Source organism: Chitinophaga sp. 22620 (assembly GCF_052044405.1).
Classification (GTDB): Bacteria; Bacteroidota; Bacteroidia; order Chitinophagales; family Chitinophagaceae; genus Chitinophaga.
Genome location: NZ_JBQEMV010000003.1, coordinates 811,461 through 1,026,517, shown reverse-complemented (window position 1 = coordinate 1,026,517; position 215,057 = coordinate 811,461). Strand labels below are relative to the sequence as shown.

General features: G+C 54.1%; 166 protein-coding genes and 1 tRNA gene (1 of these 167 only partly in view). 92 read left to right on the top strand and 75 right to left on the bottom strand.

The features are described from left to right. Both ACTJIK_RS19545 and ACTJIK_RS19540 read left to right on the top strand, forming a co-directional pair. Positions 1-4,104 (top strand): polymorphic toxin-type HINT domain-containing protein (locus tag ACTJIK_RS19545; RefSeq protein ID WP_440649213.1); only part of this gene is annotated, 4,104 nt, incomplete at its 5' end. Further along, positions 4,097-4,441, top strand: coding sequence for a DUF1493 family protein (locus ACTJIK_RS19540; protein WP_440649212.1), 345 nt, complete (start codon positions 4,097-4,099; stop codon positions 4,439-4,441). The genes ACTJIK_RS19545 and ACTJIK_RS19540, both read left to right, overlap by 8 nt. 384 nt (positions 4,442-4,825) lie before the next feature. On the opposite strand, the gene ACTJIK_RS19535 is transcribed toward ACTJIK_RS19540, so the two are convergent. Further along, entirely contained in the window at positions 4,826-5,392 is a 567-nt protein-coding gene (locus ACTJIK_RS19535; RefSeq protein ID WP_440649211.1) for a pentapeptide repeat-containing protein, read from the bottom strand. A gap of 136 nt (positions 5,393-5,528) precedes the next feature. On the opposite strand from ACTJIK_RS19535, the gene ACTJIK_RS19530 reads away from it, so the two are divergent. Then, positions 5,529-5,849, top strand: a complete 321-nt coding sequence (locus tag ACTJIK_RS19530; RefSeq protein WP_440649210.1) for a hypothetical protein — start codon at positions 5,529-5,531, stop codon at positions 5,847-5,849. Between the two features lie 202 nt (positions 5,850-6,051). Here the strand turns inward: ACTJIK_RS19530 and ACTJIK_RS19525 are convergent, their stop codons facing one another. The 3 genes from ACTJIK_RS19525 to ACTJIK_RS19515 form a co-directional block, all read right to left on the bottom strand. Next, entirely contained in the window at positions 6,052-6,867 is an 816-nt protein-coding gene (locus ACTJIK_RS19525) for a CHRD domain-containing protein (RefSeq protein WP_440649209.1), read from the bottom strand. Positions 6,868-6,967: 100 nt separating this feature from the next. Then, positions 6,968-7,702: a LytR/AlgR family response regulator transcription factor gene (locus tag ACTJIK_RS19520; protein WP_440649208.1), complete on the bottom strand. Its 735-nt coding sequence runs from the start codon at positions 7,700-7,702 to the stop codon at positions 6,968-6,970. Between the two features lie 30 nt (positions 7,703-7,732). Beyond that, entirely contained in the window at positions 7,733-8,854 is a 1,122-nt protein-coding gene (locus tag ACTJIK_RS19515; protein ID WP_440649207.1) for a sensor histidine kinase, read from the bottom strand. Between the two features lie 229 nt (positions 8,855-9,083). Here ACTJIK_RS19515 and ACTJIK_RS19510 point away from each other — a divergent pair, with 229 nt between their 5' ends. Further along, positions 9,084-11,543: a TonB-dependent receptor domain-containing protein gene (locus ACTJIK_RS19510; protein ID WP_440649206.1), complete on the top strand. Its 2,460-nt coding sequence runs from the start codon at positions 9,084-9,086 to the stop codon at positions 11,541-11,543. Here ACTJIK_RS19510 and ACTJIK_RS19505 read toward each other — a convergent pair. Together ACTJIK_RS19505 and ACTJIK_RS19500 are read right to left on the bottom strand one after the other, a co-directional pair. Beyond that, complete coding sequence (locus ACTJIK_RS19505) at positions 11,540-15,271, bottom strand: glycosyltransferase (RefSeq protein WP_440649205.1); 3,732 nt, start codon at positions 15,269-15,271, stop codon at positions 11,540-11,542. The two genes, ACTJIK_RS19510 and ACTJIK_RS19505, sit on opposite strands and share 4 nt — an antisense overlap. After that, complete coding sequence (locus ACTJIK_RS19500; protein WP_440649204.1) at positions 15,268-16,602, bottom strand: glycoside hydrolase family 2 TIM barrel-domain containing protein; 1,335 nt, start codon at positions 16,600-16,602, stop codon at positions 15,268-15,270. Before ACTJIK_RS19500 ends, ACTJIK_RS19505 begins: the two co-directional genes overlap by 4 nt. Positions 16,603-16,778: 176 nt before the next feature. Between ACTJIK_RS19500 and ACTJIK_RS19495 the strand changes: the two genes are divergently transcribed. The 5 genes from ACTJIK_RS19495 to ACTJIK_RS19475 all read left to right on the top strand — a co-directional run bounded on the left by ACTJIK_RS19495 (position 16,779) and on the right by ACTJIK_RS19475 (position 20,323). Further along, positions 16,779-17,768 (top strand): GlxA family transcriptional regulator, encoded by a 990-nt coding sequence (locus ACTJIK_RS19495; RefSeq protein WP_440649203.1) that lies wholly within the window; start codon positions 16,779-16,781, stop codon positions 17,766-17,768. Between the two features lie 54 nt (positions 17,769-17,822). Next, the gene (locus ACTJIK_RS19490) at positions 17,823-19,094 is read left to right on the top strand and encodes a hypothetical protein (RefSeq protein WP_440649202.1); all 1,272 of its coding nucleotides are present in this window, start codon (positions 17,823-17,825) and stop codon (positions 19,092-19,094) included. Between the two features lie 60 nt (positions 19,095-19,154). Continuing rightward, entirely contained in the window at positions 19,155-19,529 is a 375-nt protein-coding gene (locus tag ACTJIK_RS19485) for a nuclear transport factor 2 family protein (protein WP_440649200.1), read from the top strand. A gap of 69 nt (positions 19,530-19,598) precedes the next feature. Next, on the top strand, positions 19,599-20,057 hold the full coding sequence (locus ACTJIK_RS19480) for a DUF1569 domain-containing protein (protein ID WP_440649198.1): 459 nt from the start codon (positions 19,599-19,601) through the stop codon (positions 20,055-20,057). Between the two features lie 59 nt (positions 20,058-20,116). Then, positions 20,117-20,323, top strand: coding sequence for a DUF72 domain-containing protein (locus ACTJIK_RS19475; protein ID WP_440649196.1), 207 nt, complete (start codon positions 20,117-20,119; stop codon positions 20,321-20,323). 5 nt (positions 20,324-20,328) lie between these two features. On the opposite strand, the gene eutC is transcribed toward ACTJIK_RS19475, so the two are convergent. The 4 genes from eutC to ACTJIK_RS19455 all read right to left on the bottom strand — a co-directional run bounded on the left by eutC (position 20,329) and on the right by ACTJIK_RS19455 (position 24,536). Continuing rightward, entirely contained in the window at positions 20,329-21,066 is a 738-nt protein-coding gene (eutC, locus tag ACTJIK_RS19470; RefSeq protein WP_440649194.1) for an ethanolamine ammonia-lyase subunit EutC, read from the bottom strand. Beyond that, positions 21,063-22,436, bottom strand: coding sequence for an ethanolamine ammonia-lyase subunit EutB (locus tag ACTJIK_RS19465; RefSeq protein ID WP_440649192.1), 1,374 nt, complete (start codon positions 22,434-22,436; stop codon positions 21,063-21,065). The genes eutC and ACTJIK_RS19465 overlap by 4 nt, the downstream gene beginning before the upstream one ends. 12 nt (positions 22,437-22,448) lie before the next feature. Then, on the bottom strand, positions 22,449-23,756 hold the full coding sequence (gene eat / locus ACTJIK_RS19460) for an ethanolamine permease (protein ID WP_440649190.1): 1,308 nt from the start codon (positions 23,754-23,756) through the stop codon (positions 22,449-22,451). A gap of 144 nt (positions 23,757-23,900) precedes the next feature. Beyond that, complete coding sequence (locus ACTJIK_RS19455; RefSeq protein WP_440649188.1) at positions 23,901-24,536, bottom strand: hypothetical protein; 636 nt, start codon at positions 24,534-24,536, stop codon at positions 23,901-23,903. A gap of 157 nt (positions 24,537-24,693) precedes the next feature. Between ACTJIK_RS19455 and ACTJIK_RS19450 the strand changes: the two genes are divergently transcribed. Together ACTJIK_RS19450 and ACTJIK_RS19445 are read left to right on the top strand one after the other, a co-directional pair. Next, positions 24,694-25,128, top strand: coding sequence for a serine hydrolase domain-containing protein (locus ACTJIK_RS19450; protein ID WP_440649186.1), 435 nt, complete (start codon positions 24,694-24,696; stop codon positions 25,126-25,128). A 1-nt stretch (position 25,129) separates the two neighbouring features. Continuing rightward, positions 25,130-25,366 (top strand): hypothetical protein, encoded by a 237-nt coding sequence (locus ACTJIK_RS19445; RefSeq protein ID WP_440649184.1) that lies wholly within the window; start codon positions 25,130-25,132, stop codon positions 25,364-25,366. A gap of 22 nt (positions 25,367-25,388) precedes the next feature. Here the strand turns inward: ACTJIK_RS19445 and ACTJIK_RS19440 are convergent, their stop codons facing one another. After that, a complete protein-coding gene (locus ACTJIK_RS19440) occupies positions 25,389-26,771 on the bottom strand; it encodes a serine hydrolase (protein WP_440649182.1) in 1,383 nt (460 codons plus the stop codon). A gap of 751 nt (positions 26,772-27,522) precedes the next feature. Here ACTJIK_RS19440 and ACTJIK_RS19435 point away from each other — a divergent pair. Further along, positions 27,523-30,492 (top strand): sensor histidine kinase, encoded by a 2,970-nt coding sequence (locus ACTJIK_RS19435; protein WP_440649180.1) that lies wholly within the window; start codon positions 27,523-27,525, stop codon positions 30,490-30,492. A 7-nt stretch (positions 30,493-30,499) separates the two neighbouring features. Here ACTJIK_RS19435 and ACTJIK_RS19430 read toward each other — a convergent pair whose 3' ends face one another. The 3 genes from ACTJIK_RS19430 to ACTJIK_RS19420 form a co-directional block, all read right to left on the bottom strand. Next, entirely contained in the window at positions 30,500-31,138 is a 639-nt protein-coding gene (locus ACTJIK_RS19430; RefSeq protein WP_440649178.1) for a response regulator, read from the bottom strand. Between the two features lie 544 nt (positions 31,139-31,682). Beyond that, positions 31,683-32,441, bottom strand: coding sequence for a response regulator transcription factor (locus ACTJIK_RS19425; protein ID WP_440649176.1), 759 nt, complete (start codon positions 32,439-32,441; stop codon positions 31,683-31,685). A gap of 8 nt (positions 32,442-32,449) precedes the next feature. Further along, a complete protein-coding gene (locus ACTJIK_RS19420; protein WP_440649174.1) occupies positions 32,450-35,563 on the bottom strand; it encodes a ligand-binding sensor domain-containing protein in 3,114 nt (1,037 codons plus the stop codon). Positions 35,564-35,953: 390 nt separating this feature from the next. Between ACTJIK_RS19420 and ACTJIK_RS19415 the strand changes: the two genes are divergently transcribed. The 9 genes from ACTJIK_RS19415 (at position 35,954) to ACTJIK_RS19375 (ending at position 50,549) form a co-directional block, all read left to right on the top strand. Beyond that, positions 35,954-39,136, top strand: coding sequence for a SusC/RagA family TonB-linked outer membrane protein (locus tag ACTJIK_RS19415; RefSeq protein ID WP_440649172.1), 3,183 nt, complete (start codon positions 35,954-35,956; stop codon positions 39,134-39,136). A 19-nt stretch (positions 39,137-39,155) separates the two neighbouring features. Continuing rightward, complete coding sequence (locus ACTJIK_RS19410) at positions 39,156-41,057, top strand: RagB/SusD family nutrient uptake outer membrane protein (RefSeq protein WP_440649170.1); 1,902 nt, start codon at positions 39,156-39,158, stop codon at positions 41,055-41,057. A 15-nt stretch (positions 41,058-41,072) separates the two neighbouring features. Beyond that, positions 41,073-41,783 carry a DUF3823 domain-containing protein gene (locus tag ACTJIK_RS19405; RefSeq protein ID WP_440649168.1) on the top strand — a complete coding sequence of 237 codons (711 nt, stop codon included), beginning with the start codon at positions 41,073-41,075 and terminating at the stop codon, positions 41,781-41,783. 72 nt (positions 41,784-41,855) lie between these two features. After that, positions 41,856-42,929, top strand: coding sequence for a 1,4-beta-xylanase (locus ACTJIK_RS19400; protein ID WP_440649166.1), 1,074 nt, complete (start codon positions 41,856-41,858; stop codon positions 42,927-42,929). A gap of 21 nt (positions 42,930-42,950) precedes the next feature. Continuing rightward, on the top strand, positions 42,951-44,516 hold the full coding sequence (locus ACTJIK_RS19395) for an MFS transporter (RefSeq protein WP_440649164.1): 1,566 nt from the start codon (positions 42,951-42,953) through the stop codon (positions 44,514-44,516). Positions 44,517-44,575: 59 nt separating this feature from the next. Next, on the top strand, positions 44,576-47,830 hold the full coding sequence (locus tag ACTJIK_RS19390) for a PVC-type heme-binding CxxCH protein (RefSeq protein WP_440649162.1): 3,255 nt from the start codon (positions 44,576-44,578) through the stop codon (positions 47,828-47,830). A gap of 5 nt (positions 47,831-47,835) precedes the next feature. Next, positions 47,836-48,552 (top strand): ThuA domain-containing protein, encoded by a 717-nt coding sequence (locus tag ACTJIK_RS19385; protein ID WP_440649160.1) that lies wholly within the window; start codon positions 47,836-47,838, stop codon positions 48,550-48,552. A 28-nt stretch (positions 48,553-48,580) separates the two neighbouring features. After that, positions 48,581-49,693: a Gfo/Idh/MocA family protein gene (locus ACTJIK_RS19380; RefSeq protein ID WP_440649158.1), complete on the top strand. Its 1,113-nt coding sequence runs from the start codon at positions 48,581-48,583 to the stop codon at positions 49,691-49,693. A gap of 4 nt (positions 49,694-49,697) precedes the next feature. Then, a complete protein-coding gene (locus tag ACTJIK_RS19375; RefSeq protein WP_440649156.1) occupies positions 49,698-50,549 on the top strand; it encodes a sugar phosphate isomerase/epimerase family protein in 852 nt (283 codons plus the stop codon). A 216-nt stretch (positions 50,550-50,765) separates the two neighbouring features. Here the strand turns inward: ACTJIK_RS19375 and ACTJIK_RS19370 are convergent, their stop codons facing one another. Further along, positions 50,766-51,701, bottom strand: coding sequence for a DUF6607 family protein (locus ACTJIK_RS19370; RefSeq protein WP_440649154.1), 936 nt, complete (start codon positions 51,699-51,701; stop codon positions 50,766-50,768). 184 nt (positions 51,702-51,885) lie between these two features. On the opposite strand from ACTJIK_RS19370, the gene ACTJIK_RS19365 reads away from it, so the two are divergent. After that, complete coding sequence (locus ACTJIK_RS19365; RefSeq protein WP_440649152.1) at positions 51,886-52,248, top strand: VOC family protein; 363 nt, start codon at positions 51,886-51,888, stop codon at positions 52,246-52,248. Here the strand turns inward: ACTJIK_RS19365 and ACTJIK_RS19360 are convergent, their stop codons facing one another. The 4 genes from ACTJIK_RS19360 to ACTJIK_RS19345 all read right to left on the bottom strand — a co-directional run bounded on the left by ACTJIK_RS19360 (position 52,249) and on the right by ACTJIK_RS19345 (position 54,702). Further along, positions 52,249-52,668 carry a hypothetical protein gene (locus tag ACTJIK_RS19360; RefSeq protein ID WP_440649150.1) on the bottom strand — a complete coding sequence of 140 codons (420 nt, stop codon included), beginning with the start codon at positions 52,666-52,668 and terminating at the stop codon, positions 52,249-52,251. It abuts the gene before it with no gap. Between the two features lie 119 nt (positions 52,669-52,787). Further along, positions 52,788-53,279 (bottom strand): DinB family protein, encoded by a 492-nt coding sequence (locus tag ACTJIK_RS19355; protein ID WP_440649148.1) that lies wholly within the window; start codon positions 53,277-53,279, stop codon positions 52,788-52,790. 192 nt (positions 53,280-53,471) lie between these two features. Next, entirely contained in the window at positions 53,472-53,849 is a 378-nt protein-coding gene (locus ACTJIK_RS19350; RefSeq protein ID WP_440649146.1) for a VOC family protein, read from the bottom strand. A gap of 67 nt (positions 53,850-53,916) precedes the next feature. Further along, entirely contained in the window at positions 53,917-54,702 is a 786-nt protein-coding gene (locus ACTJIK_RS19345; RefSeq protein ID WP_440649144.1) for an AraC family transcriptional regulator, read from the bottom strand. A gap of 125 nt (positions 54,703-54,827) precedes the next feature. On the opposite strand from ACTJIK_RS19345, the gene ACTJIK_RS19340 reads away from it, so the two are divergent. The 7 genes from ACTJIK_RS19340 to ACTJIK_RS19310 all read left to right on the top strand — a co-directional run bounded on the left by ACTJIK_RS19340 (position 54,828) and on the right by ACTJIK_RS19310 (position 69,397). Next, the gene (locus ACTJIK_RS19340) at positions 54,828-57,206 is read left to right on the top strand and encodes a TonB-dependent siderophore receptor (protein WP_440649142.1); all 2,379 of its coding nucleotides are present in this window, start codon (positions 54,828-54,830) and stop codon (positions 57,204-57,206) included. 347 nt (positions 57,207-57,553) lie between these two features. Beyond that, positions 57,554-58,114, top strand: a complete 561-nt coding sequence (locus tag ACTJIK_RS19335; protein WP_440649140.1) for an RNA polymerase sigma factor — start codon at positions 57,554-57,556, stop codon at positions 58,112-58,114. 217 nt (positions 58,115-58,331) lie between these two features. After that, positions 58,332-59,363 (top strand): FecR family protein, encoded by a 1,032-nt coding sequence (locus tag ACTJIK_RS19330; protein WP_440649138.1) that lies wholly within the window; start codon positions 58,332-58,334, stop codon positions 59,361-59,363. A gap of 190 nt (positions 59,364-59,553) precedes the next feature. After that, positions 59,554-62,712 carry a SusC/RagA family TonB-linked outer membrane protein gene (locus tag ACTJIK_RS19325; RefSeq protein ID WP_440649136.1) on the top strand — a complete coding sequence of 1,053 codons (3,159 nt, stop codon included), beginning with the start codon at positions 59,554-59,556 and terminating at the stop codon, positions 62,710-62,712. A gap of 34 nt (positions 62,713-62,746) precedes the next feature. Next, positions 62,747-64,423: a RagB/SusD family nutrient uptake outer membrane protein gene (locus tag ACTJIK_RS19320; protein ID WP_440649134.1), complete on the top strand. Its 1,677-nt coding sequence runs from the start codon at positions 62,747-62,749 to the stop codon at positions 64,421-64,423. Positions 64,424-64,696: 273 nt separating this feature from the next. After that, on the top strand, positions 64,697-67,894 hold the full coding sequence (locus ACTJIK_RS19315) for a SusC/RagA family TonB-linked outer membrane protein (protein ID WP_440649132.1): 3,198 nt from the start codon (positions 64,697-64,699) through the stop codon (positions 67,892-67,894). Further along, positions 67,895-69,397, top strand: a complete 1,503-nt coding sequence (locus ACTJIK_RS19310) for a SusD/RagB family nutrient-binding outer membrane lipoprotein (RefSeq protein ID WP_440649130.1) — start codon at positions 67,895-67,897, stop codon at positions 69,395-69,397. A gap of 3 nt (positions 69,398-69,400) precedes the next feature. Here ACTJIK_RS19310 and ACTJIK_RS19305 read toward each other — a convergent pair whose 3' ends face one another. Beyond that, on the bottom strand, positions 69,401-70,231 hold the full coding sequence (locus ACTJIK_RS19305) for a glycoside hydrolase family 16 protein (protein WP_440649128.1): 831 nt from the start codon (positions 70,229-70,231) through the stop codon (positions 69,401-69,403). 83 nt (positions 70,232-70,314) lie between these two features. Between ACTJIK_RS19305 and ACTJIK_RS19300 the strand changes: the two genes are divergently transcribed. Next, entirely contained in the window at positions 70,315-70,980 is a 666-nt protein-coding gene (locus ACTJIK_RS19300; protein ID WP_440649126.1) for a flavin reductase family protein, read from the top strand. Between the two features lie 61 nt (positions 70,981-71,041). Here ACTJIK_RS19300 and ACTJIK_RS19295 read toward each other — a convergent pair whose 3' ends face one another. Genes ACTJIK_RS19295 through ACTJIK_RS19265 form a run of 7 tightly spaced genes read right to left on the bottom strand, consistent with a single transcriptional unit; the run spans position 71,042 to position 85,507 of the window. Then, complete coding sequence (locus tag ACTJIK_RS19295) at positions 71,042-73,753, bottom strand: glycoside hydrolase family 2 protein (RefSeq protein ID WP_440649124.1); 2,712 nt, start codon at positions 73,751-73,753, stop codon at positions 71,042-71,044. A 4-nt stretch (positions 73,754-73,757) separates the two neighbouring features. Then, a complete protein-coding gene (locus ACTJIK_RS19290) occupies positions 73,758-77,108 on the bottom strand; it encodes a DUF5107 domain-containing protein (protein ID WP_440649122.1) in 3,351 nt (1,116 codons plus the stop codon). An 11-nt stretch (positions 77,109-77,119) separates the two neighbouring features. Next, a complete protein-coding gene (locus ACTJIK_RS19285) occupies positions 77,120-78,457 on the bottom strand; it encodes a sugar porter family MFS transporter (protein ID WP_440649120.1) in 1,338 nt (445 codons plus the stop codon). A gap of 10 nt (positions 78,458-78,467) precedes the next feature. Beyond that, entirely contained in the window at positions 78,468-79,154 is a 687-nt protein-coding gene (locus tag ACTJIK_RS19280; protein WP_440649118.1) for an SGNH/GDSL hydrolase family protein, read from the bottom strand. A gap of 9 nt (positions 79,155-79,163) precedes the next feature. Then, positions 79,164-80,780 (bottom strand): glycoside hydrolase, encoded by a 1,617-nt coding sequence (locus ACTJIK_RS19275; protein WP_440649116.1) that lies wholly within the window; start codon positions 80,778-80,780, stop codon positions 79,164-79,166. Positions 80,781-80,790: 10 nt separating this feature from the next. Then, on the bottom strand, positions 80,791-82,368 hold the full coding sequence (locus tag ACTJIK_RS19270; protein ID WP_440649114.1) for a RagB/SusD family nutrient uptake outer membrane protein: 1,578 nt from the start codon (positions 82,366-82,368) through the stop codon (positions 80,791-80,793). A gap of 19 nt (positions 82,369-82,387) precedes the next feature. Continuing rightward, the gene (locus ACTJIK_RS19265; RefSeq protein ID WP_440649112.1) at positions 82,388-85,507 is read right to left on the bottom strand and encodes a SusC/RagA family TonB-linked outer membrane protein; all 3,120 of its coding nucleotides are present in this window, start codon (positions 85,505-85,507) and stop codon (positions 82,388-82,390) included. Positions 85,508-85,689: 182 nt separating this feature from the next. Here ACTJIK_RS19265 and ACTJIK_RS19260 point away from each other — a divergent pair, with 182 nt between their 5' ends. Together ACTJIK_RS19260 and ACTJIK_RS19255 are read left to right on the top strand one after the other, a co-directional pair. Next, on the top strand, positions 85,690-86,574 hold the full coding sequence (locus ACTJIK_RS19260; RefSeq protein WP_440649110.1) for an AraC family transcriptional regulator: 885 nt from the start codon (positions 85,690-85,692) through the stop codon (positions 86,572-86,574). A gap of 81 nt (positions 86,575-86,655) precedes the next feature. Next, positions 86,656-87,111 (top strand): YhcH/YjgK/YiaL family protein, encoded by a 456-nt coding sequence (locus ACTJIK_RS19255; RefSeq protein ID WP_440649108.1) that lies wholly within the window; start codon positions 86,656-86,658, stop codon positions 87,109-87,111. A gap of 503 nt (positions 87,112-87,614) precedes the next feature. Here the strand turns inward: ACTJIK_RS19255 and ACTJIK_RS19250 are convergent. The 3 genes from ACTJIK_RS19250 to ACTJIK_RS19240 form a co-directional block, all read right to left on the bottom strand. Further along, a complete protein-coding gene (locus tag ACTJIK_RS19250; RefSeq protein ID WP_440649106.1) occupies positions 87,615-88,145 on the bottom strand; it encodes a hypothetical protein in 531 nt (176 codons plus the stop codon). Continuing rightward, positions 88,133-88,609: an RNA polymerase sigma factor gene (locus tag ACTJIK_RS19245; protein ID WP_440649104.1), complete on the bottom strand. Its 477-nt coding sequence runs from the start codon at positions 88,607-88,609 to the stop codon at positions 88,133-88,135. Before ACTJIK_RS19245 ends, ACTJIK_RS19250 begins: the two co-directional genes overlap by 13 nt. A gap of 88 nt (positions 88,610-88,697) precedes the next feature. After that, the gene (locus ACTJIK_RS19240; protein ID WP_440649102.1) at positions 88,698-89,384 is read right to left on the bottom strand and encodes a 3-keto-disaccharide hydrolase; all 687 of its coding nucleotides are present in this window, start codon (positions 89,382-89,384) and stop codon (positions 88,698-88,700) included. Between the two features lie 94 nt (positions 89,385-89,478). Between ACTJIK_RS19240 and ACTJIK_RS19235 the strand changes: the two genes are divergently transcribed. The 9 genes from ACTJIK_RS19235 to ACTJIK_RS19195 all read left to right on the top strand — a co-directional run bounded on the left by ACTJIK_RS19235 (position 89,479) and on the right by ACTJIK_RS19195 (position 106,694). After that, on the top strand, positions 89,479-91,311 hold the full coding sequence (locus tag ACTJIK_RS19235) for a glycoside hydrolase family 2 protein (protein WP_440649100.1): 1,833 nt from the start codon (positions 89,479-89,481) through the stop codon (positions 91,309-91,311). 398 nt (positions 91,312-91,709) lie between these two features. Next, positions 91,710-92,246 (top strand): RNA polymerase sigma-70 factor, encoded by a 537-nt coding sequence (locus ACTJIK_RS19230; RefSeq protein ID WP_440649098.1) that lies wholly within the window; start codon positions 91,710-91,712, stop codon positions 92,244-92,246. 145 nt (positions 92,247-92,391) lie between these two features. Then, on the top strand, positions 92,392-93,435 hold the full coding sequence (locus ACTJIK_RS19225; protein ID WP_440649096.1) for a FecR family protein: 1,044 nt from the start codon (positions 92,392-92,394) through the stop codon (positions 93,433-93,435). Positions 93,436-93,610: 175 nt separating this feature from the next. Then, the gene (locus ACTJIK_RS19220; protein ID WP_440649094.1) at positions 93,611-96,991 is read left to right on the top strand and encodes a TonB-dependent receptor domain-containing protein; all 3,381 of its coding nucleotides are present in this window, start codon (positions 93,611-93,613) and stop codon (positions 96,989-96,991) included. A gap of 17 nt (positions 96,992-97,008) precedes the next feature. Next, a complete protein-coding gene (locus ACTJIK_RS19215) occupies positions 97,009-98,568 on the top strand; it encodes a hypothetical protein (protein WP_440649092.1) in 1,560 nt (519 codons plus the stop codon). A gap of 4 nt (positions 98,569-98,572) precedes the next feature. Continuing rightward, complete coding sequence (locus ACTJIK_RS19210) at positions 98,573-99,511, top strand: DUF4397 domain-containing protein (RefSeq protein WP_440649090.1); 939 nt, start codon at positions 98,573-98,575, stop codon at positions 99,509-99,511. Positions 99,512-99,593: 82 nt separating this feature from the next. Next, positions 99,594-102,545, top strand: coding sequence for an MBG domain-containing protein (locus ACTJIK_RS19205; protein ID WP_440649088.1), 2,952 nt, complete (start codon positions 99,594-99,596; stop codon positions 102,543-102,545). A 70-nt stretch (positions 102,546-102,615) separates the two neighbouring features. Next, positions 102,616-103,713 carry a type IX secretion system outer membrane channel protein PorV gene (gene porV, locus ACTJIK_RS19200; protein ID WP_440649086.1) on the top strand — a complete coding sequence of 366 codons (1,098 nt, stop codon included), beginning with the start codon at positions 102,616-102,618 and terminating at the stop codon, positions 103,711-103,713. Between the two features lie 137 nt (positions 103,714-103,850). Beyond that, on the top strand, positions 103,851-106,694 hold the full coding sequence (locus ACTJIK_RS19195; RefSeq protein WP_440649084.1) for a M16 family metallopeptidase: 2,844 nt from the start codon (positions 103,851-103,853) through the stop codon (positions 106,692-106,694). 99 nt (positions 106,695-106,793) lie between these two features. On the opposite strand, the gene ACTJIK_RS19190 is transcribed toward ACTJIK_RS19195, so the two are convergent. The 4 genes from ACTJIK_RS19190 to ACTJIK_RS19175 form a co-directional block, all read right to left on the bottom strand. Continuing rightward, positions 106,794-107,819, bottom strand: a complete 1,026-nt coding sequence (locus tag ACTJIK_RS19190; protein WP_440649082.1) for an SO2930 family diheme c-type cytochrome — start codon at positions 107,817-107,819, stop codon at positions 106,794-106,796. Between the two features lie 12 nt (positions 107,820-107,831). After that, positions 107,832-109,070, bottom strand: coding sequence for a parallel beta-helix domain-containing protein (locus tag ACTJIK_RS19185; RefSeq protein ID WP_440649080.1), 1,239 nt, complete (start codon positions 109,068-109,070; stop codon positions 107,832-107,834). Positions 109,071-109,082: 12 nt separating this feature from the next. Then, on the bottom strand, positions 109,083-111,833 hold the full coding sequence (locus ACTJIK_RS19180) for a TonB-dependent receptor (protein WP_440649078.1): 2,751 nt from the start codon (positions 111,831-111,833) through the stop codon (positions 109,083-109,085). A 392-nt stretch (positions 111,834-112,225) separates the two neighbouring features. Further along, positions 112,226-113,119, bottom strand: a complete 894-nt coding sequence (locus ACTJIK_RS19175; protein WP_440649076.1) for a LytR/AlgR family response regulator transcription factor — start codon at positions 113,117-113,119, stop codon at positions 112,226-112,228. 145 nt (positions 113,120-113,264) lie between these two features. On the opposite strand from ACTJIK_RS19175, the gene ACTJIK_RS19170 reads away from it, so the two are divergent. Beyond that, the gene (locus tag ACTJIK_RS19170) at positions 113,265-114,011 is read left to right on the top strand and encodes a DUF4846 domain-containing protein (protein ID WP_440649074.1); all 747 of its coding nucleotides are present in this window, start codon (positions 113,265-113,267) and stop codon (positions 114,009-114,011) included. Positions 114,012-114,223: 212 nt separating this feature from the next. Here ACTJIK_RS19170 and ACTJIK_RS19165 read toward each other — a convergent pair whose 3' ends face one another. Then, complete coding sequence (locus tag ACTJIK_RS19165; protein ID WP_346317912.1) at positions 114,224-114,427, bottom strand: cold-shock protein; 204 nt, start codon at positions 114,425-114,427, stop codon at positions 114,224-114,226. 189 nt (positions 114,428-114,616) lie between these two features. Here ACTJIK_RS19165 and ACTJIK_RS19160 point away from each other — a divergent pair, with 189 nt between their 5' ends. Genes ACTJIK_RS19160 through ACTJIK_RS19140 form a run of 5 tightly spaced genes read left to right on the top strand, consistent with a single transcriptional unit; the run spans position 114,617 to position 119,396 of the window. Further along, a complete protein-coding gene (locus ACTJIK_RS19160; protein ID WP_440649071.1) occupies positions 114,617-115,456 on the top strand; it encodes a CvfB family protein in 840 nt (279 codons plus the stop codon). 12 nt (positions 115,457-115,468) lie between these two features. Then, the gene (locus tag ACTJIK_RS19155) at positions 115,469-115,849 is read left to right on the top strand and encodes an SRPBCC domain-containing protein (RefSeq protein WP_440649069.1); all 381 of its coding nucleotides are present in this window, start codon (positions 115,469-115,471) and stop codon (positions 115,847-115,849) included. A 14-nt stretch (positions 115,850-115,863) separates the two neighbouring features. Further along, positions 115,864-116,343: a hypothetical protein gene (locus ACTJIK_RS19150; protein ID WP_440649067.1), complete on the top strand. Its 480-nt coding sequence runs from the start codon at positions 115,864-115,866 to the stop codon at positions 116,341-116,343. A 13-nt stretch (positions 116,344-116,356) separates the two neighbouring features. Then, the gene (locus tag ACTJIK_RS19145) at positions 116,357-117,214 is read left to right on the top strand and encodes a metallophosphoesterase family protein (RefSeq protein ID WP_440649065.1); all 858 of its coding nucleotides are present in this window, start codon (positions 116,357-116,359) and stop codon (positions 117,212-117,214) included. A gap of 28 nt (positions 117,215-117,242) precedes the next feature. Further along, positions 117,243-119,396: a TIM-barrel domain-containing protein gene (locus ACTJIK_RS19140; RefSeq protein WP_440649063.1), complete on the top strand. Its 2,154-nt coding sequence runs from the start codon at positions 117,243-117,245 to the stop codon at positions 119,394-119,396. Positions 119,397-119,576: 180 nt separating this feature from the next. On the opposite strand, the gene ACTJIK_RS19135 is transcribed toward ACTJIK_RS19140, so the two are convergent. After that, complete coding sequence (locus ACTJIK_RS19135) at positions 119,577-119,924, bottom strand: hypothetical protein (RefSeq protein ID WP_440649061.1); 348 nt, start codon at positions 119,922-119,924, stop codon at positions 119,577-119,579. Positions 119,925-120,111: 187 nt separating this feature from the next. Between ACTJIK_RS19135 and ACTJIK_RS19130 the strand changes: the two genes are divergently transcribed. Further along, a complete protein-coding gene (locus tag ACTJIK_RS19130) occupies positions 120,112-121,629 on the top strand; it encodes a S10 family peptidase (protein ID WP_440649059.1) in 1,518 nt (505 codons plus the stop codon). Positions 121,630-121,700: 71 nt separating this feature from the next. Here the strand turns inward: ACTJIK_RS19130 and dinB are convergent, their stop codons facing one another. Then, positions 121,701-122,777 carry a DNA polymerase IV gene (gene dinB, locus ACTJIK_RS19125; RefSeq protein ID WP_440649057.1) on the bottom strand — a complete coding sequence of 359 codons (1,077 nt, stop codon included), beginning with the start codon at positions 122,775-122,777 and terminating at the stop codon, positions 121,701-121,703. Positions 122,778-122,822: 45 nt separating this feature from the next. After that, positions 122,823-123,137, bottom strand: coding sequence for a hypothetical protein (locus tag ACTJIK_RS19120; protein WP_440649055.1), 315 nt, complete (start codon positions 123,135-123,137; stop codon positions 122,823-122,825). 164 nt (positions 123,138-123,301) lie between these two features. Between ACTJIK_RS19120 and ACTJIK_RS19115 the strand changes: the two genes are divergently transcribed. Together ACTJIK_RS19115 and kstD are read left to right on the top strand one after the other, a co-directional pair. After that, entirely contained in the window at positions 123,302-123,805 is a 504-nt protein-coding gene (locus tag ACTJIK_RS19115) for a DUF4251 domain-containing protein (RefSeq protein ID WP_440649053.1), read from the top strand. 53 nt (positions 123,806-123,858) lie between these two features. Then, positions 123,859-125,514 carry a 3-oxosteroid 1-dehydrogenase gene (kstD, locus tag ACTJIK_RS19110; RefSeq protein ID WP_440649051.1) on the top strand — a complete coding sequence of 552 codons (1,656 nt, stop codon included), beginning with the start codon at positions 123,859-123,861 and terminating at the stop codon, positions 125,512-125,514. Between the two features lie 8 nt (positions 125,515-125,522). Here the strand turns inward: kstD and ACTJIK_RS19105 are convergent, their stop codons facing one another. Genes ACTJIK_RS19105 through ACTJIK_RS19095 form a run of 3 tightly spaced genes read right to left on the bottom strand, consistent with a single transcriptional unit; the run spans position 125,523 to position 128,513 of the window. Then, the gene (locus ACTJIK_RS19105; protein ID WP_440649049.1) at positions 125,523-126,683 is read right to left on the bottom strand and encodes a DUF2341 domain-containing protein; all 1,161 of its coding nucleotides are present in this window, start codon (positions 126,681-126,683) and stop codon (positions 125,523-125,525) included. Between the two features lie 35 nt (positions 126,684-126,718). Continuing rightward, a complete protein-coding gene (locus ACTJIK_RS19100) occupies positions 126,719-127,405 on the bottom strand; it encodes a LytR/AlgR family response regulator transcription factor (protein WP_440649047.1) in 687 nt (228 codons plus the stop codon). A 7-nt stretch (positions 127,406-127,412) separates the two neighbouring features. Beyond that, a complete protein-coding gene (locus tag ACTJIK_RS19095; protein WP_440649045.1) occupies positions 127,413-128,513 on the bottom strand; it encodes a sensor histidine kinase in 1,101 nt (366 codons plus the stop codon). 170 nt (positions 128,514-128,683) lie between these two features. Here ACTJIK_RS19095 and ACTJIK_RS19090 point away from each other — a divergent pair, with 170 nt between their 5' ends. Together ACTJIK_RS19090 and ACTJIK_RS19085 are read left to right on the top strand one after the other, a co-directional pair. Continuing rightward, a complete protein-coding gene (locus tag ACTJIK_RS19090) occupies positions 128,684-130,822 on the top strand; it encodes an outer membrane beta-barrel protein (RefSeq protein WP_440649043.1) in 2,139 nt (712 codons plus the stop codon). 88 nt (positions 130,823-130,910) lie between these two features. Next, a complete protein-coding gene (locus ACTJIK_RS19085) occupies positions 130,911-131,405 on the top strand; it encodes an outer membrane beta-barrel protein (RefSeq protein WP_440649041.1) in 495 nt (164 codons plus the stop codon). Between the two features lie 83 nt (positions 131,406-131,488). Here the strand turns inward: ACTJIK_RS19085 and ACTJIK_RS19080 are convergent, their stop codons facing one another. Both ACTJIK_RS19080 and ACTJIK_RS19075 read right to left on the bottom strand, forming a co-directional pair. Beyond that, a complete protein-coding gene (locus ACTJIK_RS19080; RefSeq protein ID WP_440649039.1) occupies positions 131,489-132,181 on the bottom strand; it encodes a DsbA family oxidoreductase in 693 nt (230 codons plus the stop codon). A 162-nt stretch (positions 132,182-132,343) separates the two neighbouring features. Then, a complete protein-coding gene (locus tag ACTJIK_RS19075) occupies positions 132,344-133,609 on the bottom strand; it encodes an NAD(P)/FAD-dependent oxidoreductase (RefSeq protein ID WP_440649037.1) in 1,266 nt (421 codons plus the stop codon). A 169-nt stretch (positions 133,610-133,778) separates the two neighbouring features. On the opposite strand from ACTJIK_RS19075, the gene ACTJIK_RS19070 reads away from it, so the two are divergent. From ACTJIK_RS19070 to ACTJIK_RS19030, 9 genes are all read left to right on the top strand, one after another. Beyond that, positions 133,779-136,163, top strand: a complete 2,385-nt coding sequence (locus ACTJIK_RS19070) for an ABC transporter permease (RefSeq protein WP_440649035.1) — start codon at positions 133,779-133,781, stop codon at positions 136,161-136,163. A gap of 25 nt (positions 136,164-136,188) precedes the next feature. Continuing rightward, the gene (locus tag ACTJIK_RS19065) at positions 136,189-136,770 is read left to right on the top strand and encodes a hypothetical protein (protein WP_440649033.1); all 582 of its coding nucleotides are present in this window, start codon (positions 136,189-136,191) and stop codon (positions 136,768-136,770) included. 80 nt (positions 136,771-136,850) lie between these two features. Beyond that, on the top strand, positions 136,851-138,812 hold the full coding sequence (locus ACTJIK_RS19060) for a M1 family metallopeptidase (protein WP_440649031.1): 1,962 nt from the start codon (positions 136,851-136,853) through the stop codon (positions 138,810-138,812). 243 nt (positions 138,813-139,055) lie between these two features. Then, positions 139,056-143,105 carry a hybrid sensor histidine kinase/response regulator transcription factor gene (locus ACTJIK_RS19055; protein WP_440649029.1) on the top strand — a complete coding sequence of 1,350 codons (4,050 nt, stop codon included), beginning with the start codon at positions 139,056-139,058 and terminating at the stop codon, positions 143,103-143,105. A 351-nt stretch (positions 143,106-143,456) separates the two neighbouring features. Further along, complete coding sequence (locus ACTJIK_RS19050; RefSeq protein WP_440649026.1) at positions 143,457-146,666, top strand: SusC/RagA family TonB-linked outer membrane protein; 3,210 nt, start codon at positions 143,457-143,459, stop codon at positions 146,664-146,666. Between the two features lie 18 nt (positions 146,667-146,684). Then, positions 146,685-148,328 carry a RagB/SusD family nutrient uptake outer membrane protein gene (locus ACTJIK_RS19045; RefSeq protein WP_440649024.1) on the top strand — a complete coding sequence of 548 codons (1,644 nt, stop codon included), beginning with the start codon at positions 146,685-146,687 and terminating at the stop codon, positions 148,326-148,328. A gap of 17 nt (positions 148,329-148,345) precedes the next feature. Next, positions 148,346-149,569 carry a glycan-binding surface protein gene (locus tag ACTJIK_RS19040; RefSeq protein WP_440649022.1) on the top strand — a complete coding sequence of 408 codons (1,224 nt, stop codon included), beginning with the start codon at positions 148,346-148,348 and terminating at the stop codon, positions 149,567-149,569. A gap of 2 nt (positions 149,570-149,571) precedes the next feature. Further along, positions 149,572-151,317: an alpha-L-arabinofuranosidase gene (locus tag ACTJIK_RS19035; RefSeq protein ID WP_440649020.1), complete on the top strand. Its 1,746-nt coding sequence runs from the start codon at positions 149,572-149,574 to the stop codon at positions 151,315-151,317. Positions 151,318-151,487: 170 nt separating this feature from the next. After that, on the top strand, positions 151,488-152,537 hold the full coding sequence (locus tag ACTJIK_RS19030; protein ID WP_440649018.1) for an adenylate/guanylate cyclase domain-containing protein: 1,050 nt from the start codon (positions 151,488-151,490) through the stop codon (positions 152,535-152,537). A 12-nt stretch (positions 152,538-152,549) separates the two neighbouring features. Here the strand turns inward: ACTJIK_RS19030 and ACTJIK_RS19025 are convergent, their stop codons facing one another. Beyond that, complete coding sequence (locus ACTJIK_RS19025; protein ID WP_440649016.1) at positions 152,550-153,368, bottom strand: class I SAM-dependent methyltransferase; 819 nt, start codon at positions 153,366-153,368, stop codon at positions 152,550-152,552. A gap of 221 nt (positions 153,369-153,589) precedes the next feature. Then, positions 153,590-154,720, bottom strand: a complete 1,131-nt coding sequence (locus ACTJIK_RS19020; protein ID WP_440649014.1) for a hypothetical protein — start codon at positions 154,718-154,720, stop codon at positions 153,590-153,592. A 134-nt stretch (positions 154,721-154,854) separates the two neighbouring features. Between ACTJIK_RS19020 and ACTJIK_RS19015 the strand changes: the two genes are divergently transcribed. Together ACTJIK_RS19015 and ACTJIK_RS19010 are read left to right on the top strand one after the other, a co-directional pair. Continuing rightward, positions 154,855-156,192: a hypothetical protein gene (locus ACTJIK_RS19015; RefSeq protein WP_440649012.1), complete on the top strand. Its 1,338-nt coding sequence runs from the start codon at positions 154,855-154,857 to the stop codon at positions 156,190-156,192. A gap of 29 nt (positions 156,193-156,221) precedes the next feature. Beyond that, positions 156,222-157,451 carry a multiheme c-type cytochrome gene (locus tag ACTJIK_RS19010; protein WP_440649010.1) on the top strand — a complete coding sequence of 410 codons (1,230 nt, stop codon included), beginning with the start codon at positions 156,222-156,224 and terminating at the stop codon, positions 157,449-157,451. A gap of 73 nt (positions 157,452-157,524) precedes the next feature. On the opposite strand, the gene ACTJIK_RS19005 is transcribed toward ACTJIK_RS19010, so the two are convergent. Further along, a complete protein-coding gene (locus ACTJIK_RS19005) occupies positions 157,525-158,313 on the bottom strand; it encodes an alpha/beta hydrolase (RefSeq protein WP_440649008.1) in 789 nt (262 codons plus the stop codon). A gap of 127 nt (positions 158,314-158,440) precedes the next feature. Between ACTJIK_RS19005 and ACTJIK_RS19000 the strand changes: the two genes are divergently transcribed. After that, entirely contained in the window at positions 158,441-158,758 is a 318-nt protein-coding gene (locus ACTJIK_RS19000) for a hypothetical protein (protein ID WP_440649006.1), read from the top strand. A 54-nt stretch (positions 158,759-158,812) separates the two neighbouring features. Here the strand turns inward: ACTJIK_RS19000 and ACTJIK_RS18995 are convergent, their stop codons facing one another. Both ACTJIK_RS18995 and ACTJIK_RS18990 read right to left on the bottom strand, forming a co-directional pair. After that, entirely contained in the window at positions 158,813-159,451 is a 639-nt protein-coding gene (locus tag ACTJIK_RS18995; RefSeq protein WP_440649004.1) for a response regulator, read from the bottom strand. Next, a complete protein-coding gene (locus ACTJIK_RS18990; protein ID WP_440649002.1) occupies positions 159,441-161,402 on the bottom strand; it encodes a tetratricopeptide repeat-containing sensor histidine kinase in 1,962 nt (653 codons plus the stop codon). Before ACTJIK_RS18990 ends, ACTJIK_RS18995 begins: the two co-directional genes overlap by 11 nt. A 191-nt stretch (positions 161,403-161,593) precedes the next feature. On the opposite strand from ACTJIK_RS18990, the gene ACTJIK_RS18985 reads away from it, so the two are divergent. The 3 genes from ACTJIK_RS18985 (at position 161,594) to ACTJIK_RS18975 (ending at position 163,681) form a co-directional block, all read left to right on the top strand. Next, on the top strand, positions 161,594-162,004 hold the full coding sequence (locus ACTJIK_RS18985) for a hypothetical protein (RefSeq protein WP_440649000.1): 411 nt from the start codon (positions 161,594-161,596) through the stop codon (positions 162,002-162,004). Positions 162,005-162,349: 345 nt separating this feature from the next. After that, entirely contained in the window at positions 162,350-162,781 is a 432-nt protein-coding gene (locus ACTJIK_RS18980; protein WP_440648998.1) for an SWIB/MDM2 domain-containing protein, read from the top strand. Between the two features lie 135 nt (positions 162,782-162,916). Further along, positions 162,917-163,681, top strand: coding sequence for a nuclear transport factor 2 family protein (locus ACTJIK_RS18975; RefSeq protein ID WP_440648996.1), 765 nt, complete (start codon positions 162,917-162,919; stop codon positions 163,679-163,681). Between the two features lie 71 nt (positions 163,682-163,752). On the opposite strand, the gene ACTJIK_RS18970 is transcribed toward ACTJIK_RS18975, so the two are convergent. From ACTJIK_RS18970 to ACTJIK_RS18945, 6 genes are all read right to left on the bottom strand, one after another. Further along, positions 163,753-164,646, bottom strand: a complete 894-nt coding sequence (locus ACTJIK_RS18970; protein WP_440648994.1) for an NmrA family NAD(P)-binding protein — start codon at positions 164,644-164,646, stop codon at positions 163,753-163,755. A gap of 193 nt (positions 164,647-164,839) precedes the next feature. Beyond that, entirely contained in the window at positions 164,840-165,571 is a 732-nt protein-coding gene (locus tag ACTJIK_RS18965; protein ID WP_440648992.1) for a helix-turn-helix domain-containing protein, read from the bottom strand. A gap of 36 nt (positions 165,572-165,607) precedes the next feature. Further along, on the bottom strand, positions 165,608-166,741 hold the full coding sequence (locus tag ACTJIK_RS18960) for an MBL fold metallo-hydrolase (protein WP_440648990.1): 1,134 nt from the start codon (positions 166,739-166,741) through the stop codon (positions 165,608-165,610). A gap of 106 nt (positions 166,742-166,847) precedes the next feature. Beyond that, the gene (locus ACTJIK_RS18955; RefSeq protein ID WP_440648988.1) at positions 166,848-167,378 is read right to left on the bottom strand and encodes a hypothetical protein; all 531 of its coding nucleotides are present in this window, start codon (positions 167,376-167,378) and stop codon (positions 166,848-166,850) included. A gap of 213 nt (positions 167,379-167,591) precedes the next feature. Further along, entirely contained in the window at positions 167,592-168,329 is a 738-nt protein-coding gene (locus ACTJIK_RS18950) for a glucose 1-dehydrogenase (protein ID WP_440648986.1), read from the bottom strand. A gap of 43 nt (positions 168,330-168,372) precedes the next feature. Continuing rightward, entirely contained in the window at positions 168,373-169,125 is a 753-nt protein-coding gene (locus ACTJIK_RS18945; protein WP_440648984.1) for an SDR family oxidoreductase, read from the bottom strand. 143 nt (positions 169,126-169,268) lie between these two features. On the opposite strand from ACTJIK_RS18945, the gene ACTJIK_RS18940 reads away from it, so the two are divergent. Continuing rightward, complete coding sequence (locus ACTJIK_RS18940) at positions 169,269-170,189, top strand: helix-turn-helix domain-containing protein (protein WP_440648982.1); 921 nt, start codon at positions 169,269-169,271, stop codon at positions 170,187-170,189. Between the two features lie 55 nt (positions 170,190-170,244). On the opposite strand, the gene ACTJIK_RS18935 is transcribed toward ACTJIK_RS18940, so the two are convergent. Beyond that, the gene (locus tag ACTJIK_RS18935; protein WP_440648980.1) at positions 170,245-170,982 is read right to left on the bottom strand and encodes an SDR family oxidoreductase; all 738 of its coding nucleotides are present in this window, start codon (positions 170,980-170,982) and stop codon (positions 170,245-170,247) included. Positions 170,983-171,064: 82 nt separating this feature from the next. Between ACTJIK_RS18935 and ACTJIK_RS18930 the strand changes: the two genes are divergently transcribed. Next, entirely contained in the window at positions 171,065-171,427 is a 363-nt protein-coding gene (locus ACTJIK_RS18930; RefSeq protein WP_440648978.1) for a winged helix-turn-helix transcriptional regulator, read from the top strand. A 47-nt stretch (positions 171,428-171,474) separates the two neighbouring features. Here ACTJIK_RS18930 and ACTJIK_RS18925 read toward each other — a convergent pair whose 3' ends face one another. Continuing rightward, a complete protein-coding gene (locus ACTJIK_RS18925) occupies positions 171,475-172,467 on the bottom strand; it encodes a phytanoyl-CoA dioxygenase family protein (RefSeq protein WP_440648976.1) in 993 nt (330 codons plus the stop codon). 248 nt (positions 172,468-172,715) lie between these two features. Here ACTJIK_RS18925 and ACTJIK_RS18920 point away from each other — a divergent pair, with 248 nt between their 5' ends. The 3 genes from ACTJIK_RS18920 to ACTJIK_RS18910 all read left to right on the top strand — a co-directional run bounded on the left by ACTJIK_RS18920 (position 172,716) and on the right by ACTJIK_RS18910 (position 175,156). Next, positions 172,716-173,969, top strand: coding sequence for a PQQ-dependent sugar dehydrogenase (locus tag ACTJIK_RS18920; protein WP_440648974.1), 1,254 nt, complete (start codon positions 172,716-172,718; stop codon positions 173,967-173,969). Positions 173,970-174,122: 153 nt separating this feature from the next. Then, on the top strand, positions 174,123-174,614 hold the full coding sequence (locus tag ACTJIK_RS18915) for a hypothetical protein (RefSeq protein ID WP_440648972.1): 492 nt from the start codon (positions 174,123-174,125) through the stop codon (positions 174,612-174,614). Beyond that, positions 174,611-175,156, top strand: a complete 546-nt coding sequence (locus ACTJIK_RS18910; RefSeq protein WP_440648970.1) for a hypothetical protein — start codon at positions 174,611-174,613, stop codon at positions 175,154-175,156. Before ACTJIK_RS18915 ends, ACTJIK_RS18910 begins: the two co-directional genes overlap by 4 nt. A gap of 47 nt (positions 175,157-175,203) precedes the next feature. On the opposite strand, the gene ACTJIK_RS18905 is transcribed toward ACTJIK_RS18910, so the two are convergent. Further along, a complete protein-coding gene (locus ACTJIK_RS18905) occupies positions 175,204-176,619 on the bottom strand; it encodes a S41 family peptidase (protein WP_440648968.1) in 1,416 nt (471 codons plus the stop codon). Between the two features lie 204 nt (positions 176,620-176,823). Here ACTJIK_RS18905 and ACTJIK_RS18900 point away from each other — a divergent pair, with 204 nt between their 5' ends. The 3 genes from ACTJIK_RS18900 to ACTJIK_RS18890 all read left to right on the top strand — a co-directional run bounded on the left by ACTJIK_RS18900 (position 176,824) and on the right by ACTJIK_RS18890 (position 178,665). Next, positions 176,824-177,381, top strand: coding sequence for a hypothetical protein (locus ACTJIK_RS18900; RefSeq protein WP_440648966.1), 558 nt, complete (start codon positions 176,824-176,826; stop codon positions 177,379-177,381). 109 nt (positions 177,382-177,490) lie between these two features. After that, positions 177,491-178,183 (top strand): helix-turn-helix transcriptional regulator, encoded by a 693-nt coding sequence (locus ACTJIK_RS18895; RefSeq protein WP_440648964.1) that lies wholly within the window; start codon positions 177,491-177,493, stop codon positions 178,181-178,183. A gap of 68 nt (positions 178,184-178,251) precedes the next feature. After that, positions 178,252-178,665, top strand: coding sequence for a DUF1761 domain-containing protein (locus tag ACTJIK_RS18890; RefSeq protein ID WP_440648962.1), 414 nt, complete (start codon positions 178,252-178,254; stop codon positions 178,663-178,665). Positions 178,666-178,778: 113 nt separating this feature from the next. Here ACTJIK_RS18890 and ACTJIK_RS18885 read toward each other — a convergent pair whose 3' ends face one another. Both ACTJIK_RS18885 and ACTJIK_RS18880 read right to left on the bottom strand, forming a co-directional pair. Beyond that, on the bottom strand, positions 178,779-179,174 hold the full coding sequence (locus tag ACTJIK_RS18885) for a VOC family protein (protein ID WP_440648960.1): 396 nt from the start codon (positions 179,172-179,174) through the stop codon (positions 178,779-178,781). A gap of 86 nt (positions 179,175-179,260) precedes the next feature. Continuing rightward, on the bottom strand, positions 179,261-180,256 hold the full coding sequence (locus ACTJIK_RS18880) for a GlxA family transcriptional regulator (protein ID WP_440648958.1): 996 nt from the start codon (positions 180,254-180,256) through the stop codon (positions 179,261-179,263). Positions 180,257-180,390: 134 nt separating this feature from the next. Between ACTJIK_RS18880 and ACTJIK_RS18875 the strand changes: the two genes are divergently transcribed. Then, positions 180,391-181,596: an MFS transporter gene (locus tag ACTJIK_RS18875; protein ID WP_440648956.1), complete on the top strand. Its 1,206-nt coding sequence runs from the start codon at positions 180,391-180,393 to the stop codon at positions 181,594-181,596. A gap of 47 nt (positions 181,597-181,643) precedes the next feature. Further along, the gene (locus tag ACTJIK_RS18870; RefSeq protein WP_440648954.1) at positions 181,644-182,072 is read left to right on the top strand and encodes an SRPBCC family protein; all 429 of its coding nucleotides are present in this window, start codon (positions 181,644-181,646) and stop codon (positions 182,070-182,072) included. 7 nt (positions 182,073-182,079) lie between these two features. Here the strand turns inward: ACTJIK_RS18870 and ACTJIK_RS18865 are convergent, their stop codons facing one another. Next, the gene (locus ACTJIK_RS18865; RefSeq protein ID WP_440648952.1) at positions 182,080-182,280 is read right to left on the bottom strand and encodes a hypothetical protein; all 201 of its coding nucleotides are present in this window, start codon (positions 182,278-182,280) and stop codon (positions 182,080-182,082) included. A 9-nt stretch (positions 182,281-182,289) separates the two neighbouring features. Next, a complete protein-coding gene (locus ACTJIK_RS18860; protein WP_440648950.1) occupies positions 182,290-183,189 on the bottom strand; it encodes a helix-turn-helix domain-containing protein in 900 nt (299 codons plus the stop codon). Between the two features lie 107 nt (positions 183,190-183,296). Between ACTJIK_RS18860 and ACTJIK_RS18855 the strand changes: the two genes are divergently transcribed. Further along, complete coding sequence (locus ACTJIK_RS18855) at positions 183,297-184,424, top strand: alpha/beta fold hydrolase (protein ID WP_440648948.1); 1,128 nt, start codon at positions 183,297-183,299, stop codon at positions 184,422-184,424. Positions 184,425-184,437: 13 nt separating this feature from the next. On the opposite strand, the gene ACTJIK_RS18850 is transcribed toward ACTJIK_RS18855, so the two are convergent. From ACTJIK_RS18850 to ACTJIK_RS18820, 7 genes are all read right to left on the bottom strand, one after another. Further along, positions 184,438-185,076: a class I SAM-dependent methyltransferase gene (locus tag ACTJIK_RS18850; RefSeq protein ID WP_440648946.1), complete on the bottom strand. Its 639-nt coding sequence runs from the start codon at positions 185,074-185,076 to the stop codon at positions 184,438-184,440. A 101-nt stretch (positions 185,077-185,177) separates the two neighbouring features. Then, positions 185,178-185,978 carry an alpha/beta fold hydrolase gene (locus ACTJIK_RS18845; RefSeq protein WP_440648944.1) on the bottom strand — a complete coding sequence of 267 codons (801 nt, stop codon included), beginning with the start codon at positions 185,976-185,978 and terminating at the stop codon, positions 185,178-185,180. Between the two features lie 35 nt (positions 185,979-186,013). Then, positions 186,014-186,919 carry a helix-turn-helix domain-containing protein gene (locus ACTJIK_RS18840; RefSeq protein WP_440648942.1) on the bottom strand — a complete coding sequence of 302 codons (906 nt, stop codon included), beginning with the start codon at positions 186,917-186,919 and terminating at the stop codon, positions 186,014-186,016. A gap of 96 nt (positions 186,920-187,015) precedes the next feature. Further along, complete coding sequence (locus ACTJIK_RS18835) at positions 187,016-187,768, bottom strand: SDR family oxidoreductase (protein ID WP_440648940.1); 753 nt, start codon at positions 187,766-187,768, stop codon at positions 187,016-187,018. 60 nt (positions 187,769-187,828) lie between these two features. Further along, on the bottom strand, positions 187,829-188,590 hold the full coding sequence (locus tag ACTJIK_RS18830) for an SDR family NAD(P)-dependent oxidoreductase (RefSeq protein ID WP_440648938.1): 762 nt from the start codon (positions 188,588-188,590) through the stop codon (positions 187,829-187,831). 468 nt (positions 188,591-189,058) lie between these two features. Further along, a tRNA-Lys gene (locus tag ACTJIK_RS18825) sits at positions 189,059-189,132 on the bottom strand. A 58-nt stretch (positions 189,133-189,190) separates the two neighbouring features. Then, on the bottom strand, positions 189,191-189,760 hold the full coding sequence (locus ACTJIK_RS18820) for a helix-turn-helix transcriptional regulator (protein ID WP_440648936.1): 570 nt from the start codon (positions 189,758-189,760) through the stop codon (positions 189,191-189,193). Positions 189,761-190,043: 283 nt separating this feature from the next. Here ACTJIK_RS18820 and sufB point away from each other — a divergent pair, with 283 nt between their 5' ends. The 9 genes from sufB (at position 190,044) to ACTJIK_RS18775 (ending at position 197,444) form a co-directional block, all read left to right on the top strand. Next, positions 190,044-191,489 (top strand): Fe-S cluster assembly protein SufB, encoded by a 1,446-nt coding sequence (gene sufB / locus ACTJIK_RS18815; protein WP_440648934.1) that lies wholly within the window; start codon positions 190,044-190,046, stop codon positions 191,487-191,489. Between the two features lie 17 nt (positions 191,490-191,506). Then, a complete protein-coding gene (sufC, locus tag ACTJIK_RS18810) occupies positions 191,507-192,274 on the top strand; it encodes a Fe-S cluster assembly ATPase SufC (RefSeq protein WP_440648932.1) in 768 nt (255 codons plus the stop codon). A 3-nt stretch (positions 192,275-192,277) separates the two neighbouring features. Continuing rightward, entirely contained in the window at positions 192,278-193,594 is a 1,317-nt protein-coding gene (gene sufD / locus ACTJIK_RS18805; protein ID WP_440648930.1) for a Fe-S cluster assembly protein SufD, read from the top strand. A gap of 11 nt (positions 193,595-193,605) precedes the next feature. Continuing rightward, entirely contained in the window at positions 193,606-194,850 is a 1,245-nt protein-coding gene (locus ACTJIK_RS18800) for an aminotransferase class V-fold PLP-dependent enzyme (protein ID WP_440648928.1), read from the top strand. A gap of 13 nt (positions 194,851-194,863) precedes the next feature. Beyond that, the gene (locus tag ACTJIK_RS18795) at positions 194,864-195,295 is read left to right on the top strand and encodes a SufE family protein (protein WP_440648926.1); all 432 of its coding nucleotides are present in this window, start codon (positions 194,864-194,866) and stop codon (positions 195,293-195,295) included. 6 nt (positions 195,296-195,301) lie between these two features. Continuing rightward, positions 195,302-195,610, top strand: coding sequence for an SUF system Fe-S cluster assembly protein (locus tag ACTJIK_RS18790; protein ID WP_440648924.1), 309 nt, complete (start codon positions 195,302-195,304; stop codon positions 195,608-195,610). 47 nt (positions 195,611-195,657) lie between these two features. Beyond that, positions 195,658-196,128, top strand: coding sequence for a GAF domain-containing protein (locus tag ACTJIK_RS18785; RefSeq protein ID WP_440648922.1), 471 nt, complete (start codon positions 195,658-195,660; stop codon positions 196,126-196,128). A gap of 44 nt (positions 196,129-196,172) precedes the next feature. Next, positions 196,173-196,625: a YciI family protein gene (locus ACTJIK_RS18780; RefSeq protein ID WP_440648920.1), complete on the top strand. Its 453-nt coding sequence runs from the start codon at positions 196,173-196,175 to the stop codon at positions 196,623-196,625. Positions 196,626-196,721: 96 nt separating this feature from the next. Beyond that, positions 196,722-197,444, top strand: a complete 723-nt coding sequence (locus tag ACTJIK_RS18775) for an HNH endonuclease (protein WP_440648918.1) — start codon at positions 196,722-196,724, stop codon at positions 197,442-197,444. Here the strand turns inward: ACTJIK_RS18775 and ACTJIK_RS18770 are convergent. From ACTJIK_RS18770 to ACTJIK_RS18760, 3 genes are all read right to left on the bottom strand, one after another. After that, a complete protein-coding gene (locus ACTJIK_RS18770) occupies positions 197,404-198,006 on the bottom strand; it encodes a hypothetical protein (protein ID WP_440648916.1) in 603 nt (200 codons plus the stop codon). The genes ACTJIK_RS18775 and ACTJIK_RS18770 overlap by 41 nt on opposite strands. Positions 198,007-198,081: 75 nt before the next feature. Continuing rightward, positions 198,082-199,497, bottom strand: coding sequence for a baeRF7 domain-containing protein (locus tag ACTJIK_RS18765; RefSeq protein WP_440648914.1), 1,416 nt, complete (start codon positions 199,495-199,497; stop codon positions 198,082-198,084). Between the two features lie 86 nt (positions 199,498-199,583). Then, the gene (locus tag ACTJIK_RS18760; protein ID WP_440648912.1) at positions 199,584-199,952 is read right to left on the bottom strand and encodes a winged helix-turn-helix transcriptional regulator; all 369 of its coding nucleotides are present in this window, start codon (positions 199,950-199,952) and stop codon (positions 199,584-199,586) included. A 140-nt stretch (positions 199,953-200,092) separates the two neighbouring features. On the opposite strand from ACTJIK_RS18760, the gene ACTJIK_RS18755 reads away from it, so the two are divergent. The 3 genes from ACTJIK_RS18755 (at position 200,093) to ACTJIK_RS18745 (ending at position 202,957) form a co-directional block, all read left to right on the top strand. Further along, on the top strand, positions 200,093-200,971 hold the full coding sequence (locus ACTJIK_RS18755) for an NAD(P)-dependent oxidoreductase (protein ID WP_440648910.1): 879 nt from the start codon (positions 200,093-200,095) through the stop codon (positions 200,969-200,971). 209 nt (positions 200,972-201,180) lie between these two features. Then, complete coding sequence (locus ACTJIK_RS18750) at positions 201,181-201,918, top strand: hypothetical protein (protein ID WP_440648908.1); 738 nt, start codon at positions 201,181-201,183, stop codon at positions 201,916-201,918. Between the two features lie 106 nt (positions 201,919-202,024). Beyond that, positions 202,025-202,957, top strand: a complete 933-nt coding sequence (locus ACTJIK_RS18745) for a sugar phosphate isomerase/epimerase family protein (RefSeq protein ID WP_440648906.1) — start codon at positions 202,025-202,027, stop codon at positions 202,955-202,957. A 60-nt stretch (positions 202,958-203,017) separates the two neighbouring features. On the opposite strand, the gene ACTJIK_RS18740 is transcribed toward ACTJIK_RS18745, so the two are convergent. From ACTJIK_RS18740 to ACTJIK_RS18725, 4 genes are all read right to left on the bottom strand, one after another. Further along, positions 203,018-203,824 (bottom strand): helix-turn-helix domain-containing protein, encoded by an 807-nt coding sequence (locus ACTJIK_RS18740; RefSeq protein ID WP_440648904.1) that lies wholly within the window; start codon positions 203,822-203,824, stop codon positions 203,018-203,020. Positions 203,825-203,851: 27 nt separating this feature from the next. Further along, positions 203,852-206,044, bottom strand: coding sequence for a TonB-dependent receptor (locus ACTJIK_RS18735; protein WP_440648902.1), 2,193 nt, complete (start codon positions 206,042-206,044; stop codon positions 203,852-203,854). 62 nt (positions 206,045-206,106) lie between these two features. Next, complete coding sequence (locus tag ACTJIK_RS18730; RefSeq protein WP_440648900.1) at positions 206,107-210,030, bottom strand: discoidin domain-containing protein; 3,924 nt, start codon at positions 210,028-210,030, stop codon at positions 206,107-206,109. Between the two features lie 346 nt (positions 210,031-210,376). Then, positions 210,377-211,258 (bottom strand): AraC family transcriptional regulator, encoded by an 882-nt coding sequence (locus tag ACTJIK_RS18725; protein WP_440648898.1) that lies wholly within the window; start codon positions 211,256-211,258, stop codon positions 210,377-210,379. 132 nt (positions 211,259-211,390) lie between these two features. Here ACTJIK_RS18725 and ACTJIK_RS18720 point away from each other — a divergent pair, with 132 nt between their 5' ends. Both ACTJIK_RS18720 and ACTJIK_RS18715 read left to right on the top strand, forming a co-directional pair. Further along, positions 211,391-214,834 (top strand): PVC-type heme-binding CxxCH protein, encoded by a 3,444-nt coding sequence (locus ACTJIK_RS18720; RefSeq protein WP_440648895.1) that lies wholly within the window; start codon positions 211,391-211,393, stop codon positions 214,832-214,834. Positions 214,835-214,849: 15 nt separating this feature from the next. Continuing rightward, positions 214,850-215,057, top strand: partial view of a sugar phosphate isomerase/epimerase family protein gene (locus ACTJIK_RS18715; protein WP_440648893.1) — the start only. The gene runs 650 nt beyond the window's last position; the window shows 208 of its 858 coding nt (coding positions 1-208); it begins with the start codon at positions 214,850-214,852; the stop codon falls past the right edge of the window.

Here is a 215,057-nt window from a genome sequence, read left to right as displayed (position 1 = left end):
CAGCTGGCCGCCACACCCGGCACGGGCCATGTGGGCTGGCTGAGCACCTATTATGTGTACGACGACCTGGGCAACCTGCGCTATGTGTTACCGCCTAAAGCCGTGGAGATATTACTAAGCAACGGCTGGAGCCTGGCTGATGCCACCCTGCGCAAAGAGCTCTGCTTCCGTTATGAATACGACGCGCGCCAGCGCATGATCCTCAAACAGATGCCGGGCACCGAACCGGTGCTGATGGTCTATGATGTGCGGGACCGGCTGGTGTTTGCCCAGGACGGGCAGCTGCGACTGACCAACCAATGGCTGACCACGCTCTACGACGGGCTGAACCGCCCGACGATGACGGCGCTGTACCAGACCACGCTGCCGGTGGCTACGCTGCGCAGCCAGCTGGCCACCGCCACTACAGCCCAAACCATCACCCAAACCATCCCGGGCGACAACGACCTGGTGGTCAATACCCACGATGGCCGCAGCGCCTACAAAGGCCGGGCCTCGGTGACCGCCCTGCCGGGCTTCGAGGTGCTGACCGGGGAAGTGACCCTGGAGATCGACCCCACTGTACAGCTGCGCACCGAAACGGTGATCGCCAACAACCCGCTGCCCAACCTGGACCCTACCAAACTCTACGCCCTCACCTATACCCACTACGACGATTACAGCTATGCGGGCAAAAAAGACCCCCAAGCTACCTATTACACGGCCACCGAACTGCCCGACCCGCTGCCTACTCAAACAGGGGAACGCCCGACGGCGCATTCGGGTCTCACCAGAGGCATGGTAACCGGCATGAAGGTACGCGTGCTGGACACCGACCAGTGGCTGGTAACCACCACCTATTACAACGACAAAGGCCGGGTGCAACAGGTGCTCGGCGATAATATTGGCGGCGGCACCGATGTGGTGACGAACCTATACGATTTTACCGGGCAGCTGCTGGTCAGCGCCCATCACCATACCAACCAGTACAGCAGCGTGACACCGGCCACCCGGCTCATTACCCGGATGCTATACGATCATGCGGGTCGTGTACTGGAAACCCGCAAACAGCTGGGGACGGGCACCGAACATATCATTGCCCAAAACAGCTACGACGCATTGGGACAACTGGCGAGCAAAGCGCTGAAAAACAGCGCAGGGGCTAACCTGGAAACCCTCGATTATAAATACAACATCCGCGGCTGGCTCAGCGCCATCAACAAGGACTATGTGACCAGCGGCAGCGGCGGCCACTTCTTCGGCCAGGAGCTGAGCTATGATTATGGTTTTACCAACACGCAGAAAAACGGCAACATCGCCGGCATCAAATGGCGGGGCTTCAACGACCCGGTGGCCCGGGCCTATGGTTTTGGCTACGACAAAGCCAACCGCCTGCTCAAAGCCGATTTTAACCAGCAGGTAGGTACCTCCACCACCTGGGACCGGTCGGCCAATTATGACTTCAGTGTCACCATGGGCGACGGGGTCAATCCAGCCTCCGCCTATGATGCCAATGGCAACATCCGCAAAATGGTGCAGAATGGCCGCAAAGGCACTACGAGCCCGGTGATCGATAACCTGACCTACAGCTACGAAGCCAGCCAGCTCTCCAACAAACTCCAGTCGGTGAGTGATGGGGCCAACGACCCGGCTACGACCCTGGGGGATTTTAAGGAAGTGGCTACTAACGGCACTATCGATTACCTGTATGACTATAATGGCAACCTGCGCAAAGACTTCAACAAACAGATCGATTCCATCCGCTATAACCACCTGAACCTGCCGGAACATATCCACATCCTGGGCAAAGGCAATATTGCTTATCTCTACGATGCGGTCGGCATCAAACAGCGCAAGGTGGTGACGGACAGCACCGTGACCCCGGCAAAGGTGACGACTACCGATTACATCGGCGGCATGGTGTATGAACAGGACAGCCTGCGGTTCGCCTCTCATGAGGAAGGCCGCATCCGGGCGGTGTATGCCACAGGCCAGCCGGTGGAATACAGCTACGATTACTTCCTCAAAGATCACCTGGGCAACATCCGTACGGTGCTGACCACCGGGGAGCAGGAAACGGCCACCTACCTGGCCAGCATGGAGACGGAGACAGCGGCCAAAGAAACGGCCCTGTTCTCCAACATCGACGCCACCCGAACTTCCACCCCCACCGGTTATCCGCAGGACGCCACCACGCAGCAGAACAGCTTTGTGGCCAAACTCAACGGGGAAAACCCGGATAAAAAGATCGGTCCCAGCCTGGTGCTCAAAGTGATGGCGGGCGATACGATCCAGATCGGGGCCAAGGCGTTTTATAAATCCGGGCCTACGCCACAAAACAAAAAGATGGCTCCACCGGAGGATATGCTGAATGCCCTGATCAGCGCCTTCACGGGCGGTCAGACTCCCGGGCAGCAGGGCCATGGTGCTGGAATAAATGCAGCCGTGAACAACACGCCCTTCAACAACGACTTTAACAACAGCTACCAGCGGCTCAGGGATAAAGACAACGATGCGGCCAACCCGCAACGGCCCAGGGCTTATTTGAATTTTGTGCTGTTCGATGAACAGTTTAACTTGGTGGAAGGCAACAGCGGGGTCAAACAAGTGCAGGCTACGCCGGATGAGCTGCAGACGTTGGCGCAGGGCAAGATGGTGATGGAGAAGAGCGGCTTCCTGTATGTATACACCAGCAATGAAAGCCCGCAGGATGTGTTCTTTGATAATGTGGTGGTGATGAACGCACCCGGACCGGTGCTGGAGGAGACACATTATTATCCCAACGGGCTCACCATGGCGGGGATATCGACTAAAGCACCAAGTCGCCTTGAAAACAAATACCAATACAATGGAAAGGAGCTACAGAACAAGGAGTTTGCCGGGAATGGGGGAAGTGGTTTGGAGTGGTATGGTTATGGAGCGAGGATGTATGATCCGCAGATTGGAAGATGGCATGTTCCAGATCCTTTACAGGAAGATGAGTATGATTACGGGCTTGGGAAAATTCTCAATGAAGGCTATAGTAGTTTAGAGTCTGATGAGATAGAAGACTTGCAGTCATATTCAGTAATGTTTTCTCCCAAAGTATTGACGGCAGACAATTCTCCCATTCATTACAGCGCCAGCCCATATGCGTATGTGCTGAATAATCCATTGAAATATATAGACCGGTTTGGGCTTGATACAACAAAAGTGATTCAACTTGCACCTGTAACTATTACCGGTTCGGCTCCTGCTTCGCAAGTGAATATTCCGTGGAAAGCACCTGTAGGGCTTGCTTTAATATATCTGGGTTGGCCCCAATCGTCTTTGAAACCCAAAGGCTTCTTAGGTTCGACGCCCGGTTCTTCCCCGGCCTCATCTTGGCTTGCAAAGAAGTTACCATACAATATTGCTCCTGTCAAAAAAGCAACCCGAGCAGCATTACGAAAAGTAGGGATGAAAAAAGCTGCTGGTAAAGTAGGTACAGCGGTTGCTGGACGGCTCTTGGGACGGCTTGTTCCATACGTAGGGTGGGGATTGCTAGCCAAGGATGTTTATGATTACAGAGGAGAGATTCAAAGTACAATTTCTGCAGGCGCTGCAGACTTTTATGAACAGCAGGAAAGAGCGCGGAACGGAGAAACTTACAGTGATGGCTGGCCTATACCGATTGTTTGTTTTGTGAAGGGAACACAGGTGTACAGCGCTACAGGGCTTAAAGGGATAGAAGAAATACAGGTTGGAGATAGTGTTTATTCTTATAATGTAGAGAAAGACTTCATTGAATTAAGCCGGGTTGTCAATACATTTAACAGACATACCGGAGAGATATATGAGATAGTAATAAACGATGAAGTTGTTTATGTGACGTCCGAGCATCCTTTTTATGTGATTGGTAAAGAATGGGTAAAGGCCAAAGATTTACAGTCTGGTGATATATTGAAGTCCAGGGAGAATGCGTTTTCTGTAAAAGTTGTGAATGTCAAAGTGGCAACTCGAGATGTCCTTGTTTATAACTTGGAAGTGTCGGGGAATCATAATTACTTTGTAACGGGTAAGTTTGTTCTTGTTCATAACAAGAATATTAAGCTCCGTGGCGATAATTTAGAATCAATTAATCAATCAATTTTATCAAATGACTGATGAAATTTTATTTAATAGAATAAAGGATTTTGTCGTAAGACAGTCTGGTATTGATGATAAAGAGGATATCAGTAGGTCTACGCAGATAGAAGATGATTTGGGTGTGACAGGGGATGACGCGGTAGATTTTTTACTTGCATACAGTAATACTTTTAATGTCGATGTAAGCCATTTTATGGCTGCTGATTACTTTGGGGCAGAAAGAAACGTTTTTTTGTCAGAAATTTTTAAATGGCTGACAGGAGATAGAAAGCGGAGAAAAAAGACATTGACAGTCGGGCATCTGGAGAAAGCCGCATTAATAGGTCGGTTGGATGAAACCGTTATAAATAGTTAACAAACAGCCCGCGTGATCTACGCGGGCTGTTGTTTTATCTGGAGCATGCTTCTTTAGTTTTGTTGTAAGTGATGGCCATGTCCATAAAGTAATTAACTTTTTCCTAAGCTTCATAAATACTACATTTTTATGCGGCTATAATATGGTTGCGCGCATGCCGTGGATGAGTTGGTCGAATGTGGCGTTGCCTCAGCCGCCGACACGGAAGTTAATTTCCTCCGGGAACAGGTATTTTCGCATACTTCTCGCATTGATACTTTTGATTGTGTTAGCCATGGGCCGACGGGAGCGGAAAGGAACATCGAGCACTATAATTCAAAAGGATAATATACCATTCCCAATCCTGGGGGAAGCCCATAGCTAACATACTTCCATACCAACCAATCACTCCACCTCAATATCATACTTCCCCAGCAACCCCGGCAAACTCATCAGCGAAAACTTCGCCTTCCTGATCCGGTTATTCTCCGGGTCCAGCGAAATATTGAGGGACGTGCGCAGGTCCGCTTTTTCGAGCGTGGTGTTGTCGAACGTGGCATGGAGGAGATCGCAGCGTTCGAACAGGGTGGAAGTGAGGTCGCAGCCGGAAAAGTCGGCTTCGTGGAAGGTGGTGTTTTTGAAAGTGGTCTTGGCCAGCTTCGTATTGTAGAAGGATGCGTTGTTGCAGTTGCAATTCTCCGCTGTTACCTGGAAGAGGAACTTATTGCACTCGTCGAAGCGGAGGCCCAGCATTTTGCAGTCTTTGAACTGCACATCCCTGAAGGCCGCATTGCTGAGCTTTGCCAGGCTCAGGTTGCATCCATCGAAAGTGCATTCCAGGAAGATGCAGCCGGAAAGCGATGCCCCGGAAAAATTGCAGTTCTCAAAGATGCAGTTTTCGTATTCGCCCTGTGGTAAAGGGTTTTGCGTGTAGTCTTTTTTGCTGAATGTTTCGCCGTAAAGCTCTTCCATGCCGGGAAGTTAAAGAAAACTCCCAAAAGTAATTTGCGGTTAGGGATATCGGCCTTTTAAAACTTAACATTGCCTGCATTATTTTATCGTTAATTTTGTGTTACCAATAATATTAAAAGATAAAATAACATGATTCATGGCAGGAACAACTAAAGAGCAGGCAAATGGCCAGCTTTCCTCTAAAGACGCACGTAAAAACATAATTCAGCAGCTGGAAACACTGCTTGCCGACTGGAAAGAGCAATTGGGTGAAAAAAAATTCAAGAGCAGGATCGAAAAAGCCGCCAAGGTGTTCAGCAAAGGATTACCGGTAGTAGCAAAGAAAGCAGCCCTGGCTCCTAAGAAAAAAGCGGCAAAACCCGCCGGCGTTAAGAAAGCGAAAGTAAAAACGACCGCTAAAAAAGCCGCCACCGCCAAAGCAGCTACCAAAGCTCCCCGGGGTACAAATAAGAAGTAGGGTTCACTACATTCGCCAGGCAGTTGCGTATATCCCATTAGCAGCAACGTATAAGCTTTGCCCTGTGCCGGTATTTAAATACAGGCCAGGCGCCTGGCGCAACAAAACAGCTAACCACCCGCACAAGGCGTCAGGATAAAAGTAAGAGGCCGCCTCTTACTTTCGAGACGGCCTGTTTACCTAAAAACTTTATGCAAAGCCCTTAACGGATCTGCCCGCGTACTACGCCGTTGGGCCAGGTGGTGGAATGTGCATTCACATACAAAGCCTCCGTGCGCAGGGCGCTGGCGGTGGGCTCGTCCAGCTGGGTCATTTTGGATATCCCGAAATCCGCCGCAGTGGCGCAAAGCAGTACCAGCACGCCTCCGTTCACACCTGCTGCTCCGCGGTGGACGTGCGCCATGGTCAATGCATCGCCGCCGGGAAGGTTGCTGACGGTCACTTTAGAATACAGCTTCCTGTCTACCGTAAGCCGCAGCAGGGCCACGCCGGTGGCAGTGGTCACTACCGGGGGCACTTCGTTCACGCCGGATAAATTCACTGTTTCCGCCAGCAGCAGGTCGCTGTTCACAGTACCGCGCACCAGGCCGCCGGGGAACTGGGTGGAGTGCACGTTGAAATAGATGTCGTTGCTCCGGTTCTTCAGGCTGTCTGCCAGCGATTTCCGCAACGTGAGCGTACCGTTGCTGCTGTTGCCCGTCCAGGCAGGAAAAGGAAGGATAACGGGACCGTTGGTCACGGGGTCGCCCGTATGAAAATGCGCCATGGTAAGCGCATCGCCGCCAGACAGGTTATCTACCCGGAAAGAATAACGAAGGGTGTTGTCCGCATACAGCTGCATGGTCAGCAAACCGGTTTCCGATCTGCCGGGAGGGGCCGGGTTCTCCAGCTTGGTACTGAGCGGGATCTCGAATATCAGTACGGGGTCGTTATCACCATCGTCGTTGTTACAGGAGGAAAAAGAGATACAGCCAGCCAGTGCAAGCGCAGTTGCGGCAAATACATGTTTGTTTTTCATAACGAAATGGTTTGGTCACTCCTAATCATACAATGATCAGTCCAAAATAGTTGCCTTGGATTGAAAAAACTCTGCATTGAAACAACAGTAGCGGGCGTTTTTAACGGGGTTTGTCCCACAATTTGCTCATCACCACCTGCTGGAGCACCTGCTCCCGGTAATGGCGGCTGATGGGCACCCGGTGCGGGCCGATGAATATCTCGTTGCCGTGAATGCTGTCAATTTTGTTGACGGATACGATATAGGATTTATGCACGCGTATGAAAGAATGCCCTTCGAGATGCTGCTCCAGGTTCTTGAGGTAAAGCAGGGTTACGTATTTGCCTTTGGTGGTGTAGATGTTGATGTAGTTCTGCATGCCTTCCACGTAGAGGATGTCCTCAAAATGGATCTTCTCGTATTTGCCGCCGCATTTGATGAAACAATAATCGGTCGTTTTTTCGGCAGCCGGCAACGGCCCCGCGGCGTTCCTGTTCAGCAGCTCGTGGTAGTCCCTCGCTTTGGCGGCGGAACGGAAAAAACGGTCGAAGGTGACGGGCTTCACAAGGTAATCCAGCACATTCAGCTGAAAACCTTCCAGGGCGTAGGAGGGGTACGCGGTGGTGATGATCACCATGGGTGGGTTACGCGCCATCTTCAGGAAATCGATGCCGTTGATCTTGGGCATCTGTATGTCCAGGAAGAGCAGGTCTACAGGATTTTTTTCATGCAGTTTCATGTATTCCACGGGATTCTCGCAGGTGCCGGCGAGGCGGAGGAAGTCCACTTCCTGCACATAATCCGCAATGCCTTCCCTGGCCAGCGGTTCGTCGTCTATTATTACGCATTTGATCATGTCCGGCGTGTTTTAATCATTCATGCCCCGTCATCCTACCCGTAATGACGGTAGCAGCGCCGGTTGCGGCAGCGCGGCCAGTTCCAGCCGCAGGCTTACTTCGTAAGCGGAAGCGGTGGCGTTGATGTTCAGGCTGTGCCTGCCGGCATAGATCAGGTCCAGCCGGCGCTGCACGTTCCTGAGCCCTATGCCTCCATGCGCGGCCACCTGCCGAATGGCGCCGTGGTCGGTGCTGTTGGTCACGGCAAAATCGAGGTGCTGCCCATGCAAGTGCAGGCGGATATTGATCCAGTTGGGCTGGTCCGCGTGCCGCGACACATGCTTGAAGGCATTCTCCACGAAGGTCATCAGGATGAAGGGCGCAATGCTCACCTGTTCTGTGAATGGCGGGTCTATGGAAAGGTTGACCTTCACATTATCGGGAAAGCGCAGCTTCTCCAGTTCAATACAATTCTCCAGGTGCCCGATCTCCCGGCTGAGGGGGATCTGTTTGTCGTTGCACTCGTACAGCTGGTACCGCAGCAGTTCGGAGAACTTGGCCAGCGAAGCGGAGGCCCTGTCCGGGTTTTTATGGATCAGGAAAAAGATGGAGTTGATGGTATTAAAAAGGAAGTGCGGGTTGATCTGGTTCTTAAGGAAGTTCAGCTCCGTTTCCAGGTTTTCTTTTTCCAGCATCTGCTGCCGGCGGCTGGTCTGTATCCAGTTCCTGGTGAGCTTGATGCTCATGGCGAGCGTCATGCTGGCGAGGGTGGAGGGCAGGGCGTTGCTGAAGAAAAAGAAAAGGCAATTGTGCCCGGCGCCCCATATTTCATCCATCGTTTTGTTCGCCACGAAAGGGCCCAGGTAATAGCCGGTTACGATCAGCGCGGAAGTACACAAGATGGTGAGCAGCAGCAGGCCGATGTAGGCGGTGAACCGGCTTTTTTCGAGGTACTTCGGGATGAGATAATAAAGGTTTACATACACGGCGATGGCCTGGAAAATAACGTAAAAAACAAATTTAACGGCGCTGTGCGGCTCCAGGATGGAAGTGGCGGCTTTGAGCGGGTTGCCCATGGCAATGGACCACCATGTGAAATGGTACGCACACCAGAAGGGGATGTGGTAGAGTTTGTATCGCAGCAGCCAGTGAATGCCGGTCCGGGTTTGCACGGTATAAAGTATATGTTACTAAAGATACTGTGTATTTGCCCATTTCCGCCCCATTGCTATACGATCTGCATCAAATAAGTGATCACCTGCCGGGCGGGGTATACGAGCGGTAATTTGCCCGGTTCCGGCGTTTTACAGGCATTTGGTCAATTAGCCGCGGCGGCTGGTCAACCTGGTTTCGGGCGGCGGCAAGGGAAGTTTTTCTTTGCGTTGAATAAAACTTCCCGCCATGAAAACCTTCATTTTGCACCTCTGCCTTATGCTGCTGGTGGCTGCAACCGCGAGCGGGCGGCAAACCCCGCTCAGCGGCAGGCTCCATTCACCGGCAGGCGCGCCGGTGGCCTTCGCCAATGTGTACCTGTTGCAGGCGGCCGATTCTGCGTTCGTAAAAGGCGCGTTGACGGACGAAGCGGGCATTTACCGCTTTACGGACCTCCAGCCGGGCAGGTACGTCCTCCGTTTTTCCCGCCTCGGGTTCCAGACCGCCGCCTCTCCATCGTTCGAGCTCTTGCCGGCCGGGCGTGACATGGGCGCGTTCACTTTGCAGGCAGCAGCGCAGCAGCTGGAAGAAGTGACCGTCCGCGCCGGGAAACCCCTGTTCCAGCAGCAGCCCTACGGCACCATTGTGAACGTGGAGAACAGCGTGCTCACCAAAGGAAGCTCCGCGCTGGAGGTTCTGGAGCGGAGCCCGGGCGTGTATATTGACCGGCGCAGCAACAGCATAGCGCTGAACGGGAAAAACGGGGTGATGGTGATGCTGAACGGCAAGCTTATCCGCATGAGCCCTGAGCAGCTGGTGAACATGCTGCACGGCATGAGTGCGAACGATATTGAAAAGATCGAGCTGCTGAACACGCCGCCTGCCAAATACGATGCGGAAGGCAGCGGCGGCGTGATCAATATCCAGCTGAAAAAGAACCGCGACCAGGCTAATATTTCCCTCACAGGCGGCTACGGCTGGGGCGGGAAGGCGGCTGCCAGCGCAGGGTTTGCACGCAGCCTCCGGCAAACGAACGTTTACGGCTCCTGGTCTTACAACTACGACAATATGAACATGAACTGGTTCTCCACCTCCGATCATATTGTGCCTGTTTTCGGCGGCCGCTCGCAAACGGGTTTCCTCAGCACGATAAAACCCACACAGCAAAGCCATAACGCCAATGCCGGTTTCGATATGAAGCTGAAGGCAGGGCTGAGCGCGGGCGGCAGCGTTACTTACAGCCACAGCCATGTGGCGCAGCGTATCTACAACGATGCCACGTACCGTGTGGACAATGGCAGGATCGTTTCGCTGGATGCGGATGTGAACGGCCATAACCGGTGGAACAACGTGATCGTTTCCTTGTATGCAGACCAAAAGCTCAATGAAAAGGAGCAGCTGCATATAGACGCGGATTACCTGCGCTACGCGAACCGCTTTCCCGTAAATGCATACAACTCCGTGCTGGACCAGTACGGCAACCAGCCGGGCCCCAACGACACCATCTTTTCTCCCTGGCAGCGCGGGGAATCGCGCTCCGGTATACAGGTAGGCGTGGCCAAAGTGGATTACAGCAGGCAGCTGGGCCCGAAGCTGAAGCTGGAAGCAGGCTTCAAAGGTACCTATACGCGAACGGAAAGCAATTCCGGCATAGAAAGCCTGGTAAACGGCGAATGGACCAGCAGAACAGCGGCGGTGAATAATATCGTGATGAAGGAAGGTATTGGCGCGGCTTACGTTTCCCTCAATGCAACGCTCAGCCCGAAGCTTAGCCTGAACGCAGGCGGGCGCTACGAATACGCGCGTACGAAAATGAATGATCCGGGAAAAGGTACTGCTGTGGCGGACCGCAGGCTGGGGAAATTTTTTCCCGCCCTGTTCTTCACCTGGAAATTAAAAGAAACATCGGAGCTGCAATTGTCCTACACGGAACGCATCAGCCGCCCGGCCTACAACGACCTCGCGTCGTTTGTCGTGTACATAGACCCAACCGGCGTTGAAACCGGCAACCCGCTGCTGATGCCCACCATCGCGCATAACTTCAAGCTGGGATATAACTATAAAGAATACACGTTTTCGATGGTGTACAGCCACGACGATCATCCCATCATCCGCTACCAGCTTTCTCCCAGTCTTCACAACGAGTACCTGGTGCTCTCGCCACACAATATGCGTTACTTCAAAAGCCTTTCCTTCCAGGCCAATCTTCCTGTGAACGTCACGAAATGGTGGAGCATGAATTACAATGTAACCGGCGGCTGGCGGGAGCTTCGGCTGAGCCATACAAAATTCCCGGCAGTAAAATCCTACTGGAGCTATACGGCCAATTTCTCCGAAACATTCCGCATACCGGCAGGTTTCTCCATCGAGCTGTCCGGCTGGTACAACGGGCCGGGCTTCGACGGTTCCAAAAAAGCGGATGGCTTCGGCATGGTGAGCGGCGGCGTAAAAAAGGAATTTTCAAAGAACCGGGGAAGCCTTCAGCTGTCGGTGGCGGATATCTTCAAAACTTTCCGTATCACCAGTTATTTCGGCAGTGTTACGGAGGAAGCGTTCGACCTGACCAGCAAAGTGACTTTCAGCACGGAGTCCGGCATTGCCCGTATCGTAAAGCTGACCTACTCCCGCAGCTTCGGCAATACGGGTTCAAAGAGCAGGCGTGCGGAAGGAAACGGCTCCAGGGAAGAGCGGGAACGGGTGAGGAACTAGTAGAACGGCGTATGCAGCGTGTTCATGGAAGTGGATACGCTGCTGTCTTTCACGGCTTCCAGGTACAGGCGGTATTGCAATGCGTTCCCGGGTACATCGAGCGTAATGGAAGGGCCTTCGCCCGCTTTTTCTATAAAGATGGGATAGCCGTACCGGTCCGTTTTTACGAGATACCATTCGTAACGCAGGCCGGTGTGCATATTGTTGGCAAATGCCCATCCGCTGCCCTCTTTCACCAGCGCATGGTAGGTGAGCCTGCTGCCGGGCAGCGTGGTGCGCGAAGGCCTCAGTATTTTCACGCGCGGCAATGCCGGGGGAACCGCCTGGCCCCATACGCCGGCCAGCTGGTACCAGTCGGGTTTGTAACGGCCAAGGTGGTCGGTAATTCCGTTGAAGGTCACGAAATCGCGTGTCTCAAGGTCCTGCCAGGTGGTCACGAACGCAGGCTGGCGCATGGCGGGGGGAAGCGCTGCATAAGTTTTTACGGGCATCCTGCTGATAAAACAGGGGATGCCCGAGGCAAGCAATTCTGCAAGCCCGCTGGTATCGGCGCCAGCTTCAATGCCGAAAGCATCCACGGCCGGAAGCTGCGGCCGCAGCCATTGCAGGGATGCGGTAATGCCAGGCTTCAGGTGCATGTCCAGCGTCAGGGGCCTGGACGAATCGATGGCTTTGATGGCCGCGGTAAGATCCGCCAGCCAGCTGATGTATTCTTTTTGCTGGTACAGCAGGCCCGGTTTGTAATGATGACGGGCAAGCTGCTGCCAGGCGTTGTTGCCGATGCTCCACGCGGTAATAACGGAATCGCCGCGGTGCTTGCGGACGGTGCGGAGGATGTTCCTCTCCAGCTCTGAAAGCGTTTCCGCATCTTTATCCATGCCGGTGATGGCCGGTATCCAGAAACCGTAATGGATGTTCAGGCCGTTGAGTTGCGCTTCCGCCAGGATGTTCCTGTCGTACACGCCCGGGCCGTAACGCCGGATGGTATTGACGCCCAGCTGCTTCATACTTTGCATGTTCCTGGCAGCTTCGCGCCTGGTAACGGCATGCAGGTTCCGGAACCAGCTTTCTCCTTTCTGGTAGCTCAGCCCGCGGATGGAATCAGGCAATGCGCGGTGCGGGAAGGTGTTGGCCGGCAGCGCATCGTTCAGCGCGCCGGAGTATGCAGCGGTATGTTGACGGAGCCGGGGGAAACTATCCAGTGATGCCAGCAGCTGCTGCCGGTTTTGTATGCTCCAGTCCAGCGAGGGCACGGAAATGCCGGGCGGTACATTTTTGTCGTGGCTGGTGTTGAAGAACACGAGCGCATGTATCTCCGGGAAGCTGTCATTCACTGCTTTCAGCGCATTGTGCAGCCATTGGTCCTGCCCGCCCGCAGCACTGAGGGAGCCTGTTTCGGCTATCATCACGGGAAGGCCTGAACGAAGAAGGGGCAGGCGGCGGAAAGGCGCATACAGTGTTTCAAAGGAATAAGACTGGCCGTCCTGCTGGTAGGGGCCGTAGTTGAGGATGGTCAGGCCTATCCAGTCCACGGTTCCTTTTCCCGGGAAATACGCTTCAGCCGCTTCCGCTTTCCAGGGGTTCCATACCCATATAGCATTGAAAGCGCCGCGGCGCTGGAAAACATCATGCACGTACCGCCAGGCCGCCTTGAATTCTTCCGGTGTGTTGCCGCCGCGGGCAGACCAGGGGTATGCAGGATTGTCCGGCTCGTGCGCAAAACGCAGGAACACCGGCCGGTTGAGGGCCTTTACCTGGTCTGCAAACTGCGCGAGGTAATGATCGAACATGCCGGCGGTGATATGCGCGAATATCTTTTGTTCTTTTTCAAGTTCTTCCGTAGTATTCTTGAACAGGTTGGCCCAGGGTTCCCAGGTGATCATCGGGATGGCGCCCTGCCTGTAAATCTCCGCCGCCAGCGAATCGGGCAGCAGGCTTTGCGGCCCGTCGCCCCAGGGAATATACAATGAAACGATGCCAGGGTTAGCGATGCCCTGACGCTGTTCCGGGTCATAAATGCCGGTATAGAATGGCTGCTCCTGCCCGCGTTTCGCATGGGAGGGCGTTCCAGGCTCGCTGCCGCCGCGGGTGAAATGCCAGCTCAGGAATATGACCGCCAGCAACAGGGGCAGGCCCAGCTTCCGCACGCCGGCATAGAGGTGCAGGTGCCTGAAAAGCCAGAATTGCCTTTTCAGCAGCAGCGGTACGATCAGCATGGTGTTCACCCAGCTGTAACGCGCGGGTATATTGTGCAGCCGCAGGCTGGCCAGGATGTTGAACATCATGATCAGGCAGTTCAGCCCCGCAATGCCCGCCATAAAAAGGGAATACGGATTCCAGTCGTAATGCAGCCCGTAAACGATCGCTGCCACGGAAACCACGATCACGGCAATGTTCGGCAGGTTCAGCCGCCAGTCGTCGGGCCCTGAATCGTCTTTCGGCGTAGGGATGTAAGGCACTTTTTTCCGCGCCAGCGTGTATACGAGACCGAGAATATAGATCCACCAGGTACCGATGAACAGCAGGCCGCCCACCACGTGGAAGCCGCGTTCGGTTTCTTCCATCACCCACCGCTGCACGAAATGCCTGATCAGCAAAATGGAAGCAATGGCGGGAAAGGCCAGCATCGCCAGGTTAAGCACATCCGCCCGGAAAGGGATCAACCCGGTCACCAGCGACAGCACGGGTATCAGGAAATTGATGAGGATAATAATGCCGGAGAAATAATGGAACGGAATGGTGCCATAGTGCAATCGCTGCGCCCAGGTGAATTTGCGGAAGAGCCTGGGATAGCTGGTCACCAGCAGCTCGAAAGTGCCGCGCGCCCATTTGAGCTGCTGCGCGTAGTAGGCGGAGAGCGTATTGGGCACCAGCCCGCGCGTGAGCACGATGGGCACGTATACCGATTTCCAGCCCCGGGCATGCAGGTGCATGGCCGTATGCATATCTTCCGCCAGCCCGCTGGCATGCCCGCCGATAGAATCCAGCGCGGCCCTGCGGAAGGTGCAGTTCGCGCCGATGGCCTGCACGGTGCCGTAGCGGTTCATGGTGGACATAATAGGACCATAGAACTGGAAGGTTTGCTGCGCCGCGCCTTTGGCCACAAGGCTGTCTCCCAGGTTGCTGTAGGCCTGCACGATCTGCACGAATCCTATAGCCGGGTCGTTGAAGTAGGCCACCACCGCGTCCAGGAAGCCGGGAGCGGGCACATGGTCGGGGTCCAGCACCACGCACAATTCGCCGGTGGCGTACCGCAGCGCGTTGTTGATATTGCCGGCCTTCGCATCCCTGCGGTCGCTGCGGGTCACATGGCGCACGCCGAGCCGCTCGCATACTTCTTTCAGGTAGAGATCATCGCCTTCGTCGCAGAGGTATGCGGTATGCGGGTAAGGCATAGCCTGGATGGCGGTGAGCGTGTTCACGATCATATCGTACGGCTCGCCGGGAAAGTAGGTGGTAAGCACGTCTACCGTAAAAGGGTATTGCTGCGGGGGAGCGGGAGGGATGGTGATGGAAAAGTAATGGTACCATTCATGCAGGATGGCGAGGCAGTTGAAGGCGATGCCGGCCATGAGCACCCAGTAGAAGGGCTCATAGCCCACCTGTGTGCTGCGCAGGAGGCTGTAGAGCAGCACGCCCATGCTGAGCACGCCCAGCACGATCATCAGCCTGAGGGTGAATAATTCCAGCCGCGACGGCGGGGATACCGGCTCTAGTGGTTCCATCATGGTGCTACTACATAAAAAGGTGTATTGGCGGTGGCGAAGTTACCATACCTGTCGCATACGGTGGCGAATATCCTGTAAGGCCCTTCTTTGGCGGGTGTGCGGAAGCCGGTTTTGTTTCCCTGGGGGGAAAGCAGCAGGCTGTTCAGCACAACAGGCTTCCGGGCATTCACGTCGCTACGGTAACGGATATACCAGTCTTCGGGCATTATCTCCCAGGTAATACGCAGCGAATCGCTAATGGCTTCATCGAATAATATTTCCGCCGCGTGCATGGCGCCCGGCTGCAGCAGGATATTGTCCCGCGCGCCTTTCCCTTCCACCAGCATGTATTTCAGCGAAGGGGCCCTGTGAGTGGGTTGCTGCCCGGTCCATATCAGCTGCATGGCCTGAACAACAGCGGAAGCGGCCCCGTTTTCAGCAAAAAGGCTGAACCAGGTATGCGTCACTTCCTGCTTCTGCCCCCAGTAAAATACGCAGGCGCCGAGGAACCGCGGATTGTTCACGGGCATATGATCGGTATAACGCTGAAGGTATTGCTCCGCTTTTTTATTGCTGGTGTTTTCGATGGGAGCGCCCCAGGCGGTGGCTTCCGTTTCCCATGGCCCGTTGATGCCCCATTCCGATATGAGGAACGGGCCGTCCCAGAACCAGGAGAAATTTTTCAGCTCACGTTCAAGGTTATGCAGCTCCCCGAAAATATTCATTGAAATAAGATCGAGGCCTTTCACCTTCCAGCGGATGTTGTAAAGGCAGCGCCTGTCGAAATTGATCAGCGCCGTGGTAACGGGATGATCCGGGTCCTGCTCGTGGATCATTTGCAGCAGTCGGTTGTATGTTTTATAGAAAGGGCGGAAGCGCGGTTTATAAGGGAAATCAACCTCGTTGCCGAGGCACCACATCAATAACGCCGGGTGGTGCTTGTAACGGTTTACCAGCGCATGATAGCTTTTATATAACGCGGCTACGCCCGCAGTGTCCTTATAAAATTCCAGCGAACGGCTCAGCGGAACGCTAAGCCCGGCGATCACCGCAATACCGGCGGCCTGCGCACTGTCCAGCAGGTTTCCCAGCCCGGCTGTATCCCAGGTGCGGATGGTGTTGCCGCCCGCGGCATGCAATGCTTCGAGATGATCGTAACCGGCGGCGCCTTTTACAATGAAAGGTCTTTTATCGCGGAACAATATATACCGGCCATCCTGCCGGCCGATATAAACTTTTCGTTCTTTAAGCGGTACAGGGGGAGCCGAACAGCCCGCCAGCAACAGGATCAGCACAGCTGCGGCGAGCACAGGCAGCCGTTGTGCCTGTATGTAAGGTGTAATTCGGTGCATACTTAATCTCAGAGCTGGTTAAATATAACGGATTTCTTCCGGCTCCGGGGAAATTTACAGGGAAAGGTGGAACCAGGACCGCCAACTGCTGACTTATCCGCAGAGGGGTAAAACAGACATCGTCGGGGGCTGTTTTGGACATTTTTTCAGTGTATCTTTAACTGAAATACCATTGTATGAAAACACTCACCATCCTCGTTTCCGAAGGGCAGAACAATCTCAGCAGCGTGGTCGGCCCTTACAAGTTCTTCACGAAGGCCAATGCCTGGTACCGGAACCAGGGAAAAGAAGAAGTGTTCCGCGTGCAGGTGGCGGGCGTTTCGGGCTCCACGGACCTGTACGGCGGGCTGTTCTCCATCAACCCGCATACCTATATCCGGTCCGTCCGGCAAACGGACCTGGTGATCATTCCCGCTCTCGCGCATGAGAACCTGGGCGAAGTGGTGGCGGCAAACAAGGAGGCGGTGGACTGGATACGGCGGCAATACAACAACGGGGCGGAAGTGGCCAGCATCTGCACGGGCGCCTTCCTGCTGGCGGCTACAGGTTTGCTGGAAGGGAAATGCTGTTCCACGCACTGGAACGCAGCGGCGAAATTCAGTGAAATGTATCCCGGCGTAAACCTGCAAACGGACCGGCTGATCACCGACGAACAGGGCATTTATACGAACGGCGGCGCTTATTCTTTCCTGAACCTGATGCTGTACCTGGTGGAGAAGTACTACGACAGGGCCACGGCGATATTCTGCGCGAAAGTGTTCCAGGTGGATATAGACCGCAACAGCCAGAGCCCCTTCACGATATTCAACGGGCAGAAAGACCATGACGACGAGATCGTGCTGCAGGCGCAAACCTATCTGGAAAACCACCTGGACGCGAGGATCAATATGGACGAGCTGGCCGGCAGCCTGGCCGTAAGCCGCCGCAACTTCGACAGGCGGTTCATTAAAGCCACGGGCAATACGCCGGTGGAATACCAGCAGCGCGTAAAAGTGGAAATGGCCAAAAAAGCCCTGGAAACGGGCCGCAAAACAGTGAACGAAGTGATGTACGATACCGGCTACACGGATGTGAAAGCCTTCCGCGATCTCTTCCGCAGGATCACCGGCCTCTCGCCGCAGGAGTACCGCAACAAATACAATAAGAACGCGGTCAGCCTCTATTGACAGTCCGGCCGCTTCTCCGTACCTTGATCCCTGTCATTACAGAAAACCACGTCTATGCAACTATCCTTTCCTTGCCTGCGTATGCACGCCCTGTTGTGCATATGCCTCACTGTTACGTTCGTTGCCTCCGGGCAGTCGCCTGCTCTTCCAAAAAACATCTCACACTTCGATGAAAATGGCATCTCCCGGCAAACGCTGGAATACTACCTCAACCGCTCGGTGACCATGGCGGAATTCCTTGCGGTGGACCCTTACGGCAATGATGGCGAATATCCTTTCAAGGCAGACGATGTGCGCATGATCCGCAACATCGGCGCGAAGTTCATCGGCAGGGCGATCTACCGCTGGGGCAAAGAGGCCACGCTGAACAACCCGGCGTTCTGGTCGGAAGCGCGCAAGCTGATCGGTGAAGTGCATGCCTTCGATCCGGAAGTGATCTTCCAGGCAGCCGTGTTTGAAGCAGTGGGAGAGCAGGCCAGCCAGGTGCCCATCCCGGAGTGGACCTTCAAAGCGCTGGACCTGCCGGTGGAACATCGCAATTTCAGGTACGACAGCATGCTGAACCTGAACGGCAAACTGGTGGACCATTGGGGCAAAGGCCGCAGCGTGCCGGACATCACGCGTACCGAAGCGCAGCTTTGGCTGATGTTCCTCTCCGGCTCGTATATGAACCTTGGCTGCGAAGCCCTGCACATGGGCCAGATAGCGCTGATCGGCATGGAAGACAAAGGCCTGCGCCACTGGGCGCGGTTCCTGGCCAGGGTGAGGGCTTACGCCAAAGCGCATACACGCCGCCACTGGGTGCTGCTGGACGCGCATACACCTTCCGGCGGGATGGTAGTGGATGGCAAAAGCCTGCTGGACTTCAACTCTTTTCCCCTTCGTATAAAACCGGTGGTGGAAAAACCGCAGGAGGCCGTTTTACAGGCAGGTTACCTGGACGCATTCTTTAACAGGAGCAAAGGCGGCATTACGCCCAGTGGCTGGGCCTGCGAATCGCTGCCGTACCTGGTGGAGTTCGATAACTTCGGCGTAAGCCGCAGCCCCGGCGTGGCGGACACTACTTCGCATTTCATCTGGGGATACGACGAGATCACCTGGTTCTACCTTCAGCCGGAACAGTACCGTAACGGCTGGCTTCGCTATGCGCACCGCTGGCTGGCGGAAACCGACCCGAACGGGTTCCTGCAAATGCCCATTTCCCGCATCGTTTCATTGGGCAGAGGCCGGCCCATGATCCGCAACCGTGGTAATACACAATCGCCCGCATGCCCCATGGGCATCAACGTGGAAGAAACGGTAAAGGCCATCTGGAACGGGCGGTGAATGTCGTTTTTTTCCAAGTTTACAGCAGGGCATGGATGTAGCTTGCATAAAAAACATACCATGAACGAAGAACAAACACTGATCGATTTTGCGCATGCCTGGGATGATGCCATACTGACGAACAGCACCGCGGAGTTTGAAAAATTCGTGTCGGAAGACTGGGTGATCGTTGGCACGGAAGGCGGCATCTCGCCAAAAACGGATTACCTGCAGCGGGTAGGCTCCGGCAAGCTGGTGCATACACGCATGGATTCCGGATCTTTCAGGGTGAAAATATACGGCGACTCCGCCGTGATCACCAGCAGGGGCACCAGCGCGGGCACATGGCTGGGAGAGGCTTTCAGCTTGTATGAATGGTCTACCAGCGTATGCCGGCGGGTAAACGGCCAATGGGTGTGCGTGCTCACCATGCTCACGCCCGCGAAAGAAGATTAAAGAATTGGGGTAATGCTTTATTTTTACGGAACATCAACATCAACCTATATTAAACCTAACCTGTAAAACATGGCATTACCAGACATTTTCTCACGCAGCGTTTCAGACCAGGTCATTGAGCGCATTAACCGGCTGACGCCCGAAACCCGGCCACAATGGGGCAAGATGAACGCAGGGCAGATGCTGGCGCATGTAAACGTGGCTTACGAAATGGTGTACGACGACAAATTCCCGAAACCGGGCTTTTTCCTGAAATTCATGCTGAAAACATTTGTGAAAAAAGTGGTGTGCAGCGAAGAGCCCTACAAAAAGAACAACCGCACTGCCCCTGCATTCCTGATCACCGGCGAACGGGATTTTGAAAAGGAAAAAACGCGCCTGGTAGATTATATCAACAAAACGCAGCGGCTCGGCAGCCAGGCCTTCAGCAACAAGGAAAGCCTGTCGTTCGGCAGGCTCAGCGTTCCCGAGTGGAACAACATGTTCTACAAGCACCTCGATCATCACCTTACGCAATTCGGGGTATAAAATCTAAAGCCGCTTCCTCATGCCGCAATCTGCACGCATAGAAATTGGGCGCCGTGGGTATGAAGCAGGGAAAGATCCACATTGGCACATCGGGCTGGGTGTATAAGCACTGGAGAGGCACTTTTTACCCGGAAGACCTGAAGGCCGCGGACTGCAAAAAATGGCAGCAAAAAGGGAAAGATATTTACGTGTATTTCGACAACGACCAGGAAGGATACGCCGCTTTTAACGCGCTTCGTTTAATGGAGCTGACACAGCAGAAGTGAGCGGTTCATTCCAGCGCAGCGGTATAATTATCCTTCAGCATTACGCCCGTAAGCCGCAGGCGCAGCGCTTCCCGCAGGAGGTAGCTTATTTTCGCGGCGGCTATGTCGTAAGGCAAACCTTCCGGCCGTATATTGGAAATGCAGTTGCGCGCCTCGTCCGTAATGCCGGGTTGCGGGTTGAAGGTGAGATACGCGCCCAGGCTGTCAGGAGAGGAAAGCCCCGGTCTTTCGCCAATGAGCATCAGCGAAATTTTTGCCTGCAGGAGTTTCCCGATCTCGTCGCCGATGGCCACGCGGCCCTGCTGCACGAGCTGAATGGGCGCACAGCTGATCCCCTGGCTTTGCAGCATTGGCAGCAATCTTTCTATCAGCGGTATGGCGTGCCGGTTCACGGCGGTGGCGGAAAGTCCGTCCGCCACAATAACCGCCACATCTGCATTGGCGGCCTTCAGCGCAGCGGCGGAGGAAGGATGCAGTTTCCTGCCCTTGTCCGGCCGCTGCAGGTAGACGGTCCGGTCCCCGGCTTCGCTGTGCAGCACATTCACTTCCCATGGCTGCTGACGGAACAGCGGGATATCCAGCGAAGAAAAAACGGCATCCCGCGCATGCGCATGCGCCAGCCTGAACTGCAGCACCTCGCGCAGGGGCATGGCGGCGCCTGTTCTGCCCAAGGCTATCCGCGCGGCGGTAAAAGCACGAAGCCCCTCCCAGGGATCGGGCGTGATGTAATGTTCTTCTTTCATGGATGATTTTGCAGCAGCAGGTGAGAAGATGGTACGGGCAACGATCTGCCGTGTTTGTCCATTAAGCCGTATTGCACCAGCCATTGCTCGAATTCGGGCGCCGGCCGCAAACCCAGCACCTGCCTGATATACAGCGCATCATGGAAGGAGGTGGACTGGTAATTGAGCATAATATCGTCTGCCCCCGGCACGCCCATTACAAAATTACAGCCCGCCACGCCCAGCAGGGTGAGCAGGTTGTCCATATCGTCCTGGTCCGCGTTCGCGTGATTGGTATAACATACGTCCACGCCCATGGGCAGCCCCAGCAGCTTGCCGCAGAAATGGTCTTCCAGCGCGGCGCGGATGATCTGCTTGCCGTCGAAAAGATATTCCGGGCCAATGAACCCCACTACGGTATTGACGAGCAACGGGCTGAAATGACGGGCCACGGCATAGGCCCTGCTTTCGCAGGTCTGCTGGTCCGCGCCTTCGTGCGCATTGGCGGATAAGCTGCTGCCCTGGCCGGTTTCGAAGTACATCACGTTGTTGCCGATGGTGCCGCGCTTCAGTTCCAGCGCGGCGGTATGGGCTTCTTTGAGCATGGAAAGGCTGATCCCGAAACTTTTATTGGTCTTCTCGGTGCCGCCGATGGACTGGAACACCAGGTCCACCGGGGCTTTGTGCATCACCTGCATGGCGGTGGTCACATGGCAGAGCACGCAGGACTGGGTGGGGATGTCGTATTGCTGCCTGAACTGGTCGATCAGCGTGAGCAGGTTCACTACCGCATCAGGACTGTCTGTGGCCGGGTTGATGCCGATCACCGCGTCGCCGCTGCCGTACAGCAGCCCGTCTATCATCGAGGCGGCAATGCCTTTCGGATCGTCTGTATTGTGATTAGGTTGCAAACGTACGCTGAGCCTTCCTTTCAGCCCGATCGTGTTCCTGAACCGCGTTACCACTTCCATCTTGCGGGCGGCGCTGATCAGGTCCTGGTTGCGCATGAGCTTGCTCACCGCCGCGGCCATTTCGGGTGTGATGCCGGTGGCGGTTTGCTGTAAAGTAGCCGTGTCTGCAAGGTCGCTCAGCAGCCAGTCGCGGAAGCCGCCCACGGTGAGGTGGGAGATGGGCGCGAACGCGGTTGCGTTGTGCGTGTCTATGATGAGACGGGTCACCTCGTCTGTTTCATAAGGAATAACGGGTTGCTCCAGGAAAATTTTCAGCGGGAGGTCTGCCAGCGTCATCTGCGCGGCCACACGCTCCTCGTAGGTTTCGGCGGCAAGCCCCGCCAGCGCGTCTCCCGAGCGGTACGGCGATGCTTTGGCCAGCAGCGTTTTCAGGTCGCTGAAATGATAGCTGCGTTGGTGTATGGTATGGCGCCAGGACATAGATATTTTTTCTCAGGAAAGCTGCCTGATCTTTTGTTTCTGGATGATAAGATACGTAATCCATGTGACCAATAAACCTGCGAAGAAAATAACGCTCAGCAGCCGGTTGTAATAAATGATGGCGCCGAGCGTGATCACGGACAGGCCCAGTGCGATGGCCGGGAACCAGGGATAGAAGGGCGTTTTGAACGGCCTTTCCAGCTGCGGCTCTTTTTTGCGGAGCACGAACAGGCTGATCATGCTCACGATGTACATTACGATGGCCCCGAGCACAGACAATACCACCAGCTGGTCTGTGCGGCTGATGCAAAGCGCAACAATGCCTGCCAGCGCGCCCACTACCAGGGCGTTGTAAGGCGCCTGCCGTTTGCGGCCGACAGCGGCCAGCAGGGAGGGAAGGTAACCTTCCCGGGCCAGCGCGAATATCTGCCGGGAATAGCTGATGATGATGCCGTTAAAAGATGCGATCAGCCCGAAGAGGCCGATGCCGGCAAACACTTTCGTGATCCCGCTGTCTTTCCCCAGCACAATGCCGATGGCTTCAGGGAGCGGGTAATCGATGGCGGACAGCCGCTGCCAGTTGGTAATGCCGCCGGTGAGCAGCATCACGGCCAGCGCCAGCACCACCAGCGTCAGTATCCCGGAAATATAACCGATGGGGATGTTCCGTGCCGGGTTCTTTACTTCCTCTGCCACCATCGCCACCCCTTCGATGCAGACATATAGCCACACCGCGAAGGGCAGGGCCGCAAATACACCGCTGTAGCCGAAAGGCAGCGCGTCTTTCAGGAAATTTTCCATCTTGAAATGCGGCGCCACAATGCCAAAATATACGAGCAGCTCCACTACCGCCAGCAAGGTGAACAGCAGCGTGAAAGCGGCGGATTCTTTAATGCCCAGGAGATTGATGCCCGTGAGCAGCAGGTACACGCCAATGGCGGTGCCCAGCACGGGCAGCCCGGGATGCAGGAAATGAAGGTAGTTGCCTAATGCAAACGCAATGGCCGGGGTGGCCAGCAGGAATTCGACGAGGGTGGCGTAACCTGCAATGAGCCCGCCTGTGGGGCCAAGGGCTTTCCGGGCGTAAGAGAACGGCCCGCCCGCATTAGGGATGGCGGTCGTCAGTTCTGTAAAGCTGAAAATAAAAGTGACATACAGCAGCGTGACCACCAGCGTGGCCAGCAGGAAACCAACAGTGCCGGCAACGCCCCAGCCGTAGTTCCAGCCGAAATATTCCCCGGAGATCACCAGTCCTACTGAAATGGCCCACAGGTGCACAGGGCGTATCGCTTTTTTAAGTGTAGCCGGTTTTTCGGACATAGGCGGATTTTGGCGATTTTGAAATGCGGTTGATCTCAAAAAGTACAAAATTCCGCCGGGAAATTAAATTAATTGGGAAGAGGCAGTGAAAAATACCAGGATATAAATTATTTCAATGCGTCTCAAAATTCAAAGCTGGTCAATTTATTGATGCGCATGCTGCTGATACGCCGCCGCGATAGCATCGGGCGTTACCAGCTTCCCGTCTTTCTTCAGCAGGTAAAACCGGCCCATGCGGCACCACGCATGCGCGGAAGCCCATTGGGCGGGGATGTTGAGCTTTAAAATAAAATTGTTGGCGAAGCCGCCCGGCACTTCAATATACTGGTCCATCATGCTGAGCAATAAATGGCCCTCCGAAGGCGGGTGAATGATCCGGGCGGTTCCGGGAGGGGAGATCAGCACCGGATCGATGCCGCCGTCTGTCCGCTTCCAGAACATCCTGGCGCTGTCGGAAATATTCTTGCCGCAACTGGCCAGTATCGTCAGGTTTAGGGTATCGCCGGGGGTGAAGAACGCGGTCAGCGATTGGACCACTTTGATATTTTCGGGAGGCTGGGGAAGGAAAAACACCGTGTCCTGCACCTGCTGCCACCTGCCAACCGACCTCTCTGCCGCCCGGCCACAGCCGCCTTCGGCAAAAAAGGTGCCGTCGCGGTACAGCATCACGGAAGCGGCGCAGCTGTCCGGCGACTGTTTATAGAGTTCATAGTCAGCTGTTTGGCCGGCAGCCGTTACCGATAATAACAACGCAGGCAGAAGAAAAAAGGAGTGTTTCATGACCCGGACAGGTTTGTTGGCATTCAAATATAGTATAAATATTATTAATATTTAATCCCGCCTTACTTTCATTTCCGGGCCGGCCACTGCTCAATTCCGGAATTGAATAGGCTATAGGCGGGCATTTTCACAGATTTGCCGAAACAAAGTACAGCGCATGCACAAAAGACCTTTCGCCATTTTTATACTGATCATTGCTACATCCGCCAGCCTCCGGGCGCAAGACCACCGGTGGGAGAGTGCTAATTTTCAATCCTTTGAGCGCAGGCTGGAACAGCTCCGCCTGAAATATCACATCCCGGGTATATCCGTGGGCGTTATGAAAGGAAAAGAACTGGCCTGGGCAAAAGGGCTGGGGTATGCCGATGTGGAGAACAAGCTGCCGCCGGACGAAAATACCGTGTACCAGGTGGCTTCTGTCACCAAAACCTTCGGCTCCATCATCCTCATGCAGCAGGTGGAAGCCGGTAAGATCAGCCTCGACGACCCTATCAATCAATACGGCATCAACCTGGGCGCCCGCTGGGGCAGCGACCCGCGCATCAAAATAAAGCACCTTATGACACATACGGCCATGGGCAATAGGCATTAAGATGGTGTGGCATACCGGCTGGTGGATGGGATATTCCGCTTTATTCCTGAAAGTGCCGGAGAAAGACATTACGTTCATTATCCTCGCCAACTCGCAGGACCTGAGCAGGCCCTTCTATCACATTGTACAGCCCATCCCTGGTTTCTTCGGGGTGCTCAGTCCTTTCCATAAGAACCTGAATAAAAAGATACAGGCATCAAAATTTGCGAAGGCTTTCCTGGATCATTTCCTGGAGTGAGGGAGCGGTGGTTGTTGCTGCTTTATTTCCCTTGCAGCTTCTTCAGCTGCACTACGGCATTATTGTTCCGCGGGTCCAGCGTGAGGGATTTCTGGTAGTATTCGATGGCGAGTGCGTTGTTACCTTTTTCCATCCAGGCTTCGGCCAGGCTGTCCCACACGTTGCCGGATTGCGGGAAGTCTGCCGCATTCAGCTCCAGTACGGCAATGGCGTCGTCTATCTTTTTCTGCCTGAGCAGCAGGTAGCCGATCGTATTGATATGCGCTTCGGCCAGGCCTTTTCCTTTTTCACGGTAAGCCCGGAGGGCAATGGCGGCGCCGCGTGTCTCGATATCGCTTAGCAGAGCGGGCGCGGCGGGATCATATTTTGTATAGCCAAGCCAGCTGATGGCAGGATGCTGGCCGCCGATGGCGTCCTTCAGCATTTCCGTTGAAATGGAAAGGCCGTTGTAGCTGTTGGTGAAATAAAGAATGGCATTTTTCTTTTCAAGGTCTGCCGTAAAATAACATTTGCTATCCCCCTGGTCGCCCCAGTGCCAGGCGTATTTACCGGCGGGTGTGATTTCCAGGCCAACGCCCAGCCCCCAGGCCACCTGCGAGCTGTCGTTTACCTTTATCTGCGGGCTGAGCATCGCTTGCCAGGTAGCGGGTTTCAGGCCTTTGCCGTTCATGAGGGCGATGAGGAATTTCGAATAGTCTTCAATGGTAGTGCGCAGGCTGGCGGCGGCATTCACGCCATGGCCTTCCCAGCGGCGGGAGGGTTTGCCCAGCCAGTCGTGGCGGTATACCAGCAGGGAGTCGAACGGGGTTTCCCAGTTGAAGCTGCTGCTGGTCATGCCCAGCGGTTCAAACACGGTTTTTTTGATGTAGGTATTGAATTCAGTGCCGGTGATCAGTTCGGCGACTTTCGAAAGCATCACGAAACCTTCGCCGGAATACTGGAACTTTTGCCCCGGCTGGAACAGGACGGTCAGTTTGCCGCCTTCGGGCCGCCAGTTGGGGAACCCGCCGGAATGGCTGAGCACCATGCGGGCGGTGATGAGCTGCACTCTCTCGTCTTCCACTTCATAATTGTTGCCGAGGTATTTGATGAGGGGCTGGTCCAGGTTCAGCCGGCCCTCGTCTACCAGTTTTAGTACGCCGTAGGCGGCCACTACTTTGCTGAGCGATGCCGCTTCAAAGATAGTGGCCGCGGTAACAGGGTTACCTGTGCTGGAATTGCGGACGCCATAACTCCCGGTCCATACCAGCCTGCCGTTCTCAATGAGCGCGGCGGCCATACCAGGGATAATCGCTTCATTCATCAGGACAGGAATGTCCTTTTCCAGCTTTGCAACGGCGGGGCCCTGTGCGCTGATGCTGATGGCGGACAGCTGCAGGCAGAGGAGCAATAAGGGTGCTTTCATGGCAATAATATATTTAGGAGCAGGGGCTGCCTGCGGTACGACAGATTACAATATAAGGACGCACGTTTAGCCGGATAGTTTCAGCGAGCCGGGATTTTTTTTCGGGATGCTCAGTTTCGGGATCTCTCTTTGCTATAAACGCATAATCCCCCTTGTAATTGTGAGGTTATTGTATGGCCTCCGCTGGAAACATAGACTTGATAAGCAGAGCTTGCATAGTTCATCACCGTGATTGCCTGTTTTCGTATAGGCGTTAAATGCAGTCCCGCATTAGATCCGCAATGACGACCTTTACTGGCCATACGGCCTGGTCATAATTTACCTTTAAATAATTATAATTTACCTTAAATATAACGCAAAATATCTATTTTTCAGTTTCTGCTATTGCTGTATGGGCTTACCTTTGAAAGTTTTTTTATATGTGAATTCCCAACTGTCGCTGGTGTTTTATTTTCAAAAAAACAAGCCATTCGCTTAGGAATCCGAATAATTCAGTTTTATATTTGCTGCGTCAGATTCCCGTCGGATGGAGCGGATCAAATCCATATCTATATAGCTATGTTTTTTTGTATATGAAACGTCGGAAACCCCCTTGCTTGCAGCGTTTATATCTTTAACAACGCATTTATATAGTACACCAGCCGGATTTCTTTTTTGAAGGGCCATGAGATCGTTAGTCTTATTACTTGGTTTAATTGTTGGTACTTTAAGTGCCGCGTGCGCTCATTTTGTCGATTCACTGCCTTATACGGTGGAGCATTTCACCGATGAGAACGGTTTGCCGCAGAACAGCGTTAAGTTCCTTGCGCCTGACAGCGACGGTTTCCTGTGGATGGCCACGGAAAGCGGCCTCGTACGCTTCGATGGCAAGAAGTTCAGGAACTTCAACAGCACCGACCTTCCGGTACGCAGCAGCCGTATCGCTTTCCTATACCCCGGCGCGGACAGGAAAACGCTCTTCGCCCGCACGGAGGATATGGAGGCCATCGGTGTCAGCAAGGGGATAGCCGTCTTTGGAGGGAAACATCTCCCGGCAACGCGGGATTATGATTATTTCATCGGCCAGGGCGATAGCACCGGTATTTTTCCCATAGTGGGCCTTCCCAATTTTTTCGCGGGTATGATCGGGAACCACGGCAAGTACCTTGTTCCCACCGGTGCGCATTCCTATTACCTCGTTTCCCGGGGCGCCTGGTCCTATTTCGATAAGAACAAATCAAACTTCAGCGGCAGATACGCCTATACGAACCCCTGGAACTTCTTTACGTTCCGGCAGCATCTCTACCACCTGGACGCAAGCGGCCGTTTCATCTACCTGCACAGGAACGGTCAACAGCCCGCAACGCTGCTGGGCGACCTGCCCGCAGACCCTGCTTACCGCCTGCACGGGAACAAAATGGTGCTGCATTGGAATTATGTGGCCGGGCAAATGTTCGTATACCTGGAAGGCAACCTGTACAGCCTGGCGGAAGGAGAGGGAGGAACGCTGTACTCCAGGAGGGTGCTGCATAATTTTAGTTTCGACCGGCAGGAGATCATGTGCGTTTATTACGACGAAAGGCTCGGGAAGCTTTTCCTGGGCAGCCTGACAAAAGGTTTGTTCGTGATCACGAAGAAACAGTTCAGGCCCATGAGGGCGGTTATGGCACGGAATAATGTCTTCTATTCGCAGGCTTCATTCGGTCCCGATGGCATTGTTACCCCCCAGGGATATGTTTTTGACGCCCAGGGCAACGTTAAGCAGCTGCCGCTGCTGCAACAATACAACAGGGGGGATAATTATTCCCTGCAAACGGACGAACAGGGCAACCACTGGTACAAGGTAGGCTGGAAGCTGCTCAAGTTCAATAAGGATTTTTCGGAGTTACTGTGGGAGCGGGAACTGCACGACGAGATCAGCCAGCTGTATGCCGGGCACGACGGCCGGTTGTGGATCGGGACGAAACATACCGGCATCTATTACCTGGATACCAACAAGCCGGACCCTGTGCCCCTGCTGCTCACCGCCGCCGTGCCGGACGTTTCTTATTTCGCCTACGAACAACCCGGCGTTCTATGGGTCGGCTCCGGCAAGGGACTCTTCAGGGTTAAGCTGAGCAACGCGAAAGTGGACACTATTGCGGGCCTCAGCGGGCATAATGTGCGCAGCCTTTATGTAGTAACACCCAAAGAGCTTTGGATCACGACTTACGACAAAGGTATTTTCCTGCTGCTCGATGGCCGGGTGCACCAGATGCCGCTGGACAAAATGCAATACCTGTCCGCCTCGCATTGCATGATCCCGGACGACAACGGGTATTTCTGGATCACCACCAACAAGGGTCTTTTCCAGGTATCGCGCAACGACCTGCTGGCGTATGCGCGCGGGGAAACCTCTTATGTTTTTTATCTCTATTACTCCAAGTACAACGGTTTTTATACCAACGAATTCAACGGCGGCTGCCAACCCTGCGCCCTGAAGCTGGCTAACGGCAGCCTGTCACTCCCTTCGCTGGACGGGCTGGTGGTGTTCCAGCCCGGGGAGGTCCGGCCCGAGGTGCCCGACAAGGGGTTGTTCCTGGACATGATGGAAATGGACACCCGCCGCATTGCGCTGAGCGACACAGTATTGCTGCCCAACAATTACCGGCAGTTCCGCCTGGAAGTGAATACGCCCTATTATGGCGACCGCTACAACCTGCAGATGTTCTACACCCTCGAAGGCGACGGGGACGATATCTGGCTGCCCGTTGAAAACGACCGCTCTATTTCCTTTTCCCGCCTGCATTCCGGCAATTACCGGCTCCGTATCCGGAAGGTGAGCGGCTTCGGGCGGCATAATTATGTGGACAAGCTGCTTTATATCACCGTGCAGATCGCCTGGTACGAAACGCTCTGGTTCAAGGTGCTGGCGGCCTGTTTCCTGGGCCTGCTCGTATTCGTTCTGATGCGCATCAGGCTGGCGCGCAGCCATTACAAGAACCGGATGCTGGAGCTGCATGTGTCTGAACGTACGCGCAAGCTGGAAGAAACGCTGGAATTCCTGCAATCGTCTGAACGGCAGCTGCACCAGCAGGCGCTGATGCAGCAAAGGCTGATAGCCGCCATCACCCACGATATTAAAACGCCCATGAAGTTCCTGCTGCTGATGACGGGCTCCATGAAGGATAAAGACAAGCAGCATGCCGCGCTCTACGAAACGCATTACCGCATGTACCATCTCATCGAGAACCTGATCCAGTACATGAAAATGCAGTTCTCGGAAAACGGCTCATCCTCCGAAATGCTCAACCTGGACGTGCTGCTGAAGGAGAAGGTGGATATCTTCAGGCCCATCGCGCAGCTGCGCAACGTGGAGATCATTCACCGTACCAACGGCACGGAACCCGCCCTGGTGAACCGGCAGCTGCTGGGGGTGGTGGTGCACAACCTGCTGGACAATGCCGTGAAATACACCACCGCCGGTACCATTACCCTGGAAACGGAGCGGCACGACGATGTGGTCATCATCCGTATCATCGATACGGGCATTGGCGTTCATCCCGTGCTGGCGGAGCGGGTCAATATGCATACGCCGGGGAAATACCTGATAGGGGACAACCGCTGGCCGGAAGAGCTCCAGGGCCTGGGCCTGCTGATCGTGGTGGAATTGCTGCGGCTGATAAACGGCAGGCTGAAAATGCAGCCGAACGAAGGCGGCGGCACAAGGGTGAGCATCGTGCTGCATACCACCCTCCGTTAGAATATCCTCAGATAGAAGTGCTGTACATCTTCACTTTTTCCAGTAACTCAATGACATTACTGATCTGCAGCTTTTCGAAGATGCGGGTCTTGTAGGTGCTTACGGTGGTCACCTGCAGGTTGAGCATGTCTGCAATGCGCGCCACGGGAATGCCTTTGGTGAGCAGGTACATCACTTCCACTTCACGCCCTGAAAGGGCGGACAAGGGGTTCAGCACCGGTTCGCGCTGGGAGTTGAGCATGTTCAGTAATTGTTCCCGCGTGCCGGCGCTCATATATTTCTGCTGGTTCAGCACGGTGCTGATGGCGGAGCGGATCTCTTCTTCCGGGGAATACTTCACCAGGTAGCCGTCTGCCCCGGCCTGCATATAATTGATGGCGAACAGCTGTTCGTCGTACCCGCTGAACATCAGTATACGGATATTGGGCTGGCGCAGCTTCACGGCGTCTATCATCTGGAGGTTGTTGCCACCGGGAATATTAATGTCGAGGATCAACAGGTCGAAAGGCCTGGATTCCAGCTGCGCGATCACCTCGTCGAACGTAGAGGCCTCTTCAACAGCAGCAGGGGTGGGAAGCGTGGATATGATATGCGAAACGCCGAGCCTGACAATGGTATGGTCGTCTGCAATGAGTATACTTTTCATAGGAGGTGCGGTTCTGATAGACTGATCCGGTAAAATTAAACAATTTTATATACCCTGTACCTATCTCCCGGCTGTTTTTGGCAAAGTAGTACGATTACTACAGCCGTTGCGAATAAGCTCTATAGCAGGAGTCATAAAGATGGTATAACTTAGGTACTGTGAATTGGTCAACCAGCATACATTTTAGATGAGCATATCCATATTCTATCAATAACCGTTCAAACCGTAACCACCTATGAAGAATTGTATCCGTTCCCCGAGAATGCCGTATTTCACTCATTTCAGGCATGCAGTGCTGTTTTCATTGCACATGTAACCGATTTCCTGTATTTATTGAACCAATGTGCTATGAAAATATTACGTCGGTAGGAATGCGTATACCCCGGAACCGTACCTGGAACAGCCGCTGGTGGTAACCTGGCTCCCTGAACCGCAACCGAATACACCTGCTACCTGCAACCTGGTAGAATTTATTTTGCGGAACGGACCTGTTTATCCCCGTACAACGTGCGCTGTTCCGGTACCGGCGCCGGTTTCAAAGGGTTTATTTCTTCTGCATCACATACTGGCTGGGGCTTACCCCGAACTGTTTGATAAAATTCTTCCCGAAATGCGTTTGTGATTTGTACCCCACCATCATGGCCACCTCGTATATTTTGTAATTCTTTTCCGCCAGCAACTCCGCCGCTTTTTTCAGCCGCGTGATATTGATCAGCTCATGCGGCGTAAGGTCTGATATCGCCTTGATCTTCCTGTACAGGCTGATCCGGCTCATGTTCACGAAGCGGGAAAGATGGTCCACATCCAGCTCCGTATTTTCTATTTCCCTCAAAATAAAATCGTAGATGCTGTTGAGGAAAGCCTCGTCTTCCCGCGTATGCGCCATGGTATTGATCGGCGCCTGCGGCGTGCTGGCAAAGTATTTCCTGATCTTGATGCGGTTGCTGAGCAGGTTGGCGATCTGCACTTTGAGGTAAGCAGGGGAGAAGGGTTTTTCAATATAGGCGTCCGCCCCTGTTTCCAGCCCCTCGATCTTGGACCGGAGCGTGTTTTTGGCGGTAAGCAGGATAACAGGGATATGGCTGATCTCGAAGGTGGTCTTGATGCGCTTGCAAAGCTCCAGCCCGTCTATCAGCGGCATCATCACGTCGCTGATCACCAGGTCCACGCTTTCTGCATGCAGGATGCTGATCGCCTCTTCGCCGTTCTCGCAACGGAGAATGGTATATTCGCCTTCAAGGATAGAACTCACAAAATCAAGGATCTCTTCGTTGTCGTCAACAAGCAGAATAACAGGTTGCATAACGGTGATTATATTTCGGTTGATATTGCCTGGCCGATGGGCAGAATAAATACAAACGTGTTGAGGCCGTCTTTCTGGTCTGCATACAATTCCCCCTTATGCAGGGTGGTAAGGCTCCGGCAAATAGACAGCCCGATGCCCGTGCCTTTTTGTTTTTCATTTTCTTTCAGGCGCACAAAAGGCGCAAATATCTTGTCACGCATGGATTCAGGGATCAACGGGCCGTCGTTGGCCACTTCCAGTATCACGCTTTCTCCATTCCCGCGCAGGGTTACTTTTACTTTCTTTTCCGCGTATTTGATGGCGTTGCTGAAGAGGTTGCTGAATATTTTGTTGATGCCTTCTTCGTCCGCATAAGCGTAAATATCGCCGGTGGGCATCTTTATCCTGTAATCAAGCTTCTTTTGCGCGGCCGGCAGCCTGAAGTTGTCGTAGGTATCCTGCAGGGTAGACGAGAGGTTGAGCCGCTTGAAATCGAGCCTGAAGCCGGTAGCCTCCGTCTGCCGGAAGTCCAGCAGCTGGTTGGTGAGCTGCACCAGCCGGTTGGTGTTGCGCTCCATGATCTGTAAATGGTTACGGTTGGCCTGCAGCCGTTCGGGATTTTCTATCACCTGCTCCAGCGGCCCTTTGATGAGCGTGAGCGGGGTGTTGATCTCGTGGGCCACGTTCGTCAGGAAGTCCACCTTGGCCTGGTACAGTTCTTTTTCTTTCTTCAGCTGCACCTCTTCCAGTTTCCGTTTATGCTTCAGCATCTGCCGCTTGTGATACCGCCTGATGAAATAATAACAGCCGCTGGCAAGCAGGATGGCATACAGCACGTACGCCCACGAAGTGGCCCAGTAAGGAGGCCTGATCTCGATCTCCAGCCAGGCGGGATGATCGCCGAGCCGGCCGTTGTTGTCTGTAGTGGTCACCCTGAAAGTATAACGCCCCGGCTTCAGGTCCGTGAAATACACGATACGGTTGGTTTTGAGATAGGTCCATTCTTTGTCGAGCCCGTCCATTTTATAGGCGTAGGAGATCATATCGGGCGCGGTAAAGCTCAGCGCTGCGAAGTCTATGCTGAAAGAAGACTGGTCGTAAGGCAGCACCACCTTTTTGGTAAAGAACAGGTCGCGTTTGTCTTCCTGGGAGGTCGGCTTGTTCTTGACGTTGAAGCCGGTGATGTACACCGGGGCCACGAAGGTATCCGGCAGGAACTGGTCAGGATTGAAGCTGATCATGCCTTTCACGCTGCCGAGGTACATTTTGCCGTTCTTGTCCTTGTAACCGGAGCTGTAGTTGAACTGGTCGTTCAGCAGCCCGTTGATGCTGGTGAACACCTGTATGGCGCCGGTGTTCGGGTTCAGGCAGGCGAGGCCGCGGGAGGTGGTCACCCACATGTTGCCCCGGTTGTCTTCCAGCACCTTGAAAATATAATCGCTGGGCAGGCCCTGCTGGGTGGTGTAGCGGGTAAAGCAGCCGGTGGAGGGAATGAGCCTGTTCAGCCCGAAGCCTTCCGTGCCCGCCCAGATCTGCTGCCGGCTGTCTATATACACGGTGTTCAGCCCGTTGGAACTAAGGCTGCAGGTATCTTCCGGCTTATGCCGGTAATTCCCTTTCTGCCCGGTGGCCTCGTTGAACCAGAACAGCCCGTGGTCCGACGTGGCGGCCCAGATGGTGCCGTCTTCCGCTTCTGCAACGCTGCGCTGGTTGCTGTAAGGCACTTCGTCTATTTTAAGGAACGCGTCTTTCGCCGTATCGTATTTCGCCAGTTCCCCGCCGGTGCCCAGCAGCAGCGTGCCCTTGCGCGTTTTGTAGATCCACAGGATAAAGTTATGCGCGAAGGAACCCGGCCCGGCCGCGTAATGTTTCACCACTTTGCCGGTACGGATGTCCATTTTGTCGAGGCCATTATCCAGCGTGCCGACCCAGAGATTGTTACCTTCTGCATAAAGCCCGTGGATATTGGTATGCGAAATGCCGTTCTTGCAGGCGGGGTACTGGGTGATCTTTCCCGAGGCAACGTCTATTTTATTGATCCCGTTGTCTTCAGTGCCTACCCAGATATTCCCGAACCGGTCTTCGCATATCTCGCGCACGGCGTTCCCGCTGAGGGTGTTACTGCTGTTGTCGGGGAACCATTTTTCAAAAAAGGTGTACTGCCGCGGGTAATAATTCGCGCCGCCGAAGAAGGTGCCGGCCCACATACCTCCTTCCTTGTCCTTATGCAGGTAATAAACAGCATTATCGGTCAGCGACCAGGGATTGTTGTATTCCTTCCGGAGGTTGGTGAACTTGCGTGTGGCGAGGTTGTACACATAAATGCCCGATTCCGTGGCCACCCAGTATTCGTCGCCTTCGTGTTTCAGGATGTGGCGCACCCAGATGCTCACGTCCTTGTCTGTCATGCTCATGAGGTCTTCGTACGCCCCCGTGTTCGTGTCCAGCAGCTTGAGGCCCTGGTTGGAGGTGCCCACCAGCAGCTTCCCCCCGGATGCGCTCACGATCACGGTCACCCGGTTGGTCAATACCTTAGGCGAATGGCTGAATACATCGAATACTTTCCCGCTGCCCATCTCTCTTACGGTGCCTTTGTGGGAGCCCAGCCACATGGCGCCTTTTTCGTCGAAATAAATATCCGTTACCACCGGGTCGCCGGCGGGATTGGGATAATGGACGATGGTATCCCTGATGGGATCGTACCGGAAAAGGGAATATCCTTCCAGGAACCAGACCATGCCGTCGGGGCTGCAGCGTATATTGCCGATGCCTTTCGTGCGCGTGCCTTTCACCATTTCAAAGCTTTCCGTAACCGCATGGTATTTATACAGCCCGATGCTGGCGCCTACCCACAGCTGCCCGTTCTTATCCGTGTCCAGCGCATAAATGAAGTTGGAGGCCAGGCTGGTACTGTCTCCCGGGATATTACGGAACACCTTGAACGCGTGCCCGTCGAAGCGGTTCAGCCCGTCTTTGGTGCCCAGCCACAGGAATCCCTGGTGATCCTGCTCTACGCAGAACACCGTGTTGTGAGACAAGCCGTTCTCTACCTGGTAATGCCTGAAATAATGTTTCTGGGCGTTGGCAATATGCCCGGCGGAGAGCGCAAACAGGAACAGTATGAGTATTCTTTTTTTCAACGTGGCAGATTTGTGCGCTGATCCAAATATAATATTAATAACAGCACTGCGGCAAATATGCATTTGGAAATTTGGTACGTTTTTGCGAAAAAATGAAATAAATCGGCTAATGCTTCTGAAATCATTTTTCTTTCTTTGGATTGCGTTAATGAAACTGATGTTAGTAAGCAGGTGAACCAGCTTCCGCCCAGCCGGAGGATCAGCTGGAACGTGCTTCTATTGTGTAATTCCGGCTGATTGAAAAATCGATACCAGTAAAGATCCACGTTCCGCGGAGAACCCTTTTTCCATGACATTCCGCACCCGTGTCTGACAGGCGTTTAAAACTATGCGAACGGCCTGATGGGAGAATCATGTTCCTGATTGCCAAAATCAAAATCAATTTCACTTATGAATGAATTTACACACACCAAAATCTTTGCGCTCAAAAGCATACGGCTGCGCTGGCTGCTGCTGATGCTGCTCTGCTCCGTGTGCCTCCCGGCACTCGCGCAAACGGGCACACAAAAAGTTACGGGCACCGTTAAAGACAGCACCGGGGGCATCCTGCCGCAGGTGACCGTTTACGAAAAAGGCACCCGCAATGGTACCCTTACTACCATGGAAGGCAATTTCACCATCACCGTTAAGGAAAACGCCGTGCTGGTTTTTACCATGGTAGGTTTCAGAACCCAGGAAGTACCGGTCGGGGGAAGAAGCAATATGAACATCGTTCTTGCCAGCTCCGCCACGGATCTTACGGACGTGGTGATCGTAGGCTACGGCTCCACCAAGAAACAATCGCTCACCAGCGCTATCTCCGCCGTGACGGCAGACGAGATCGGCAACGTGCGCGGCGGCTCCACGGTGAGCTCTACGCTGGCCGGTAAGGTGCCCGGCGTTTCCTTCAGGATGGCGGACGGGCGGCCCGGCGCCTCCGCTGCCATACAGATCCGGAATATGGGCACGCCGCTGTTCGTAATAGATGGCGTTCAGCAGGACCAGGGCCAGTTTAACAATATCGCGCCTAACGATATCGAAAGCATTTCTTTCCTGAAGGACGCATCCGCCGCCATTTACGGCGTTCGCGCGGCAAACGGTGTTGTGGTGGTTCAAACCAAAAGAGGAAAACTCGGGCAGCGCAGTTCCATCAACCTTTCCGCCAACTGGGGCATCCAGAACTGGACGCGTTTCATCGATGTGCTCGACAACTCTTATGAATACATGAGCCTGAAAGCCGAAGCGGAAATGAACCGCTTTGTGAATCCCGGCGACAATCCCATCACCACCAACATCACGAAAGAGGAGCTGGAAAAATACAGGCAGGGCACCGAATACGGCTATAAGAGCTTCAACTGGCGCGATTATATCGTGAAGGGCAATACGCCGATGAACACGTACAACCTTAACTTTACCGGCGGTACGGATAAAGTGACCTATTATCTTTCCGCTACGCACCTGTTCCAGAACTCCGTGCTGGGAAGGGAATACAAGTTTGAGCGCACCAATATCCAAAGCAACGTATCCGCCCGCGTGGCCAACGGTCTTAAGGTAGGCATGTCTATCAACGGGAGGGTGGAAACAAGGGAAAACCCCGGTGTGCCGCAGGCGGACGACTATTGGCAGGCCCGCTTCGCCATCCTGCGCAATACGCCGATGGAAAGACCTTTCGCCAACGACAACCCGAAATATCTCAACGACATCAAGCACAACGAAACCAACTGGGGTTATCTCAACACCACTTACGCCGGTAAATTCAAGAACGAATGGCGCCAGCTGCAGATGAACCTGGACGGCGAGTGGGAGATACCCGGCATCGAAGGCCTGAAGCTCTCGGGGCTGTATTCGTATTATATAGCAGACAACATGCTCAATAACCACGAATACACCTACGACACCTATACTTACAATCCTTCCAACGATACCTACACCCGCACGGGCGGCAGCACCAACCCCTGGCGTGAAAGGAACCAGGAGAAAGTGATCAACACGACCTCGCAGATCAGGCTTTCTTACGACAAGTCGTTCGGCAAACATACTGTTTCTGCAATGATCGTGTCTGAACGTATCAGGAACCAGCGCCTCCGCAACTGGATACATGCCGTTCCCATCACCAACGTGCTGCCGCTGATCTACTTCAGCACGGCGGATACGTATACGGATGAGGATTTTCGCCAGGCGAGGACCGGTGTGGCGGGCCGCGTGAACTACAACTACGCTAATAAATATTTCATCGAAGGCCTTATGCGCCGCGATGCTTCGTATCTCTTTGCACCAGACCGCCGCGTGGGTTATTTCCCGAGCGTGTCCGCCGCATGGCGTGTCACCGAAGAAGGTTTCATGAAAAACCTCCTGGGCAACGACCGCATACTGTCCGACATGAAGATCAGGGCTTCCTATGGTATACTCGGGGACGATGGTACCGCCCTGGGCCTGGCTGAATTCGCTTTCGTGGAAGGATATAACTATAACGACGGCGTGGCCATTCTCGATGGAAAGCCCGTTGTGGGCTCGCGCGACAGGGGAGCGCCCGTTCGCAACATTACCTGGCTGAAAAGCACGCATCTCGATCTGGGTATCGACTTCGGGTTTTTTGACCAGAGGCTTACCGGCGCCATCGACTACTACTACCGCAAACGCGACGGCCTGCGCGGTAAAAGAACGGATGTGCTGATCCCGTCTGAGCTGGGCTACGCGCTGCCCGACGAGAACATCAACAAAGACGCGCGCACCGGCTTCGACTTCGACCTGCAATACAATGGCGAGCTGGGCGGAAAATTGAAATACCGTGTAGGCGGCAACGTGAGCTATTCCCGCGGCAAGTTCATTTCCAGCTACAATCCTGTGTTCTTCAACTCGATAGACCAGTACTTCTCCTCCAACGAAGGCCGCTGGCAAGGGTTTGAATGGATACTGGAATATATCGGCCAGTTCCAGAGCCAGGAAGAGATCAACAACTATCCCGTGAACATCGACGGGCAGGGCAACCGCACGCTGCTGCCGGGCGATCTGAAATACGCCGACCTCGATGGGGACGGAAAGATCACCAACAACGACCGGCGGCCGCTGGGATGGGCTTCCGGCGGGCAGCCGAACATGAACTTCGGCCTGTCTATCGGCCTGCAATATGGCAATTTCGATTTCGTAATGGATTTCTCCGGCGCCAGCGGCTACACCTGGATACAGGAGCATGAAACGAAAATACCCTTCACCAACGACGGTAACCTGAACCGCATATTCACAGACCGCTGGCACAGGGAAGACATCTGGGACCGCAACAGCAAATGGATCCCCGGCAAATTCCCCGCCCTGCGTTACAACGACCACAACCACAGCAATAACCAATGGTCAACTTTCTGGATGAAAAACGTGAATTACTTCCGTGCAAGAACGATCGAGCTGGGATATACGCTGCCCGGTTCATGGACGAACAGGGTGAAGGCACAACGGGCAAGGATATACGTAAATGCTTACAACCTTTTTATGTTCGACAACCTGAAGGAATATGACCTTGACCCCGAGATATCGGACAGGAACGGCCTTCAGTACCCGCAGAGCAAAGTGCTGAATATAGGCGCGAGCATTTCATTCTAAACCAATCAAGCAAAGAACCATGAAGCTAAAAATAATTTCATTCAGTATAATGGCCTTGCTGGCGGCGGTGATCGGTTGCAAGAGCGAACGCGACTTCCTCGATATCGGTCCCACCAACGTTTTCTCCAACGAACAGGCGTTTTCGGATACCAACCTGGTAGTGTCTGTGCTGGCCAATCTTTACAACCGCCAGCTGGATTTCTCGACCGTGAAGAACTGGGAGAGCATGGCGGATTTTTCCGAAACCTTTCCTTCGCAGAACGGCACCATACAGGATATTGTAAAACGCAACGACTGGGGGTACGGTACCTGGAACACCTGGGATTACACTTATATCCGCGAGCTGAACCTTTTTCTGCAACGCTGCCAGGCTGCGCCGCAGCTGCCGGAAGGCGCCAAGAAAAAATATATGGCGGAGGGCCGCTTCCTGCGCGCCAACTATTACTTCGAGATGGTAAAACGCATGGGTGGCGTGCCTTTGATAGTTGAACCGATGATCTACGATTTCAAAGGCGACCCTACTTACCTGCAACATGCGAGGGCGAAGGAATCCGACATCTACGATTTCGTGATCAGCGAAGCGGACGCCATCAAAATGGACCTTAAAGCCGACGTGAACAATAAATCCCGTGCCAGCCGCGGTTCCGTGCTCGCCATGAAATGCCGTGCGGCATTGTATGCAGGCTCCATCGCGAAATACGGCGGCGTCACCCCGCAGGTATCGCTGCCGGGCGGCGAAGTAGGCATTCCCGCGTCCAAAGCCAACGATTATTATACCAAAGCGCTCGCTGCCGCACAAGAGATCATGAACGGAAGTGCGGGGGCATATGCCCTTTACGCCAAAAAACCAGACCTGGCAGACAATTTCGCTTCTGTTTTCTACGACAAGGACCTGAACCCCGAAACTATTTTCGTGGAGGATTTCAGGCTGAAAAGCGGTAAGGTGCATAGCTTTTCCATCGCCAACCAGCCCCGTTTCGGTGCGGAAGAAGAAGAAGGCGGGAGGCTGAACCCTTCGCTGAACCTCGTGCAGAGCTTCGAGCTGCTGGACAATACCTTTGCCCCGCTACCTGTGAAGGACGGAAGCGGCAATCCCATCTTCTACAACGAGCAGACAGACATATTCGCAGGCCGCGATGCGCGTCTTGCAGGTACCGTGATGCTTCCCGGCACCACGTTCAAGGAACGCCGGGTAGACATCTGGGCCGGTTACCAGCTGGCAAACGGCTCCGTCATTTCCGGCGATGAACGCGGCCAGCAAAAGACATTGCCCGGTGGTACAGCACCCGTGCAGGTAGTGGGTTTCGACGGACCTATTAATGGTAAGGAACACACCGCGCAAACGGGTTTTTATCTCAGGAAATACCTCGATCCCAAGCCCGGTTCCGGTTCACGCGGTACAGGCAGCGATCTTCCGTTTATCCGTTATCGTTATGCCGAGGTATTGCTCAACGCCGCCGAAGCGGCTTTTGAGCTGAACCAGCCCGCTGTGGCCGCAGGTTACATGAACCAGGTGAGGGCCCGCGCAGGCCTGGTAACACCGCTGGACGCGGGAGATATCACGCTGGCGAGGATCATGCATGAAAGAAGGGTGGAGCTCTCCTTCGAAGGCCATATCGTTTTCGATCAGAAACGCTGGCGCAACGCGCACGTGATCTGGGACGGCCAGTCCATGTCTGAAGCGGACCTGCTGGCAAACATCGGCGCGCCGGACAAACGGAACACACAGCCCTTCGGCCTGTGGAGCTACAAGCTGCACAACCCGGGCAACCCGAATCATGGAAAGTGGCTGTTTAAAGTTGTGAAAAGCCCACTGGTGACAGGTTCTAACCGGTTCCGCATGGGAAACTATTATTCCTTTATCGACGACAACATCCGCTCCAACAATCCCAAGATCGTAAGACAACCGAACCAGGACTAACCAAAAACTCCGATCATGAAATTATCGAACTATATTATAGCAGTGCTCATTACCGGATTGGCCGCCACCGGCTGTAAAAAGGACAACTACGACCCTCCCTCATCCATGCTCAGCGGCCGGTTGCAGTACCAGGGAGCGGAGGTTCACGTGGAATACAACCAGGTGCCTTATCTCTTATACCAGTATGGTTTCGGGAAAGTGGGGCCTGTGAGCAATACCAACTTCGATCAGGACGGTTCATATTCCGTGCTGCTGTTCGACGGGGAATATAAGATGATCATTCCCGGCGGGCAGGGGCCTTTCCTCTGGAAAAACACGCCGGGCGCCAGTTCAGACACTATTGTCGTGAACATGAGAGGCAACCAGACCCTCAATATCGAAGTAATGCCCTACTACATGATACGCAACCCGCAGCTGAGCGTGGCGGCGGGTAAAGTGAACGGCGCTTTTAGCATCGAAAGGATCATTACAGGCGCCAATGCAAGGAATATAGACCGGGTGAACCTGTACCTCAACAAAACCGCTTTTGTATCCGGCGCAGGCAACTACAACGTGGCTTCCGTGAGCAAACCCGGCGGGGACATCACGGACCTGAACAACGTGACCCTCAGCGCAAACATTCCCGCGCTGATACCCGCCCAGAGCTATATATACGCCCGCATCGGGCTGAAAGTGAGCGGGGTGGAAGACATGATCTTCTCGCCCGTGGTAAGGCTGGACCTTTAAACGCATCATACAGGCGCGGCTGCACCGCTTCCGGTGCAGCCGCCTTCTTCAATAAGCAACAAAACCGATACGATGACAAAAAACAATGTGAAATGTTTCCTTCTGCTTGGCTTTTTAACGATGGCGATGCAATCCTATGCGCAGCAGGAAAGAGCAGTATGGTCTAAAGAAAAAGCAAACGAATGGTACAGCAAGCTGCCCTGGATGGCCGGCGCTAACTTTTATCCCGCCAATGCCATCAACCAGCTGGAGATGTGGCAGAAAGAAACCTTCGATCCCGCCACCATCGACCGCGACCTGGGGTATGCCGAAGGCATTGGCATGACCGTGATGCGCGTATACCTGCACCACCTGGCCTGGGAAACAGACAAGGATGGATTTATCGACAGGATGAAACAATACCTTTCCATTGCAGACAAACATCATATCAAAACCATCTTCGTTATTTTCGATGATTGCTGGAACGATACCTATAAACCCGGCCTGCAGCCCGCGCCGAAACCGGGCATCCACAATTCAGGCTGGCTGCAGGACCCCGGTAAGCTGCTGCACACCGATCCCGCGCTGATCAATACGCTGGAAACATACGTGAAAGCTGTGCTCACCGCTTTCAAACACGACAAACGCATTCTTCTCTGGGACGTTTACAACGAACCCGGCAATTCCAATTACGGCAATAAAAGCATGCCGCTGCTGCAGAAAGTGTTCAGCTGGGGCCGCAGCGTAAACCCGGACCAGCCGCTGAGCGCGGGCGTATGGAAATTCAGCCTGAAAGAGCTTACGCAGTACCAGCTGGACAATTCAGACGTGATCACTTACCACGACTATACCGATGATGAAAGTCATTTCCGCGTGGCGGATTCGCTGGCGCGCGTAACCGGCAAGCCGCTCATCTGCACCGAATACATGGCGCGCACCCGGGGAAGTCTGTTCCAGAACATCCTGCCCGGCCTGAAGGAAAGGAAGATCATCGCGATCAACTGGGGGCTGGTGGCCGGAAAGAGCAATACCATCTATGCCTGGAATGAGCCGATCAAAGACGGCAGCGAACCCAAAGTATGGTTCCACGATATTTTCCGGCAGGACGGCTCGCCCTACGACCCGGCTGAAACATCCCTCATCAGGTCGCTCACCGGCAAGCGTTAAACCGACCACTAAAAGATTTGTATGGATATGATCTCATCTGCCTCCGCGCAGCATGTACAAGCCGGTTCATTACGTACGCAGAAAGGGGACAGGCTGCTCTTCTGGGGCTGCTTCACCGTACTGGTGGCTTCCGCTTTCGGCTTCGTGTTCCGCTCTTTCCTGATGGACGGCTGGGGCATCCAGTTCGGCCTCAGTAAAACCCAGCAGGGCGAAATATTCGGCGTCAGCTTCTGGCCCTTCGGTATCAGCATCGTGCTGTTCAGCCTTATTATCGACAAGGTGGGATACAAAAGCGCGATGGTATTCGCCTTCCTCTGCCACTGCGGCTCGGTGCTGCTCACGGTGCTGGCGGACGGGTACTGGATGCTGTACTACGGCACCCTGCTGTTCGCGCTGGGCAACGGCGCCGCCGAAGCGGTGGTGAACCCCGTGGTGGCCAGTCTTTACCCGCGTGAAAAAACCAAGTGGCTCAACATCCTGCATGCCGGCTGGCCTGCGGGCATGGTGCTGGCTGGTTTGCTGGGCATCGGGCTCATGCACCTGGGCGTGAAATGGACCTATATGATGGGCTTCATCCTCGTGCCCGTGCTGGTGTACGGCATCATGATATTCAACCGCAAATTCCCCCTGAGCGAACGCGTGCAGGCAGGCGTTTCGTACCTGGATATGGTGAAAGAAGTGGGCATCGGCGGCATTTTTATCATTGTGTCCCTCTGCACTTTCCAGATCGGCAGCCTGCTAGACTGGTCGCTCACCGGCAAGATCGTGGTAACGCTGGCCATTACCGGCGTTGCGGGCTTCGTGGTGCGCAGCTGGGGAAGGCCGATGTTCATCCTGCTGCTCCTCATTATGATCCTGCTGGCCACTACCGAGCTGGGAACAGACAGCTGGATCACGGACCTCATGACGCCCGAGATGGCGAAGGTCGGGTTTAAAGGCGGATGGGTGCTGATCTATACCTCTGTCATCATGGCCATCCTGCGGTTCTATTCAGGGCCGTTCGTGCATAAATTCTCTCCCCTGGGCCTGCTGGCCGTGAGCGCGCTGATCGCGTTCGCCGGCTTGCAGTTCCTTTCATATTCCACCGGCATCCTCATCATCCTCGCCGCAACCGTGTATGCCCTCGGTAAAACTTTCCTTTGGGGCACCATGCTGGGCGTGGTGGCAGAGCAGTTTCCCCGCGGCGGCGTACTGGCGCTCAACTTCACGGGCGCAGTGGGCCAGGTGGGCGTAGGCGTGATAGGCGCGGTGATACTGGGTTTTGTGCAGGACAAACAGCTGGACACCAACCTGGCGGCCTACGACGCTGTGAACAGTACAGCGCTGCACAGCACTTATGTAACCGAGGAAAGGCAAAGCCTCTTCGGCGCCTACAAAGTGCTGGACGCCTCGAAACTTTCCACTGCGGCGCCTGAAACGCTGGCTACGATACAATCCGTGCGCGAAAACGCGAAGAAGGATGCCTTGCGCACAGTGTCCGTATTCCCGGTGATCATGCTGCTGGGTTATGCCGGCATGATACTCTGGTTCCGTTCCCGCGGCGGTTACAGGCCCGTGCTGCTGCCGCCGGTAAAAACGGGAAGCTGAACTGAACATTTCATCCTTTGTTGCCCTGCTAACACAATATTTATTTCAAAGACCGAAGCATGAACCGATTAATTGTTTTGATGATCACGGGAGCATTGTGCGCTTTCACCTTCGCCGGCGGTTACGACAGCGGCAGGAGGGCGGAAGTGCTGTTCCTGGGGCAGAAGGGCACGATACACGCAAGCTGGCTGGCTACCAAGTTATTTAAAAGCGGGATCAACCTGACCTATACCGAAAATGCCGCAGACCTTACCGCAGCGGGCCTTTCCGCTTACGACGGCCTGATCGTGAATACCGGCGCACCGCTCACGCCTGCGCGCGATGCGGTTGTAAGGCAGTTTGTTGCTTCGGGCAAAGGGCTCATCATCCTCAACAAAGGTGCAGCCGCATTTAAGAACTCAGCGTGGGCCGCCCGCTCCGGCACGGAAGGCAAAGGCCGCATCTTTTATACCAAAGAAGGAACGGAAGACGATGAATGGAAGGAACGCGCCTTCCTCGACAAAATGCGCGACAGCATCACCTGGGCGCTGGGCGAAGAGGTAAGGCGGCAGATCATTGCAGCGAACATCCCCGATGTGGATATTTACGGTTCAGATACCATTGCAGACTACACCAAACGTTACCTGGTGCCTAAAATGCAGGAGGCGCTCAGCCCCGGAGCATCCAATAAGCTCACGCAGGTGCCGGTGGATTTCGAGATAAAACTTTTCGCGGCAGAGCCGGACATCACCAAACCCATTGCCATGACCTGGGACGAAAAAGGCCGCCTCTGGATCGTGGAATCGGTGGACTATCCCAATGCCTTCACCGAAATAGACAGCGCCGCCAACGACCGCATCAAGATCTGTGAAGACACGGACGGCGATGGCAAAGCGGACAAGTTCACCATTTTTGCTGACAGCCTCAACATCCCGACCAGCATCGTGCTGAGCAACGGGGGGGCTATCGTTTCCATGGCGCCGTATTTTCTTTTCCTGAAAGACACCAATGGCGACGACAAGGCGGACGTGCGTGAAATAATGTTCACCGGCTGGGGCAAGCAGGACACACATGCCGGCCCTTCCAACCTACTTTACGGTTTTAATAACAAGATCTGGGGCGTGACGGGCTACTCCGGCTTCGACGGAACGATCAACGGCAAGCCCCTGCGTTTCCCGATGGGCGTTTACAGCTTCAAACCCGACGGGAGCGATTTCAACTTCCTCGCCAAAACCTCCAACAACACCTGGGGCCTCGGTATAACGGAAGACAACCATGTATTCATTTCCACCGCCAACAATACCCACAGCGCGTATTATTCCATGCCCGCCAGCCTCATGCAGCGCACGTTCAGCGGCGCCCAGCCCCTGGACCCGGTGCAGAAGATAGACGGCCACTACGACGTGCATGCCATGACGCCAAACCTGCGGCAGGTGGACGTTGTAGGCGGATTCACTTCCGCGACGGGCCACCATTTCTACACCGCGCGCAGTTTTCCCAAAGCTTACTGGAACCGTATTGCATTCGTGAACGAACCCACCGTGCGCCTCGTGCACAATGCCGTGATAGAGCCAGATGGCGCGGGTTTTAAAGAAAAGGACGGCTGGAACCTGATGGCCAGCTCAGACGAATGGTTTGGCCCCGTGCAGGCGCAAACCGGTCCCGATGGCGCCGTTTGGGTGGCGGACTGGTACAATTTCATCATCCAGCACAACGTATTCGTAAAAGAACAGGCCCCCCGCGAAATGGTGCTGCCCTTCACCGACCAGCCCCATGGCAAAGGCAACGCTTTCGAGAGCAACCTCCGCGATTCGGCGCATGGCCGCATTTACAGGGTGGTGTATAAAAAGGCCAAACCCTCGCAGCCCATGCAGCTGAAGGCCGGCGATGTGCCCGGGCTGCTGGCCGCGCTGAAAAGCGACAACATGTTCTGGCGCATGACCGCCCAGCGCCTGCTGGTGGAAGGCAAACATAAAGAAGCCGTTCCCGCGCTGTACAAGATCATACAGGACCCGACGGTGGACGAAGTGGGACTGAACAGTCCGGCTGTGCACGCCCTCTGGACCCTGCAGGGCCTCGACGCTTACGATGCCGCTTCCATGCAGGTGATGGTCCGCGCGTTGAAACATCCCGCGGCCGGTGTACGCAAGGCCGCGGTGGAGGTGTTGAAAGAAGAAAAGAAAGGACTTTCCTCGATCATTCAAAGCAATATCCACAACGACCGCAACCTACAGGTGCGGTTGGCAGTGTTTAGGAGTCTGGCAGACTACCCTGCATCAAAGGAAACAGGTGCGTTGCTTTTCAAAGCCACGCTCAATTCTCAAAACGCCAAAGATCCCTGGCTGAGCCGCGCGCTGTTTGCAGCGGCGGTGACGCACGAAGAGGGTTTCCTGGCAGCGGCTGCCGCCGGCACGCCCACTGCTTTTGCCAGGAACGTGATCAAAAGCCTGGAGCAATCCATTTACAGTGTGGACACACGCGCCATCATGCAGAACCCGCCGGACGTTACCGGCAGGGAAGTGATCATGAAAGCGACCGTGGGCAAACGCAGGGAACGGCCGGTGGAAGGGCTCATTATGGCTCACGGCAACCAGCAGAACGGCTACGGTCTTTATATCCGCGACGGCAAGCTGACGATGGTGGTGAACCAGCAGGGCAAAGCCTACGAAGCCGCTACCACTGCGCCGCTGCCGGATAAAATGGAGGTGGAAGCCAGGCTGCTGAAAACAGGCGAAATGAAAATACTGGTAGACGGAAAGGAAGCCGCGAAGGGCAAAGCGCCCGGCCTCTTTACCGCGCCTGCGCCGGTATCGTTGAGGGCGGGAGAAGAGCAGCTGCCGGACCAGCGGGTGGCGGATTATACAGGCCGTTTCAACTTCGTGGGGCAGTTGCAGAACCTGAGCCTGCAGCTGGACAGGCCGGTGAAAAAAACAATAGCCGCAGCCGCTGAAACGCCCGGCATTGTGATTGACCTGAAAGTTGTAAAAGACATCATGCAGTACGATAAAAAACGCTTCACTGTAAAAGCCGGTCAGAAGGTGACCATCAGGCTGGAGAACCCGGACGGCATGCAGCACAACCTGCTCATCATCAAACCAGGCACCCTGCCCAGAGTGGGCGCCGCAGCGGATGCCATGGTGCGCGACCCGCAGGCTTCCAAGATGCAGTATGTGCCCAAGGTGCCGGAAGTGCTATGGGCCACGAAGCTCGTGAGCCCCGGCGAAACGGTGAGCCTGCGTTTCACCGCGCCTTCCAAAATAGGGGAGTATCCGTTCGTATGCACCTTTCCCGGCCACTGGCGCGGTATGAACGGTATTATGCAAGTAATCAATTAAAAGATATGCAACACCACATTTCCAATTCAATTTTCCGCCTGGCCCTTGGCCTGGCATTGCTGCTGGCCGGTAACCCGCTGGCGGCGCAGATCCGCGTGCTGATGGTAGGCGGCGGCGGCTCGCACGACTTTGACCGCTGGTACAAACAGGAAGACGCTGCCACCCTCGAAAAAGGAGGCCTGGCCACGGTTACCTACACAGACGATCCGTCCACGATCCTGGAGCATTTGTCCAACACCGACGTGCTGATGCTTGCGAATAACCAGCCCATCAAAGATTCCGCCACACGCAAAGCCATCTTCGCTTTTGCGGACGCGGGCAAGGGATTGCTGCTGGCGCATCCCGCCATCTGGTACAACTGGCGCGACTGGCCCCTGTACAATTTTAAGCTCGTAAGCGGCGGCAGCCGTTCCCATGAAAAATACGGGGAGTTTACCGTTACGGTAAACGACAAAAAACATCCCGTTACCAAAAATGTCCCGGCCAGCTTTAAGCTGGAGGATGAATTATACCATTACAATGCGGATCCCGCCGGTCCCGGCATCCGTGTGCTGGCAACCAGCAAAAATGAGGCGGGCGTTACCCATCCCGCGCTTTTCGTGGTGAAGCACCCGAAAGCCCGCATTGTAGGCTTTGCGCTTGGGCACGACGCCGCTTCGCATGAGCTGGAAGCGTACCGCACCATCCTGCGGAATGCAGTGAAATGGGCGGCCCGGAAATAAATTCTTCAAAAAAAAATCAGTATACACAATGAAACAGATCACGGTAGTAATCGTTGGAATGGGCTTCGGCAAAGAGTTTATACCCATTTACCAGAACCATCCCGCCATTAAACGGGTGGGTATCTGCACACGTAATCCCGAAACGCTGAAAGAACTGAAGGCGAAATTCAACCTGGACGATGACCTTATTTTCACCAATTACGAAGACGTGCCCAAACGCGCGGATGTGGACGCCATTCACATCGTAACGCCCGTGCCGGAACACGCGCGGATGACGCTGGCTTCGCTGAATGCCGGCAAACACACCGCCTGCACCATTCCCATGGCCATGACCGTAGAGGATTGCAAGGCCATCGTGGAAGCAAGGAAAAGATCCGGTAAAGTGTATATGATGATGGAAACCGCGCTTTACACCCGCGAATTCCTGTACGGCCTGCACCTCGCGGAAACCGGCCAGCTGGGCCGCATCCAGTTCGTGCGCGGCTCTCACATCCAGGATATGAGCATGCCCGGCTGGGATGAATACTGGAAAGGTTACCCGCCCATGCTGAACGGCACGCACGCTATTTCGCCGCTGCTGAAGATCAACAACACCACCGCTGAATCCGTGGTATGCCACGGTTCCGGCCGCCTCAGCGACGACCTGGCCAAACGTTACAATTCCCCCTTCGCAGTGGAAACGGCCACCTTTACGCTCAAAAATTCCGACGTGGTGGCAGAGGCCACCCGCTCGCTTTTTGACGTGGTGCGCCAGTACCGCGAAAGCTATGATGTATACGGCACTAAGATGTCCTTTGAATGGGAGCAGCTGCAGGACGAAGAGCATGTGATATTCGACGGCGGCGAAAACGCCAAACGCATTAACGTGCCCGATACGGATGCGCTGCTGATCCCGGAAATAGCGCATTTCACCAAAAGGGAAAAAATAGACGATCCCAACCATGTGTCGTTCCTGCAAGGCGCCGGCCATGGCGGCTCGCATCCGCACCTGGTGCAGGAATTCCTGGCGGCTATCACCGAAAACCGTTTCTCTGCAGTGGATGCGCATATCGCGGCCAATTACACCTGCGCGGGCATTTGCGCGCACGAGTCCGCGATGAACAACGGCAAACGTATACAGATCCCTGATTTTGAAAAATAGCGGTATGCAGACAGGCGTAAGCACATTCGTTTGGGTGTCCCCGTTTTCCACGGCATCGTTTCACCTGCTGCAAAAGATAAAGGCGGCGGGGTACGATATCATTGAAGCGGCGGTGGAAGATGCAGGATTGATAGACTGGCCGCAATTAAAAAGCATGGCGCAGGACGCCGGCCTGAAGATCACCATCAGCGGCGCTTTCGGGCCGGACCGCGATCTTTCGTCCGACAATGCGGCCATCCGCAGGCAGGCGCTGGATTACATTATCGAATGTACCCGGATAGCGCAGCAGATGGGAAGTCCCGTATTCACCGGCCCCCTGTATGCAGCGGTAGGCAAAACGCGCATCGTAAGCCCTGAGCAAAAGGCGCAGGAGCGGAACTGGTGCCTGCAAGGCCTGCGCGAAGCCGCGAAAGCCGCTTCAGATCATGGCGTATTGCTGGGCGTAGAGCCGCTGAACCGCTTTGAAACGGATATGATCAACACGGTGGACCAGGCGCTGGAGCTGGTGCGGGAGGCAGGCCATCCCAGCCTGCGTATTTCGCTGGACACCTTTCATGCCAATATCGAGGAGAAAGACATCCCGGCCGCTATCCGCAAAATAGGCGGCGATATGCTCTGCCATGTGCAGGGCAACGAAAGCGACCGCGGCACGCCCGGCACGGGCCACCTCAACTGGACCGGCATCCGCGATGCGTTGAAGGACATTGGCTACGACGGCGCCATTGTGCTGGAAACCTTCGGGGCGCCCTCCAAAGAACTGGCCCGCGCAGCCTGCATCTGGCGCCCGCTGGCCAACAGTGCGGATGAGCTGGCTACCGAAGGCGCGGCTTTTTACAGGAGCATGTTTTTGCAGTAATTTCTTTTGAGTCAATAACTGGAAACGTGGAACAACTGGCGGTTCTCCCGGTAAGGGAGGCCGCCTTTTACAGGTAGTTTTTTTGTAATATTTTTTTGAGTTCAATAACTGGAAACGTGGAACAACTGGCGGTTCTCCCAAAAGGAGGCCGCCTTTTATTTTGCAAAAAAAATCCCGCCCCTGAAAACAAGGACGGGATCAATGTTTGGGGTTTGATTATTTCATGCTAACATCTTTCCTGCCCGCAAACTGCTGCAGGGTAGATGCGATGGCCTGCTCCAACGCAGCGCCGGAGAGTTCTTTGTCGTGCGCTTTTTTCTCCAGTTCGTTCATCGCTTTGTAAAGCGGTGTGTCGTTCACCTTTTTCTGAAGGGTAACGGTGGTGCTTTCCTGGTAAAGCTGCTCCCAGCTTTTACGCACCAGCGCCCAGAAGGCTTTGTGCTCATTCCACCATGCAATCGCTTTTTCGCACTGCGAATCGTTTACCCGGTTATAGGTGTTGAGCCCTTTTTCGCCTACGATCACTTTATCGCCGGCGGCGGAGCGGACCACCTTTTTGTTGTCCTGCTCATGAACGGAGCCTTTGGCGGTGATCTCGTGGTGGTTGGTGCGCACCAGCACGTTGTAATCGCTGCGGGTGGTGTATTCGCGGCGGGGCAAGGGCGCGTTGCTCGTGGATTCCCAGTAATGGCGGCCGTCTGCATGCACCCATGTGGCGGAGCCTTCGTAACGCGGCTCATCGTCCACACCGAATACTTTCTGCGTCCATTGCCCTTTTACCTGGTCGGCGGGCAGCCCGGTCTTTTTCCACTGGTCGTCTTTGTCGAAAACAAGCAGGGCGCGGTTTTCGTACTGCCAGTCTTCCGTCCAGTGTTTGATCACGTCGCCGCCGGCTATGAGCAGGTGCTGCAGCACAATGCGGCGCGGGCCTTCTTCGGCCACGGTGATGTATTCGATGGCGCCGGAGGTCTTTTTGTAACCTTTCGGTTTATAATTGCTGTCTGAAGGGAATGTTTCGGTGTATTCGAAGGTAACGTCGTGACAGCCGCAAAGGTTTTTGATGGCGGCTTTATCCTGCGCGAGCTTATTCTGCGCATTGCTGTTCAATGCTGCGAAAGTAAGGGCAAGCGCGGAGATGATCGTTTTTTTCACTGCTGATGGCTTTAAAGGATTAGACAGCAGCAAATGTAGGCAGGAGGAAACCGGGATTGTTACGCAAGAAGGAAATATACTTACGCGATCGGGAAAAAATAATACCGGCATTTGCTAAACCTGTTTAGCAATAATTCTCCAAATCTCCGGATATTTGCTGCGTGAATCAGAAATTCAATCAGTGATGATCAGTTTTAAAAGGTTGGATCACGTGGCGGTTATGATCCCGAGGGGCAAAACCGCCGAAGCCAGGACATTTTACGGGGAGGTTTTACAGCTAAAGGAAATCCCGGGCCAGCACCCGCGGAACGCCACCTGGTTCGAGGTGGGCGACGTGCAGCTTCATTTGGTGGAGGAAGACGATCTTCCCGGTCAGGTCTCCGGCCGCCATCCCGCATTTGAGGTAACGGACCTTGAAACCGCCAAACAATACCTGCAAAGCAAAGGAGTAGAGATCGCTTATTCGTCGGTGATCACGGGCCGGGAGCGTTTTTTCTTCCGCGATGTGTTCGGCAACAGGATAGAGCTGCTGGAATATTTGCAGTGATCAGCTTTCTTTTGTGAGCACGATATCCAGCCAGGGCGTCCAGCTGCCATTGTCTTCACGGCGCTCCCAGGTGCCGGTGAGCTGCGTGCCTGCTTCGTTGAAAGTGAAGACGCCTCTTTCCTGCCCGCCGGAGAACGTCCAGGTACGGCCCTCTGCCGTGCCGTGCATGGCGCTCATGTCTTCCGCGCTGTTCCAGTATTGCAGGTGGAATTGTTCCTTCTCCGCGTCGTAACTGATCATTTCCAGGGCCTGCACGAGGTCTTCTCCCATTTTCACATCCACCCGGTGCTCCATGAAATGCCCGCCGGGAAACCACGCATAAGTATCGGTGCCTTCCACGGTGAGCGAATGATCCCTGCTTTTGCCGGCCGTATGCCACCGGCCCTCGAATGCCCCGAGGCGCTGTATTGCATTTTCCATACTATGAAATTACGGCAAATGCCGCGCCTGTGGCGGGTGCGATCTTGCCAAATGGAAGGGTATACAGGACAAAAAGATCCCGGGACCAGCAGACCCCGGGACCGTTGTAGAATTGTTGTTTACGGCTGCCCGTACACGAACTTCGAATAATCCGTTGCCACGCCGGGCTGGCCCAGCTGCCGAAGGATGGTTGCGATGTTGCCGCGGTGATAGGAGCCATGGTTCACGATATGCTGGATCACGTCGGCATGGGTGAACACACCGCCGCCGTACAGCAGCTCTTTGGCAGGATCACCCGACTCCATAAAGGCCAGCAACCGCTGGTGCAGCTGCAGGAAGAGCGCTTCCATACCGGCCAGGTCTTTCCCTTCCGTTTTTGCGAGGAAGGCGAGATAAGTTTCCCGCGAAGGCTGGTAGCCCGGGTCGGAGAGGAGGGAGAACCAGCCGCTGTCTACCACGTACATATGCACGAACGTTTCGTGCACTGAAGGGAAGGAGCTGGATGAAACCTGCGTGTACAACGCTTCCGGCAGGCTGCGGAGATGCGCGCAAAGCACCGCCTGCGCCCACATATGGTAGCGCAGCAGTTTGATGACATGTTGATGCATCATGAAATATTACATGAAAGGATGTTCCGTGAACTGTCCGGGTAAAGGCAGCAGGAAAAGCGTACGCTCAGGGCGCCGCCACGGATGATGCGGCGCTGCCGCCTGTATGTGCTGTAACTGTCATAATACACCTCCTTTTTTGCGTGTGGGGAGATAAGGTTGTGGTGGCAAGATACAAATTTCTGAAGAACAGGGTCATTCCGCCGGGGCATAGGTCACAATATCGATCCCAACGCCATTAGGGTCCCGTATGGCGAAATGTTTGTCGCCCCAGGGCTCCTCGCGCATCGAAATGTGGATCTCCACGCCCTTTTGCCGCAGTTTTTCATACCATTCGTCCACATTCTCCACTTCGATGGTCAGGTACAGGCCCTTGCCCTCAAATGCCGGCTGGAACAACGGTTGCTGGCTGGGGTGGCCGGGCAGCAGGAAGCTGAGCTCCGCCGTGCGGCCGGGCGTATGCATCAGCAGGTAAAATTCATTTTCGAAGGTGACGCCAAAACCGAGCACGTCGGTATAAAATTGCCTGGATTCGGCCAGTTTGCCGGTAACGATGCCTGCATTCAGTTTCATGGTTCAACTATTTATGGAGCAAAATTCGGCTTTCGCCTTTTCCCGGTATTGTATAAACCGGACAAAATCAGCGGAGCGCAGTGTTGGGAGGGAGGCCGTACATGGCGCGGAATTCGCGGATAAAATGCGCCTGGTCGTAATACCCGGCATCGTAGAATATCTTGTTCCTGCGCAGGCTTTCCAGCGACGGTTTGGCTTGCAGTACCTGCTGGAAGCGCACCACTTTGCTGAAGGTTTTCGGGCTTTCGCCCACATACTGGTTAAACAGGCGGCGCAGCTGCCTTGCGCTGATGCCTTCCGCCAGCTGTTCCGCCTGCACGGCGCCTTTGGATTGCAGGATCCGGTCCATGGCGCTGAAGAAACGGTGATCTACCCTGAAGTTGGCATTACCCAGCTCCCGCAGGAAAATGGCGTCGAAGTTTTCCGGCTTCCCCCGCGCGCCAAGCGCCTTTGCCAGGCCGGGCAGCAGCATGTGCAGCGGCTCCACGCGGTCCGTCATGACCGATGCGGGAACGCCGTACAGCAGCGGGAAGGCCGATGGCAGGAAGCGGATGCCGGTATAGTGGAATTCCCTTTCCAGCATGAATTCTGAATAGGAGGCCGAAAATCCCGCCAGCCAGGCTTCTTCAGGGTTAAAGGCATTGATGAAGATATCCATGCAGCCGTCTGCCACCACCCGGTAAGAAAACGGACCCGTGAGCGGGCGGGTGGTATATAATTCCCAGTAACAATATATAAAGGTCGACAACGAAGGGTGGGGCGGCAGTTCCGTGTACTGAACGCCATTGTCCGCATGCCGCAATGAAGGCTGGCGCGGATGGAAGAGCTGCCGGATGTCTGGAAGCGTGAGCATGCTGCATGCGAATATAAGGTAAAGCGCCAAAACGGTTTTTCCGCATCGCGTAAATCGTTTTCCGCATCTGAGCAAAGGTCCGGTGGCGGCGGGCGTACCTTGCAGGCCAAAATACTGGCGAATTTATGTTGTACAGAACTTTACTTTTGATAATATCGGCCGCGCTCTTCTCCGGTGGCGTATTTGCTGCCGATGACGAGGCGGATTACGGGCATATTGCCGGGAAAGTGGTCACTACAGACGGGAAGCCGGTTGCGGCAGTGAGCGTAGTGCTGAAAGACACCCGCAAAATGACGGTGACTACAGACAATGGCCAGTTTTTGCTGAAACAGATCAGGGCCGGCAGCTACGAGCTGGAAGCTTCGTACCTGGGCCACGACCGCCAGGTGCAGGCCGTGACCGTTTCGGCGGGCGCCACCACTGAAGTGACCATTACGCTGAATATTTCCAGCGTGAACCTGAAAGAGTTCACGGTAACGGATATCAGGAACCCATATAAAGAAACCGTGCCTTCCGGCAGCCTCCGCCTGAACGGCCTGCTGATCGAGCAACCGCAGAACATACAGGTGGTAACCGGCAGGGTGCTGGCGGACCAGCAGATCACCAGCATGAACGACGGGATTGCCCGCAATGTGAGCGGCGTTACACGGCTGGAGCATTGGGGCGACCTCTATGCCCGCCTGAACATGCGCGGCTCCAGGGCCTCCGCTTTCCGCAACGGCATGAACATCACTTCCACCTGGGGGCCGCTCACGGAAGATATGAGCGTGGTAGACCACGTGGAATTCGTGAAAGGGCCGGCCGGCTTCCTGATGTCTAACGGCGAGCCCAGCGGCATTTACAACGTCGTTACCAAAAAGCCCACCGGCGTAACAAAAGGCGAAGCCACGCTGATGACCGGCAGCTACGACCTTTACCGCGGTACGCTGGACCTGGACGGCAAGCTCTCCAAAGACGGAAAACTGTTGTACCGCCTGAATCTCATGGGCCAGATGAAAAACTCTTTCCGTGATTATGAATTCAACAAACGTTACAGCATTGCACCGGTGCTGACCTATAAATTCAGCGACAGAACATCCCTCACACTGGAATACCTGTTCCAGCACGTGAATATGTTCGACGCAGGCTCATTTTATGTATTCCACCCGGACGGATATGCCAAACTGCCCAGAGACTTCACTACCGCGGAGCCCGGCATCGATCCTACCATTATAGACGATCACAGCGTGCAGCTGAATTTCCAGCATAGCTTCAACCCATCCTGGAAGCTGACCGTGCAGGGCGCTTATACGGATTACAAGCAGGAAGGTTCCACCATGTGGCCGGTGGCAGTAAATCCGGATGCCACGATGATCCGCGGGGTAGGCATCTGGGATGCGGTGAACCGGGCCCAGTTCGGCCAGGCTTTCCTGAACGGCGAATTCCATACCGGCGCTATCCAGCATAAGATACTGACCGGTATTGACGTGGGTAACAAACATTACCTGGCGGACTGGAACCAGACGATCCCGCTGGATTCCAACAATGCATTCTTCGATGTCAATAATCCCAGGTACGGTTCGCCGGTAATGGGCCTCCCGAAATTCGACCGCAGCAAAAGCCTGAAAGAACGTGCCGGAACCAATATCCTGGACCAGTTCTACACCGGTCTGTATGTACAGGACGAGCTGGGCTTTTTTGACAACGCGCTGCGTTTAACGCTGGCGGGCCGCTTCACTTATGTGCAGGAAAATTCTTACGGCACCAGAACATACGACAACCGCTTTACGCCGCGCATCGGCCTGAGCTATTCCATCGATAAGTCCATGTCCGTTTACGCGCTGTACGATGTGTCGTTCCTGCCGCAGTCGGGAATACTGGAGAACAAGGATGAAAAAGTGAAACCGGTTACCGGCAACAATATCGAGGCAGGCGTGAAGAAAGACTGGATGGGTGGAAAATGGAATACATCTTTGTCTGCATACCGCATTATCAAAAACAACGAGCTGACGCCCGGCCCGGCGAATTCGAATTTCTCTGTACAGCTGGGCCAGACCAAAACCGAAGGTGTGGAATTTGACCTGCGCGGCGAGATCGTGAAAGGCCTGAGCCTGGTAGCCAACTATGCTTACACGGATTCAAAGATATCCCGCGCTTCCGAAACTGCCGCCGTTGGCAGCAAAGAAGGCGATGTGGTGCCGGGTTATGCGAAACACAATGCCAATGCCTGGCTGCACTATAAACTGGAAAAAGGTTTGCTGAAAGGTTTCGGCGTGTCGGCCGGGTTCAGCTACCAGGCAGACAGAACTACCTGGAGCTGGGGCGGTACCGGGCAAGATCCTATGCCTTCTTATTTCCGGCTTGACGGAGGCTTGTTCTGGCAAAAAGACAGGATCAGCGTCAACGCAAACGTGTTTAACATTCTTGACGAGTACCTGTACAGCGGCGCAGCCTATGACGCGTATTATTACTGGCAGGCAGAACCCGGCAGGAACATGCGTTTGAGCGTAGGATATAAATTTTAGGAATTGTTTTCTTAACGGGAAAGCCGGTCCACAGGGCCGGCTTTTTTTGTGGAAAAAATTGTGCTTATCAGGTGGGATTTTTCACGCGTGTAAAACGCCGGCGCGTTATAAAATGCGATATCATTGCAGCAGGGCATTGTTTGTTTTTCATCTCATTGTTTTGTTATGACCTTACATGAAGCTGGACGGAATAAAATTTTTTGTAGGCGGAAGCGCGGGCTGCCCTAAGGGCTTCCCATGGTTATCCGTTCACGCCGGGGCAGGTAAAAGAGGGGGAATAATTCCCCTTTTTTTATTCCGTGGATTTTTACTACTTTTTCGCCACAAGAAAAGTTGCGAATAGCGCTATGAGTTCACCGTTATCCGAGCATATTCATCAATGGTATGCTTCGTTCCACGTCCACCTGGTAAAGATCGCGCTCCGATGGGGGTATGGGGAGGAAGAAAGCCGTGACCTTGTACAACAGTTCTTTCTGGACCTGATGCAGAAGAACCTGGAGTACAACGGGGTATTGCATCCCCAGGCCTACCTGTCCCGGGCATTCAGCCGCAGGCTGGTGGACAATTACCGTAGGGAAAAGCAGCAGCAGAAAGCCGCCGGCCTCATAGATATCAAAACCTACGAACCTTCCATCCTCGAGAGCATCGTGGAGATACAATCCAATGAGGAGCTGATCGCCAAAATAAAAAACGCCTACAACGCGCTGCCCGCCCGGTGCAGGAAGGTCATCCAGCTTAAATTCTACGAAGGGCTCACCACCGAGCAGATCGCCGAACGCACCGGCTGGAACAGCCGCACGGTATACAATAACCTCTATGAAGGCATCAAAGCCCTGCGCGCGGAGCTCACCCGCAACGATCCCCGGCTCAGGTTCGCCGCCATCTTTTCCATTTTGCCGGTTTTATAGGAGGTTTACCTGCGTAAGGGCAATTTGCGCCGGTCCCGGGCCGGTATTCCCCGATCCGGGGGCAGCACCGCATTTCCGGCCCCTTCAGACGCCCCCAGGCTGCCCCGGAGCCTTTTGAAGTCCTTTGCAGTGGCGGATCCAGCCCTTTTTTCAAAATTTTTCAAGAAAAGTTGGTAAAACGCTGACCGCTTTCCGTCTTACAGGAAACAGGCAGCACATGTCAGAACGTTATGAATTGGAAGAACTGGTCATAGACGACTCGTTTGTTAACTACTGCTTCCGCCGGCAGGAAGCCGACGTTGCCCGCTGGGAAGCCTACCTGCGGCAATACCCGGACGAAGCAGCCACCATGGCCGAAGCCCGTGAAATGGTGCTGGGCATTTCCGTTATGTTCTGGGAAACACAGCCCGTTCCCGTCCGCAAGCCGTTCCCCCTGCGCCGCACCCTGGCCGTTGCAGCCTCCATAGCCGTCATTGTGCTCGCGGGATACTGGCTCCTGCAGCCCGCCCGGCAACCGGTAGCCGTTCTCGCCGCAAAACCCGAAATTTTTATTACCCTGCTGGCCGAAAAGAAAACAGTGCGCCTGCCAGACAGCTCGACCGTGATCCTCAATGCGGGCTCTGAACTGCGCCTGGACAGCGGTTTTGGCAACGGGCACCGCCGCGTGCACCTGAAAGGGGAAGCCCTGTTCGATGTAAGGCCGGATGCTGAAAAACCTTTCATCGTGAAAGTGGAAGACTACGATGTGAAAGTGCTGGGAACCGTATTCAACGTAAAATCATACCCGGGGGATAAAAACAGTGAAACCTCGCTGCTGAGCGGTAAGGTGGAAATACAGCTCGCCAACCAGAAATCTGCTTTCAAAGTGCTGCATCCGAAGGAAAAATTCGTGATAGATAAAGCGGCAGCAGCGCCGGCGCCCGGCGAAGCAACCACGGCGGACGGCCCGAAAGTGACCGCGCTGCAAACCGCCGTCCGCCCGCTAAGCTACAACCGGAGCCAGGTGAACGTGGAAACGGCCTGGTCCGAAAACAGGCTGGTTATAGAAAATGAAACATTTGGAGATATACGTGAGAAGCTCGAACGCTGGTTCGATGTATCCATACAGTTTGATGACAAGGCCATCGAAGCCTACAGATTTACGGCCACTTTTGAAAAAGAGAACATCGTACAGGTGTTGAATGCGCTGCAAGCCTCGTACAGCTTCACCTTTACCAAACAAGGCAGAAGCATAAGGATCAGCCGGTAATTATACAGGAGACAAAAACGAACCTTTTTCCCGATAAAAAAAGGGGATATAACAGCTGGTACCTGTTCTATCCCCGGCTAAAAACGGGTACGGATTACCGCGCCCTATTTCTAACATAAAGCATCACTAAGGTATGAAAAAGACCTGTATTAAACTGCCCGGGAGCCGGGCGTTTAAAAAGATTCTACTTATGAAACTGACAATCGTATTGTTGCTTACCACGTCATTGCAGGTGATGGCCTACGAAGGCAAATCGCAGGACAGAGTGAGCGTGGACTTCCGCGGCACCCGCCTTACCCGCGCGCTGAAAGAAGTGGAGAAACGCTCCGCGTACCGCTTCGTGTTCAGCAACCTGGTGCTGGATGAAGAGCTGAAAGTAACGCTGGACGCGAAGAACATGCCGGTTAAAGACCTCCTGCAACAGCTGCTCACCGGCACGGGCCTCTCGTACAGTCTCATGGACAATAATCTCGTGATCATCAAAAAAGCCGAGCTTCCCCCGGGAGTGATCACCGTGAAGGGTAAAGTGACGGACAGCAAGGGCGTGCCCCTGCCGGGCGTCACGGTAATGTCCGGCCCGGGCAAAGGCACCGTGTGCGACGCTAACGGCGAGTATACCGTGCAGGTGGATGAAAACGGCAGCCTCTCGTTCAGCTTCATCGGCTATGCCACGCAAACGGTTAGCGTAAACAAACGTTCGGCCATCAACATCACCCTCATCGAAAGCACGGACAAGGAACTCGGTGAAGTAGTGGTAGTGGGTTACGGTTCCCTCAACAAACGCGACCTCACCAGCGCCGTGACCAACCTGCGGCAAAAAGACTTCATCGGCGGGGCTGTATCGCCCCTCCTGGCCATACAGGGTAAAGTACCGGGACTGACGATCTCATCCGGCAATGGTACCGATCCCAACGCAGGCGTATCCGTACAGCTGCGCGGGGTGAACTCCATTAACGCCGCGCAAGGGCCGCTGATCGTGATAGACGGTATTCCCGGCGGAAGCATCAACTCCGTGGTGCGGGAAGACATTGAATCCATCAACGTGCTGCGCGATGCGTCAGCCGCCGCCATTTATGGTACCAGGGCTTCCGGCGGCGTGATCCTCATCACCACAAAAAAAGCCAAAGCAGGGCAGACCAATGTGACCTTTACCAGCGAGCTGTATATGGAAACCGTGCGCAGAAGGCCGGAAAGCCTTTCCGCCGAAGAATTCCTGCAGCACGACCTTGGAACAGACTTCGGGCACCGCACAGACTGGTATGATGAAGTGACCAATAAAAATCCCCTCAGCCAGCGTTATGTGCTGAACGTAAACGGCGGCACTGAAAACGCGCAGGTTTACGCCACCTTCATGGCCCGCGACGCAAAAGGCATGGCCATCGAATCCAGGAGAAAAGAAGTGAGCGGAAGGCTGAACACCAATTTTAAATTCCTCGGCGGTTTCGCTGAACTCTCCACCAACATCAGCTACCTGCAGGCAAAGGCGGACTTCAGCGACAACGAGATATTCAACATGGCGCTGTTGCTCAATCCCACCGAATCGCCTTACAACGCCGATGACGTGACCGGCCTGAATGTGCTCACCGCCAGCTACGATTACTTCAACCCCGTGGCCGAAGTAAGGCTCCGCAGCAACCAGACGCAGTACAAGTACCTGCTGGCCAGCTCCACGCTGAAGCTTAACCTGACTAAAGACCTCTTTGCTTCGGGAATGATAGCCATCAAGAACAACAGCGAGCATAATAATTTCTACCGTTCCGCCCAGCACCGCATTTCCCGGGCAGAAAACATCGACGGCAACGCGTCGCAGAGCTACAGCCGCTGGGACGATCGTACGCTTGAGCTTACGCTGAACTATAACAAGGTGATCGGTAACCACAGCATCAACGCAGTGGGCGGTTATACCTACCAGGATTTCAACGGCCAGGGCTTCAACGCGAACAACTCCAACTTCCCCGTAGACGGTATCCGCGACAACGACATGGGCACCGGTACCTTCCTGGCAGACGGCCGCGCAGGGATCGGTTCATGGAAAAGTCCTTCCGTGAAGCTGATCGCTTTCTTCGGCCGCGTGAACTACGCTTACCGCGATAAATACATCTTCACCGGCTCGCTCCGCCACGAAGGTTCTTCCAAATTCGCGCCGGGCAACCAATGGGGCACTTTCCCCGGCCTGTCTGCCGCATGGAGGATATCCGAAGAACCTTTCCTCAAAGGCAGCAACGTGATCAATAACCTGAAGCTGCGCGGCGGCTACGGCGCCACCGGCAACGAAGGTTTCGACGCGAACGTGGCTACCCGTATGTACGGTCCCGATACCTGGTGGCTGGTGGACGGCGACTGGATCCGCACTTATGGCGTACTCCATAACCAGAACAAAGACATCCGCTGGGAAGTGAAAAAAGAATACAACATCGGGCTGGACTTTGCATTGTTCGACAACCGCCTCAGCGGCCGCTTCGACCTCTACAAACGTAAGGTGGACGATATGATCTATAGCGTTGAGGTTTCGCAACCTCCCGCCATCCACAATACCACCCTGGTGAACGTGGGCAATATGGAGAACAAAGGCTACGAGATCGAGCTGAACGTGGATGTGGTGCGGAAGGAGAATTTCAATTACAGCACGGGCCTCATCGCCGCTTCGAACCGCAGTACGCTCATTACGCTCAACGGCGGAAGCACCTATATAGACCGGAAAAGCTTTCCCGCTCCGGGTAGCCCCGGCACCGCTGTGAGGCTCTATCCCGGCGAGGATATCGGCCAGTTCTATCTCTGGAAATCCGCCGGCTTCTCTTCCGAAGGTTCCTGGCTGCTCTATGATAAGAATGGTAAACCGTTCGACGTAGCGACCCAGCGGAAAACCAATGAGGACAAATACTTCGTAGGCAACGCCATTCCCCGCCTCATCCTCAGCTGGAATCACTCCATCAACTGGAAACAGTTCGATGCAGGCGTGTATTTCCGCAGCTGGCTGGGCTACGATGTGTTCAATATGATCGATATGTATTACGGCGTTGGGCAGAAAACCGGCCGGAACGTGCTTAAGAGCGCCTTCGGCAAAAACAGCCAGATCAAAAAAGAAAAAGAGCTGAGCGATTACTGGCTGGAGAAAGGCGACTTCGTGAAACTGGACGCACTGTCCATCGGCTATACCTTCAAACCCGGCGCTGTTAAGCCGTTCAACGGCCTGCGCCTGTACGCCACCGTGCGCGACCTGTTCGTGATCACCAACTACAGCGGGCTGGATCCTGAAGTGAACATCAACGGGCTGGAACCTGGTTTCGAGGAAAGGAACGTGTACCCGGAAACCCGCACTTTTATGCTCGGCGCACAGGTCAATTTCTAAGACGGTTATTTTTCATTCCACAAGTTCATTCCATATGAAAATAAAGATCATTGCAGCTTTGATAATCGTGTTCCTCGCAGGATGCACCAAGCTGGACCAGACATTTTACGACCGGGTAACGCCGGAAACTTTCTTCAAAAGCGAAAAGGACATCAAAGCAGCGCTGTACCGGCCTTTCACCCATGCCCGCTGGTATCTTGGGGCAGACCGCTGGAAGCTCCAGGAATATACCGCGGATCATTTTGCTATAACCACCAAAGGCCGCCACTGGTATAACGGCGGCGAGAACGAACGGTACCATTACCACGGCTGGACGCCGGACGATAACTGGATCTGGGAAACCTGGCGCGGCACCCTTATGGGTGTGGCCCTCGCGCTGGACGCCAAGTCCGACCTCAGCAAGCTGGACTATTCCAGGTTCGCGCTCACCCAGGCCGATAAGGACGATCACGTGAACCAGCTCAACACGCTCATCGCCTTATTTTATCTCTACGGGCTGGACTATTTCGGCGGGCTGCCCATTTTTGAATCGCTGGAAGGCTCATCACTGCCCAGGAATACGGCCCAGGAAACGTTCAACCATATCGAAAAGCTGCTGAAAGAAGCGATCACAAAGCTGCCGAAGAAACAAGCCGCGGATAAAGAAGAAGGCGCTCTCCGTGGCGCCGCCGCCGCCGCGTTGCTGGCAAGGCTCTATTTTAACGCGGAGGCTTACACCGGCACCGCGAAATTCGCTGACGCGCAAAAGCTGTGTGAGGACATCATCGCGGGCGTGTATGGAACCTATTCCCTGGATCCCGTATGGAACGGGGTGCATGGTTTCAGGAACAACGAGTCGAAGGAGATCATCTGGTCCATTCCCTCTGAGTTCAACAAACTGCAATACGACTGGTTCTACGCGGATTTTTATCACTACAATACGCGCCAGTATTTTGACGTGGACGGAGGCGCCAACAACGGCGGGCATCTGCAGCCTTCCCGCACGCCTACCGGTACGTTATACAAAACTGTTTTCAAGCTGGGCTCTCCGTATGAAAAATTCAACGACGCAGACCTGCGCAAACATCCCTATAAGTACAACGGCGGCGGCCGTTATGAAGGCATGTTCATCGTAGGGCCACACCTTACGCCCGCCGGCGCAACCATTAATGGTGGTGAGGAATACAAGGATCTGCCGCTTGTTTTCGTGGACCAGGTAGGCCGTTTCTCCGAAGTAGGCCCCGGTAAAAAATACGCCACCGTTGCGCAACTGCCCAGCCGCATGGCAGATGGTGAAGAGAACACCGGCGTACGCCTCGTAAAAGTGCCTATCCCGAATAAGGCGGACAACAGCCTGCGCTGGGGTGCGGACAATCCCGCCATCAGGCTGGCCGAGATCTACTATATGCTGGCCGAATGCAGGATGCGCGCGGGCGATGCCGGTGGCGCGGCCACGCTGATCAATGAAGTGCGCAAGCGTAATTTCACCGGCGCCGATCCCGATCCTGCAACTGCCGCCAACCTCGATGAATACCGCATGCTGGACGAGTGGGGCGTTGAATTCCTGGGCGAAGGCCGCCGCAGGACCGACCTCATCCGTTTCAAGAAATTCACCACGGAGACCTGGTGGGATCATCAGCCCTCTGAAGCCTTCCGGAACCGTTTCCCTGTTCCGACGAGGGCTATTTCAGGGAACAACAACCTTGAGCAAAACCCCGGGTATGTAAAGTAGGGCCTGGATTTGAATGAATAGACAAAGGAGCGGTTCCGGCAACACGGGACCGCTCCTTTTTTATACAGACTGGTGTAGGGAACAGCCCGCAACCGATGGCATTTCACCTAATTTCATTAAATCTCAATTATTTTCCCCGTCAGATTATGCAGGAACCGCGGCAATATGTAGCTTCGCAACCGGTCCTTATTCCGGATTGATGACAACCAAACTCACCATATCTTAGACCGTCCGGCATTAACATAACCTTAGAACAGACTAAAAAATATACTTATGCATGAGAGCTTTACCAAGCTTTTCGCATTCCTGCCGGCGCTGCTGCTTTGCCTGCTGCCGGTGGAAGCGCAGGCCCGGGAAGCAGATTTTACGAACGCGGGGATTATACAGGTCACGGGAACAGTTACGGATGTACGAAATGAAACCCTTCCGGGCGTAAGCGTTACTGAAAAAGGTACGTCCAACAGTACGGTCACCGATATCAATGGCCGCTTTTCCATTGCAGTAGCTGCCGGTTCATCCATCCTGGTATTCCGTTCCATCGGCTTCCGCTCCAAAGAAATGCCCGCCGGCAATGTATCGCTGGTGCAGCTGGAGCAGGACGTACGTCAGCTCAACAGCGTGGTGGTGACCGCCCTGGGTATCAAACGGCAGGAAAAGGCGTTGGGTTATTCCATCGCCACCCTTCGTGGCGAAGACGTGAACACTGTTAAGGAAGTGAATATCACGAACGCGCTCTCCGGCAAAGTGGCCGGCGTGAACGTGCGCAGCGCCAGCCCGGACCCCGGTGCCACCTCGCTGGTAGTGATCCGCGGGCAGGGCAGCTTCCAGGGATACAACCAGCCTTTGTACGTGGTAGACGGTGTGCCCCTGGCCTCGGCCATCCGCATGCCTGTGCAGCCCGCCGGCGAATCGGTGGTAGATTACGGCAGCACCATTTCCGATATCAATCCGGACGATGTGGCCGCCATTACCGTGCTGAAAGGCGCCAGCGCCTCGGCACTGTACGGCAGCCGCGCCATCAACGGCGTGATCCTCATCACCACCAGGTCCGGCGCCGGCGCGAAAAAGGGTATGGGCGTTTCAGTTAATTCCAGCCTGATGTTCGACCAGCCCTGGCTTTTCCCGCATTTCCAGGACCAGTTCGGCGCGGGCGACAGAGCTGGTACGGAAGAAACTGTTTCCGAAGCGTCCTGGGGGCCGCGGATGGACGTTGGCACCCGGCATGTGCAGTGGAACAGTCCCGTCAATGCTTCGGGGGACCTTGTGCCGACGGACTGGGTATCTTATCCCCACCGCCATAAAGATTTTTTCACCACCGGCCATACGCTCACCAACAACATTGCCGTAGCGGGAAGTAATAAGGACGGAAGTTTCCGCCTGTCCTATACCAACCTTGCCAACAAAGGCATGACGCCCAACACCGGCCTGGACAGGAATACACTGAACCTTGCCGCCGGTTACCAGCTGCATCCCAAAGTGAAGGTATCTGCCAATATCGGCTATACGAAAAATTACAGCGGCAACCGCCCGGCCTACAACCGCGGCAGTGTAGGCAATATCGTGTATACCACCACGCCCAACGTGGATATCAGGCAGCTCCGCGATTACTGGATACCCGGGCGCGAAGGCGTACAGCAGTTTTCGCATGTGCCCGGCGGCATGGACAACCCGTATTTCGTGGCATACGAGTTCACCAACAGCTTCGACCGCAACCGCCTCACCGGCAATGTGGAACTGAACCTGCAGCTCACGAAAGACCTCAGCCTGACGGGCCGCACGGCGATGGACATGTTCAACGAAACGCGGGAGAACAAACGGCCTTTCAGCTCAGTTCGTAACCCCATGGGCGCGTACGCGCTGGAAACGGAATATTTCAGGGAACAGAATACCGACTTCCTGCTGACCTATAAAAAGAACCTTTCACCGGCGTTTTTTATCTCCGTTTCAGGCGGCGGCAACCGCATGGACCAGCAGGGGCGCAGCACGCTGCAAAGCGCTGAAAGCCTTGTTACGCCCGGTGTTTACAACATCGGTAACGCCCGCGCGGGAACGGTCTACAACAATACCTACCGCTTCCGCAAACGTATCAACAGCCTCTATGGCATGGGGCAGCTGGCTTTCCGCAACTATGCCTTCCTGGACCTCACGGCGCGCAACGACTGGAGCAGCACGCTGCCTGCGGCGAATAATTCCTATTTCTACCCCTCTGTTTCCACGAGCCTGGTGTTGTCGGATATGCTGAACATACAATCCGGCGCTTTGACCTTTGCCAAGCTGCGGGCCAGCTGGGCGCAGGTAGGCGGCGATACCGGGCCGTACGAGTTATATAATACTTACACCTTCGGGCAGGACTGGGGAAGTGTAAAACGCGCTTACCTGGACGATGTGCTGAAGAACAGCAGCCTGAAACCGCTTATTGCCACTTCGTATGAATTCGGCGCGGACCTGCGTTTCTTCAACGGGAGGCTGGGGCTGGACCTCACGTATTACAACACCGTCAACCGCAACCAGATACTCGACATCCCCACCACCATGGCGTCCGGTTACGGGCACAAGCTCATCAACGCGGGCAGCATACGGAACCGCGGTGTGGAGATCAGCGTGAATGCCGCGCCGTTGGCCGGTGCGTTCCGCTGGAACGTCCAGGCGAACTTCACGCGCAACCGCAACAGGGTGCTGGAGCTCACAGAAGGCCTCAACAGCTTCCTGCTGGGCGGTGCGGAAGGCGTGCGGTACGAAGTGAGGGAAGGAACGGAGATGGGGGATTTTTATGCCCTTGGCTGGGCCACGGTGCCCGATGGCAAACATAAAGGCGAGCCGCTGCTGAATGCCGACGGCAGCTATCAACAGGTCAACAGTTATGTAAAGATCGGCAACTACAACCCGGACTTCATGCTGGGTTTCACGAACACTTTCCAGTACAGGAATTTCTCGCTCAACCTGTTGCTGGACTGGCGGCAGGGCGGCGAGTTCTTCTCCTATGTGGCCAAAAACCTGCTCAGCGACGGCCGCACCACCACCACATTGCCCGGCCGCGATCCCGCCACAGGCGGCCTTCCCTGGACGGACGCCTCGGGCAACCGGCGTACAGACGGGATGATCCTGCACGGCTACATCGAACAAACACCGGGTAACTACGTGCTGAACGAAAACATCACCGACCCGGAAAATTATTACGGCGAATATTACTGGTCCTTCGCCGGCCGGTCCACTTTCGACGCCACATATGTAAAGCTGCGCGAAGCTTCGCTGACGTACAGCTTTATGGGAAAAACACTGGGCAAGCTTCCCGTCCGCAACCTGAGCGTATCCCTCATTGCCCGCAACCTCCTTACCTGGACGGCCGCGGACCAGGGCTACGACCCGGAAACCGCGATAACCATCGCCAATGGCAGCTTTTCGCCGGGCGTGGCCAGCTGGTCGTTGCCCTACACCCGTTCGTTCGGCGCCCGGCTTGGATTTAATTTCTAAATGCAAATTTTTACGGTAATGCTGCGCATACCCATAAAATATATCATGCTCCCGCTCGGGATGGCCCTTTCAGCCTGCGATAAAGGACTGGAAGAGATCAATGCCAACCCGAACGCCTCCGAAACGGTCAGTCCCGAATTCCTGCTCAGCAGCGTGCTGATCAATACCGCTTACGATTACCAGAGAGAGGCGTATTGGGAAGAACCCGCCTCCGCGGGCCGTTACATCACCCTTGTGCGCAACGAGGACAACGATAAGTTCGACTGGGGGCCGCGGAGCTGGGATAATTATTACGCCCGCCTTTCCGCCAACCGCGAAATGATGGAGATCGCCGCGGCCATTCACCAGCCGCAGTACGTGGCCGTGGGCAAAGTGATGGAAGCGTTCATCTTTGCCTACATCACCGACCTGTATGGCGATATCCCTTACAGCAAAGCCCTGCTTTCCCGCAACGAAGGCATTGTGCATCCGGAATATGACCGGCAGCAAAATATCTATCCCGCGTTGCTGAATACGCTCAGGGAAGCGAATGATGAGCTTGCAGCCTTCAGCGCGGGCACTGACGCAATGGTGGATGCCGCCGCCGACGCCATGTACGGCGGATCCGTCCTGAAATGGCGGAAGCTGGCCAATTCGCTTCGTCTTCGTTTGCTGCTGCGTATGTCGAAGAACTACACGCCGGCGTTTACCGAAATGCAGGAAATTCTGGATGATAAGATCCAATACCCCGTTTTTGAAAACAATGAAGACAATGCGGAGATCAGGTACCTGGGCGATATTGGCATGAACAGCTGGCCGGGCGGCCCGCTGGCAAATGTTTTCGCGGAGTTCGACAAACGCAAGCCCGCTAAGGAGATCGTGGATGCGCTGGTGGAACGTGACGACCCGAGGCTGGAAGTATGGATCGCGCCGGTGGACGATCCCAACGGCGGAAGAATACCGGGGCAGGCATATGTAGGCGTGCCCAATGCCGTTCCCGCGCCGTATGACTACAACGGCGGATCGCCTTATATCTCGCGGCTTTCAGCGATGTTCAACAGCAACAGTCACCCACTGATGAAAGCATCGCTGATGACGTATACCGAATTGTGCTTTATACTCGCGGAATGCGTGCAGCGGGGAAAGGTAACGGTGCAGGGGAAGACGGCGGAAAGCCTCTATTACGAAGCGATACGTTCCAGCATGCGGTATTACAATGTGGAAGGCGAAGCGGACATCATGGATTATTACAGCCAGCCCGGCGTGCAATACGACGGAACGCTGGAACAACTCATCATACAGAAATGGATCGCGATGTTCCTGAAAGGTCCGGAAGGCTGGTTCGACCACCGGCGCACGGGTTTCCCGCAGTTTGTAACCGGGCCGCTGGCCGTTTCGCGGGCGATACCAAAACGTTTTATGTATCCAGATACGGAGCGGGCTTATAACGAAGAACAGTACCAGGAGGCCCTGTTGCAATTCGGGGACGACAAACCTGCGACGCTGATGTGGTATCTGAAATGAATTTTATTTTGCCGCTTCGTATACCCTTACATAATCCACCAGGAATTCCTGGGGCAGCACGCTGTCGTCCACCGGGCCGGGCCAGTTGGCGCCCATGGCGAGGTTCAGCAGCAGGTAGAATGGTTTGCGGAAAGGATTTCCGTTCGGGCCGTCCGCAACATCCAGCATAAACCGGTGGTAACGCGTGCTGTCGAAATAAATATCGATCTTCTCTTCGTCCCATTCAATGGCGTATATATGGTAGCCTTTGTGCAGTTCTTCGCTTGAAATTTTGTTCCCGCTGGAAGCATGGCCATTATCTTTGGCGTAGTGAATGGTGCCGTATACGTTTTGCGGCTCTTTACCGATAAATTCCATGATATCGATCTCGCCGATGTGCGGCCAGCCGCCATGGCTCCGGTCTATGCCCATCATCCAGATGGCGGGCCAGATGCCGCCGCCGGCGGGAAGCTTGGCGCGCACTTCAATGCGGCCGTATTTCGCGGCAAATTTGTGCTGCGTGTTGATGCTGGCGCTGGTATAATTCGCAAGACTGTCCTTTTCATTCCAGCGTTCGCTGCCGGGGCGGTAAGCGGCGTTAGCATAGTTTTCCTTCAGCCCGCGGATCACGAGGTTGCCGTTCTCCACCCGGATATTCTCCCGGCGGGCGGGGGTGTAATACTGCTGCTCCTGGTTGCGGATGTGGCCCACTTCATATCCCCACTTCGATGTATCGGGAAGACCGCTATAGTTGAATTCTTCCTGCCAGGCGAGCTTCCAGCCTTTAAGCTCCTGCGCGGATGCAGCGCCCGCCATGAGTGCGGCGCAGGTTATCATGCCAAACAGTTTTTTCATGCCCGCAATTTAACACAGAAAACCGCAAGTTCCGGGTTTTAGGGACGGGCGGCGGGGGCTAGCTTTGAATAAAAACTCAATATATGCACCAGGTATCAGCACCCGCCATTCTTTATTTCGGAACCCCCGTTGTACTGATCAGCACCCTGAACGAAAACGGTTCGGCCAATCTTGCGCCCATGTCTTCCATTTTCTGGCTGGGCTGGCGTTGTATGATCGGTTTGTCTGCATTGTCCAAAACCACGCAGAATATTATCCGCACCGGGGAATGTGTGCTGAACCTGCCTTCTGAGCATGAGGCCGCTGCGGTGAACCGGCTGGCGAAGCTGACGGGCAGCAACCCCGTTCCGGAAGGCAAACGGCTGAAAGGTTACCGGTACGAAGCCTATAAATTCGCCACCGCCGGGCTTACTCCCGCCGGTTCGCTGACGGTAAAGCCGCCCAGGGCGCTGGAATGCCCGGTGCACCTGGAAGCAGTGCTGGAGGCTGTGCACGGCCTGGCGGAATATGACCTGCACCAGCGCGGGAAGATCGTGACGATGGAGCTGCGTATCACGAAAGTGCACCTGCACGAAAGCATACTGGTGGACGGCCATCCCAACCGTGTGGACCCTGATAAATGGCGCCCGCTGATCATGAGCTTCCAGCAATTCTACGGGCTGGGGCCGCAGCTGCATTATTCAACTTTAGCCGAAATACCGGAAGCCCTCTATGCTTCGCATGATATGGAAAAGGCGGGGAGCCTGTAATAAAAAACAGCAGCTGCGTATGAATGGCAGCTGCTGTCCGGATATGGAAATGATGTATGGTTTATTTCATCAGTCCTCTTAATTGTTTTTCTGTTAACGCCACCGCGGGTTTGAACGCGCTGCCCTGCATGTATTTTTCCAGGCTGAAGCGCAGCTGCCGGGCAGCCGGGCGTTTATCGAGGTCGCGGGAAAGGTCCAGGGAGGTGATGATGAGCTTTCCTTTGCCCACGCGGGCTTCTATCACATTTGCCATCTTGCGGTTTTTGAAGAAGTTGTCCATCACACGCACAACTGGCGTGAGCCTGGGCAGGCTGTCTATCACCATGGTTTTGGACGAGGTGATGAGATCCCACCACTGCCAGTCGCTGTAAGAAGCGGTGGGGAAATTCGCCAGCGCCGGATGTTCCGGATCGCAGAGTATGCCCATGGTGCCGGGCTGTGAGGGGAAGTGCACCGGGCTCCAGAACACTGGCGCAAAGCGGCCTTCCACGCCTTTCAGCGAAGCGGTGTCCGGGTTCAGCAGCACTGTTTTTCCTTCATTCAGCCACTGCATGGCTTCGGGCAGGGAGCGGGTGTAATGAACGGAAGATGGTTGCCCGGCCAGTGTTTCGGGGTACACCCATATCCGCCATTCGTTGCGGTGCTGCCCGATGCGGAGCGTGATGGTGAGTTCCGAAGCCGCCTGTATTTTGTTCAAAGGCACGCTGATGCTGCCCAGGGTATGCCCGTTGCCCAGCGGTATCTGCCCGGCGGATAATTTACCTGCGGCAATCACCGCGCCTGCGCTGGTGTTTACGGTCCATTCCGGCGATACGCCGCTGATGGCGCTTTCGCTGAAATTCGCCGCTTCGGCGGTGGCGGTAAAGGTTTCGTTGTTGGTATAAGCCGCTTTGTCGAAACGGAGCAAAGGCACTACTGCGGAGCAGTACATCCGGTGTTGCGCGGGCGTTACCAGCCCTTTGCTGTCCCAGAACGCATCCAGTATGCCGATGAGGGCGGTGCCCTGGCCGGGGAAGTCGTGCAGGTCCAGCAGCTGGAAACCGCTGAAATTGCGGGTTTTCAGCGCGCGTTCGATCTCTTCCTTATAAAGATTAGCGGCAAACCGGCCGCTTGCTTTGAGGTATTGCGGCGCCAGGTGCAGCAGCCCCTTCCGCTCCATGTCTTTCCGGATGGCCTTGAAGTTCAGCGGGTCCAGCACGCCGGTGTATTTTTTTATTTCCTCCAGGTTCGGGAACACGGAGTACTGGCCGATCTCATGTGTAATGAGCGGTACGGGGAGGCTGTCTGTTTCTTTCGTATAGTCGGTAGCGAAAGAAGGAGGGATGCTGTTAAAAATGCCCTGGCCGCGCACCCAGCCTTTGCGGGTGTATTGGGTGATGAAAAAGTCATCGCCCGGTTCCGGCCATTTGCCGTGATCGCGCTGGAAACTGAAAGTGGTGGTCGTGTACAGATGCCTTGGGTCAGACTCTTTCAGGCTGGCCACGATCTTTTCCAGCCAGCTGAAATCGCCTTCCAGCTCGTTGCCCATAGACCAGAAGCAGAAAGACGGGTGGTTGCCGTATTCGACGCTGATGCGTTCCGCTTCGGATTCCAGCCAGGTGTTCATGGCATCGTCCTTCCCCGCGTTCTTGTTCCAGAACGGCAGCTCCACCTGCAGGTAGAAGCCCATCGAGTCCGCCACTTCAAAAGCCGCGGTGGGTGGGCACCAGGAATGGAACCGCAGGTGGTTCAGGCCATAGGCTTTGGCGGAGCTGAACACTTTCAGCCAGCCCTTCCGGTCCATCGGGGGGTGGCCGGTAAGCGGGAAAATATTGCATTCCAGCGTGCCGCGGAGAAAAATGCGTTTGCCGTTCACCTGCAGCAATGCGTTCTTATTGGTTACCTCCCGCATCCCGAAGGTAGTGCGGTGGGCGTCTTTGCCGTTGCCTGCCGCCAGCGTTGTTTGCAGCGTGTATACGTGGGGGTGGAACTCATCCCAGGTTTTCATATCTGGGCCAAACTGTAGCGTCAGCTCATGGGAGGAAGCGCCCCCGGGCAGTTCCGCGTTCATTGTTTGTGTTTTTCCCCCGGCTGTAACGGATATCTGGCCTTTTGAAGCGGCGCCGCTTTCGTTTTTCACCTGCACGCGCACGCGGGCGGAGCGGCTGGCGAGGTCAGGGTACACCTGCGTTTGCGCGATGTGTATCTTGTTCCTGGCTTCCAGCTGCAATTTCCCGATGAGGCCGTTCCAGATGATCTGTGTGCCGTTGGTGTAGGCATGCGCCATGTCGCGGGTGCTCATGTCGTACCGTTTCCGGTTGTCCACCCTGATCACCAGGCGGTGTTTGCCGGGCGTGAATACGGTGGTGGCGGAGAAGCGGTGAGGGGCTATTAAGCTCTCGTCCGCACCGCACTCCCTGCCATCCACCCACACACGGGTATTCCACAGTACGCGTTCCAGCGTAAGTTGAATGCTTTTATTGCGCCACGATGCCGGTATCGTAACCTCGCGCGCATACCAGGCCGGCCCGGTATAGGCGTGTTTACGGGTAAGCATCAGGAGTATTTCTTTATTCAGCGAATCGGGCGTGAGCGCTGTGGCCTGCCCGATGCCCGCATCGTCCAGTGTGCCGGGCAGCTGCAGGGTTTGGGTGAAGACCTGGCTGAACCATTGTTCTTTCACGCCTTTGTCTTCCGGGTCCAGCCGGTACTGCCATTTGCCTGCGAGGGGCATGGTTTGCGCCATGGCGCCTGTGCTGCTGAGGAGGAGTATAATAATCAGTCTGCGGAACATGTATCTATTTTTTTTCGTTACCTGCCGCGGCAGGGGCCTGCATTTCGCGGACTAAATTTAAATGTGCTTTTGCGCCCGGATGAAAGCCCTGCCCGAGCACTTTACGGAAGCAGGCCGCGGCTGTGGCGGTTTCCTTCAGGCCAAGATAACCAAGCCCTTTCATAAATTCACAGTGGATGGCGTTGCGCTGGCTGAGGTCGTCTTCGAATATCAGCAGGTCTGGCAGCGACACGGCAAAGTAATCGATCTTCACTTCGTCATGCGCATGCGCTTCGCCGTAATCGACAAGCTTGCGGAAAATAGCGGCCGCTTTGGCGGGCTGCCCCAGCGCTTCCCAGGCGAGGCCCTGGTAGAATATCTTCTCAGGCGGCTGGTCGTTGTAAAACATGGCTGCCGCCGGTTCGTACTGTCCTTCGGTCGCTTTTCGGAAATATGCCTGCGCGGTAGCTGTATCGTTCAGTCCTTCATATGCCTTGCCCAGCCAGTAAAAGATATCGTTCTCCTGCGCACCGTACAGCTTGCCTTCGCCGAGCGAATCGGGGAATACCTGCGCCTGCTCCAGCTTTTCGATGGCGGACGGGTAATGGCCCCGCCTGATGTCCTGCTGCGCGAGGGCGGTAAGACTGTAGCAGTACTGGCCCGATACCTTGCCTTCTCCGCCTTCCCAGGGATGGAACCTGCGTTGCATGATGAGCGCAAAGGCATGTTCGTGGCGGCCGAGGAAGTTGTGCAGCGCAGCTCTTTCGAGATAGAGATCGTCGCGCCAGTTCACCGCATCGGGATATGCTTCGAGGAAGGCCAGCCGCTGTTCGGGATCGGCGTTCAGGCGTTTGCGCAGCTGGTCCAGCTCCATCAGCACCCGTGCGTCTGAAGTGTCCAGCGCAAAGGCTTTTTCGAAGTGCTGCAACGCGGCGGTGGCATCGTTGCGTTTGTTGAACAGGGCGATGCCCAGGTTGCGGTGAACGGTGGGGAAGGAATCGTCGCGGCGGAGAGATTCTTCCCACATGGCGATGGCCTCGTCGTATTGTCTTTTATCGTACCAGAGGCAGCCGAGGTAATACGGCGCCTTTGCGTCCTGTGGGTTCAATTGCATGGCCAGCTGCAATACCGGCACGTCTTCTATCCGGTTGGGGAAGCACCATGCGGGGTCCGCGGCGGCGCCCTGGTGGAAGAAGCGCAGGGCAACGTCTTCCTGGCCCGCCTGCTGGTAAAACCAGCCCAGGTAATAATAATGCATGGGCGATCTTTCCTGCGATTGTATGCCCAGCAGGCCGATGGCCTCTTCATAGAAACCGGCGGCGGCGTAATCGCCCGCGTATTCAAGGAAGTTATGGTCATGGCCGCGGCCGCGGCGCACTAATGTGCTGCTGGCTTCGGCGGCGGCTTTCACGTTGCCGGATGCTTCCAGGGTCAGTTGTTGTTCAAAGTACAGCGAGAGGTTGAACAGGTCGCGGCGCAGCCCGTTCTTACATACTTCGAGCGCTTCTTCATGCTGTCCTTTTTTCCGCAGGATAGCTGCTTTCAGCGTCCAGGCCTTGTTGTTGCGCGCATTCCGGTCCAGCGACCAGTCTATTTGTTCCAGCGCTTCTTCATAATGGCCACGGCGGGCGCTGAGGCGGGCGAGGGAGAAATACCCGCTGTCCTGCCAGGCGCTGTTCCACACGGCCTTGTGATATTGATCGTAGGCTTCGTCGTACCGTCCCTGCATTTCGAGGCAGAGGCCCAGGTTATACAACGGCTCGCCGTCGTAGGGATTGGGATTGCGCTGGGTGAGCGTTTCCACGGCTTTCCTGAAATAAGGCTCTGCTTTGGCGAACTGCGCCCTGCGGAGGAACCATGCGCCGAGGGCGTTGTTGTTCCGCACGTCCTTCGGATCGCGGCGGAGGGCTTCTGTATAGTAATCCGCGGCGTTGTAGGTAGCATGACGGTACTGTTCCAGGTGCAGGCCGGTGAGGTAAAGCTGCTCGTTGTTCTCCACCGCTTCCGGCGGAAGTGCGGCGGATGCGGGGGAGGGAATTGTTGCGTCTCCGTTGGAACCGGCCTGGTAGCGGATATTTTCTTTGCCGTCGTTCCCCTTCACGGTCACCAGTAAAGATTCTTCCTTCATGCCCGCGGGCAGTGGAATGGTGCGGGTATACACCTGCAGCGGCGATACGGAGAAAATGTCCCTGAACACAGACTGCCCGTCTGCAAAGAGTTCCAGCGTGCTCATCGGCTGTTCGCCGGTGGCGAATATTTTTACCTCCAGCGTGCTGCCTTCCATGGATGTATACAGCAAAAGGTCTTTCGTCGCGTTTTTGACCACTCCCAGCTCCCTGTAGGGCATGAAATATTGTGTGAAGGACTTTTCCTCGTAAGGCATCAGCCAGCTGAAATCGGGCTGGTTGTCCGTATAAACGCCGGTCATCAGTTCAATGTAAGGCCCGTCCTCATCGGTGAGGTTCTTATCCCATGCCCGCCCGAAATCGCTGTGGCCCCAGGTCCATTGTTTTTTGCCGGGTGAAATATGATGATTGGCCACGTGCAGCACGCCCGCCTGCGCATCGTTCTCGTACCCGCCCACGAAATCGTAGTCCGAACGGATAGCCATATACGAAGTGGGCACGGGAATGTTCCTGTAACGGGAAATATCCGTTCCGGGCGCGTAGTCCACTTTGTAATACACGCCGGTGGCGATGGGGAAGTCGCTCACATCGCGTTTGCCGTGGTCGAACACGGCATGCACGTCAGGCGGAAATACGGATTGATAGTGATCGTTCACCTTCACGGCGGGATTGGCCCACCAGAGAAAGGTCTGGGGCAGGGGAGTGCGGTTGTAGAGCTTGCCTTTGATCTCAAGGTAGGCTTTGCCCGGGTACAGCGTGAAACCCGCCATGCCCTTGGTCCTGAACATCTTCTCCACTTCGTTCACCCATACGGTCTTGCTGCCGTCCGCATTTTCCTCGATGGTGAAATCTACCGCTTCGTAGGTGCTGGGGCGGTGGTGCTGCGGCCAGTTAAACTCTATGCCGCCGGATATCCAGGGCCCGCAAAGCCCAACCAGCGCAGGTTTTATCACCTGGTTGTAATAGATGAAATGCCTTTTGCCCACTTTGTCGTACGCCATCTGCACGCGCCCGCCCAGCTGCGGCAGGATCATGATCTTCAGGTATTGGTTTTCAAGGAACACGGCATTCCATATCTCGTCTTTCTTTTCGTCCAGTATCTTTTCAATGACGGGGTTCGGGTATACAACACCGCTTGAACCCTGGTACACGCGTTTTTCAAAAAACATGGGGTTCTTATCCGGCTTGCCAATGCCGTACGTCGGGATGCTGATCTTTTCTTCCCAGACCTGCACAGAAAAATCGCTCATTGCCTGTTTATTTAGTGTCTTATTAAATGTTGCTCGAGTTGTTCCAGCGTTTTGCCTTTTGTTTCCTGCACTTTGCTGCGGATGAAAAGGAAACCGAGGAAACAGATGCCCGCGTATAAATAGAAGGGGCCGTATGTTCCCAGGTTTTCAGCCAGTATGGGGAAAGTGAATACGAGGATGAAATAAGCGCCCCAGAGGGAAACGATGGCGATGGAAGAGGCCAGCCCCCTGATCTTGTTGGGGAATATTTCCGAAATAAGCACCCAGGTGACCGGCGCCAGCGAGGTGGCGTACATGGCGATGGCCAGCAGCACGAAGAAGGAAACGAACTTCACGTCCGCCTGGTTGCGCAGCAATAACGCCAGCACGATGTACACGAGAGAAAGCCCGAGCGACCCGATGAGCATCAGGGGCCTTCTTCCCAGCTTATCCACCTGCCACATGGCCACCAGGGTGAATACGAGGTTCACGATACCGATGGAAATGGTTTCGAACAGCTGGCTGTTCAGATCCGCGCCCACGGATGCGAATATGGTGGAGGTGTAATTGAATACGATGTTGATGCCGCACAGCTGCTGGAATACCGCCAGCGTGATACCCACTACCACGGCGGGCCTCACGGCTTTTTCGAATACGGCTTTCAGGCTGGTGCGGCTGCTGCCCTGCAACGACCGGTGAATGTCTTTCGCGGTTTCTTCCACGAAAGCTGCGTCGCCGATGCGGGCCAGCGTTTTTTCCGCCTGCGCGGTTTTGCCTTTGCCCATGAGCCAGCGCGGGCTTTCGGGCAGCAGTAATACGCCGAGCAGGAACACCAGGCTGGGCACGGCGCCCAGGCCGAACATCCAGCGCCAGGCCTCATCGCCTTTGGAAGCGAGGGTATAATTCACCAGGTTGGTCACGAGTATGCCGATCACAATAGTAAGCTGGTTGATGGAAACGTTCCGCCCGCGAAGGTGCGCGGGGGATATTTCGGCGATGTACAGCGGGCTGAGAATGGACGCCATGCCCACGCCGATGCCCGCTGCGAAACGCATGGTCACGAACATGCCGAGGCTGTTGGAGAAAGCCATGCCCAGCGACGACAGCGTGAAGATGAACGCAGCAAGGATCAACCCCGGCTTGCGGCCGTAACGGTCTGCCAGCGCGCCGGCCGCCAGGCAGCCCGCCATGCAGCCGAGCGCGAGCGACCCCGTCAGAAAGCCTTCCCACCAGGCGTTGAGCGCAAAGGTGGTGCGCAGGAAGGGGAGCGCCCCGGAGATCACGGCAAAATCGAAACCGAAGAGGTAACCGCCGAGCGCCGAGATGAATGAAATGCCGATGATGTATGCGTGGTTGAATCTTTGCTGCATGCTGTACGTTTTATAAGAACCAATGTAATATTCCTTCCGCAATCAGGCGGTGACCCTTTTCGTTCGGATGGTTGCTCTGCGCCATCAGCGGCTTCACGTCCGCCTGCTGGAGGAATATGCCGTAGCTGTCGGCCAATCCTGTTTTGTATTGCGCCGCGAGCGACACGATCTGGTCGCGGAGCTGGCGCAGCGGGCTGTCCGCCGCTTTCCACCCGGTGGAAATATCCGGCGAAGGCGTTAAAAGTATCACCGGTATCTGCTGCGCCTGCGCTTCGCGGATCATCTGCTCCGTAGCGGCACGGGCTTTTTCAAGGCCTATGGCGCGGTCGTTCAGCGCGTAGTCTATGAACAGCACGTCCGGTTTGTGGATCAGTACGGTGCTGCTGAAACGCGCCGCGCCTTTCTCCGAATTTTCCCCGCCGATGGCGGTTACGATCACGTTCACCACGGCGTTCGGGTATTTTTGTTTGAGGCCTTGCAATACCTGTTGCGGATAGGCCTGGAGGGTGTTCACCACCGGCGTGGCAAAGTAGCCCGCCGGCACGGAATGGCCATGGAACACGAGATTGATGGCGCGGTTATTGGGCCAGGCCTTCCGCAGTTCAGACCGCACCTGCCGCAGGAACGAGGTGTCCTGCGCATGCAGGGCGGTTATGTTGAAAATAATAAAGAGTGCTGTCAGGAACTGTTTTTTCATGCGCTTCGGTTATGGGTATTGGCCGCTTACGGTTACGATGGATTTGCCGGGGATCACGATCCTGCCTGCATCCGCGGTGGTGCGCCTGCAATTGCTGGTTGCGTCCGTCGTATATTGGTCCAGCTTGTTGCCGCTGATGGTCACGCCGCTGAGCTGCACGTATTTTTCCTTGTTCTCCGGGTTCACCATCACCACCACCAGCTTTTTGCCGGTTTCGTTCTTGTAGGCGGAGATCATCAGCGTACTGGCCGCAACGATCGGGTCGTTGTTGCCTTCCACGCTGGTTTCCACTCTTTTCATGCCCGGCCTGATGAACCTGGCGAAGTTACCGAAAGCCCAGAGCTGTTTGGAGTCCAGCACGATGCCGTCTGTTTTGCAATTGCCCACGTTCATCTGCCCGGCGGGATCGTTGATGTATACCAGGGCGTCGCTGTAGTTGTAAGGACTCACAGCCAGCCACCACTGCCACGAACTAACGCCTGCGATCACGAGGTCGTGATGCAAAACCTTTGCCACATACAGCCCGTATTCAATGCCGGTGTTGCGGGGCGAACCGTTGTACTGACCGCAGATATCACCGAGGATTCCAAATTCGGTCTGCCACAGTTCAAGATCCGCGTCCACTTGCCGGGCTTTGCTCAGCAGCTGTGTGCGGGTGTTTATAAGCGTATTGTCCGGGCAGGTGGTGAAGTAGCTGTGCCCTGAAATGATCTTTGCCACGTTGGGCAAATCGCCAAGGTAGTATGGTGCGGAAGGGGAGAAGAACTGGTTGATCTGGTCCCCCCGGTTGTCGGTATTCTTGCCGTACAGGAATTCGAGCGTGCCGGCCTCGCCCACCACGATGCGGGAATTGGCGCCGGCCAGCTTTTGCGCGGTAAGCCTGCTAAGCTCGGCCACCTGGTCGTTGGTGGCCTGCGTGCCTTCCTGGTTTGCGCCGCTGGCGGTGCCCCAGGCCCATTGGGGCTCGTTTACGGGGCTCAGGTAATCGAAGTTGAAATGTTTGGTGACGTTGGCCAGGAAGTCTGCATAAGCGTCCATTTTACCGGCCTGTATATTCATCATCGTGCCGCCGGAGCCATTGAAGGCTTTGCCGTTCAGCGAAAAATGAACCGGCGCGGAGAGGGAGAAACCAAGGGTGTATTTCACGCCGCGCTGTTTGGCCGCCTGCAAAAACCATTGTGCGCCCTGCTGTTTGCTCCAGTTGTACGAGCCGTCGGCATTCAGGAAACATTCTTCCCTTCTCCATTCGTCGGCAATGTTGCTGGCGGCGCCCTGCTCGCGGCTGCCCGCGCCGATGTTGAAACGCCAGAGGGACAGGCCGATGCCCTTGGGAGAGCCGTCCGCAGCGGTGTCCATGCTGAAGAGGTAATCCGCTACCTGGTCCTTCTTTGCAGTGTTGGCCCAGGCGCCGATGTACTTGGTGGTCCAGCAGTCGGAGGCGCCGAAGCTGTGGATGGTCTGTTTGGTGCTTTGCAGCTGTATGGTCACTTTCTGTACGGCCTTTTGCTTACAGGTATCTGTGCCCAGGTAGATGCAGGAGGAACCGCCGGGGTCCGGGCCCGGGGCGGAACTTTTGCCGCAGAAGGCCGCGAGGAAAGCGAAACTTATGATCGAAATTGTTTTCATCCGTGTCTGTTTAGAAATAACCGGGGTTTTGTTGTATGGCGCCTTCGGAGAGCAGCAGCTGGTTGGCCGGGATGGGCCAGCGCATATGCGTGTTCTCTTTGAAGTTGAAACCTTTGTTTTGCGCTTCGGTGGTGTTCTTTGTTTCGAAAGGATCGGTGCTCACCTGGGTGTTGTAGATCACGAAGCTACCCTGCGGTCCCATGATGCTGCTGATCACGGGCTTGCCGCTCTGGTCTTTCCAGCGGCGGATATCGTAGAGGCGGTCGCCTTCGTAGGCCATTTCAAGCCTGCGTTCTTTCCGCACGGCATTGATGAGGTTCCAGCCGGTGAGCGACATATCCGTTGTAAGGTTCACCCTGTCGCGCACGCGTTTGAGCGAGCCCAGCGCCTCGCCCGTTTTCTGCTGCATGGCGCAGGCCTCGGCGTGGATGAGCAGCACGTCCGCGAATCGGAGTATTTTATCGTTGAGGCTGGAAAGTCCGTTGGCCGGGCGTTCTGCCTTGGGCGTATAATGTTTGCGGCTGTAACGGGCTGATTTGGAGTGGCTGGATGCGGGGAAAGGCCGCCCGTCGAAAGAGGGCGTGTTGGGATCGCCGGCTACGGGCAGGCCGTGGCGGTTGATGGTCCATTGCAGGCGGATGCTGTCGCCTTCTGATTTGTAAGCGTTCTCCAGGTCGCTGGAAACGGAGTAATATCCCCAGCCCGCGTCTCCCGGCGAGTTCAGTACCTTCTGGAAGTCGTTGTTAGGCAGCGCGGGCACCTGCGAGGAACCGTTCTGTATCTCGAAAATGGATTCCACGCCGTTCCTGTAAGTGTATTGCCAGAGGGTGGAGAACTGTGCTTCCAGGTTGTAATCGCCTTCGTCTATCACCATCTTCGCCAGCGATTCGGCCTTTGGCCAGTTTTCCATATACAGGCTTGCCTTGGCCAGCAGGGTAAGCGCGGCGCCGCGTGAGGCGCGGAAGCGGTCTGCCTGCGGGTATGCGCTTTTTTTGGGCAGCGTGGCGATGCATTCGTCCAGGTCTTTTTCGATCTGGTTGTATACGTCCTGCACGGAAGAGCGCGGCAGGTGGGTGTTCGGCGGGTAGATCTCCAGTACCAGCGGCACGGGGCCCCAGTTACGGATCAGGTCGAAGTAACACCAGGCGCGCAGGAATTTCAGCTCGGCAATGAACTGCTTCTTGCTGGCCTCGGGGATGGGCGCGCCGGTGATGCCGGCAATGGTGCTGTTGAAGCGGCCGATGCTTTTATAGAGGTCCACCCATTGGGCTTCGTTGCGGTCGTTGCCTGCGTCGAGGGTGAAGTGGGCCACGGCGTCGTAGGTGGCGTGCGACTGGTAGGTATTGCCCACCCAGCCGTTGTCTGAAGCGGCCTCGCCGGCGAGGTAACGCCAGTTGAGTATTTCCCACCAGGAGCTGTAGTTGATGTAGCGGTAGGCCACCATGGTGGATGTATTGCATTGTTCCAGGCTGGTATAGTACTGGCCGCTCACGATGGCGGATCCGTACGGCGCCTGGTCCAGCTTGTTGCAGCCCGCCGCCGTAACCAGCATTGCGCCGCCGAGTATATATGGAAAAAGATGTTTCATGTGCATGGATTGAATGAGTTTATAAAGCAAGGTTTAACCCGAACGTATACACGCGCGGCGGCACCATCTGGTAATTGTCCATGCCGGCGTAGGAAACGGTGGAATACCATGGGATGTCCGGGTTCAGGCCTGAATAATTGCTGATGGTGAACAGGTTCTGGGCGGAGGCGTAGATACGCAGGTTCTTAACGCCTTTGATGAGCCCGTTGGGAATTTTATAACCCAGCTGCATCAGGTTGGCCCTTACGAAGGTTCCTTTTTCGAGGAAGAAGGTGGACATCTTCGTGAAGTTGCCGTTCAGATCGGTTTTGCGCAGCTCGGGGAAGCTGTTGCTCGTGCCCGGGCCGTTCCAGTACTGGTCCTGGAAGCCTGAGATGAAATTGTAATTGCTGCCCGCGATCATATTCCTGCGGTACTGGTTGAAATTCTGCTGGCCGAATACGCCGTACAGCTCTGTCCTGAAATCGAAGTTGCCGTAAGCGAGGGTGATAGCCAGGCCGGCGGAGAACCTGGGATAAGGGGAGCCGAGGTCGGACATGTCGCTGTTGTCGATCTTGCCGTCGCCATTGAAGTCGCGGAACTTGAGGTCGCCCGCGATGGCCTGGGGCTGCAATCTTTCGCCGTTCTTATTCACGTATCCGCTGGCTTCTTCATCCGTCTGGAACACGCCGTCTACGGTATATCCCCACCAGGAGCCGGGCGCATGGCCCACTGTGGTGCGGGAGCGGAAGGTGCTGATCACTTCGTTGTTCTCCCCGCCGAGGATCGGGTCGGAACTGGAGAGGTAATTCACTTCGCTCTTGAACTGGGTGAGCGTAAGGTTCACGCCATAGCTCAGCTTGCGGCTGATATTGTCTTTATAGCCGATCGCCACATCCCAGCCTTTGGTGGTCATTTCGCCGACGTTGGCGTACTGCGTGGCGATATAACCCTGCGGGTAACCGAGGGCGAAGTCTACGCGAACGGGCAGCAGCAGGCTTTTCGGGTTGCGGGTGTAACGGTCCACGGAAATATTCAGCCGGTCGTTGAACAGGGCGGCGTCGAGGCCTACGGTAAAGTCCTGCTGTATTTCCCATTTCAGCTCGGGGTTGCTGATGGAGCTGGGCGCGTAGCCGTTGATCACATTACCGTTGGCGTCCACGTAGGTGGTCATGTTCACGTAAGACATATACTCGCCCACGCTGCCGGGCAGGTTACCGCCGCTTTTGCCCCAGCTGGCCCTGAGTTTCAGGAAGCTCACATGGTCTTTCAGCGGGTCAAAGAAACTTTCCTGCGATACGATCCATGCGCCGGACACGGAGGGGAAATAACCCCAGCGGTAGAGCGGGTTCACCAGGCTGGACGCGTCCGCGCGCATGGTGCCGGTGAGATAATATTTTTCTTTATAGTTGTAACGCAGCGATCCGAAGAAGGAAAGCATTTTTCCGAAAGGCGCGGCCCCGGGCTGGTAAGAGCCGCCGTTGCCGGTTACGAGGTTGCCGGATGTGATGTAACGGTAAGGCTCGGCATCGAACGGAACATTCTCACGCGCGGCGGTAGTGCCTTTCACGGAATAGCTGTCGTAGCTGTGGCCCAGCAGCACGTTCACCGCATGCGCTTCGGGCAGCGGCAGCGTATAGTCGATCGTGTTAGTGATCTTCACGCGGCTGTTCTGGTTGGTGTTGGACGACACGGCAGACTTGGCGTTGTAGTTATTGGGCGCGAAATAATATTTCGGGGTGTAGTTGTTCAGCTGCCCGAAGTTGGCGGTCGCATCCAGCACGGATTTGAGCACGAGGCCTTTCATCGGTTTGATCTCCAGGTAAGTGCTGAACTGCCCGCCGAAGTATTCTCTTTTATCGAAGTTGGTGCGTTTGCTGAATGCCGGGTTGATCAGCCCGTTAAAAAGCGACCTGCCCGGGGTGCTGTAATAGGGATTGAACGCCGTCATAAAATCGGCGAATACGCCGTTGAGCGGCGGCAGGGAGCCCATCACATCCGCTTCGCTGCGGAAGGGGGCCATGGTTGGGTCCATCGCAAAGGCGCCCCAGGTAAGGTTCAGCGGCGCAAAAGGATAGTTCTCGTAACGCGGCGCGATGTTGATGCCGGTCTTTATCACTTTATTCACTTCCCAGTCCACGTTCAGCCTGCCCGTGATCTTTTTCCACTGGCCGGCTTCTTTGCCGGCGTACGAATCTTCGGAGTAATAGCCGAGGCTGCCGAATACGGAAAGGCCGTTGCTGCCGCCGGCGATGCTCAGGTTGTAGTTCTGGCGGTTGCCCTGGCCGAAGGTCTCATCCCAGTAATTGGTGTTGCTGAGACTGTTCGGATCCGGGAAAGGCAGGGGCGCGCCGCTTTTGGTGGCGATCTGGTTCATAAGCCCGGCGTATTCCTGCGCACCGGCCAGCTTTACGTTGGGCGATTGTGTGATGCCGTAGGTGGCGGAAAAATTGATGGCAGGCGCGCCCCGTCCCTTTTTGGTGGTGATGAGGATAACGCCCTGGCCTGAACGCGCGCCGTAGATGGAGGCCGCGGATGCGTCTTTCAATACGTCGATGCTCTGGATGTCCAGCGGGTTGATCGTATTCATGAAATTGTAACCGACTTCCATCCCGTCCACGATCACGAGGGGATTGGTGTTGCCGGTGATGCTGCTCAGCCCGCGCACGAGGATGCGGGGCTGGGAACCCACGCTGCCGTCTGCCGCCATGATCTGCACGCCGGCCAGCTTGCCCTGGATGGCGGTGGCTACGGTGCCGGTAGTGTATGGTTCAATATCTTTCGAGGAAACGGAGGAGATGGAAGTGGTCACATTTTTGCGTGCGGTGCTCTGGTAGCCGATCACCACTACGTCGTTCAGTGTTTTGTTGTCCGTTTCGAGGGTTAATGCAATGAATGAGCGGCCTTTTAAAGCCACTTCCTGCGGCAGGAAGCCGATGGAGGAAATAAGAAGAACGGCGTCGGAGCCGGCCTGCAGGGAAAATACGCCCTGTGCGTTGGTGATGGCGCCGGTTGAAGTGCCTTTCACCTGTACTGATACGTTGGGAAGCGGGGACCCGTCTGCCCCGGAAATTTTACCGGTAACGGGGGAGCCCTGTGAAAAAGAAAGCTGGTACAGGCATAGGAGGAACGCCCATAAGAGCAGTAGTCGTTTTTTCATAACATTACGTTTTTAACGCCGTGGAAAGAATTGTTACAAATATTGTACTTCCCGGCCGCCGGTTCAATAGTCATAATTACGGATATGATGGATTATCTTACGGTCTGATGTGTGTGACATACAGGTAACTTTGATCTGTAGCGGAGTTGAATGGATTTTTTTATTATTTATTACATTTGGGTATGATCCGCAAAAAAGAAGGTTTCGAAGGCCAGCGCGCCGTCATACTGCCGAGGAAGATCGTGACGGAAGGCTGCGCGGGCGATCCCGTGATCGGCGGGGTCTATATCACGGATATCGGTTATTATCCGAAAGCGCGGTACCATTTCCGGCAGCGCCTGCATGGTATAGACCAGCATATCCTCATCTATTGCCGCGAAGGCAAAGGGCAGGCGCAGATCGGGAAGAAAAAATACCTGCTGCAGCCGGATTCTTTCGTGATCATTCCCGCCGGCAGCGCGCACAACTATGCCGCTGATGAAAGCGATTCCTGGACCATTTACTGGACGCACTTCAAAGGCCCGATGGCCAAAGAGATCACGGAAACAATGATGCGCAGGCATGGCGGGCATATGGGCAGCATCACCTTCCAGCAGAAGCGGATCGCGCTGTTCGAGGATATGTATGCAAGCCTTGAAAGAGGGTACGGGAGCGATAATCTTTGTTATGCAAACATGTGCCTCTGGCATTTCCTCTCATCTTTCCTGTACGACGACCAGTTCAGCCTTTCAGAAAAGAACCGCCGGAAAGACGCCGTGGAGCTGTCTATCAGCTATATGCAGGAACAGCTGGCGCAGGCGCTTACATTACAGGGGCTGGCGCAGGCGGTGAACCTTTCCGCTTCGCATTATTCCTATATTTTCCGCAAGCGCACAGGGTTTTCGCCGATGGAGTATTTTAATCACCTTAAGATACAGAAGGCCTGCCAGTACCTGATCTTCACGGATATGCGGGTAAAAGAGATCGCGTATAAGCTGGGGATGGCGGACCCGTATTATTTCTCCCGCATGTTCAACAAGCTCATGGGCGTAAGCCCCAATCACTACCGCGCAAGACGCGGTTCATGAAAAAACAGAAAGGCCCCGGAGAATGTTTTCGCCCTGAGATATCAAATTCTCCGTATATTTCTCGCCGATTAATTTTTTAATATGATTATTGATACACTGGATAATGCGGCGCTCTACTATGGTCTTGGGCCCAAATTCGTTAAAACCTTCGAGTACCTGGCCCAAACGGACTTTTCCAGGCTGGAAAAGGGGAAATATGAAGTGGATGGAACGGACATCATCGCCATCGTAAATGAATACGAAACCATCGATCCGGCAGGGGAGCAGATGGAATCGCACAAAAAATATATTGACGTGCAGTATATCCATAAAGGGAAAGAGCTGATCGGGCACGATTTTATGCTGGAAAAGAAACCCAGCAAGGCTTACGACGAAGCGTCGGACTACATGCTGTTTGCGGAAAGGCCTTCTTTTTTCTCCCGCCTCGAAGCGGGGTACTTCGCTATTTTTTTTCCTACAGACCTCCATATGCCCAACCTGCGGGCCGACGGGCCTGAGCAGGTGAAGAAAGTGGTGATGAAGGTAAGCGTGAATTAAAAGCCCGTCACCGGCCCCCCCCCCCGTCATTGCAAAAGCCCGTCATTGCGAGGAGCGGCGGGAGATTTTATGCGGGAGGCGCGACGAAGCGATCTATTAATATTGTATCATCTCAATTCAATGCAAAAGATTGTTTCGTCGCCCCACCCGCTTTGGCGCTGCTGCTCCTCGCAATGACGGATAACCTTTGCTTCGTTACTCCGCCCGCTTGCATTACTTAACAAGCGTTTAACGCCGGAATACATGTTTATTGCAGTATATTCGGGACTCAGATCACTTCTCCATAGCTCAGGATATCACCTTATTAACAAACAAGCTATTCTTTTTGACGCCTGCAAGAGGCTCTTTCCGCCAAACACGTTTATGCATGGCCGTTACACCGGGATACCGAATGATCTGATAATTACTCTCCATTTATTAATATTTCCGGGTGTATGCATACATTGACATTTTCAGACCGGCAAGTTCCGGCGTGTGCCTTCCTGTATTCACAGGAAGGTTTTTTATTCCCCGGCAAAGCGGTCCGGGTCGGCGGCCTCTATCCTTTTGAGCCATATCCTTACCAGCAGCAGCATCTGGCCGATAAAAACGAGCGCCGCGCCGGTCAGTACCCATACTTTGAAAGTGTTCAGCTCTATGGCGTAAGTGAAGAACAGCAGCAGGCAGATGTACATGCCCAGCCGGCTGGCCACAGAAATGGCGGCGAACACCTTTAGCCGGGAAGCATACCTGGAAAGCACATCCCGCAGGTGTTTCCCTTTCAGTACATTCACCGCCTGCACAATGCCTGTAAGGTTGTGGAGTATCACGAAGCCCACCGCCCCGGCCAGCAACAGGTTCAGGTACAAGGGTTTTTTGTGGCCGTCGAATGCATCGTAATAAAAAATGAGGAAGAGCGGGAACAGAACGGTTTCCAGGATCATCTGGAACAGCACGCTGCGGCGCACGGGCAGCTTGCGGAGGTAATGTTTCAGGTCTTCAGGGCTTTTATGTCCCGCGCCCATGTTTTGCCAGGCGGCTTTTAATTCTTCCATGACGTTGAGTTTACATGTTTTTTGATCCTGGCGCGGATCCTGTTCAGGCGCACGCCAACATTGTTTTCGGTGATACCGGTGATCTCGGCTATTTCGGCATAGCTCAGGTCTTCCAGGTAGAGGGCCATCAGTGCCTTATCCGCCGCATCCAGCGGGGCGAGCAGCTCCAGCAGCCTGTTTTCTTCTGTTTGCGCGGGCGTTTCGGGCAGGGCAGGCATATACACAATGGCCGGCCGCCTGCGCCTGAAGTGAACCAGGGCGGTGCTCAATGCGATCTTATAGATCCAGGTGGAAAATTTCGATCGGGCCTCGTAGCCGGGAAGGCTTTTCCACAGCTGGTATACGATCTCCTGGAACAGGTCTTCCCGGTCTTCGGGCGTATCCCTGTAAAGGCGGCATATTTTGAAGAGAATGCCTTCGTGCTCAGCCAGCTGTTGCAGAAATTCCCTTTCGTCCATGATCATCAGTATTCGTTTCCCGGTTAGTTGCGGGAAAAGGGGAAAACTTACATGGTATGCAAAAAAAATGTCCCGGCCTGGCCGGGACATTTTTCTATTTAGCGGTAAACTGTGTGATCGGGGTCAGCTCCAGCTTCCGGAACTCTACTTCAGAGCCTTCCGCCTGTACGGCGATGCTTCCCTGGGAAGTGGTGATATTGTAGCCGCTGTTCACCAGGTCGCCGTTCACCCACACCATGATCTTGTTCCCCAGGCATTCTATCACCATGGTGTTCCATTCGCCGAGCGGCTTTTCAGAATTGTCTGTCCGGTTCCTTACGCGGCGGGTGGTGCCGTCTACCACGCCCCATTTTTCTTTCGGGCCGCGGTATACCTCCATACTGTCCACCGTTACATCTTCCCCGATGCACCAGAAATCGCCGGCGTTCTGATGCATCATCTGCACTTCCAGCGATTTGGGGAACATGCCGTAGAGCACGCGGGGGGTGGTGGCATGCACCAGCACGCCGCAGTTGCCGGGCTTGCCTGCAAAGCGGTATTGGGCTTCGAAGCGGTAGTCGTGGTATGATGCATCCGTGATGAGGTGGCCGCCGGGCTTGCCCAGGCTCACCAGCATGCCGTTGCGTACGATGAAGGGATTGATGGCGCCGGTATCCTTATCCATCGCGGGCACATCCACATGCCAGCCGGTAAGGTCCTTGCCGTTGAAGAGGCTGCGGCCCTGCGCAGAACATAACGTGGCGCTGCACAGCAGCATAGCGGAAAAGACAAATGTTTTCATGTATGAAAGATATAAAATTTTATTTCTATTTTGTTTGCCCCGGAAGGCCATGTTTATATTAAAATGTACACAGTATTATCATATTAAAACGTCTATGAAGCAATTATTTATTTTGTTATTCGCAGCCTCCGTTGCGAATGCGCAGGAATGGAAGCCCGTACCGGGAAAGATCAGCACGCCCTGGGCGGAACAGCTGAACACAGAAAAAGTGCTGGCGGAATACCCGCGCCCGCAGTTCGTACGCAGCAGCTGGAAGAACCTGAACGGTTTATGGAACTATGCGCTCACGCCCCGCGATGCCACCGCCCCGGCGGCATGGCAGGGAAAGATACTGGTGCCCTTTGCGATTGAGTCCTCCCTTTCAGGGGTGGGCAAAACAGTCGGGAAAGACCAGCTGTTGTGGTACCGGCAGAGCTTCGAGCTGCCCGCCGACGCCAAAGGCCGCAAAACGCTGCTGCATTTCGGGGCGGTAGACTGGCAGGCCGATGTATATGTGAACGGCCAGCTGGCAGGCAGCCACCGCGGCGGCTTCGATCCGTTCTCTTTCGATATCACCCCGCATCTCAAAAAAGGTAAAAAACAGGAACTGACCGTAAAGGTGTGGGACCCGACGGACGAAGGCCCGCAGCCCCGCGGCAAGCAGGTACGCAAGCCCGAAGGCATCTGGTATACGCCCGTGACCGGCATCTGGCAAACCGTTTGGCTCGAAACCGTGCCCGGCACTTATCTTTCAGCCGTAAAACAAACACCCGATATAGACGCACAAACGCTTACCGTGGCCACCACCGTGGTGAACCCCGCGCCCGGCGATAAAGTATTGCTCAGCGCCTGGAAAGGCGGGGAGAAAGTAGCTGAAACAGAAGCAGAACCCGGCGCTACAGCCGTTTTGAAGATCGGCAACCCGGAATTATGGAGCCCTTCCAATCCTTTCCTGTATGACCTTAAAATGAGCATCGTGCGGAAAGGCAAAGCGGTAGACGAAGTGCAGAGCTATTTCGCGATGCGCAAAAGCTCCATGGGAAAAGACGCGATGGGCATCCAGCGGATGCTGCTCAACAATAAATTCCTTTTCCAGTATGGTCCGCTGGACCAGGGCTGGTGGCCCGACGGGCTGTATACCGCGCCTACAGACGAGGCCCTGAAATTTGACGTCGAGAAGACCAAAGCCATGGGCTTCAACATGATCCGCAAACATATCAAGGTGGAACCAGCCCGCTGGTATTATCATTGCGACAAGCTGGGCGTGCTGGTTTGGCAGGACATGCCCAGCGGCGACCTCGGCAACCGCTGGGAGCCGCGCCCCGGCATTATCGGCCGCGGCACGGAGCAGAACCGCAGCGCGGAATCCGAACGCAGCTACCGCGAAGAATGGAACCTGATCATGGACGCGCTGCATAACGTGCCTTCCATTGTTGTTTGGGTGCCCTTCAACGAAGCCTGGGGCCAGTTCAAAACAAAAGAGATCACCGAATGGACCATGAAAAAAGACCCTTCCCGCCTGGTGAACAGCGCCAGCGGCGGCAACTTTGTGCATACCGGCCATATCATAGACCTGCATAACTATCCCGATCCCGTGATGCCGGACCCCGAGATCTACGGCAAAACCGACCAGGCGATCGTGCTGGGCGAATTCGGCGGGCTGGGCCTGCCGGTGGACGGGCACGTGTGGCAGCAGAAGGACAACTGGGGCTACCAGACCTTCAAGACCGCGCAGGAACTGTTCACCCGCTACGGGGATTATATGATCAAGCTGGAAAACCTGATCAAACAAGGGCTTTCCGCAGCCGTTTACACCCAGACCACCGATGTGGAAGTGGAAACGAACGGGCTGATGACCTACGACCGGAAGGTGTTCAAGAACCCCGTGGAGTCTTTCAGCCGGGTGCATGAGAAGCTCTATAACGCTGGGCTGGTGAAGATGCCATAAAGATTTTTCGAAGGGGAAGCATTGCTTCCCCTTTTTATTTCAGGTAGAGAAAGGGGCTTCAGTCTGAAGGCCTGCAATTATAATAAAGACATTGAGAGCAATGCATTGAAGGATTTTTCACTTATACCCTTTGAAAAACCGCCTGGGATCCAATCCGCGACTTTAAGCAAAATGCACAATGCTAACCCGCCCGCAGAAAAAATCGTTTAAGGAATAATCTTTATAGTTTCATTTCTATTGATGGTGTTAAAAAAATGCCAGGCTGTATTGTTTTGTTTATAAAAACTTAATACCGCAATAATATTTAAACAGGCAATTTTGCAGTGGTATAAGTTATACCTATGGATTATAAGCAGGCATCTGATATCGAATTGTGGCAATGTTGTCGTCAAGATAACATGCGGGCTTATAATGAGTTGTTTGACCGTTATGCGAAGCTGTTATACAGGCAGGCCGCCGGTTACGTGAAGAACGCCATGGATGCGGAAGAGCTGGTCATGGATCTGCTCTTCAACCTATGGCAGAAACGCGGACACCTGCAACCGGATGCGGGCGACAACGTCAGGGCATACCTGATGCAAGCCATGCGCAACCGCATCATCAACTACCTGCAAAAAAACATTCCCGCAACAAATTCCATAGATATGCTGGAAGAAAATAAGCTGGTGGAAAGTCGTCAGGCAGATTACAGCATTATTTTAAAGGATATGGATACCGTTTACCGGTCGAAACTGGATAAGCTAAGCCCCCAGCGCCTGAAGGTATTTAAGCTGAGCCGGGAAGAGAACCTGAGCTACGCGGAGATCGCGCAGCAGATGAACCTTTCGGTCAATACCGTGGAAAACTATATGGTATCGGCATTGAGCACCATGCGTGAGCATACGAAGGAATATCAACCCCTGATTTCACTTTTATTCTTCTTTTTTGTCCGGTAAACATCCGGAGCGTCCCCCGCGCTTTTATTTACCCTGCTTCCCCATTGGCTTTGCGGCCACTTTCCCGATTAGAAAAAAAATTTCAGTCTCATAGGTGGTCACCTGCCTTTTCCCCTGTTTATATAAGTAGAACGGCAATACTAATATGGATACCGAACAGCGGAAATTATTAAGAAAATTCCTGGATGGACAATGCACCGGCCACGAGCAGCAGCAGGTAAAGGCGTTGCTGGATACGCCGGAAGGGCAGGCCGCCATGCAGGAGATGATGGAAGAACAGGACATACAGGCTGGATTATACACTTCGCCCGGCACTGACGAAGGCAACCTGGATCATAAAGTACAGGATTGGAAAAAACAGGTGCAGGAACGGATCTTATCCGCGGAAAACAATGAAAGCCGCCCGGTGAGGAGGCTGCGTTTCCTGCGGATCGCAGCGGTATGGGCCGGTATTCTCTTTGCGGGCGGCATCGGGGCATGGCAGATCAGGCATACGATCTTCCCCGGCCAGGCCATTGCCTATATCAAAAAGGAAAACCTGCGGGGCATTCCCGTTCAGTATATACTGCCGGACAGCACCAGCGTATATCTCGCTGCCGGCAGTACGCTCAGCTATCCCGAAGACTATCCGCAATCGGGCCGTGACGTGAAGTTGCAGGGAGCGGCATTCTTCGATGTGAAACAGGATGAGGCGCATCCGTTCATTATCCATACCGGTGAAGTACAAACGCGGGTATTGGGAACATCCTTCAAAGTGTCCGCTTTTGAGGGCGAACCATTGGAAGTGGCGGTTGTTACCGGGAAGGTGGGCGTCAGCGCACAGCAGGGAAAAGAGCAGCGCGAACTGGCCATCCTCACGCCCGGCCTCAAAGTCAGCTACGACCGGGCAACCACAAAAGCCAGTACCGGCAAAGTGGACGTTGGCGGGCTGGAGCAGTGGAGATCGGGCGAGCTGGTATTTGATGAACAGCCTTTAGGCCTCGTGGCGCACGAACTGCAACGGCGCTTCGGTGTTACCGTCATTTGCAAAGACCCCGAAACAGCGGGCTATAGGGTGAGCGGCGCGTTTGCGGCCACAGAGCCGGTGGAAAAGGTCCTGAAGATGCTGAGCATCCTGGGGAAATTCCGCTGTGAAGCGCAGGGCGATTCTACTTTTCATTTATATCAAACGGGAGATACACAACAATAGACTGAGAACATTATAAAAATGAATAGCGGCCTGCTGGTAACAGACCGCTAAAAAACAAGAAGCCGTACGATTTGACGATCAGGGCGGCTAAATGCCAACATCCCCATATCCCTGTAATACAGGGAGCGGGGGCGAATTACCTAAAAAATAAATAATCCGTAATTCTTACAAACATATGCAAAAAGTAGTACAACTACTTCGCTTCCGGCGATTTGTAACACGAAAAACGTCATCTCCGGCGTACATCCTTTTCATTTTCACTTTCTTTTTTTCATTCCGGGCCCAGGGCCAGGATTTCCAGAACGGCAAGGTAAGCCTTGATCTCAAAGGCGCATCGCTGAAGGAAGCTTTAGCTGAAATACAAAAACAAAGCGGCGTCCGCTTTATCTACGACCAGGATATCAACAAATATGCCGCCCTGAAAATTACCCATACCGAAAAGGACATGCCCGTTAAAAAAGCCACTGAAATGGTGTTGAAGGGTACGAACCTGCAATACGTGTGGGAAGACGGGCATGTGATGATCAGCGAAAAACCGGTGAGCAGACAGCCTGTCCCAAACGCAGGCGCCGGGCAGGAATCCGGGGATATTAAAGGCCGCGTAGTGGATTTTGAGACCACCGTTCCCATGCCGGGTGCAACGGTAAAGCTGGAAGGGAGCGGCAAAGCGGCTATCAGTGACGAAAAAGGCTATTACAGGCTGAGTGGCATCAGGGCCGGCGAATATGTGCTGTCGGTTACCTATACCGGTTATTCGCCTTTTAATGAACTGGTCAGGATGAAAGGCGATCAGACCTTCGATGTGCGGATGCAGGTGGGAAGCGGCAGTACTTTAGGCGAGGTGGTAGTGAGTTCCGCCGGCAGAAAAGTAACCAACGTTACCCACACTACCGAAAAGGCCTTGATAACGGAGATCAAAGGCGCCCGGTCGGTAGTAAGCGGTATTTCCTCGCAGCAGATCAGCATGAGCGCCGACCGTAACGCTGCGGAAGTGGTGCAGCGCATTTCAGGCATCACGGTGATGGATGATAAGTTCGTGGTGGTGCGCGGTATGAACCAGCGCTATAACCTCACTTATCTCAACGATAACGTTGCTCCCAGCACAGAAGTATACAGCCGCGCTTTTGCGCTGGACCTGATACCGAGCCGGATCATCGACAAGATACTGGTCTATAAATCGCCTTCCCCCGAAAACCAGGCGGACGCCACCGGCGGGGTTGTGAAGATATATACAAAGGATGCGAAGAATGTAAAACATTTTGATATCGAATTCCAGACATCCTATCGACCGAATACCACCTTTTCGCCGTTCCTGACCTACCAGGGCGGCAAAACCGACTGGCTGGGCTTCGACGACGGAACCCGCAAGCTGCCTGCGGCTGTACCCGGCTACGGAAGTCTTGACCAGGCAAAGCTGACGCCCGGTCAATATGCCCGTGCTTTTAATAATGTGCTTACTTATCAATCACAAAGGGCATTACCGAATATCCAGGTTACCGCCAACTATTACAACTCTTTTAAGGTCGCCGGCAGAAATTTATCCATTCTCAGCTCGTTAAGCTATAAGAATGATATGCTGCAATCGGACGTGTACCAGCAGAACGGCATTAAAGAATACGCCTGGGGAACAACGGACAAGATCAGTAATGACGATAATAATATACAAACAGCGCAGCTGAACCTTTTGCAGAACTTTACCTACCGCCTGAGCGACAGCAGTTCCATTACCTTTAAAAATTTCCTGCTGCAGCAAGGGCAGAAATCCGCCATTGTCAGGATAAGCCAGCCAAGCTGGGGATTTGACGGGGTAAATGCCTCTTACAAAAAAGACAACATCCTGTCCTTCAGCCAGCGTTTTTTGTATGCGGGCAACGTAGGCGGCAGGCATGTGCTCAAAAACAGCAGGCATAACCTTCAATGGAATGCGGGGTATATTTTCAGCAAGCAGGAAACGCCCGACCAGAAAGTGATACGGCTCACCGCTCCTTCGTCCCGGTTTGCCGTTGGCGACACCAGCCTGCAATGGAGGGCACGGGGGCATATCTATAATTTTGATAATCCTGATGAAGTACCCGTTAAAATGGGTATGATTTCCCGGATGTGGATACGCAACCAGGAAGGCGTATACAACGGCTCCCTGGATTACACCTACAAGGCAAGCCCCTGGCTTCATTTCAGGGTGGGAACATTTCATCAGTGGAAGGAACGGAAGCTGGCGAGAAGGGTGTATACGGTGATGGAAGGCGATGTTACCGACCCCGATAACTACTACGTACATCCCGGTGAGAACTGGTATATAGATCCAGGCCTTGTACGTTTCCGGGAGCAGGACCTGGATAAGGTGTGGAGCAGGGAATATTTTCGCGATGATTACCAGGGTTTAAGAGTATATGACCGCACCTCGGGCAGCGATGTTTATACCGGTACCGAACAGAATAACAGCGGGTATGTATCGTTTCAATTCATGCCAGCCAACAGGCTGTTTGAAGTGTATGGTGGTCTTCGTTTCGAATACAACAGGCAGAAGATCGGCGCGGCCATTCCGCCGGGAAGAGCGGGCGATCTCAATATCCCGATATTGATCGATAACCCTACCAGCAACTGGCTGCCTTCCATCAATGCGTCCTGGCGCCCCGGGGAAAGCTTTGTTTTCAGGGCGGCTTACGGGAAAACGCTGAACCGTTACGAATTCAGGGAAGCGGCGCCTTACCAGGAAGTGGACTTTGAAAACAATGTGGTGATAGAAGGTAATCCCGCGCTGAAATCCGCCACGGCTGATAACTACGATCTGCGATTTGAATATTATCCTGCAAAAGGTTCAAAGGGAGAGGCGATCAGCGTGGGCGTGTTCTATAAAAAGCTGCTCAATCCCATCGAACGCGTGAATTCTTCTAACAGGCTGATCAGCATTATACCGTCCATGTCTTTCCAGAACGCTACTTCCGCTACTATCCAGGGGCTTGAGCTGGAAGTAAGGAAAAAGCTTGATTTTATTCCTGGCAGTTTGTTCCGGTCTTTCAGCGTGATCGGGAGCGTCTCTTTAATGAAGAGCAATACCCAAAACGATACCACCCTCGGTGCTCTAGTGGTGCCCACCACGTCGGACAGGGCCTTGCAGGGACAGGCGCCTTATATCGTCAATGCCGGTTTGTATTACGACAATGCCGCATCGGGAACGAAAGTAAGCGCCGTGTATAATATTTCCGGAACCAGCATTTACGCGGTAGGAAGGGCTTATGAATACAATTCATTTGTTGCGGGCGGCAGCGGGTACAGGAGCAGCATCCTGCAGCTGCAACGGCATCTGCTGGATGTGTCCGTTACGCAAAGAATAGTCAGGAGCCTGCAGTTAAAGTTCAGTATCCAGAATTTACTGGACGAGCCTGTCAGGTTTGCTGAAGATTACAACTACAGCAATAAATACGAGCCCCAGCATCCTCATCCGGATCCGAACCCTGAGTTTGGTCCCGGTAAAAGTATCCAGCAGGGAGATAATATTTCCAGGGAGTACAAACCAGGCAGGTTATTTATCGTAACCCTTTCCTATTCTTTATGATAAAAAGTATACGCGCAATGATAATAAGTAAAAGGTCATGTCATACCTGGTTTATCTGCGCCCTTGCGGTAATGACAGCAGCGGGCTGCAAAAAGGCTGACCAGCAATATGAAGTGCTGCACAAACAGCCCGAAATACTGGCATATAACGACGCCTACGTGGTGGGCGACACGCTGGTCATGCAGGGCCGGCTGAATCCTGAATACGGCCTGCGTATTAAGATCGGGGATGTAGACAGCGTAAGTATACTGGCAATGGAAAAAGTTGTGTATTCAACCAATATCCCGGTATATGATACCGTCTGGATAGACAGGATAAAAATTGTTATCACCCAGCAGATGGGCGTTGGGCCAGAGAGGCCAGTAGCGGTCACTTCCGCGGGCAATACCATTCCCGCCCGGCCTATTGAAATATTGGAGAATGCCACGGCGGGTTTGGTGCAGCCGCTTCGGCTGACCAGGCAGCATACCCTTACAGGCGGCAGTAAAATATTGTATTGCCGCAGCGGAAACGGGAACATATACCTGTGGACCCAGCTCGCGCCGGCCCGTTCCATCAACCGGTTGTCGCCAGACGGTACGCTTGCCACGATCCTTTCGCCCGCAGATTATAAGGACAGCTACGGCGCCTTTACCATTACGGCCTTTAACGGCGGGGGAGTGGACCCGCAGGAACGTTACCTGTACTTTTCGGCCATTACAACCGATAACAGCGCCGATAATGCTGCGAACGAAATTTACAGGTTGTGCAGGGTGGATCTGGCTACCAGACAGCTCGCCACCATCAACCGCACCTTATACCCGAAAACCGCCAGCCAGCGCACCGTAGCCGCTCTTACGCCTTTTGAAGGCAAGATAAACGATGTGAAGATCTTTAAAGCTTCACGCATATATCCCGACAGTTCAGGCAATGTATATGTAAATATGAGCGATCTGCTGCTAGCCAAACTTGATGCCGCCGGTAACTACAGCTACCTGTTCAGGTTTAGCAGGAATCCTCCCGGGGTAACGGCGGATTTTGTGCCGCAGATATGGAATACCGGCGCCAACCAATATTATGCCCCCGGCGATGTGCTGTTTATGTTTGAAAACAGCGAAGTAACAGGTTATATGCGGGCTATTGCGCCCGACGAAGGGTTGCTGTATTGTATTATGGGCGCCAGCGTACACGACCTGGCTCAATACGACCTTGCCAACCAGGTGCCGCTTTATACTTACGAGCCTAAGCTGATAACGGACATTCCGTACATATCCGGTTCGTTCAGCCTGCTGACCGGGTATCCGCGAAGCAACAGCGGCAGCAATGACGCTCCTTTGTTTGGATATATGGCCATGCCGGGACAAAAGCTGCTTTTGCTGTACCAGGGCATATCTGCCGACAATTTCCCCGCCTTCGGCGTGTTGAATTTTGCCCAACGCAGGGGGGAACGTTACGCGCCTGGTAAAGTAGAAAGGGACATATCCACTACAACAGTTACGTTGACGGCAGGGGATGAATTATTGAATTATGATGCGAATGGTATGTTATACATGACCGGCAACTCCAGGCAATATATTTTAAAAACAATCAGTCAATAAGCATATGAATAATATTTGCAAGACAGGCGGTTTTACGGCCGGCGTTATGATGGCTGTGCTATTGCTGGCGTCCTGCCGGAAAGAAGCGGTAATAGCCGGTAATAAAACGGAAGCCTATGTTAATTTTTACAATGCATCTGAAGTGCTTAAGCAGGGCATTCTGGATCTGTCTCCTACTCAGAAATTTTACCTGTCGGACCAGAATATGGTGTATGTCAACGACAGCATACCCCGCCCGCCGCTTTTCGGTTCCCATGCCAATAACTCCTGGCCCGCATTTGCCATGGGCTTTGACGATATGAAGCAGTACCCCGGCTACATCACCGGAACACCTTCAGTAATAGACGATATCGGCAGAGCGGAACATAATGTCTACTGGATGCCTTTGGCATCAGGTTTTTACAGGTTCATTTATACTTCCGCGTATAAAAACTACCTGGTAAGAGAAGCGGTTCAGCTGGACGCCAAGACCTACACTACCCAATATCTTACAGAAGACCCGGCAAACGACAGTGCCTACAGGGTGTTGAGCATCCCTGCTTACCTGGATGCGGTGGAAGGAAAAGTAAGGGTGCAGATGGTGCACCTCTCGCCCGATGCGGGTGCTGTAGATGTATACCGTATGGACAAAAATGGTAACAGGGAAGGAGATGCGATCGTACAGGATCTTGCTTTTGGCAATCACAACAATTATGCGGAGATGGACACTACCGGTGCATCTGCTGCTTATGGCAATCTCGTATTAGGCTTTTACAAAGCGGGCACTACCACTAAAATATACAGCGTGTCCATGCCTGCAAAATCCGGTGCTTCATTTATTACCGTTATCCAGGGTTTTACGAAGGCTGCATCAAGGCGCATTATAGTAAATGCCAACGGCTATACGACCGTTACCTGGCAGGTAACGCCCGATTTCCGGGTGAATGTGAGAAGGGTTTCGTGAAAAAAAAGACAATTTAAAACGCACTGTTTTATTAATAATCAATCCCGCTTTCCCCCAGGGAAGGAATAAAACAATAAAGTAAATGAAAACGAAACGGCTACAATTTTTATTTCACCTGTTATTTACTGCCTGTATGTATGCGGCCGGTATTGTTCCCGCGGCGGCGCAAAGCCTGGAAGTGATGCCTGTAAATACCTTCTTCAGCGGCTCCGAGGCACAGAATTTCTTTAAACGGACCGATGGCAGCTATTTTTTCTTTGCCACCGATGGTACCAATGGCCTGCAGCTTTGGAAAACTGACGGCACCCCGGCAGGCACCGCGCAATTACAGGCCCCTGCGCCGTATTCAGCAGGAATGCCCGGTATAAGTTTACCCACTCCGACCTATAATGGCGAGAAGACCTGGCTGCTCTTCAATAACGAGCTATATTTTGTAATTGACGGGAAATACCTCTTTTGCAGCAATGGCAACACGTTGCAGCTTTTAACCACTTCGGGAACCCAGATTTCAGGATTAACGGCGTCTGGAAATGCTGTTTATTTCAAGGTGGTCGAAGAAGGGGGCGCTATGCCAGCAACGGTAGGCCTTTGGAAAACCGACGGAACCGTAGCAGGTACCCTGCGGCTAAAGGCATTTGACGGCGGCAACGCCGTCAGCCGTGCCTCATTCCAGGTAAAGGACATAACGAATGTAAACGGCACTGTATTTTTCGTAGCCGCCAGCGCGGGCGATGGCATCGGCTATGCGCTATACAAAAGCGATGGCACCACGGCAGGTACGGTATTGGTAAAAGATATTAATACCGTAGATACTAACCTGACTTTATCTGACCAGCATGCCGCAGGCAGGTACCTCTATTTCAAAGCAAACAGCAGCGGCACCCAGTCGGCAGGAAAAGAATGGTGGATAAGCAATGGCACACCGGCGGGAACTTACCAGGTTACTCATTTCGGCAATTTCAATAGCAGCGCTATCGGTGGCAGCCCTATTGCACATGGGGATACGCTGTACGTCGCAACGCCTTATGGTTCTGCCACATACAGCAGGCAAATATGGAAACTAACCCCCGACCCGGCCAATCCCGACTCGATCTATTACGAAGCCCAGGTCAACACGGTGTCGTTATTACATCTTTTGGATGGTAAATTATTCTTCACGGATAGTGATATAGCTTATGCGACCAAGAGGTTTTATGCGGGTGGCAGCTCACGTAAAGACACGGTGCTGCTGCAGCTTGGCGCCGTTCCCCATGCCCCCAATGTCAATACCTCAACAGTATTATATCCGCTGAATGGCTACTACTATTATTATGCGCGTATGAGTTCCTCGGTGTATAACCTCTGGCGCACCGATGGCACAGCTGCGGGCACTACGCTGGTCAGCAACGCAACAAAGGCTCCAAGCCTGTTTATCAAAGCAGGCGACGCATTTTATTTCAGAGCGGTGGACGCAGCGGTAAGCGGCACTACAGCTTTTAATATCTGGAAAAGCGACGGCACTACGGCAGGTACAAAAAAGGTTGCCGGGCGTACCTTCCCTAACCAGGTAGCGGCCTCGGGTACAGACGGCACTTATTTTTATTTTACCAGTACAGACAGCGTATGGGCCACTAACGGCGATACAGTGATAAACATGCCGCTCGGCTCAGCGGCGACTATGGCCGGTTTGCGCCCTTCAGGCATTTATCCTGCCGCTAATAAGCTGGTCGTAACGGCTAAATTGGCAACGGGAACCAGTAACGCCAATCTTGATCTGTTTGTGGGTGATTTTGCGCTTAGCAACCAGCCGCAACCGCAAACCATCAGTTTTTCCGACCTCACTAAAACTTATGGCGATGCGGATGCTGCTGTAGGCGCTACGGTCACTTCGGGTTTGGATATTACCTATTCGATAGCCGATCCCGCTATTGCCACCATTACCAATGGCACCCTGCATATTCTCAAGTCGGGCACTACCACCATTACCGCCAGCCAGCCCGGCAACGGCACTACATGGCTGCCTGCTGCCGATGTAACGGCCACGCTAACCGTCAATAAAGCGGCATTGACCATTACCGCCGATGATAAGACCAAAGAGGAGGGCGATCCTAACCCGGCATTCACGTTCACCGGCACCGGCTTTGTAAACGGGGAAACGGAAACGGTGCTTACCGCGCAGCCTGCTGTTACTACTACGGCCACACAAGCATCGCCTGCCGGCACTTATGCCATTACGGCAAGCGGCGCCGCGGCGGAGAATTATACCATTACCTATGTGGATGGCACGTTCACGATAAACCCGCCGGTGCAGCAACCGCAAACCATCACCTTTGCCGGATTAACTAAAACATACGGCGACGCGGACTTTGCGCCCGGCGCTACAGCTACCTCCGGCCTGCAGGTCGCATATACCAGCGATAACCCGGCGGTAGCTTCCATCGTGGGCAACAATATCCATATTGTGGGCGCCGGCACGGCGAATATCACCGCTTCGCAGCCCGGCAACAGCTTCTGGCTCCCGGCAACGAATGTAACGGTAGCGCTCACCGTCAATAAAGCGGCATTGACTATTACCGCTGAAAATAAAACCAGGTTCCAGGATGAGCCCAATCCTTCACTGACACTAGCTTATACCGGCTTCGTAAATGGTGAGACATCCGCTTCCCTCACCACGCAACCTGCAGTTACTACCACGGCTACATTGAGCTCAGCCCCGGGCTTTTACCCGGTTACAGTGAGCGGGGCCGCCGCCAATAATTATGCCATCACCTACGCGGAAGGTATACTTACGGTAAAAGCGCTTCCTGTTACGGAAAACAGGGTAGACGCCGTATTCAATGGCAATACGTTGCAGGCAAGGGTGTATTCCTCCAAAGCGCAGCGGGCCGTGCTGCAACTGGCAGACGTAACAGGCCGTGTATTGCTTTCACTGGACGTATCGCTGACGAACGGCGTCAATACATACCAGTTGCCGGTATTCAATGTTTCCGCCGGGGCTTACATCGTGCTGGTAAGAGGGCAGGGATTGAAACTAAGCGATAAGATCATCAGGTAAACCGAAAAAAAACCATTCCTACTGTCCCTGGAATGTTACAAAAGCATTCCAGGGGCTTAAAAAAGATAAAATGAAACGGAACAATTATAAATGCTGGGCTATGGCTATGCTCATGGCAGCCGGTGTACAACAGGCCCAGGCACAGATACAGCCTACAGAAGTGATCACTACGGCCGCACCCTCTTTGCGTATTCCGGCCGACGCCCGTGCGGCGGGCATGGGTAATATCGGGCTGGCTACTTCGCCCGATGCGAACAGCGGTTATTGGAACCTGGCAAAAGTGCCGTTTGCCGGAAAACAAACCGCGATCGGCGTTAATTATGCTCCCTGGATGCGGGAAGTGACCGACGATATGTACCTGCTCGGCCTTTCCGGTTATCGCCGCTTTGATTCGCTGCAAGCCGTCACCGCTTCCGTCCGTTATTTTAACTTAGGGGATTTTCAGCTGAAGGATATTAACGGCGGCGTGCTCCAAACTGCCCGCCCTCACGAATTCAGCATCGATCTCGGCTATGCCCGCAGGCTATCGGACAAGCTCGCTGTCGGCATTGCCCTGCGCTACATCAACTCCAGCCTGGCCACCGGCTCATATGGCAGTACACAATACAAACCGGGAGAGGCTGTTGCCGGTGATGTGTCCTTATTTTACAACGGCAAGAATGAAAAGGGACAGGGCTTTTCGGCAGGATTGGCTTTGAGCAATGTAGGCTCCAGGATCGGCTATACGGAAAATGCCGGGCAAAAGGAGTTCCTGCCGGCCAATCTTGGTGCAGGCGGGGCTTACACCGCGGTGTTGAATGAAGATAACAGGATCACCCTTGGCGTAGACATCAATAAGCTGCTGGTGCCCGAAGTGCCCGCTACAGCAGCAGAAAGAGAAGATTATTATGAGCAAAGCTCTTTATCCGGCCTGGGAAAAGGGTTTGGTAATAAAGCCTGGCAGTATGGCGCTGGCGTGGAATTCAGCTACCGGAACATGCTCCAGCTACGGGCCGGCTATTTTGGCGAATCGGAAAAGCAGGGCAATCGTAAGGGATTGACTGCCGGCCTGGGATTTTGTTATGATATTTTCTCTTTTAACCTGTCTTATCTGGCTCCCAGTGGCACGGAGGCGCAGCGGAACCCGCTGGGCAACACCCTGCAGTTTGGTTTGCAGCTGAGCTTTTAGCCCGGCCCCCACATGTTTGCCCGGCCCCCCAAATATCCTTCCGGCAGCCGATTCGTACCGGTCGTGTAACAACCGGCGGGCGGAATGGATGAATCTGAGTATATTTAGGCCCAACCAACCAAACTGGATAACTATTTATGAAACGTAATTTTCTGTTACTGGCGCTTGTAGCTTCGAGCGTCTTTTCCCTGTTAGAGAACCCTGCATTTGCGCAGCCCAAACAGGCAGCCGCCAAAGCGGCCGCCGGGGAGAAATTCCCGGCAGACCCGGAGGTGAAGATCGGGAAACTGGCGAACGGGCTTACCTACTACATCCGCCGGAACGTTGAGCCCCGCAACCGCGCCGTGTTATATATGGCCCTGAAAGCAGGCTCCCTCATGGAAACCGATGCACAGCAAGGTCTTGCGCACTTTACGGAGCATATGGCCTTCAACGGTACAAAGGATTTCCCTAAAAATGAACTGATCAACTACCTCCAGAAGGCTGGCGTGAAGTTCGGGGCCGACCTGAATGCCTACACCGGTTTCGACCAGACCGTTTACCAGCTGCCTATTCCTACAGACAGTGCGGCGCTGTTCAAAAACGCCTTCAAGATCCTGGCCAACTGGGCAGGGCATATCAACATGGAAAATACCGACATCGACGAGGAGAGGGGTATCATTGTTGAAGAAGAGCGCCAGCGCGGGAAAAACGCGCAGTCGCGCATGCAGAAGGAAGCCCTGCCGGTGATCCTGTACGGCTCCCGCTATGCAGAGCGTATCCCCATCGGCAAGCTGGACATCATCCAGAACTTCAAGCATGAAGAGATCAAACAGTTCTATAAAGACTGGTACCGCCCCAACCTGCAATCCGTGATCGCAGTGGGCGATTTTGATGTGGCCGCCGTGGAAGCGATGATCAAAGAGAACTTCAGCGGGCTGAAGAACCCCGCCAATGCCAAGCCGCATCAGACCTACGGCCTGCCGGACAACAAGGAGCCGGTCGTGAAGATCATCACCGACAAGGAATTCCCGTACAATGTAGCCCTCGCTACCATCCGCCACCACGCCAAACCTACCCGCACCACCGCCGATTACAAAAGCGGCATGATCGTGGGCATGATCAATTCCATGATCGGCGCGCGCATCCTGGAACTGAAACAGAAAGGCACCGCGCCTTTCGTGGAAGGCCAGCTGAGCTACGGCCCATGGCAGGGCGGCATGATAGACGGGCTGAATGCGCTGACCGTTGTAGCCGTTACCAAAGACGCGCAGGAGCTCGGCAAAGGGCTTGCCGGCGTAATGGCCGAAGCATACCGCATGGCGCAGTTCGGCTTTACCGCATCTGAGCTGGAAGTAGCCAAAAAGAACACGGAAGCCGCCAACGAAAAGGCCTACAGGGAAAAGGACAAGATACCTTCCGCCAGCTTCGTGCAGGCTTACCTGAAAAACTTTATGTCCGGCTCACCCATCATCAGCCCCGATGTGCGCTACAACCTCACCAAAAAATTCCTGGACGAGATCACGCTGGAAGATGTGAACAAGACCGCGAAAAAAATGCTGTCTGAGGAGAACGTAACCGTACTGGTGCAGGCTCCCGAAAAAGATAAAGACAAGATACCCGCCAGCGCGCAACTGCTGGAAAGCCTGCGCGGCGCCGGTAAAGGGCTTACCGCTTACGTGGACAATACCGTTAATAAACCGCTGCTGGAAAAGAAACCCACGCCCGGCAAAGTAACCGGTACGGAGAAGATAGAAGGCATCGGCGTTACCAAACTCACGCTGAGCAACGGCGTGACCGTGTACCTGAAGCCCACCGATTTCAAGAACGACCAGATCCTGTTCTCTTCCTTCCGCCCGGGCGGCACTTCGCTGGTAGACGATAAGGATTACATGGCCACCAATTACGCAGGCAACATCCCCGGCGACGGCATCGGCGAGTTCGAGAACTCGCAGCTGCGTAAAATGCTGGCCGGCACCACCGCCGCGGCTTCCTCTTACCTGGGCGACCTGTATGAAGGTTACAGCGGCAGCGCATCGCCGAAAGACCTCGAAACAGCCCTGCAGCTGGTGTACGCCTATGCCACCAATCCCCGCAAAGACCCGGTGGTGTTCAAAAGGAACATGGAAGACTTCAAAGTATACCTCCAGAACGCGGACGATGCGCCGGATAATGTATTCGGCGACACCATCACCGCTGTACTGTCTTCCAACAGCCTCCGCGAAAGGAAACCTACGCTGGCTGAGCTGGACCAGGTGAACCTGGACCGTTCCCTCGAATTCTACAAAAGCCGCTTTGCGGACGCCAGCGGCCAGACCTTCGTGTTCGTCGGTAACTTCGACGTGGCGCAGATCACCCCGCTGCTGGAAACCTACCTCGGCGGCCTGCCTTCCACCAACAGCGGCAGCAAGTATGTGGACCGCGGCATCAGGCCGCAGACGGGCAACATCACCCGCATCGTGAAAAAAGGCATTGAAGACAAAGCGCAGGTGAAACTCTTCTTCTACGGCACCTATGAATTTGCGCCGGCCACCAACCTGCAGCTTAGCGCCCTCAGCGACATCCTGGAATTTAAAGTGCTGGAGCGCCTGCGGGAGAAAGAAAGCGGCGTGTACAGCCCGAACGTAGGTATTGGTTACGACAAGGAGCCGTATGCCAACTACAACCTCACTATTTCCTTCAGCTGCGCTTCCGCGAACGTGGACAAGCTGGTGAACGCCACGCTGGACGAGATCGAGAAGATCAAAAAAGAAGGCGCTACCGCGGTAGACGTGGAGAAATTCAAAGCAGAAAGCAAAAGGGCCATGGAAGTGAGCCTTCGTGAAAACAGCTTCTGGCTGAACTATCTCACCGGCAAATTCAAGACAAACGAAGACCCGCTGAGCATCCTCAAACAGAACGAGCGCCTCGAAAAAGTAACGCCCGAGAGCGTGAAAGAGACCGCAAGCAAATACCTCAGCAACGCCAGCTACTTCAAGGCAGTGCTGGTGCCTGAAAAATAACGGATCAGTTATATCTGCGCAAAAAGGGCTGTTTCATATAATGAGACAGCCCTTTTTGATTCTTCTTCGTAATGACCTTTACTGACCAACATCGGCTAATTACCGCTCCTTCTTCATCTGTTCTATCCACTGTACGATCAATGCCACGCCTTCTTTATGCACCAGCGTTCGTGCCAGCTCGGGCATAGCGGTGCCCGGTTCTGTGCTGTTCATCCGGTAGGCGAGGATGGAGGCGGCGGCGTTGCCGGGAACGATGTCGAAATCCAGTCCGCCCGCGCCGTTGCCCGCTGAAACCGGGCCTTTGAGAATGCCGAGGTGAGCAGCCTGCTGCTGGCCGTATTCAAGAAAAAGCCCGGTGTTATCCGCATCGCCGCCTTTGGTATGGCAATGGGCGCAATTCACATCCAGGTATGCGCGGGCGCGTTGCGGAACGGAGTAATGCAGGCTATCCGTCCATACGGGAAGCGCCGGCACCTGGCTGATGTCCGGCATGCCTTTCAATATGCCCGCGGAAGCCCATTGCAGCAGCTGTTCTCCCTTGCCGTAATGCAGGTTCCTCGCTTTCGGGCCAATGGGCAGCAGCGTGCCGTTGCTGGAATGGCAGCGTTTGCAGTCGTTGGTGTTGGGTACCTGGTACAGGGTGCTGACGCGCTGCCGGTTATCATCCAGCAGGGTGACGGGTACCTGTTTGCCCGCAATCCATTTTTCCGCTTCGGTCTGGGCTTCATTCCAGAGGTAATTCATCACTTTCCATTTGCCATCCTGGGGGTCCTTATGCAGCAGGCGGGTTTCTATCAGCACTTTATCGCCCGCCGTATCGCGGTAAGAGAAATTTTTGATGATGAAAGTGCCGTCGGGGAATTGTAAAGCGCCGCTGTCGCGGTATTGCATGCTGCCGCCTTCGGGCAGTGCAATGAAGCGGTCTTTGACGGCGTAGTCGGTAAATAAAGGCGTGGCAAGGTCGTACCGGTGCACGTGAGCCTCGGGGCTCAGCTGGCTGAGCGCGCCTTTGAAGAAACCGTAGTCCGAAAGTTTTTCGCGGAAGCCGGAAGTAGTTGCAGGCTTTTTGGGCCTGCAACTGTAAAGGGTGGTCATAGTCAGGATCAATACAATCACAGATCTCATCACGATAGATTATTATTTACAGGTAAATGCCGTCATATCCGTTCCCGGGCTCCATTGCGGCTTGCCCATGTTCAGCGCGTCCACGTTCACGAATAAGTTGTTGCCGGTTTGTTTGATGCAGATGGAATCGGGGTTGAGGCCCTTTTCCTGCGTGAGCACATTGGTGGAAATGCCGTCGTACACGATCAGCGGGATGCGCTGCTTCATCGCCTGTTCGATGGCCACGAGTATTTTGCCGGTATGATGGGAGAACACCGGCTCGGGGAAGCTGTCGCCCATTTCCAGCGTGTTGCCGTGTATCAGGATGTTCTTCGATACGGGGAAATAATTCGCGTTGATCTTTTCCCCTGCTTTCGCATCCACGAAAAAGCCGGATACGAGGATGATGGCGCTGGAGTTGTTGTTGAGGATGCGGTTGTTGTACAGCTCCACGTCAGACGTGGCCTGGATGATCACGCCGCTGCCCGGCGCCGCATTGCCCACGCCCCAGGTGGTGCCGAAGCTGCCCGATTTGGCGAAGTTCCTTTCATTGTTGTCGTGGATGTAATTGTTGTATGCCTTCACATGCCCGCCGCGCTGGCTCAGGTCAGGCAGGTCGAAAACGAGGAAGCCGGCGGTGTTGCCGTAAAATTCATTGTCGTATACTTCCGCGTTGGTCGTGTTCTCGATCTCGCAACCCGCTACGTTCCTGAATGCCTTGCTTTTCCTTACTACGGCCTTGTTGGATTGCCCTACGTAAATGCCCGCATCAGATGCGCCCTGCGCGTAACAGTTCTCCACCAGCACGTTGGTGCAGAGTACGGGATAAATGCCGTAACCGCCGCTGGTGGAGTCGGAGGTGGACCAGATGGCGTGCAGGTTGGTGATGGTCACGTCCTTGCTTTTGTTCACCTTCAGCAGGTCGCCTTTGGAATCTTTGATGGTCATGCCGCTGATCTCGAAACCGTCCACTTCGGCCACACGAATGCCTTCGCCGCCCTGCCGCTGGCCGGAAAAGTCCAGCAGCGTTTTATCCGGCCCTGCGCCGGTGATGCGGATGTGCTTGAGCTGCACGAGGCTGAGGTTATCGAATTTATAGGTGCCTGCCTTCAGTTCCAGGCTGCTGCTGTCCGTCATTGTCAGGAAGGCTTCGGTGATCTTTTGTTCTTCGCCCGGGCCGAAAGCCAGTACTGTTTTATAACCGCCTTCGGTCTTCTTTTCGGGGGCGGCGCATGCGGCCATGAGCGCCAGTAACAGGAGGGAGTATCTCATAGTGGTATGTTTTTAAAAAACGTTGTAAGCGAATGTTGCGTAATAGACCCCGCCAATGCCAGGACTGCCAAAGCCGGTGTAGTAGTATTTATTCGTCAGGTTCGTGGCGCCTATCTTGATCCTGGAGCGGGCCTTTGTCAATTTATAACTAACCTGTGCATCCAGCACTACATTGGCGTCTATCGTGCCGCTCGCGAAACCGATGGAGTAGAAGTACGCCGGGCGGTAACGGAGGCTGGTATTGAAGGAGAACGCCTGTTGTTTGCCGAACCCGGTATTGCCGAATTCAAGGTTGAATTTCCAGTTGGGAGTGTTGAAATTATTGATCTGGCTGTTGTTCCTGTTCCTGAGGAAATCCGAAGAGAAGTTGGCTTTCGCCATGAAATTGCGGCTCAGGTCCACGCTCAGGCTGGCGGCATAGCCGTACGTATTTACCTTTTCCGCGCCGTTATATGCAATATTATAGGAAATATATTTACTGCGCTCTTTGAACGCCGTAATGTCGTCTGTCCCCGGCGTATTGGCCACATTCACGTACCCGATGAAATTTTTCCAGGTAGAATAATATCCCAGCACGTCCACCAGCACGCAACGGGCGAACAGGCCGGAATATCCGAGCTCGAACGCATCCACGCTCTGCGGCTTGATGTCCCTGGGATTGAACCGCTCCAGCTTCGACGGGTCGTTGGTCTGCTGGTATTCCGTTACGCTGTTCAGCAGGTAGGGCGGGTACTGGTCGAACTGGTATTCGCCGTACAGCAGCCTGGCGGAACCGCCGGAGGCGTAGGAATTGTAATCCACCAGCGTGCTTTGCAGGCTCTGGATGTTGGAAGGAAAGCTGTAGGCGTTCTGGTAGGAGAAACGCAGGAAATGTTCTTTCGCGATCTCCTGCACGGCGGATGCGCGGGTAGTGATGCGGGGCTTATCAAAGAGGGTATTCTTATCGTACCGGAAAGCCGCTCCCAGCTTCAGTTTGTTTCCGATCAGCTTTTTGGACAGGTGTGCATAGCCACTGTATTCCGCCACGTCTATCGGCCCGTTTTTATCGGGGAACAAAGTGCCTTTGGAGTCGAGGCGGTAGAGGCGGTAGTTGAGCCCGGCGATCAGTTCCACCCATGGAATGAGCTTCGTGAAATTGTATTGGAACTCCGTGTTGTAAAGCCTGCTCCGGTCCAGGAAAAGGGTGCCGCCCCGGGAGGTGGGCAGGCCGGCAATGCTGTCTTTCAGCCGGTTGAATGCCGCGCTGCCGGCGTCGGGCCTTCCCTGGTCGGCAAACTGGCGGGCGGCCCAGTGGGCATCGTCAGGACTGCTGCCTGTGGCCAGGGCCTGCAGCAGGGCGCCGGTGTATTGCGGGTACCAGCCGTCCATGGTAGCGGGGTTGAAGCTGGGTTTCCAGGCTTCGTTCAGCAGCTGCATGGTGGGGCTGGCAATGATGGTGTTGCCGGAGTTTTCTTTGGAGGTATAGGCGCGGAGGAACCATTGTTCGCTCCTCAGTTCGGCGCGGTACTGGCTGATCTTGTAGCCGGTGAGGGCGTAACGGGTATCATTGCTGTATACGGCGTTGCCGCTGCCGTAAGTGCCGGATACGATGGCTTCCAGCCGCGGCCGGATCTTGTAGCGCACTTCAGCGTTGAGCTTCAGGAGTTTGGCTTCGTTGCTGAGGTAACCGTATTCGGGGTAGCCGGTGCGGGCCACGTAGTTGGAGGGTTTGGCCAGCAGCGGGTCTATAATGGGCGCCAGCGAAGGGTCCTGCGCGAGGGCAGCTTGGAGGAAAGGATTGATGTCTACGGAAGTTTTGCTGCCGTAGGAATTCACGCCGTTATAGTTCGGGTCGGTATACTTTGTGCCGGGCCCGTTGGTGTTGCTGGTATCGGCGGCCAGCCAGTCTTTGGCGAGGGTGTATTGCGCGTTGATCTTGAAGGCGAATTTGTCGTTCACTTTGTACGCCCAGCGCAGGGTCCAGTCGTAATAAGGGGAAGGGCCCATGGGGTCGTTGCCTGCTCCTTTTTTTACGTGGTTCACGCCCTGGGTGACCTGGAAGCTGAGGCCCTGGTATTTGAACGGGTCCTTGCCGGTCATTACCAGCGTGCCGTTCAGCCCGCGGGAGCCGTACAGGGCGGAGGATGCGCCGGAAAGCACTTCCAGGTTGTCCACATCCAGCTCGGTAAGCCCGATGGAAGCCCCCAGCGGGAAATTGAGCCCGGGCGCCTGGTTGTCCATCCCGTCTACGATTTGTGTGAAGTTGGTATTGCCGCTGGTATTGAACCCGCGGGTGGTAACGGTGGTGAAGGTGAGGCTGGACGTGGTGATGTCTACGCCCTTCAGCCCCTGGAGCATGTTATAATAATTGGTCTGCGCGGAGTTGATGATGTCTTTGTTGTCGATCCTTTCAATGGTGACCGGCGACTCGATCTTGCGCTGCAGCTGCCGGCTGGCGGATACGACCACTTCGTTGCCCAGGATGCTGGCGGGGTCCAGCGTAATGTTCAGCGGCCCCGTAGCGGTCACTTCTATTTCCTTTGAAGCGTACCCGATGGAGGAAACGACGAGTGTAACGGGCAGTGCGGCGTGGAGGGTGAAGCGGAAATTCCCCTGGTCGTTGGTATAATCGCCGTAAGGGGTGTTCTTCGCTTTAATGGACACGGCGGGCACTGCTTCGCCGGTGGCGCTGTTGCGCACATGGCCGGAGATCACATGCTGCGCGTCCAGGCCGGCGAGCCCGGTGAACAGTCCGAGTATGGTCAGTAGCATCAGTTTGGTCATAGTCAGGGTCATTTTGGTTGGAATGGTAGCAGCGATATTAGTAAAAAGGGTGCTGCGGCGGGACGGGGAGCAGCCGCTTCGGGGTGAAGAGGGGTGATTGCGGGGTGAAATGATGCGCCCGGGGTGAGCCTGATGATACAGTTGCCGGATAAGAGCGGTTGTGACGGCTGATTATATCGTATCGCTTCTACCCACCCTGTATCAGAAGTGATACAGCTCGGTATCAGCAGTAATACAACCTTGTATCAAAAGTGATACAAACCGGTATCAGAAGTGATATACAACGCCTTAAAGTGCCTTTATCCACGGGTTTGATATGGCTTTGAGTCGGGGTTGCTACGGGTGTGATACGGGTCTGAGGCGGCTCTGATACAGCAGGAGTTAGCCAGGAGCTAATCCGCCGGAACAAAACGCTGCAAGAATTCAGACAGGTAAGAACCGGATACCGGCACGCTCACCTCATCGATCCCTTCCATTACCAGGAAGTGCCCTTTCGTATGTTTTTTGAATAAAAGCACTTTGGAAAGGTTCACCAGGTACGAACGGTGCGCCCGGGTGAAACCATGCCCGGAAAGCTGCGGCTCCAGCTTTTTGAGGGAGCTGCGGATCAGTTCTTTTTTTACTGCGCCGCCGTTGCGGTAATAAACATGCACGTAATTATCCTCGGCTTTCAGCAGCAGCAGGTTGGAAGGGCAAAGCGTCATGGCCAGCTTGCCGTATTCGTCGCGGATATGCAGTTCTTCCGGCGCTGCGGGCGGTATGGCGGCGGGCATTTGTGCGATGCGTTTCAGCCTCCCCGCAACAGCCCGGCCCTGGAACCATAGCAAGGCCATGGAGTAGGGCAGGGCCATCACCCCGAAGCCGTATTTTAAAGTATCGGTATACTCCGGCCAGGAATATTCCAGGTAATCATGCATGCTCACGTTCACGATGTTCACGATCAGCGCTACCAGCATCACCTCGCCGGTGAACCAGGCCAGGAACTGCCAATGCCTGAGCGGCCTTTTCCCTTTCAGCCTGATCAGCCCGAACTGGGAAAGGGTCATGCCCGCGATGCCGCTGAGGGAAAAAGCGCAGAACACGCCTGCCACAGACTGCGGCCCGCCTTCATACCACTGGTTCATATTAAAAGGGGAGAAGATGTACATGAAAAGAAAACTGAAGACCCCGCAGAACAGGATCAGGAAAAACCTGTTCCCCACAGGGTCCAGCAGCTGGAAGGGGGCATTGAGCCATCCCGGTAAAGCCGCGTTGCCGTTCAAAGGAATAGTGAGCGTATTTTTCATGTGCCGTGGATTGTAGTCTTAAGGTAGAATTCTTTTTTGAATTTGGAAAGCCGGCTGTGCTCCATTACGCGGCTGAGTTTATGCGTCAGCGTTATTTTTTTTATGGATTTTCCCCGCCTCCGCATCTCCAAAAAAAAGTTCCGCCATGTTCCTCACCGCACTGTTCGTTATCACCCTCACCACGGGCGGTATCGCCCTTCCGCAAGGCTACCAGCGCATTCCCCAGCCAGAAGGCTCTTTCGGCGAATGGCTGCGAAGCGTACCGCTCAAACCCGGCAATACGGTCTATCTTTTCAACGGCCGCCCCAAAGCCAACCAGGCCGCGCAATACGCAGTGCTCGACGTGTCTGTCGGCCAGCGCGACCTCCAGCAATGCGCCGATGCAGTGATGCGCCTCTATGCGGAATACCGCTACGCGCATGCGCAATATGACCGCATCGCTTTCCGTGCTACAGACGGCACGCTGATGGATTATGAAGGCTGGCGCAAGGGAGACCGCTTCGTGTTATCCGGCAGCCGCCTCGCACGCAAACGCAGCGCGCCGCCCTGCAATACCCGCGCATGTTTCGAACAATATCTGCAAACTGTATTTTCTTATGCCGGCACGCTGTCTCTCCAGCGCGAGCTGCAACCCGCAGGGAATGAAGTCAATCCCGGCGATGTATTCATCCAGGGCGGCTCTCCCGGGCATGCGGTGATCGTGATGGACGTGGCGCAGAACAGTAAAGGGGATAGGATCTTTTTGCTGGCGCAGAGTTATATGCCCGCGCAGGATATCCATATCCTGAAGAACCCTGCATCCGCCACGCCATGGTATCACAACAAACCACGGCAGGCATTGCAGACGCCGGAGTGGGATTTTCCGGCCGGTTCGCTGAAGTCATTTAAATAAAAAACCCGTCATTGCGAGGAGCAGCGGGGGAATTGTGCGGCGGTGCGGTGAAGCAATCTCCAGACATTGCGTCATTTCAATTCAATGCAGGAGATTGCTTCGTCGCCCGACTTAAGTGCTGCTGGTCCTCACAATGACGGATTTGCGCGGATTTTCGGGCAAAAAAAAGGCCGGTCATTCAGACCGGCCGGTAAACGATATATTAAGCAAGCTTAATCGATGCGTTTTACATTAACAGCATTCATGCCCTTTCTTCCTTCCTGCAGTTCAAACTCTACGCGGTCATCTTGCTGGATCTCATGAATGAGACCGTTAACGTGAACGAAGGTCTCTTTAGAAGACTCGTCGTGTTTAATAAAACCAAAACCTTTGGTTTCATTGAAGAACTTTACAGTTCCGGTGAATTTTTGTTCCATGTGTAAAAATTAAAAATAAATGGCTACGAAGGTATGATTAATAATCTGTTACACCTAATAATTACAATAATAACTCGTCATGACTGCTGAGTAATGATTTACGGATTCATAAATAAACATATGTGTTGTTTTGCACGCTCCGCACCCCATTTATTTTATTGTACCTTTGCGCAAGTTATACATAAAATAATGACCAGAACAGGAGAATACAACACGCTAAAGATCAAAAAAGAAACGGACTTCGGCGTTTATCTCGACGGCGGCGACGGCCAGGAAATACTGCTTCCCAAAAGATATGTTCCCCGCGGCGCCAAACCCGGCGATGAACTGGAGGTATTCCTCTACCACGATTCCGAGAACCGTCTCATTGCCACTACGGACAAGCCGTTTGGCGTTGTAGGCGATATAGTGAACCTCAAAGCGGTGGATGCTACCGACCAGGGGGCCTTCCTGGACTGGGGCCTGGTGAAGGACCTCTTCGTGCCCAAATCGCAGCAGCTCTCCAAAATGGTGAAAGGGCAGGAATATCTCGTCAGGATATACCTGGACGAGCTTACCGGCCGTGTAGCCGCCACGGAAAAGATCGATCCTTATCTCAGCAACGAGAACCTCACCGTAAAAGAAAAAGATGTGGTGGACCTGGTGATCTACCGCCGCACAGATATCGGCTTCGTGACCATTATCAACAACCTGCATACCGGCGTGCTGCATTACAGCGACCAGTTCAGGCCTATGGACATCGGCGACCGCTTCAAAGGTTTCATCAAAGCCATCAAGGAAGGCAACCTGGTCGACGTGGTGCCGGGGCAGAGCGGGTACAAAAAAGTGGAGGACGAAGCGGAGAAGATCCTGCGCCTGCTACAGGAGAACGACGGGTACCTGCCTTACCACGACAAGTCTGATCCAGAAGAGATCTACGCCTTTTTCGGCATGAGTAAAAAGACCTTTAAAATGACCACCGGCAGCTTATACAAACAGCAAAAGATCGCTTTCACCAAAACCGGCATCCAGCTGCTGGAAGGCGCATAACAATTGTCCAGTATGAAAGATTTCAAGCAACATTTTATTATACCCGCCGCCCCTGAAGACGTGTACCGCGCGCTCACCTATGCGCCCACCATCCAGCTGTGGACGGGCGATAAAGTCGATATGAGCACCGAGCCCGGTTCTGAATTCTCCCTCTGGGACGGCAGCATCGCGGGCCGCAACCTGGAATTCGAAGAAGGCCGGAAGATCGTGCAGGAATGGTATTTCGGGGAACAGGAAACGCCTTCCATCGTTACCATCATCCTGCATCCGCACAAAAAAGGCACTTCCGCCGAGCTGAAGCACAGCAACATTCCCGACGAAGATTATGATGATATCGTGGAAGGCTGGCGCGATGCGTATTTCGGCTCACTCATCGATTTTTACGAAGAATAGAAGACCGGATAAAGATGCGAACAGCTACCATCAACGAATTAAAGAAAGAGCTGGGAACCGTGCCGCATGCGCAGCTGGTGGAACTTTGCCTGCGGCTGGCCAAATACAAGAAGGAAAGCAAGGAACTGCTCACCTACCTCTTGTTCGAAGCCCACAGCCTGGACGGGTATATTGCTTCCGTTAAAGAATTCATCGCGCTGGAATTCGACTCCCTTTCCACCACCCACCTGTACCATTCAAAGAAAACTTTGCGGAAAATTCTCCGGATCACGAACAAACATATTAGATTTACCGGGTCTAAACAGGCTGAAACGGAACTCCTGCTGTTCTTCTGCCAGAAAATGCGCCGCAGCGGCCTTAAGATCGGCGCCAGCGTACAGCTGGCCAATCTTTACCAGCAGCAGCTGCGCAAGATCGAAAAAGCGATCGAAAGCCAGCACGAAGACCTGCAGTTCGATTACCGCAAGCAGCTGGACGCCTTAACTTATATTTAATCTACAACAACGTATGATCTCCCGCAGACACTTCCTTGAGATGACCCTGAAGGGCATCGTGCTCATCGGCGCAGGCAACACCCTGCAATCCTTTACCCCCGCAGGTTTCACCCTGCCTTCCCGCAAAAAGGTGAAGCTTCGTTTTGCGCTCGCCTCAGACGGGCATTACGGCCAGCCTAAAACCACCTACTACGAAAACCACCAGCGGATGGTGAAGTGGCTGAACAAGGAGAAAAAAGGCCGCGGGCTGGATATGGCGGTGATCAACGGCGACCTCTTTCACGACGACGCCAAATTCCTCCCCGATGTAAAATCTGCCTGGGACAAGCTGGCTATGCCTTATGTGGTGTCTCACGGCAACCACGACAAGATTGCCGAACCGGAATGGCTCAAAACCTTCGGCACGGCCTGGCACCACGATTTCGAAAAAGGCGATTCCGGGTTCATTGTGCTGAATACCGCGGATGTGGAAGGGAAATATATCTGTCCGGACCTGGCCTGGACCAAAGCCAGGCTGGAGATGTACGCAGGAAAAAAACACCTGTTCGTGATCATGCACATCACGCCCGTGAAATGGACGGAGCACGGGATCGACTGTCCTGAGCTGGTAGAGATGTTCTCCAGACAGAAGAACCTGAAAGCCGTGTTCCATGGCCACGATCATGCGGAAGACGGGATGAAGGAAAAGAACGGCAAACATTACTTCTTCGACAGCCACATTGCCGGCAGCTGGGGCACGCCTTATTACGGTTACCGCATCGTGGAGGTGCTGGAAGACGGGGAAGTGCTTTGTTACCAGGTGAACCCCGAGCAGAAAGAGCCTGTGAACAGTAATATTTTATCGGAAACTGCCTCAATTTTGACAAAATAAAGAGTGTAAAGGAATTCCTTTATACCTTATGCGCAGAAGTTTCCACGATATGAATAACATGCGCATACTCCGCCTCTTGCTCATATGCCTGCCGCTCAGCGCAGGCGCACAGGCGCAATTACAATGGAAGGAGATAGAGCCCGGCATCTGGAAAGCCACTGCCGGCCAGCCTGAAAAGGTGACCCTCCTGAGCGTGGCTGACAACAAAGCCAGCAAATCCTCCTTACAGGCCCTTCCGGCCGCAAAGTTCCCGCTGCCGGAAGCAGACATTGCCGTTACTTACGCAGACGGGAAAGTGTACCTCCGTTTTCCCCTGGAAAGGGAAGAGCAGGTCTTCGGCCTGGGCCTGAATTTCAAGACCGTCAACCAGCGCGGCCGGGTAAGCCAGCTGCATATGGACCACTACGGCGGGAAAGATGACGGACGCACCCACGCGCCCGTTCCTTTTTATGTATCCAGCCGCGGCTACGGCATCCTGGTGGATGCGGCGCGTTACCTTACGGTATACGCCGGTACCGCTGTACGCGTAGATACCAAAAATCCGCCCGTGCTGCACGACCGCAATGGCAACAAAGACTGGGATTCACAGCCTTATTCCGATGCGGTGGAAATACTCGTGCCTGCGGCGGGGGCGGACATTTACATCTTCGGCGGCCCTACCGCCATGAACGCCGTGCAGCGCTACAACCTGTTCAACGGAGGCGGGTACCTTCCGCCCAAGTGGGGCCTGGGTTTCACGCAAAGGGTACCTACGCTCTATTCACAAACGGACATCCTCCGCGAAGCTTCCGAGTTTGAAGCGCACAACTTCCCGCTGGACTATATCGGCGTGGAGCCGGGCTGGCATTCCATGGCATACCCCTGTACATTCGAGTGGGACAGCAAACGTTTCCCCGATCCCAAAGGGTTCATAGACGGGCTGATGGCCAAAGGCGTGCGCGCCAACCTCTGGCTGAACCCCTATGTGTCGCCCAAAAGCTCGTTGTACCCGAAAGTAAAACCGCTCTCCGGCACCCATACCGTGTGGAACGGGCTGGTGGCGGATTTCACGCTGCCGGAAGCGCGGCAGGCGTTTAAGGACCATTTCATTAAAAATCATATATCCCTTGGCGTTAGTGGCTATAAAATGGACGAGAACGACGGGTACGACAAATGGCTCTGGCCCGATGTAGCTACCTTCCCGTCAGGCACCACGGCGGAGCAGATGCGCCAGGTATACGGCCTGGCCATGCAGAAGATGACGGACGAATGGTTCCGCGAGCAGAACCGCCGCACATACGGGCTGGTAAGGGCTTCCAATGCCGGGGCCAGCAATTTCCCCTACGTGATCTATAACGATTATTATTCCCATCCCGATTTTATCACCGCGCTGGTGAACAGCAGCTTCATTGGCGTGCTGTGGACGCCCGAGGTACGTGCTTCCAAGAGCGCGGAGGAATGGGTGAGAAGGATGCAAAGCGTTTGTTTTTCACCCATGGCCATGCTGAACGCCTGGGCGGACGGTACCAAACCCTGGTCGTTCCCCGAAGTGGAAAAAGCCGTGCAGGACGTAGCCATGCTGCGTATGCGCCTGCTGCCTTACCTTTATTCCACCTTCGCGCAGTATCATTTTGAAGGGAAACCGCCTTTCCGTTCCATGAACCTCGTGGACGGCTTTGCTTATACCCCGCAGGTTTCCGGCGGCAAGCTGGACGCCACGCTCAACCCTTACGAAGCCAAAACCCGCTCCGATCTGAAAGACCAGTATATGATGGGGGACAACCTCATCGTGGCGCCTTTCTTCGCGGAGCAAAAAAGCCGTAAGGTATACCTGCCCAAAGGCAAATGGTATGATTTCTATACCGGTAAGCTGGCAGGCGAAGACCAGGTGATCACCGTAACCGCCGAGCTGGACAAGATCCCGCTGTATGTTCGCGATGGCGGCCTCATCCCGATGATACCCGCGCGCAGGCAGGCTCCCAAAGCAGGAGAGGTGCTGCCGCTGGAAGTGCGCGTATATGGTACCGCTGCCGGTTCGTTTGAGCTGTACGACGACGATGGCCTGACCTTCGATTTTGAGAAAGGCGCGTTCAGCCGCGTAACGCTAAAGGCAGAAGCAGGCAAAGGCACGATGGGCAAGCCGCAGGCAGGCAAGCCTTTCGGTTACCGGAAAAATGTGACCTGGACGTTTATGACGAAGTAAGCTATAGTAAAGAATATCCCTACGGGCGCCGCATGTAAGCTGCGCCCTTTTTTTGTCCATTTATGCGTATCCCTTCACAGGGCTATGCAAGGGCAAAAGGATATCCTTTACAGGCGCGGCGGAATGCCGTTCCCGTTTTTGTATACTCCTCCATAACGTTTTGTGGGAATTTAATTCGGGTTACAGGAACTTGTACCCCAGGCCGAAGGTCCAGGCCCATTTTTCGCTTTTGGCCATGTAGAAGCCGGGAGCCTGCAATTGCCATTTGCCGTAATCCAGTCTTGGGGTGAGACCCAGTTTAGGCTCGGCTTTGCCCTTAAAGATGAACAACGAGGGTACCGCCGCTACGCCAACCGCCCATTTGGGGGTTAGCCTCAGCCGGAGGCAGGGGCCTCCGACGTTTACGGTCACGATGTTGTTGCCTACGGTTACCGCGGCGGCGCCTTCGAGCCCGGCGGTAAAAGGGCGCTGTTTTTTAACAGTTGAATCTGAGGTGTTGATGGCTAAAAGTAGGAGTAATGCTTTCATGACACCCAAAATAATGATCTAAATTCATGTTTTTTAATAAATATTTTTGTTTTAATGGGGTTTTATATGATTTGTGATGAAAATTAATGTGGATAGAATATTTAATAATATGTCTCATATAATGGAGTGATTTTTCACCATATCATAAATTTTATGCGGATTTAATTTTTATTGATATGTTTAAAACATGAGAAACATATTTACCGCAGCGATCCTGCTTAGCTGCACCAGCCTATATGCCCAAAAATCCGATACTTCAGATGGAAAATTCTACAGCCAGTCCAGCGCCGTCCGCGCGCTGAAGATCGATGCTGCTGTTACTACCAGCCACGAAGTGACCATCAAAGGCCAGCGCGTTCCCTACAAAGTAACTGCCGGCTCCCTGCCTGTATGGGACGATGAGGGCAAAACCATCGCCGGTGTTTTTTATACTTATTTTGAAAGAACAGGCGTGGCGGACCAGCCTTCGCGCCCCCTGGTATTCTCCTTCAACGGCGGCCCCGGCACAGCTTCCGTTTGGATGCAGATCGGGTACACCGGTCCCCGTGTGCTGAAGATAGACGACGAAGGTTACCCCGTGCAGCCGTATGGCCTCAAAGACAACCCGCATTCCATTCTCGATGTGGCGGACATCGTGTATGTGGACCCGGTGAATACCGGCTTCTCCCGCACCGCCGGCAAGGACGTGCAGGGCTCCAAATTCTTCGGCGTGAGCCAGGACATTAAATACCTGGCCGAATGGATCGGCACTTTCGTTACCCGTTACAAGCGCTGGGCTTCTCCCAAATACCTCGTGGGCGAAAGCTATGGCACCACCCGCGTTTCGGGGCTTGCGCTGGAACTGATGAACTCGCAATGGATCTACGTGAACGGCGTGGTGCTGGTATCGCCCACGGAGCTGGGCATCGAGCGCAGTGGCCCTGCCGAAGCGGCTTTGCGGCTGCCTTATTACGCGGCTACCGCATGGTATCATAAAGCGCTGGCCTCCGACCTCCAGGCGAAAGACCTCACGGCCATGCTGCCCGAAGTGGAAACCTTCACCATCAAGGAATACCTGCCCGCATTGACGGAAGGCGGTTTCATCAGCGATGCGAAGAAAAAGGAAATAGCCGCCAAAGTGGCCCGCTATTCCGGCCTCCCGGAAAAAGTGGTGTTGCAGAACAATCTCGATATCTCCACCAACCTGTTCTGGAAAGAGCTGCTCCGCGACCGCGGCTATACCGTGGGCCGGCTGGATTCGCGTTACCTGGGCATCGACCGCAGGGACGGCGGCGAAAGAGTGGACTTCAATGCGGAGCTTACTTCATGGCTGCATTCTTTCACGCCTGCCATCAACATGTACCTCCGCGAAGAGCTGAAATACAAGACGGACCTGAAATATTACATGTTCGGCCCCGTATTCCCCTGGGACAACGACGGCAACCGCACCGGCGAAAACCTGCGGCAGGCCATGGCGCAGAACCCTTTCCTGCACGTGCTTTTCCAGAGCGGTTATTACGACGGCGCCTGCGATTATTTCAACGCGAAATACAGCATGTGGCAGCTGGACCCCAGCGGCAAGCTGAAAGACCGCCTCTCCTGGGAAGGCTATCGCAGCGGGCATATGATGTACCTGCGTAAAGACGATCTGGCCACCAGCAACGAGCACCTGCGCGAATTCATCCTCAAATCCATTCCGAAAGCAGGACAGTCTGCGAAATACTGATCATCGCTTTAGTATACATAAAAACGCCGGGAATGCTGATTCCCGGCGTTTTTTATTTTCAGGCGCGGCATTTAAAACAACGTCAACTGTGCCGTTCCTGTGGCAGGTTTTTCTTCCCCGAAATTGGAAAGCGTGATCCCCAGCAGCCTGATCTTCACATCCGCCGGGTCGGTCTTTACCAGCAGCTGCCTGGCGGTGGCAACAATGGTTTCAAGGTCGTTGATGCCCTGCGGGAGAGACTGGTTGCGGGTGATCTGCCTGAAGTCGCTGTACTTGATCTTGAGGGTTACGGTCCTGCCTTTTAGCTGATATTTCTGAAGGCGGTTGGCAACGGTCAGGGCTATTTTATCCAGCTCCGGGTACATTTCTTCGAGGGTGGTGAGATCGTGCGGGAAGGTGTCTTCCGCGCCCACAGACTTCGTTTCGCGGTGCGGCTGCACCGGCCGGTCGTCTTCCCCCCGTACGATCCTGTAATAGAACCGGCCTGTTTTCCCGAAATGCTGAACCAGGTCATCTTCCCTGAGCTTCTTCAGGTCCGCGCCGGTGTGCAGGTTCATGCGTTTCATTTTGTCCGCCGTTACTTTTCCCACACCGAAGAATTTTTCCACCGGCAGGTTTTCCATAAAAGATTCCACCTGTGAAGGCGCTATAAAGGTGAGCCCGTCCGGCTTCTGCATGTCAGACGCGATCTTGGCCACGAACTTGTTCACGGAAACACCCGCGGAAGCGGTGAGCTGCAATTCGTCGCGGATGGCCTGCTTGATCTGCTGCGCGATGGCAATGGCGGAACCGATATTGAGCTTGTCTTCCGTCACATCCAGGTATGCTTCGTCGAGGGAGAGGGGTTCTATGAGGTCTGTGTAGCGGTGGAATATTGCCCGCACCTGCTGGCTTACTTCTCGGTAGGCGGCGAAGCGGGGGTATACGAAAATAATATGCGGGCAGAGCTGCAGCGCTCTTTTGGAAGGCATGGCGGAGCGTACGCCGTATTTGCGGGCTTCGTAACTGGCGGTGGCTACCACGCCGCCGCGCCCTTCGGGAGAGCCTCCCACGGCAATGGCTTTGCCGCGGTATTCAGGATTATCCCGCTGCTCCACTGATGCATAAAAAGCGTCCATGTCTATATGAATGATCTTGCGGACGGACATGCCTGCAATATACACAACAATCGCAGCAGCGGGAGCAAGGGAGTTTTACCGGCCCTGGTATTTCGGCATCACGAACAGCCTCACGATAATGTGCGCCACGGCAGACAGCGCCAGTATCACAACGGGAATCAGCGTTTGTTTCACTCTTGTGTCAAACGCGTCGGCGATGGGAGATTCTCCTGTTCCGGCGTACACGCTCACACCGGTGAAAAGCAGGGTGCCGCAGATCCAGAGTGTGAGGTGCGACCAGAGGTATCTTTTCCCGTTGTAGCCGGATTTTCCGAAAGAGGTGAACAGCAAAAAAACATGGGCTACGAAAAAAACGGCAGCGCCGAGCATGAGCAAAGTAAGAGGAGTCATAGTGTATGGTGTTTAAGGATATGTTAAACAATATAATAAAAATATCATAAGCTGCGGTGTTTTCGCGTTATTAAATACAAGCGGCTGATTGTGAACGCCCGCAAAGGCTGTCAACATTTATGGCCTGCGTTTTGTTTCTTATTGGTACAGTAAATTCCCCGCATATGAAATGCTTGAAAATGATACCGTTATTCCTTTTGGCGCTGGCCGGCTTCCGCTGCGCCACCTCGCAGCAGGCGCAGCAGGCCGATGCCGGGAAGGTGAAGCAGCTGATAGCAGACAGGAACTACGTGTTCCAGATGCAGACGGTGCTGCCTATGAACGGCCGCACGCGGCAGATGCAGGGAGACGGGTACGATGTAACCGTATCCCGCGATACGGTGAATTCTTTCCTGCCTTATTTCGGGCGCGCTTATTCAGCCCCTATGGACCCTTCCAAAGGCGGCATCCAGTTCATTTCACAACAGTTTGAATACGACGAAAAGCCCGGCCGGAACGGCGGATGGGATATCACCATCAAACCGAAGGACGTGCAGGATGTGCAACAGTTTTTCCTGACCGTGTCCGAAAGCGGGTACGCCAGCCTGCAGGTCACCAGCACCAATCGCCAGCCTATTTCATACAATGGCATTATCACCGAAAGGCGGCCGCGTAAAAGCAAAAAGTAATCCATCACCCCGTCCTGTATATCCCGCCCAACCAAAATTGCTTATGCAGGTACATGGAAGAAGAATATGACGTAATTATTGCCGGTTCGGGAGCAGCAGGCATGACGGCCGCGCTCAGGGCGCATCACGACGGATTGAAGGTGCTCATCGTGGAAAAGAGCGCATATTATGGCGGCTCCACCGCCCGCTCAGGCGGCGGGATATGGGTGCCGAACAATTATGTGCTCCAACGGGAAGGCATACACGACGATCCTCAGAAAGCACGCGCTTACCTCGATGCCGTGGCAGGGGAAGACGTGCCTCCCGCACAAAAGGAGGCTTTCCTCGATCATGGCCCGGCCATGCTGGCATTCCTCCGGGCGCACACGCCATACATGCGTTTTTCTTATGCCCGCGGTTATGCGGACTACTACCCTGAAAAGCCCGGCGGGCTTGCGGAAGGCCGTACTATAGAACCGTTGTTGTTCAACGGTGCCCTGCTCGAAGAAGACCTTGCTTTGCTGAACCCGCCTGTAGTGCCCATACCAATGGGGCTTTCTTTCAACTCCGCCGAATTTAACCGTTTGAACATGGCCTTCCGTACCTGGAAAGGCTTCGGCACTTCCGTCAAAGTGATATTCCGCGCCATCGGCAGCAAGCTGACCGGCAAAAAGATGCTCAGCCTGGGCCAGGCGCTCTCTGCACGTTTGCGCATGAGTATGAAGGAAGCAGGCATTCCCCTGTGGCTGAATACGCCCATGAAACGCCTGCTCACGGAGAACGAGAAAGTGACCGGTATGGTTGTGGAAAAGGACGGGGAAGAGATCGCGCTGCGCGCGAAGCGCGGCGTATTGCTGGCTGCCGGCGGTTTCGAACGCAACCTGCACATGCGCCGGGAATTCATGCCCGCACCCGAAACTACGGAATGGACGCAGGGCTCGCCCGGCAATACGGGAGACGGCCACCTGGCGGGTATTACAGCCGGCGCCGCCCTCTCGCTGATGGATGACGCCTGGTGGGGCCCGTCCGTGCGTACGCCCGGCGCGGAACCTTTTTTCTGTGTGGCGGAACGGTCGCAGCCCGGCTCCATCATGGTGAACCACGCAGGCGAAAGGTTCACCAACGAAGCGGCCGCTTATGTGGACGTGGTGCACGAAATGTACCGCCGCAATGCGCAGGGCGTGCAGCATATCCCTTGCTTTTTTATCATGGACCAGCGTTTCCGCAACCGTTACCTGTTCCTGGGCATGTTTCCGCGGCAGCGCATTCCTAAAGCCTATTACAGGGAAAAGATCATTTTCAGAGCGGATACGGTGGATGAGCTGGCACGCCGCATCAATGTGCCGGAAGAGAACCTCGTGAATACCCTGCGGCGTTTCAACGAAATGGCGCGCCAAGGAGAAGATGAAGATTTTCACCGCGGCGAATCGGCTTACGACCGCTATTACGGCGATCCGCGTATTACGCCCAATCCCTGCCTGGCACCGATAGATAAACCGCCGTTCTACGCGGTGGAAATGGTGCCGGGAGACATCGGCACAAAGGGCGGTCTTGTTACAGACGCTCATGCGCGCGTGCTGCGGGCAGACGGAACCGTGATCGAAGGATTGTATGCGGCGGGGAATAATTCCGCTTCAGTGATGGGGCGCAGTTATGCGGGCGCAGGCGCTACCATCGGGCCGGCCATGACCTTCGGTTATATCGCGGCATTGCATATGGCGGGGAAATAACGGCCTTTTTATTTCCGCTGTGCTTTCCCGGTCTGCAGGAAGCGGCTGCCCGGGCGCTGGCTTTCATAATCCAGCTTTATCCAGTGCTCGTTCTTTACCTGGCTTATCACTCTCGCTTCATCCAGCACACCATCCCAGTTGCGGCCGCCTTTTTCCGGGAATTGACTCTGGTTGCCGATCCCAACGGGGTGGTCGTCTGTTTTCCATTCCGTATCGAATTTTTCGGTTTTATTGAGCACGCCGTTCACGTAGAGTTTTACATAAGGATGATCATGCACGCCGGCGATATGGTACCATTGTTCCGTTTTCATATCGGTGCTGCCCACCACGCAAAGGTCGCCGCGGGGGCTGAGCCTTTCCACGCAGATCTCTATCAGCTCTGCTTCGGGCTGGTGCCAGTTGCGGACGCCGAACTTTTGTAACCGCCAGCTGTTGTCGCCTTTGGCGAACATGGTCTCGTAGCCGGGCAGCACGCGTTTGTTTTCGTCGCCTTTGTTAGGATAGGTATGCGCGAGGGCCCAGATGGAAAAGGTGAGCCGATGCGTGATGTCGAACAGCCGGCGTTTTTCGCTGTCCACTTTTATCCATTGGCCGTCGTTGTAATGGAATTGCTGGGCTTTGCCCAGGGGGCCGTCTACGGTGCAAACGGGGCGCATATTCACGCCGGTGGCATGCGCGGCGTTGGCGGTGGCGTCTTTGTAGCCTTCGGGCAAAGTATTGCCCGGCTCGTTGAGATGCCATACGCCGGTGAAGCCTTCTTCCAGGGAGAAGATCTCGGCCGCATGGTCTTCCGCCTCCGCCTGTTCATTTCCCCAATGCATGTAGATCGCCTGCTGGTCTGTATTCCCTTTGATGAGGGGAACTTTCACCCATACGAGCGCTTTTTTGTTCACCGGGTCCCACCACTCGATACTGTGCGGGAGAAAGGGACCGGCGGGCGTGGCGGAAAAACGGATATCGGCGCCGTTGGCGCGGGCTTTGGAAAAGTCGAAGCAGGAGGCGTTCAGCGGCACGGCCAGCGGGTAGCCGGATACATCGCCGCTTACATTGGCGCCGGAGAGGGCAGTGTTCATCCTGATCTCTAAAAACCATGGCCATTGCGCGGATCGCTGGGCCGAGGCAAGCTGTGTCAGGCAGCAAAAGAAGAAGGGTAACAGTAAGTTTTTCATAACAGCGGGCATACGGGAAGATACAAAAATTCCAATCATTCCCGGTAACGCTTCAGCACCTGTTCTTTATACAAACTACTGAGCGGGATGCTGATATCCTGCGACAGCACCAGGCTTTCCGCCTTGATCTGCTTCACATGCCGCAGCCCCGCGATAAATGATTTATGCGTGCGCACAAAAAGCGCGGGTGGAAGCGCTTCTTCCAGCTTTTTCATTGTTTGCAGCACCATGTAATGCCTGCCCGGCGTATGCACTTTCATGTAATCGCGGGCAGCTTCGATGTAGAGGATGTCCGCATACGGGATCTTCACCAGCGCATCTTTTTCACGCACTACGAGGGAGCCGGCATCTTCCGGCCGGTCGGAAGATGCAGCAGGGGAGGGCATGCGGGCCACGGCTTTGGCGAAACGCTCGTAGGAAAAGGGCTTCAGCAAATAATCCAGCGCCTGCAGCTCAAAACCTTCCACGGCATGTTCCGCATAAGCGGTCGTAAATATCACCTGCGGCGGCTTGCTGAGCGAACGGAGAAATCTGGTGCCGCTGATGAGCGGCATCTCGATGTCCAGGAACATCAGGTCCACATCCTGCTGCTCCAGCCTGGCGAAGGCTTCCATGGCATTGCGGCATTTGGCCACCAGCGTAAGCCCTTCCGTTTGCAGGATGAACGCTTCGAGTATCTGGTGGGCCATCACCTCATCGTCCACTATCATGCATCTGATCATAGCCTGGTTAATTCAATTGAATACTGAGTTCCACGATAAAGATATTATCCCGCTCCTGTATCGTCAAATGGTGTTTGCCGGGATAATACAGGGCCAGCCTGCGCTTCACGTTTTCAATCCCGATGCCTCCTTTATTGGTGTTGTTTTCCTGCAGGGGGAATATATCGTTCTCCAGGCGGAAAAGCAGCGAGCCGCCCCGCTGTACCAGCTTCCCGCGCACGAAGCCGTTGTTCGTAATGCGGTGCGCGCCATATTTGAAGCTGTTCTCCAGGAAATTAATGCACAGCAGCGGCACCACTTTCACGTTGCCTTCCACTTCCACCGTAAAATCGATCACCGCATCCGGGTACCGTTTTTTTTCCATTTCGATATAATGCTGGATGAACGCTACATCCTTTTCCACCGGCACTTTGCTCTCCTGGCAATCGTACAGGATGAAGCGCAGCATATCGCTGAGGCGGAGGATAAATGCGGGCGTTTCCTTACTCTGCTGCAGGCTCATGGCATACAGGCTGTTCAGCGTGTTGAACAAAAAATGCGGTTGCAGCTGCGCTTTCAGCGAATCCAGCTGCAGGTTGTCCGTTTCCAGCTGGCGCCTGCGCGCCTCGTTCCGGAAGGCATAACGTACAAAAAAGATGGAGGTGAACATGGCGAATTCGATGGCCAGCAGCCGGAGGTCCCAGCCGGTCAGGAAATGCTGTATGCGGATAGATGCAAAATGATCCTGCCGGATATAGAAATCCTGCAGCAGTGGCTGCTGGTTCAGCGCCAGGAATATCTTCCCGAAGGCCCAGTAGTTCAGCTTGGAAGCGTATGCAAAGAACAGGATGGCCGCGAGCACGAACAGCCCGTAACGCCTGCGGGTGAAAAGTGCGGGCGCCAGCAGGCGGTAATAGAGGACCATGTAGAGGCTGGTGGCGATGGCATACAGCAGGAGGCCGTTGAAAGGGAAGAACTGCCCGCCGGGAACGGTCATGCGGGGGAGCATGCCCAGGTAATAATCGTATTTCCAGATCACGACATACATGAGCCAGATAAACCCTTCATAATAAAGAGGGAAACGGGACGGTGTGTGCTGTTTGAATGGTAATGGAAGTTCCTGCTGCATACTGAAAATTAATATCCCTGCCCCTCACGGCGGCTTCCGGATCGGCAAAACGGCTTTTTTATCGACGAAACGGCCTTGTTCCTGTTTTGCCGGAAAGCCGCAAGCCTTCATCGAAAGCGCCTCTCTGCCCGGAATGCCCTGCGCTTTCTTTGTATCACAAAACCGAAAATATGAAAAAGAATTTTTTAATCCCTGTTCTCGTCCTGGCCGCCACCCTGAACACCCAAGCCCAGGATTCCATGCGGCTGCATAAAGACACGATTGCGCTGAAAGGCGTAACCATCGCATCCAGTAAACAGTTCGTGGAAATGAAGCCCGGCAAGCTGGTGCTGAACCTCGCCAGCAGCCCGCTGGCCGCGGGCGGCAACATCCTGGAAGTGCTGGAGCTGGCTCCCGGCGTGAAAGTGGATGCAGACGGCAATATTTCCTATAACGGCAAGCCGGTCACTGTTTACATAGACGGCCGGCCCTCGTACCTCCATAAAGAAGCGCTCAAAAACCTGCTCACCGGCACGCAAGGCCAGCTGGTGGACAAAATAGAGCTGATCAGCAATCCTTCCGCCAGATACGATGCGGCAGGCGGCGCCATGGTGCATATCCGGATGAAGAGAGAGAAGGGCCTTGGCACCAATGGTACCGCCACAGCCGCCGCCGGCGCGGGTGAATATGCCCGCGCCAATGCGTCCGTATTCCTGAACCACCGCGCCCGCGGGCTCAACGTGTATGGCGGTATAGACGGCGCCTACGGCAAACGCAGTGCCACGCGGGAGCATACCCGCGGGGTGAACGGCTTCAGCGTGAACGGTAATGAAAACAGCGTAACTGAAAGCCGTAACATCAATCTCCGCGGCGGGCTGGATTATGAGTTCAATAAAAAAAGCGCCGCTGGCCTCACTTTTACGCTGGGCTACACCGGCAGCCAGCTGAGCCGGGCAGACGAATCCCGCTTCTACAGCCATTCTCCTTCCGCCGACTCCGTTCTCACCGCCAACACCGGCGGCCGCAACAGCACCTGGATACCCGCGGTGAATGCATATTACAAAATAACGCTGGACAGCACGGGCCGCAGCCTCGCCATCAATGGCGACGCCTATGCTTACCGCCGCGATCCGGAAAACCTGTTCTCCACTTATTCCACGCATGCGCAGCCTTACATACTCCGTGACCATTCGCCGCAGGAAGTGTCTATCCAATCGCTGTCCGCGGACTATACCCATCCGTCAAAGGCAGGCAAATTCGAAGCGGGCATAAAGGCCATTCATATTCAAACGGAAACGGATACACGCTTGGAGGAACAAACGGCCAAAGGCTGGATGAATGACGCAGGCAAAACCAACCTGTTCATCTACCGCGAATGGATCAGCGCCGCATATCTCGACTATTCCCGCGGCTGGGGGAAATGGAACCTGGAAGCGGGCGCGCGCCTGGAAGATACCCGCACCCGCGGCCATTCCCTTACCACCGGCGGATCCTTCACCAAACATTACCTGCGGTTTTTCCCGAACGCCGCGCTGCAATTTTCGCCGGACGATCACAATGAATTTTCATTCTCTTACCGCAAAAGCATTAACCGGCCGGGCGTTTCAGCGGTGAATCCGTTCCTGACCTTCCGCAGCAAATACAATTATACCCGCGGCAATCCGGAGCTGAACCCGGAGATCGCGCATTCCCTTGAGCTGATGCACGGCTGGAAAGGCATACTGTTCACCACGCTTTCCTACATGCGCTACAACGGCGTGGTAACGGAGGTGAACGAGCAGGAACCCGGCAGCCAGGTATTATACAACACCTACCGCAACCTGAGCTACTCCGAATGGCTGTTTGCGGGCCTTACCTTCAGCAAGGCCCTCAACAAATGGTGGAGCATGAACGCGGCGCTGCAGGGCGGGTATGTGCGTTATCATTACGACACGGCCGCGCTGCTGAAACCCAGCCCCGGCTACTTCTTCAGCAATGTCCATTCTTTCAGCATCCCTGACTGGTGCAACCTGCAGCTGGCGTTCAATTATTCTTCCCGCGTATCCTCCGGGCTGGACGTCATGGAGCCGGTATGGGGCGTGAACATGGCCGTCCAGCGCAGCATCCTGCAAAAGCGCGGCGACCTGAAACTGAATGTGACGGACATTTTCCGCAGCCGCAAGATGGGTTCGATAGCGAACTACCATGGCGTGCAGACCGGCAGCAACACTTACAACGACGCACGGGCCGTTACTTTCACGTTCACCTGGCGTTTCGGCAACAGCAGTGTGAAAGCTAACAAGACAAGGAAAAGCGGTATCGAAAATGAAAAGGGGCGGATCGGCCAGTAAGGCGTGTAATCGTTTGGTTTATTTTGGTTTATGTGCCGAATAAATAATAATTTCGTACAATACGAGTCATAACCCAAATATCCTGAAAATGAAAAACAAATTATCTCTGCTCATCGCCCTGTTACTGGTATGCAGCCTTGCCACGCATGCACAGCTGAAACGCTTTAGCATAGGCCCTTACATAGAAGCCGGTTTCCCCGTCGGCGATTTCCAGGAAACACATAACACCGGCTGGGGCGTGGGCCTGAACGCTGACATTAAGCTGGTAGCTGGTTTTGGTGTAACGGGGTCTGTTGGTTACATGCATTTCAGCGGGAACACAGTGAACAATGTGGAGTTCAACAAGCTTGCCGCCATCCCGGTAAGGGTGGGTCTGAAATACAAGCTGGTGTCTATCCTGTATGTTAAGCTGGAAGCCGGTTCCGCGAATTTTGTGGACAGCGATCCCACCGGCGCGGCGTTCCTCGTGGCGCCAGGCGTAGGTATCAGGGTACTGGGGCTTGATGTGGCGGCCAAATACGAAGCCTGGTTCCGCGACGGCACGAGGGGATTCTTCGGGCTGAAGGCAGGGTATAACTTCTAGCATATTTCCGGTTTAAATAAAAAACCTTCTGCGGCGGACGGCGAACGTTTGCCACAGAAGGTTTTCTCTTTTACGGACGGGCCTTACACGGCGCAGGAACCATCTTCGCACACGCCGCCTTCGCTGCTGGAAGGGGTAATATCCTGCGGGTGGTTTTCTTCCCAGACCTTTTGCAGCGTCTGCGAAAATACGTCCACCGGCTGCGCGCCCGATACGGCATATTTCATGTCGAACACAAAAAAGGGAACGCCGCGGATGTTCAGGCTCCGGGCCTGCGCTTCGTCTTTGCGCACTTCGTCGGTAAACGCGGCGGAGCTTAGCAGGGGAGAGGCGTCCAGCCCGGCTTCCGCGGCTATGGCCTGGAGCGTGGCTGCGTCGCCGATGTGTTTGCCTTCGGTGAAGTAAGCTTTGAACAGGCGTTCTTCCATTTCATCCTGTTTGCCTTTCTGATGGGCCAGCTGTATGAGCCGGTGCGCATCGAAGGTATTGGTGGGCTTTACATTATCGAAATCGAAAGCCAGGCCCGCGGCCCTACCGGAGTCGGCTACACGCTCTGAATTCGCAATGGCCTGTTCGCGGCTCATACCGTATTTATTGGCCAGCAGCTGGTACTGGTCTTCTTCGTAATCTTTTTTGGCGGCGGGGTCCAGCTCGAAGCTGTGCCAGGTAACCTGTACGTCCTTGCTGTGGGGGAACTGCTCCAGTGCCGCTTCCAGGTGGCGTTTGCCGATGTAACAGAAAGGGCAGGCCACGTCCGACCAGATATCGATCTTCATACGCTCAAAATTTAAGGAACAAAAATACGGATTAAAGCGGGGAAGGATGTCAGGGCCGTGTCATGCGGGGAGGCAAGGGTGGTTACCTATGGGTAACCGCGGGTCTGTTCCGGATGTAAAAGCCGCCTGAAGAGGAGGTGACGGTTGCCTGCGGACCATTTTTTAGCCCTTAAACCGGTCGAAGGAGAAGATACCGGCATCAGGATGTTTTTTGCCCTGTATGAGGCTGCAAACGATCTCCGCGGCCATCTGGCTGAAGGTGATGCCGTTGCCGCCGAAGCCGAGCGCGAAAAATGTGTGCGGCATTTTCCGGTATCCGCCGATGTAAGGGAGACCGTCCTGCGTGCTGCCGAAAGTGCCGGCCCAGGCGAATTCCGGCTGAAAGTCCAGGTGAGGGAACCGGGTATGCACATCGCGCCGCAGCTGTCGGGTCTTTTGTTTGATGAGCTTGTCGCGGCGGTGGGGATTGTAATATGCTTCGTCGCGGCCGCCGGCGATCACCCGGTTGTCTGCCGTGGTGCGCATGTACAGGTAGGGCCTTTTTGTTTCCCAGATAAGGCAGTCGCGGTACCAGGAAGGCCCGCTTTCCGCGTGCTCGCCTGCTACCGCGTACGTAGAATAAAGCCTGACGATATGCGCGGGAAGGTATTGCAGGGTCTCGTACCCTGTGGCAATCACGATGTTCCTGGTCCGGATCACGGGGCCGCCGGCGGTGACCAGTTCCGCGCCGCTTTTGGAGAAACGTATATCCTTTACCGGCGTGCGGTCGTATACCCGCGCGCCTTTGCCGGTGTTGTGCCGGTGCAGGGCATGAGTGAGCAGGTAAGTGTCTGTTTGCCCGGCGGTAGCAGACCAGATGGCGGCGTGATTCTCAAACCCCATGTGCTTCTTCACCATCGCCGCGTCCCACCATTCCACTTCGAGGCCCATCGCCTGCCTGGCTTTGTATTCGGCTTCCAGCTGCGGCACATCTTTTTTGTAGGAGGCCAGCAGCAGGCTTTCCTTATGCTGGAAAAGACTGTTCCCTTTTTGCGGAAGCGTGTTCCTGCGTTCCTTATTTTCTTTACCCGGGGCAGGCCCATCCAGCTTGCCGCATATCTCTTCCAGCGCGCCGATAGCGGTTGCGCAAAGCCCGTAAGCCCGCTGTGCCTGCGCCTTCCCGATCTTCTCAGACAGCTCCGTGAGCGGCACGTCTATCTCGTATTGCAGCAGCGAAGTGCTGGCGCAGGTGCTGCCCAGCCCCACGCTCCGCGCATCCACCACCACGCATTCCAGTCCCGCGTTCACCAGCGCATACGCGGTAAGCGCGCCGGAAATGCCCGCGCCTATTACGGTAACGGGCGTACGAATATTTTCCCGGAGCTTAGGATAAACCTGCGGCAGGCCGTTCTGGATAAGTGAAAGCGGTAAACCGGAACTGAGGTGCACAAGCGGTGATTTTAAAACCTGGGAATTACCGGTAAATTTGGGTTGTCCGGAACCGGACGGTGCTGTACTGAAACGGACGATCCTGTTTTTCTAAGACATTGATACCCAATATATGTAACGGTGGTACGATTTTATGGTATTACCGGTATCAACGCAAAATCCATACCGCATGTTCCGCAACCACTTCAAAATAGCGCTCCGCAATGCCTGGAAATACCGTACCTATACGGGTATCAACCTCGCCGGCCTTTCCATCGGCCTCGCCGCCTGCTGGATATTGCTCCTGTACGTAGGGCATGAGCTGGGCTATGAGCGGTCTCATACGTATGCAGACAGGATATACCGCCTGGCCTGCCATGCAGCCTGGCCCGGCGGCAACCTGCACCTGGCCACCTCTTCGTACCAGTTCGGGGCTGTATTGCAGCAGGATCATCCGGAGATCGCCACGTTTACCCGCGTGGGAGCAGAAGGCGGCGGCCTGCTGGATAACGGGCGGCAGAAACTGGAAGTGAGATCGGTGGTATTTGCGGACAGCGCTTTCCTGGACATATTCACCTTCCCGCTGCTGGCGGGCGATGCAGCCACGGCCCTGCAGGCGCCGGGCTCCGTGGTGCTCACGGAAAGCCTTGCGCGGAAGCTGTTCCGCGAGCCGCTTTCGGCCATGGGCAAACAGGTGACCTGGGACAGGCATACCACCGAAACAGTGACCGGCGTGATGAAGGATGTGCCACGGCAGTCGCATTTGTATTTTGAAGCCCTGCGGTCCATGCCGCCCGGTTTTGGCGGCGGCTGGGAATCATTCGATCTGTATACTTACCTGATGCTCCGCCCCGGCGCAGATGTGAAGAAGCTGGAGGCGAAGCTGCCGGGCTTTTACCCGAAACACCTCCAGGCGTATATGGGTGAAGGCGTGGATTTCCGTTTTGAATTGCAGCCACTGGAAAGTATCCACCTCCATTCGCACCTGGATTACGAGATCAGCCCGAACGGGAATATCCGCGTCGTGTATATTTTTTCCCTGATCGCGGCGCTCATCCTGTTCATCGCCTGCATCAACTACATGAATATCTCCACTGCACGGGCTTCCGTGCGGGTGCGGGAAGTGGGCGTACGCAAATCACTGGGCTCCGGCCGGGGGCAGATAGCACGGCTTTTTCTCACGGAATCCGTACTGGTCACATTTGCGGCCGCGATTATCGCCACCGTGCTGGTGTCTGCCGCATTGCCGGTGTTCAACAGCATCTCAGGTTTGCAGCTCGGCATATGGAACTACGGTACCGGTTATACGTTATTCATACTTTTTTTATTTGCATTGCTCACCGGGCTGGCCGCGGGCGCTTACCCGGCATTGTTCATGGCTGGTTTTGAAACGATCACCGCGTTGAAAGGAAGGCTGAGCTTCCGTTTCGGCAACGCGGGCTTCCGCAGGGGGCTGGTCATTTTCCAGTTTGCCACAGCCGTGGTGCTCATCGCGGCTTCTATCGTAACCTGGCGGCAGATGCAGTTTGTGAGCGGGAAAGACCTGGGGTTTGCCAAAGACCAGGTGATCACTTTCCACCTGCACGACGAGGCTCTGCGCGAACGTATTCCCGCCATCCGCACACAGCTGATGACAAGCCCCTGGATACTGAACGTATCTGCCGTGAGCAATCCCATCGGCGGCAACAACCTCGGTGGTTACGGGTTTAAAGCGATAAAGAACGGCGAATTGCAGTCTTCGGTGAGCACGAAAGAATTTAAAGTGGATGAACATTTCCTGGAGACCATGGGCATTCCTTTGGTGAAAGGGCGCAACTTCAGCATGGACAAGCCGGGAGAACGCTACACCGCCATGCTCATCAACGAAACCATGGCTAAAGCCCTTGGTTTTGACGACCCCATCGGGCAGGTATTGCAGTACGAAGCCGATACCATCCGCCAGCGGCGCATCATCGGCGTGGTGAAAGACTTCCATATCTATTCCCTCCAGCACGAGATAGCGCCGGCGGCCATGATGATGGCGCCGTTTGCGGCCATGGAAGACAATCTATACCTGCGCCTTCATAAAGATCATATTCCCGGAGCGTTGCGGCATGTTGAAAAAGTATACGCTTCGTTCGAAAAGAACTACCCGCTGGAATATCATTTCCTGGATGAAAATTTTTCAGCACAATACAGCACTGAGAACGCCCAGCGCAGGCTGTTCCTGATATTCACCGGCCTGGCCATCTTCATCGCCTGCATGGGCCTGTTTGGTCTTGCCGCGTTCACTGCCGAGCAACGCACCAAGGAGATTGGCGTGCGCAAAGTGCTGGGCGCTTCCGTGGCGCACATCGCCGTGCTGCTCACCGGCGATTTCCTGCGGCTGGTGCTCATTTCCGCGGCCATTGCCATACCGCTCGCCTGGTGGGCCATGCAATACTGGCTGAGCGATTTCGCATACCGCATCAGCCTGAGCTGGTGGATGTTTGCCGTGGCGGGCGCCGCAGCCCTGCTCATCGCCTGCCTGACAGTCGGTTACCATGCCCTGCGGGCCGCTACGGCCAATCCCGCCGATACATTGAAGATGGAGTAAAAGCCATTTTTCTTATATTTAAGGAATGATGTTCCGCAATCACCACCTGAAAGGCATCAGGGAAGGAAAGATCAAGCTGGCATACCGCAACTGGCGCAAGCCGAACCTGAAAGCGGGCAGCACGCAGCTGACGGCCTACGGGCAGCTGATGATAGATGAAGTAACGGAAGTGCCGGAGTCCGACATCACGGAAGCCTCCGCGCGCGAATCCGGCTTTCCTACCAAAGCGGCGCTGCTGACGGAGCTGGCTAAACGTCCCGGCCAGCTGTACCGCATCCGCTTCCATTACCTCGGCGAAGACCCGCGCATCGCCCTCCGGGAAAACAACGAGATACCGGATGATGAAATGGCGGGCATCCTTAAAAAACTCGCTTCCCTCGATAAACACAGCGCCATCGGCCCCTGGACGAAAAAAGTGCTGAGCGCCATAGAGCGCCATCCTGAAGAACGCGCGGCCGACCTGGCTGTGGCCCTTAAAATGGACAAGGAATGGCTGAAGCTCAATGTCAGGAAGCTGAAGAACGTTGGCCTTACCGAAAGCCTGAAACTGGGCTACCGGCTGAGTCCGAGGGGGGAAGAAGTGCTGGCTGCGCTGAAGCAGCGGTAGGCCTTCCGTTCATCACGCATTTGCTTTTTTTAACAAAATAATATCCCTAGATTACCACCCGTTTAACACAACAAAAATTTATGCCTGCAATTCAGCAAAAGACCGCCCGGCTGGCCGTTTTTCTCGGAATGATGAGCCTGCCCGCGATGGTATCCGCACAGCAAAGCGCTGCCAGCACATCCAAATTCAGCCAGTATGAAGCATTTCAACCGGTATTCTATTTATCAGACGGCAACGACGTGCGTACCGCCAGCGGCCGCCCCGGTGATAAATACTGGCAGAATGCCGCAGATTACAAGATCGATGTAACATTCGACGATCAAAAAGAAACCATTTCCGGCACCGTGCTCATCACTTACAAGAACAACAGCCCGGAAACCCTGCCTTTCCTATGGCTGCAGCTGGACCAGAACATTTACGACAAAGAATCGCGCGGGTCCGTTTCCACCGGCGGCATCGGCCGCTGGGGCAACCGTAACTTCGACGGCGGTTATACGATCGGCAACGTATCCGTTATCAGCGCAGGCAAAGAGCAGAAAGTAACACCACAGATCACCGACACGCGTATGCGCGTGGACCTGCCGCAGGCGCTGAAAGCCAACGGCGGCGCCATACAGGTGAAAGTGCAGTTCTCTTTCCCCGTCCCTGAATACGGGACGGACCGTATGGGCATCCTCAAAACGAAGAATGGTAAAATATATGAAATAGCGCAGTGGTACCCCCGCATGTGCGTGTTCGACAACGTGCTGGGCTGGAACACCCTGCCGTACCTCGGCCAAGGCGAGTTTTACCTGGAATACGGCAACATCGAGTACAGCATCAACGCGCCCGCAAACCATATCGTGGTAGGTTCCGGCCAGCTGCTGAACCCGGCTGAAGTGCTTACCCCCGTTCAATTGAAGCGTTACCAGCAGGCGCAGCAAAGCGATAAGACCGTGATGCTGCGGGACAGGAATGAAGTGACCGATCCCGCTTCACGCCCTGCCAAACAGCGCCTTACCTGGAAATTCAAATGCAATAATACGAGAGACGTTGCCTGGGCTTCATCGCCCGCCTTCATCTGGGACGCTGCGCGCATGAACCTGCCCGGCGGTAAAAAAGCGCTGGCCATGAGCGTTTACCCTGACGAAAGCGCCGGAGATACTGCCTGGAGCCGCTCCACCGAATATGTGAAAGGCTGTATCGAGCATTATTCCGAAAAATGGTATCCCTACACTTACCCCGTTGCGGTAAACGTGGCCGGCATCGTTGGCGGGATGGAATATCCCGGCATCGTGTTCTGCTCTTCCCGCTCACAGCGCGCTGGCCTCTGGGGCGTAACCAACCACGAATTCGGGCACAACTGGTTCCCCATGATCGTGGGCAGCAACGAAAGGCGTTTTGCCTGGATGGACGAAGGTTTCAACACGTTCATCAACGGCATTGCCGATAAGGCATTCAACAATGGCGAATACGCCAACAAGGGCCGCGACCGTCATAACCTGAGCCGCGCCATGTATATGGACACTTCCGGCATCCTGCACCGCCCGGACGTGGTACGCCAGGGCAGCCTTGGCATATTGGCCTATTACAAACCCGCTGTGGGGCTGGACCTGTTGAGAGAAGAAGTGCTTGGCGAAGAACGTTTCGATAAAGCTTTCCGTTTTTATATAGACAACTGGGCGTTCAAACACCCGACGCAATGGGATTTCTTCCGCGCCATCGAAAACAGCAGCGGCGAAAGTCTGGACTGGTTCTGGCGTTCGTGGATACTGAACAACTGGAAGGTGGACATGGCTGTTGCTCCCGTTACCTATATGAACGATACCACCGCCGTGGTAACCCTGGAATGCCTGGAGCAGGCGCCCATGCCGGTGACCGTGGACCTGAAGCTGGCGGGCGGCAGCGTGAAGCGCCTGAAGTTCCCGGTGGAGATCTGGCAAAGCGGGCCGGTGTTCCGTTTCAGACAGACCGTTTCCGGTAAGATCGAAAGCGTGACAATCGATCCTGACAAACGGCTGCCCGATGTGAACAGCGCGAACAACAGCTGGAGCATGCAATAAAATTAATCCTCACATTATAACAAAAAAGAGCGCTGCACAGGCGCTCTTTTTTGTTTCCCCGAATAGCCCTGCCTGTGCCTCCCCCGGCATTAAAAAGTGTTTCTTTGACATTTAATTTTGATCTGCCGGTTTTTTACTTAATTTTCAGGCTGATGCCAGCGGAGTTTCTTTTGATCTTAACCGGTCGAATGCAGGGAAATCCGATCTAAATCGTTAAATTACAAGTACAGTTCCACGCGTTCCATGGTACAGAAATATCACCTGTTACTGCTTTTTTGTATGCTGCTGAACCGCAGCCATGCGCAGCAGCCTTTGCACGAATTCAGCACCTTAAATATCCATCATGGGCTTTCCAATAACCAGGTGAACTGCATTTACAAAGATGCCAAAGGTTTCCTGTGGTTTGGCACGATGGGCGGGCTGAACCGTTACGACGGCAGCAACTTCCGGCATTTCCGCCACAGCATTGCCGATTCCCTTTCTCTCAGCGACGATTATATCATGGGGCTGTTTGCCGCGCCGGGCAAACGTATGTATGTAAAGACCCGCAACGGAGATAATCTTTACGATCCCGTGCTGGAGCAATTCACTCCCGCACCGGCCTGGCTCAAAAGCCTGGGCCTGCCGCAGGCAGGGGTGACCAGCATTTTACCGGCCGGCGACACCTGCTGGGTGGCCTATGCAGATTCAGGACTGTACCGCATCCTGGCCGGGAACAAAGTGGCCCGCGTGCCGCTGCGGAACCCGCGCCGCGCGCAGATTGCAGACATCAGGCGGGAAAACGCGCAGCACATGATGCTCCTGTATAAGGACGGCGGCCTTGAAAGGCTGGACGTGCGCACCGGCCGTACGCTGATGGAAACCGATATATTCTGCCAGTACGTTACCAAACCGCCGTTGTCCCTCCAGCTGTTCATAGACGCGGAGCATGACCTGTGGCTGTACATGCCGAACAGCGATTTCGGGGCAATGTATTACAATCCCCGCAATGGTACTACGCGGTTGCTTTCCAGGCGGAACATGGTGTTGAATAACGACATCGTGAACAGCATCATCCAGGACGAGCACGGCCGCATCTGGATCGGAACGGATCATGGCGGCGTGAACGTGGTGAACAAAAAAGATTTCACCGCCACCACCATCACCAGCCGCATTGAAGACACCAAAAGCATTGCGGAAAACGCCATCTATGCCTTGTATAAGGACGACCAGGGCATCATCTGGTGCGGCACCTACAAGCGCGGGGTGAGCTATTACGCGGAAAACAAAATGAAATTCCGCCTCTACGAGCATAAACACGGCATTGCGGGCAGCCTGCCCTACAACGATGTGAACTGTTTCGCGGAAGACGCCAAAGGTAATATCTGGATCGGCACCAACGGCGGCGGGCTTATTTACTTCGACCGGAAGGCGCATACCTTCAAACAGTTCAAGCACAATCCTGCCGACGATAACAGTATCAGCAATGATGTGATCGTGAGCCTGTACGTTGACTGGCACGATAACCTCTGGATCGGGTATTATTTCGGCGGCATGGACTATTACAACCACCAGCGGTTCGCCCATTACCGCCACAACCCGCAGGATCCCAACAGCCTGGCCAACAAGACCGTCTGGAAGATCTACCGCGACCGCCGCAACACGTTCTGGATAGGCACGCTGGGCGGCGGCCTGGACCGGTTCGATCCGGGTAACGGCATTTTTTATCACAACAACGCGGAGCAGCCTAACTCCGTACATTCCAACTACATCACGGCTTTCGCGGAAACGCCCGGTGGCGACCTCTGGATCTCCACCGCTTACGGCATCGACGTGCTGGATAAATCGAAAGGCATTTTTGTTCACCTGATGCACAGCACGCACCAGCTCAGCAACGACAACGTAAGCTCATTGCTTTGCGACAGCCGCGGGCATATGTGGGCGGGCACGCGCGAAGGCCTCAGTCTTTTCGACCCCGCCACCCGCACTTTCCGCACCTTCCGTACCGAGCACGGCCTGCCTGACGATAATATCATCAGCATACTGGAAGACCGCCAGGGTTACATCTGGGTGAGCACTTCACGCGGCCTCAGCAAAATTTCGCTGGAAGAAGGAGAGGGTGGCGTGCGCATCAAATGCCGCAATTATGATGATGACGATGGATTGCAGGGCAAAGTGTTCAACGTAAACGCCGCGCTGAACCTGCGAAGCGGTGAAATGATCTTCGGCGGAGCGGACGGCTTCAACCTCTTCAGGCCTGAAGAGATCAGGCAGCATCATACCCAGCCCTCCCTGGTATTCACCAGCCTGCAGCTGTTCAACAAAACCGTGGGCGTGAATGAAAAGTTCCGCAACCACATCGTGCTGCCCGCCGCGTTGCCCGAAACCAAAGAGCTGGAGCTGCGGTATAACGAAAACGATTTTTCCATCGACTTTGCCTCGCTCAATTTTGTGCATTCCGGTAAGAACCGCTACACCTATTTCCTGGAAGGGTTCAATAAAGAATGGATGGTGACGGACGGGCGGAGCCGGCGCATTACTTACACCAACATCAATCCCGGCGAATATACCCTGCACCTGAAGGCCGCGGAAGAGGACGGGCAATGGAACAGCGAAGGCATTTCCCTGAAGATCCGCATCCTGCCGCCGTTCTGGAAAACGCCCTGGGCTTATGCCCTGTACATCATGATGGTTATTGCGCTGCTGTATTTTTCAAGGAAAATGGTGATACGCCGCGCCCACCGCCGGTTTGCACTGCAGCAGGAACGCAAGGAGGCCCAGCGCCTGCACGACCTGGATATGATGAAGATCAAGCTGCTGACCAATGTGAGCCATGAGTTCAGAACACCCGTATCGCTGATACTTTCGCCGATAGAAGACATGATCCGCAAAAGCGGCAACCCTGAAGAAAAGCAGCAGTTCCAGCTGATACGCCGCAATGCCAGGCGCCTGCTGAACCTGGTGAACCAGCTGATGGACTTCCGCAAGATGGAAATGCAGGAACTGAAACCCGTGCCCGTGAAAGGCGAACTGATGGGCTTCCTGGAAGAAGTGGCGCAATCGTTCTCCGACCTTGCCGAAAGGAAAGGCGTGGAATTTACCTACACCGCCAACACCAGCCAGCTGCAGGTGCTTTTCGACCACGACAAGATAGAGCGCATCCTGTTCAACCTCCTGTCTAACGCATTCAAATTCACCCCGCAGGGCGGCAAAGTGGCCGTAACGGCGGACGTGATGCTGGAGCCGGAGCTGGCTACGCTGGAACTGAAAGTGAAAGACTCCGGCATTGGCATGCCTGCCGAACAGCTGGAAAAAATATTCGAGCGGTTCTTTCAGAGCGACCAGCCGGGGCAATATGTGAACCAGGGCAGCGGTATCGGTCTTGCCATCACCCGGGAATTCGTGAAGCTGAACAACGGCACCATCACCGTGGAAAGCGAGCCGGATAAAGGCACCTGCTTCACCGTAAGGCTGCCCTTCACACCGGCCGGCCAGGTGGAAGAAACCAAACCTGCCCAGCCGCAGAAAGTTTTCCTCTCCAACGGCAAAAAGCGGAACAAAAAGAAACAGACCATCCTGCTGGTGGAAGACAACGACGATTTCCGTTTCTACCTGAAAGACAACCTGAAAGAGCATTACAACATCATAGAAGCGCAGGACGGCGCCGCCGGCTGGCAACAGGCCCTGGCCCAGCTGCCCGACCTGGTGGTGAGCGACATTACCATGCCGGTGATGGACGGGGTGGAACTTTGCCGCAAAATAGCCGGGGACGCCCGCACCCGCCATATTCCCGTGATACTGCTTACCGCCCTGGCAGCCGAAGAACAGCAGCTGAAAGGGCTGGAAACCGGCGCGGCCGATTACCTGATCAAACCGTTCAACTTCGAGATCATGCTGTCGCGCGTGCGCAACCTGCTCACACGGCAGGCGCCCGTGCAGCTGGTGATACCGCAGAAGGAGCCGGAAGGGGCCAATGGTCTTTCCGGGGACGAGAAGTTCATGCAGCGGGCGCTGGAGATCGTGGAAAAACATCTTTCCGACCCCGGCTTTTCAGTGGAAGTGCTGAGCCGCGAGCTTTGCATGAACAGGGTATCCGTGTACAAACGCATCTTCGCCCTTACGGGGCATCCTCCCATAGAGTTCATCCGCACGGTGCGCCTGCAAAGGGCGGCCATGCTGCTCACCAAAACCGAAATGAACATTACCGAAGTGGCGTACGAAGTGGGCTTCAATAACCCAAAGTACTTTGCGCGCTATTTCAAGATGGAGTATCATATGCTGCCTTCCGCTTATGCTACCGCTATGCGGAAGTAGCCGGTATTGGAAGCTTCCATCGGTACAAACCGGCTCAGGCACACAGCTCACGCCTCAGACTTGCACCAGCCTGGTTCATACAATGCCTGCTTTCCCTGGTCAACATACCTTCCCAGGTTAAACCTGTGAAGATCAATTGCTTATTGCGCCGCAGGCTACAAATCGTACCCTTCAAATTAACATCCCGTCCGGGGTGTGCAACATTCCCGACCGCTTTTTTAAACAAGGCACTCCCCCCGGTCTTGAAGCGTCTGTCTATTTTTAGCCGGATGATTCCACAATAGTTGCACTTATGAAATAACAACCAAACTAAAACGCTCAATTCCACCATCCACAAAACTCATTGCACGTATGAAAAAACACAGCATTACAGTACGGTCGTGCCTGGCATTATGGGCCATGATCTGCATCTGGCTGCTTGCCTTACCGGCGCATGCACAAAACACTCCCCCGGCGGGGCAAGCCGCTTCCCGCAAAATTACGGGCACAGTGACGGACGCTGAGACCGGCAGGCCGGTTCCCGGGGCCACCGTGGTAGTACGCGGCACCACCAATGCCGTTGTAACGGACAACGACGGCCATTTCAGCATCAACGCCGCCACCGGCCAGGTGATCGGCATCACTTTCATCGGTTTTGCCACCAGGGAGCTGCGCGTAGGCGCCTCCAGCGTGATGAACACCACCCTGGAAACAGACCAGCGCCTGCTGAAAGACGTAGTGGTGGTCGGTTACGGCACCATGAAAAAAACGGACCAGAGCAGCGCGCAGGTGTCCATTTCTTCCGCGGACATCAATAAGAGCATTAACACTACCATGGACCAGGCCCTCCAGGGCAGGGCCGCGGGCGTGTACGTAACGCAGAATACCGGCCAGCCCGGCGGCGGCGTTTCCGTAGTGATCCGCGGGGTGAACACCCTGAGCGGCACCAACGAACCGCTGTACGTGATAGACGGGGTCCAGATACAACCGGCCACCGTGAGCTACGGCAACACCAGCTCCGTGAACCCTCTGGCAGGCATTAACCCCAGCGACATCGAATCCATCGAAGTATTGCAGGGCCCTTCCGCAACGGCGGTGTACGGTTCCCGCGCCACCAACGGCGTGGTGCTTGTAACTACCAAACGCGGCAAGGCAGGCCAGTTCAAAGTGAGCTACAATTACCTCTATTCCCAGCAGGACAAACCTGATGCGCTGCCCGTAATGAATCTTCAGCAGTTCGCCATCATGAACAATGAAATTGCCCGCCTGCTGAACCGCACGCCTACCGCCGAATTCGCCAACCCCTCTGTATTGGGCGCCGGTACACAATGGCAAAAAGAGCTCTTCCGGACGGCGCCGCTGCAAAAGCACCAGGTGACCGTTAGCGGCGGGATGAACAATACCACCTATTACATGTCCGGCGAATATTTCAGCCAGGAAGGCGTGGCCATCGGCTCGGACTTCGACCGTTATTCCTTCAGGCTCAACCTGGACAACCAGGCTTTTAAATGGCTGAAGCTGAGCACCTCGCTCAATTTTTACCAGACGAAGGAAAAGCTTTCTTCCACCAGCGAAGATGTGATCCGTAACGCCCTCAACCTTGCGCCGAACATTGCCGTGAAAAATGCTGACGGCAGCTGGGGCGGTGCAACGGAAAATGAATACGGCGGCAACGCCAGATACGCCCCGCTGAACCCTGTGGCCATTGCAAACCTGGTGGACAACCGGCTGAAAAGGACCGGCGGCCTGGGCGGTGTTTCCGCTGAAGTGGCCATCATCAAAGGCCTTACCTTCCGCACCAGCTTCAACGGCAATTTTGAGTATGCGGACGGCAGCAAGTTCACGCCCACCTACCGCCTGGGTTTCATTGCCAACGAAAAGGCCAGCCTGAGCGTAAACAATAACCGCAACTTTTACTGGAACCTGAACGAACTGCTGCAATACAATACCAGCTTCGGGAAACACAGCATCGGTGTAATGGGGAGCCACGAAGCGCAGGCCTGGAACAGCCAGGGCTTCAGCGCAACACGTACAGGTTTTGCCAGCAACGAAATACCCAGCATCAACCTCGGCGATGCATTAGGGCAAACGACCGGCAGCTTCAAGTACTCGGGGGCGCTGGAATCGTGGCTGGGCCGTGTTAACTATACGTACGATAACAAATATATCGTGCAGCTCGCCGGCCGCGCGGATGGCTCGTCCAACTTCGGGCCGGAGAACAAATGGGGCTTCTTCCCCTCCGTATCCGCCGCCTGGCGTGTGAGCGAAGAGCCTTTCATGCACGGGCTTACGTTTATCAGCGACTTTAAAATAAGGGCTGAATTCGGTACCACCGGCAACAACGGCAGCGGCGGCAAACAGTATTCCGCGCTCAAGTCTGTTACCACCCCATGGGGCGCAGGTTTCCGTACGGATCAATATGGTAATGCAGGCCTCAAATGGGAATCCACCGAAACAAAGAACATCGGCATCAACCTCAGCCTGTTTAAGGACAGGATACAGCTGGAGGGCGATTATTATATCCGTAAAACAGACAACCTGCTGATGGACAACCCGCTGCCCGCCTATATGGGCACAGTCGGCGAAGGCAACATCGCTGCCCCTGTCGTGAATATCGGCGCGATGGAAAACAAAGGTTTCGGCATTACGCTCAACACCGTGAATATCGATAACAAGAAGGGCTTCACCTGGCGCACCAATTTCAATATCTCCTCTTTCAAAACAAAGATCACCAAGTTCTATTCAGACGCGGCTTTCCTTCCACGTTCCGCCTGGTATATGGACAATTTCACGAGCCGTTCCGCCGTAGGGCAGGCGCCGTGGATGTTCTGGGGCTATATCATGGACGGTATCTTCCAGTCTGAAGAAGAGATACAGAACAGCGCCATCCCCGAAACGTCTCCCGGTACACCGCTCCCCATATCCAGGGATGGCGGTGTTTGGGTTGGAGACATCAAATACAGGGATCTGAACGGCGATAAGGTCATCGATTCAAGGGACCAGACCTTTATCGGCAACCCATGGCCCAAGCTTACTTTCGGGCTCACGAACACCTTTTCCTACAAGGGTTTCGACCTGAGCATCCTTGTTACAGGGGCGCAGGGCAACGATATTTACAATTACATGAGCTTTATCAATACCAATCCCAACAGGATCAACCTGGGCCGCAACCTGCTGCTGGGGGCATTTGATTATGCACGCCTGAAATCCGAGGGCGGGAAAGACATGCTCGAAAATCCCGGCACAACAGTTCCCCGCATCACCGGCAGCGACCTGAACGGGAATGGCAACCGCTTTACGAACCGTTTTGTGGAAGACGGCTCCTACATCCGCATCAAGAACGTGCAGCTGGGCTACAATCTGCCGCATTCACTGCTGCGGGGCCAGGGCGTGCTGAAAGCCGTGCGGCTTACCGTAGGCGCGCAGAACCTGCACACCTTCACCAAATACACAGGTTTCGACCCGGAAGTGGGAGCATACCTTGGTAAAGAAGTGCAGCTGAACAGCCAGCTGATAGCCGTGGACGCAGGCCGTTACCCGCTCACCCGGATGTATTCCGCCAGCATCGGCGTTGATTTTTAAAGCAAAAACCGCTACAACATGAACAAACCCAATCTTATCAAAATATCTCTCCTGTTGCTCTGGTGCGGCATGCTCGCCGGTTGCGGAAAAGACTTCCTGAACCGTCCGCCGGAAGACGCCATCGTGGACGCCAACTTTTACAAAACACCTGAGCAGGTGCTGGCAGGAACAGCGCCGCTATACAACATCGTATGGTTTGCCTACAACGATAAATCATCCCACGGCATCGGCGACGGCAGGGGCGGAGCGCTCATGTCCGGCTCGTACCAGGTGGAGAACATCCGCATGCAAACCACCGATGTAACGCCTGAGGTATACACTTCCTGGACCTCCTTCTTCAACGTGGTGGCCCAGTCGAACATGGTGATCAACAACCTCACGAAATTCACGGGGCCTGAAGTTCCTGAAAGCGCCAAACAGGCAGGCATTGCCGAAGGGCGTTTTATGCGTGCCGTGGCTTACAGCTACCTGGTGCAGAACTGGGGGCCAGTGCCGGTCATTGTAGACAACAATGTATTGCTCACCGATACCTCCATCACCCGCAACACCGTGGAGTCCGTCTGGGAATTCATTATCCGCGACCTGCAATTTGCGGCGGACAACCTGCCCGCTTCGCCCGCGCTGCCCGGCCGCGTTACCAGCTGGAGCGCCAAAGGCATGCTCGCAAAAGCATACCTCACCCGCGCAGGCATCAGCGGCACGCTGAACCAAAGCGACCTGAACGAAGCGAAAAAATATGCGCTGGATGTGATCCAGAACAGCGGAGCAAGGCTGATGACCAATTACGAGGACCTCTTCCTCATGAAGAACAACAACAACTCTGAAAGTCTTTTCGCCCTGCAATGGAAATATGACGGCGACTGGGGCACACAGAACAGCGTACAGGCTTTCCTGGCCTACGGTTCGGAGATCACCGGCTTCGGCGACGGATGGGGCGGCGACCTCGGCGGCTCGCTGGACCAGCTGAAGCTCTATACAACGCTCGACAAACGGCGCAAGGCCACCTTCATGTTCCCGGGCGACCATTATTCATACATTCACCAGTCTGTAGACGATCCCAACAATCCCGGTAAAAAGATCATACAGGAGTTGCAGGTTCCCTGGAACTGGGTAGGCTCCGAACGTTACAACACCCGCGCCTGGGTGAAGAAGTACGTCGTGGGAAGGCCGGAAGACAATGAAGGCAAGGTGACCCAGCAGCATACCGAGATCAACACCTATATGCTGCGCCTGGCAGACGTATATCTCATCTATGCCGAAGCAGCCCTGGGCGCAGCCCCGTCCACCACGGATGCAACGGCGCTGAAATATTTCAACGATGTGCGTAAGCGCGCGGGCGTTCCCGATAAATTGATTATCACGGCAAACGACATCTTCAACGAAAGAAGGCTGGAACTGGCCATGGAAGGGCAGATATGGTACGATATCGTGCGCATGCATTATCATTCCCCGCAGAAAGCATTGCAGCTGCTGGGTGCGCAGGACAGGGGCACTTACCGCATTGTACCCAATGCCGCCACCAACGCCACCAGCTGGAGCATCACTTCCGATACGCCGGCATTTTATCCTGTAACGGAAGCCAACTTCTTCCTGCCTTACCCGGCAGTGGAATTGTCTGCCGCGCCCAACCTGCGTAAACCGCCGGTGCCTTACAAGTTCTAACGCCAAAAAACAACCACATGAACAAACTGCAATCCATCATATGCATTTTTATGCTGAGCCTGCTTTGGGCATGCTCTAAAGACGACGGCCTGAGCGGCCCGCCCTCCGTGCGTTCCGTGACCCTGCTGGATTCCGCCCGGCAGGACAGCGCCTTCACCCGTGCCCTGCCCGGCACGCTGGTGCTCATTACCGGCGATAACCTGGACGGTATCACCCAGGTATCTTTCAACGGGCTGAACGCATATTTTAATCCTGCTTACAACACCAATACCCACCTTATCATTACCATCCCGGAAGAAGCGCCCACAGAGGCCACAGATCCGGATGTACCGAACCTGATCCACATCGTTACCACGCACGGGGAAACATCGTATTCCTTCGTGGTAGACATTCCACCGCCTTCCATCTTCGCGATTTCCAACGAAAACGCCATGCCCGGCGATTCGCTGTACATTTTCGGTTCCTCGCTCTGGCTCATCGAAAAGATCCAGTTCCCGGGCGGCCGCGAAGTGACCGCGTTCAATGCCGATGAAGAGGGTACCCTCGTGCGCCTTGTTATGCCTAACCTGGGTACAGATACGGGCCGCATTACCATCGTAGCCAAGTATGGCAGCGCTACGTCTAACGGGCCGCTGAACGACCACCAGAGCGGGAACGTAATAAGCAACTTCACCAACGACGGCGAAACCGGTGAGCTGCCGCGTCTCAACTGGGCCTGGTGGGGCGCCGATCGTAAGAACGACGCCACATTGTTTCCCGGCACACGCGGCTATTACCTGCATAACATATTTGGCGGGGTGGGCTCCAATGATCCAGCCTGGTGGAACGGCGGGCGCTCCGGCAACTTCAATGATGTGCCGATGTTTACCGCCGCCATCATGACGCAGCAGGCATCCGACTATGCGCTGAAGTTCGAAGTGAACACGAGAGAGCCCTGGACAACCGCCGTTTGCGTGCTGCGCTTCGGTGAAAACTATGCCTACCGTCTTATGCCGTTCGTAGGCGCGCCCGGCGCTTCGTTCCATACGGAGAACAAGTGGGTGACAGCCACCATCCCCCTGAGCGAGTTTAAGACCAAAGCGGATGATGTGGAAGGTACCGGCACAGGCGCCGCCACCATGGGGCAGCTGCTGAAGCCGGACGGTGTTGTGGCTTTTGGTTTCCGGATCGTTTCAGAAGCCCAGCCCATAGAGGTGTTTAACGCAGCATTCGATAATTTCAGGATCATAAAGATTAAATAATAATGAGAATAGCAAGAGCGATCTGGTTGTTGACGCTGCTGTGTACAACCGTGGCAGCATGTAACAAAAAGAACGGGGGAGACAGGTACAATGGCGGCGAAGAGGGAACGGATACGACAGGGAACGTAGTAACGCCTGCCGACCCGGCTACTGCTGCAACAATTGGCTTCTTCATGGATGGATGGTTGCAACGGAAGTTCACGGCGCCTGCCTTTGTGGAAAAGGCGCCGCCTTCCGCCGCTGCATATACGGTAACGGTAGACGCGTCCGCCATTGCCACGAAAATTTCGCCCGCGCTGTTCGGTAACAACGCCAACGTCTGGATGACGCAGATGGCCGATCAGCCGAAGCTGATCACGCACCTGACGAATTTAAGACCCGGCATCCTGCGTTTCCCCGGCGGCAACACCAGCAGCGTCTACTTCTGGAATGCCGCTCCCGGCCAGCCCCCGGCAGACGCGCCGCCCAAGCTGCTTGATGCAGGCGGCGGGTTGATAGATGCCGGTTACTGGTACGGCGGCAATACGGCCGGCTGGACCCTGAGCGTAGAGAACTATTACCGCGCGCTGCAGCAGACCGGCAGCGAAGGCATCATTACCGTCAATTACGGGTATGCGCGTTACGGTACCGGCGCCGATCCCGTGGCGGCGGCCGCCCACCTGGCGGCTGAATGGGTGCGGGCAGACAAAGGGCGCACGCGGTACTGGGAAGTGGGCAATGAAAGCAACGGCGCATGGCAGGCGGGTTATCGCATAGACCCTTCACAGAATAAGGACGGGCAGCCTGCGATCATCACCGGTGAACTGTATGGTAAACATTTTAAGGTGTTCGCCGATTCCATGCGTAAAGCGGCGGCGGAGAACGGCAAGCCCATTTTCATCGGTGCGCAGATGCTGGAGCATGAACCGGCCAACTGGGCTACCAATACAGACCGGGAATGGAATACCGGCGTGCTGGCACAGGCGGGCGTTGCGGCGGATTATTACATCATCCACAGCTATTATACGCCTTACAATACCAACTCCAACCCGCCGGAAGTGCTGGCATCCGCAGAAGCCGTTACCAAAGCCATGGCAGACCATGTGGCGGCAGCGGTCAGCACTGCCCGCGCGCCCGTGAAGCCCGTGGCGCTTACCGAGTGGAACATTTTCGCCGTGGGCTCGCAGCAAATGGTGTCGCAGGTAGCTGGCATGCATGCCGTGATGGTGATAGGAGAGCTGATGCGCAACCGCTTCGGGCTCGCCTGCCGCTGGGACCTTGCCAATGCCTGGGAGAACGGCAACGACCACGGCCTTTTCAGCCAGGGCGAAGCCGCTTCAGGCGAACAGCGCTGGGATCCCAGGCCGGCTTTTTATTATCTCTACTATTTTCAAAAATGCCTTGGCGACCGCTTCATTAATACGGCGGTATCCGGCGCCAACAGCGGCATCAATGCTTACGGGTCCACCTTCAGTTCCGGTGAAGCAGGCGTTACGCTCGTCAACAGATCCAGTTCCGCGCGCGACGTACAGCTGGATTTTAAGAATTTCAAACCCGGCGGCCGCTACTACTGGTACGTGCTCACCGGCGGCGATGGGGTCAGCAGCTTTTCCCGGAAGGTGTTCGTGAACGGTTCAGGCCCTTCAGGAATAGCCGGCGGGCCGGCGGATTACGCTTCCCTGAAGGCTTTCAGCGCGAACGCCTCGCAGGGCGTGCGGGTGAGCCTGCCGCCGATGTCTGTAGTATGTATGGTGATCGGGAAAAAATAGCTTACAAGAAGGATGCAAATACAGTTGACGGCCGGGGAGATGCGATATTTTCCCGGCCATTTTTATGCATGCATGAAATTAACCTCAGGGGGCGATCGGGCCAACCTTGCAGCGGCGCTCCCCAGATCAGCAGGAAATGAATAACTTGACAGTGATCAACTTCCTGCGTTATGCTCAACCGAAGAACCCATCTCAAACTGCAACAGCTGCGCATGATAGTGGTCTCCTGGCTGGTGATCGGGTTCCTGATCGCAGTGTACGACCATCTTGTGCTGTATACCGGCAATTCCGCCGGTCCCTCCGCCGCGTATTCCTTCCCGCGGTCCATCGTAGTGAATATGCTGGCCGGGCTGATCGGCGCCCTGCTGGGCGGCAGCTTCCTGGTGTTTTACATTCACGAGCGGTTCCGCGATAAATCTTACGGCTATACGATCCTGGCCGTAACCCTCAGCTTTGTGCTGGTGATCCTTATCATCAGCGTGGTGCTGCGTTTTGTAGCGAATGCCGACACGGCAAGACTGTTCAAGAACGGGCTGGTATGGGCCGTGGTGGTGGCGGTCACGCAGCTGCTGATGCAGATCAACAGCAAGTTCGGGCCTGGCGTATTCTGGGCTATCGTCCGTGGCCGGTACAATACACCGCGCGAGGAACGGCGCATTTTCATGTTCCTCGACCTTAATTCTTCCACCACTATCGCCGAAAAGCTGGGCGATAAAAAATATCATGCTTTCCTGAAAGACCTGTTCACAGACATTACCAACCCCATCGTGGACAGCCGCGGCGAAATTTACCAGTACGTGGGCGACGAAGTGATCGTGGCCTGGAAGTACGGGGAAGGCGTGGAGAACAGCAAGTGTATCCAGTGCTTCTTCGACATCAAACAGCACCTTGAAAGCCTGAGAAGCAAGTACATGGCCCGTTACGGCATCATGCCGGTGTTCAAGGCCGGTATTCATTCCGGCAAGGTGGTGGCCGGCGAGGTGGGCATCATTAAAAGAGATATCACTTATTCCGGCGATGTGCTGAATACGACTTCGCGCATCCAGGGGCTTTGCAAGGAATACAATGCGGAGGTGATCGCTTCCGGCGACCTGATGGCCGAACTGCGGATCACAGGGCATTATGAAGCGCAAACGCTGGGCAGCATCAGGCTGAGAGGGAAAGAAAAAGAAATGTTGCTCGTGGCGCTGCGGCCCTTGGCGGCGGGAGTACAGATGTAACGCCGGCACGATTCATTCCAGGAAACAAACGTTGGTGCTGCTGATGAAATACCCAAGCGACAGGCTGTATTTCCGGAAGGCTACCAGCTCTTTCGTAACGAAGTATTTGAAGGGGAAAAAGTTGAGGTTGACATTCTTCAGCAGCGGCAGCTTGCAGAACTTGGTGTGGCTGTGCCTGAACACGGGCTTGAGCTGGAAAGCGCTCAGGAAGCGCCTCAGCTTGGAATGCGTCATGTGATTCAGCTCCAGGTACTCCGTCATCAGGTCGTTCACACCCACCAGCTGTTTATTCCGTTTTTGCAGCAGCCTGCGCACCCAGCTCTGCGGCAGGTATTGCACCCATGGTATCCTGATCACCGATTGCAGGTGAGACGCGTGCGGCCCTTCCCAGGGCGGGTAGCTGATGAAAATGACGCCGTTCTTTTTAAGATTCCGGTGGATGAGCGTGCGCAGGATGTTGGGGATCCATTCCGGCTTGAGATGTTCGATCACATCGCTGAGAATGATGTAATCGTATTGTTTGTCTACCGGCTGCTCAATTATATTCCGTACCGCGAAATCCACATTGGTAATGTTGTGCCGGCGTTGCAGTTCCTGCGCAATCTGGATGTGATTCGGATCGAGGTCCACGCCATCCACCCGGGCGCCGGTTTTGGCGGCCAGCCAGAGCGTGAGCCCGCCCATGCCGCAGCCAAAATCGAGAATGTCTTTGTTGGCCAGGTCGAATCTTTTCTGCAAAAAATGTTTGTCCAGCCAGAGGTGCGACTGGTTGCCGGAGAAATTGTTTTCGGCATACGAAAGGCCCTCCTGGAATTGTTGTTCGTTCATCATTGCGGGTTAAATTGCAGGGTTAATTGAATCAGTGGTTTGGATCGACAGCGGAATGGTGGAAATTAAAGCGAAAAGGTCCTTGCCTTTTTGTACTGGATGCAGGTGAAAGTAAGGTATTTCCATATCCCGGCAAAATAATCCGGAGGGAGGTTAACAGCAGTAAAAGCAGTGCCCTGCCCGTTTTCAGGGAACAGGGCGCTGCCAATCAGAGGGAAATCATTTTAATCGATCACTTCAATGCCTTCCATATTATCCAGCCGGGCAATGAGGCCCCAGCCGTAGAAGTTATTGGAAATGCCGACGAGCAATTCATTTACCCCTTCTTTCAGCGGCAGATCGAAATGCGCATTGTCTGTAGAAAGGCGCCCCAGCGGCGGTTTGCTGGCGGGTGTGCCGAATATGTTCTTGTCGGTATACAGCGAAATGCCATTGATGTACAGCCATATCTCATCGTTGAAGCCCAGTTCTACACGGCGTGTTTGCGCCTTTGGCGTTTTCAGCTTCACTTTCAGCCACACCAGCCTGCGGGCGCCGCGCGGCGTTTGGCCATGAAGGCGGGTAATGTTCACCAGGCCCAGGCGTTCGGCGGTGATATCCGTCCATTGTTCCTTCAGCTCGGGCGCCTTATAATCGAAAGGTTCCTGGCCAACGGGCAGGTCTTTCGGCTGGGAGATCTTCCATTTGCGCAGGAACCGCGGATCGTTATAGGTTGGGTCCGATTCCGGCTCCGGGCTGAGGCTACCCACCTGGTCGGGCCGTACGATGAGGTTGGCGATCTTGCCGGATCCGTCGAAGGCCAGCGCGCCGGATTTGGTGTTGCCCATCAGCTGGGGGATCACCAGCGCAGGGTGTTCCATGTTGTTCACGTACGCGAGCATGCGCTGGCCGGAGATCACCAGTTTAAAGTGGTTCCATTCGTTCTTTTTAACATCGGCGGGGCCCTGGTAGTTGGGCAGCAGGTCCCAGAGGTTCACCCCGTCCAGGAAAGGCGCGTATTGCACGGCTTGCATAGCGTTGGGAATACCTTCTACGTGGGTGCGGAGGTAAAAACATTCTGTTTCCAGCGTGTCTTTGCGCCGGAAATAAAAAGCGGCGAAAGCCGGGCCTTCGGGCGCCCAGTCGAATTCAATGGTGCCGTTGGTAAAATTGAGGTCTTTTACGACTGCTGCATTGTTTGGTGTAAGCAGCTGGATGGCCGGCTTGGATTTGAACTCCGTGAAGGTTGCCGTACCGGCCTTTGTTTCCCAGCGTTCGGGCGTCATAGGAACACGCACTTCTGCGGGCATTTTCTTTTGAGCGGATAATGAATGGGCGGAAGGGAGGAATGCCAGTGCGATGATAACTTTTTTCATATCGGATTTTTTTTAAACTTTGAATGCGGACGGAAACGACCTGGCCAAAGATTGGAAGAATGAAAAGAGAGCGTATTCCAAACCCGATTCAACTTCGTGCAAGTTCGTGCACGGAGTTAAAAAACTGAGTATCAATGAAAAACAATAACGACGCTGCATACCTCGCCGCTTGTTGCGAAGCGATAGAAGGTAAGTTGAACTGGGGCACGAGCGCGGTGTGGACGAACCAGGACTTTGAAAATCTCTCTGAAAGCATCCTCGAAGCCACCGGCGTTACCCTGAGCAGCACCACGCTCAAACGCATCTGGGGCCGGGTGAAATACGACAGCGCGCCCACCGCCACCACGCTCAACACGCTGGCGCAATACCTGGGGTTCGAACACTGGAGGGCTTTCAGGCAAAGCGTGGAAAAAACGGCGGTCGCACAGTCCGGCGGGAACTTCAGTTCGGGCAACGGCGGGAACAATACCGGCGCCGGCTATATACCCGCCGCCGGCGGCGATCCGGGTAACAGAGAGACGGGAAAGGCAGTTATTTACAACAAAAGCACCCGCTTCGTATGGGCTGCCCTCGGCTTTGGAGTGATCGTCGTCACAGCCATCCTGGGCTTCAATTCCATCCTGAATAAAAAAATAGCGGCAGCCGAAAGCCCCGCTGTAAAAACGTACCAGTTCTCCAGCCGCAAAACCGTTACGGAAGGCGTTCCCAATTCCGTCATTTTTGATTATGACGCATCCGCCGCGGCCGAAGACTCTGTTTATATCCAGCAGAACTGGGACCCCACCAGGCGCATAAAAGTTTCCAGGAACCAGCGGCAGGCCACTTCGGTGTATTATTACCCCGGCCATTTCCAGGCCAGGCTGGTAGTAGGCGGCGAAGTGGTGAAAAAGCACCAGCTGCTGATCACTACGAAAGGCTGGCAGCCTATGATCGAGCAGCAGGGCGTACCGGTCTATTTTGAAGAAAAAGACGCTGTAAAAGGCAACGAAATGGGCCTCAGCGCAGCGCAGATCAGGGCGAAGAATATTCCCATGCAGCCGGATGCGCCCTGGGTGCGTTACAGCAAAATAGGCGGCTGGGATTCGCTGGGCGCAAAAAATTTCCGGTTCGAAGCGGAAGTGATCAACGACTATGGCGAAGGGTCTGCCGTTTGCCGGCACACGGAAGTTTACCTGCATTGCGCCGGCAGCGCCATCATCATACCGCTCGCAGGCGTAGGCTGCGTGTCTGACCTGAACATCATGGTGGTGGATAAATTCGTTTCCGGGAAAGAACATGATCTCTCCGGCCTCGGCGCAGACCTTTCCCAATGGACGAAAGTAGCCTGCGATGCAAAGGACGGGCTGGTGACCGTGCGGGTGGACGACCGGCCGGCCTACCAGGTTACGATCGGGGAAGATATGAAGATCGTGGGCGTTAGTTTCCGTTTCAAAGGAACGGGCAGGGTGAGGAATGTGAAGCTTACGGAATAACCCTATATTTAAAAATAATTCCAGCGTCTATGAATAAGCGGCAGGCCCTTGTTTCCGGCTTCATTGTTTCCTGCGTGATCATTTTATCCCAATGCACCGGCAACCGCCCGGCAAAAGAAACGGACCTCCGCGGCGAACAATATGCCAGCCAGGCTTCCTGCGTTACCTGCCACCAGGCTGTTTACGATGCTTATCTTCAAACCGCGCATTTTAACACCTCCGCCGGGGCCGGCGAACAAACCGTAAAGGGCAGCTTTACAGCGCCGGGGAATACCTATCATTATACCGAAGAAAAAATGGTGGTCATGGAAAAGCGCGACAGCGGCTTATTCCAGGCCAGTTACGAGAAAGGTGTGCCGAAAGAAGCGCGCCGTTTTGATGTGGCCATCGGGTCAGGGAGGAAGGCGCAGACCTTTTTGTACTGGAACGACGGTCAATTTTTCCAGCTGCCGGTATCCTGGCTGGTTGGGGCGGGCCAGTGGGCAAACAGTCCGGGTTTTCCGCCCACCCATCCCAAGTTCGACCGTAATATTCCCAGCGCCTGCTTTGGCTGCCATACTTCCGCGGTGGGCATCAAAGACACGAAGATCGAAGGGTTGCAGATCAGGGAAACCTTTCACCGCGACCGCACCGTGTACGGTATCGACTGCCAGCGCTGCCACGGCCCCGCTGCCGCGCATGTGGATCATCACACCGCGCATCCCGGCGAAAAACAGGCGCAGCACATCACGCGCATCAGGGCGCTGTCCAACCAGCAGCGGCTGGACCAGTGTGCGCTCTGCCATTCAGGCCTCAGCACCGCCCAGCAGTCTGTTTTCGATTTCAAGCCCGGCGACGACCTCACCGACTATTTTTTTCCGGACATCGGCATGCCCGCAAAAGCCACGTCGCTGGACGTTCACGGCAACCAATACCAGCTGTTCACCGCCAGCCGGTGTTTTATGGAAAGCAAAGACATGAACTGTTCCAGCTGCCACAACCCGCATACCCCTGAAACCGGCAATATGCGGGCATTCTCCCGGCGCTGCATGAATTGTCACCAGGCGGGCAGCAAGGCTTTTTGTACGCTCGCTTCCCTGCCTGTGGCCACGCTGTCGCAGAACTGCATAGACTGCCATATGCCGGCGCTCCCCAGCAACGCGATCACCCTGCTCACCAACGGCGCGGCCAATCCCACGCCGGACTCCGTGCGCACGCACCTCATCACGCTGTACCCTGAAGAAACCAGACGGATCATCGCCATGCTGAAAGGGCGGTAAGTTGCATCAAAAAAAAGTTCTATGCCACGACGGACGGGCATAGAACCAGGGAATACAACGGACGCTATGAAGATCATTTTGCAGCGCCTGCGGCGGCGGTCTCGATCACCTCGCACACGGCTTTGGGCTGACTCATAAATATCACATGGCTGCCTTTTACTTCGGTAACGGTGGCGCCTGCACGTTTTGCCATGAAACGCTGGCCGTCCGGGTGAATGGACTCATCTTGCGTAGCCACCACGTACCAGCTTTTTTTGGCTTTCCAGGCCGGGCTGGCGATCACCGCGCCAAACACCGAAGCCGCTACAGGTACCTGTGAATCAGCCATGAATGCGGCTTTTTCCTTCGGAAGATCTGCACAGAAACCGGAGTGATACTTTGTTTTGTCGTACCAGACGTAACCGTCCTTATCCGGCGGCAGGTAACCGGCTTTGGGCGTGGGAGGGGCAGACTGCAGCAGCTTCAGCAGCGGTTCGTTGGCATCGGGAGCAAACGCGGCGATGTACACCAGCCCGGCCACCTGGGGGTGATTGCCGGCTTCGGTGATGATGGCGCCGCCATAGGAGTGGCCTACCAGCAGCACCGGCTCGGTGATCTTGTCCAGCACGCGGTGAACGGCCGCCACATCGTCCGGCAGGCCGGTGTTGGGATTGCCGACAACGTGCACGATGTAGCCTTTTTTGGAGAGGATCTTATACACATCCTCCCAGCCAGAGCCATCGGCAAATGCGCCGTGCACCAGCACAATATTTTTCAGGGGGCTTTGGCCTGCGGCGAGGCCGGTTTGCAGGATCAGGATAAGCAGCGCGGCGATGCACTTCGTGAGGAGGACGCCGTACCGGGAAAGGGTTCTTTTTTTCATACTGATGAATTTTAAAAAAGTGTGAAGCGGATACCAGCAAAGCTATCGCGCTTGCCGGGGGCCAACAATATCCCGATAGTGTATAATGATGCGGAATTGCTATTTTTACTTTCCTAAACCCGAACCTATGTTTAAACAGGCTACTAACCTGGAAGAATTGCAGCAGGATCTCGCATACAATCTGCCGGAGTATTCCTTCTCGCACGAAAAGAATTTATTTGCAAAGTATATCCTGGCTAAAAAGACGGGGCTGTTCGGCGCGGTTATCAGCGTGAAGGACGGGAAGATCACCGTAAGGCCGTACAATCCGCCCTCGCTGGCCGCGGTTGGCGGGGCGCTGGCGATCCTGGTCACGAGAATGGTCAATAAAAAATACTTCAAAGCCAGGAACGAGCTGTACGAATACCTGAATGTCCATTACCAGGATGTTGAAAAAAAATCATGACAGACCGCAGAAACAATTGAGATCCCGCTCTTGCAGGCTTACAAACAAACGACATTACAATAAGCCCTGCTGCGCAGCTGTTTTGATCAGCGCGGCCACATTCTTCACTTCAAATTTCTGTAATAGGTTCCGGCGGTGGGTTTCCACGGTAAGCGGGCTGAGCGATAATTCTTCCGCGATCCCCACGGTGGTTTTGCCGTCGGAGATGAGCTGGAGTATTTCTTTTTCCCGCCGGGTGAGCTGCGGCATTTGTTTCAGTTCGTTCACGCCCGGCCGCGCGATGATCTCCTTCACTTCCCGGCTGAAGGTCACCTGGCCGCTGAGCGCTTCGTTGATACAACTCATCAGTTCCTCGCCGGAAGCGTTCTTCAGCAGGTAGCCGCTCGCGCCGTTCTGCAGCATCTGCATGATGATGCTCCGCTCGCTGTGATTGCTCAATGCCAGCACGCAGGTGGAAGGGGAGAGCTGCTTGATCTCCTTGCAAAGGTCCATGCCGTTGGCGTCCGGCAGCGTGATGTCCAGCAGCACAATGTCTGCCCGGTTATTTTTAAGGAAATCCATGATACCCGCGCCTGTAGTGAAGCAGCCCGCAATGCGGATGTGCTCCCTGTTTTCCAGCAGCTTCTGCAGGCCTTCGATCACCACCGGGTGGTCGTCTGCAATGGCCAGCGCTATCTTGTCGTTATGCAACATGCAATTCTATGTTTATAGTGGTTCCTTCGTTTTCCGCGGAAATGATCTCCATATTGCCATGCAGGTAATCCACCCGGCGTTTCACATTACCCAGCCCGATGCCTTTGGCGCGGGATGCAAGCGCGGTGTCGAAACCTTTGCCATTGTCTTCGATGGTGACCAGGAAAGTATCGCCGTTCTGGCTGCATTGCACAAGGATGTTGCTGGCATGGGCATGGCGGGTGGCGTTGGTCAGCAGCTCCTGCACGATGCGGTAAATGGTCACCTGCGTGTCTTGCGGGATGGACGATTCGATACCGAAAGACTGGTAGCCGATCTTCACGGCTTCTGTCATCATAGATCCGCAGAGGTCTTTCAACGCAATGTCCAATCCGAATTTCAGCAGCGCTTCGGGCATCATGTTGCGCGCAATGCGCCGCAGCTCGCTGATGGAGGAATCCAGCTGGCCGATCACTTTGTGTAGCTCGGAGCCGTTGCCCGCGGCTGGTGCTGAGGAGAGGCCGGTAAGGTTCATTTTTACCCCGGCCAGCATGCCGCCCAGGCCGTCGTGCAGGTCGCCGGCCACCCTGCGGCGCTCGCGTTCTTCGCCCTGCAGCATGGCCTGGCTGAACTGGATCTCCTGCCGCTGCTCTATCTCCCTGAGCCGCTGCTCCGCCAGCTTTTTGTTGTTGCGGTAGAATAACCAGGAGAATATGGCGAGCACGAGCAGGAACATACTGGCCGTGCCCAGCAGCCAGGTGATCAAGCGGTTGTTCCGGGCGGAGAGTTCGGCTTTTTCCCGTTCTATTTTCAGCGCGGCAATTTCTTTTTGTTTTTCGGATGAGCTGAACTTGATCTCCAGCGCATGGATGTCGTTGGTGAGCTTGCTTTCGTTCACGCTGTCGCTCAACTGGCTGTAGCGTTTCAGCCATTTGTAGGCCGCCGGCATGTTGCCGAGGTGGGCGTTGGTTTCGGCAAGACCGTTAAATACCTGCAGCCGGTTGCTGATCTGGCCCATCATTTCGGGCTGCTCCGCCAGGGAGCTCAGCACGTCGCGGGCATTCGTATAGTCCTTATCGTTGAAGTGCGTGTAGAACTTTTGCAGCAGCAGGCGCTGTTCCTCGTAACGTTTGTTGTACTGCCGGGCGAGGGCCACGCCTTTGTCTATACTGGCCAGCGACTTCCTGAAATCCTTCGTTTCGTCGTAATACATGCTTTCGGCGGTGTAATAATCGATGTAAAGTTCTTTGCCGGGCCAGCCTGCCAGCAGTTTCCAGGCACTGTCCAGCATGGCTTTCGCTTCGGGGTATTTTTTATCGAGCACGTAGTTCTCCGCGCCGGTGTTGTAGGCCACGATCAGGTCGCCGGCGGAATATTTGGTCCTGAATACGTTGATGGATTGCAGGATGTAGCCGGTTGCCTTGCTGTATTGCATGGTGTTCTTGAACACCAGCGAAAGGTCCAGGTAATTTTTGCCGACGGCAATGGTATCGCCTGCCTGCTGCGCCAGCGGTATGGCTTTGTGGATGAGGATGTCGGCGAAGCCTTCTTCGTCTCCCGCGGCCTGCCGCAGTATGCCGATGTTGCGCCAGGTTTTGGAACGGAAGCTGATGGCGTCTTTGGTGCTGAATTCCCCCAGCAGGCTGTCCGCCTTCATAAATGCGGCTTCACTGCCGGCGGGATCGGAAGCGCCGTAGAACAGCACGCCTTCGTAGAAATAGGAAACGGCGTGCAGGAAAGGGTATGGTGCGGCTGCTTTCCGGCCCTGGTCAAGGTTTTGCCGGGCAAGGGCAGGATCGCGGAATGCGTAATAATAGGAAAGGAGCAGGTGGGCGGATGCCTTGCTGCTGTCTGAAGCGGAGCGCTGCGTAATGTGCAGCAGACTGTCTGCATACTTGCTGCGGGTGGATTGCGCCCTGCCAAACAGGGACGCACACACGATGAGGCAGGCCAGGCATATAGTTCGTTTCATGAGGGCAAATAAACAATAAATGTTGAACATTAGTTTCCGGTACCGCGAATATACCGGAAAACCAGTAGACGAAATTCACTGTTTGGCGGTATTGATGAAAGGCGCATGCGCCGGTACCTTTGCGCTTGTAAGCAGTCCTGACTATATCTCCTATACCCCCTGAATGCAGAGAAAAACTTAAACATACATAAATGAAGTACCTATCATTAAAGAAAAGTTTCTCGGGCGTTATTGCCATTTTCGCCGCTGTTACATTGTTTGCCTCCTGTTCCGATAAAGACCCGGTAAACCCGATGGCCGGTTATCCGAAAGACGTGAATATCGAATACAGGATAAAATCTTCAACACCGGGAATAACAAAGGCGGATGTTGCTTACGATAACCAGACGGGTGGCAGATCTACCCTTGATGATGCGGCCTTGCCCTTCTCCGTGAAATTCAAACGAAAAGTGGAGTATGGCACCACTATCGCCATTTCCGGGCATAATAATGCCGGAGGTGTAATAGTGATCGAGATCCTGGCAGATGATAAAGTCGTAAAGACCGAAACTTTTACCGCCACCAGTTACGTGGGAGGCACAGTAGTATACGGATTTAATTAAAACGGTTTTCAGTAAACGGAAACCCCACAGTTTCACAAAAAAACAAAACAGCGAATGCCTTGTTCTTCAAGGCATTTTTTTTTGCCTTTCGGGAAAAGACCTCAACAATTCCTTATTCAGGCACGTTTTTATGGGTATGATCTATGCCGGCGCCGGCGTTGGAAGGCGTTTTTCCGCTTTTCTGCGGCCTCCGCCGGTTGCCTTGTACTGCGCGAATGCAGTACTGCATGGAGTTTAGCTGGTGTGTGACCTGTTTTCATGATCCCGGCGCGGCGCCGCTGCCCGGAGAAAAGTGGAAATACGGTACACACTCTGTATCTCATCATACTCATAAAAATCATCACTATGGCAAAATCCGCAAAGACGGCTGCAAAAGCTCCGGCCAAAAAGAGCGCAGCGTCTCCCGCTACATCCAAACCCGCTGCGAAGCCCGCCGCCAAAGCAGCAGGGAAACCGGCGAAGGCTGTGGCCAAACCCGCCGCGCAGGCCGCAAAAGCGCCCGCTAAGCCTTCCGCCGCAAAATCTGCTTCAGGCGTGGCAACCGGCCTGAAAGCCCCGCTCACACCCAGCGAAATGCTGGCTAAGCTGGTCGGCAACAAACCCATGCCACGCACGGAGATCACCAAAAGGGTATGGGAGTATATCAAGAAAAATGATCTGCAGGACAAAAAGAACCGCCGGATGATCAACGCGGACGAGAATCTGAAAGCCATCTGCGGCGTCAGCCAGTTTTCCATGTTCGACCTGCCCAAGGCGCTCAATAAACATTTGAAGTAGCCCGCCGGACCAATGTTGTTTGCCGGTTATATTGTTTTATGACCGGTTATCAGTTTATTTGATATGTAATAGTACTATGTATAAAATGGTACTATGTTTTGTCTAAGTTTGTGGGACTTAAACCCGCCACAACTTATGCAAAAACATTTCCTGTTCGTTTCAATGGTCTTACTGACGGCCACAGGCTTGTCCGCCCAGGATAACGACCGGCAGCTTACTGCGCTTATCCTGGAGAAGGACAGTCTTTTCTGGCATACTTACAACACCTGCGACATAAAAGGTTCCGAAGCCTTTTTTTCAGACAGCGTGGAGTTCTACCACGACAAAGGCGGCATCACCCTCGGGCTGGATGCGTTGACGGCTTCTTTAAAGAACGGCCTCTGCAAGCAGCCGGAAGAATTCCAGCTGAGAAGGGAAGCGGTGCCCGGCACGGTCAGGGTTTTCCCCATGAAAAAATCCGATGTCATTTACGGGGCTATCATCAGCGGGGAACACTATTTCTACATCAAGAAAAAGGGAGAGCCCGAACGCCGCGACGGCTGGGCAAAGTTCACGCACCTCTGGCTGAAACAGAACGGCGGGTGGAAAATGACCCGTGTGCTCAGCTACGATCATGCACCCGCGCCTTTCCTCAGCACCCGCAAGGCGGTAGTGCTGCCTGCGGATGTGCTGCGCAGGTATGCCGGCAAATATAAAGGCCCTCAAACCGGCACCGCCGAGATCCGTGCCGTGGAAGGCGCGCTGCTGGTCGCTGCCTACGGTAAAGAATTCAGCATTTATCCTGAAAAAGAAGGCGTCTTTTTTATGAAGGAACGCGATATCGTATTCGAGTTCACCAATGACAATAAGCTGCTGGTAAAGGAAAGAGGGGAAGTGGCGGAAGAGCTGGTGAAGGAGTAGCGGAGGATTTTGTTATAACATTACAAATCCCCGGTAACAAGATGTGCCCGGGGATTATTTTTTTATCAGTTTCAGTTATTGTAAGCCGGGGCATAAACCTCATTTACGAAGTCTTCCGCTGTTGTTGGCGTGGTAGTTGAATCGTCCCTTTTTTGATAATTCATGTAGCCGGTTTTAATGGCCGTTCCCATTTCAATCAGGTTATCGACAAAATCTTCTGAAAAACCGTTGCTTAAAAATGTTTGCTTTACCTGCTCTACAGGTAACTGCACATAAGGCAGGTCAGGATTGCCGACAGCCCTTCCGATAATACCCGTAAACTCCCTGTAGGTATAGTCTCTAGGCCCCATCACGGCATGAACGCTTTTACCCTTGAAGTCAAGGTCCGCTAAATGCCCGGCGGCGATCTTTGCAACATCTTTTGTGGCAACCATTGGTATGGGATGGTCGCCATCTGCAGTTGTGCCATTGACGCCCATTTTCTTAACCATACCTATTGTTCTTAAGAAGTTTTCCATAAAATAGGCAGAACGCAGATGCAGCACGTTTACACCGTCCAGCTGGTTTAGCCTGACTTCCTGCTCGGCCGTCCCGCCCATGATGCCGTTCCCTTCGTGCATATGGGATCCGAGGCTGCTCATATTCACGATGTACCTGATGCCGGATTTTTCGATGGCTTCAATCAGCGTGCCCGTAACCTGCCTCTGGTAGGCCCTTGTATGCTCAGCCTTGACGTCGTCAGGCAATAAAACGAAAGCGCTGTCGGCATTTTTGAAGGCATTTGTCAGCGTTTCCAGATCGGTAATATCTCCTGCAATGACTTTCGCGCCCAGGCTGCAGTATTTTTCCAGCTTTTCAGTGTGTCTTGCCATCAACGTTACCTGATGCCCCTCGTTTAAAAGGATTTCCGAAATTTTACTACCTACTGTTCCGGTGGCTCCAAGGATTACTATCTTCTTTTTCATTTTCGTATTTTTTAGGTTTTTTTAATTACCTGCTATACAAAGGTCTTTTCTCTAAGGAGGATAAACTTGTATCAGATCACTGTTCTTATTTTTGGTTGCTGCCTTATCAGGCCGTAAATGACTTATAAAAAAGAGGCACCCTCATTTTGCAGGTGCCTCTGGTAACATATCTGTATTGTTGGATAGAGCCGGATTAATGGATCTGTATTAAATCGCTATTCTGCTTTAATGCTTTAGGGGGCATTCCAAACATTTCGTACATATACTTATTTAATTGGGGGAGGTCGTAAAAACCAGTGTCGTAGGCAATATCGGTAAGGCTTCTGGCTTTATCGGTAAGCGCAAGATAGACAGCCTGGCGTAACCGTGTCCACAGTAAATACTTAGACAAACTGCTGCCGGTTTGTGCTTTAAAGAGCGATGCCAAACGGGATGGAGAAAGAAAAACGATATCGGCAAATGTTTGTGGAGTTATGTTTTGCTCAGAATAGTTAGCCTTGATGTATTCTACTATTCTTGTAACTCTTTCATCATATTCAGCAGACGGCAATTTAGAGAGTAGAGAATCGACTATTTTGTTGATGTCTGAACTGTCTTTTGGCATCCCAAAGAAGGAATTTATTGCTGACGGCGAGTCGAAAGCGATACACTCCTGATTATCCTTAAATCGACCTGCCAGTTCCAAACCAATATTTGAGTAGGGTTCTATATTTAAAACGCTCAATGTTCCTTTTTCAGCAACGCAAAAATGTGCAACATGCGGTTTTATTAAAAAGCCATGAATCCGTTCGTGCAGCTGCCCGCTGATAGTTGAAGTAAAAGGGGTATCGTTTGATAGTACAATTTGATATGCGGAATGGTGGTGAATCTCCACAGTAAGATTGTAGGCTTTAAGAGCAAGAATAAACGGGTTCTGTTTTGTCATGTAACTTATTTAAGTCTATGTCAAAATTCGGGAATTTTAGTTGATCCCCGCCCACCATTGGGTGAACTGCTGGGCGGTATCTCCCAGGTTCACCTGCTCGCCGATAAAAGGCGTAACCAGCGGAATGCCCGCCGCTTTGCCCAGTTCCGATATTCTGGACAGCGGCTCGTCCCAGGCGTGATTGGCCAGCATGAACTTGGAGGAATGCACGGGGAAAAGGCGTTTGGCCTTCAGGTCCCTGGCAGCCTGCACCACTTCTTCGGGCATGGAATGAATGTATTTCCATTTCGGGTCGTACTGCCCGTTTTCAAGTATCGCGAGGTCGAACGGGCCGAATTTATTACCGATCTCGGCGAAGTGGGTGTCGTAGCCACTGTCGCCGCCAATGTAGATCTGCAGGGTAGGCGTCTGCAATACGTACGACATCCACAGGGTATTGTTCCTCGTAAAGCCGCGGCCTGAAAAGTGCCTTGCCGGCGTGGTATGCACGGTAAAACCGTCGCCCAGCGGCACTTCCTGGTGCCAGTCCTTTTCGATCAGCTGGTCGCTCGAATATCCCCAGTGTTCAAAATGGGAGCCTACGCCCAGGCCGCAGATCACTTTTTTTACTTTGGTCCGCAGCTGGGTAATGGTCTCATAATCCAGGTGATCGTAATGGTCATGGGAGATGAAGAGGTAATCGATGTCCGGCAGATCGGCCACGGTGTAAATGTCCGCCCCGTTGAAGGATCGGGTGGTGCCGGGGATGGGAGAGGCGTTGCCGCTGAAAACAGGGTCTACCAGGAAGCGTTTACCGTCCGCCTGCATGAAGTAAGACGAATGGCCGAACCAGACCAGCGCATCCTTGTCTGCAGGGAGGTTCAGCAGGTTTGTCCTGATAGAAGGCAGGCTGTCTACCGGCCTGCGGCGCGGCGATTTCTTAAAAAGCACTTCCCAGGTCACTTCAAAATAACCGTACCCTTCGGTGAGCGCGGGTGTAAGGTGGATGTTCTGGAACTTGCCGTCTTTATAGTTGGGCGATCTTTTCATCATTTCCAGCCTTTCCCCGGCCGGACTTTTACCGAACTTGCTTTGTTTCATGTATAAAAAAATTATGAGAGTGAGCAGTACGAGCAGGCTCAGTACCGCCAGGAATATACGTTTGAAGATGCGGAGTATTGTTTTTCCCATTTACAACAGTTTAAGACTGTTGTTTCAGTAGACGAACAGGTCGGGGGAATATTTTAAGGCGGGCAAAAAAAAAGACCCGCGCGCCGCGCGGGTCTTCAGGGAGTTTTCAGGAAAGCGGGAAATAGTCGCCCGGGCGGAGGTAGAAATCTTTCCATCTTAACTGGGTGCCATCGTCGTAATCATGCTCCTGGTTGTAGGCGATGATCACTTCGCTGCTGTACACGGAAACGGAAGACGGGATGTTGTACCCGCCGCTGCCTTCCACGTACCCTACGATCTCGTAATTCACGAGCAGGCCGCTGGGAGGTGAGTAGGGAATGGTGGCGTTGAGGTCTTCATAGACCCGGATGGCCACATCGCCGTACAAGCCGGGGCCGCTCTGGTACTCGTTGATGTACCCGAGCCAAACGTAGGCGTCCGTGAGGGTTTCGGATCCCTGTTTGATGGCCACCTTCAACATGCCGTTGGCCATTTTGGCGACAGGGACCAGCGTGGGATGGTGGAGCTTGTTGATGCTTGATTCGATAATACGCCCGGGGTGGAGGGTTTGGGCGGAACCTGCGTTCGCGGGCATGGCAAACGCCTGGTGCAGCGCCAGCATTAGCAGCGTGCCTGCAAGGAAAAGGGCTTTTTTCATGTGGGTGGAATTTTAAATGATTAACAAATGATGGCCGGGGGCTTCCGGCCTGGGATTTTTGGGTTGCCTTTTTTGGGCATTTTAAGATAAAAAGATTATTCCATATGTACAAGCGGGAAATAGTTGGTATTTAAGTGCTGCGATACACAAAAGGCAAAGACCCGCGCTTTCGCGCAGGTTTGCCCCGGCAGGAGATCTCCGCCGCTTCAGGGCTCAGGCCATGGCTCCATTCACTGCAATGACTTGCCCGGATATCCATTTCGAATCGTCTGATGCGAGGAAAAGCACCACCCTGCTGATGTCTTCAGGCTGCCCCAGGCGGTTGAACGCGTTCATGGCGGCGATCCTGGCCATTACTTCTTCCGATTTGCCCTGCGTAAAAAGATCCGTTGCCACGGGGCCAGGCGCAATGGCGTTCACGGTGATGCCCCTGCCGATCTCTTTGGCGAACACCCTGGTGAGCTGGTCTACCGCCGCTTTAGAAGCAGAATACACGGCATAGGAGGGCAGCATGAGCCTCACCGTGGATGAAGAGAAATTGATGATGATGCCGTTGTCTGCGAGTTTAGCGGCGGCTTCTTTCAGCGTTAAGAAGGTGCCTTTTACGTTGATGTCGAAGTGCCTGTCGAAATCCGCTTCCGAGTTATCTTTCAGCATTTTTGTATCCATGATGCCGGCGTTGTTGATCAGCACGTCTATGCGGCCGAATTCTTTCAGGGCGGCGTCGAAAAGGGCGGTCACGTCTCCGGCTTTGCTCACGTCAGCTTTTACGGCGATGGCGGTACCGCCGTTGTTTTTGATGTTTGCCACCACATCGTCTGCCGCTTTTGTATTGCTGGAATAGTTAACGATCACTTTTGCGCCCGCTGCTGCGAGTTTGGCGGCCATATCCGCGCCCATGCCTTTGGAGGCGCCGGTGATCAGTATCACTTTATTGTTTACGGTGCTCATAATATTGATTTTGAAGTTTGAATGAAAAAGGATGTGATGATGGTTATTGATTCGCGCCGCCGTTTACCAGCAGGTGCTGCCCGTTTACAAAAGAGGAAAGTTCGCTCGCGAAGAACTCCGCCACGTTGGCCACATCTTCAACTTCCGCCAGCCTGCGCATGGGGGAGGAGCTGATGAGGGAAGCCCTCAGTTCGGGATAGGCGCCCGGGTCTGCAAATATACCTGAATGATCAACGGCAAAAGGAATAATTGAGTTCACAGTTACGCCGCGGTGGCCGATCTCCTGTGCCAGCACATCCACCAGGTAACGAGGGGTGGTTTTGCTGCCGCCGTATACGGCCATGCCCGGGATGGGGAAGCTGGTGGTGCTGGATGCGATGTAAATGATCCGCCCTTTGTCCGCCACATGTTTGGCCGCCTGCTGCATGGTGAAATAAGAACCTTTGGTGTTGATGGTGAACACCCGGTCGAACTGCTCTTCGGTGAAATCGGTCACCATGGTTTCCACCAGCTCAATGCCCGCATTGGCCACCACGATATCTATCTTCCCGAAAGCAGCCAGCCCTTCGGCGAACAGCCTTTCGATCTCAGCAACCCTGCTCACGTCAGCCCTTACCAGGATGGCTTTGGCGCCCATAGCGGTAACGTTGGACAATACTTCTTCGGCGGAACGCTGGTCCCGGCTGTAATTCAGGATGAGGCTGGCGCCGAGGGCGGCGTATCTTTCGGCGATAGCTTTACCAAGACCGCGGCCGGAGCCGGTGATGAGCGCAACTTTGTTTTCGAGCGTTTTCATGTTGAGTGCTTTTTTTGTTTTTGTTTGTGTGTGATTGACGATACAAAGTTGCGGAAAGCCGCTCCCGGAAAATTGTAATATCCTCAGCAAGACCTGCGAATTTCTCAGATCAGGAATTCGGGGAATGATATATCTTAGGTTGTATGAAAAAGGAGAAGATCAAGGTATTTGATACGCTGTTCGACCAGTATCAGGACATGGGGCTGAGCCCCGTTTTCCACGGGAAAGAGAGCAACTTCACCATCTTTAACCTCAAAGAAGTGTTCCTGGAACTGCCTTTCCACGCGGAAACCAGCCGGCTGAACTTCTTCGTCTTCAATTTTACCAAACAGGGCCATGGCACCTATACGATAGATGAGGAGCAATACGAGATCAAACCCAATTGTTTTTATTTCACCAACCCCGGGCACTACCGCTCCTATACATGGACGGAAATAGAGAACGTCATGCTGGTCACTTTCAGCGAGGCGTTCCTGAAAGAGCACGTCCACCCGCAGATATTCGACCAGTTCCCGTTCCTGCTGGCGGAGAATTTCCCGGTACGGAACCTGGACGAGGAAGTGTTTGCCGAATTCGAGCGCATCTATACGCAGATACACAAGGAATATGTTTCCCGATCGCCGTACCGCAACCAGCTGATCGGGCATTTGTTCGTGGTGCTGCTGCTGAAGATCAAAGAATATTTCTGGGAAGATTACAATCCCATCAACGAGGGCAACCGCAGCTCGCAGATCGTGAAGAAGTTCCGCCGCCTGCTGGACCAGCATTACCGCGACTTGAGCGCCGGCAAGGCAGACAGCATCCTGCACATCCAGGATTATGCGGACGATCAGAACCTTCACCCCAATTACCTCAGCACTGTGATCAAAACGAAAACGGGCAAGTCCATCGGCACCTGGATCATGGAGAAGAATATGGCGGAGGCGAAATCGCTGTTGCAGCACACGGAGCTCTCCATCAAAGAGATCGCCTACCGGCTGGGCTTCAGCGATCCCGCGCATTTCAGCGGGTATTTCAGGAAAAATGCCGGGGTAACCGCGCTGGCTTACAGGAAGGGAAGCTAGGGGCATAACAAAAGGCCCGCAACGCCTGCAGGCCTCCGTTCAGAAATTAATTCTGCTATAACGACATCCCGCCGTCCATCAGGAAATCGGCGCCTGTGATAAAGCTGGCCGGCTCGTCGCACAGGAACGCTACCATCCGCGCCACGTCTTCAGCTGCGCCCCATTTACCGAGTGGTATGTGGTTCACCAGTGTTTCAGAAAGCAATTTCAGCGTTGCTGCATCGTAATTACCTTTATTCAGCACTTCCGTTTTGGTAGGGCCGGGGCTCACGGCGTTCACCCTTATTTTCCGCGGGGCCAACTCCAGCGCGGCGATCTTCATCACTGAATTGAGCGCCGCCTTGCTGGCGGAATATACGGAGGAACCAGGGCCGCTCATGCTGGCGGTATTGGAGGAAAGGAACACCACCGAAGCCCCGTCTGCCAGCAACGGAATGAATTTGCTGAGCGTAAAATAAGCCCCTTTGAAGTTGATGTTCATGATATCGTCGAAGTGCTTTTCCGTGGCCAGTTCTACCGGGGAAGAAGCGGCAATGCCGGCATTAATGAAGAGGATGTCCAGCTTCCCGAAACGGTTCCTTACTTCCTCCACCAGGCGGCCCGTGTCGTCCAGGCTGGACTGGTCCGCTACAAACGTCATCACGCCGAGTTCTGCCGCGGCCTTTTCCATGGCTTCCCTTCTCCGGCCGGTTATGATCACTGTTGCGCCCCGCGCTTTTAATTCCTTTGCCGCAGCGTATCCTATGCCACTGTTGCCGCCCGTGATCAGGGCTGTTTTGTGCTGTATGCTCATTGGTTTGTCAATTTTATGATTGCAAGGCCAAAGTTACCGGCCAATTGGTATAACTTTGTAACCAGTATAACGCATGATACCAATGAGCAAAGCAATAGATGAAATACTATCCAACCCGAGGAACCAGTCGGAGGAGGTACAGGCCCTGCAGGACACGATCTATGTGATCGGCGGCAAATGGAAGCTGCCCATCATCAACTCTATTTGTAACGGCAACAGGCGTTTCCGGGAAATAGAACGCAGCATCCCGGGCATTACCACGCGCATGCTTTCGCGGGAGCTGAAGGAAATGGAGCTGAACAAGCTCATCAAACGGGTGGAAGACCCGGATTTCCCGACCAGGGTTGAATACATGTCCACGGAATACTGCAAGTCCTTCGGCGGCATTATCCTCGAAATGATCCGCTGGGGAAAAGAGCATAAAAAGAAGATCAAAGGGAAATAACAAAAGCCGCACATTACGTGCGGCTCTTTACAAATATGGCAATGCTTTTAGTTCTTTTTTAAGATCTCTTTATAAGTCCTGTCATATTTCTTCGTGGTGTCCAGGAACTCCTTCGCGATCTTTTCCGTCACCTGCACGGGCGGGTAGTTCTGGCCGAACATGCTGGTGGCGAATTCCATCTGGAAAAGCAAACGTTCTCCCTTCTCCAGCGGCTTGCCTTTGTGGAAGCCGGAGGTGTCCACCGCCAGTATAGTGCCCGCTTTACCCGTGATCTCTTCGAAATCGGCGGCGGGGTAATTGGCCATCAGCTCTTCATCGGGTATCCTGCCGTCCCTGCGTACGGGTTTGGGTTTGACGCGGTGCGATTTTTTTACGTAACAGTGGGGGCCGTTGTAGGTGTCCACATCAGAAAGGTAAATGAAGAATTTGAGGAATTTGATCCTGTCCATATCAAAATGGTACAGCTGTGCGGCGCCGGACAGGTCCGTGTTCCGCCTGGCTGCGGTGCTCCACCACATGGTCACCAGGTCCAGCATGGGCCTGGGGCCAAGGTATTCCTGCGCCACGGCCAGCGCGGTAGGGTCCGTGAGCAGCGATTGTATCACCGGCGCTTCGAACAGGGATTGCGCCGTGAAATCGTATACCGGGCTCACGGGCTGTTCACTGCTGTATACCACCGGCGTTCTGTTGCCCGCGATACGGGGAACGGCGGGCGTTGTGCGGGCGAACCGGATCAGCTCGTCTACCTTTTCCTGTTCCAGCGGGCGGGGGAAAATATAAAAACCGTTTTCCCGGATGGCCTGGCTTATCTGTTTTATTTCGTCCTGCGAAAGCGTGCCCAGTATGCCGGTAACCTGTGGGTCAAATTTATATTTGGGCATGAAGGCGGTTTCCAGCGCGGCGGCGATGTTGTTGAAGCGGCCGTTCGTTTTGCTGAACAACCTCCGCATGCTGAGATAAGCTGCTTCGGGTGTTTGTTTTTCCTTTTTGTATACGGAATAACCTTTGAGAAATATCCGTACATCCTTGATCAGGCTCATATATAGGCGTTTATGCTGTCAGCGGAGACCATATCCTGGCTTTACCTGACCGGCTTTAATATATTTCAAAAATACAATATTTCTTTTTTAAAGTTCATCCATATCAAGGCGAAAGCTGCCCGCATCAAACGGGGCCGTTTCAAAATTCCTTCAAAATTGCGCTTCAACTTGTGCCCGAAGCGATGCCGGCAGAATATTATAGAAACTTGGACTATATTTAAGCAGCAATCGTAACATAAAACCATTTTATGAACATGTATCCGAAACCCGGCTTTCTGGCGGCGATCTGTCTTGGAGGCACATTAATTTTAGCATCCTGTGGCCAGAGCGCTCCCAAAAACACAGGCGAGGCAACGGCAGACAGCGCCATTACCGGCGCGCCTGTTGAAACCAAGCCTGCCAACTCCGATTATAAACCGGCATTCCCCGGGCAAACGAGGATCGGCAGCGTAAAATCCGCTACCGCCTACGAAGGCAAGGTGCTGAGCAGCGACCTCAAATCTCCCTGGGGCATTACCACCCTGCCGGACGGCCGTTTTCTCATCACCGAGAAAAAAGGCACTATGCGCATCGCAACGGCAGACGGGAAAGTGAGCGATTCCATCACCGGCCTTCCCCCGGTGAACCCCGCCGGCCAGGGCGGCTTGCTGGGCCTGCGTGTGGACCCCGATTTTGCGAGCAACCGCACAGTGTACTGGGTGTTTTCCGAAGCGCTGCCCGAAGGCAATCTCACCGCGGTGGCAAAAGGAAAGCTTTCCGCGGATGAAAAGAAAATAGAAGGCGCAACGGTGATCTACCGCGCTACGCCTGCTTATAAAGGCACGCTGCATTACGGCGGCCGCATCCTGATAGACAAAGCCGGCAACCTGGTGGTGAGCACCGGCGAACGTTCTGACCTGGAAACAAGGCCGCAGGCGCAGGACCTGAAATCGGGCCTCGGGAAAATAGTACGCATCACCAAAGACGGCAAACCTGTTGCCGGCAATCCTTTCGAAGGCAAGGCCGATGCAAGGCCGGAGCTGTATTCCTACGGCCACCGGAATGTGCAGGGGCTTGCATTCCACCCGGCCACCGGCGATCTCTGGGAAACAGAATTCGGCCCCAGGGGCGGCGATGAGCTGAACAGGATAGAAGCCGGGAAAAACTATGGCTGGCCCACCATCACATATGGCATCGAGTACAGCGGGAAAAAGATCGGCGACAGCATCCAGCAGAAAGCAGGGCTGGAGCAACCGGTGTATTACTGGGATCCCGTACTGTCTCCCAGCGGCATCACCTTCTACAGCAGCGACAGCATTCCTGAATGGAAGAACAACCTCTTTATCGCTGGGCTGAGCAGCACGCACATTGCGCGGCTGGTGATCGAAAACAATAAAGTGACAGGCGAAGAAAGGCTGCTGGCCGATGAAAAAGAACGCTTCCGCGATATCACGGAAGGCAGGGACGGCGCTTTGTATGCTGTTACGGACGGCGGCAAGCTGTACCGGATATTCAAGAAATAAAGGTCTTTCAAAAAGATATAAAAGCCTCCAGGTATGCGCCCGGGGGCTTTTTTTTTGTTTAAGGGAAGTTTTTCGTCAAGATATTTGGCCGGGAGGTGTAAAATGTTCTTCCGGCTGCCGGGCTGGTTGTAGCTTTCGGGAAAATCCAGGCATATGAAACTTTCGTGGCTCTTTTTTATGACAGGCGCGGTGCTGTTGGCAGCCGCCAATGCCTGTTCGCAGAATAGTGTTCCGCCGCCGGCCGTATTTGCGGCCAGCACGCCCTGCAGCCAGGGCACGCGGCCTTTGCCGGGCATGGATGTGAAGGAAGGCTGCGAACTGATGAAATGGGAGCTGACGCTCTATGAACAAACATTCCGGCTGCGATGTACATACGGGATGCCCGCGCAGGGCACTAAAGGATTTGAAGGAGGCGGGAAAACGCTGGCGCTGGAAGGCAAATGGAGCATCCTCAAAGGCGCTGCTTCCAACCCGCAGGCGACCGTTTACCAGCTGCATGATGCGCAAAGCGGTAAAACCATTTCCCTGCTCAAACTCAACGATCAGCTGCTTCACCTGCTGGACAGCGGGCTGCGCCTCATGACGGGCAACGGCGGCTGGAGCTACACCCTGAGCAGGATCACCGATAAACCCGGAAAACTATGAAAACGTTACTGATCATCGCCGCCGGTATACTGCTGGCTGGATCTTCAAAAGCGCAAACGGCCGCGGCAGACAATAAACCTTCGGAAGCCGTCAGCTTCCAGCCCATTCCGGAAGGCCCGTCTTTTTTTGGCGCCTTTGAAGGGCGGGCGCCCTGCGGCGGTATTGCACAACAGCTGAAGCTGGCCGTGCCGGGCGATTGTGAAAAACTGAAGTGCCGCCTCACGCTCTTTCGCGACCCGGCCACTTCACAGCCCGCTGCGTTTATGCTGCGCATTGTGGGAGGCGGGGAAGTGAGGTGGCAGGACGGTCATTCGTACCGGCTCAAAGAGCTGGAAGGTAAATGGTCGGTTGCAAAAGGCCTGCCATCGGACCCTAACGCGGAAGTATATACGCTGGAGTTCAGTGATCCCGCGGTGCGGGTGTATTTGCTGAAAGGAGATGATAATGTGCTGTTTATACTGGATGAACAAAAAGCGTTCAGGGTCGGGAACAGCGAATACAGCTACACGCTGAACCGGGTGGAGCTGGTGCCGGGGAAATAACAGGACCGCCCGGTCTTGCCGGGTGAACAATTTTCAGGAATTCCAGTTCAATGTTGCATCACTATCCTTATGAACGGATCGTAACGCAGCAGGTATGCTTTATCGCCGAGTTCGCCGTTATATGTGCTGGTAGTGATGATATCCCGGACATCATAGGGAACTTCTATTTCAGCCTCGTCGTGCATAAGGTCCGCCGGACGGGCGGCGCCGGTGGTTTCCAGCGAGGGCGCAATGCGATAGGGCAGCTTGGAATGCGGCAGCGTAAATGCCAGGGGCGCAAAGCCCACCCCGAGGAAATAACCGGTTCTGCGGCCTATGGAAATGAAATTATCATCGTGCCGCGCATTCGGGACTATCATGGCGCTGCCAGTGCTCGAGTAATGGTCTTCAAACAAAACAAAGATCTTACCGGTAAAGCGGAGCGACGAATCAGAGGGCTCCAACGTAACCGTGTCGTTGACGAGCGAATACAGTCCGTATTTTGCCAGCAGCGGGGCTGTTTCCTTTTCTTTCCCAAATCCTTTATTGGCGCTGATCTTCAGCGGATATGAAACAGGCGAGGGCAGGATGGCCGCGTAAAGCGACTGCCAGGTAGTATCGTCGCCGCCGCCGTTATTCCGGAAATCGATGATGATGCGGCTGAGGCTTTGCACCCGGCTCCTGTATTTCGCCAGCTCTCTTTGCAGGAAAGGGATAGAGTCCGCGTTCATTTCGGTGAGGCGGATGTAGAGGATGTTCTCAGGTTCCCACAGCTCGATGCGGGTCGGGTTCCGCCGTTTGTACCCGGTGGGCAGGTAACGGGTAAATTCCCGGGTGGGCATGGTTAGCTTTTTAACGGCGCCTGATGGAAGGCGGAAGCCGAATGAAAGACTATCCCGGAAAATGGTTTCCGTGGTTTTGAAAAAACCTGCGCCAAAGAACTTACGACGGCTGACGTCGTATGCGTAACCCCTGCCCCGGATGTGCCGCTGCACATAATCGTCCACCGGCCGCCCTTCGATCTCCATGATCTCTGTGCCGATCGGGATAGTATCCTGCCCGTAATAAAACGCTTCGCGGATAATGTATTTCCCGTTCATATAAATATTGGGGATGGCCATTTTAAAGAGCGAGCGGATGCGGAGATAAGCGTCCCGCTGTTCTTTAAGCCAGGCAGGCAGCGGGTGTAGCATGCTGGTATGCATATCCTGCGGAAGGGTGAGCGCCTGTTCCAGCAACAGGTACCAGGACAGGTCGGAGGAGATCGTGTCTATCTGCCGGCGGAGCGCCTTCATTTCGCGGATGGCATCATATTTCCAGAGGTCTTTTTTGACGGCGATATGCGGGGAAACGCGGGCGATGGTATGGATGAGCGTGTCCAGGTCTTCCCGCATCTGCGCTTTGGTAAGGGATTGGGAAAAGGCGACGGAGGCGGAGCAAAGCAGGAAAAGTGTGGCAAATAAAAGAGTTGTGAAGCGATGCATGTGAATTCAGTGAGTTTATTGCAGTTTGCCGGTTGAGGGCGCTAAAAGAAGCATAACATCAAATATATATTATTTGTGGTAATAGGAATAGGGGCCGAACTTCTCATGTTTCAAAAAAACAATGTCCTTCGCCTGAAACTTTTTTAGCGCCTGAGCGTCTTAGCTACTAGTACCCTATTCCTAACAAAACCAAATCCATATACAATGAAACATGCGCTTATCTTGTTTTTCTTCCTATGGGCCATTTCGGCGTACGGGCAGGACAAATACAACTATGTTCACTTCAACAAACTGAAAGAGCTTACCGGCACAGATTATACCATTGCCACCATAGAAAACCTGGGGAAAATGGCAACCGTGAACAGTACGCAGCTTTTATTCATCAACACCAGGAACGGCCAGAGCAAAATGGTTGATTTCCCCAAGGATGGGTATTTGTCGGAGCTTGACCAGATCAGGATAGACAGCCTGCAGATCAACCGCGTTATCGTGGAAGCCCGTACGGTGAACCTGGATAACAGCAAGCGCATCGACTGGAGCGACCCTTTCCAGGTCTTCGGCCTTTCGACAGACGGGGAAGAAAAGGTGCAGCTGACGCCCGATAATTTTTATACGCGCACCTGGACTGTGAACCGACAGACGGGCGGCCTCGTGATCACCGGGCATTACGACAGCAATAACAACGGCAAATACGATAAAACGGACAAAAGCGAGATCCTGCTGTTCGACCTGAAAACGCTGAAGCTCATCGCGAAGATTTAGTTATACAAACATAGAGCAGAAACAGCCTCCGGGTTTCGATCTGGAGGCTTTCGTTTTACCGTGAATTCATATTATTTAGTATTATTACGCCCATGATAAACCAGCGATCATGAGCGACAGCGATACCAAACGGCTTTCCCGGCTCACGGCCATCCTGCTGCAATTGCAGACGAAGCGGCTTTTGACGGCAACGGAACTGGCTAACCGGTTTTCGGTAAGCATCAGGACTATTTACCGGGACATCAAGGCATTGGAACAGGCGGGCGTGCCGGTGCTGACGGAAGAGGGCAGGGGATATACTTTGATGGAAGGTTACCGCATTCCGCCCGTGATGTTCACCGAAAACCAGGCCAACGCCCTGATCCTTGCGGAACAGCTGGTGCTGAAGAACAAAGACGCTTCGTTTGTGAAAGATTATACCGAAGCGATAGACAAGATCAAAGCCGTATTAGGATATCAGGTGAAGGACAAAGCGAACCTGCTCGCAGAAAGGACCCGCTATACCCGGAACCTTAACAGTGAAAGGACCAGCAATAACTTATCCGACCTGCAATTTGCGCTGACCAATTTCAGCCTCACCCGGATCGATTATACCAACGAAGCGCAAAAGACCAGCACCCGGCTGATAGAGCCTTTTGCCCTGCTGCATACCCAGGAAGGCTGGCTGCTGGTGGCCTGGTGCCGCCTGCGGAAAGAATTCCGGTATTTCCGGCTGGACAGGATCAGGAAACTGCATATCCTTCCTGAAAAATTCGCTCCCCACAAAATGACGCTGCAGGATTTTTTTGACAAGTATCATTAATTTCTTTTTGAACCCCTGACACAGGGCTGTCAACCGCCCCGTTTAGTTTTGCATCATAAATTTTAATTATGATCAGTCAATTCGTAAACTTAAGCTGGATCGGTGTTTTACTGGCATTTGCCGTGTATTTCGTGCTCGGCGCTTTGTGGTTCACCCTGTTTTTCAGTAAGCCGTACAAGATCTCTTTGGGGAAAGAGAATGAGACCTTACCCAACAAACCTGTTTTCATTGCAGGCCCTGCCCTTTGTTCCCTGGTGATCACCCTTGCGAGCGCGGTGCTGCTGTATGCGCTGAACATTCAATCCTTTAGCGGCGCGGTGGAGTTTTCTTTAGTAATCGGTATCGGGTTCCTGGTGGCCAATACAGTCAACATCGCGATCAATCCGAATATTCCCCGGCCGGTACTTTACGGCATCATCAGCGGGGCTTACCACCTGGTAGGTATTTTGCTGGTGAACATCATTTTAATAGCAATGAAATAGCAGAGAGTGCCAGCAGCCCGTCTTGGAACGATACAGATAAAAAGCCGCTACAATAGCGGCTTTTACTTTTCGATATGATATTTTTAAGAATTCTTTTGCTCTTGTGGAAGAAATTAAAGGCCTTCCATATAAAATACATTGAACCTGTGCCCGTCCGGGTCGGCAAAAACAAAACCATAATATCCTTCGCCAAATTCTTCCGGGCTGGATATATTTTTTCCGCCTGCATTTTCAACTTCTTTTGCCCAATCGTCCACCTGGGACTTACTTTCTGCGGAAAGCGTAAATATTACTTCGTTCGCGTGCTGTGAGTCAGCTATTTCACCCTTTATGGCGGTTTTGAGGATGTCTTTTAAAAAGAAGTGGATCACGAATTCATCCTTGCCAACAACAAAGCTTGTCAATTCTTTATTGGAACCGTTGGGCTTAAATCCCAGTTCTGTATAAAATTTAGTTGTCCGTGCGAGATCGCTTACCGCTAAGTTGGACCATATCTTTTTTGGCTTCATAATGTTTGTTTTTTTTACAAAGCTATCATTTACCCGGAGAACTTTTGCAGTGCGATAGCGACTTTCGTGAGGGGTTTTTGGGACAATCAATATACCGTTACCGATGCTTTGTTGTACCTGTTCTTATATTCCAATGGAGACATCCCCGTAAACTTCCTGAATACTTCCCTGAACGTTTTGATGTCTGAATACCCCACTTCATACATGGCTTCGTTCACTGTTTTGGGTGTGTTCTCGAAGGTTTTTTTCGCCCATTCGATCTTTACCCGCTGGGCATATTCCACGGGGGTGTTTCCTGTGGCTTTGATAAATCTCCTGTCGAAATTCCGCCTGCCCACGGCGAATTTTGCAGACAGGTCTTCAACAGATATCTTTTCATCCGGCCTGCTTTCAATATAGGCCTGCGCTTTTTTGACCACCTCGTCGCTATGCTGCTTCTGGCCGCTGAAGATGATGAAGGGCGACTGGCTTGTTCTGTCGATCTCCACCTGGAATATTTTCGAGCAATAGATCGCCGTTTGCCTGTCGTAATATTTTTCGATCAGGTATATCACCAGGTTCAGGAAAGAATAGCCGCCGCCATTGGTGTAGATCCCGTTTTCGTCCGTGATCAGCTTTTCTTCCTGTAAGATCACGCCGGGAAATTTGGCCCTGAAGGTATCGGCTATGCGCCAGTGCGTGGAGCAATTCATACCGTCCAGCAAGCCTGCAGCCGCCAGCATTAATGCGCCCGTGCACATGCTGGCTATTTCCGCGCCTGCGTGGTATTGCTCCGCCGCCCAATCGACCAGCTGTATGTTGCCTTTCATGGCCTGCTGAAAATCATTGGCCAATGAGGGAATGATAATGAGATGGGTGTTGCGGATAGCGGAAACGGGCGTGAGCGACCGCAGCGCCAGCATGCCGTTGTGAAATTCCGATTCTTCCGAAACACCGCCCAGCGCTATTTTGAATAATGCTTTCCTGCCGGTTTCGATCCAGTACTGGTTAGCTCTTTCAAACATTTCATAAGCGCCTACTATACAGGCAACGCTGCTGAGGGTGCTCTGGCCGTCGGGGACTATGATGGTAAGATGTTTCATCGGATCTTTTTTCAAAGGTAAAGATTCCTCTTGTCCAAATCGCCCCGTCATAAAGTCCACTTACCCACTGGCCAAAGTTATAATTGGGGGATAGCTTTGTAACGGATGAATGATCCGTATAAAATTCTTCAGCCATGAAAAGATCCATCTTCATATTAGCCTTCGGCGGTTTTGGCATTATTACCACGGAGTTCAGCGTGATTGGCATTTTACCTGTAATAGCCCGGGAATTCGGGATCTCCATCGATACTGCCGGCTGGCTGCTGAGCGCTTTTGCGCTTACCATTGCCCTGACCGGCCCGTTTATGGTGTACATGACGGCTAAGATCAACCGCAAGTGGCTGATGAGCGGGGCCCTGTTCGTGTTTGTACTGTCTAATATCTTATCGGCACTTGCCCCCGATTTTACCGTACTGATGATCGCGCGTATCATACCCGCCCTCGCGCATCCCGTTTTCTGGTCCGTAGCCATCGCGGCCGCTTCGAGACAGGTGGCGCCTAAAGACGTGCCGAAAGCAGTGGCCGTGGTAATGGGCGGCATCAGCGTAGGTACCGTGCTGGGCGTGCCGCTCACCACTTATATCGCGGACCTGGTGAACTGGCAGGGTGCTTTTATAGCCGCGGGCGTTATCAACCTCGCCGCGCTGGCTGCATTGCTGGCGTTCATTCCTTCCATGCCGGTGCCAAAGGGGCAAACGCAGCGGGGCCAGATCAGGGTATTGGGTAATTCAAGGCTATGGCTGCAGCTGGTCGCCACCACGATCATGATAGCGGGTATGTTTGCCACTTATGGTTACCTGGCGGAGTTCCTGCTGAAAGTGTCCGTTATGACCGGCAAGCAGATCAGCCTGCTGTTGCTGTTGTTCGGCGCAGCCAGTGTAGCGGGCAACTGGGCGGCCGGCGTTGCCCTCAGCAAAAATGTGCTGCTCACCGCCCGCGTGTTCTTAACGGCCCTGATTACCGTGCATGTGCTCGCATACCTGTTCGGCGGGCTGTTTGTGCCCATCACAGCGATTGTGGGCGTATGGGGATTTATCCATACCGGCGGGTTTATGATCTCCCAGACCAATATTTCAGCTGAAGCGCCGGAAGCGCCCGAGCTGGCTACCAGCCTGATGGTATCGTTCGGGAATGCCGGCTTCGCGCTGGGCGCATTCCTGGGCGGCATTATTATCAACAGTTACGGCGTGCATAACGTTGTATGGATGAGCGTGCTGCTGCTGCTGGCAGCGCTTGGGCTCAGCTTTGTGCCGGCCAGGAAGCGCTGCAAAGCAGCGGGAGAACCGGCTTCAATTCCAGAAAGAACGGCGGCAGGGATGAAAGGGGAGCAAGCGGCATGAGCCATCCCGGGTAATTAGATCGAGTTTCAAAAAGTAAATAAAAAATTATGAAAAGTATCTTTCACAGGCTGCTGATCAAAGCGCCGGCAGCAAAAGTATATGAAGCACTAACCACCCAGGAAGGCCTGGCCGGCTGGTGGACGCCCGAGACAACCGCCAAACCCGAAACAGGCAGTGTGGCAAGGTTTGCTTTCGGCCCCGACTATTTCAAAGAAATGAGGGTAGAGGAGCTGGAACCGGCGAGCCGGGTGAAATGGACCTGTATTAAAGGCTATGAGGACTGGCTGGGCACGGAGATCACTTTTGAATTGCAGCCGCACGAAAAAGGAACCGTGTTGTTATTCCATCATGACGGATGGAAGGAGTATACCCCTGAATATGCCTCCTGCAGCAACGATTGGGCGCTGTTCCTCCGGAGCCTGCGATTCCTTTGCGAAACAGGGAAGGGGTTTGCGTATCCTGATCAGAATAAATAATTGCTTTTTACTTTAGACCAGTGATGGCAAAGAATATCTTCTCTGTGACCAGGATCGCCCCGCCAAATAGATATACGAACAGCAACAGGAGCGCAACTGGCAGAATGGTAACCGTGATCCTGGAGTTCATGGGGCAAAGGATGCGCCGCATGGAACGTCCGAGCATAAGCCCTATGTCCCGGGAAAAATATTTCTCTATCGTTTCCATTTTTGTTTCCTATGTGGTTAATAATGTAATGCCGCTCAGGTTTGCTTTCCCGTTCTTCAGGAATTCGTAGGTCAACCGGTCTGCCTGGCAGTCGATAAACCGGATCTGTTTCAGGCTCTTGCCTTTAAAGAACGTGTTCGTCAGTATTGCATTTTGGAATGTCACTCTTTTGAAGGCGCAGTTTTCAAAATAGCAGTCATCTACTACACCCCCGAATACGATATCAGCGATATACAAGGCATTAAAAGAGGTGCGGTTCCATACTGCGTTGGTAACGGTATTTTTCTCGAAGCCGCCGGATTTAGCCACCACCCCGGTAAAATCCGCATTGGTGAAATCGCAACCCTGGATAAAGCTTCCCGAAAATTCAGTTTCTTCCAGCGTACAGTCCTTAAAGAGGTTGTTGCTTAAATGGGAATTTTGAATGTGGCTGTTGCGGAAGTCGGAGCCGGAGAAGTCGCAGGTATCAATATTATTACTTTTCAGGAGTAGTCCCGACATGTCCGAACCGATGAACTTGCAGCGCTGCATATTGGAGGAGCTGAACTGTTTCTGCAGATTTTTTAATCCTGAAAAATCAGCATCCACCCAGTTCCCTCGAGACATATCCCAGTTCAGCTTTTTCTCCTGCTTCCCCGGCTGCAATTCACCGGATGTTTGGGCCTCAGGCCCGGCTGATGCTGCCCCGGTGGCGGTAGACTGGAAGTTATCCGAAAAATAGTTGAGATCAACGCCCAGGATCTCCGCGAGACTGTTAAAAGTAGTGATGTCCGGCATCGATTCGCCGCGTTCCCATTTTCCGACTGCCTGGGGGCTGATGAACAGGCGTTCGGCGAGCTGGGCCTGGGAGATATTTGTTTTCTTTCGTGCTGTGGCAATTTTATTGCCGACCGTCTTAGCGTTTAACATATGTACAAAGTGTTTTGATTTGATAATGCAAAGATATCACGGTCATCCCCAAAACCGGTAAAAACAGCCGATACTCCTGGTTGTTATTCCGCCATTTATCGTTGTTTTTGACAACTACCGGTGGTATTTTACCCGCGCTGGTGGCTGGAAGCGGGAAAACGGGCAATGGAAGATCGCAAGGGTGGTCAGCTTTGATCATTGAAATATGGTCGTTTATGGCGGCGGGTATATCTTTAGTAAGGCTGGTTTACTTTGCTGCCGTATGGCTGAAAAGAAGCAGGTGCTCATCCATGTGGGGACCGCCGCGTTGGAATAAAATTTGCGCCTGTTCTTCGATCATCAAAAAAGACAAGAACATGCCCAGGCAGATTTTAAATAAAACAATTAAAGTTGACGGCATTGATATTTTCTACCGGGAAGCCGGGGACAGGAAAAATCCGTCGTTGTTGCTGTTACATGGAGACCTTCCTTCCGCATCAGTGATCTACAAAAATTTGATGATCGCCCTCTCCGACAGGTATCATCTGGTGGCCCCTGATTACCCCGGATTCGGGTTCAGCGCTTTCCCGGACAGGAATAGCTTTGAATATACCTTCGATAATATAGCGAAATATATAAATAAGTTTACTGATGCGATAGGCTTAAAGACCTTCACTGTCTATCTCCACGACTATGGCAGCGTTGTTGGTTTACGCCTGTGTGTAAGCCATCCCGAAAAGATAGAACGGATAATTGTCCAGGACGGCAACGCGTATGAGGAAGGCATTGGCCCGCAATGGGCTGAAACAATAGACTATTGGGAAAACCCCACTCCCGAGAAGAAGAAAAAAGTTTCCGGGTTCCTGAGCGAAGAAGGTATAAAGCGGCAGCACACGGGGGGATTACCCGATGAGATATTGCCCAGGGTCAGTCCTGAATTGTGGATGATTGATTGGGAGCTGCTGAAGAGGCCTGGTAATATTGATATGCAATTTGAGCTGAATACCGATTACAAAAATCACCTGAAAAGGTTTCCTGTCTTCCAGGAGTATTTCCGTACCCACCAGCCTCCCGCCCTGATCATGTGGGGAAAGTATGATATCTATTACAGCGTGGAAGAAGCCCATTGTTATAAAAGGGACTTGCCCAATGCCCAGATACATATTCTGGAGGGTGGTCATAAAATATTGGAGACAAATTTTGACGAGGTATTACCGCTTATTGAGAATTTTTTAAGCTCCAAACCGGGCCAATAACGTTACCGGCCCTTTATTTTTTCGCGGCCCAGATGTAGGCCCGCCTGCTGGGGTATTCCGCATTCTCGTACGGGCGCCGCTCTATGGCATCAGTGATATTGAAACCCGTTCCATGAAGCAGTTCTATGATGTCGTCCGTCTTAAAGAAGATCAGGTCAACATCAATTTCTTTGTCATGCGCTTTGTCAAAGTGCACTACGTCGTCCCCTGCATGAAAGGAAAATAGAAAGTTTCCGCCTGTTTTTAATACCCTGTTGATCTCTTGGAAACATTTCCTGACCTGGCCGTTCGTAAAATGTACGATCGCGTAAAAGGCAACCGCGCTTCCAAGCGTTCCTGGCGGGTAAGCGATATTCAACAGGTCCCCGGTTTCAAATTTAATCTGGGGGGAAAGCTTCCGGGCGGCACTGATCATTGCCGGCGACAGGTCAATGCCGGTAATGTCCTTTACGCCATTGTCGTACAGGAACTTTGTTGTTTGCCCGGGACCGCAGCCAAAGTCGGCACAGGGCCCTTTATCTTTATTGACGGCTGCAAATTCCTTTAATAACAACCGGTCGAAATGTTTTTTGGAGAGTTCGTCCCAACGGTCGGCTGCGTAATCGTCGGCCACCTGGTTGTAACAGCTTAATACTTTTTCCTGTGAATTCATGTTATTCCTGGGTTTTCAATAGTGAACAAGAAAACGGGGGCGGTTTGTTTATCCATTGGCTTAAAAGTTCTCCACCCGGACAAGTCAGAAATTAGACGAGCCTAAATTCCCTTTGTCCTTTTTTTAGAAAGGTCAGTAGCGGAAATAATTAAGTCTGCAACCTCTTGAGGATGGGTTATATAAACACAATGACTTGCACCTTCTATTTCCACTATTTTTACGCTATTCGCTCTTTTGGCATACATCCGCTCTAAATCAGGATTAATAATCCTATCAGATTTTGCTACCATATACCAAACAGGCTTTGTTTTCCAGGCTGGATTTTGAATGATGGCATGGAATACCACGTCGGCAGTAGGCGTTTGCGAATTAGCCATAAAATCTGCTTTTGATTTTGGCAGGTCACCTGAAAAATCAGAAGCAAACATCTTTGGATCAATGTAGTCCCAGCCGTCATTTCCTTTAATTAGTGATTTATAAGCAGCCGGAAAACTTTTCCCGTTGCCAGCCTCAGATTCACCGTGATCCGGTGCATGTGCGGCAATATATACCAGTCCGCTAACCAGGGAATCATTACCCGCCGTTGTTATTACGGCGCCTCCATAACTATGCCCTACCAAAATACAAGGTCCATCCTGTAGGTTGACTACTCGTTTTACAGCAGCCACATCGCCTTCAAAGGTAGTCAGCGTAGGCTGTGCAATGCTGACCTTGTAGCCTTTTTGGGTGAGGATTTCATAGACCTGCTGCCAGCCGGAGCCATCTACAAATGCACCATGAACAAGCACAATGTTGTGGATTCTCGTGGAAACCTGAGCTTGTGATGTTGAGACGAAAATCGTCATGATACAAATAATCAGTATTTTAAATGTGCGTATGCCGCAGTTGGAATTTAAGTTCATAGTATGTTTTATAAAGATGCAAAATGCGTCATTTTTCAATTCAGGTGCCGGTAATCCGACGGAGACTTGCCGGTCTTGCTTTTAAATACTTTTGTGAAATGAGAAGGATGTTCAAAGCCTAGTTCATATGCAATTTCACTGATGTTTTTGTCTGTGCTCCACAGGAGGGTTTTCGCTTTGTCTACCAGTTGCAGGTGGATATGTTCCAGGGTGGTTTTACCCGTATATCTGTTCAGTAGATCGGAAAGATAATCAGCAGAGAGGTTGAGCCGTGATGCGAAGTATTTTACATCGGGAAGTCCGTCATCGATCAGCGAATCCTTTGAAAAGTAGCCCAGCAGCAGGTTTTCAAACTGCTGAACCAGGTCTTGACTGGGTTTGGAACGTGTTAAGAACTGCCGGTCGTAAAAACGGCTGCAATAGTTGAGCAGCAGTTCAAGGTTGTTCACGATCAATTCCTGTGAGTGTTTGTCTAAGTTTTGCGAATACTCCTGTGTCACATTATCCGCGCAGTTACGCAACGTCTTCTTTTCATCCTCGGACACGTGCAGCGCTTCATTGGCATCATACTGAAAAAATGAGTATCCATGTATCTTTTTGCCCAGCCCGGTCCGGTTCAACAAATCAGGATGAAAGAATAATCCCCATCCATCATCATAGGAGATGTAGCGTTGCGTGGAAACAGCCTGCCCCGGAGCGGTAAATACCAATGTACCCTGATCAAAATCGTAATGGGAGCGCCCATAACCCATTGATCCTTTTAATTGTTTGAGATACACAGCATAAAATCCCAGCCGGAACGTGGTTTCCTTTTCCGGAAAGTTGTCCCTGCTGACCTGCTGCAACCGAAGGAAGGAAACCAGTGGATGTTTCGGCGGCGGACAGCTGTAGAGCTTATGTAGCTCATGTATGGTATTGATATCAACGAATGATTGTTGCATATATAACCAATTTGGAAGCTAGGTAAATTTACTAAAAATGACTTGTACAGGAAGAATTCTGCCATTGATAAACAATGAAGCGGAGGTAATTTTTCTTCAGGCGATAGCACCTCCACTGACCAAAAGCTGCTGTCCGCTTACAAAGGCCGACAGTTCACCGGCGAAAAATTCTGCAACATTTGCTACATCCTCCGGAGTACCCATCCGCCCCATGGGATAGAATGTTGGTATTATGGCCCTGATAGGAGCTTCCGCGTCAACAACAGTATGGATTCCAGCACCTTCGGTTGCCGTGGGCAAAATGGCGTTTACGGTTATGCCTTTTTTGCCCAATTCCTTCGACAATACTTGCACCAGGTACAAAGCGGCCATTTTGCTTCCGCCATGCAGCGCATAGCCGGGGTTAGGCAGCCCTGTAGTACTTGAGCCGATATAGATGATCCGGCCATTGTCAGCGACATGCTTCGCTGCCGCCTGCATGGTGAAGAATGCGCCCTTTGTATTGGTATTAAACAAGTTGTCAAATTGCAGTTCGCTAAACGAGGCAACCGGCACACCTACTAATTCTAACCCCGCATTTACCACCACAATATCAATTTTCCCAAATTCTTTGACGGCCAATTCAAACAGCCGATCTATTTCAGCGGGTTTAGAAACATCCGCTTTCACCGGGATGGCTTTTACCTTATAACTTTCAATTTCTTTAACTACCGCATCAGCTGCCACGCTGTTACTTGCGTAGTTAACCACAACGTCTGCGCCCAATTGGGCGTACCTCAGCGCAATTGCTTTACCGATGCCTCTTGAGGCACCAGTAACCAGTGCGACTTTCTTTTTTAAAGAATTCATAAATAAGTTATTGGGTTTGAAGAATAGAGGAACAAACGTAAGGCATGCTCCTCTCGGGAACTAGATGAACATCCCGCCAGCTATCTCGATGCGTTGGGCATTTACAAAGCGGCTGTCTTCGGAAAGGAGGGATGCAACAAACATGCCCACATCGTCCGCATTCCCAAGGCGTCCTAACGCAGTCATGCCGGCAATTTGCTCACGATGGCTATCATCGCCTTTTCCACCACCAAACTCAGTGTCGATTGCCCCTGGCGCAACACTATTTACACGGATCTTCCTTCCGGCATATTCTTTGGCAAAATACCGTGTCAAGCCTTCTGTTGCGGACTTAAGAGCACCGTACACAGCAACACCAGGAAAGGCGAAGCGGGCAAGCCCGGAAGAAATATTAATAACCTGACCACCATCAATGATCAAAGGAATTAGTTTTTGAGTAAGGAAAAACACACCTTTAAAATTTACATCCACAAGTTCATCGAACAGCTCTTCGGTTGTGTCTTTGATGAGCATTCGCTGGGATATCCCTGCGTTATTTACAAGATAATCGAGGTTTTCACGATTCCATTCCTGCTTTAGCACCTGTGAGACCTGATCGGCAAAGCTGCTAAAAGTGCTACTTTGGGACATGTCTAATGGCAAGGCAACTGCTTTGCCTCCATTGGTGTTGATGGTATCAGCAACTGCTTTTCCCTGATCGGAGTTGCTGTTGTAAGTGAGGATAACGTCAATGCCACGTTGAGCGGCATTTAACGCAATGCTTTTTCCAATTCCCCGACTCCCGCCGGTTACAAGGACAATTTTTGTGTTTGTTGTTTTCATCTTTTTAAGTTTTAATTTATATAGCAAAGTTCAGCAGCGGGGCGAAGGTCTACTTATACATTTCCGGATAGGTTTTATACATTTCAGAGAAGTTGGGTTTTATGTTACCAGCGATCTCCAATAATCCGGGAGATGTGGTGGGAAGGGAGTTTTAAAAGCTATCTCAGTTAGGAGATCTGTATGAAAGATCGTTGATAGAAATAAAACAAAAGCTGATCTGTCTGCTGCCTGGAAATAATTTTACCTGCCTCAATAACCTTTGGCAGAGCCAACATCTATATTTATTCCGCTTCTGAAAAGGGGACCAAACAAAATATAAATGATTCTCCCGCCATTGGAGCCCGGTTCTGGTACCAAGAGATCAAACCTGACGTAAACAACGAACTTTTTGAGAGTCAAATAGGTGTTGCGTAGAGAAAACTGGTGGGATCATTTAAATAAAAAAGACGCACCTTGGTGCGCCTTCTGTGACCCCCCTGGGGCTCGAACCCAGGACCTACTGATTAAGAGTCAGTAGCTCTAACCAACTGAGCTAGGGAGTCAAAATATATCGCGTCATTTCTGACGCGGGAGTGCAAATGTAATAAAAAAAACAAAAAATCAAACAGGCAATATCCTGTAAGCGCAATGCCTCGCACCCTCCAGCACATGGTCCATCCGCTCAATGGTGCCCCATTCCCGGAAGATCTGCTGGAATGTTTGCAGCTCCACCTTGCAGATGTCGTGGCAGGCGTTGGCAGCGGCGCAGATAGGGCAGTGGTTCTCGATCATCACGAAACCCTCGCCTTCGCGGCGGTATTCGGCCAGGTAGCCGTCGCGGCTGCGCAGCTCGGTGAACTTGCGGACCTTGGCTTCCAGGCTTTCTTCTTCCTTAATGATGTCGTAATAACGCAAAAGCGCCTTGTGCTCCCGGGCAGAGATCACATTGCCCAGGGCTTCGTCGCCCAGCACGTCGCGGATGGTGTTGATCAGCTGTACCGTCAATTCGGCATGCGTATCGGGAAAACGGCGGTTGCCCCGCTCGCTCAGGCTCCATACCAGGCTCGGCCGGCCCACTCCTTTGGAAATTGACTCAAATATCACCCAGCCTTCTTCCGCCAGGCGCTGCAGCTGCTGCCGCGCGCCCTCGCCCGTAATGCCCAGTTCCTGCGCTATCCCATTGGTACTCAATGGCCCTTTGGTTTTTAACAGCAGTAACAGCCGGTCGGTTGAAGAGGTATGATATGCCTTGTAGTTTTCCAAGTTTTTACTTGCTTTATTCGCAAATATCGTAACTTTGTCGGGATTTCAAAGCAATGAATTTTTCGTTCATTCCTGAAATTCCCGCTGACAATGAGGGATTCCCGCTTCCGAGGTACTATCTTTGTACCTTGATTTCGGAATTTAAGGAGCATCGACCAGGTCATTTTCAGCATTTTAGACCCAATTAACTGATAGAGAAGTATATAAATATATGAGCGCAGAACAAGACATATTGCAGGAACTGGCGGGCCGCGATTACGAGTTCGGATTTGAGACGCAGATCGAAATGGATATTGCGCCTCCCGGGCTGAATGAAGGCATTATCCGCTTCATTTCCGCCAAAAAGCAGGAACCGGAATGGCTCCTGGAATGGCGGCTGAAAGGATACCAGCTTTTCCAGAAACTGACTATGCCCACCTGGCAGAATTTCAAACTCCCGGAAGTGGACTTCCAGGGCGTTTCCTATTATGCCGCACCGAAGAACCAGGTAAAGTATAACAGTCTTGACGAAGTAGACCCCGAGCTGCTGGCCACTTTCGCCAAACTCGGCATTCCGCTCGAAGAACAAAAAATGCTTTCCGGCGTAGCGGTAGACGCTGTGTTCGACAGCATCTCCGTAGCCACCACCTTTAAAGCACAGCTGCATGAGCTGGGGATTATCTTCTGTTCCTTCGGCGAAGCCGTGCAGGAACACCCCGAGCTGGTGAAAAAATACCTCGGCTCCGTAGTGCCCCAGGCAGACAACATTTACGCCGCGCTGAACTCCGCCGTGTTTTCAGACGGTTCTTTCGTATACATTCCCAAAGGCGTCCGCTGCCCGATGGAATTATCCACTTACTTCCGCATCAACGCCAAGAACACCGGCCAGTTTGAGCGCACCCTCATCATTGCCGACGAAGGCAGCTACGTAAGCTACCTGGAAGGCTGCACCGCCCCGATGCGCGACGAGAACCAGCTGCACGCCGCAGTGGTGGAGCTTATTGCGCTGGACGACGCGGAGATCAAATACTCTACCGTTCAGAACTGGTACCCCGGCGATAAAGACGGGAAAGGCGGTATCTACAACTTCGTGACCAAACGCGGCATCTGCAAAGGAAAGAACTCCAAGATCAGCTGGACGCAGGTGGAAACCGGCTCCGCCATCACCTGGAAATACCCCGGCGTGATCCTGCAGGGCGACAATTCCATCGGCGAGTTCTATTCCGTAGCCGTTACCGCCAACAAACAGGTGGCAGATACCGGTACCAAAATGATCCATATCGGGAAGAATACGAAGAGCCGTATTATTTCCAAAGGCATATCCGCCGGCCACGGGCACAACACGTACCGCGGCCAGGTGAAAGTAGGCCCCAACGCAACCAACGCCCGTAACTTCACGCAGTGCGATTCGCTGCTGATCGGCGACCGCTGCGGCGCGCATACTTTCCCCTACATCGAATCCAAGAACAACACGGCCATGGTAGAGCACGAAGCCACTACCTCCAAGATCGGGGAAGACCAGGTGTTTTACCTGAACCAACGTGGTATAGATAACGAGCAGGCGGTGAATATGATCGTGAACGGATACGCAAAAGAAGTACTTAACCAGCTGCCCATGGAATTTGCCGTGGAAGCGCAAAAATTATTATCCATTACGCTGGAAGGCAGTGTTGGATAACATAAACAAACAAAGAAATGCTCAATATCAAGAACCTGCATGCTGCAGTAGAAGGAAATGCTATTCTGAAAGGCATTAATCTGAATGTGAAAGCGGGCGAAGTACACGCCATCATGGGGCCTAACGGTTCCGGTAAAAGTTCCCTGGCCTCCGTACTGGCCGGCAGGGAAGCTTATGAAGTGACTGAAGGCTCCGTGGATTTTGATGGGAAAGACCTGCTGGACATGAGCCCCGAGGTTCGTGCCCGCGAAGGCCTCTTCCTTGCCTTCCAGTACCCGGTAGAAATACCCGGCGTTTCCAACATCAACTTCCTCAAAACAGCGGTGAACGAGATCCGCGCTTACCACGGCCAGCCCCCCATGCAGGCCAAAGCGTTCCTGGACATGCTCAAATCCAAGCAGAAGCTGATGGAATTTGACGCCAACCTCATGAACCGCTCCCTGAACGAAGGTTTCTCCGGCGGCGAAAAGAAACGCAACGACATTTTCCAGATGGCCATGCTGGAACCCAAACTGGCGATCATGGACGAAACGGATTCCGGCCTCGACATCGACGCCCTCCGCATCGTTTCTGCCGGGGTGAACAAGCTGCGCGGCAAGGACAATGCGTTCATCATCATCACGCACTACCAGCGCCTGCTGGAATACATCGTTCCGGATTTTGTACACGTACTCTATAACGGCCGTATCGTGAAATCGGGCACCAAAGAACTGGCGCTGGAGCTGGAAGAAAAAGGATACGACTGGCTGAAAGAAGACATCCGTTTAGAAGAACCCGTACAATAAATCATGACCACTACTACTAGTAATAATATATCATTCGCTGAAACATTGCCGGCACTGTTCACCGCACAGTTCGGCAACGCCGGCTGGCCCGGGAGGAAAGCCGCGCTGGACCGCTTCCATGCGCTCGGCGGCATCCCCACGGTGAAAGTGGAGGACTGGAAATACACCAACGTGGTTCCCTATTTCAAAAGCCTCAGCATCGCCCTGCCCGCAGCTCCCGCCATTACGCAAAAACAGCTGGAAGCCACCGGCCTGCTGCTGCCGGATACTTACCGCCTCGTGCTGGTGAACGGCGTGCTGGACCAGGCGCTTTCCCTGCTGCCGCCCGCTACGCAGGTAACGGTCGAAAAGCTCAGCGAAGCCACCGCTTTGCCGGCTTATGCGCAGTATTTCAACAAAAGCAAAAAACTCGAAGAGCATCATTTTGCACAGCTGAACACGGCTTTGTTCAATGACGGCCTTTTTATAGAAGTGAAGGCGAAAGCCCAGGTGGAACAAGCCATTCACATCATCCACCTCTATCACAACAACGGTAACCTGCTTGTAAACCCGCGCCACCTCTGGGTTGCGCAGGAAGGTTCTTCCGCCCAGCTGATCGAATCGGCGGCCGCGGTAGACGTTGAAGGCGCCGTGCTGGTGAACAGCGTGACCGAAGCCGTAGTGGCCGAACGCGCGCAGCTGAGCCATTACCAGCTGCAGACCGGTGGCGGCAAGCTGCGTTTCATCAACCAGACGCTGGTGGAACAAATGGGCAAAAGCCTTTACAACAACTATACTTTCACCCTGTCGGAATCCGACCTGGTGCGCAATAACCTTAACATCTCCCTGGACGCGGAGCGTACTGAAACCCATTTGTATGGTTTCTACATCGCTTCCGGCACCCAGCTGGTGGACAATCACTCTTCCGTGGATCACCGCATGCCGCATTGCGAAAGCAACGAGCTGTACCGCGGAGTGATGATGAACAAGGCTACCGGCGTTTTCAACGGGAAGATCTATGTGCACGAGGACGCACAGAAAACCAACGCTTTCCAGCAGAACAACAATCTCGTGATATCTCCCGAAGCCAACATTTACACCAAACCGCAGCTGGAAATATTTGCGGACGACGTGAAATGCAGCCATGGCACCACTATCGGGCAGGTGAGCGAGGACGCGCTGTTCTACCTCAAAGCCCGCGGTATCGGCGACGCAGAAGCCCGCAACATGCTGGTGAAAGCCTTCGCATTCGACGTGACCGCCCAGGTTAAAATTCCGGCCGTGCGCAAACAGGTGGAGCAGATCGCCTCCAGGTACCTGTCTGTTGCGACCAACAACTAAAACGGAATAACATGGAAACCACTACAGCAGAGCATATCATCTGGCAGGAGCAAGACCTGGTCCGGAACGAGTTCCCGATACTGAAACAAACCGTGAACGGCCGCCCGCTTGTGTACCTGGACAACGGGGCCACCACGCAGAAGCCCGTATCCGTGATCCGCTCCATGCAGGAATATTACACCACCTACAACAGCAATGTGCACCGTGGCGTACATACCCTCAGCCAGCAGGCCACCGCGGCCTACGAAGCTGCCCGCCACCAGGTGGCCGCTTTCATTGGCGCGCATCATCATGAAGTAGTGTTTACCAAAGGCACTACAGACGCGATCAATCTCGTGGCTAACGGGTTCCGGAAAGAATTCCTGGAAGCGGGCGACGAGGTGATCATCTCGGCCATGGAGCATCATTCCAACATCGTGCCCTGGCAACTGGTCTGCGAAGAGAAAAATGCAAAGCTGAAAGTAATTCCCATCAACGATAAGGGCGAACTGGAAATGGACGCGTTCCGTTCCATGCTGAACCCGCGCGTAAAGATCGTTTCCATTGCCTGGGTGAGCAACACCATGGGCACTGTGAACCCCGTGAAAGAGATCATCGCCCTCGCGCATGAGCAAGGCATCCCCGTAATGCTGGACGCCGCACAGGCCGCCGCGCACATCCCCATCCGCGTACATGAGCTGGATGTGGACTTCCTGGCGCTTTCCGGGCATAAGCTGTTCGGCCCCACCGGCATCGGCATCCTGTACGGAAAGGAAAGCTGGCTGAACAAGCTGCCGCCTTACCAGGGCGGCGGGGACATGATCAAACATGTGACCTTCGAAAAAACAACCTATAGCGAACCGCCACTGAAGTTCGAAGCCGGTACCCCCGCCATTTGCGAGGCTATCGGGCTGGGAGCGGCCGTGGCATGGGCTACCAAGCTGGGCATTCACCGCATACAGGCATATGAGCACCAGCTCACCGAATATGCCATCGCTGCGCTGAAAGCTATACCAGAACTGCGTTTCATCGGGGAAGCCAAACACCGTAGCGGGGCTATTTCTTTCCTCGTGGGAAACACGCACCCGTCTGACGTAGGCGTATTGCTGGACCAGCAGGGCATTGCCGTGCGTACCGGCCACCACTGCACGCAGCCGCTCTGCGACCGCTTCGGGATACCCGGCACCGTACGCGCTTCCCTGGCAGTGTACAACAATACGGAAGACATCGATCGCCTGGTGGAAGGTGTGCATAAAGCCGTAACTTTGCTGGGATAAACAAAACCTAGGGATGATGACTATCAAAGAGCAACAGGACAGGATCATAGAGGACTTCGAAGTATTTGGCGACTGGATGGAAAAGTATGAATACATCATCCAGCTGGGGAAAGACCTGCCGCTCATCGATCCGAAATATAAAACAGACGATAACCTCATCCGCGGCTGCCAGAGCAAGGTTTGGCTGCATGCGGAACTGGCGGACGGCAAGCTGGTATTCACCGCAGACAGCGATGCCGTGATCACGAAAGGCCTGGTAGGCCTCGTTATCCAGGTGCTGAGCGGGCAAACGCCGAAAGACATTGCAGAAGCAGACATTTACTTCATAGATGCCATCGGCCTCACCAGCCATCTTTCCCCCACACGCTCCAACGGCCTGCTGAGCATGCTGAAACAGATCAAGCTGTACGCCATCGGTTACCAGGCCAAATCACTGCAAAACTGACGAATCATGGAAACAACACTCAGAGACCAGGTGGAAGAAACGCTACGCACCGTGTATGACCCGGAGATCCCGGTGAACATCTACGACCTGGGCCTCGTATACAAGATCGAAATAGGAGAGGAAGGCAAAGTAATGGTGATCATGACCCTCACCGCACCCGGCTGCCCCGTAGCCGGCAGCATCATGGAGGAGGTGAACAACAAGATCTCAGCCATTCCCGGCGTCTCCAGCGCAGACGTGCGGCTCACCTTCGACCCGCCATGGACAAAGGACATGATGAGCGAAGAAGCAAAACTCGAATTAGGATTCTTATAATAACCACTGAAGACGCTGTTAATCGAGCGTCTTTTTATTTTAATAGTATGGCAGAAGACCTGAGCATCATACAGGGAAACAAGGCGGAGCAATACACCTCGCTGCTTCCGCAGATCAAAGCGCTCATCACCGGTGAGCCGGACCAGGTGGCCAACCTCGCCAACATCGCCGCGGCGCTGAAAGAACAGTTTGGCTGGCTGTGGGTGGGCTTTTACCTCGTTAAAGGGGAAGAGCTGGTGCTGGGACCTTTCCAGGGCCCGGTGGCCTGTACGCGCATCCGCAAGGGGCGCGGCGTTTGCGGCACGAGCTGGGCGGACGCGGCTACGCTGGTAGTGCCCGATGTGGAGAAATTCCCCGGCCATATTGCCTGCAGCAGCCTGTCGCGCTCCGAAATAGTAGTGCCGCTGATGAAGAACGGCGAAGTGTTCGGCGTGCTGGATGTGGATAGCGCTGAATTCAATACTTTCGATGAAACGGACCGCAAATTCCTGGAAGAGGTAGTGAGCTGGATTGAATAAATTTCCGCTACCTTCAGGGTGTATATCAACCAAATTTCCACCCCATGAAACGCTTATTCTCCCTCGTACTTTTGATCGCCTGCGGTATAGCCGCGCAGGCCCAGAACACCACTTTCAACAAAGCCCTGGCAGACAGCCTGGGAGCCGACCAGTACGGTATGAAAATGTACCAGCTGGTGATCCTCAAAACCGGCAGCAACCAAACCACCGACAAAGAAAAGATCAACGAGCTTTTCAAAGGCCATATGACCAATATCGGCAAGCTGGTAAAAGACGGCAAGCTGGTAGTGGCGGGCCCTCTCGGCAAAAACGACAAACAATACCGCGGCATTTTTATCCTCTCCGTTAAAACAAAAGAGGAAGCAGAAGTACTGCTGGTAACGGATCCCGCCATCAAAGAAAAGCTCCTGGAAGCGGAAATATACCCCTGGTACGGCTCCGCTGCGCTGCCGAAATACCTGGAATATCACTCGCAGATAGAGCAGACGAAGCATTAAAAATGCCTGGTGTAATATCGCTGGTCTTAATCTGAGCAGCCTGTAATCATTTTGGTTTTTTTTCTTTATTTTGCCTTGTTCCAATTCCAATGCACAATGAAGCGAAATCCCAAATGGTCTCGGGATGAGATCATCCTTGCGCTTGATCTTTATTTTTCTCCCAACAGAGGCTCCATCGATAAAAAGAATCCTAAAATCATCGCTTTAAGTAGGCTTTTAAGAGAATTGCCGATTGTATTTGACAGGCCTGACTCCGAAAAGTTCAGGAATGCCAATGGCGTGGCCTTGAAGCTGTCTAACTTTGCAAAATTTGACAGTGGGTATACTGGCAAAGGCATGAGGAACGCATCTAAGTTGGATGGAATTATTTTTCATGAATTTGTGAATCAAAAGGAGAAGCTTAAGAAGATCGCGGAAGAGATAAGAACGATCAATAAAAATAGTGAGTTAAGGGTAGAAATATTAGCTGTTGAGGACGATGAACAGACCGAAAATGATGCTGTTTTTGAAGGTTCTATCATTTATAAGTTGCACAAAACAAAAGAGCGGTCATTAAAAATCGTGAAGAAAAAGAAGGAACAAGTTTTGAAAGAAACTGGAAAACTTACCTGCGAGATATGTGAGTTTGATTTCCAGCTTACTTATGGAGATATTGGAAGGGGATTTATTGAATGCCATCACCGTACGCCGTTATCTAGTCTGAAGGCTTCTACTAAAACATCATTAAACGACCTCGCTTTAGTTTGCGCCAATTGTCACCGGATGCTGCATCGCCGTACTAATTCGACCGTTGAGGATTTAAGGATAAATATACATTGACCGCGCCCGCATCTGCCGGGAAATAGTTAAATTCAGGTAACGTTTGACTCCCTAATCCCATGCATTGCAACTCCTTCCTCAAACTTGCCCTTACCGCTGCCGCGGGCATTGCGCTTCCATTAAAATACTTGCCCGGCAAGCCAAAGCCACAGCAAAACCTTTTATTGTCAGGGCCGGGAAAGACCGCTTCAACAAAAGCCTTTCCCTGTTCGATGGCGACACCTTCCACACGAAAGTATCCCCCAAAGATCCCAACGGCGGCATCTACATGTGGGAATCCGTGCGCGAAAAGCCCGGCGGGCCCACCTATCATTACCATTTCGACCAGAATGAATGGTGGTATATGCTCAAAAGGGAATTTTATTTTCAAAGTGGGGGATGTGATGTAAGAACTGAAAGAAGGCGACAGCCTCTTCGGACCGCGCGGCGTGCCGCATGCTTTTGCAAAAATAGGTGAGGGAGAAGCAAGACTGCTGATGTTTTTCCAGCCTGCGGGTAAAATGGAAGAATTCTTCCAGGCGGTAGCTGCCGGTAAATTGAAAGGCCTTAGCCCGAGCAGCATCAGGAAATCAGGAAGGCCCGCGGCTTTATGCGCGCGGGCCTTCTATTCAACCAATTGAAGCTATAAGTATTCAGGTCAATATCTCATTAAAGCCGCTATCACAGCGCCGTCCGGCATATGTTCCCTGGGCGTTACGTATACCGTGGCGCCGGTTTGCAGCGCCTTGGAAACGGCCGCATTCAGCATGCAGGCGTCGTCGTTCTGCCTTTCTTCGTTCAGCATAAGCCGGTTGTACTGCTCGTTGAACGTGCCCCAGAGATGACAATCTTCCTGCACGAACACAATGTCTGCCTTTGCATAAAAACAAGCGGGGATCACGTCTTCGGGCGATGCTGAAGTAAGGCCGGTAGCGCGGTTGTTGTTATAACGTTCCACCGCCTGGTTGAAGGGCTGCTCGAAGTACGGCTGCATCAGCGGCCTGGCTTTTTCGAACATCGTGGATGCATTCTCCCTTTCAAAATTGCCGGAAAGATGGATATCGTTGACGTGCCTGTAACGTGTGCGCTGTTTGAAGAGCGGGATCAGGTAATCCACGCCGGCCAGCACGAGCGGAACATTTTCGGTGCTCAGCAGCTTTTTCCAAAGTGTTTCGTCCACTTCGTCCATATACATGGAAATATTTTCCTTTTCATCGGGCTTGCCCGCGCCGATGCCATGGTAGTTAGCGCCTTCGCCCGCGCCTCTGCCGCCGGTGCGGAATAATTTCTGGTCATCTTTTTCCTCAAAGTGTACAACATCGTCTATGCCATGGGGCATTTCCGGCACCGGAACTTCTTTCATGCCCCAGCCGTCGCCTTCATACAGGGTGGCTCTGCTCTTGCTGAGCGCCAGCAGGTAAAAGCGGTCGCGGCCCTGCAGCAGCCCAGTGAGAGGGCCTACGTAAAACGTATCGTGAATGTATGTGAAGGCTTTAGTAGGGTAAGGCAGCTGGAAGTATCTGAAGAACCCGGGCGCGACGAACACGGCCAGGCCGTCCTGCTGCCTGTGCCAGAAAGTATCGTCTTTAACAAGATCGAAACCGCCCATGAGCAGGGATTCTATTTCCTGCATAGGCAGGCCTTTTTCCTGCAGTTCCTCCTGCACCTGCTGCAGGGCGTTCTTGAACTGTATCATATCGTGCAGCTCGTTCACTTCAACGCCGGAGCGGTGTGTGGGCAGGAAGATGGAGATGGAATGGGGAGAGCTGTGATTGGCCAGCTTCACAAGATCTTCGCGTGAAAAGATGTCCGGCAGGGGCTCGGGCCGGGTGGTTTCTTCCGGCTGTTGCAGGGTGTCCGGCTGTTGTTTGTAGCTGATATATTCTGGCTGCTGTTCCGCCAGTTCTTCCTCTTCCCGCTTGTTCACATTGCGGTTCGGATGCATAACGTGAACGTTGCTGGTATCTGCGCCCGCATCATCCAGCTCGCGCCGGATATCAGGTGTTCCTTTCCTGTTGTTGCCGGAGGGTTTGCTTTTGGGTGGAATAAAATTCCCGTCTCTGCTCTTTGCCATAATCGTCAGGTTTTAAGGATGTGGACACAAACTTTATACCTGAAGGATACGGCAGTAAGTCCGGGAACGGCTTTAAAGGCGGCATATCACTCACATGCCGCTTCCATTGTTTTGCATATGCCCACTATACAGTCTTTATTGGCAGTGCCCCATTTATCGATCGCGGTAACAACGGGCATGATGCTTACGCCGAGCGGGGTGAGATAATATTCCACTTTAAGGGGAACACTGTCCGGGTATACTTTCTTGGTAACGATGCTGAATTCTTCCAGCTCGCGCAGCTGCATATTGATCACGCGGGGAGCCGCGGCGGGAATGGCGGCATGCAGCTCCACGGGCCTGCGGATGCCGCGGTGGATGCTGTCGATAATGCAGGGCTTCCATTTGCCGCTCAACACTTTCATGGTCACATTAATGCCACAGTCCAGGTCTTCCGGTATTTTACGCTCGTACATTTTTGTGCTGTTTTGTGTCACAATGTTATCGAAATAATGCTGAACCGGGAAGAAATTTTCCCTGTGGGAATAATTCTTCCCTTATTTTTTGCCCGCTCATTTCGTTGGAAGTTTGTGTCAACAAAAAAACAGATCAGATCATGACAACGAAAGGAAAAATAACCGTTATCGGTTTAGGTTCAATGGGCATTACCCTCGCAAAACTGTTACTCAGCGCCGGTTATACTGTAACCGCATGGAACCGTACTGCCGGCAAAGCGCAGGAGCTGGTGAAAGCGGGCGTAGTGCTGGCAGAAAGCGCTGCCGCGGCGATTGCGGCCAGCCCGGTAACTGTAATTTGCGTATACGACCATAAAGCCACTGCCGCAATATTGCAGACCCCGGAAGCAGAAGCCGTGCTGGAAGGCCGCATACTGCTGCAGCTGACCACCATCAGCCCCGCGGAGGCCCGCAACAGCCTTGCATGGGCAACGGTCAACGGCGCGGGTTATGTGAACGGCGCCATACAGGCCGCTCCCAGCCAGATGGGCCGGCCAGATACGCCGGTCCTGGTTTCGGGGAACAAACAGGTATTGCAGTCCGTTTGGCATATCCTGGAAGTATTCGGCGGAGGCATCAGGGATCTTGGTGACAACATTGCGGCCGCACCGACGGTGGATCTTGCCACTTTATCCTACATCTACGGCTCTTCCATCGGTTTTTTCCACGGCGCAAGGGTGATGGAAGCGGAAGGGCTGCCGGTAAACGAGTTCGGCGATATCGTTGCCGGCATTACGCCCACCTTCGGCGAGTTCCTGAAATATGAAGGCGACAAGATACACGCGAACGACTATACGATCGGTGAAAGCCCGCTGCGTATATCCGTGGAGGCTACTGCGAGAATAGAGCAGGCAGCTATCGACGCCGGCATTAATTCAGAGTTTCCCGCGCTGGCGGCTTCCCTGCTGAAAAGGGCCGAGGCGGCGGGTTATGGCTCGGAGGAAGTAGCGGCGGTTATAAAAGTGCTGCGGGCGGGTTAAGGCCCAAGATCATGCGCAACGAGTCCAACAGCGTGAGCGCGCCTTTCCAGGGCCTGGAATTTTATTGGTAGGATACAGTGAACATCATACAAAAGCGGCTGCATATGCGGCCGCTTTTTTGTTTCCCGCCGTTTTTTTATGATAAATATGTTGGAATACATGCCGGACTGTATTATTTTGTATCCTTATATATACAAACCCGATACACTATGAACATCAAATTCAATTTGTTAGGAGCGGTGCTGCTCACCTTCCTTTTTTCATGTGAAGATAATAATACGCCAGAGCCTGAACCTGAGGAATCAGCCTGCCAGTATGGTATGCAGGGTGTGTTTTCCACCGATGCGCCCGTCTGGAGCGCCGACACGGTATCCATTCTTCCGTATGTATCAGGCGGCGTATTCCATATGTTTTCTGCGCCGTATGCGGCTCCGTACTGGACCACTATGCAGTTGTCAAGAAATTCGGATACATGTTACCTGAGCCAGGCGTCTGCGGATACGCTGAACTATACGGTAAGATTAAAAAATCCTTCGACGGCGGCCGGAGCATTGGCTTCGTACGATATGTCGCTTCACCTTTACGGGCAAAACAAGATCGCAACCGTTTCTTTTATAGGCAGTGCCGCCCATGTAGGATATACTCACCTGAAAGTAGGCACTGAAGGGGCGGTGAGCGTACCCGAGCTGGTGCGTATTTTTGAGGATTGGACGGAAGTAAGCTTGCGTACCAATGGAAATACCTGCGCGGTGTATATCAACGGCACACTGGCTAAAAGTATAAGCTATGCCGGCGCCATCGGCCGTCTCAAAGATGTGCGCGTGACCTTCAAAGGTTACGGCAGCGTCGATTATTTCCGCGTCACCGGCCTGAAGGGCGCAAAGATCGTGCGCAATGAATTCAACAATGTAAACACCCCTTCCCAGGGCCTGGAATTCGGGTGGTAATAACTTTCATATCTTTTTCGGAAAGCGGTTGCGTTTGCGGCCGCTTTTTTTGTTTCTGCTTCTAATGGATTATCTGTATTTTCCTGTATACCAAAATCAACATCCCATGAGCTTAACCCGACGTTCCTTTATGAAAAACAGCCTGGGTGGCGCAGCCCTGCTGGGTTTGCCATCAGCCGCAGTACAGGCTGCCACGCCTCCGCCCGCGGGTAAACCGTTCAAGCTGGCTGTTTCAAGCTATTCTTACTGGCATTTCAGGACCCCAAAAGTGCCCATCGAAAAGGTGATAGACGAAGCAGCCAGGCTGGGCGTGGAAGGAGTGGATGTATTGCACCGCCAGATGGATGGGGAAGACAATGCCTACCTGCAAAAGCTGAAACGCCATGCTTTCCTGAACGGCGTGGACCTGGTAAGCCTTTCCATCCACCAGGATTTCGTATCGCCCGATGCCGCCGAGCGGCAGAAAGATATCGACCACACCATCCGCTGCATAGAGCTGGCCTATAAAATGGGCATCCCCGCCATCAGGCTCAATTCCGGCCGCTGGGGCACCATTAAATCATTCGACGATCTCATGAAAGCCCGCGGGGTGGAGCAGCCCATTCCCGGTTACACGGAAGAAGACGCATTTAAATGGTGCATAGACAGCATTGAGAAATGCCTGCCCAAAGCTGCGGAGTGCGGCGTATTGCTGGCGCTGGAAAACCACTGGGGCCTCACCAGCACGCCCGAAGGCCTGCTGCGCATCCGTAAAGCAATAGAAAGCCCCTGGCTGGGCGTGCTGATGGACACGGGCAACTTCCTCGAAGACCCTTACGACAAGCTGGAGAAAGTAGCGCCGTACGCCAATTTCGTACAGGCGAAAACGTATTACGGCGGCGGGGAATGGTATACGCTGGACCTCGATTACCCGCGCATCATCCAGATACTTCGCAAAGTGGATTACCGCGGCTACATCGCTATTGAGTTTGAAGGGAAAGAGGCCGCGGAAACCGGCGTGCAGAAGAGCGTGGAAATGCTGCGCAAAGCGATGGGCTGATTTGCGGCGTAAGCTGCTTCTACTTCTTTTGCCCAGGCCGCTATCATGCCGGCGCCGGCTTTATCCGCCCGCCACGCAAACGTCTTCCCGCAGGCGCAGGTATTCGGTGGGAGAAATGCCAAGGTAATGGTTGAAGTCGCGGATCAGGTGGCTTTGATCATAGAACCCGCATTGATCGATCACTTCGAACCAGTCGGGCGTGCCCCGGTTGTTCAGCAGCTCCACGGCGCGCAGGAAGCGGCGGTGGCGGTGGGCTTCCTTGGCGCTGAAGCCCAGGTATTTCTGGTAATTCAGCTGCACGTTCCGCTCGCTTTGCCCGGTTTCGGAGGCAATCACCTTTACAGGGTTCAGCGGTGTGCCCTGGTTGCGGATAATGTCTTCAGAAGCGGCTTCGCGGTCGCGGAGGTAACCTGCCGTCATATCCAGGATCAGCTCCACTCTTTTTTCGTTGTCCGGCGTGGCGTTGAGCGTTTCCCAGAGGGAGGAAAAACAATGTCCTTTTACCAGCGCGTCAGGATCTTTGAGATACTGGCTGCGGCCCTGCAGGCTTTGCCCGAAAAGGCGGTAAAACGCATCCAGCCTGAAGTTGGCTACTAGTATTTCATTGCCCGGCGGCTGTGTGTATTCCAACGCTGTTTTTAACGGGCCGATGGCGATGCTTTTGTGCACGGGCACGTCTTTGCCCGGTAAATGAACGATCACCGGGCTGCCGAAGCTGAACACGAGAATGGTCTCAAAAGAGGGCACCAGCGTTTTACGTACCGGCGCCTCGCCGTTGTTGGCTGCGAAATAAAAATGCGAGAACACCTCTTCCCAGTTGGCCGGTACGGGTATTCTCCCATTTGAATATTTTTCCTGTGGTTCCATACAGGATATAAAAGTACATAATCTGCTTCAGAAGGAAGCGCGGAGTTTCAGGACCAGGCTCCGCCCCGGGCTGCCGATGCCGGAGGCGAATACGCGGTAATGCTCATCCAGCACGTTTTCCAGCCCTGCCTGCGCCTTCAGCTTAGGGTGCAGGGTGAAGGTGGCGGACAGGTTGAGGGTGCACCAGGAAGGCATGCCTTCCTGCGTGGCATATTGCAGGTTATCCTCGCCGCTCGGGTTGTAATCTTTCACTTTTTTCCAGCCATTGTAAAGCGCGTAAGCTTCGCTTTCCAGCCATTTCCACCGGTAGTTCACGCCGGTTTTGCCGAACAGCGGAGGGATGTGGTCCATTGGCACATCCTTGCCGTCTGCACCGGTATAGCGGCCGTGAGTGAAGGTAATATGGCTGTACACGCGGAGGCCCTCCGCGGGTTGCAGCGAAACTGCGCCCTGGAAGCCCATGATGCGCGCTTTCGCCTTGTTCTGGCTGGCCACTACCGGCGTCAGCTCGCCGTTGTACAGCATTTCGTTCTTCCCGTTAAAGGTGAACCGGTCCAGCACGATCGCGTCGCGGAAAATGCTGTAGAAGCCGTTCACCTCCGCATACAGGATGTTGCCGAAAAGCCGGCTCAGCCCCAGGTCGAAATTGAAGGTCTGCTCGGGTTCCAGATCCGGGTTGGGCACTACCAGCTGCGCGCCGCCGGCAGATTCGAATACTTTGGCGATATCGTCTATGTTCGGTGCGCGGAAGCCGGTGGAGAAACCCAGCGTGAGCTTGCTTTTCACATCGGGCAAATAAATGAGGCCCGCGTTGGCGCTGTAGGTCACGTTTTGCTGCGACGCACCGGTGAAGGGCAGGTGCAGCAACGCGGTGTCTGTAAAACGGCTGTTGAGCGTTACGTAGTTCACACGCAGGCCGTCGTTCAGGATCAGTTTGCCGGGAATGATCTTGTAAAGATGCTGCATGTACGCGCCGGTGTAATGCATGGTGCTGCCGCCGTCGGGGTACCGCGTGTCCAGTCCTTCTGTTTTTACCTGCGTGCCGGTGTGGGTGAAAAAGGCGGTGGACTCCAGGAAATTGAATTGCCCGTCGATCCCCACATTCAGCTCGCTCCGGCCTTTGCTCTTCCGCAGGTCCGCATTAAAAGCGGCCACCTGTATATTCTCCACGCGTGATTCCAGTTCCGGTTTGCGGTAAGCGCGCTGCATGCGGCTTTCTTCTATATCCTGGTAGCTGGCACCCAGCAGCAGCTGGTCGAAGAAGCCGCGCAGGCGGGTGTTCCTGTACTGGTAGGCGGCCATCAGCCGTTCCTGCGGGCCGTAGTACCATTCGGCCCAGCGCAGCGCGCCGTTGCGGAGGTCCGTCAGGCGGTCGTACCGCGGGATGTCCGAGCTGGTGGAATATTGCAGGTTCAACAGGTGGCTGCTTCCTTCACGCGGCTGCCAAAGCAGCTTTTGCAGGAGGTCGTATTGTTTGTAGCCGCTGAAACGCTGGATGTTCGGGTTGCTGTTCTTTACAATGGAATCGCGGCCGTTGATGGTGGTGATGTATTCATTCCTCAACCCCCAGCCGCCGTCGTCCTTATTGCGCCTGGCGCCCTGCCGCTGGTCGCTGAAACGGCTGTAGCTGAAGGAAGTGAGCGAAGCAAACCGTTTGCCGCCGGCATTCACATCGGCATGACCGGTGAATTCGTTGCTCCCGCTGTTGAAACGGGTGGAAAGGGTGCTTTTAAAGGCATTTAAGACCGGTTTCTTCGTCTGGAAGTGTATGACCCCGCCGAGCGCGTCAGAGCCGTAAATGGTGCTCGCAGGGCCGTAGATGATCTCCACTTTTTCGGTGATATCGTCGTCGATGGTGATCACGTTCTGTAAATGGCCGGTGCGGTAAATGGCATTGTTCATCCGCACGCCGTCTACCACCAGCAAAATGCGGCTGGCCTCAAACCCGCGCAGCACGGGGCTCCCGCCGCCCATCTGGCTGCGCTGTATGAACACTTTCCCGGTCTGTTCCAGCAGGCCGCCGGTGTTGCCTGACAAAGAATTTTCAATTGTATGAAAAGGAATTACTTCCACTTTCTGCGCCACATACCTGCTTTTTTCCTCGAACTTATTGGCGGTTACGATCACCTCCGCCAGCGGGTGTATGCTGTCTGCCCTCTGCTGTTGCGCCAGTGCGGGCGCGGGTAACAGCAGGAGCCAGGTTAATGTGTAGAGTTTCATGTATCGTTTTGAATTTTGGTTGAAAGAAGCCGCCTCCGTGCGGAAGCGGCCTCTTAAAAAAATTACCGCTGCACCACGAACCGCAGGGTCTGCCGTCCTTCCATTCCTTCGATGGTCAGGATGTACATGCCGTTGGCCAGTGAGGCGATATTGAGCTGGTGGATGCTGCCTTGCAGCGTACCGAACTGGCGCAGCCTGCCGTCCATGTTGTGGATCCAGTAACGCAGCGGCAGCTTGGCGTTACCGGGCAGCTGGATGTTGAGGAACTGCTGTGCGGGGTTCGGGTAAACTATTGCGCTGCTCACGCTGCTGCCTGTTTCAGGCTCGGGTTTCGCCTCCATAGGCAGCGGTTCGTACACGTTTATTTCCGCTGCGCTGGCCCATGCGCCGCTGCTGATGCTGCTCAGGCTGCGGAGGCGCACAAACCGGGCGTTGCGGGCCGTAAAGGTCACGATGCGCTCGGTTTTACCGCTGGTGCTCCAGGTGCCGGTAGCGGCCGCGGTGCCCCAGGTCACGCCGTCGCTGCTGGTGTAGATCTCGTACTGGGCAATGGTGCCGTTGGTACCAACATCCTGCCGCGGCAGGTAGCCGATGCGGCCAATGGAAGTGCAGGCTCCCAGGTCGATCTGTATCTCATGCGGATGCGCGGGCGAGCCGGTGCTCCAGGCGGTATGCCAGTAGGTAGCCGTGTTGCCGTCTATCGCATGTATGGCGCGGCCATTGTTGGTGCCTTCGCCGGTGGGTTCTTCGGAATCAACATACTTCACCGTCCAGTTCGTTTTGGCCGGCACTGCGCCGCCGCTGGAGCAGGTAGGGGCGGAGATGAGATCGAAGCGCCATTTCTGGGCGTTGCTGCCATTGTCTGTATAGATCTGCACATTGGTATTGTTGCTGTCTGCCCCGTTCTGTACGTCCAGCACTTTGCTGAGATCGTTGTAGGCCTGCAGCTTGAAATATCCGCCGCCAACGTCCGCGATCTTCCATTTCTGCGCATTGCCGGAATTATCCGTCCACATGTGCACATTGGTGCCGTCGGCCGTGAAGCCGCCATTCACATCCAGGGCTTTGCCGGTGGTGTGCTGCGGCAGCAGCTTGTAGTAACCGCTGCCAAGGTTCACCAGCTTCCAGCGGTGATGCGAAGCATTGTTATCTGTAAAGATGTTCACGTTGGTACCGTCTGTTGTGCCGCCCTGGAACACCTGCAGGTTGCGGGTGAGCGCGTTGGCGGGTTTCAGCTCGTAAATGGCGTCGTTGATGAGGTTGATGCCGCCTGTAACGGTGATGAAATTCGTGTTGGTAATGCTGTTGTTCCCCTGGTCGTCTGTTACCGTAAGGGAAACGGAATACACGCCGGGCGAGCCGTACACTACTTTGGGATTACGCTGTGTGCTGGTGGAAGGCGTGCCGCCAGGGAAGCTCCAGGAATAGGCCGCGCTGGTCACCTGGTGGGCGGAGTTGTTGTAGAACCTCGCGGTGTCGCCCACGGTTTTGGTAGTGCCATCCACGGCTATCATGGCTTCGGGCGGCGTGGCTTCGTAGAGGTCGCTCATGTATACGCTGCGGCTGGTGGCGTTGAGTATTTTGGCGTCCTTGTAATCGATGTGGAGGCGTGTGCTGAAGCTGAGCGCGGGCAGGCCGGTGTTGTACAGCACCCAGTCCGCCATCGTGTTGTTCCTGTAATACACGGCGCGTTTGGTACCGATGTACACGCCGCCGTTGGTGCCGCGCTGGTACACGATATTGGTCACCTGCTCGCCGTTCAGCGTGGCGGTGCTCAGGTTGGTCCAGGTGGCGCCGCCATCGGTGCTTTTGTATACTTTCTGCCCGTCTACGGTGGAGTTCACGCGGGCCAGCCACACATGGTCGGGGTTGGCGGAGCTTACGGCCACGTCAAAGGCTACGCCGGTGCTGGACAGGCCGGTGGGCGTGATCAGCGTCCAGCTGGCGCCGCCATCCGCGGAACGGTATACTTTTTTGACGCTGCCGAGTGTGGTGGCGTACATGATGGAATTGTTCTTATACCCCACGGCAATGTTGCCCACCTTTTCGGTGAAGTCGTAGAGGGAAGTGTAATTCCCGCCGCCGTCTACGGACTTCCACAGCTGGTTGCCTTCGCCGAGGTATACGATGTTGTAATTCTGCGCATCCCAGATGATGTCGCTGCTTTGGCCTATGGTGTAGGAGCGGTTGGGGAGCTTGCCGTTGGCAAGGTTGATGGGAGCCTGCGTGCGGTTGCCGGTAAGCTGTTTACGCCCGTAGTCGAACACCACGATGCGGTCCTGCGCGTACGACACTGCACCCAGATAATTGTCGCCGCCGCCGGTGCTGATCCATCCGTCTGTATAAGTATTGTTGTCCTTCAGCAGGGTGCCGTTGTGATAAGTGCCGCCGAGCATTACGCGGTTGCCTTCCCAGTTGCCGGCGCCGAAGCCCCAGAAATCCGTGCCCATAATGCCTTTCATGCGTATCTGGAAAGTGGCGCCGCCATCGCTGGAATAAAAAATGCCGCCGTCGCAGGCGATCCAGAGGTCGCTGCCGTAGAAGCGGATGTCGTGTATATCCGCATGCACGTAGTCCACTTTATTGGAATGGCTCCATTTGGCGGGGCAGGTCCAGGTGACGCCGCCATCGGTGCTTTGCCAGCGGTTCACCGCGCCCAGCTGTATCTTGTTGGCGTCGGAATGGCTCACGTCCAGGGCGAGATCGTAGTAATACTGCCCGCCATCATCGGAGCCGTCATCGGCCCAGGCCATGAGGTTCTTGTTGGTAGTGGCATTGGGCGCGCCGCCAGGGCCGGTGCCGCAGCAGGCGAACGACCAGGTTTCCCCCGAATCGGTGCTTTTATAGATCCCGTACAAACCGCTGCCGCCATCGGCCACGCCGGTTGCGAGCGCATACACGATGTCGGCATTGGCGGGTGTTACGGAGATCTCAGTGCGTTTCTGTTCTTCTCCGGCGGCAGTAGGGTTGGGCCAGCCGGTGGTCTTGAGGGTGAAGGTGACGCCGGCGTCCGTGCTTTTGTAGAACTCGGTCTTGACGCCGGTTTGCCGGATGGCATAAATGGTGCTGTTATTGCCGGGCTTGAATTCTATTTCCTGGAAAGCGCCGGCCATTACCTGTGTGAAGGTGGCTCCCGCATCGGTGGAGCGGTACAGGCCCTGGCTGGATGCCACAAAAAGAGTGCTGGCAAAACCGGGACGGGAAACGATGTCGTTGACCGTGTGGTTCACGCTGTTGAAAGTGGCGTCCCCGGCCTGGTTGAAGGTAACGCCCCCGTCTGTGCTTTTGTAGAGTTTGTTGTTGCCGCCGAAATACACGGTGTTGTGGTTCGTCTGGTCGATCTCCACGGACAGTATGCTTTGCACCAGCATGTTATCCGTCAGCGGGGTCCAGTTGAGGCCTTTGTCGGTGGACTTATACAACCCGGCCGTGGCCGTTCCTGCATAGAGCACGCTGGTATTGCTCAGCGATTGCTCAACGGTGTAAACGTGCGCCGCGCCTGAAGCATAGCTGGTGCCGGCGGCGCCGTTGTCGAAATTAACGGGGCCAACGCCCGTCCAGGCGGCTACGCCGCTGAGCGCGCGGAGGTTACGCGCCTGGTCGGACCGGGCGAGGTAATTGCGCGCCTGCTGGAGGTCGTAACTGCTGAGCTTTTTGCCGGGCGCCGTGCTGTAAGGGTTTCGCCTGATCTCGCGGATCCAGCGTTTGTAGTACTGTGTGTACTCGTTCTTTTCGAAAGGGTGGCTTTCATAATACTTCTCAAATTCTTCGGTCACTTTCTCGGGATCGGGATTGTCGCTGTACATCAATTTCACCCAGTAAGGCATGTTGGGGTTGCCGGCATTGACCTTCATTTCAAGCTGCTGGGCGGAGGCGGTTTCGAGGCCGTCTGCAAGACTGAGGGCAATGGCCAGGATAAAGGTCCGTAACGATACAACGATCGGGTGGCGCGTTCGCAGGGAACGACAGGCAGCAAAATTGCGCATGTGGGTTCGATTTAATTGGTTGAAAAATGCTTATCAGAATAATTACAAACGGTCAGGGCTATTCATGTAAATGATAGAATGCGCGGGCTATTAGTACTGCTCAACGGGTTACGTCAGGTTATCAACGTAGAATCTGCATATGGATCAATGACATGACTGCTTATCACACTTAACTGAAGAAAATTACTTTATTATATTCTTCATAGTGAATTCAACGTATACCGTTTTACAATTATATTACAAAGGAGTGGATTTACGGTTTGCGATTGTCAGTATTGCTTTGCATTAACATTTTGCATGCGGCAGCGCGGGCGAGTATTAACAATCGTACTGCGGGAATACTGCATCAGGGATGATAACCCGCATCCGCATATTTCTTGCGGTAGGCCAACGGGTTGTAGGCCGTTACGCTTTTGAACTGCCGGTTGAAATTGGATAAGGTCTGGAAACCGCTCTCATAGCATATCTCCGTGATGTCCATCTCTTTTTCCAGCAGCAGCTTGCAGGCATGGCCGATCCTGATCTCCGAAAGGAAATCGGAAAAGGTCTTGTTCGCATGGGTCTTAAAATAACGGCTGAAGGAAGAAGGTGTCATGTTCGCGATCTCCGCTACTTCGTCCAGCGAGATCTTTTCGCGGAAATTTTTCATCACGTAAGCATGCACTTTGTTCATGCGCTCTGTATCGGAAGCTTTCAGCAGGTTGGTGTACCCCGCGCTGCTCAGCAGCTTGTATTCCTGCGAAGCGGCCAGGAAGTTCAGCAGGTGCAGCAGGGAAAGGATGCTGTCGAAATCCTTTGCTTTCAAAAGCTCTTTCATCAGCTTCTCCGCCTTTTCCTGCGTAGGCCCTACAAAGCGGATGCCTTGCTGCGCGCGGCTGAACAATTGCCGCAGCCGGTATGCTTCTTTTTTTTGCAGGAATTCATGGCCCAGGAAATCTTCATGGAAATACACGACGATCCCTTCGGTCCAGATGTGCTTATTCCCTTCAAAATATTCATGCCCGCTCTGCCAGAGATGCGGCAGGTTTGGGCCGGTGAACACAAGGTCACCCTGCGTGAACGGCGTTACATGATCGCCGATAAAACGCGTGCCCGTACCGCGCAGTACGACGAACAGCTGGTATTCGGAATGAAAATGCCAGTTGGGATCGAAGTGGGGGGCTTTGAGATATTTTACCTCGAAAGCCCTGTCTGGCGAAATACGCGATTTTTGTAAAGCAGCCCTCATATTTTACCCTTTATTTGTCATAAACAAGGTATTTTATCTTAAAAGTATGACAAAATACAGTCAAAACCCGATAAGATTAAGGAAAGGGTTGTTTTAATTTATTTCGAAATTCGGTCTAGAATCTAAATACACATGAATATCCGCTTCCACGTTTACCTTTTCCTGATCGTAATAATGGCATCCTGCCGCGAGCAATCACGCAGCGGCAATATCGAAGTGCTTTTCCTCGGGCATGCCAGCGAGCATCATCATTCCGAAAGATATATGCCGATGCTGGCCTCCGCGCTGGCTACGGAAGGCATTCATTTTACGTATACGAACGATCCCGCTTCGCTGAATAAAAAGAACCTGGAGCTGTTCGATGCGGTGATGATCTATGCCAACCACGATTCCATTACACCGGAACAGGAAACTGCGCTGGTGGATTTTGTGAAGTCCGGCAAAGGGTTCATCCCGCTGCATTGCGCCAGCTATTGCTTCCGCAATTCCCCCGCATACATCGATATGGTGGGCGGGCAGTTCGAACGGCACGATACCGGCACGTTCACCGCAACGATCATCAATAAGGAGCACCCGGTGACCAAAGGCCTGCAGGAATTCTCCACCTGGGACGAAACTTATGTGCACACGCGGCTCAGCAAGGACCGCACGGTGCTCATGGAAAGGGTGGACGGCGTTCACCGCGAACCCTGGACCTGGGTGAAGGAATACGGCAAAGGCCGCGTGTTTTACACCGCCTATGGCCACGACGAGCGCACCTGGAACAATCCCGGTTTTCATAAGCTGGTGCAGAACGGCATCCTCTGGGCAGTGGGCGATAAAGTGCGGGCCGACTGGGAAAAACACCGGAAAGAGCTTCCCACACTGGCATATCGCGACGAAGCCAATATCCCCAACTACGAAAAACGCAATCCCGCGCCGAGATTCCAGGAACCACTGTCTGCCGAAGCATCCGCAAAACTTATACAGGTGCCGCCCGGCTTCGACCTGGAGCTGTTCGCTTCCGAGCCGGACATCATCAATCCCATTTCCATGGCCTGGGACGAAAAAGGAAGGCTGTGGGTGATAGAAACAGTGGACTATCCCAACTCGGTGCGCGACGAAAAAGGCGTTGGCGACGACCGGATCAAGATATGTGAAGATACCGACGGGGACGGCAAAGCGGACAAGTTCACGGTTTTCGCCGATAACCTGAACATTCCCACCAGCATGGTATTTTACAACGGCGGCGTTATCGTGTCGCAGGCGCCGCACTTCCTGTGGCTGAAAGACACGAACGGCGATGGTAAAGCAGACGAACGCAAAGTGCTGATCGACGGCTGGGGTACTTTTGATACACACGCCGGCCCCAGTAACCTGCAATACGGTATGGATAACCACATCTGGGGGTCCGTTGGTTATTCCGGCTTCAAAGGCACGGTGGGCGGCTCTTTCCGCGAGTTCAGCCAGGGCTTCTACCGTTTTTCGCCCGACGCGCGTTACTTCGAATTCATGACCGGAACCAGCAACAACACCTGGGGGCTTGGCTTCACCGAGCAGAACGACGTGTTCGGCTCCACGGCCAACAATACTCACAGCGTGTTCATGGGCATCCCCCAGAAAGCGCTGCAGGGCCTGGAAGGCGCTGCCATTGCCGGCAGCGTGAAGATAGACGGCCACTACGCCATGCATCCCATCACGCAGCATGTGCGGCAGGTGGATGTGTTCGGCGGGTTCACTGCGGCCGCCGGGCATTATTTTTACACAGCCAACAGCTACCCCGAATATTACCGCCGCACCGCATTCGTTTGCGAACCGACCGGCCACCTGGTGCACGTTGCGGAGATCGAAAAAACTGGCGCGGGCTTTAAGGAAAAGGACGGCTGGAATTTATTTGCGAGCGCGGACGAATGGGTGTCGCCCGTGGAAGCCAAAGCCGGGCCCGATGGCGCTGTCTGGATACTGGACTGGTACAACTTTATCATACAGCACAACCCGACGCCCACGCCCGAACGCGGCGGCTACGCAGCGGAGAACGGCAAAGGCAATGCTTACGAAAACCCACTACGCGATAAAACGCATGGCCGCATCTGGCGCGTGGTGTACCGCGAAGGAAAGAAATCCGCGAAGCTGGAGCTGTCTAAAGACAAGCCCGCGGAACTGGTCAAAGCGCTCGGAAACGATAACCTCTTCTGGCGCCTTACCGCGCAGCGACTGCTGGTGGAGCGTAACGACAAAGCGGCAGTGCCCGAGCTGGAAAAGCTCGCCGCAGGAGAAGCGCCCGCCGCATTGCACGCCCTCTGGACGATAGACGGCCTGGGCGCAACGGCCACATCCCGCAAAGTGGTGCAGGATGCATTAAAACATAAAGACCCGGCTGTGAGAAAAGCAGCCATACAGATACTTTCAAAATATCCCCGCAGTGAACAGGAAATACTCGCTTCAGGCATCCTGAAGGATGCAGATGCAAACACCCGGCTGGCCGCCCTCGTGTCCCTCACCGAAGCGGCGCCTTCGGAAGCTATTGGCCGTGAACTGCACGCCATCAGCCTCGAAGACGCCGTTAAGCAGGACGAATGGCTTTCCAAAGCTGTTTACGCAGCGGCCAGCCGGCACCGCAAAGGGTTCATCAGCGCATTCATGGCCGCACATCCTGACTTCAGCGTAGCGCCGCCTGCCGCGGTGAGCCGCGAAGCGGTTGCCCTGAATGATGCGGGTTGGAAAGAAATGAGCCTGCCCACGCACATCGAAGATGCAGGGCTGGATATAGACGGAATCGTATGGTTCCGCCGCGTGGTGGACGTGCCGGCCGCTGCCGCAGGCAAAAAAGCGGTGCTCTCCCTCGGGCCGATAGACGATTCCGATGAAACATTTGTGAACGGCAAGCCGGTGGGTAAAACCAACAATGCCTGGTCGAAGCCGCGTATTTACAATATTCCCGCGGGCGTGCTGAAAGCGGGTAAGAACGTGATAGCGGTCAAGATGGAAGATACAGGCAGCGGCGGCGGTATTTACGGCAAAGCGGAAGGCCTCTTCCTCGAAATAGACGGCACAAAAATACCGCTGAAAGGCCCCTGGAAATATGAAGTGGAAAAAGCCACCAGCGGCGGCGGCCACCAGCTGTTCAAAGACATGCCGCTGGGCGAAACGTTTGTGCGCACTTACCTGCACAAGCAGGATGCCGCAACCGGAACTAATGCGGCTGCGGGCGGTCCGGCCACTGTTATTCACCTCAAGGTCATCAAAAACGAAATGAAGTACGACCTGAAGAGCTTCACAGTGGTAGCGGGCAAACCGGTAGAGATCGTATTCGAGAATCCTGACTTCATGCAGCATAACCTCGTGATCACACAGCAGGGCGCCCTGGAAACAGTGGGCCGCTCGGCGGATAAGCTGGCCACTGATCCCAATGGCGCTGAAATGCAGTACGTGCCTTCCATGGGCGAGGTATTATTTTCCACGCGGCTGGTAAACCCGCAGGAGAGCGTTACGCTTCAGTTCACCGCTCCCGCGCAACCCGGCGACTACCCGTTTGTATGCACTTTCCCCGGCCACTGGCGCATTATGAACGGGGTGATGAAAGTGGTGAAGCAATAGAAAAACGAGAACCATATGATGAATAATATCCGCCTGGGCGTGAGCACCTGGCTCTGGACCTCCCCGTTCACCACCGCTACGGTGAAGCTTTTTCCGAAGATCAAAGCAATGGGGTACCAGGCCGTGGAAATACCGGTAGAATATCCCGAACAGATAGATGCGCAGACCGTACGGCAGGCGCTCGATGATAACGGGCTGGAACCCGTAGTGTGCGGCGCTTTCG

Bases quoted from the DNA above. Each gene is read 5' to 3' on its own strand.
- ACTJIK_RS19160 (WP_440649071.1), top strand. From the start codon at position 114,617: ATGACCAGAACAGGAGAATACAACACGCTAAAGATCAAAAAAGAAACG.
- ACTJIK_RS19250 (WP_440649106.1), bottom strand. From the start codon at position 88,145: ATGGAAGAATTAAAAGCCGCCTGGCAAAACATGGGCGCGGGACATAAA.
- ACTJIK_RS19240 (WP_440649102.1), bottom strand. From the start codon at position 89,384: ATGAAAACATTTGTCTTTTCCGCTATGCTGCTGTGCAGCGCCACGTTA.
- ACTJIK_RS19140 (WP_440649063.1), top strand. From the start codon at position 117,243: ATGCGCAGAAGTTTCCACGATATGAATAACATGCGCATACTCCGCCTC.
- ACTJIK_RS19215 (WP_440649092.1), top strand. From the start codon at position 97,009: ATGATAATAAGTAAAAGGTCATGTCATACCTGGTTTATCTGCGCCCTT.
- ACTJIK_RS18900 (WP_440648966.1), top strand. From the start codon at position 176,824: ATGAAACATGCGCTTATCTTGTTTTTCTTCCTATGGGCCATTTCGGCG.
- ACTJIK_RS18960 (WP_440648990.1), bottom strand. From the start codon at position 166,741: ATGGGAAAAACAATACTCCGCATCTTCAAACGTATATTCCTGGCGGTA.
- ACTJIK_RS18905 (WP_440648968.1), bottom strand. From the start codon at position 176,619: ATGCATCGCTTCACAACTCTTTTATTTGCCACACTTTTCCTGCTTTGC.
- dinB (WP_440649057.1), bottom strand. From the start codon at position 122,777: ATGTCCGTCCGCAAGATCATTCATATAGACATGGACGCTTTTTATGCA.
- ACTJIK_RS18740 (WP_440648904.1), bottom strand. From the start codon at position 203,824: ATGGAACCACAGGAAAAATATTCAAATGGGAGAATACCCGTACCGGCC.
- ACTJIK_RS19510 (WP_440649206.1), top strand. From the start codon at position 9,084: ATGAAAACCTTCATTTTGCACCTCTGCCTTATGCTGCTGGTGGCTGCA.
- ACTJIK_RS19280 (WP_440649118.1), bottom strand. From the start codon at position 79,154: ATGAAAAAACAGTTCCTGACAGCACTCTTTATTATTTTCAACATAACC.
- ACTJIK_RS19385 (WP_440649160.1), top strand. From the start codon at position 47,836: ATGCAACACCACATTTCCAATTCAATTTTCCGCCTGGCCCTTGGCCTG.
- ACTJIK_RS19305 (WP_440649128.1), bottom strand. From the start codon at position 70,231: ATGAAAAAACTGTTTGGCATGATAACCTGCGCCGCACTCATGGCGGGC.
- ACTJIK_RS19530 (WP_440649210.1), top strand. From the start codon at position 5,529: ATGGCAGGAACAACTAAAGAGCAGGCAAATGGCCAGCTTTCCTCTAAA.
- ACTJIK_RS19315 (WP_440649132.1), top strand. From the start codon at position 64,697: ATGCATGAGAGCTTTACCAAGCTTTTCGCATTCCTGCCGGCGCTGCTG.
- ACTJIK_RS18785 (WP_440648922.1), top strand. From the start codon at position 195,658: ATGGCAGAAGACCTGAGCATCATACAGGGAAACAAGGCGGAGCAATAC.
- eutC (WP_440649194.1), bottom strand. From the start codon at position 21,066: ATGAAAGAAGAACATTACATCACGCCCGATCCCTGGGAGGGGCTTCGT.
- ACTJIK_RS18850 (WP_440648946.1), bottom strand. From the start codon at position 185,076: ATGAATTCACAGGAAAAAGTATTAAGCTGTTACAACCAGGTGGCCGAC.
- ACTJIK_RS19355 (WP_440649148.1), bottom strand. From the start codon at position 53,279: ATGATGCATCAACATGTCATCAAACTGCTGCGCTACCATATGTGGGCG.
- ACTJIK_RS18915 (WP_440648972.1), top strand. From the start codon at position 174,123: ATGAAACTTTCGTGGCTCTTTTTTATGACAGGCGCGGTGCTGTTGGCA.
- ACTJIK_RS19210 (WP_440649090.1), top strand. From the start codon at position 98,573: ATGAATAATATTTGCAAGACAGGCGGTTTTACGGCCGGCGTTATGATG.
- ACTJIK_RS18835 (WP_440648940.1), bottom strand. From the start codon at position 187,768: ATGAATTCTTTAAAAAAGAAAGTCGCACTGGTTACTGGTGCCTCAAGA.
- ACTJIK_RS19295 (WP_440649124.1), bottom strand. From the start codon at position 73,753: ATGTTCCGCAGACTGATTATTATACTCCTCCTCAGCAGCACAGGCGCC.
- ACTJIK_RS19085 (WP_440649041.1), top strand. From the start codon at position 130,911: ATGAAAAACAAATTATCTCTGCTCATCGCCCTGTTACTGGTATGCAGC.
- ACTJIK_RS19395 (WP_440649164.1), top strand. From the start codon at position 42,951: ATGGATATGATCTCATCTGCCTCCGCGCAGCATGTACAAGCCGGTTCA.
- ACTJIK_RS19330 (WP_440649138.1), top strand. From the start codon at position 58,332: ATGTCAGAACGTTATGAATTGGAAGAACTGGTCATAGACGACTCGTTT.
- ACTJIK_RS19080 (WP_440649039.1), bottom strand. From the start codon at position 132,181: ATGAAGATCGATATCTGGTCGGACGTGGCCTGCCCTTTCTGTTACATC.
- ACTJIK_RS19525 (WP_440649209.1), bottom strand. From the start codon at position 6,867: ATGAAAAACAAACATGTATTTGCCGCAACTGCGCTTGCACTGGCTGGC.
- ACTJIK_RS19310 (WP_440649130.1), top strand. From the start codon at position 67,895: ATGCAAATTTTTACGGTAATGCTGCGCATACCCATAAAATATATCATG.
- ACTJIK_RS19340 (WP_440649142.1), top strand. From the start codon at position 54,828: ATGTTGTACAGAACTTTACTTTTGATAATATCGGCCGCGCTCTTCTCC.
- ACTJIK_RS19275 (WP_440649116.1), bottom strand. From the start codon at position 80,780: ATGAAAACAATTTCGATCATAAGTTTCGCTTTCCTCGCGGCCTTCTGC.
- ACTJIK_RS18870 (WP_440648954.1), top strand. From the start codon at position 181,644: ATGAAAAGTATCTTTCACAGGCTGCTGATCAAAGCGCCGGCAGCAAAA.
- ACTJIK_RS19065 (WP_440649033.1), top strand. From the start codon at position 136,189: ATGATGTTCCGCAATCACCACCTGAAAGGCATCAGGGAAGGAAAGATC.
- ACTJIK_RS19015 (WP_440649012.1), top strand. From the start codon at position 154,855: ATGAAAAACAATAACGACGCTGCATACCTCGCCGCTTGTTGCGAAGCG.
- ACTJIK_RS18720 (WP_440648895.1), top strand. From the start codon at position 211,391: ATGAATATCCGCTTCCACGTTTACCTTTTCCTGATCGTAATAATGGCA.
- ACTJIK_RS18890 (WP_440648962.1), top strand. From the start codon at position 178,252: ATGATCAGTCAATTCGTAAACTTAAGCTGGATCGGTGTTTTACTGGCA.
- ACTJIK_RS19415 (WP_440649172.1), top strand. From the start codon at position 35,954: ATGAATGAATTTACACACACCAAAATCTTTGCGCTCAAAAGCATACGG.
- ACTJIK_RS19325 (WP_440649136.1), top strand. From the start codon at position 59,554: ATGAAACTGACAATCGTATTGTTGCTTACCACGTCATTGCAGGTGATG.
- ACTJIK_RS19010 (WP_440649010.1), top strand. From the start codon at position 156,222: ATGAATAAGCGGCAGGCCCTTGTTTCCGGCTTCATTGTTTCCTGCGTG.
- ACTJIK_RS18770 (WP_440648916.1), bottom strand. From the start codon at position 198,006: ATGCTGCTCGGGCTAAGGCCTTTCAATTTACCGGCAGCTACCGCCTGG.
- ACTJIK_RS18880 (WP_440648958.1), bottom strand. From the start codon at position 180,256: ATGAAACATCTTACCATCATAGTCCCCGACGGCCAGAGCACCCTCAGC.
- sufC (WP_440648932.1), top strand. From the start codon at position 191,507: ATGCTCAATATCAAGAACCTGCATGCTGCAGTAGAAGGAAATGCTATT.
- ACTJIK_RS18910 (WP_440648970.1), top strand. From the start codon at position 174,611: ATGAAAACGTTACTGATCATCGCCGCCGGTATACTGCTGGCTGGATCT.
- ACTJIK_RS19230 (WP_440649098.1), top strand. From the start codon at position 91,710: ATGCGGGCTTATAATGAGTTGTTTGACCGTTATGCGAAGCTGTTATAC.
- ACTJIK_RS19265 (WP_440649112.1), bottom strand. From the start codon at position 85,507: ATGAAAAAACGACTACTGCTCTTATGGGCGTTCCTCCTATGCCTGTAC.
- ACTJIK_RS18940 (WP_440648982.1), top strand. From the start codon at position 169,269: ATGAAAAAGGAGAAGATCAAGGTATTTGATACGCTGTTCGACCAGTAT.
- ACTJIK_RS19000 (WP_440649006.1), top strand. From the start codon at position 158,441: ATGTTTAAACAGGCTACTAACCTGGAAGAATTGCAGCAGGATCTCGCA.
- ACTJIK_RS18930 (WP_440648978.1), top strand. From the start codon at position 171,065: ATGAGCAAAGCAATAGATGAAATACTATCCAACCCGAGGAACCAGTCG.
- ACTJIK_RS19360 (WP_440649150.1), bottom strand. From the start codon at position 52,668: ATGGAAAATGCAATACAGCGCCTCGGGGCATTCGAGGGCCGGTGGCAT.
- ACTJIK_RS18945 (WP_440648984.1), bottom strand. From the start codon at position 169,125: ATGAAAACGCTCGAAAACAAAGTTGCGCTCATCACCGGCTCCGGCCGC.
- ACTJIK_RS18860 (WP_440648950.1), bottom strand. From the start codon at position 183,189: ATGTTAAACGCTAAGACGGTCGGCAATAAAATTGCCACAGCACGAAAG.
- ACTJIK_RS19165 (WP_346317912.1), bottom strand. From the start codon at position 114,427: ATGGAACAAAAATTCACCGGAACTGTAAAGTTCTTCAATGAAACCAAA.
- ACTJIK_RS19320 (WP_440649134.1), top strand. From the start codon at position 62,747: ATGAAAATAAAGATCATTGCAGCTTTGATAATCGTGTTCCTCGCAGGA.
- ACTJIK_RS19060 (WP_440649031.1), top strand. From the start codon at position 136,851: ATGCCTGCAATTCAGCAAAAGACCGCCCGGCTGGCCGTTTTTCTCGGA.
- ACTJIK_RS18975 (WP_440648996.1), top strand. From the start codon at position 162,917: ATGCAAAAACATTTCCTGTTCGTTTCAATGGTCTTACTGACGGCCACA.
- ACTJIK_RS18845 (WP_440648944.1), bottom strand. From the start codon at position 185,978: ATGAACTTAAATTCCAACTGCGGCATACGCACATTTAAAATACTGATT.
- ACTJIK_RS19290 (WP_440649122.1), bottom strand. From the start codon at position 77,108: ATGAGCGATTTTTCTGTGCAGGTCTGGGAAGAAAAGATCAGCATCCCG.
- ACTJIK_RS19450 (WP_440649186.1), top strand. From the start codon at position 24,694: ATGCACAAAAGACCTTTCGCCATTTTTATACTGATCATTGCTACATCC.
- ACTJIK_RS19050 (WP_440649026.1), top strand. From the start codon at position 143,457: ATGAAAAAACACAGCATTACAGTACGGTCGTGCCTGGCATTATGGGCC.
- ACTJIK_RS19175 (WP_440649076.1), bottom strand. From the start codon at position 113,119: ATGAAAAATACGCTCACTATTCCTTTGAACGGCAACGCGGCTTTACCG.
- ACTJIK_RS19225 (WP_440649096.1), top strand. From the start codon at position 92,392: ATGGATACCGAACAGCGGAAATTATTAAGAAAATTCCTGGATGGACAA.
- ACTJIK_RS19190 (WP_440649082.1), bottom strand. From the start codon at position 107,819: ATGAGATCTGTGATTGTATTGATCCTGACTATGACCACCCTTTACAGT.
- ACTJIK_RS19255 (WP_440649108.1), top strand. From the start codon at position 86,656: ATGATTATTGATACACTGGATAATGCGGCGCTCTACTATGGTCTTGGG.
- ACTJIK_RS18875 (WP_440648956.1), top strand. From the start codon at position 180,391: ATGAAAAGATCCATCTTCATATTAGCCTTCGGCGGTTTTGGCATTATT.
- ACTJIK_RS19040 (WP_440649022.1), top strand. From the start codon at position 148,346: ATGAACAAACTGCAATCCATCATATGCATTTTTATGCTGAGCCTGCTT.
- ACTJIK_RS18955 (WP_440648988.1), bottom strand. From the start codon at position 167,378: ATGAAAAAAGCCCTTTTCCTTGCAGGCACGCTGCTAATGCTGGCGCTG.
- ACTJIK_RS18750 (WP_440648908.1), top strand. From the start codon at position 201,181: ATGAACATCAAATTCAATTTGTTAGGAGCGGTGCTGCTCACCTTCCTT.
- ACTJIK_RS19365 (WP_440649152.1), top strand. From the start codon at position 51,886: ATGATCAGTTTTAAAAGGTTGGATCACGTGGCGGTTATGATCCCGAGG.
- ACTJIK_RS19475 (WP_440649196.1), top strand. From the start codon at position 20,117: ATGAAGCAGGGAAAGATCCACATTGGCACATCGGGCTGGGTGTATAAG.
- ACTJIK_RS19285 (WP_440649120.1), bottom strand. From the start codon at position 78,457: ATGCAGCAAAGATTCAACCACGCATACATCATCGGCATTTCATTCATC.
- ACTJIK_RS19185 (WP_440649080.1), bottom strand. From the start codon at position 109,070: ATGAGATACTCCCTCCTGTTACTGGCGCTCATGGCCGCATGCGCCGCC.
- ACTJIK_RS19535 (WP_440649211.1), bottom strand. From the start codon at position 5,392: ATGGAAGAGCTTTACGGCGAAACATTCAGCAAAAAAGACTACACGCAA.
- ACTJIK_RS19035 (WP_440649020.1), top strand. From the start codon at position 149,572: ATGAGAATAGCAAGAGCGATCTGGTTGTTGACGCTGCTGTGTACAACC.
- ACTJIK_RS19405 (WP_440649168.1), top strand. From the start codon at position 41,073: ATGAAATTATCGAACTATATTATAGCAGTGCTCATTACCGGATTGGCC.
- ACTJIK_RS19335 (WP_440649140.1), top strand. From the start codon at position 57,554: ATGAGTTCACCGTTATCCGAGCATATTCATCAATGGTATGCTTCGTTC.
- ACTJIK_RS19100 (WP_440649047.1), bottom strand. From the start codon at position 127,405: ATGATCAGATGCATGATAGTGGACGATGAGGTGATGGCCCACCAGATA.
- ACTJIK_RS19455 (WP_440649188.1), bottom strand. From the start codon at position 24,536: ATGAAACACTCCTTTTTTCTTCTGCCTGCGTTGTTATTATCGGTAACG.
- ACTJIK_RS18765 (WP_440648914.1), bottom strand. From the start codon at position 199,497: ATGGCAAAGAGCAGAGACGGGAATTTTATTCCACCCAAAAGCAAACCC.
- ACTJIK_RS18775 (WP_440648918.1), top strand. From the start codon at position 196,722: ATGAAGCGAAATCCCAAATGGTCTCGGGATGAGATCATCCTTGCGCTT.
- ACTJIK_RS19220 (WP_440649094.1), top strand. From the start codon at position 93,611: ATGCAAAAAGTAGTACAACTACTTCGCTTCCGGCGATTTGTAACACGA.
- ACTJIK_RS18895 (WP_440648964.1), top strand. From the start codon at position 177,491: ATGAGCGACAGCGATACCAAACGGCTTTCCCGGCTCACGGCCATCCTG.
- ACTJIK_RS18780 (WP_440648920.1), top strand. From the start codon at position 196,173: ATGAAACGCTTATTCTCCCTCGTACTTTTGATCGCCTGCGGTATAGCC.
- ACTJIK_RS18790 (WP_440648924.1), top strand. From the start codon at position 195,302: ATGGAAACAACACTCAGAGACCAGGTGGAAGAAACGCTACGCACCGTG.
- ACTJIK_RS19095 (WP_440649045.1), bottom strand. From the start codon at position 128,513: ATGCAGCAGGAACTTCCATTACCATTCAAACAGCACACACCGTCCCGT.
- ACTJIK_RS18980 (WP_440648998.1), top strand. From the start codon at position 162,350: ATGGCAAAATCCGCAAAGACGGCTGCAAAAGCTCCGGCCAAAAAGAGC.
- ACTJIK_RS19380 (WP_440649158.1), top strand. From the start codon at position 48,581: ATGAAACAGATCACGGTAGTAATCGTTGGAATGGGCTTCGGCAAAGAG.
- ACTJIK_RS19155 (WP_440649069.1), top strand. From the start codon at position 115,469: ATGAAAGATTTCAAGCAACATTTTATTATACCCGCCGCCCCTGAAGAC.
- ACTJIK_RS19400 (WP_440649166.1), top strand. From the start codon at position 41,856: ATGACAAAAAACAATGTGAAATGTTTCCTTCTGCTTGGCTTTTTAACG.
- ACTJIK_RS19020 (WP_440649014.1), bottom strand. From the start codon at position 154,720: ATGAAAAAAGTTATCATCGCACTGGCATTCCTCCCTTCCGCCCATTCA.
- ACTJIK_RS19495 (WP_440649203.1), top strand. From the start codon at position 16,779: ATGAAAACACTCACCATCCTCGTTTCCGAAGGGCAGAACAATCTCAGC.
- ACTJIK_RS18760 (WP_440648912.1), bottom strand. From the start codon at position 199,952: ATGTACGAGCGTAAAATACCGGAAGACCTGGACTGTGGCATTAATGTG.
- ACTJIK_RS18925 (WP_440648976.1), bottom strand. From the start codon at position 172,467: ATGAGCCTGATCAAGGATGTACGGATATTTCTCAAAGGTTATTCCGTA.
- ACTJIK_RS18995 (WP_440649004.1), bottom strand. From the start codon at position 159,451: ATGTTGCATAACGACAAGATAGCGCTGGCCATTGCAGACGACCACCCG.
- ACTJIK_RS18965 (WP_440648992.1), bottom strand. From the start codon at position 165,571: ATGACAAAACAGAACCCGTTTATTCTTGCTCTTAAAGCCTACAATCTT.
- ACTJIK_RS19135 (WP_440649061.1), bottom strand. From the start codon at position 119,924: ATGAAAGCATTACTCCTACTTTTAGCCATCAACACCTCAGATTCAACT.
- ACTJIK_RS19270 (WP_440649114.1), bottom strand. From the start codon at position 82,368: ATGAAACATCTTTTTCCATATATACTCGGCGGCGCAATGCTGGTTACG.
- ACTJIK_RS19235 (WP_440649100.1), top strand. From the start codon at position 89,479: ATGAAGCAATTATTTATTTTGTTATTCGCAGCCTCCGTTGCGAATGCG.
- ACTJIK_RS18840 (WP_440648942.1), bottom strand. From the start codon at position 186,919: ATGCAACAATCATTCGTTGATATCAATACCATACATGAGCTACATAAG.
- ACTJIK_RS19505 (WP_440649205.1), bottom strand. From the start codon at position 15,271: ATGATGGAACCACTAGAGCCGGTATCCCCGCCGTCGCGGCTGGAATTA.
- ACTJIK_RS19490 (WP_440649202.1), top strand. From the start codon at position 17,823: ATGCAACTATCCTTTCCTTGCCTGCGTATGCACGCCCTGTTGTGCATA.
- ACTJIK_RS19410 (WP_440649170.1), top strand. From the start codon at position 39,156: ATGAAGCTAAAAATAATTTCATTCAGTATAATGGCCTTGCTGGCGGCG.
- kstD (WP_440649051.1), top strand. From the start codon at position 123,859: ATGGAAGAAGAATATGACGTAATTATTGCCGGTTCGGGAGCAGCAGGC.
- ACTJIK_RS19345 (WP_440649144.1), bottom strand. From the start codon at position 54,702: ATGCTCACGCTTCCAGACATCCGGCAGCTCTTCCATCCGCGCCAGCCT.
- ACTJIK_RS19375 (WP_440649156.1), top strand. From the start codon at position 49,698: ATGCAGACAGGCGTAAGCACATTCGTTTGGGTGTCCCCGTTTTCCACG.
- ACTJIK_RS18830 (WP_440648938.1), bottom strand. From the start codon at position 188,590: ATGAAAACAACAAACACAAAAATTGTCCTTGTAACCGGCGGGAGTCGG.
- ACTJIK_RS19300 (WP_440649126.1), top strand. From the start codon at position 70,315: ATGCACCAGGTATCAGCACCCGCCATTCTTTATTTCGGAACCCCCGTT.
- ACTJIK_RS18970 (WP_440648994.1), bottom strand. From the start codon at position 164,646: ATGAAAAAGAAGATAGTAATCCTTGGAGCCACCGGAACAGTAGGTAGT.
- ACTJIK_RS19105 (WP_440649049.1), bottom strand. From the start codon at position 126,683: ATGAAAAACTTACTGTTACCCTTCTTCTTTTGCTGCCTGACACAGCTT.
- ACTJIK_RS18885 (WP_440648960.1), bottom strand. From the start codon at position 179,174: ATGAAGCCAAAAAAGATATGGTCCAACTTAGCGGTAAGCGATCTCGCA.
- ACTJIK_RS18990 (WP_440649002.1), bottom strand. From the start codon at position 161,402: ATGAAACGAACTATATGCCTGGCCTGCCTCATCGTGTGTGCGTCCCTG.
- ACTJIK_RS19055 (WP_440649029.1), top strand. From the start codon at position 139,056: ATGGTACAGAAATATCACCTGTTACTGCTTTTTTGTATGCTGCTGAAC.
- ACTJIK_RS18735 (WP_440648902.1), bottom strand. From the start codon at position 206,044: ATGAAACTCTACACATTAACCTGGCTCCTGCTGTTACCCGCGCCCGCA.
- ACTJIK_RS19260 (WP_440649110.1), top strand. From the start codon at position 85,690: ATGATCCGCAAAAAAGAAGGTTTCGAAGGCCAGCGCGCCGTCATACTG.
- ACTJIK_RS19485 (WP_440649200.1), top strand. From the start codon at position 19,155: ATGAACGAAGAACAAACACTGATCGATTTTGCGCATGCCTGGGATGAT.
- ACTJIK_RS19115 (WP_440649053.1), top strand. From the start codon at position 123,302: ATGAAATGCTTGAAAATGATACCGTTATTCCTTTTGGCGCTGGCCGGC.
- ACTJIK_RS19440 (WP_440649182.1), bottom strand. From the start codon at position 26,771: ATGAAAGCACCCTTATTGCTCCTCTGCCTGCAGCTGTCCGCCATCAGC.
- ACTJIK_RS19145 (WP_440649065.1), top strand. From the start codon at position 116,357: ATGATCTCCCGCAGACACTTCCTTGAGATGACCCTGAAGGGCATCGTG.
- ACTJIK_RS19540 (WP_440649212.1), top strand. From the start codon at position 4,097: ATGACTGATGAAATTTTATTTAATAGAATAAAGGATTTTGTCGTAAGA.
- ACTJIK_RS18865 (WP_440648952.1), bottom strand. From the start codon at position 182,280: ATGGAAACGATAGAGAAATATTTTTCCCGGGACATAGGGCTTATGCTC.
- ACTJIK_RS18730 (WP_440648900.1), bottom strand. From the start codon at position 210,030: ATGCGCAATTTTGCTGCCTGTCGTTCCCTGCGAACGCGCCACCCGATC.
- ACTJIK_RS19430 (WP_440649178.1), bottom strand. From the start codon at position 31,138: ATGAAAAGTATACTCATTGCAGACGACCATACCATTGTCAGGCTCGGC.
- ACTJIK_RS19070 (WP_440649035.1), top strand. From the start codon at position 133,779: ATGTTCCGCAACCACTTCAAAATAGCGCTCCGCAATGCCTGGAAATAC.
- ACTJIK_RS18985 (WP_440649000.1), top strand. From the start codon at position 161,594: ATGAAGTACCTATCATTAAAGAAAAGTTTCTCGGGCGTTATTGCCATT.
- ACTJIK_RS19170 (WP_440649074.1), top strand. From the start codon at position 113,265: ATGTTCCTCACCGCACTGTTCGTTATCACCCTCACCACGGGCGGTATC.
- ACTJIK_RS19090 (WP_440649043.1), top strand. From the start codon at position 128,684: ATGAAAAAGAATTTTTTAATCCCTGTTCTCGTCCTGGCCGCCACCCTG.
- ACTJIK_RS18800 (WP_440648928.1), top strand. From the start codon at position 193,606: ATGGAAACCACTACAGCAGAGCATATCATCTGGCAGGAGCAAGACCTG.
- ACTJIK_RS18725 (WP_440648898.1), bottom strand. From the start codon at position 211,258: ATGAGGGCTGCTTTACAAAAATCGCGTATTTCGCCAGACAGGGCTTTC.
- ACTJIK_RS19425 (WP_440649176.1), bottom strand. From the start codon at position 32,441: ATGCAACCTGTTATTCTGCTTGTTGACGACAACGAAGAGATCCTTGAT.
- ACTJIK_RS18755 (WP_440648910.1), top strand. From the start codon at position 200,093: ATGACAACGAAAGGAAAAATAACCGTTATCGGTTTAGGTTCAATGGGC.
- ACTJIK_RS18935 (WP_440648980.1), bottom strand. From the start codon at position 170,982: ATGAGCATACAGCACAAAACAGCCCTGATCACGGGCGGCAACAGTGGC.
- ACTJIK_RS19120 (WP_440649055.1), bottom strand. From the start codon at position 123,137: ATGACTCCTCTTACTTTGCTCATGCTCGGCGCTGCCGTTTTTTTCGTA.
- ACTJIK_RS19195 (WP_440649084.1), top strand. From the start codon at position 103,851: ATGAAACGTAATTTTCTGTTACTGGCGCTTGTAGCTTCGAGCGTCTTT.
- ACTJIK_RS19465 (WP_440649192.1), bottom strand. From the start codon at position 22,436: ATGTCCTGGCGCCATACCATACACCAACGCAGCTATCATTTCAGCGAC.
- ACTJIK_RS18795 (WP_440648926.1), top strand. From the start codon at position 194,864: ATGATGACTATCAAAGAGCAACAGGACAGGATCATAGAGGACTTCGAA.
- ACTJIK_RS19350 (WP_440649146.1), bottom strand. From the start codon at position 53,849: ATGAAACTGAATGCAGGCATCGTTACCGGCAAACTGGCCGAATCCAGG.
- ACTJIK_RS19030 (WP_440649018.1), top strand. From the start codon at position 151,488: ATGCTCAACCGAAGAACCCATCTCAAACTGCAACAGCTGCGCATGATA.
- ACTJIK_RS19390 (WP_440649162.1), top strand. From the start codon at position 44,576: ATGAACCGATTAATTGTTTTGATGATCACGGGAGCATTGTGCGCTTTC.
- ACTJIK_RS19180 (WP_440649078.1), bottom strand. From the start codon at position 111,833: ATGACCAAACTGATGCTACTGACCATACTCGGACTGTTCACCGGGCTC.
- ACTJIK_RS19520 (WP_440649208.1), bottom strand. From the start codon at position 7,702: ATGATCAAATGCGTAATAATAGACGACGAACCGCTGGCCAGGGAAGGC.
- ACTJIK_RS19025 (WP_440649016.1), bottom strand. From the start codon at position 153,368: ATGATGAACGAACAACAATTCCAGGAGGGCCTTTCGTATGCCGAAAAC.
- ACTJIK_RS19005 (WP_440649008.1), bottom strand. From the start codon at position 158,313: ATGAAAAAAAGAACCCTTTCCCGGTACGGCGTCCTCCTCACGAAGTGC.
- ACTJIK_RS19130 (WP_440649059.1), top strand. From the start codon at position 120,112: ATGAGAAACATATTTACCGCAGCGATCCTGCTTAGCTGCACCAGCCTA.
- ACTJIK_RS19245 (WP_440649104.1), bottom strand. From the start codon at position 88,609: ATGATCATGGACGAAAGGGAATTTCTGCAACAGCTGGCTGAGCACGAA.
- ACTJIK_RS19445 (WP_440649184.1), top strand. From the start codon at position 25,130: ATGGTGTGGCATACCGGCTGGTGGATGGGATATTCCGCTTTATTCCTG.
- ACTJIK_RS18920 (WP_440648974.1), top strand. From the start codon at position 172,716: ATGAACATGTATCCGAAACCCGGCTTTCTGGCGGCGATCTGTCTTGGA.
- ACTJIK_RS19205 (WP_440649088.1), top strand. From the start codon at position 99,594: ATGAAAACGAAACGGCTACAATTTTTATTTCACCTGTTATTTACTGCC.
- eat (WP_440649190.1), bottom strand. From the start codon at position 23,756: ATGTCCGAAAAACCGGCTACACTTAAAAAAGCGATACGCCCTGTGCAC.
- ACTJIK_RS19045 (WP_440649024.1), top strand. From the start codon at position 146,685: ATGAACAAACCCAATCTTATCAAAATATCTCTCCTGTTGCTCTGGTGC.
- sufB (WP_440648934.1), top strand. From the start codon at position 190,044: ATGAGCGCAGAACAAGACATATTGCAGGAACTGGCGGGCCGCGATTAC.
- sufD (WP_440648930.1), top strand. From the start codon at position 192,278: ATGACCACTACTACTAGTAATAATATATCATTCGCTGAAACATTGCCG.
- ACTJIK_RS19150 (WP_440649067.1), top strand. From the start codon at position 115,864: ATGCGAACAGCTACCATCAACGAATTAAAGAAAGAGCTGGGAACCGTG.
- porV (WP_440649086.1), top strand. From the start codon at position 102,616: ATGAAACGGAACAATTATAAATGCTGGGCTATGGCTATGCTCATGGCA.
- ACTJIK_RS19480 (WP_440649198.1), top strand. From the start codon at position 19,599: ATGGCATTACCAGACATTTTCTCACGCAGCGTTTCAGACCAGGTCATT.
- ACTJIK_RS19500 (WP_440649204.1), bottom strand. From the start codon at position 16,602: ATGCACCGAATTACACCTTACATACAGGCACAACGGCTGCCTGTGCTC.
- ACTJIK_RS18950 (WP_440648986.1), bottom strand. From the start codon at position 168,329: ATGAGCACCGTAAACAATAAAGTGATACTGATCACCGGCGCCTCCAAA.
- ACTJIK_RS18745 (WP_440648906.1), top strand. From the start codon at position 202,025: ATGAGCTTAACCCGACGTTCCTTTATGAAAAACAGCCTGGGTGGCGCA.